This is a genomic window from Pseudomonas argentinensis, from assembly GCF_001839655.2.
Lineage (GTDB): Bacteria > Pseudomonadota > Gammaproteobacteria > Pseudomonadales > Pseudomonadaceae > Aquipseudomonas > Aquipseudomonas argentinensis_B.
In genome coordinates, this window is record NZ_CP056087.1 from 1,016,221 (window position 1) to 1,241,568 (window position 225,348).

At 65.0% G+C, this 225,348-nt stretch carries 194 protein-coding genes, 4 tRNA genes and 4 pseudogenes (1 of these 202 only partly in view); 98 read left to right on the forward strand and 104 right to left on the reverse strand.

Annotated features, from left to right (window positions below; all coding sequences use genetic code 11):
* Positions 1-755: 755 nt before the first annotated feature.
* A pseudogene (locus SA190iCDA_RS23310) lies at positions 756-968 on the forward strand (methyl-accepting chemotaxis protein); the annotation flags it as partial.
* Positions 969-1,169: 201 nt separating this feature from the next.
* Positions 1,170-1,874: a methyl-accepting chemotaxis protein gene (locus tag SA190iCDA_RS23315; RefSeq protein ID WP_419203887.1), complete on the forward strand. Its 705-nt coding sequence runs from the start codon at positions 1,170-1,172 to the stop codon at positions 1,872-1,874.
* A 92-nt stretch (positions 1,875-1,966) separates the two neighbouring features.
* Here the strand turns inward: SA190iCDA_RS23315 and SA190iCDA_RS04625 are convergent.
* Positions 1,967-2,053 (reverse strand) — tRNA-Leu (locus tag SA190iCDA_RS04625).
* Positions 2,054-2,136: 83 nt separating this feature from the next.
* Positions 2,137-2,223, reverse strand: a tRNA-Leu gene (locus tag SA190iCDA_RS04630).
* A gap of 202 nt (positions 2,224-2,425) precedes the next feature.
* Here SA190iCDA_RS04630 and rnr point away from each other — a divergent pair.
* The 7 genes from rnr to dnaB all read left to right on the forward strand — a co-directional run bounded on the left by rnr (position 2,426) and on the right by dnaB (position 9,519).
* A complete protein-coding gene (gene rnr, locus SA190iCDA_RS04635) occupies positions 2,426-4,921 on the forward strand; it encodes a ribonuclease R (RefSeq protein ID WP_070885219.1) in 2,496 nt (831 codons plus the stop codon).
* The gene (gene rlmB / locus SA190iCDA_RS04640) at positions 4,918-5,685 is read left to right on the forward strand and encodes a 23S rRNA (guanosine(2251)-2'-O)-methyltransferase RlmB (RefSeq protein ID WP_070885220.1); all 768 of its coding nucleotides are present in this window, start codon (positions 4,918-4,920) and stop codon (positions 5,683-5,685) included. The genes rnr and rlmB overlap by 4 nt, the downstream gene beginning before the upstream one ends.
* 238 nt (positions 5,686-5,923) lie before the next feature.
* A complete protein-coding gene (gene rpsF / locus SA190iCDA_RS04645; RefSeq protein ID WP_013793174.1) occupies positions 5,924-6,346 on the forward strand; it encodes a 30S ribosomal protein S6 in 423 nt (140 codons plus the stop codon).
* A 28-nt stretch (positions 6,347-6,374) separates the two neighbouring features.
* Entirely contained in the window at positions 6,375-6,605 is a 231-nt protein-coding gene (gene rpsR / locus SA190iCDA_RS04650) for a 30S ribosomal protein S18 (protein WP_013793173.1), read from the forward strand.
* Positions 6,606-6,641: 36 nt separating this feature from the next.
* Entirely contained in the window at positions 6,642-7,535 is an 894-nt protein-coding gene (locus SA190iCDA_RS04655; protein ID WP_070885221.1) for a hypothetical protein, read from the forward strand.
* A 21-nt stretch (positions 7,536-7,556) separates the two neighbouring features.
* Positions 7,557-8,003: a 50S ribosomal protein L9 gene (gene rplI / locus SA190iCDA_RS04660; protein ID WP_070885222.1), complete on the forward strand. Its 447-nt coding sequence runs from the start codon at positions 7,557-7,559 to the stop codon at positions 8,001-8,003.
* Between the two features lie 121 nt (positions 8,004-8,124).
* Positions 8,125-9,519 (forward strand): replicative DNA helicase, encoded by a 1,395-nt coding sequence (gene dnaB, locus SA190iCDA_RS04665; protein ID WP_070885223.1) that lies wholly within the window; start codon positions 8,125-8,127, stop codon positions 9,517-9,519.
* A gap of 4 nt (positions 9,520-9,523) precedes the next feature.
* Here dnaB and SA190iCDA_RS04670 read toward each other — a convergent pair whose 3' ends face one another.
* Entirely contained in the window at positions 9,524-11,329 is a 1,806-nt protein-coding gene (locus tag SA190iCDA_RS04670; RefSeq protein WP_070885272.1) for a diguanylate cyclase, read from the reverse strand.
* A 246-nt stretch (positions 11,330-11,575) separates the two neighbouring features.
* Here SA190iCDA_RS04670 and SA190iCDA_RS04675 point away from each other — a divergent pair, with 246 nt between their 5' ends.
* Positions 11,576-13,879, forward strand: a complete 2,304-nt coding sequence (locus tag SA190iCDA_RS04675; protein ID WP_070885224.1) for a YgiQ family radical SAM protein — start codon at positions 11,576-11,578, stop codon at positions 13,877-13,879.
* 108 nt (positions 13,880-13,987) lie between these two features.
* On the opposite strand, the gene SA190iCDA_RS04680 is transcribed toward SA190iCDA_RS04675, so the two are convergent.
* The 4 genes from SA190iCDA_RS04680 to SA190iCDA_RS04695 form a co-directional block, all read right to left on the reverse strand.
* A complete protein-coding gene (locus SA190iCDA_RS04680) occupies positions 13,988-15,253 on the reverse strand; it encodes an Hsp70 family protein (RefSeq protein ID WP_070885225.1) in 1,266 nt (421 codons plus the stop codon).
* Positions 15,254-15,665: 412 nt separating this feature from the next.
* Positions 15,666-16,619, reverse strand: coding sequence for a lysylphosphatidylglycerol synthase transmembrane domain-containing protein (locus SA190iCDA_RS04685; RefSeq protein ID WP_070885226.1), 954 nt, complete (start codon positions 16,617-16,619; stop codon positions 15,666-15,668).
* A gap of 210 nt (positions 16,620-16,829) precedes the next feature.
* Positions 16,830-17,270, reverse strand: coding sequence for a YqaA family protein (locus SA190iCDA_RS04690; protein WP_070885227.1), 441 nt, complete (start codon positions 17,268-17,270; stop codon positions 16,830-16,832).
* 12 nt (positions 17,271-17,282) lie between these two features.
* Positions 17,283-18,011, reverse strand: a complete 729-nt coding sequence (locus SA190iCDA_RS04695) for a VC0807 family protein (protein ID WP_070885228.1) — start codon at positions 18,009-18,011, stop codon at positions 17,283-17,285.
* 269 nt (positions 18,012-18,280) lie between these two features.
* Between SA190iCDA_RS04695 and SA190iCDA_RS04700 the strand changes: the two genes are divergently transcribed.
* From SA190iCDA_RS04700 to SA190iCDA_RS04710, 3 genes are all read left to right on the forward strand, one after another.
* On the forward strand, positions 18,281-19,036 hold the full coding sequence (locus SA190iCDA_RS04700; RefSeq protein ID WP_070885229.1) for a substrate-binding periplasmic protein: 756 nt from the start codon (positions 18,281-18,283) through the stop codon (positions 19,034-19,036).
* A gap of 183 nt (positions 19,037-19,219) precedes the next feature.
* Complete coding sequence (locus SA190iCDA_RS04705; RefSeq protein WP_070885273.1) at positions 19,220-20,083, forward strand: isocitrate lyase/PEP mutase family protein; 864 nt, start codon at positions 19,220-19,222, stop codon at positions 20,081-20,083.
* Positions 20,084-20,214: 131 nt separating this feature from the next.
* A complete protein-coding gene (locus SA190iCDA_RS04710) occupies positions 20,215-20,481 on the forward strand; it encodes a DksA/TraR family C4-type zinc finger protein (protein ID WP_013793161.1) in 267 nt (88 codons plus the stop codon).
* On the opposite strand, the gene SA190iCDA_RS04715 is transcribed toward SA190iCDA_RS04710, so the two are convergent.
* The 12 genes from SA190iCDA_RS04715 to yrfG form a co-directional block, all read right to left on the reverse strand.
* Complete coding sequence (locus SA190iCDA_RS04715) at positions 20,478-21,005, reverse strand: GNAT family N-acetyltransferase (protein ID WP_070885230.1); 528 nt, start codon at positions 21,003-21,005, stop codon at positions 20,478-20,480. The two genes, SA190iCDA_RS04710 and SA190iCDA_RS04715, sit on opposite strands and share 4 nt — an antisense overlap.
* Positions 21,002-21,520 (reverse strand): GNAT family N-acetyltransferase, encoded by a 519-nt coding sequence (locus tag SA190iCDA_RS04720; protein ID WP_070885231.1) that lies wholly within the window; start codon positions 21,518-21,520, stop codon positions 21,002-21,004. The genes SA190iCDA_RS04715 and SA190iCDA_RS04720 overlap by 4 nt, the downstream gene beginning before the upstream one ends.
* Positions 21,521-21,567: 47 nt before the next feature.
* Complete coding sequence (locus SA190iCDA_RS04725; protein WP_070885232.1) at positions 21,568-22,329, reverse strand: SDR family NAD(P)-dependent oxidoreductase; 762 nt, start codon at positions 22,327-22,329, stop codon at positions 21,568-21,570.
* A gap of 208 nt (positions 22,330-22,537) precedes the next feature.
* A complete protein-coding gene (gene urtE / locus SA190iCDA_RS04730; protein WP_070885233.1) occupies positions 22,538-23,236 on the reverse strand; it encodes an urea ABC transporter ATP-binding subunit UrtE in 699 nt (232 codons plus the stop codon).
* 113 nt (positions 23,237-23,349) lie between these two features.
* Positions 23,350-24,189: an urea ABC transporter ATP-binding protein UrtD gene (gene urtD, locus SA190iCDA_RS04735; protein WP_070885234.1), complete on the reverse strand. Its 840-nt coding sequence runs from the start codon at positions 24,187-24,189 to the stop codon at positions 23,350-23,352.
* Positions 24,186-25,211: an urea ABC transporter permease subunit UrtC gene (gene urtC, locus SA190iCDA_RS04740; RefSeq protein ID WP_419203888.1), complete on the reverse strand. Its 1,026-nt coding sequence runs from the start codon at positions 25,209-25,211 to the stop codon at positions 24,186-24,188. Before urtC ends, urtD begins: the two co-directional genes overlap by 4 nt.
* Positions 25,212-25,386: 175 nt before the next feature.
* The gene (gene urtB / locus SA190iCDA_RS04745) at positions 25,387-26,958 is read right to left on the reverse strand and encodes an urea ABC transporter permease subunit UrtB (RefSeq protein ID WP_070885236.1); all 1,572 of its coding nucleotides are present in this window, start codon (positions 26,956-26,958) and stop codon (positions 25,387-25,389) included.
* Between the two features lie 85 nt (positions 26,959-27,043).
* The gene (gene urtA / locus SA190iCDA_RS04750) at positions 27,044-28,309 is read right to left on the reverse strand and encodes an urea ABC transporter substrate-binding protein (RefSeq protein WP_070885237.1); all 1,266 of its coding nucleotides are present in this window, start codon (positions 28,307-28,309) and stop codon (positions 27,044-27,046) included.
* 59 nt (positions 28,310-28,368) lie between these two features.
* Entirely contained in the window at positions 28,369-29,091 is a 723-nt protein-coding gene (locus SA190iCDA_RS04755) for a GntR family transcriptional regulator (protein ID WP_070885238.1), read from the reverse strand.
* A 1-nt stretch (position 29,092) separates the two neighbouring features.
* Positions 29,093-32,719 carry an urea carboxylase gene (uca, locus tag SA190iCDA_RS04760; protein WP_070885239.1) on the reverse strand — a complete coding sequence of 1,209 codons (3,627 nt, stop codon included), beginning with the start codon at positions 32,717-32,719 and terminating at the stop codon, positions 29,093-29,095.
* 223 nt (positions 32,720-32,942) lie between these two features.
* Entirely contained in the window at positions 32,943-34,748 is a 1,806-nt protein-coding gene (gene atzF / locus SA190iCDA_RS04765) for an allophanate hydrolase (protein WP_419203890.1), read from the reverse strand.
* A 312-nt stretch (positions 34,749-35,060) separates the two neighbouring features.
* Positions 35,061-35,720 carry a GMP/IMP nucleotidase gene (gene yrfG / locus SA190iCDA_RS04770; protein WP_070885241.1) on the reverse strand — a complete coding sequence of 220 codons (660 nt, stop codon included), beginning with the start codon at positions 35,718-35,720 and terminating at the stop codon, positions 35,061-35,063.
* Between the two features lie 135 nt (positions 35,721-35,855).
* Between yrfG and nudE the strand changes: the two genes are divergently transcribed.
* Both nudE and cysQ read left to right on the forward strand, forming a co-directional pair.
* The gene (nudE, locus tag SA190iCDA_RS04775) at positions 35,856-36,422 is read left to right on the forward strand and encodes an ADP compounds hydrolase NudE (RefSeq protein WP_070885242.1); all 567 of its coding nucleotides are present in this window, start codon (positions 35,856-35,858) and stop codon (positions 36,420-36,422) included.
* The gene (cysQ, locus tag SA190iCDA_RS04780; protein ID WP_070885243.1) at positions 36,419-37,240 is read left to right on the forward strand and encodes a 3'(2'),5'-bisphosphate nucleotidase CysQ; all 822 of its coding nucleotides are present in this window, start codon (positions 36,419-36,421) and stop codon (positions 37,238-37,240) included. Before nudE ends, cysQ begins: the two co-directional genes overlap by 4 nt.
* A 305-nt stretch (positions 37,241-37,545) precedes the next feature.
* Here the strand turns inward: cysQ and SA190iCDA_RS04785 are convergent, their stop codons facing one another.
* From SA190iCDA_RS04785 to pobA, 13 genes are all read right to left on the reverse strand, one after another.
* Complete coding sequence (locus tag SA190iCDA_RS04785; protein WP_070885244.1) at positions 37,546-39,462, reverse strand: beta-ketoacyl synthase; 1,917 nt, start codon at positions 39,460-39,462, stop codon at positions 37,546-37,548.
* 265 nt (positions 39,463-39,727) lie between these two features.
* Positions 39,728-41,008: a C4-dicarboxylate TRAP transporter large permease protein DctM gene (gene dctM / locus SA190iCDA_RS04790; protein WP_236101020.1), complete on the reverse strand. Its 1,281-nt coding sequence runs from the start codon at positions 41,006-41,008 to the stop codon at positions 39,728-39,730.
* Positions 41,005-41,643, reverse strand: a complete 639-nt coding sequence (locus SA190iCDA_RS04795) for a TRAP transporter small permease (protein ID WP_236101022.1) — start codon at positions 41,641-41,643, stop codon at positions 41,005-41,007. The genes dctM and SA190iCDA_RS04795 overlap by 4 nt, the downstream gene beginning before the upstream one ends.
* 162 nt (positions 41,644-41,805) lie before the next feature.
* Positions 41,806-42,801, reverse strand: a complete 996-nt coding sequence (gene dctP, locus SA190iCDA_RS04800; protein WP_070884655.1) for a C4-dicarboxylate TRAP substrate-binding protein DctP — start codon at positions 42,799-42,801, stop codon at positions 41,806-41,808.
* 327 nt (positions 42,802-43,128) lie between these two features.
* Positions 43,129-44,514: a sigma-54-dependent transcriptional regulator gene (locus SA190iCDA_RS04805; RefSeq protein WP_070884654.1), complete on the reverse strand. Its 1,386-nt coding sequence runs from the start codon at positions 44,512-44,514 to the stop codon at positions 43,129-43,131.
* Positions 44,511-46,328, reverse strand: a complete 1,818-nt coding sequence (locus SA190iCDA_RS04810) for a sensor histidine kinase (protein ID WP_070884653.1) — start codon at positions 46,326-46,328, stop codon at positions 44,511-44,513. The genes SA190iCDA_RS04805 and SA190iCDA_RS04810 overlap by 4 nt, the downstream gene beginning before the upstream one ends.
* A 116-nt stretch (positions 46,329-46,444) precedes the next feature.
* Positions 46,445-47,314: a dTDP-4-dehydrorhamnose reductase gene (rfbD, locus tag SA190iCDA_RS04815; RefSeq protein ID WP_070884652.1), complete on the reverse strand. Its 870-nt coding sequence runs from the start codon at positions 47,312-47,314 to the stop codon at positions 46,445-46,447.
* On the reverse strand, positions 47,311-47,856 hold the full coding sequence (gene rfbC, locus SA190iCDA_RS04820; RefSeq protein WP_070884651.1) for a dTDP-4-dehydrorhamnose 3,5-epimerase: 546 nt from the start codon (positions 47,854-47,856) through the stop codon (positions 47,311-47,313). The genes rfbD and rfbC overlap by 4 nt, the downstream gene beginning before the upstream one ends.
* Positions 47,856-48,725: a glucose-1-phosphate thymidylyltransferase RfbA gene (gene rfbA, locus SA190iCDA_RS04825; protein WP_070884650.1), complete on the reverse strand. Its 870-nt coding sequence runs from the start codon at positions 48,723-48,725 to the stop codon at positions 47,856-47,858. Before rfbA ends, rfbC begins: the two co-directional genes overlap by 1 nt.
* Positions 48,722-49,789: a dTDP-glucose 4,6-dehydratase gene (gene rfbB, locus SA190iCDA_RS04830; RefSeq protein WP_070884649.1), complete on the reverse strand. Its 1,068-nt coding sequence runs from the start codon at positions 49,787-49,789 to the stop codon at positions 48,722-48,724. Before rfbB ends, rfbA begins: the two co-directional genes overlap by 4 nt.
* A gap of 107 nt (positions 49,790-49,896) precedes the next feature.
* Complete coding sequence (locus tag SA190iCDA_RS04835; RefSeq protein ID WP_070884648.1) at positions 49,897-50,763, reverse strand: neutral zinc metallopeptidase; 867 nt, start codon at positions 50,761-50,763, stop codon at positions 49,897-49,899.
* A gap of 26 nt (positions 50,764-50,789) precedes the next feature.
* A complete protein-coding gene (locus SA190iCDA_RS04840) occupies positions 50,790-51,224 on the reverse strand; it encodes a DUF411 domain-containing protein (protein ID WP_070884647.1) in 435 nt (144 codons plus the stop codon).
* 55 nt (positions 51,225-51,279) lie between these two features.
* Positions 51,280-52,464, reverse strand: a complete 1,185-nt coding sequence (pobA, locus tag SA190iCDA_RS04845) for a 4-hydroxybenzoate 3-monooxygenase (protein ID WP_070884646.1) — start codon at positions 52,462-52,464, stop codon at positions 51,280-51,282.
* A gap of 138 nt (positions 52,465-52,602) precedes the next feature.
* Between pobA and SA190iCDA_RS04850 the strand changes: the two genes are divergently transcribed.
* Genes SA190iCDA_RS04850 through SA190iCDA_RS04865 form a run of 4 tightly spaced genes read left to right on the forward strand, consistent with a single transcriptional unit; the run spans position 52,603 to position 55,092 of the window.
* On the forward strand, positions 52,603-53,469 hold the full coding sequence (locus SA190iCDA_RS04850) for a helix-turn-helix domain-containing protein (RefSeq protein ID WP_070884645.1): 867 nt from the start codon (positions 52,603-52,605) through the stop codon (positions 53,467-53,469).
* A 40-nt stretch (positions 53,470-53,509) separates the two neighbouring features.
* Positions 53,510-53,896, forward strand: coding sequence for a DUF4345 domain-containing protein (locus SA190iCDA_RS04855; protein ID WP_070884644.1), 387 nt, complete (start codon positions 53,510-53,512; stop codon positions 53,894-53,896).
* Between the two features lie 31 nt (positions 53,897-53,927).
* Positions 53,928-54,638 carry a GntR family transcriptional regulator gene (locus SA190iCDA_RS04860; protein WP_070884643.1) on the forward strand — a complete coding sequence of 237 codons (711 nt, stop codon included), beginning with the start codon at positions 53,928-53,930 and terminating at the stop codon, positions 54,636-54,638.
* A complete protein-coding gene (locus tag SA190iCDA_RS04865; protein WP_070884642.1) occupies positions 54,631-55,092 on the forward strand; it encodes a GNAT family N-acetyltransferase in 462 nt (153 codons plus the stop codon). Before SA190iCDA_RS04860 ends, SA190iCDA_RS04865 begins: the two co-directional genes overlap by 8 nt.
* Positions 55,093-55,198: 106 nt before the next feature.
* Here the strand turns inward: SA190iCDA_RS04865 and SA190iCDA_RS04870 are convergent, their stop codons facing one another.
* Together SA190iCDA_RS04870 and SA190iCDA_RS04875 are read right to left on the reverse strand one after the other, a co-directional pair.
* Positions 55,199-56,146 (reverse strand): PDR/VanB family oxidoreductase, encoded by a 948-nt coding sequence (locus tag SA190iCDA_RS04870; RefSeq protein WP_070884641.1) that lies wholly within the window; start codon positions 56,144-56,146, stop codon positions 55,199-55,201.
* A gap of 57 nt (positions 56,147-56,203) precedes the next feature.
* Entirely contained in the window at positions 56,204-57,268 is a 1,065-nt protein-coding gene (locus tag SA190iCDA_RS04875) for an aromatic ring-hydroxylating oxygenase subunit alpha (protein ID WP_070884640.1), read from the reverse strand.
* A 367-nt stretch (positions 57,269-57,635) separates the two neighbouring features.
* Between SA190iCDA_RS04875 and SA190iCDA_RS04880 the strand changes: the two genes are divergently transcribed.
* On the forward strand, positions 57,636-58,964 hold the full coding sequence (locus SA190iCDA_RS04880) for an MFS transporter (RefSeq protein WP_070884639.1): 1,329 nt from the start codon (positions 57,636-57,638) through the stop codon (positions 58,962-58,964).
* Between the two features lie 40 nt (positions 58,965-59,004).
* Here SA190iCDA_RS04880 and SA190iCDA_RS04885 read toward each other — a convergent pair whose 3' ends face one another.
* The gene (locus SA190iCDA_RS04885; protein ID WP_070884638.1) at positions 59,005-60,306 is read right to left on the reverse strand and encodes an OprD family porin; all 1,302 of its coding nucleotides are present in this window, start codon (positions 60,304-60,306) and stop codon (positions 59,005-59,007) included.
* A gap of 321 nt (positions 60,307-60,627) precedes the next feature.
* On the opposite strand from SA190iCDA_RS04885, the gene mhpT reads away from it, so the two are divergent.
* From mhpT to SA190iCDA_RS04915, 6 genes are all read left to right on the forward strand, one after another.
* Positions 60,628-61,845, forward strand: a complete 1,218-nt coding sequence (gene mhpT / locus SA190iCDA_RS04890) for a 3-(3-hydroxy-phenyl)propionate transporter MhpT (protein WP_070884637.1) — start codon at positions 60,628-60,630, stop codon at positions 61,843-61,845.
* Between the two features lie 485 nt (positions 61,846-62,330).
* Entirely contained in the window at positions 62,331-63,161 is an 831-nt protein-coding gene (locus tag SA190iCDA_RS04895) for a p-hydroxycinnamoyl CoA hydratase/lyase (protein WP_070884636.1), read from the forward strand.
* Between the two features lie 75 nt (positions 63,162-63,236).
* Positions 63,237-64,685 (forward strand): aldehyde dehydrogenase, encoded by a 1,449-nt coding sequence (locus SA190iCDA_RS04900; RefSeq protein WP_070884635.1) that lies wholly within the window; start codon positions 63,237-63,239, stop codon positions 64,683-64,685.
* Positions 64,686-64,796: 111 nt separating this feature from the next.
* A complete protein-coding gene (locus SA190iCDA_RS04905; protein ID WP_070884634.1) occupies positions 64,797-66,653 on the forward strand; it encodes a feruloyl-CoA synthase in 1,857 nt (618 codons plus the stop codon).
* Complete coding sequence (locus SA190iCDA_RS04910) at positions 66,650-67,888, forward strand: thiolase family protein (protein ID WP_070884633.1); 1,239 nt, start codon at positions 66,650-66,652, stop codon at positions 67,886-67,888. The genes SA190iCDA_RS04905 and SA190iCDA_RS04910 overlap by 4 nt, the downstream gene beginning before the upstream one ends.
* A gap of 25 nt (positions 67,889-67,913) precedes the next feature.
* On the forward strand, positions 67,914-69,653 hold the full coding sequence (locus tag SA190iCDA_RS04915; protein WP_070884632.1) for an acyl-CoA dehydrogenase family protein: 1,740 nt from the start codon (positions 67,914-67,916) through the stop codon (positions 69,651-69,653).
* A gap of 207 nt (positions 69,654-69,860) precedes the next feature.
* Here the strand turns inward: SA190iCDA_RS04915 and SA190iCDA_RS04920 are convergent, their stop codons facing one another.
* The 5 genes from SA190iCDA_RS04920 to SA190iCDA_RS04940 all read right to left on the reverse strand — a co-directional run bounded on the left by SA190iCDA_RS04920 (position 69,861) and on the right by SA190iCDA_RS04940 (position 75,428).
* Positions 69,861-70,319 (reverse strand): MarR family winged helix-turn-helix transcriptional regulator, encoded by a 459-nt coding sequence (locus SA190iCDA_RS04920; RefSeq protein WP_070884689.1) that lies wholly within the window; start codon positions 70,317-70,319, stop codon positions 69,861-69,863.
* A 142-nt stretch (positions 70,320-70,461) separates the two neighbouring features.
* Complete coding sequence (gene rmf, locus SA190iCDA_RS04925; protein ID WP_070884631.1) at positions 70,462-70,686, reverse strand: ribosome modulation factor; 225 nt, start codon at positions 70,684-70,686, stop codon at positions 70,462-70,464.
* Positions 70,687-70,816: 130 nt separating this feature from the next.
* Positions 70,817-72,397, reverse strand: coding sequence for a glutamate--cysteine ligase (gshA, locus tag SA190iCDA_RS04930; protein ID WP_070884630.1), 1,581 nt, complete (start codon positions 72,395-72,397; stop codon positions 70,817-70,819).
* 310 nt (positions 72,398-72,707) lie between these two features.
* Positions 72,708-73,097 (reverse strand): PaaI family thioesterase, encoded by a 390-nt coding sequence (locus tag SA190iCDA_RS04935; RefSeq protein ID WP_070884629.1) that lies wholly within the window; start codon positions 73,095-73,097, stop codon positions 72,708-72,710.
* Between the two features lie 3 nt (positions 73,098-73,100).
* Positions 73,101-75,428 (reverse strand): Tex family protein, encoded by a 2,328-nt coding sequence (locus SA190iCDA_RS04940; protein WP_070884628.1) that lies wholly within the window; start codon positions 75,426-75,428, stop codon positions 73,101-73,103.
* A gap of 265 nt (positions 75,429-75,693) precedes the next feature.
* Here SA190iCDA_RS04940 and ompR point away from each other — a divergent pair, with 265 nt between their 5' ends.
* From ompR to SA190iCDA_RS04955, 3 genes are all read left to right on the forward strand, one after another.
* Positions 75,694-76,431 carry a two-component system response regulator OmpR gene (ompR, locus tag SA190iCDA_RS04945; protein ID WP_070884627.1) on the forward strand — a complete coding sequence of 246 codons (738 nt, stop codon included), beginning with the start codon at positions 75,694-75,696 and terminating at the stop codon, positions 76,429-76,431.
* Between the two features lie 282 nt (positions 76,432-76,713).
* Positions 76,714-78,027, forward strand: a complete 1,314-nt coding sequence (locus SA190iCDA_RS04950; RefSeq protein ID WP_070884626.1) for an ATP-binding protein — start codon at positions 76,714-76,716, stop codon at positions 78,025-78,027.
* Positions 78,028-78,117: 90 nt separating this feature from the next.
* A complete protein-coding gene (locus SA190iCDA_RS04955; protein WP_070884625.1) occupies positions 78,118-81,897 on the forward strand; it encodes an EAL domain-containing protein in 3,780 nt (1,259 codons plus the stop codon).
* Between the two features lie 4 nt (positions 81,898-81,901).
* Here SA190iCDA_RS04955 and SA190iCDA_RS04960 read toward each other — a convergent pair whose 3' ends face one another.
* From SA190iCDA_RS04960 to SA190iCDA_RS04975, 4 genes are all read right to left on the reverse strand, one after another.
* Entirely contained in the window at positions 81,902-82,798 is an 897-nt protein-coding gene (locus tag SA190iCDA_RS04960) for a S66 peptidase family protein (RefSeq protein WP_070884624.1), read from the reverse strand.
* A complete protein-coding gene (gene rimK, locus SA190iCDA_RS04965) occupies positions 82,795-83,700 on the reverse strand; it encodes a 30S ribosomal protein S6--L-glutamate ligase (protein WP_070884623.1) in 906 nt (301 codons plus the stop codon). The genes SA190iCDA_RS04960 and rimK overlap by 4 nt, the downstream gene beginning before the upstream one ends.
* On the reverse strand, positions 83,697-84,098 hold the full coding sequence (locus tag SA190iCDA_RS04970) for an ATP-dependent zinc protease (RefSeq protein WP_236101235.1): 402 nt from the start codon (positions 84,096-84,098) through the stop codon (positions 83,697-83,699). Before SA190iCDA_RS04970 ends, rimK begins: the two co-directional genes overlap by 4 nt.
* Before the next feature lie 139 nt (positions 84,099-84,237).
* The gene (locus tag SA190iCDA_RS04975; protein ID WP_070884621.1) at positions 84,238-85,029 is read right to left on the reverse strand and encodes an EAL domain-containing protein; all 792 of its coding nucleotides are present in this window, start codon (positions 85,027-85,029) and stop codon (positions 84,238-84,240) included.
* 78 nt (positions 85,030-85,107) lie between these two features.
* On the opposite strand from SA190iCDA_RS04975, the gene SA190iCDA_RS04980 reads away from it, so the two are divergent.
* Positions 85,108-85,533, forward strand: coding sequence for a S4 domain-containing protein (locus SA190iCDA_RS04980; protein WP_070884620.1), 426 nt, complete (start codon positions 85,108-85,110; stop codon positions 85,531-85,533).
* 31 nt (positions 85,534-85,564) lie between these two features.
* On the opposite strand, the gene SA190iCDA_RS04985 is transcribed toward SA190iCDA_RS04980, so the two are convergent.
* Positions 85,565-86,356: a phosphatase PAP2 family protein gene (locus SA190iCDA_RS04985; protein WP_083329728.1), complete on the reverse strand. Its 792-nt coding sequence runs from the start codon at positions 86,354-86,356 to the stop codon at positions 85,565-85,567.
* A 212-nt stretch (positions 86,357-86,568) separates the two neighbouring features.
* Here SA190iCDA_RS04985 and hslO point away from each other — a divergent pair, with 212 nt between their 5' ends.
* The 4 genes from hslO (at position 86,569) to SA190iCDA_RS05005 (ending at position 92,623) form a co-directional block, all read left to right on the forward strand.
* Positions 86,569-87,456: an Hsp33 family molecular chaperone HslO gene (hslO, locus tag SA190iCDA_RS04990; protein WP_070884619.1), complete on the forward strand. Its 888-nt coding sequence runs from the start codon at positions 86,569-86,571 to the stop codon at positions 87,454-87,456.
* A gap of 153 nt (positions 87,457-87,609) precedes the next feature.
* Entirely contained in the window at positions 87,610-89,151 is a 1,542-nt protein-coding gene (locus SA190iCDA_RS04995) for a phosphoenolpyruvate carboxykinase (RefSeq protein WP_070884618.1), read from the forward strand.
* Between the two features lie 153 nt (positions 89,152-89,304).
* The gene (locus SA190iCDA_RS05000; RefSeq protein WP_070884617.1) at positions 89,305-91,230 is read left to right on the forward strand and encodes a RecQ family ATP-dependent DNA helicase; all 1,926 of its coding nucleotides are present in this window, start codon (positions 89,305-89,307) and stop codon (positions 91,228-91,230) included.
* 70 nt (positions 91,231-91,300) lie between these two features.
* Positions 91,301-92,623, forward strand: coding sequence for an NTP/NDP exchange transporter (locus SA190iCDA_RS05005; RefSeq protein ID WP_070884616.1), 1,323 nt, complete (start codon positions 91,301-91,303; stop codon positions 92,621-92,623).
* Here SA190iCDA_RS05005 and SA190iCDA_RS05010 read toward each other — a convergent pair.
* The 13 genes from SA190iCDA_RS05010 to SA190iCDA_RS05070 form a co-directional block, all read right to left on the reverse strand.
* Positions 92,613-93,497 carry a LysR family transcriptional regulator gene (locus SA190iCDA_RS05010; RefSeq protein WP_070884615.1) on the reverse strand — a complete coding sequence of 295 codons (885 nt, stop codon included), beginning with the start codon at positions 93,495-93,497 and terminating at the stop codon, positions 92,613-92,615. The genes SA190iCDA_RS05005 and SA190iCDA_RS05010 overlap by 11 nt on opposite strands.
* A gap of 78 nt (positions 93,498-93,575) precedes the next feature.
* Positions 93,576-96,362: a hybrid sensor histidine kinase/response regulator gene (locus SA190iCDA_RS05015; RefSeq protein ID WP_070884614.1), complete on the reverse strand. Its 2,787-nt coding sequence runs from the start codon at positions 96,360-96,362 to the stop codon at positions 93,576-93,578.
* Positions 96,363-96,522: 160 nt separating this feature from the next.
* Complete coding sequence (gene purD, locus SA190iCDA_RS05020; protein ID WP_070884613.1) at positions 96,523-97,812, reverse strand: phosphoribosylamine--glycine ligase; 1,290 nt, start codon at positions 97,810-97,812, stop codon at positions 96,523-96,525.
* A 199-nt stretch (positions 97,813-98,011) separates the two neighbouring features.
* Positions 98,012-99,616, reverse strand: coding sequence for a bifunctional phosphoribosylaminoimidazolecarboxamide formyltransferase/IMP cyclohydrolase (gene purH / locus SA190iCDA_RS05025; protein ID WP_070884612.1), 1,605 nt, complete (start codon positions 99,614-99,616; stop codon positions 98,012-98,014).
* A gap of 90 nt (positions 99,617-99,706) precedes the next feature.
* The gene (gene fis, locus SA190iCDA_RS05030; protein ID WP_070884611.1) at positions 99,707-100,027 is read right to left on the reverse strand and encodes a DNA-binding transcriptional regulator Fis; all 321 of its coding nucleotides are present in this window, start codon (positions 100,025-100,027) and stop codon (positions 99,707-99,709) included.
* Positions 100,024-101,022, reverse strand: a complete 999-nt coding sequence (dusB, locus tag SA190iCDA_RS05035; RefSeq protein WP_070884610.1) for a tRNA dihydrouridine synthase DusB — start codon at positions 101,020-101,022, stop codon at positions 100,024-100,026. The genes fis and dusB overlap by 4 nt, the downstream gene beginning before the upstream one ends.
* 201 nt (positions 101,023-101,223) lie before the next feature.
* Complete coding sequence (locus tag SA190iCDA_RS05040; RefSeq protein WP_070884609.1) at positions 101,224-102,591, reverse strand: DUF3426 domain-containing protein; 1,368 nt, start codon at positions 102,589-102,591, stop codon at positions 101,224-101,226.
* A gap of 114 nt (positions 102,592-102,705) precedes the next feature.
* On the reverse strand, positions 102,706-103,584 hold the full coding sequence (gene prmA, locus SA190iCDA_RS05045; RefSeq protein WP_070884608.1) for a 50S ribosomal protein L11 methyltransferase: 879 nt from the start codon (positions 103,582-103,584) through the stop codon (positions 102,706-102,708).
* 77 nt (positions 103,585-103,661) lie between these two features.
* Positions 103,662-104,348, reverse strand: coding sequence for a DUF4272 domain-containing protein (locus tag SA190iCDA_RS05050; RefSeq protein ID WP_070884607.1), 687 nt, complete (start codon positions 104,346-104,348; stop codon positions 103,662-103,664).
* 77 nt (positions 104,349-104,425) lie between these two features.
* Positions 104,426-105,781: an acetyl-CoA carboxylase biotin carboxylase subunit gene (gene accC, locus SA190iCDA_RS05055; RefSeq protein WP_070884606.1), complete on the reverse strand. Its 1,356-nt coding sequence runs from the start codon at positions 105,779-105,781 to the stop codon at positions 104,426-104,428.
* A gap of 17 nt (positions 105,782-105,798) precedes the next feature.
* Positions 105,799-106,251, reverse strand: a complete 453-nt coding sequence (accB, locus tag SA190iCDA_RS05060) for an acetyl-CoA carboxylase biotin carboxyl carrier protein (RefSeq protein WP_070884605.1) — start codon at positions 106,249-106,251, stop codon at positions 105,799-105,801.
* Positions 106,252-106,482: 231 nt separating this feature from the next.
* Positions 106,483-106,932, reverse strand: a complete 450-nt coding sequence (gene aroQ / locus SA190iCDA_RS05065; protein ID WP_070884604.1) for a type II 3-dehydroquinate dehydratase — start codon at positions 106,930-106,932, stop codon at positions 106,483-106,485.
* Positions 106,933-107,052: 120 nt separating this feature from the next.
* A complete protein-coding gene (locus tag SA190iCDA_RS05070) occupies positions 107,053-108,825 on the reverse strand; it encodes a protein-disulfide reductase DsbD (protein ID WP_083329727.1) in 1,773 nt (590 codons plus the stop codon).
* A gap of 648 nt (positions 108,826-109,473) precedes the next feature.
* On the opposite strand from SA190iCDA_RS05070, the gene nirB reads away from it, so the two are divergent.
* From nirB to SA190iCDA_RS05100, 6 genes are all read left to right on the forward strand, one after another.
* Positions 109,474-112,032 carry a nitrite reductase large subunit NirB gene (nirB, locus tag SA190iCDA_RS05075; protein WP_070884603.1) on the forward strand — a complete coding sequence of 853 codons (2,559 nt, stop codon included), beginning with the start codon at positions 109,474-109,476 and terminating at the stop codon, positions 112,030-112,032.
* Entirely contained in the window at positions 112,032-112,412 is a 381-nt protein-coding gene (gene nirD, locus SA190iCDA_RS05080; RefSeq protein ID WP_070884602.1) for a nitrite reductase small subunit NirD, read from the forward strand. Before nirB ends, nirD begins: the two co-directional genes overlap by 1 nt.
* A 66-nt stretch (positions 112,413-112,478) precedes the next feature.
* A complete protein-coding gene (locus SA190iCDA_RS05085; protein ID WP_070884601.1) occupies positions 112,479-113,291 on the forward strand; it encodes a formate/nitrite transporter family protein in 813 nt (270 codons plus the stop codon).
* Position 113,292: 1 nt separating this feature from the next.
* Positions 113,293-115,044, forward strand: a complete 1,752-nt coding sequence (locus tag SA190iCDA_RS05090) for a bifunctional protein-serine/threonine kinase/phosphatase (protein WP_070884600.1) — start codon at positions 113,293-113,295, stop codon at positions 115,042-115,044.
* 233 nt (positions 115,045-115,277) lie between these two features.
* Complete coding sequence (locus tag SA190iCDA_RS05095) at positions 115,278-116,036, forward strand: TerC family protein (protein ID WP_070884686.1); 759 nt, start codon at positions 115,278-115,280, stop codon at positions 116,034-116,036.
* 325 nt (positions 116,037-116,361) lie between these two features.
* Entirely contained in the window at positions 116,362-117,135 is a 774-nt protein-coding gene (locus SA190iCDA_RS05100) for a type IV pili methyl-accepting chemotaxis transducer N-terminal domain-containing protein (RefSeq protein ID WP_070884599.1), read from the forward strand.
* A gap of 43 nt (positions 117,136-117,178) precedes the next feature.
* Here SA190iCDA_RS05100 and SA190iCDA_RS05105 read toward each other — a convergent pair.
* A pseudogene (locus SA190iCDA_RS05105) lies at positions 117,179-117,465 on the reverse strand (helix-turn-helix transcriptional regulator); the annotation flags it as partial.
* 167 nt (positions 117,466-117,632) lie between these two features.
* On the opposite strand from SA190iCDA_RS05105, the gene SA190iCDA_RS05110 reads away from it, so the two are divergent.
* The 4 genes from SA190iCDA_RS05110 to SA190iCDA_RS05120 all read left to right on the forward strand — a co-directional run bounded on the left by SA190iCDA_RS05110 (position 117,633) and on the right by SA190iCDA_RS05120 (position 119,377).
* Entirely contained in the window at positions 117,633-118,394 is a 762-nt protein-coding gene (locus SA190iCDA_RS05110; RefSeq protein ID WP_070884598.1) for a substrate-binding periplasmic protein, read from the forward strand.
* Complete coding sequence (locus tag SA190iCDA_RS05115) at positions 118,378-118,527, forward strand: hypothetical protein (protein WP_170833905.1); 150 nt, start codon at positions 118,378-118,380, stop codon at positions 118,525-118,527. The genes SA190iCDA_RS05110 and SA190iCDA_RS05115 overlap by 17 nt, the downstream gene beginning before the upstream one ends.
* 207 nt (positions 118,528-118,734) lie before the next feature.
* Positions 118,735-118,923 (forward strand): hypothetical protein, encoded by a 189-nt coding sequence (locus SA190iCDA_RS23215; RefSeq protein WP_329610180.1) that lies wholly within the window; start codon positions 118,735-118,737, stop codon positions 118,921-118,923.
* Between the two features lie 265 nt (positions 118,924-119,188).
* On the forward strand, positions 119,189-119,377 hold the full coding sequence (locus SA190iCDA_RS05120) for a hypothetical protein (protein WP_070884597.1): 189 nt from the start codon (positions 119,189-119,191) through the stop codon (positions 119,375-119,377).
* Between the two features lie 6 nt (positions 119,378-119,383).
* On the opposite strand, the gene SA190iCDA_RS05125 is transcribed toward SA190iCDA_RS05120, so the two are convergent.
* The 4 genes from SA190iCDA_RS05125 to SA190iCDA_RS05140 form a co-directional block, all read right to left on the reverse strand.
* Positions 119,384-119,869: a hypothetical protein gene (locus SA190iCDA_RS05125; protein ID WP_070884596.1), complete on the reverse strand. Its 486-nt coding sequence runs from the start codon at positions 119,867-119,869 to the stop codon at positions 119,384-119,386.
* A 126-nt stretch (positions 119,870-119,995) separates the two neighbouring features.
* Positions 119,996-121,222, reverse strand: coding sequence for a cytochrome c (locus tag SA190iCDA_RS05130; protein WP_070884595.1), 1,227 nt, complete (start codon positions 121,220-121,222; stop codon positions 119,996-119,998).
* Positions 121,219-122,982 (reverse strand): GMC family oxidoreductase, encoded by a 1,764-nt coding sequence (locus SA190iCDA_RS05135; protein ID WP_070884594.1) that lies wholly within the window; start codon positions 122,980-122,982, stop codon positions 121,219-121,221. The genes SA190iCDA_RS05130 and SA190iCDA_RS05135 overlap by 4 nt, the downstream gene beginning before the upstream one ends.
* A 5-nt stretch (positions 122,983-122,987) precedes the next feature.
* Complete coding sequence (locus SA190iCDA_RS05140) at positions 122,988-123,728, reverse strand: gluconate 2-dehydrogenase subunit 3 family protein (protein ID WP_070884593.1); 741 nt, start codon at positions 123,726-123,728, stop codon at positions 122,988-122,990.
* Positions 123,729-124,285: 557 nt separating this feature from the next.
* On the opposite strand from SA190iCDA_RS05140, the pseudogene SA190iCDA_RS23320 reads away from it, so the two are divergent.
* Together SA190iCDA_RS23320 and SA190iCDA_RS23325 are read left to right on the forward strand one after the other, a co-directional pair.
* A pseudogene (locus SA190iCDA_RS23320) lies at positions 124,286-124,924 on the forward strand (PAS domain-containing protein); the annotation flags it as partial.
* Between the two features lie 171 nt (positions 124,925-125,095).
* A pseudogene (locus SA190iCDA_RS23325) lies at positions 125,096-125,512 on the forward strand (methyl-accepting chemotaxis protein); the annotation flags it as partial.
* Between the two features lie 43 nt (positions 125,513-125,555).
* Here SA190iCDA_RS23325 and SA190iCDA_RS05150 read toward each other — a convergent pair.
* Together SA190iCDA_RS05150 and SA190iCDA_RS05155 are read right to left on the reverse strand one after the other, a co-directional pair.
* Complete coding sequence (locus tag SA190iCDA_RS05150) at positions 125,556-125,792, reverse strand: DUF1654 domain-containing protein (RefSeq protein ID WP_070884591.1); 237 nt, start codon at positions 125,790-125,792, stop codon at positions 125,556-125,558.
* 57 nt (positions 125,793-125,849) lie between these two features.
* Complete coding sequence (locus tag SA190iCDA_RS05155; RefSeq protein WP_070884590.1) at positions 125,850-127,094, reverse strand: two-component system sensor histidine kinase NtrB; 1,245 nt, start codon at positions 127,092-127,094, stop codon at positions 125,850-125,852.
* A gap of 820 nt (positions 127,095-127,914) precedes the next feature.
* Here SA190iCDA_RS05155 and SA190iCDA_RS23330 point away from each other — a divergent pair.
* Entirely contained in the window at positions 127,915-128,172 is a 258-nt protein-coding gene (locus SA190iCDA_RS23330; RefSeq protein WP_419203892.1) for a DUF1652 domain-containing protein, read from the forward strand.
* A 256-nt stretch (positions 128,173-128,428) separates the two neighbouring features.
* On the opposite strand, the gene SA190iCDA_RS05160 is transcribed toward SA190iCDA_RS23330, so the two are convergent.
* The 10 genes from SA190iCDA_RS05160 to SA190iCDA_RS05205 all read right to left on the reverse strand — a co-directional run bounded on the left by SA190iCDA_RS05160 (position 128,429) and on the right by SA190iCDA_RS05205 (position 135,449).
* The gene (locus tag SA190iCDA_RS05160) at positions 128,429-128,692 is read right to left on the reverse strand and encodes a hypothetical protein (RefSeq protein ID WP_070884588.1); all 264 of its coding nucleotides are present in this window, start codon (positions 128,690-128,692) and stop codon (positions 128,429-128,431) included.
* Between the two features lie 635 nt (positions 128,693-129,327).
* Complete coding sequence (locus SA190iCDA_RS05165; protein WP_083329726.1) at positions 129,328-129,504, reverse strand: DUF3606 domain-containing protein; 177 nt, start codon at positions 129,502-129,504, stop codon at positions 129,328-129,330.
* 80 nt (positions 129,505-129,584) lie between these two features.
* A complete protein-coding gene (locus tag SA190iCDA_RS05170; RefSeq protein WP_070884587.1) occupies positions 129,585-129,782 on the reverse strand; it encodes a hypothetical protein in 198 nt (65 codons plus the stop codon).
* A 397-nt stretch (positions 129,783-130,179) separates the two neighbouring features.
* Positions 130,180-130,255, reverse strand: a tRNA-Thr gene (locus SA190iCDA_RS05175).
* A gap of 292 nt (positions 130,256-130,547) precedes the next feature.
* Positions 130,548-131,777 carry a methyltransferase gene (locus SA190iCDA_RS05180; RefSeq protein ID WP_070884586.1) on the reverse strand — a complete coding sequence of 410 codons (1,230 nt, stop codon included), beginning with the start codon at positions 131,775-131,777 and terminating at the stop codon, positions 130,548-130,550.
* A 33-nt stretch (positions 131,778-131,810) separates the two neighbouring features.
* Complete coding sequence (locus SA190iCDA_RS05185; protein ID WP_070884585.1) at positions 131,811-132,500, reverse strand: ABC transporter permease; 690 nt, start codon at positions 132,498-132,500, stop codon at positions 131,811-131,813.
* Positions 132,497-133,192: an ABC transporter permease gene (locus tag SA190iCDA_RS05190; protein ID WP_070884584.1), complete on the reverse strand. Its 696-nt coding sequence runs from the start codon at positions 133,190-133,192 to the stop codon at positions 132,497-132,499. The genes SA190iCDA_RS05185 and SA190iCDA_RS05190 overlap by 4 nt, the downstream gene beginning before the upstream one ends.
* A gap of 46 nt (positions 133,193-133,238) precedes the next feature.
* The gene (locus SA190iCDA_RS05195; protein ID WP_070884583.1) at positions 133,239-133,991 is read right to left on the reverse strand and encodes an ABC transporter substrate-binding protein; all 753 of its coding nucleotides are present in this window, start codon (positions 133,989-133,991) and stop codon (positions 133,239-133,241) included.
* 17 nt (positions 133,992-134,008) lie between these two features.
* Positions 134,009-134,782: an ABC transporter ATP-binding protein gene (locus SA190iCDA_RS05200; protein ID WP_070884582.1), complete on the reverse strand. Its 774-nt coding sequence runs from the start codon at positions 134,780-134,782 to the stop codon at positions 134,009-134,011.
* Positions 134,783-135,053: 271 nt separating this feature from the next.
* Positions 135,054-135,449 (reverse strand): response regulator, encoded by a 396-nt coding sequence (locus tag SA190iCDA_RS05205; RefSeq protein WP_070884581.1) that lies wholly within the window; start codon positions 135,447-135,449, stop codon positions 135,054-135,056.
* Between the two features lie 360 nt (positions 135,450-135,809).
* Here SA190iCDA_RS05205 and SA190iCDA_RS05210 point away from each other — a divergent pair, with 360 nt between their 5' ends.
* From SA190iCDA_RS05210 to SA190iCDA_RS05230, 5 genes are read left to right on the forward strand one after another with little or no spacing between them, the layout of a single operon-like run.
* Positions 135,810-139,280 (forward strand): response regulator, encoded by a 3,471-nt coding sequence (locus tag SA190iCDA_RS05210; RefSeq protein ID WP_070884580.1) that lies wholly within the window; start codon positions 135,810-135,812, stop codon positions 139,278-139,280.
* Position 139,281: 1 nt separating this feature from the next.
* Positions 139,282-140,100 (forward strand): CheR family methyltransferase, encoded by an 819-nt coding sequence (locus SA190iCDA_RS05215; RefSeq protein ID WP_070884579.1) that lies wholly within the window; start codon positions 139,282-139,284, stop codon positions 140,098-140,100.
* Positions 140,097-140,684: a chemotaxis protein CheB gene (locus SA190iCDA_RS05220; protein WP_070884578.1), complete on the forward strand. Its 588-nt coding sequence runs from the start codon at positions 140,097-140,099 to the stop codon at positions 140,682-140,684. Before SA190iCDA_RS05215 ends, SA190iCDA_RS05220 begins: the two co-directional genes overlap by 4 nt.
* The gene (locus tag SA190iCDA_RS05225; protein WP_070884577.1) at positions 140,678-141,880 is read left to right on the forward strand and encodes a hybrid sensor histidine kinase/response regulator; all 1,203 of its coding nucleotides are present in this window, start codon (positions 140,678-140,680) and stop codon (positions 141,878-141,880) included. The genes SA190iCDA_RS05220 and SA190iCDA_RS05225 overlap by 7 nt, the downstream gene beginning before the upstream one ends.
* A 56-nt stretch (positions 141,881-141,936) precedes the next feature.
* Positions 141,937-142,311, forward strand: a complete 375-nt coding sequence (locus SA190iCDA_RS05230; protein WP_070884576.1) for a response regulator — start codon at positions 141,937-141,939, stop codon at positions 142,309-142,311.
* Between the two features lie 328 nt (positions 142,312-142,639).
* Here SA190iCDA_RS05230 and SA190iCDA_RS05235 read toward each other — a convergent pair whose 3' ends face one another.
* The 6 genes from SA190iCDA_RS05235 to SA190iCDA_RS05260 all read right to left on the reverse strand — a co-directional run bounded on the left by SA190iCDA_RS05235 (position 142,640) and on the right by SA190iCDA_RS05260 (position 148,274).
* Positions 142,640-142,825, reverse strand: a complete 186-nt coding sequence (locus SA190iCDA_RS05235) for a hypothetical protein (RefSeq protein WP_070884575.1) — start codon at positions 142,823-142,825, stop codon at positions 142,640-142,642.
* 547 nt (positions 142,826-143,372) lie between these two features.
* Positions 143,373-143,448: transfer RNA gene (locus SA190iCDA_RS05240), tRNA-Phe, on the reverse strand.
* An 89-nt stretch (positions 143,449-143,537) separates the two neighbouring features.
* A complete protein-coding gene (locus SA190iCDA_RS05245; RefSeq protein WP_070884574.1) occupies positions 143,538-143,810 on the reverse strand; it encodes an oxidative damage protection protein in 273 nt (90 codons plus the stop codon).
* Entirely contained in the window at positions 143,807-144,874 is a 1,068-nt protein-coding gene (gene mutY / locus SA190iCDA_RS05250; protein WP_070884573.1) for an A/G-specific adenine glycosylase, read from the reverse strand. Before mutY ends, SA190iCDA_RS05245 begins: the two co-directional genes overlap by 4 nt.
* Positions 144,871-147,102, reverse strand: coding sequence for an AsmA family protein (locus tag SA190iCDA_RS05255; protein ID WP_070884572.1), 2,232 nt, complete (start codon positions 147,100-147,102; stop codon positions 144,871-144,873). Before SA190iCDA_RS05255 ends, mutY begins: the two co-directional genes overlap by 4 nt.
* Positions 147,103-147,167: 65 nt before the next feature.
* Positions 147,168-148,274 (reverse strand): NAD(P)/FAD-dependent oxidoreductase, encoded by a 1,107-nt coding sequence (locus tag SA190iCDA_RS05260; RefSeq protein ID WP_070884571.1) that lies wholly within the window; start codon positions 148,272-148,274, stop codon positions 147,168-147,170.
* Between the two features lie 341 nt (positions 148,275-148,615).
* Here SA190iCDA_RS05260 and SA190iCDA_RS05265 point away from each other — a divergent pair, with 341 nt between their 5' ends.
* The 8 genes from SA190iCDA_RS05265 to SA190iCDA_RS05300 all read left to right on the forward strand — a co-directional run bounded on the left by SA190iCDA_RS05265 (position 148,616) and on the right by SA190iCDA_RS05300 (position 155,481).
* A complete protein-coding gene (locus tag SA190iCDA_RS05265) occupies positions 148,616-150,274 on the forward strand; it encodes an OFA family MFS transporter (RefSeq protein WP_070884570.1) in 1,659 nt (552 codons plus the stop codon).
* Positions 150,275-150,468: 194 nt separating this feature from the next.
* A complete protein-coding gene (gene hisB / locus SA190iCDA_RS05270) occupies positions 150,469-151,062 on the forward strand; it encodes an imidazoleglycerol-phosphate dehydratase HisB (protein ID WP_070884685.1) in 594 nt (197 codons plus the stop codon).
* On the forward strand, positions 151,062-151,700 hold the full coding sequence (hisH, locus tag SA190iCDA_RS05275) for an imidazole glycerol phosphate synthase subunit HisH (protein WP_070884569.1): 639 nt from the start codon (positions 151,062-151,064) through the stop codon (positions 151,698-151,700). Before hisB ends, hisH begins: the two co-directional genes overlap by 1 nt.
* Entirely contained in the window at positions 151,701-151,955 is a 255-nt protein-coding gene (locus SA190iCDA_RS05280) for a DUF2164 domain-containing protein (RefSeq protein WP_070884568.1), read from the forward strand.
* Positions 151,956-151,993: 38 nt separating this feature from the next.
* A complete protein-coding gene (gene hisA, locus SA190iCDA_RS05285; RefSeq protein ID WP_070884567.1) occupies positions 151,994-152,752 on the forward strand; it encodes a 1-(5-phosphoribosyl)-5-[(5-phosphoribosylamino)methylideneamino]imidazole-4-carboxamide isomerase in 759 nt (252 codons plus the stop codon).
* Between the two features lie 71 nt (positions 152,753-152,823).
* A complete protein-coding gene (gene hisF / locus SA190iCDA_RS05290) occupies positions 152,824-153,594 on the forward strand; it encodes an imidazole glycerol phosphate synthase subunit HisF (RefSeq protein ID WP_070884566.1) in 771 nt (256 codons plus the stop codon).
* Positions 153,595-153,795: 201 nt separating this feature from the next.
* Positions 153,796-154,551: a substrate-binding periplasmic protein gene (locus tag SA190iCDA_RS05295; protein WP_070884565.1), complete on the forward strand. Its 756-nt coding sequence runs from the start codon at positions 153,796-153,798 to the stop codon at positions 154,549-154,551.
* 174 nt (positions 154,552-154,725) lie between these two features.
* Positions 154,726-155,481 carry a substrate-binding periplasmic protein gene (locus SA190iCDA_RS05300; RefSeq protein WP_070884564.1) on the forward strand — a complete coding sequence of 252 codons (756 nt, stop codon included), beginning with the start codon at positions 154,726-154,728 and terminating at the stop codon, positions 155,479-155,481.
* Positions 155,482-156,574: 1,093 nt separating this feature from the next.
* Here SA190iCDA_RS05300 and SA190iCDA_RS05305 read toward each other — a convergent pair.
* The 3 genes from SA190iCDA_RS05305 to gpmI all read right to left on the reverse strand — a co-directional run bounded on the left by SA190iCDA_RS05305 (position 156,575) and on the right by gpmI (position 160,867).
* Positions 156,575-157,888: a S41 family peptidase gene (locus SA190iCDA_RS05305; protein WP_070884563.1), complete on the reverse strand. Its 1,314-nt coding sequence runs from the start codon at positions 157,886-157,888 to the stop codon at positions 156,575-156,577.
* Positions 157,889-157,920: 32 nt separating this feature from the next.
* Positions 157,921-159,171, reverse strand: a complete 1,251-nt coding sequence (locus tag SA190iCDA_RS05310) for a murein hydrolase activator EnvC family protein (protein WP_070884562.1) — start codon at positions 159,169-159,171, stop codon at positions 157,921-157,923.
* Between the two features lie 160 nt (positions 159,172-159,331).
* Positions 159,332-160,867: a 2,3-bisphosphoglycerate-independent phosphoglycerate mutase gene (gene gpmI / locus SA190iCDA_RS05315; RefSeq protein ID WP_070884561.1), complete on the reverse strand. Its 1,536-nt coding sequence runs from the start codon at positions 160,865-160,867 to the stop codon at positions 159,332-159,334.
* A 213-nt stretch (positions 160,868-161,080) separates the two neighbouring features.
* Here gpmI and SA190iCDA_RS05320 point away from each other — a divergent pair, with 213 nt between their 5' ends.
* From SA190iCDA_RS05320 to secB, 3 genes are read left to right on the forward strand one after another with little or no spacing between them, the layout of a single operon-like run.
* Positions 161,081-161,494, forward strand: a complete 414-nt coding sequence (locus SA190iCDA_RS05320) for a rhodanese-like domain-containing protein (RefSeq protein ID WP_070884560.1) — start codon at positions 161,081-161,083, stop codon at positions 161,492-161,494.
* Between the two features lies 1 nt (position 161,495).
* On the forward strand, positions 161,496-161,750 hold the full coding sequence (gene grxC / locus SA190iCDA_RS05325; protein ID WP_070884559.1) for a glutaredoxin 3: 255 nt from the start codon (positions 161,496-161,498) through the stop codon (positions 161,748-161,750).
* Between the two features lie 48 nt (positions 161,751-161,798).
* Entirely contained in the window at positions 161,799-162,260 is a 462-nt protein-coding gene (secB, locus tag SA190iCDA_RS05330) for a protein-export chaperone SecB (RefSeq protein ID WP_013792982.1), read from the forward strand.
* A gap of 138 nt (positions 162,261-162,398) precedes the next feature.
* Here secB and trmL read toward each other — a convergent pair whose 3' ends face one another.
* Complete coding sequence (trmL, locus tag SA190iCDA_RS05335; RefSeq protein WP_070884558.1) at positions 162,399-162,860, reverse strand: tRNA (uridine(34)/cytosine(34)/5-carboxymethylaminomethyluridine(34)-2'-O)-methyltransferase TrmL; 462 nt, start codon at positions 162,858-162,860, stop codon at positions 162,399-162,401.
* On the opposite strand from trmL, the gene SA190iCDA_RS05340 reads away from it, so the two are divergent.
* A complete protein-coding gene (locus SA190iCDA_RS05340; protein ID WP_070884557.1) occupies positions 162,859-163,299 on the forward strand; it encodes a hypothetical protein in 441 nt (146 codons plus the stop codon). The genes trmL and SA190iCDA_RS05340 overlap by 2 nt on opposite strands.
* Before the next feature lie 965 nt (positions 163,300-164,264).
* Here the strand turns inward: SA190iCDA_RS05340 and ntrC are convergent.
* From ntrC to glnA, 5 genes are all read right to left on the reverse strand, one after another.
* On the reverse strand, positions 164,265-165,701 hold the full coding sequence (gene ntrC / locus SA190iCDA_RS05345) for a nitrogen regulation protein NR(I) (protein ID WP_070884556.1): 1,437 nt from the start codon (positions 165,699-165,701) through the stop codon (positions 164,265-164,267).
* Positions 165,698-166,783, reverse strand: coding sequence for a nitrogen regulation protein NR(II) (glnL, locus tag SA190iCDA_RS05350; protein ID WP_070884555.1), 1,086 nt, complete (start codon positions 166,781-166,783; stop codon positions 165,698-165,700). Before glnL ends, ntrC begins: the two co-directional genes overlap by 4 nt.
* Positions 166,784-167,360: 577 nt before the next feature.
* On the reverse strand, positions 167,361-167,987 hold the full coding sequence (locus SA190iCDA_RS05355) for a DUF4124 domain-containing protein (RefSeq protein ID WP_070884554.1): 627 nt from the start codon (positions 167,985-167,987) through the stop codon (positions 167,361-167,363).
* 5 nt (positions 167,988-167,992) lie between these two features.
* Positions 167,993-168,523 carry a DUF4124 domain-containing protein gene (locus SA190iCDA_RS05360; RefSeq protein WP_070884553.1) on the reverse strand — a complete coding sequence of 177 codons (531 nt, stop codon included), beginning with the start codon at positions 168,521-168,523 and terminating at the stop codon, positions 167,993-167,995.
* A 1,017-nt stretch (positions 168,524-169,540) separates the two neighbouring features.
* Entirely contained in the window at positions 169,541-170,947 is a 1,407-nt protein-coding gene (glnA, locus tag SA190iCDA_RS05365) for a glutamate--ammonia ligase (protein ID WP_070884552.1), read from the reverse strand.
* Positions 170,948-171,276: 329 nt separating this feature from the next.
* Here glnA and thiI point away from each other — a divergent pair, with 329 nt between their 5' ends.
* From thiI to SA190iCDA_RS05385, 4 genes are all read left to right on the forward strand, one after another.
* A complete protein-coding gene (thiI, locus tag SA190iCDA_RS05370) occupies positions 171,277-172,731 on the forward strand; it encodes a tRNA uracil 4-sulfurtransferase ThiI (protein ID WP_070884551.1) in 1,455 nt (484 codons plus the stop codon).
* A 171-nt stretch (positions 172,732-172,902) separates the two neighbouring features.
* Positions 172,903-174,723, forward strand: a complete 1,821-nt coding sequence (typA, locus tag SA190iCDA_RS05375) for a translational GTPase TypA (RefSeq protein ID WP_070884550.1) — start codon at positions 172,903-172,905, stop codon at positions 174,721-174,723.
* 441 nt (positions 174,724-175,164) lie between these two features.
* Entirely contained in the window at positions 175,165-178,416 is a 3,252-nt protein-coding gene (locus tag SA190iCDA_RS05380) for a DUF2339 domain-containing protein (protein WP_070884549.1), read from the forward strand.
* Positions 178,413-179,771, forward strand: coding sequence for a DUF3999 domain-containing protein (locus SA190iCDA_RS05385; RefSeq protein ID WP_070884548.1), 1,359 nt, complete (start codon positions 178,413-178,415; stop codon positions 179,769-179,771). Before SA190iCDA_RS05380 ends, SA190iCDA_RS05385 begins: the two co-directional genes overlap by 4 nt.
* A 37-nt stretch (positions 179,772-179,808) precedes the next feature.
* On the opposite strand, the gene SA190iCDA_RS05390 is transcribed toward SA190iCDA_RS05385, so the two are convergent.
* The 3 genes from SA190iCDA_RS05390 to SA190iCDA_RS05400 form a co-directional block, all read right to left on the reverse strand.
* On the reverse strand, positions 179,809-180,867 hold the full coding sequence (locus SA190iCDA_RS05390) for a serine hydrolase (protein ID WP_083329724.1): 1,059 nt from the start codon (positions 180,865-180,867) through the stop codon (positions 179,809-179,811).
* A gap of 10 nt (positions 180,868-180,877) precedes the next feature.
* Positions 180,878-181,951 (reverse strand): serine hydrolase, encoded by a 1,074-nt coding sequence (locus SA190iCDA_RS05395; RefSeq protein ID WP_070884547.1) that lies wholly within the window; start codon positions 181,949-181,951, stop codon positions 180,878-180,880.
* 96 nt (positions 181,952-182,047) lie between these two features.
* Positions 182,048-182,440, reverse strand: a complete 393-nt coding sequence (locus SA190iCDA_RS05400) for a YkgJ family cysteine cluster protein (protein WP_070884546.1) — start codon at positions 182,438-182,440, stop codon at positions 182,048-182,050.
* A gap of 354 nt (positions 182,441-182,794) precedes the next feature.
* Here SA190iCDA_RS05400 and SA190iCDA_RS05405 point away from each other — a divergent pair, with 354 nt between their 5' ends.
* From SA190iCDA_RS05405 to SA190iCDA_RS05425, 5 genes are read left to right on the forward strand one after another with little or no spacing between them, the layout of a single operon-like run.
* Positions 182,795-184,483, forward strand: coding sequence for a histidine kinase N-terminal 7TM domain-containing protein (locus SA190iCDA_RS05405; protein WP_070884545.1), 1,689 nt, complete (start codon positions 182,795-182,797; stop codon positions 184,481-184,483).
* A gap of 35 nt (positions 184,484-184,518) precedes the next feature.
* The gene (locus SA190iCDA_RS05410) at positions 184,519-185,529 is read left to right on the forward strand and encodes a class 1 fructose-bisphosphatase (protein WP_070884544.1); all 1,011 of its coding nucleotides are present in this window, start codon (positions 184,519-184,521) and stop codon (positions 185,527-185,529) included.
* Between the two features lie 3 nt (positions 185,530-185,532).
* Positions 185,533-186,132, forward strand: coding sequence for a DUF924 family protein (locus SA190iCDA_RS05415; protein ID WP_070884543.1), 600 nt, complete (start codon positions 185,533-185,535; stop codon positions 186,130-186,132).
* 43 nt (positions 186,133-186,175) lie between these two features.
* Positions 186,176-186,430 (forward strand): outer membrane protein assembly factor BamE domain-containing protein, encoded by a 255-nt coding sequence (gene bamE, locus SA190iCDA_RS05420; protein WP_070884542.1) that lies wholly within the window; start codon positions 186,176-186,178, stop codon positions 186,428-186,430.
* Positions 186,430-186,993 carry a lipocalin family protein gene (locus tag SA190iCDA_RS05425; protein WP_070884541.1) on the forward strand — a complete coding sequence of 188 codons (564 nt, stop codon included), beginning with the start codon at positions 186,430-186,432 and terminating at the stop codon, positions 186,991-186,993. The genes bamE and SA190iCDA_RS05425 overlap by 1 nt, the downstream gene beginning before the upstream one ends.
* A gap of 55 nt (positions 186,994-187,048) precedes the next feature.
* Here the strand turns inward: SA190iCDA_RS05425 and SA190iCDA_RS05430 are convergent, their stop codons facing one another.
* Complete coding sequence (locus SA190iCDA_RS05430) at positions 187,049-187,483, reverse strand: hypothetical protein (protein WP_070884540.1); 435 nt, start codon at positions 187,481-187,483, stop codon at positions 187,049-187,051.
* 99 nt (positions 187,484-187,582) lie between these two features.
* Here SA190iCDA_RS05430 and pip point away from each other — a divergent pair, with 99 nt between their 5' ends.
* From pip to yegQ, 13 genes are all read left to right on the forward strand, one after another.
* Positions 187,583-188,554, forward strand: a complete 972-nt coding sequence (gene pip, locus SA190iCDA_RS05435; RefSeq protein WP_070884539.1) for a prolyl aminopeptidase — start codon at positions 187,583-187,585, stop codon at positions 188,552-188,554.
* A complete protein-coding gene (gene dtd, locus SA190iCDA_RS05440) occupies positions 188,551-188,988 on the forward strand; it encodes a D-aminoacyl-tRNA deacylase (RefSeq protein ID WP_070884538.1) in 438 nt (145 codons plus the stop codon). The genes pip and dtd overlap by 4 nt, the downstream gene beginning before the upstream one ends.
* Positions 188,989-189,190: 202 nt before the next feature.
* Positions 189,191-189,982, forward strand: a complete 792-nt coding sequence (locus tag SA190iCDA_RS05445) for a transporter substrate-binding domain-containing protein (RefSeq protein WP_070884537.1) — start codon at positions 189,191-189,193, stop codon at positions 189,980-189,982.
* A gap of 294 nt (positions 189,983-190,276) precedes the next feature.
* A complete protein-coding gene (locus SA190iCDA_RS05450) occupies positions 190,277-191,239 on the forward strand; it encodes an amino acid ABC transporter permease (RefSeq protein ID WP_070884536.1) in 963 nt (320 codons plus the stop codon).
* Positions 191,232-191,966, forward strand: a complete 735-nt coding sequence (locus SA190iCDA_RS05455; protein ID WP_070884535.1) for an amino acid ABC transporter ATP-binding protein — start codon at positions 191,232-191,234, stop codon at positions 191,964-191,966. Before SA190iCDA_RS05450 ends, SA190iCDA_RS05455 begins: the two co-directional genes overlap by 8 nt.
* A gap of 325 nt (positions 191,967-192,291) precedes the next feature.
* Complete coding sequence (locus SA190iCDA_RS05460) at positions 192,292-192,792, forward strand: ATP-dependent zinc protease (RefSeq protein WP_070884534.1); 501 nt, start codon at positions 192,292-192,294, stop codon at positions 192,790-192,792.
* 1,542 nt (positions 192,793-194,334) lie between these two features.
* Positions 194,335-194,925, forward strand: coding sequence for a methyl-accepting chemotaxis protein (locus tag SA190iCDA_RS23335; protein ID WP_419203894.1), 591 nt, complete (start codon positions 194,335-194,337; stop codon positions 194,923-194,925).
* Between the two features lie 755 nt (positions 194,926-195,680).
* On the forward strand, positions 195,681-196,358 hold the full coding sequence (gene creB / locus SA190iCDA_RS05470) for a two-component system response regulator CreB (protein ID WP_070884532.1): 678 nt from the start codon (positions 195,681-195,683) through the stop codon (positions 196,356-196,358).
* A 30-nt stretch (positions 196,359-196,388) separates the two neighbouring features.
* The gene (gene creC, locus SA190iCDA_RS05475; RefSeq protein WP_070884531.1) at positions 196,389-197,810 is read left to right on the forward strand and encodes a two-component system sensor histidine kinase CreC; all 1,422 of its coding nucleotides are present in this window, start codon (positions 196,389-196,391) and stop codon (positions 197,808-197,810) included.
* A 124-nt stretch (positions 197,811-197,934) separates the two neighbouring features.
* Positions 197,935-198,372 carry a CBS domain-containing protein gene (locus tag SA190iCDA_RS05480; RefSeq protein WP_070884530.1) on the forward strand — a complete coding sequence of 146 codons (438 nt, stop codon included), beginning with the start codon at positions 197,935-197,937 and terminating at the stop codon, positions 198,370-198,372.
* Between the two features lie 148 nt (positions 198,373-198,520).
* On the forward strand, positions 198,521-199,870 hold the full coding sequence (creD, locus tag SA190iCDA_RS05485; protein ID WP_070884529.1) for a cell envelope integrity protein CreD: 1,350 nt from the start codon (positions 198,521-198,523) through the stop codon (positions 199,868-199,870).
* Between the two features lie 43 nt (positions 199,871-199,913).
* Positions 199,914-200,216, forward strand: coding sequence for a hypothetical protein (locus tag SA190iCDA_RS05490; RefSeq protein ID WP_070884683.1), 303 nt, complete (start codon positions 199,914-199,916; stop codon positions 200,214-200,216).
* A 213-nt stretch (positions 200,217-200,429) separates the two neighbouring features.
* Positions 200,430-201,734 (forward strand): tRNA 5-hydroxyuridine modification protein YegQ, encoded by a 1,305-nt coding sequence (yegQ, locus tag SA190iCDA_RS05495; protein ID WP_070884528.1) that lies wholly within the window; start codon positions 200,430-200,432, stop codon positions 201,732-201,734.
* Between the two features lie 100 nt (positions 201,735-201,834).
* On the opposite strand, the gene SA190iCDA_RS05500 is transcribed toward yegQ, so the two are convergent.
* Positions 201,835-202,542: a PolC-type DNA polymerase III gene (locus SA190iCDA_RS05500; protein ID WP_070884527.1), complete on the reverse strand. Its 708-nt coding sequence runs from the start codon at positions 202,540-202,542 to the stop codon at positions 201,835-201,837.
* Entirely contained in the window at positions 202,539-204,470 is a 1,932-nt protein-coding gene (locus SA190iCDA_RS05505) for a putative nucleotidyltransferase substrate binding domain-containing protein (RefSeq protein WP_070884526.1), read from the reverse strand. The genes SA190iCDA_RS05500 and SA190iCDA_RS05505 overlap by 4 nt, the downstream gene beginning before the upstream one ends.
* 200 nt (positions 204,471-204,670) lie before the next feature.
* On the opposite strand from SA190iCDA_RS05505, the gene SA190iCDA_RS05510 reads away from it, so the two are divergent.
* Positions 204,671-205,714, forward strand: coding sequence for a glycoside hydrolase family 5 protein (locus SA190iCDA_RS05510; protein WP_070884525.1), 1,044 nt, complete (start codon positions 204,671-204,673; stop codon positions 205,712-205,714).
* An 85-nt stretch (positions 205,715-205,799) separates the two neighbouring features.
* Positions 205,800-206,843, forward strand: a complete 1,044-nt coding sequence (locus tag SA190iCDA_RS05515) for an acyltransferase family protein (RefSeq protein WP_070884524.1) — start codon at positions 205,800-205,802, stop codon at positions 206,841-206,843.
* A gap of 144 nt (positions 206,844-206,987) precedes the next feature.
* Here SA190iCDA_RS05515 and SA190iCDA_RS05520 read toward each other — a convergent pair whose 3' ends face one another.
* Complete coding sequence (locus SA190iCDA_RS05520; RefSeq protein ID WP_070884523.1) at positions 206,988-209,165, reverse strand: malate synthase G; 2,178 nt, start codon at positions 209,163-209,165, stop codon at positions 206,988-206,990.
* A gap of 310 nt (positions 209,166-209,475) precedes the next feature.
* On the opposite strand from SA190iCDA_RS05520, the gene SA190iCDA_RS05525 reads away from it, so the two are divergent.
* On the forward strand, positions 209,476-209,922 hold the full coding sequence (locus tag SA190iCDA_RS05525) for a GNAT family N-acetyltransferase (protein ID WP_070884522.1): 447 nt from the start codon (positions 209,476-209,478) through the stop codon (positions 209,920-209,922).
* Positions 209,923-209,945: 23 nt separating this feature from the next.
* Entirely contained in the window at positions 209,946-210,464 is a 519-nt protein-coding gene (locus SA190iCDA_RS05530) for a glycine cleavage system protein R (RefSeq protein WP_070884682.1), read from the forward strand.
* 90 nt (positions 210,465-210,554) lie between these two features.
* Here the strand turns inward: SA190iCDA_RS05530 and SA190iCDA_RS05535 are convergent, their stop codons facing one another.
* From SA190iCDA_RS05535 to SA190iCDA_RS05565, 7 genes are all read right to left on the reverse strand, one after another.
* Positions 210,555-213,005, reverse strand: a complete 2,451-nt coding sequence (locus tag SA190iCDA_RS05535; protein ID WP_070884521.1) for a TonB-dependent siderophore receptor — start codon at positions 213,003-213,005, stop codon at positions 210,555-210,557.
* A gap of 81 nt (positions 213,006-213,086) precedes the next feature.
* A complete protein-coding gene (locus tag SA190iCDA_RS05540) occupies positions 213,087-214,061 on the reverse strand; it encodes a FecR domain-containing protein (RefSeq protein ID WP_070884520.1) in 975 nt (324 codons plus the stop codon).
* Positions 214,058-214,579, reverse strand: coding sequence for an RNA polymerase sigma factor (locus SA190iCDA_RS05545; protein WP_070884519.1), 522 nt, complete (start codon positions 214,577-214,579; stop codon positions 214,058-214,060). The genes SA190iCDA_RS05540 and SA190iCDA_RS05545 overlap by 4 nt, the downstream gene beginning before the upstream one ends.
* 166 nt (positions 214,580-214,745) lie before the next feature.
* Positions 214,746-215,630, reverse strand: coding sequence for an EamA family transporter RarD (gene rarD, locus SA190iCDA_RS05550; RefSeq protein WP_070884518.1), 885 nt, complete (start codon positions 215,628-215,630; stop codon positions 214,746-214,748).
* Between the two features lie 88 nt (positions 215,631-215,718).
* On the reverse strand, positions 215,719-216,693 hold the full coding sequence (locus SA190iCDA_RS05555; protein ID WP_070884517.1) for a serine/threonine protein kinase: 975 nt from the start codon (positions 216,691-216,693) through the stop codon (positions 215,719-215,721).
* A 62-nt stretch (positions 216,694-216,755) separates the two neighbouring features.
* A complete protein-coding gene (locus SA190iCDA_RS05560; RefSeq protein ID WP_070884516.1) occupies positions 216,756-217,520 on the reverse strand; it encodes a TOBE-like domain-containing protein in 765 nt (254 codons plus the stop codon).
* 57 nt (positions 217,521-217,577) lie between these two features.
* Positions 217,578-218,315, reverse strand: a complete 738-nt coding sequence (locus SA190iCDA_RS05565; RefSeq protein WP_070884515.1) for a ComF family protein — start codon at positions 218,313-218,315, stop codon at positions 217,578-217,580.
* 82 nt (positions 218,316-218,397) lie between these two features.
* Between SA190iCDA_RS05565 and bioB the strand changes: the two genes are divergently transcribed.
* The 8 genes from bioB to SA190iCDA_RS05605 all read left to right on the forward strand — a co-directional run.
* Entirely contained in the window at positions 218,398-219,453 is a 1,056-nt protein-coding gene (bioB, locus tag SA190iCDA_RS05570) for a biotin synthase BioB (protein ID WP_070884514.1), read from the forward strand.
* Positions 219,454-219,535: 82 nt separating this feature from the next.
* On the forward strand, positions 219,536-220,708 hold the full coding sequence (bioF, locus tag SA190iCDA_RS05575) for an 8-amino-7-oxononanoate synthase (RefSeq protein ID WP_070884513.1): 1,173 nt from the start codon (positions 219,536-219,538) through the stop codon (positions 220,706-220,708).
* On the forward strand, positions 220,708-221,415 hold the full coding sequence (locus SA190iCDA_RS05580; protein WP_070884512.1) for an alpha/beta fold hydrolase: 708 nt from the start codon (positions 220,708-220,710) through the stop codon (positions 221,413-221,415). The genes bioF and SA190iCDA_RS05580 overlap by 1 nt, the downstream gene beginning before the upstream one ends.
* Complete coding sequence (gene bioC / locus SA190iCDA_RS05585) at positions 221,412-222,203, forward strand: malonyl-ACP O-methyltransferase BioC (RefSeq protein WP_070884511.1); 792 nt, start codon at positions 221,412-221,414, stop codon at positions 222,201-222,203. The genes SA190iCDA_RS05580 and bioC overlap by 4 nt, the downstream gene beginning before the upstream one ends.
* Positions 222,200-222,883, forward strand: coding sequence for a dethiobiotin synthase (gene bioD, locus SA190iCDA_RS05590; RefSeq protein ID WP_070884510.1), 684 nt, complete (start codon positions 222,200-222,202; stop codon positions 222,881-222,883). Before bioC ends, bioD begins: the two co-directional genes overlap by 4 nt.
* A 92-nt stretch (positions 222,884-222,975) precedes the next feature.
* Positions 222,976-223,242, forward strand: coding sequence for a hypothetical protein (locus SA190iCDA_RS05595; RefSeq protein WP_070884509.1), 267 nt, complete (start codon positions 222,976-222,978; stop codon positions 223,240-223,242).
* 220 nt (positions 223,243-223,462) lie between these two features.
* Positions 223,463-224,215: a putative metalloprotease CJM1_0395 family protein gene (locus tag SA190iCDA_RS05600; protein ID WP_070884508.1), complete on the forward strand. Its 753-nt coding sequence runs from the start codon at positions 223,463-223,465 to the stop codon at positions 224,213-224,215.
* Positions 224,216-224,365: 150 nt separating this feature from the next.
* Positions 224,366-225,348, forward strand: partial view of a phenylacyl-CoA dehydrogenase gene (locus SA190iCDA_RS05605; protein WP_070884507.1) — the 5' portion only. The gene runs 823 nt beyond the window's last position; the window shows 983 of its 1,806 coding nt (coding positions 1-983); it begins with the start codon at positions 224,366-224,368; its stop codon lies beyond the right edge, outside the window.

Below are 225,348 nucleotides of genomic sequence, written 5' to 3' on the forward strand. Positions count from 1 at the left end.
GCGTGGCGTTGTTGGTTCAGGTGCTGCTGGTGCTGGCCCTGACTCGCAGTACCGTGGACGCTCTGGTGACCGATCTGGAGCGCCAGCTGGGCAGCGATTCCCGGCGCCTGGCAAGCGAGCTGGAGCAGGCCAACCAGGACGTATCGGCGAGCCTGGGCAGTCTTTCCGTGCGCACCCGCGAGAGTCTGTCGGCCGGGTTGTCGAGCCGGCTCGGCGAGGAGCGGGTGCAGATCCGCGCCAGCCTCGAGCGCAGTCTTCGTGATTCCGCCAATGATCTGGCGCAGCTGCTCGCCGCCGTGGCGCCGCGGGCCATGTGGGATTCCGATATTCCCGCGCTGTCGGAATTCGCCCGCCGTGCGCAGCGTAACCCCAACGTGCTGTTCGTGATCTACGACGACGCCGAGGGTAACCATCTGACCCGTTACCTCAATCGCCAGAACGAGCAGATCAAGAGCATGCTCGACAGGGGCGAGGGCGAGCGTGCCCTGGACAAGGTGATCAACGCGGCCAAGACCGACCCGAGCGTGTATTTCGTCGAAGCCAGCATAAGCCCCAACGAGGTGGAAATCGGCAAGGTGCTGATGGGGGTTTCCACGGCCGCCATCGATGCCGAACTGGTGGCTGTGGACAAGCGTTTCGAGGCCTTGCTGGCCAGTGGTGGGCAACTGGTCGCCGATAGCCTGGCCGGCGCCTCCACGGACAGCGCCAAGGCGCTGTCGGCGCGCCTGGCATCGGCCCAGCAGGCCGCCCAGGGCATGGCGAGCAATACCGGTGCGGCGGTGGACGCCGCTGCTGCGAACCTGCGCTGGCGTATCGGGCTGGGCCTGGCGGTGGTCGGTTTCGGGGTGCTGCTGGCGCTGGCGATCGTGCTGGGTCGCCGCGTGGTGGTGCGCCTGCGCACCCTGATCGCGGCGCTCGACGATCTGGCTGCCGGCGAGGGCGATCTGACCCGGCGGATCGAAATCGACAGCCGTGACGAGGTGGGCGAAATGGCCTCGGCGGTCAACCGTTTCGTCGCCAAGCTGCAACCCATCGTTCGCGAAGCCGGCGAGGTGGCGGTGCGCACCGGGCAGGAGATCACGGCCTTGAGTACCCGTAGTGCAGCGGCGCAATCGGCGGCCGAGCGCCAGCGTGACGAGGTGGCAGCCAGCCTGCAGGCGTTGGCGGCAATGGCCGACGAGGCCCAGGCCGAGAGTCGCGCCATGCAGGAGGCCCTGCAGCGGGTCGAAGCCATTCGCCAGTCGACCCAGGAAAATGCCGCGATCGCCAATCGGGTCGGCAGCTCCATCGAAGAACTGGTACAGCGGGTCGATGCCGGGTCGGCGGTCATCGAGCGGCTGGCCAAGCAGAGCGAACAGATCGAGGTGGTGCTCACGGTGATCCGCTCGATTGCCGAGCAGACCAACCTGCTGGCCCTCAATGCGGCCATCGAGGCGGCGCGGGCCGGCGAGAGCGGCCGCGGTTTTGCCGTGGTGGCGGACGAAGTGCGGGCGCTGGCCAGCAAGACCCAGCAATCCACCGGTGATATCCAGTCGCATATCGTCGCCCTGCAGCAGGGCGCGCGCGAAGCGGTCGAAGCGGTCGGCCAGGCCGGGCAGCAGGCCGATCAGGGCCTGGCGGCGCTGCGCGAAAGTGCACGAATCCAGCAAGCGGTGCAGCGTTCCGTGGAGGACGTACACGGCGCCATCAATACGGCGACTCAGGCGGCGGCGCACCAGGCCGAAGGTGCCGATGCGGTGCGTGGGCGGGTCGAGGTGATTCATGCCGAGGCCCAGCGCGCGGCCGAGGCGGTGGCGGCGACAGCCAATAGCGGTCGGGTGCTCGATGGCCTGGCGGCTCAGCTCAAGGGCAGCCTGGGGCAGTTCAAGGTCTGAGGGTGCGGCACGGGCCCGGCGTTCGCCAGGCCCTGCCGGCCACTTTTCTGCAGGCAATAAAAAACCGAGCCATTGGCTCGGTTTTTTGAATTTGGTGCCCAGGAGAAGACTCGAACTTCCACGATCTTGCGATCACTGATACCTGAAACCAGCGCGTCTACCAATTCCGCCACCTGGGCACTGCAGTAATGTTCACCGTTGCCGGTACGGATCATTACGTCCGTTATTTGCAAAACAGCTTATCAGACTGCTTCACGAAATTTGGTGCCCAGGAGAAGACTCGAACTTCCACGACCTTGCGGTCACTGATACCTGAAACCAGCGCGTCTACCAATTCCGCCACCTGGGCACTGAAACTGATGATTGCTCATCTGTTCCGTGTTACAACGTCTGCTCGACGCTGTGGGCGCGAACTATACGGTCGTGCTTTTACCTTGTAAACCCCTGACGTCGAAAAATTATTCGCGGCGAAAGCTGACCCGGAGGGCGCTTTCGCGCTTCAATACACACATGGCAAAAACCGACTCTATAGATAAGGTGAACAGTTTCTAATGGCCGATTGGCAATCCCTCGATCCCGAGGCCGCCCGAGAAGCGGAAAAGTATGACAACCCCATTCCCAGTCGTGAGCTGATTCTTCAGCAGCTGGCTGATCGCGGCTCGCCCGCCAGTCGTGAGGAGCTGCTCGACGAATTCGGGCTGACCACCGACGAACAGATCGAGGCGCTGCGTCGCCGGCTGCGCGCCATGGAGCGCGATGGTCAGCTGATCTATACCCGCCGCGGTACCTATGCGCCCGTGGACAAGCTGGATCTGATCCTCGGGCGCATCAGCGGCCACCGCGACGGCTTTGGCTTCCTGGTGCCCGATGACGGTAGCGACGACCTGTTCCTCAGCCCGGCGCAGATGCGCCTGGTATTCGATGGCGACCGCGCATTGGCGCGGGTTTCCGGCCTCGATCGGCGCGGCCGCCGCGAAGGCGCCATCGTCGAAGTGATCTCCCGTGGCCACCAGACCATCGTCGGCCGTTACTACGAAGAGAGCGGCATCGGCTTCGTGATTCCCGACAACCCGAAGATCCAGCAGGAAGTGCTGGTCACCGCTGGCCGCAATGGCGGCGCCAAGCAGGGCCAGTTCGTCGAGGTGGCGATCACCCATTGGCCGACGCCGCGCTTCCAGCCCCAGGGCGACGTCACCGAAGTGGTCGGCAACTACATGGCGCCGGGCATGGAAATCGACGTGGCGCTGCGCAGCTACGACATCCCCCACGTCTGGCCCGAGGCGGTGCTCAAGGAAGCCCGCAAGCTCAAGCCCGAGGTCGAGGACAAGGACAAGGAAAACCGCGTCGACATGCGCCATATCCCCTTCGTCACCATCGACGGTGAGGATGCCCGGGACTTCGACGACGCGGTGTATTGCGAGAAGAACGGCAGCAACTGGCGGCTGTTCTCCGGCGGCTGGAAGCTCTACGTGGCCATCGCCGACGTTTCCCACTACGTGAAGGTCGGCTCGGCGCTGGATGCCGAGGCCCAGGTGCGAGGCAACTCGGTGTATTTCCCGGAGCGGGTCATTCCCATGCTGCCGGAAGAGCTGTCCAACGGCCTGTGCTCGCTGAACCCCAAGGTCGACCGCCTGGCGATGGTCTGCGAGATCTCGATCTCCAAGACCGGCAAGATGGCCGACTACAAGTTCTACGAGGCGGTGATCCACTCCCATGCACGCCTGACCTACAACAAGGTCAGCGCCATGCTCGAGCAGCCCAAGAGCAGCGAAGGCAAGGCCCTGCGCAGTGAGTACAAGGACGTACTGCCGCACCTCAAGCAGCTGTATGCGCTCTATCAGGTATTGCTCGCTGCGCGCCACGAGCGCGGCGCGATCGACTTCGAAACCCAGGAAACCCGCATCATTTTCGGTTCTGGCCGCAAGATCGCGGAAATCCGCCCGACCCAGCGCAACGATGCCCACAAGCTGATCGAGGAATGCATGCTGGCGGCCAACGTGGCCACCGCCGCGTTCATGCAGAAGCACGGCATCCCGGCGCTGTACCGCGTGCACGATGGCCCGCCGCCGGAGCGCCTGGAAAAGCTCAAGGCTTTCCTCGGCGAGCTGGGCTTGTCCCTGCACCGTGGCAAGTCCAAGGATGGCCCGTCGCCCAAGGACTATCAGGCGCTGCTGGAAAGCATCCGCGGGCGTGACGATTACCACCTGATCCAGACCGTGATGCTGCGCTCGCTCAGCCAGGCGGTGTACAGCGCCGACAATCAGGGGCACTTCGGCCTCAACTACGATGCCTACGCGCACTTCACCTCGCCGATTCGCCGCTACCCGGACCTGCTGATCCACCGCGCCATCCGCAGTGTGATCCGCTCCAAGCAGGACACCCCGCACGTCGAGCGTGCCGGCGCCGTCAGCATGCCCAAGGCGCGTATCTACCCGTACGACGAGCCGATGCTCGAGCAGCTCGGCGAGCAGTGCTCGATGTCCGAGCGCCGTGCCGATGAAGCCACTCGTGATGTGGTCAATTGGCTCAAGTGCGAGTTCATGAAGGACCGCGTCGGCGAAACCTTCCCGGGGGTGATCACGGCGGTAACCGGCTTTGGTCTGTTCGTCGAGCTCAAGGACATCTACGTCGAAGGCCTGGTGCACGTCACCGCGCTGCCGGGCGACTACTACCACTTCGATCCTGTGCATCATCGCCTGGCCGGTGAGCGCAGTGGCCGCAGCTTCCGCCTCGGCGACAGCGTGTCGGTGAAGGTCATGCGTGTCGATCTGGACGAGCGCAAGATCGATTTCGAAATGGCGGAAGGTGCAGAGCAGGCGCCGGCGGCCCGCGGCAAGCGCCGTGAGTCCGGCAGCGACAGCCGCGGCGGCCGTGGTTCGCGTGGTGGCTCGACGGGCAATACCGACGTGCAGAAAAGCCGTGACGTGAAAAAGGCCCTGCTCGCCGACTCCAGGTCTTCTGGCAAAGGTGCCAGCAAGGTGGCGGACAAGGGCGGCAAGCCGAGCCGTCACCGCAAGGGCCCCTCGAAGAGCAAGGCCAAGTCATGAGTCAGCTGGAGAAGATCTACGGCGTGCATGCCGTGGAAGCGCTGCTGCGTCATCACCCCAAGCGGGTGAAGCAGATCTGGCTGGCCGATGGCCGCAGTGACCCACGGGTGCAGCCGCTGCTCGAGCTGGCCGGCCAGGCGCGGGTCGCCGTCGGCCAGTGCGAGCGCCGCGAGATGGACGCCTGGGTCGAGGGTGTGCACCAGGGCGTGGTCGCCGAAGTCAGCCCGAGCCAGGTGTGGGGCGAGGCGATGCTCGAGGAGTTGCTCGATCGTTGCGAAGGCCCGCCGTTGCTGCTGGTGCTCGATGGCGTGACCGACCCGCACAACCTCGGCGCCTGCCTGCGCACCGCCGATGCGGCAGGCGCCCTGGCGGTGATCGTGCCCAAGGACAAGTCGGCCACGCTGACCCCGGTGGTGCGTAAGGTCGCCTGTGGGGCTGCCGAGGTGATCCCGCTGGTGGCGGTGACCAACCTGGCGCGCAGCCTGGAAAAACTCCAGCAGCGCGGCCTGTGGGTCGTCGGTACGGCGGGTGAAGCCGAGCAGGAGTTGTTCCAGCAGGACCTGACCGGCCCCACGGTGCTGATCATGGGCGCCGAAGGCAAGGGCATGCGCCGCCTGACCCGCGAGCACTGTGATTACCTGGTCAAGCTGCCCATGGCCGGCAGCGTCAGCAGCCTCAACGTGTCGGTCGCCACCGGCATCTGCCTGTTCGAGGCGCTGCGCCAGAGGCGCGGCAACGGGCTTCAGGCAGCAGGCCGCAAGTAAAAGCCGCAGCGCAACGCCTGATCGGCCGGCGTCTGCGCTGGGCATGCTAGGCCTGAAACCGCTGTTGTTCAAAAAATCGCCAAATCGCCTTGCGTGCGTCAGGGGGCTTCTCTAGAATGTCGCCCCTTGCCGTCATGGCAGGCGTTTGCGCGCCCACCCGTTACAGCAAGCCAACAGAGTCATTCACTCCTTGCCTGACCGCATTTTCGTGGCAGGCTACAACCCGTAAGGAGCATTCATGCGTCATTACGAAATCATCTTTCTGGTTCACCCGGACCAGAGCGAGCAAGTCGGCGGCATGGTCGAGCGTTACACCAAGCTGATCGAAGAAGACGGCGGCAAGATCCACCGTCTGGAAGATTGGGGCCGTCGTCAACTGGCCTACGCCATCAACAACGTTCACAAGGCTCACTACGTGATGCTGAACGTTGAATGCAGCGGCAAGGCCCTGGCCGAGCTGGAAGACAACTTCCGCTACAACGATGCCGTGATCCGTAACCTGGTCATCCGTCGCGACGAAGCCGTTACCGGTCAGTCCGAGATGCTCAAGGCCGAAGAAAACCGCAGTGAGCGCCGTGAGCGTCGTGAACGTCCTGAAAACGCCGAGTCCAACGACGGCGATGACAGCGACAACAACGACAGCGACAACGCTGACGAGTAATCCACGGATCTATTGAGGAGCCAATCCCATGGCACGTTTCTTCCGTCGTCGTAAATTCTGCCGTTTCACCGCTGAAGGCGTGAAAGAGATCGATTTCAAGGATCTCAACACCCTGAAAGCCTACATCTCGGAAACCGGCAAAATCGTTCCTAGCCGTATCACCGGTACCAAGGCTCGTTATCAGCGTCAGCTGGCTACCGCTATCAAGCGCGCCCGCTTCCTGGCCCTGCTGCCCTACACCGACAGCCACGGCCGTTAAGATCTGACGTTCGACAAGTAGTAAGGGATAGATCGCATGCGCGCCTTGGCAGAATTCATCATGCGCGGCCGTATGCAGGCCACCCTCGTGGTGGTCGGTTCTGCAGCTTTGCCGCTGCTGTTCTGGTTGAGTGCCGCCGCCGGATGCCTGGTGCTTCTGCGGCGTGGCCTGAGTGATGCCATTGGCATCCTCGCCTGGGCGTTGCTGCCGGCCATTGGCTGGTGGTACTTCGGCGAACCGCGCACCTTGCTGGTGTTGCTGGGCGCGCTGGGGCTGGCGTGCGTATTGCGCGCCAATCCGTCCTGGAGGCGGGTGCTGTTGTTCAGCATCGCGCTGGGCCTGGTGTATGGACTGGTATTGGGGGCGACGTTCCGCGAGCCCATCGAAGCCATGGCCCAAGAGCTGAACAAGCTCTTGCCGCAGATGCTCGATGGCGTTCACCAACAGATGTCGGTGGACGATCAGGCGCGTCTCCAGGGTCTCATTGCACCGGTGCTGACCGGATTGCTGGCAGCGTTGCTGCAGGTGGTCAGCTTGCTGAGCCTGATGCTTGGGCGGTTCTGGCAGGCGGCGTTGTACAACCCGGGAGGTTTCGGCGCGGAGTTCCGTGAGCTGAGATTTCCGCCGATGCTGGCGATGTTGCTGCTGGTCGGCATGCTGCTCGGGCCCAATCTGGGCGTCGAGATGGCCATGCTCACGCCGTTGTGCAGTGTTCCGCTGGCGTTCGCGGCCATCGCCCTGTTGCATGGGCTGGTGGCCAAGGGCCGACTGTCGAAGTTCTGGCTGGTCGGACTGTACATCACGCTGCTGCTGTTCATGCAGCTGATCTTTCCCTTGCTGGTGGTGTTAGCCATCGTCGACAGTCTGTTTGATTTTCGTGGTCGTCTGGCGGACAAGCCCGGTTCGGGTCCCGCCAACGGTGAAGGTTAAAAGTTAAGAGGTAACACCCAAATGGAAGTCATCCTGCTGGAAAAAATCGCCAACCTGGGCAACCTGGGCGATAAAGTGAACGTTAAAGCCGGTTACGGCCGTAACTTCCTGCTGCCGCAAGGCAAAGCTACCGCTGCCACCGAAGCCAACGTCGCTGCTTTCGAAGCACGTCGCGCTGACCTGGAAAAAGCCGCTGCCGAGAAGAAGGCTTCCGCCGAAGCTCGTGCTGCTCAGCTGGCTGAGCTGGAAGTCACCATCACCGCCACCGCTGGCGATGAGGGCAAGCTGTTCGGTTCCATCGGCACCCACGACATCGCTGACGCCCTGACCGCCTCCGGCGTTGAAGTGGCCAAGGCCGAAGTGCGTCTGCCGAACGGCACCATTCGCCAGGTTGGCGAGTACGACGTGGCCGTGCACCTGCACAGCGATGTCGAAGCAACCGTCAAGGTTGTCGTGGTCGCTGCCTAAGTCTCAGCGAACTGCTTAGCGGGCTTGCACTCAGGTGCCTTCCCGCTAACATCGGGCACGGTATTGCGAAAGCGATACCGTGCCCTTTGTTTTTCTCCGCAAGCATTCTTTCCAGGCGCCCATGAACGACATCAGCATCCCCGAACAGTACGACCTGCAAACCGCTGCCCTGAAGGTGCCACCGCACTCGATCGAGGCCGAGCAGGCGGTGCTCGGTGGTTTGATGCTCGACAACAACGCCTGGGAGCGCGTGCTGGATCAGGTGTCCGACGGCGACTTCTATCGCCATGACCATCGCCTGGTCTTTCGCGCCATCTTCAAGCTCGCCGAGCGCAACCAGCCGTTCGATGTGGTCACCCTGTCCGAACAGCTGGACAAGGAAGGCCAGCTGACCCAGGTTGGCGGCCTGGCGTACCTGGGGGAGCTGGCCAAGAACACGCCGTCGGTGGCCAACATCAAGGCCTACGCGGGCATCATTCGCGAGCGCGCCACCCTGCGCAAACTGATCGGCATCAGCAACGAGATCGCTGATAGCGCCTATGCGCCCGAAGGCCGAACTGGCGAAGAGATCCTCGACGAGGCCGAGCGGCTGATCTTCCAGATCGCCGAGGCGCGGCCCAAGACCGGCGGCCCGGTGGGCATCAACGATATCCTGGTCAAAGCCATCGACCGCATCGACGAACTGTTCAACAACGGCGACGCGATCACCGGCCTGTCCACCGGCTTCACCGACCTGGACAACCTGACCAGCGGCCTGCAGCCGGCCGACATGATCATCGTCGCCGGTCGTCCGTCGATGGGCAAGACCACCTTCGCCATGAACCTGGTGGAAAACGCGCTGATGCGCAGCGACAAGTCGATCCTGGTGTATTCCCTGGAGATGCCCTCCGAATCCATCGTGATTCGTATGCTGGCGTCCCTCGGCCGCATCGACCAGACCAAGGTGCGTGCCGGCCGCCTGGACGACGACGACTGGCCGCGGCTGACCTCGGCGGTCAATCTGCTCAACGACCGCAAGCTGTTCATCGATGACACCGCCGGTATCTCGCCGAGCGAGATGCGTGCGCGGACCCGGCGCCTGGCCCGTGAGCACGGCGAGATCGGCCTGATCATGGTCGACTACCTGCAGCTGATGCAGATTCCCGGTTCCAGCGGCGACAGTCGGGTCAACGAGATTTCCGAGATCTCCCGCTCGCTCAAGGCGCTGGCCAAGGAGTTCAACTGCCCGGTGATCGCCCTGTCGCAGCTCAACCGTGGCCTGGAGCAACGGCCCAACAAGCGCCCGATCAACTCCGACTTGCGTGAATCCGGGGCGATCGAGCAGGACGCCGACATCATTCTTTTCGTCTACCGCGACGAGGTCTACCATCCGGAAACCGAGTACAAGGGCGTCGCCGAAATCATCATCGGCAAGCAGCGTAACGGCCCCCTGGGGACCGCGCGCCTGGCCTTCCTCGGCAAATACTCGCGCTTCGAGAACCTGGCACCCGGCAGCTACCAGTTCGACGACGAATAACCGCTCAGTCTGCTGCGGGCTGGAACACCGCGTAGCCCGAGCGGCCGGCGGCCTTGGCCTGATAGAGCGCCTGGTCGGCGGCCTTGTAGAGGCCGGCGAACTGCTCGGCATGCTGGGGATAGAACGCCGCGCCTATGCTGATGCTGACGTTCAGGGCGTGGCCGGCGTAGTCCACCGGCCGGGCCAGCTCGGCGAGCAGGCGCTCGGCGACATCCCCGGCGTAGCGCCGGGCGTCGGCGCCGCCAATCAGTACCGCGAATTCATCCCCGCCCAGGCGTGCCACCGTATCGCTGCCGCGTACGTGCTCGCGCAGGCGCTTGCCGATGTGCTGCAGCAACAGGTCACCGGCGTCGTGGCCATGCTGGTCATTGATCGGCTTGAAGTGATCCAGGTCGATCAGCAGCAGTGCGAGGTTTTCATCGCTGTGCCGCGCGCCGCGCAAGGCGCTCTCGCACTGCTCCACCAGGTGACGGCGATTGGGCAGGTCGGTCAGGGCATCGTGAAAGGCGGCATGCCGCAGTTCCTGTTTCTGCTGGAAGAGCTGCAGGTTGGCGTTTTTCAGCTCGGCGGTTCGCCGATCCACGGCCAGCTGCAGTTCATCGGCGCTGGCCTGCACCTGGGCCAGGCGGGCGCCTTTTTCCTCGTCGGCGCGCTGCAGCGCTTCGGCCCGCTGGTTCTTCAGCAGCTGGATGCGGTAGGCGAGGGCGAACGAGAACAGGATCGACTCCAGCGCCACGGCGACCGGAAACACGTAGCTGTTCCACGCCGCCGGCTGGATGACGCCAGTGGCGCGCAGCAGCAGCAGGTTGACGCTGGCTAGGATCATGCCGTAACCGCAGAAGTACAGGCACGCCGGAAAATAGCCCTGGCGCCAGCGCTGCAGCGAGGCCCACAGCGCGGTGGGAATGGTGGTAATCGCCAGTAGCACGAAGATCCAGGCACCGACCGCGCGCAGGCCGCAAGCATCGGCGAGTACCGCCAGCAGATAGAGCGCGCAGCTCAGGGTCAGCAGGTGGTGGGCCCAAGGGGTGTAACGGCGCGTTTGCAGCAGCTTCTGGGTGAAGCGGCAGGCACCGAACCCCCACAGCGCCGGCACGCTGATGCGGTCCAGCCAGAAGGGCACCGCCGCGCCGGGCCACAGGTACTGGAAGCCGTGCCCGGTCATGCCGAGAATCATCAGCAACGCGCCGCTGGTGGTGACCACGTACCAGAAGTAGGCGCTGTCGCGCAGCGCCAGGAACAGGAACAGGTTGTACAGCAGCAGTGCGGTGATCACCCCGTAGATCAGGCCAAGCCAGAGGTTTTCGGTCGCCACCTGGGTTTTCAGGTCAGCCAGCTGCCACACCTTCAGCGGGAAGGAATTGCCGGCCGGGTCGTAGGTGCGCAGGTAGAAGGTAAGCGGCTGTTCGCCCAGCTCAGGAAGGCGCAGCAGCATACGCCGGTGCGGATGATCACGGCCCTCGGCGAAACCTACCGTTTCCCCGGACTGACGCTTGTGCCAGCCCCCCTGGCCATCGGGCAGATACAACTGCAGGTCGAGCAGGGTGACCGAGGCGATCTCCAACCACCACTGGCGGGGGGCATCCGCTGCGGCGTTCAGGGTCACCTTGATCCACCAGGGATTGGCGCTCTGGCCGACGCTGGCCTTGCCCTGGGCAGGCACGAAGCGCTGCTGCACGGCGGGGTCGGCCATCTGTTCGATGCTCAGCTTCGCGCCGGGGTCTTCGAGCAGCTCGATGTGCTCGTTCAGGCTCTGCCCGCTGCTGGTCGCCGTCAGGCTGATGCCCTCGGCGTGGGCCGACAGGCTCATGGTCGCCAGGATCAGAATCTGCGACAGGAATGTGGCTAGGCGCTGCAAGCGGGGCTCCTGAAGGCAGGCAGGTCTTGTGGTGTAAGCCTGAGCTTACACCGAACTCGTGCTTTTATAGATGAGCAAAGCGAGGCGCGATACCTGCTATCGGATGCCCGGTACAACCTAGCGCAGCAGTCGGGTTTGGTTAAAATTTGTGCTATATTCCGCGCCCCGTGAAATTCCTGATCAAAAACGGTTACCGCCATGCAAGCCGCCAAGCCGCTGTTCGACTATCCCAAATACTGGGCCGAGTGTTTCGGCCCGGCGCCGTTCCTGCCGATGAGCCGGTCGGAGATGGATCAGCTCGGCTGGGATTCGTGCGACATCATCATCGTCACCGGTGATGCCTACGTCGACCATCCCTCGTTCGGCATGGCGATCATCGGCCGTCTGCTGGAAGCCCAGGGCTTTCGCGTGGGCATCATCGCCCAGCCGAACTGGCAGTCCAAGGACGACTTCATGAAGCTCGGCGAGCCGAACCTGTTCTTTGGCGTGGCGGCCGGCAACATGGACTCGATGATCAACCGCTACACCGCGGACAAGAAGATCCGCTCCGACGACGCCTACACCCCCGGCGGCCTGGCCGGCAAGCGTCCGGATCGCGCCAGCCTGGTGTACAGCCAGCGCTGCAAGGAAGCCTACAGCCACGTGCCGGTGGTGCTTGGCGGCATCGAGGCGTCGCTGCGCCGCATCGCCCACTACGATTACTGGCAGGACAAGGTACGCCGCTCCATCCTGATGGACGCCACCGCCGACATCCTGCTCTATGGCAATGCCGAGCGTGCCGTGGTGGAGATCGCCCAGCGCCTGGCCTACGGGCAGAAAATCGAGGACATTTCCGATATTCGCGGCACGGCGTTCATCCGCCGCGACACGCCGACGGATTGGTTCGAACTCGACTCCACACGCATCGACCGTCCGGGCCGGGTCGACAAGATCATCAACCCCTACGTGAACACCCAGGATACAGCTGCCTGCGCCATCGAGCAGGAAAAGAGTGCCGTCGAGGATCCCAACGAGGCCAAGGTCGTCCAGCTGCTTTCGCACCCGCGCCTGGAGCGCGACAGGACGGTGATCCGCCTGCCGTCCTTCGAGAAGGTGCGCAACGACCCGGTGCTCTATGCCCACGCCAACCGCGTGCTGCACCTGGAAACCAACCCGGGCAACGCCCGCGCACTGGTGCAGAAGCATGGCGACGTGGACGTCTGGTTCAACCCGCCACCCATCCCCATGACCACCGAGGAAATGGACTACGTGTTCGGCATGCCCTACGCGCGCGTGCCGCACCCGGCCTATGGCAAGGAGAAGATCCCGGCCTACGACATGATCCGCTTCTCGGTGAACATCATGCGTGGCTGCTTCGGCGGCTGCACCTTCTGCTCGATCACCGAGCACGAAGGCCGCATCATCCAGAACCGCTCCCACGAGTCGATCATCCGCGAGATCGAGGAGATGCGTGACAAGGTGCCGGGCTTCACCGGCGTGGTCTCCGACCTCGGCGGGCCGACCGCCAACATGTACCGCATCGCCTGCAAGGATCCGGAGATCGAGAAGCACTGCCGCAAGCCGTCCTGCGTGTTCCCCGGTATCTGCGAGAACCTCAACACCGATCACTCGTCGCTGATCGAGCTGTACCGCAAGGCGCGGGCGCTGCCGGGGGTGAAGAAGATCCTGATCGCCTCGGGCCTGCGCTACGACCTGGCCGTCGAGTCGCCGGAGTACGTCAAGGAACTGGTCACCCACCATGTCGGCGGCTACCTGAAGATCGCCCCGGAGCATACCGAGCGCGGCCCGCTGGACAAGATGATGAAGCCGGGCATCGGCAGCTACGACACCTTCAAGCGCATGTTCGAGAAGTACTCGAAGGAGGCGGGCAAGGAACAGTACCTGATCCCCTACTTCATCGCCGCGCACCCGGGCACCACCGACGAGGACATGATGAACCTCGCCCTGTGGCTCAAGCGCAACGGCTTCCGCGCCGACCAGGTACAGGCGTTCTACCCCTCGCCGATGGCCACCGCCACGGCCATGTACCACTCGGGCAAGAACCCGTTGCGCAAGGTCACCTACAAGAGCGATGGCGTGGAGATCGTCAAGAGCGAGCAGCAGCGTCGTCTGCACAAGGCGTTCCTGCGCTACCACGACCCGAAAGGCTGGCCGTTGCTGCGCGAGGCCCTGGAGCGCATGGGCCGCGCCGACCTGATCGGCAATGGCAAGCATCAGTTGATCCCGACCTACCAGCCCAAGGCCGACGAGTACCAGAGCGCCCGTCGCAAGAACTCCACGCCGGCGGGCAGCAAGAAGGTCGGCGGGGCAGGCAAGCCTGCGGGTGGCCGCATCCTCACCCAGCACACCGGCCTGCCACCGCGTGGCAGCGACGGCAGCAAGCCCTGGGACAAGCGCGAACAGGCCAAGGCGGCGGCCGAAGCCAGGCTGCAGGAGCAGAAGAGAGGCGGCGGCAAGGGCGCTGCGGGCAAGAAGAAGCCACGCCCTGTGGCGCCGCGTTAAGGCGATCGGGATATCTGGGGGAGCGCGGCATGGGCGCGATTCGCGGGCACGGCCCGCTCCCACAGGCCGGCTTATCTACTCATTTGCTGTCCAGCCTGGCCCCTGGCCTTAGCCGTAGCGCTTCTTCGCCTCGATGGCCAGGCCGCTGCCAATGCTGCCGAAGGTATTGCCTTCCACGTGCCGGGCGTTGGGCAGCAGCGCCGCCACGCTCTGGCGCAGGGCCGGCACGCCGCTTGAGCCGCCGGTGAAGAACACCGTGTCGACCTGCTCCAGGCCCACGCCCGCATCGCCGAGCAGGGTGGTCACGCTGCCGCGGATGCGTTCGAGCAGCGCCGCGATGCTGTCCTCGAACAGCCCGCGGGTCAGCTCGGCGCTCAGGCCCGCCTCGATACGCTGCAGGTCGATGGGGTGTTGCAACTGCTCGGTCAGGGCTATCTTGCTGTCTTCGATCTGCATCGCCAGCCAGTGGCCGGCGCGTTGCTCGATCAGCTTGAACAGGCGGTCGATGCCGGTCGGGTCGACGATGTCGTAGCGCATGTTCTGCAGCGCCCGCTGCGAGGCGGCCGAATAGACCACGTTGATGGTGTGCCAGGTCGCCAGGTTGAGGTGGAAGCTGGTGGGCATCAGCGCATCGCTCTTCATCCGGCTGCCATAGCCGAACAGCGGCATCACGCCGGCCAGCGAGAGCTGCTTGTCGAAGTCGGTACCGCCGATATGCACGCCGCCGGTGGCCAGGATGTCGCCCTGGCGCTCGGCGAGCTGACGGCGCTCCGGTGCCAGGCGCACCAGGGAAAAGTCCGAGGTACCGCCGCCGATATCGACGATCAGCACCAGTTCCTCGCGCTCGATGGTGGATTCGTAGTCGAAGGCTGCGGCGATCGGTTCGTACTGGAAGGACACGTCCTTGAAACCGAGCTTCTGCGCCACGGCGACCAGGGTGTTCTCGGCTTCCTGGTCGGCCTGCGGGTCGTCATCCACGAAGAACACCGGGCGCCCCAGCACCACGGCCTCGAAGGGGCGTTCGGCCACCGCTTCGGCGCGTTTCTTCAGCTCGCCGATAAAGAAGCCGAGCAGGTCCTTGAACGGCAGGGCGCTGCCCATCACCGCGGTTTCACTCTTCAGCAGCTTGGAGCCGAGCAGGCTCTTGAGCGAGCGCATCAGGCGGCCTTCGTAGCCTTCCAGGTATTCGTGCAGGGCCAGGCGGCCATAGACCGGGCGGCGCTCCTCGAGGTTGAAGAACACCACGGAGGGCAGGGTGATCTTGCCGTCTTCCAGCGGGATCAGCGTGTCGCCGCCCGGGCGCAACCAGCCGACGGTGGAGTTTGAGGTGCCGAAGTCGATACCGCAGGCGCGGGCAGGGGTGGAAAGAGGCATGTCGCACGGCTCCTGAAAAAACGGCCGCGCATTCTAGGCCAAATGAGGTGTTAGGGTCTGTAGCCGTTTCAACGCGAGCCGCGTTGCCGCGAGAAATCTCGCCAGGCCGGGCGGCGATCCGCTAGGCGGAGGACGCAGGGAAAGGCGTTCCCTTTTCAAGTCCTCCAACGACGCATGGCGAGATTTCCCGCACAACCTAGGCGGCCCCACCCGTAGGGCCGGGCCCGTTTTGCCGCGATGCAGCGTTTCTCGCGGCTCATTTAGCTAGCTAAACTTCGCGGCTGTGTGACCCACATGGATGTGGGAAATGCCGCAAGCCCGCCGGGAGCGGGCGTGGCCCTTGCCTCGCGGCAAAGCGGGCTCCGGCGCGGCCGTGCATGAAACGGCAACAGACCCTAGCGCTGCCGCTTCGTCAGGGCAACGGGGGATTTTGCACTTCGCCGCGGCGTTCGCGCCATTGGCCCCACTCGAAGCCCAGCACGACGACCAGCGACAGGGCGAATGGCAGCAGCAGGTAGAAGCCGCGGAACACGATCAGCGCGGCCAGCACGTCCGAGGCGGGGATCTCCGGCAGCGCGGCCAGGAAGCTGACTTCCAGCACACCCAGACCGCCGGGGGCGTGGGACAGCAGGGCCAGGGAGAAGGACGCCAGGAATACGCCGAGCACCACCATGTAGCCGGGGTTGTAAGCCTCGGGCAGGGCGAAGTAGATGATCGCCGCGGCGCAGGCCAACTCCAGGGGGCCGGCCAGCAGTTGGCGACCGACGATGCGCAGACGCGGGTACTCGACATGCAGCTTGCCGAATTTCCAGGGTTTGAACTGCAGCCAGGACCCCAGCACGTAGAGGCCGACCAGCAGCAACAGGAGGCCGCCGACGGCCACCGAGACCAGCGGGGTGACGTCCAGCACGCGGTGGATCAGGTCCGGCTGCAGCACCAGCACGCAGCCGCTGGCCAGCAGGGTGCCGAGGGCGAAGGTGAAGGAGCAGAAGACGATCAGGATGCCGATTTCATGGGGCGTCAGGCCCTTGGTGCGGTAGGCGCGGTAACGTACCACGGCGCCGGAGAACACCGAGGCGCCGATATTGTGGGCCAGGGCGTAGGTGGTGAAGGAGCACAGGGTGATGAACCGCCAGGAGATCTTCTTGCCCAGGTGGGCGATGGCGATGCGGTCGTACCAGGCGAGCGCCGAATAGGCGCCCAGGGTGGCGACGGCGGCGAGAATCCAGTTCAGGTGCGGGATGGCCTTGAGGCTGCCGGCGATCTCGTCGAGGGAAATGTTGCGCACTTCGCGGTAGAGCAGGAAGCAGGACGCGACCACGGCGCACAACCCGATCAGCGTCCAGATCAGGTCACTGCGTTTCATCGTGGGCTTGGTACCTTGCAACGGCGATCCCCTGTTTCACGTCTTGGCGAGCAGTCGATTGTGCATTCGATGAGTTGTCGCACCCATCGTTCAGACCCTTTCCCTGGGTATGACCCGGTGGGTTGTGGGTGTACAGGGTGCGCAGTATCCCGGAGGCGGGCCGGTTGCTCAACTGGCACCGGTTCGCAGGCCGTTACCGCGTGTGTCTTTTTACCGGCTCAAACCCAGCGTGGCCGCGGCCAGCACGGCATAACGCAGGGTTTTCGCCAGGCTGACGATCAGCGTGAAGCGCCACAGGGGCTCACGCATGATGCCGGCGACCAGGGTCAGTGGGTCGCCGATCACCGGCAGCCAGCTCAGCAGCAGCGACCAACGTCCGTAGCGCCCGTACCAGTGCTGCGCCTGCCGCAGGCGCCGAGCGCTGACCGGAAACCAGCGCCGGTCACGAAACCGTTCCAGGTAACGGCCCAGCCACCAGTTGACCAGCGAGCCCAGCACGTTGCCCAGGCTGGCGACCAGAATCAGCGTCCACACCGGCTGCGCGCCGCCGAGCAGCAGCGCCACCAGAAGCGCCTCGGACTGCAGTGGCAGCAGCGTCGCCGCACCGAATGCGGCGGCGAACAGCCCCAGGTAGGCGTAGATATCCGCCAATGCGATGGGCTGTCAGGACTTCTTGTCGGCTTCGGCGTTGGCCATGATCTCTTCCAGCTTGAGGCCGGTGAGGTCATGGATGGTGCGCCACAGGTAGTAGAAGATGGCCATCAGCATGATCATCGACGGAATGGCGATCATCGGGTAGCTGAGCAGGGTCATGCGGCCCAGCTCGTCGTTGAAGGCCTCGCTGCCGGCCGGACTGGTGACGATCCACTTGGCCAGCACGTAGTTCATCGCCGAGGAAAAGAAGAAGGTAGCGCTCAGCCAGTAGGTGGCGCGCAGCAGGCGTGCTTCGAAGCGCTGGGTGTGACCGCCCTGTTCCAGGCGATCATGGATCTTGTCGACGTTGAGCACGGTCTTGTTGAACAGCAGCGTGCGGATCAGCGGGTAGCGGGTGCGCGTCGACACCAGCACGGCGATGCCGATCAAGCCGGGAATCGCCGCTTCCTTGATCGCCAGCCACTGGTTGTCCAGGTGCAGCAGGCCGATGCCGCCGGTGAGGATCACGCTGACCAGGCCGAGCAGGGCGACGAAGTTGAATTTGCGGTACTTGACCAGTTCGAACGCGCCCCAGCCCAGGGGGAAGGCCAGGGCCAGCACCAGCGCGCCATCCGGGCCCAGTCGGGCTTCGCCGCTGAGCTTCATGAGGATCAGCGACGGGATCACGATGCTGATCAGCAGGTCGATGAACGGGCGGGGTTTGTGCGGTGCGGCGGGGGTCTGCGTGGTGTCGGTCATGTCGATGTGCGTTGAGGGGCGAGCGCCGATGATCGCCTGCCTGAGGCGCTGGCGCCAGCCCGATTGTCGGTGCAATCACCACAAAGTCCTTCCTGTTCGGATGGCGCAGTTGGCCGAGCGGTAGTGCGCCGGCGCCGCTGCTTGCTGAAATTGGCCGGTCACTGGGGTAAAATTGCCGGCTTTAGCTGCAAGGTGAGCGTCGACGACCCGCCGGCGCCGATCCATTGTCAGGCAGCCGTTTTTGTTCAAGCGTTCATGGGGATGGCCAGATGGGCCCGCTGCGTTGCTATGGTGTGCTGGTTCTCGCGCTGCTGCTGTGCGCGCGGGTGAACGCCGAACTGCGCATCCTCACCGAGCCGGGCCCGCCTACTGCATTCATGCAGGACGGCGAACTTCGCGGTTTTGGCGTCGATGTGGTACGTGAGCTGATCGAGCGAACCGGCAGCCACGCGCAGATCGAGATGATGCCCTGGACCCGCGCCTATACCCTGGCGCAGCGCGGGCCCGACGTGGCCCTGTTCGCCATGGTGCGGACGCCCGAGCGTGAACAGCGCTTTCAGTGGGTCGGGCCGATCCTGCACGGCAAGGTGCGCTTCTATTCGCTGAAATCCAGCGGTATGCGGGTCGACAGCCTCGATGATGTGGCAGCCAGCGGCCCCCTGGCCGTGCCCAAGCAGTGGTACAGCTACGAGGCGTTGCAGGCCAAGGGGCTGCAGAACCTGTACGGCGTACCGACGCCACAGACCATGGTCACCCTGTTCGCCCATGGCCGCGGCAACCTGATCCTGCTTGAGGACATCCTGCTGCGCGACATGCTCGCCCCGGCAGGGCTGGACCCGGCGGACGTGCAGCCGCAGATGGTGTTCATGGAGTCGTCGTATTACATCGCGTTTTCCCGCGAGACCGACCCGGCCATCGTGGCGGCCTGGCAGGAGGCGTTGGCGGAAATGCGCCGGGATGGCAGCTTTTCGGCGATTTTCCGCCAGTGGCTGCCCGATGTAGAGCCGCCCACCGCCCTGCGCTGAGTTGGCGGGAAATTTGCTGCGAAGCGGGGATCAACCGAGGGCCGACGTATCCGCGCGGCAGCCTGCGCAGCCGGCACCTGGCCCATCGGTCGCGGCACGCCACAAGAATTCGCTTCAGACGGCTGGGGACAAGGCCGTCGAGCCCCCGATTCATCCGACGTTTGGACAATGCCTATGACCAACATGCAACGTGCTTCCCACCATGAATTGCGGCGCGCCTTCCGCACCCTGCTGGCTTCGGGAGCCTGCTACCACACCGCTTCGGTCTTCGACCCGATGTCCGCACGTATCGCCGGCGATCTGGGCTTCGAGGTCGGCATCCTCGGCGGCTCGGTCGCTTCGCTGCAGGTGCTGGCGGCACCGGATTTCGCCCTGATCAGCCTGAGCGAGTTCGTCGAGCAGGCCACCCGGATCCACCGCGTTTCCCGCCTGCCGGTGATCGCCGACGCCGACCATGGCTATGGCAACGCCCTGAATGTGATGCGCACCGTGGTCGAGCTGGAGCGCGCCGGCATCTCGGCGCTGACCATCGAAGACACCCTGCTGCCCGCCCAATTCAACCGCAAGTCGACCGACCTGATCAGCGTCGCCGAAGGCGTTGGCAAGGTGCGTGCGGCCCTGGAGGCGCGGGTCGACCCGGACCTGGCGATCATCGCCCGTACCAATGCCGGCGTGCTCGGCGTCGAGGAAGTCATCAAGCGCACCATGGCCTATCAGAAGGCCGGCGCCGATGCCATCTGCATGGTCGGTGTCGAGGACTTCGAGCACCTGGAGAAGATCGCCGAGCACCTCAGCGTGCCGCTGATGCTGGTGACCTACGGCAACCCCAAGCTGCGCGACAACGAGCGCCTCGCCAAACTGGGCGTACGCATCGTGGTCAACGGCCATGCCGCCTACTTCGCTGCCATCAAGGCCACCTACGACTGCCTGCGCGAACAGCGCAATGCCGTTGCCAGCGACCTGAGCGCCTCGGAGCTGGCGCACAAGTACACCCAGCCCGAGGAGTACGTGGCCTGGGCCGACGAGTTCATGAACGTCAAGGAATAACCCCGCTTCACCTGCCACGCCGGACAGCGGCCGCGCAACGCGAGCCGATTCGTCCGCCGTCGGCTGCCCCTTGCCAATCCCGTCCGCCCGCTCCTATCTTCCGGTCAGCACTATTCTTTTCGGAGAGCGATATGGCCACCGGTTGGGCGCAAGACGGCGCCGTGCAGGAGCAGATCGACAGCACCATCGAAGACGCCGTGCAGCGCGCGCGCAGTCAGTTGCCCAAGGGCGAAAGTCTGACCCATTGCGAAGAATGCGATGCACCGATTCCCGAAGCACGGCGCCAGGCCGTGCCCGGCGTGCGGCTGTGCGTGAACTGCCAGGCCCAGGCCGACAAGGAACAGGCCAAGGCCGGTGGCTTCAACCGTCGTGGCAGCAAGGATAGCCAGCTGCGCTAGGGTCGTGACAGGGTCTTGTAGTAGATGGCATTGGCCCGGTACTGGCCGTCCGGCCCGCAGGCATAGTCGGGCAGGCCGCCGATGCGGGTGTAGCCCAGGGCGCGATAGAGGTGTTCGGCCTCGCTGCCGGCCTCGGTGTCCAGATAAAGCAATCCTCGCTTCAAGTGCGCCGCATGGGCCTCGAGCTGCTGCATCAGCAGCCGGGCGATACCACGGCGTCGTGCACTGCTCAGTACCAGGAGCTTCTGCACTTCGCCGCGATTCAGGCCATTGGCCTTCAGGCACAGGCTGAGCTGCACCGAGCCCAGCATGTTTCCATCCTCTTCAGCGACCCAGATGGTCAATGCACCGCTGGCCAGCGCCCGGTTTACCTCGTTGAAGTATCCATTCGCCTGCTGGCTATCGATATCGGCCAGAAAGCCCACGGACGCGCCATTGGCCACGGCGTCGATCAGCAGGGTGATCAGGCCCTGGCGACAGGCTTCGAAATCGGCTGCGTCGAGCTGACGGATCTCTAGGCTCATGGCGTGCTGCGCTGCGGGGTGAGGATCAGCTGCATAAAGGTCAGGTCCAGCCAGCGGCCGAACTTGCAGCCGACCTGGGGCATCTGCCCGGTGATGGTGAAGCCCAGGCGTTCGTGCAGGCGCACCGAGGCGGTATTGCCGCTTTCGATGGCGGCGACCATCACATGTTTGCCGACCTCTCGCGCCCGCTCGACCAGCGCCTGCATCAGCAGCGGGCCGAGGCCCTGGCCGCGGGTGTCGTGGCGCACGTACACCGAGTGCTCGACCGTATTGCAAAAGCCCTCGAAGGGCCGCCAGTCACCGAACGAGGCGTAGCCCAGCACCTGCTGCGCCTCGTCGATCGCCACCAGAATCGGATAGCCCTGGGTCGCCCGCGCCTCGAACCAGGCCTGGCGGTTGGCCAGGTCCACGGGGCGCTCGTTCCAGATGGCCGTGGTGTTGAGCACGGCATCGTTGTAGATGGCGAGCAGGGCAGGCAGGTCGTCGCTGATGGCGTCGCGGATAACGGCAGGCATGGTGCGTCTCTCGGCGGATGGGGCCGGCAGGCCGGCCCCGGATCGGATCACTTGTCGCGGTCGACCGCGAACGGGCCCCAGGCCTGACGGCTGGGCATGATTTCCAGGCGGTTGATGTTGATATGGGCGGGCAGGGTGGCGACGTAGAAGATCTGCTCGGCGATATCTTCCGCGCTCAGCGGTGTAGTGGTGCTGTACAGCGCATCGGAGGCGGCCTGGTTGCCCTTGGTACGCACCAGGGTGAACTCGGTCTCGGCCATGCCCGGGGCGATGTCGGTGACGCGCACGCCGGTTGAGACCAGGTCGCAACGCAGGTTGAAGCTGAACTGTTTGACGAACGCCTTGCTGGCGCCATACACGTGGCCGCCCGGGTACGGCCATTCGCCCGCTACCGAACCGATATTGATGATGCTGGCGCCCTTGCCGGTTTCCAGCAGCTTGGGCAGCACGGCATGGGTGACGTTGACCAGGCCGGTGATGTTGGTATCGATCATGGTGTGCCAATCCTGCAGGGCCACCTTCTGCGCGGCTTCCGGCGCCAGGGCCAGGCCGGCGTTGTTGATCAGCGCGTGGATCTTGTCGAACGGCGCCGGCAGGCTGTCGACCAGGGCCTGCACGGCAGTGGCGTCACGCACGTCGAGGGTGGCGATATGCACCGGCACCTTGCTCTCCAGCTCGGCCTTGAGTTCTTCCAGGCGCTCCTGGCGACGGCCCGAAAGCACCAGCGCCCAGCCGGCCTCTGCAAAGCGGCGAGCGGTGGCGCGGCCAAAGCCGGAGGTGGCGCCGGTGATGAAAACTACCTGGGTCATGTTCTGCCTCTTGTCTGTCGTCAGTGAGAATCGCTGAGCCGCGATGGATCAACGGCTGCCGTCGACTGCCGGGGCGGGCTCATCGACGCGGATCATCGCCACCTGGACGCCTGCCGGTTGGCCGGCAGGTGAGGGCTGAGCGGTGGCGGACGGCAAGAATAACCGCGTAAGCGATTACCGCGTAGATACAGCTGCGCTGTTTTGCCGCTCAGATCGCCACCAACCCACGTACACCATCGGCTTCCATTGTTTCGCCACGGCCCTGCTGGACGATTTCGCCGCGGCTCATCACCAGGTACTGATCGGCCAGTTCGGCGGCGAAGTCGTAGAACTGCTCGACCAGCAGAATGGCCATGTCGCCACGGGCGGCGAGCTTCCTGATCACCGTGCCGATTTCCTTGATCACCGAGGGCTGGATGCCTTCGGTGGGCTCGTCGAGGATCAAGAGGCGCGGTTGGCTGGCCAGGGCGCGGCCGATGGCCAGCTGTTGCTGCTGGCCGCCAGACAGGTCGCCGCCGCGGCGGTGTTTCATTTCCAGCAGCACCGGGAACAACTCATAAATGAACGGCGGGACTTCCTTGGCCTGGCTGCCGGGAAAGCGCGACAGACCCATCAGCAGGTTCTCTTCCACCGTCAGGCGGCCGAAGATTTCCCGGCCCTGGGGCACATAGGCGATGCCGGCGTGCACCCGCTGGTGCGGCTTGCAGCCGGTGATGGCCTTGCCTTCCCATTGCACGCTGCCTTCCCTGGCCGGCAGCAGGCCCATCAGGCACTTGAGCAGGGTGGTCTTGCCCACGCCGTTGCGACCGAGCAGGCAGGTGACTTCGCCGACCTTCACGTCGAACGACAGGCCGCGCAGGATATGGCTGCCGCCGTAGTACTGATGCAATCTTTCGACTTGGAGCATGATTCGATTCCTCGTCCTAGGAGCCTCAAGCCTCAAGCTGCAAGCCACAAATAAAAGCGGCACGGGGTCTACTTCTACTTGCAGCTTGAGGCTTGCAGCTTGTAGCTGGCGCGTCAGCGCCCCAGATAAACCTCGATTACCCGTTCGTTAGCCTGTACGGCGTCGAGCGAGCCTGCGGCCAGCACGCGGCCCTGGTGCAGCACGGTGACGTGGTCGGCGATGCTGCCGACGAAGCCCATGTCGTGCTCGACCACCATCAGCGAATGCTTGCGCGCCAGGGATTTGAACAGTTCGGCGGTGAATTCGGTTTCCGCGTCGGTCATGCCGGCCACCGGCTCGTCGAGCAGCAGCAGTTGCGGGTCCTGCACCAGCAGCATGCCAATCTCCAGGAACTGCTTCTGGCCGTGGGACAACAGGCCTGCCGGGCGCTGGCGCGAGCCTTCCAGGCGAATGGTGGCCAGCACCTCGTCGATGCGGTCGCGCTGCTCGCCGCTGAGTGTGGCGCGCAGGCTGGCCCACACCGACTTGTCGGTCTTCTGCGCCAGTTCGAGGTTCTCGAACACGCTCAGCGCTTCGAACACCGTTGGTTTCTGGAACTTGCGGCCGATGCCGGCCTGGGCGATCTCGACCTCGCTCATCTGGGTCAGGTCGAAGGTTTCGCCGAAGTAGGCGACGCCGCTGTTGGGGCGGGTCTTGCCGGTGATCACGTCCATCAGTGTGGTCTTGCCGGCGCCGTTGGGGCCGATGATGCAGCGCAGCTCGCCGACGCCGATATACAGGGTCAGGTCGGTCAGCGCCTTGAAGCTGTCGAAGGCGACGTTGATGTCTTCCAGGGTCAGGATGGTGCCGTGGCGGACGTTGAGGCCGCGCCCGGCGCTCTGGCCCAGGCCGATGGCGTCGCGGCTGCTGCCTGCCGGGTCGATGAGCATTTCGGGAATCGGTGCGCTTCTCATGACTTGTCCCCTCGTTTGAGCAGGCCGATGACGCCCTTGGGCAGGCACAGGGTGACCACGATGAACAACGCGCCGAGGGCGAACAGCCAGTATTCGGGGAAGGCCACGGTGAACCAGCTCTTCATGCCATTGACCAGGCCGGCGCCGAGCAGCGGGCCGATCAATGTGCCGCGCCCGCCGAGGGCCACCCACACGGCGGCTTCGATGGATTGGGTCGGGGCCATTTCGCTGGGGTTGATGATGCCCACCTGGGGCACGTACAGCGCACCGGCCAGGCCGCACAGCACGGCGGACAGCACCCAGATGAACAGCTTGTAGCCGCGTGGGTCGTAGCCGCAGAACATCAGGCGGTTCTCGGCGTCGCGCAGGGCGGTGAGCACCCGGCCGAACTTGCTGCGCGCCAGGCGCCAGCCCAGGTACAGGCTGCCGACCAGCAACAGCACGGTGAGCGCGAACAGCGTGGCGCGGGTGTTCGCCGCGGTGATCTCGAAGCCGAGGATGCTGCGAAAGTTGGTGAAGCCGTTGTTGCCGCCGAAGCCGGTCTCGTTGCGAAAGAACAGCAGCATGCCGGCGAAGGTCAGGGCCTGGGTCATGATCGAGAAATACACGCCCTTGATCCGCGAGCGAAAGGCGAAGAAACCGAATACCAGGGCCAGCAAGCCAGGCGCCAGCACCACCAGGCACAGGGCCCAGAGGAAGTTGTCGGTGCCGTACCAGTACCAGGGCAGTTCGCGCCAGGCCAGGAAGCTCATGAACGCCGGCAGGCCGTCACCGGCGGCTTCGCGCATCAGGTACATGCCCATGGCATAGCCGCCGAGGGCGAAGAACAGGCCGTGGCCGAGGGACAGCAGGCCGGCATAGCCCCAGACCAGGTCTAGCGCCAGGGCGACGATGCAGTAGCAGAGGATCTTGCCGACCAGGGTCAGGCTGTAAGCCGACACATGCAGGGCATGCTCGGCGGGCAGCAGGTGCAGCAGCGGCATGGCGAGCAGCACCGCGAGCACCAGCAGGCCGATGGCCATGGAGACCTGCGGACCGAGCCTGTGGCTGGCGCGGGCCAGCAGCGTTTGGTTGGCGGCGTTCATCGGTGGATCCCCCATAAAACGACCCGTGCAAGCGCGCCCTGCGCGCGAACGATAGCGGGGACGCAGTCGCTGGTAGGGCCAGCTCTCACAGCGTCGAGGTCAAGAGTGCGGTTCAATCGATCACCCTCCCTTTCAAGGCGAACAGGCCCTGCGGACGTTTCTGGATGAACAGAATGATCAGCGCGAGGATAAGGATCTTGCCGAGCACGGCGCCGATCTGCGGTTCGAGGATCTTGTTGGCGATGCCCAGGCCGAAGGCAGCCATGACGCTGCCGGCCAGCTGGCCGACGCCGCCGAGCACCACCACCAGGAAGGAATCGATGATGTAGCTCTGGCCGAGGTCGGGGCCGACGTTGCCGATCTGGCTCAGCGCCACGCCGCCGAGACCGGCTATCCCTGAGCCGAGGCCGAAGGCCAGCATGTCCACGCGGCCGGTGGGCACGCCGCAGCAGGCGGCCATGTTGCGATTCTGGGTGACGGCGCGCACGTTGAGACCCAGGCGGGTCTTGTTGAGCAGCAGCCAGGTCAGCACCACCACGGCCAGGGCGAAGCCGATGATCACGATGCGGTTGTACGGCAGCACCAGGTTGGGCAGCATCTGGATGCCCCCGGACAGCCAGTAGGGGTTGGCCACCTCGACGTTCTGCGCGCCGAACAGCACGCGTACCAGCTGGATCAGGATCAGGCTGATGCCCCAGGTGGCCAGCAGGGTTTCCAGCGGGCGGCCGTAGAGGTGGCGAATCACCGTGCGCTCCAGGGCCATGCCGATCACCGCGGTCACGCAGAAGGCCACCGGCAGGGCCACCAGCGGGTACAGCGCCAGGGCCTCGGGAGCGAAGCGCTGGAAGAGGATCTGCACCATGTAGGTGGAATAGGCGCCGAGCATCAGCATCTCGCCATGGGCCATGTTGATCACCCCCAGCAGGCCGAAGGTGATGGCCAGCCCAAGGGCGGCGAGCAAGAGGATCGAGCCCAGGCTCATGCCGCTGAATGCCTGGCCGAGCAGCTCGCCGATCAGCAGCTTGCGCTTGACCTGGGCGAGGCTGGTCTCCGCGGCGGTGCGCACCCCGGCGTCGCTCTCCACGCCGGGTTCCAGCAGGGTTTCCAGGCGGGTGCGGGCCAGCGGTTCGCCGGTTTCGCCGAGCAGGCGCACGGCTGCCAGGCGCACCGCCGGGTTGGCATCGACCAGTTGCAGATTGGCCAGGGCAAGGGTGAGGGCGTCGCGTACGGCGTCGTCGTCTTCCTTGGCCTGCGCCTGGGCGAGCAGCGGCAGTTGCGCCGGCTGGGCGCTCTTCTGCAATTGCCGGGCGGCGCTCAGGCGCACCGCTGCATCCTCGGCGAGCAACCCATGGCTGGCCTGGGCGTTGGCGATCAGCCCACGCAGGCGATTGTTCAGGCGCAGTTTGCGCGGCGTGCCTTGCGGCTCGGCATCGCCTTCGGCGGCGCGGTAGCCGGCGTCGGTTTCGACGAAGGCGCGCTTGTCGCCGTCAGCGGCCACGCGGCCCTGCTGCAGCGCATCGAGCAGCGGCTGGCGCTTCAGGTCGGGCATGGCAGCCCAGCTTTCCAGCAGCTTGGCTTGCTGCGCCGGGCTGGCGGCGACGAAATCGTCGGCTTCGCCTGCCTGGGCGGCAAACGGCAGCAGGAGCAGCAGGCTCAAGAGAATTCGGGCAAAGGCATAAGGCATTGGCGTGTCCTTGGTATCCCGTTGCTGACGGGAGCGGCGGAGCCGAAGGACGACTTGTCCTCCGGCGCCTGCGCGGCGGCTCGGCTCAGTTCGACTTCACCGGGGTGTCGCCTTTCTTGTCGTTGCCTTCGATGTACGGGCTCCACGGCTGGGCGCGGATCGGCCCTTCGGTTTCCCAGACCACCGAGAACTGGCCGTCGTCCTGGACTTCGCCGATCATCACCGGCTTGTGCAGGTGGTGGTTCTTCTCGTCCATTTTCAAGGTGAAGCCGCTTGGTGCCGCGAACTCCTGGCCGGCCATGGCGGCGCGTACCTTGTCGACGTCGGTGGTACCGGCCTTCTCGACCGCCTGGGCCCACATGTGGATGCCCACGTAGGTGGCTTCCATCGGGTCGTTGGTCACCACGGTGTCGGCGTTCGGCAGCTTCTTGGCCTTGGCGTAGGCCTTCCAGTCGGCGACGAATTTCTCGTTGACCGGGTTCTCCACGGACTGGAAGTAGTTCCAGGCCGCCAGGTGGCCAACCAGCGGCTTGGTGTCGATACCGCGCAGCTCTTCCTCGCCGACCGAGAAGGCCACCACCGGCACGTCGGTGGCTTCGATGCCCTGGTTGGCCAGCTCCTTGTAGAACGGCACGTTGGAGTCGCCGTTGACGGTGGAGACCACCGCGGTCTTGCCGCCGGCGGAGAACTTCTTGATGTTGGCGACGATGGTCTGGTAGTCGCTATGACCGAACGGCGTGTAGACCTCTTCGATGTCCTTGTCCTGCACGCCCTTGCTGTGCAGGAAGGCGCGCAGGATCTTGTTGGTGGTGCGCGGGTAGACGTAGTCGGTACCGAGCAGGAAGAAGCGCTTGGCGGCGCCGCCGTCTTCGCTGAGCAGGTATTCCACCGCCGGGATCGCCTGCTGGTTCGGCGCGGCGCCGGTGTAGAAGACGTTCGGCGACATCTCTTCGCCTTCGTACTGCACGGGGTAGAACAGCAGGCCGTTGAGTTCCTCGTAGACCGGCAGCACCGATTTACGGGATACGCTGGTCCAGCAGCCGAAGGTCACCGCGACCTTGTCCTGGGTCAGCAACTGGCGGCCACGCTCGGCGAACAGCGGCCAGTTGGACGCCGGGTCGACCACCACCGGCTCGAGCTGCTTGCCGAGCACACCGCCCTTGGCGTTGATCTCGTCGATGGTCATCAGCGCCATGTCTTTCAGGGAGGTTTCCGAAATGGCCATGGTGCCGGACAGCGAGTGCAGGATGCCGACCTTGATGGTTTCGGCGGCCTGTACGGTCCAGCTCAGGCCCATGGCGACGATGGAAGCGGACAGGGTGAAGGCCTTGATCAGGCTGCGACGTTGCATGGTTCGATCTCCATTCACTAACGAGTTATGTGTTGTTGGCAGTTGGTCAAGGACATCGCTCAGCCCTGTGCTCGCACGGCGCGCTCGCGAGCGCTGTGCAGCATGTGCAGGGTGATCTTGCGCACTTCCGCCTTGCTGACCTCTATGTGGGCCTTGAGCAACAGCTGTGCCTCTTCGCAGCGGCGCGACAGGATCGCGCCGAGAATCCGTGCATGTTCGTCGTAGGTGGCTTGCACCCGCGGCGTCTGGGTGAAATCCAGGCGGCGGATGATGCGGATCTTCTCGCTGACCTCGCCGTGCAGGCGGGCCATCTCGCGGTTGCCGGTGGCCTCCACCAACTGGCAGTGGAAGCGCTCGTCGAGCCGTGACACTTCGCGGCCATCTTCCAGGCGCTGTTCGGGCGCCACCATCCAGATGCGCTTCAGCTCATCCAGCGGTGCGGGCGTTTCCCCGGCCTCGCGGTCACAGAGGCGCTTGACCGCCGCCTGTTCGAGGACGATGCGCACGTCGTACAGCTCCTCGAAGTGGGCGAAGTCGAACGGCTTGACCTGCCAGCCGCTGCGGAAATACACCTCCAGGTAGCCCTCGCGCTCCAGGCGATACAGCGCCTGGCGCACGGGTGTGCGGCTGGCCGCCATGCGCTCGGCGACTTCGCCTTCGCTGAAGCGGTCACCGGGCAGCAGGCGAAACTCGAAGATGTCGTCCTTGAGCTGCCCGTAGATGCGCTCGGCGAGGTTCTCCGGGCGCTCCTTGCCGCGCCTGATCGGGTCGACCAGTTGCATCTCAGGCGGCCTCGCCCGGTTCGAGCACCAGCAGTGCGTCACCCGGGGTGACCGCCTTGCCCGGCTGGCAGCGCACGGCCTTGACCGTGCCGGCCAGCGGCGCGAGCACGGCCAGCTCCATCTTCATCGCCTCGACCACCAGCAGGGTGGCGCCGGCCTCGACGTACTGGCCGGGCTCGACCAGCACCTTCCAGACGCTGCCGCACATGTCGGCGCTGACCAGATGGCCGTCGATGGCTTCGTCATCGTCCAGGCCCGCCGCTGGGGCGGTGTGGCTGTCGGCATCGTCGTCGCGCCACAGCTGCACTTCGGCGTCGAAGGCCTGCTTCTGCTGGCGCTGGAAGGCGTCGATGCTCGTCGCGTTGTCGGCCAGGAAGCCCTGGTACTCGGCGAAATCGAAGGTGCTCTGCTCGATCCTGATCTGCGCCCGGCCCTCGCGGAACGCCTCGCGGAATTCGTCCAGCTCGGCCTCGCTGACCGGGTAGAAGCGCACCTGGTCGAAGAAGTGCAGCAGCCACGGCTGGCCGCCCGCGAACTGGGCGTTCTTCACGAACTTGTTCCAGATCGGCAGGGTGCGGCCGACCAGCTGATAGCCGCCGGGCGAGTCCATGCCGTAGATGCACATGTACATGCCGCCGATGCCCACGGTGCCTTCGGCGGTGTAGGTGCGCGCCGGGTTGTACTTGGAGCTGAGCAGGCGGTGGCGCGGGTCGAGCGGCACGGCGCAGGGCGCGTCGAGGTAGACGTCACCGAGGCCGAGAATCAGGTAGCTGGCCTCGAACAGGATGTCGCGCACTGCCTCGCGGGTGGCCAGGCCATTGGCGCGCTGGATGAAGTCGACGTTGTTCGGCAGCCAGGGTGCCTGGCTGCGCACCGTCTCGCTGTAGCGGGTGACGGCGGCCAGGGTGGCGCTGTCCTCGAAGGCCATCGGCAGGTGGACGATACGGGTCGGCACCTTGAGGTCTGCCACGTCGCCCAGGTTGGCTTCCAGGCCCAGCAGGTGATCGAGCAGCGCCTGCTGGTGCAGCACGCGGCTGTCGTAACGTAGCTGCAGGGAGCGCACGCCGGGCGCCAGTTCTTCCAGGCCGGCGAGGGGCTGAGCCTTGAGTGCTTCCATCAACAGGTGCACGCGCAGGCGCAGCGCCAGGTCGAGCACGTTGTCGCCATATTCGAGCAGGATGTAGGCATCGCCCGCCTGCCGATAGACCGCGCGCGGGCGGTTGCCATCGGCCGGCAGCTCGGCGAGGATGGTGGCCGATACCGTTTCGCCCGGCTGCAGGCTCGGCGCCGGCAATTGCACCGCGCTGACCGCGCTGAGGCTTTGCAGGCTGGCCAGTTGCGCCTGCTCCAGGGCCTGGGCCTGCTCGAAGCTGATCGGGTGAAAGCGCAGGGTGTCGCCCGGCTTGACCTGGCCGACCTTCCACAGCTCGGCCTTGGCGATGGTCACCGGGCAGACGAAGCCGCCCAGGCTGGGGCCATCCTTGGTGAGGATCACCGGGAAGTCGCCGGTGAAATTGATGGCACCGATGGCGTATTCGCAATCATGCACGTTGGACGGATGCAGCCCGGCTTCGCCGCCGTCGGCGCGGGTCCAGCTCGGCTTCGGCCCGGAAAGGCGCACGCCCAGGCGGTTGGAGTTGTAGTGCACCTGCCAGTCGGCGGCGAAGAACTGCTCGATGGCTTCAGGCGTGAAGAAGTCCGGCGCGCCGTGGGGGCCGTAGAGCACGCCGATGTTCCAGGTGGTGCCGTAGGCGGGAATCAGGCTGGCATCCAGCGCCTGCGGCTCGCTGACCGGCGCCGGCGTGGTGCAGGCCGGCAGATCCTGGGAGATGGCCAGCATGTCGGCGGTGCGCAGGGTGCGGCCGGCATGGCCACCGAACTGGCCGAGGGCGAAGGTCGAGCGGCTGCCCAGGTACACCGGCACATCGAAGCCGCCGCGCACGGCGAGGTAGGTGCGGCAGCCACTTTGCGCGCGGCCGAGCTTGAGCACCTGACCAGCCTTGATGGCGACTGGCGCCCAATAGGGTACGGCTTCGCCATCCAGTTCGGCCGGGCAGTCGGCACCGGCGAGGGCGATCAGCGCATCGCTGTGAAAGCGCAGGCTCGGGCCCTGCAGGGTGAATTCCAGGCCGGCGGCGCTCTCGTGGTTGCCGACGATGCGGTTGGCCAGGCGGAAGCCGTAGTCGTCCATCGGCCCGGACGGCGGCACGCCGATGTCCCAGTAGCCGAGGCGACCGGGGAAGTCCTGCACGCTGCTGTAGGTGCCGGGCTCCAGCACCTCGACCACCTGGGCTGTGTAGTTGAAGGTGTCGAGCAGGCGCGTCCAGATCTGCGCACTGTGGAAGCGCGGCTCGGCCACCACCTGGCGCAGGTAATCGAGGTTGCTGGCGATGCCGTGCAGGCGGGTTTCACCCAGGGCTTTCTGCAACTTGGCGATGGCCTGGTCGCGGGTCGGTGCGTGAACGATCAGCTTGGCGATCATCGGGTCGTAAAAGGCCGACACTTCGCTGCCGGTGCTGACCCAGCCGTCGACCCGCACGTCATCCGGGAAATGCACGTCGGTGAGCACGCCCGGGCTGGGCTGGAAGTTCTTCAGCGGGTCCTCGGCGTAGATGCGCACCTCGATGGCGGCACCTTGCGGCGCGCGGTTCAGGGCCGCCCAGTCCAGCTCGTCGCCGGCGGCCACGAGCAGCATGCATTCGATCAGATCCAGGCCGGTGACCATCTCGGTGACCGGGTGCTCGACCTGCAGGCGGGTGTTCACTTCGAGAAAGTAGAAATCGTCGCGGGCGGCGTCGTAGATGAATTCCACGGTGCCGGCGCTGCGGTAGTTCACCGACTCGCCGAGTTGCACGGCGGCGGCGTGCAGGCGCTCACGGGTGGCCTGGGGCAGGTTTGGCGCCGGGGTTTCCTCGACCACCTTCTGGTTGCGTCGCTGCAGCGAGCAGTCGCGCTCGCCGAGGGCGGCCACGCGGCCGTTGCCGTCACCGAAAATCTGTACTTCGACGTGCCGCGCCTGATCGACGAAGCGCTCGATGAATACGCCGGCATCACTGAAGAACTGCTCGCCCATGCGCTTGACGCTGTCGTAGGCGCTGGCCAGGGCCACGGCGTCGGCGCAGCGGGTCAGGCCGATACCGCCACCGCCGGCAGTGGTCTTGAGCATGATCGGGTAGCCGATGCCTTCGGCGGCGGCCAGGGCTTCGTCGAGGCTGTGCAGCAGGCCGGTGCCGGGCGCCATCGGCACCTGGGCCTCGGCAGCCAGCTCACGGGCGCGGTGCTTGAGGCCGAACTCACGGATCTGCAGGGCATTGGGGCCGACGAAGGCGATGCCAGCGCTTTCGCAGGCCTCGGCGAACTCGGCGCTCTCGGAGAGGAAGCCATAACCGGGGTAGATCGCCTGGGCGCCGGTGTCCCTGGCGGCGGCGAGAATCTTGTCGATGCGCAGGTAGCTGTCGGTGGCCTTGTCGCCGCCCAGGGCCACCGCCACGTCGGCATCGCGCACATGCTGGGCGTTGCGGTCGGCATCGGAATACACCGCCACGCTCTTCACACCGAGGCGCTTGAGGGTGCGGATGGCACGGACGGCTATCTCCCCGCGGTTGGCGATCAACACTGTTTCAAACATGGCGGTTCTCCGTGGCGAGATCGCCGTGACGGGCTACGCCCATCCGGCACTTTGACCTCGTCGCTGCGCTGCTGCGCAGCTGGTCCCCGCGGTTGGCGATCAGTACGGTATGGAACATGTTCGTGTCCTCGACGTAGGGTGGATGGCTACCCCGTGGAAAACCGCGAAGCGTTTTCCACCAGCTGTTCGTGGGTGGATGGCTTCGGCCATCCACCCAGCGGTTTCAGTGCTTGGCGGCTTGCTGGCTGGCGATAAAGGCGCGCCAACCGCCGAAGCTGGTGATGTCGCGGGCATCACCCAGCGCCCAGGGCTCGCAGATAAAGCCCTTCACGCTGCGCCCATCGGCCAGGGTCAGGTTGCCGATGCCCAGCGGCGCGGGGATCTCGGCGACGAACTCGCCAAAGCGCGCCAGGGGGATGTCCCACAGCTCGACGATGATCGAGGTGCCGTCGGCGCTGCGCGCCAGGCCCGGTTTTGGCGGCACGGTGCCGGCCAGGGCGTAGAGGCGGTAATCCGGCGAGGTCAGGGTCTGCTCGACCAGCACCGCGTCGCGGGTGGTCAGCTGGAAATTCAGCGGCATGCCGGTCAGGTGTGCACCGACCACCGCGACCCGCACGCTGCCGGCCGGCACCGCGGCGGCTGGCGTGTGGGTTGGCAGCGCGCGGCCGGTGGCGCCCAGTGGCAGTTCCAGGCTGGCCTGCCAGCGTTTGCCGAAAGCTGCCAGGGCGCGGTCGTGCCAGGCCGGGGCGAGCAGGGTGATGCCGGCGGGTAGGCCGTCGTCACGCAGGCCGGCGGGCATTGCCAGGGCAGAGAGGTCGGCGAGGTTGGTGAAGTTGGTGTAGGTGCCGAACTGGCTGTTGAACAGCACCGGCTCCTGCTGCATTTCGGCGAGGCTGCGAATGGTCGGCGAGGTGGGCACTACCAGCGCGTCAAAGCCCGCCAGCGCGTCGTTGATGGTGCGGCTCAGCTCGGCGCGCAGGTACTCGGCCTTGTAGGCATCGCAGGCGCTGTACTGGTGGCCACTTTCGACGATGCCGCGCACCACCGGGTCGATATGCGCCGGGTCGACGCCTTCCACGGCAACCGTGCGCTCGGCGACCCAGGGGCCGTAATAGAGCTGCTCGGCCAACTGGCGGAACGGGCTGAAGTCGAGGGTCTTGAAGGTCACGCCCAGGCTTTTCAACTGCTCCAGCGCCTGCTCGAACACCGCCCGGGTCTGGGTATCGCCAAAGAACTCCAGGCTGTCCGGCACGGCGAAGGTCGGCGCGGCCGGCATGCCCACCGGGGCACTGTTGGGATTGTTGCGCGAGTAGGCGTCGGCGGCGTCGTAGCCACCGGCGATGCCGGCCACGGTTTCAGCATCGCCCACCGTCAGGGCGAAGATCGAAATGCAGTCGACGGTGCGGCACGCCGGCACCAGGCCGGTGTTCGGTAGCCAGCCCTTGGTCGGCTTGAGCCCGACGATATTGTTGAAGCCCGCCGGCACACGGCCCGAGCCGGCGGTGTCGGTGCCCAGGGAGAAGGGCACCAGGCCACGTGCCACTACGCTGGCCGAGCCGGAGCTGGAGCCGCCACTGACGTAATCGGCGTTGAAGCTGTTGACCACCGCCCCATGGGGCGAGCGGGTACCGACCAGGCCGGTGGCGAACTGATCGAGGTTGGTCTTGCCGATCAGGATGGCGCCGGCGGCGCGCAGGCGGGCGACCACCGTGGCGTCGGCTTCGGCTGTATAGGCGAACTCGGGGCAGGCGGCCGTGGTGGCCCAGCCGGCGGCGTCGATATTGTCCTTGATGGCGAAGGGCACGCCGTAGAGTGGCAGCTTGCTCCGCTGGCCTTCGGCCTGGTCGAGCAGCGCCTGCAGGTCGGCTAACTGCGCGTCGAGCTGCGCGGCGCTGGCCAGGCTGATCCAGGCATTGTCGGCAGTGCCGAGCTCGGCGAGCAGGCCATGCAGCAAATCGGCAGGCTGGGCGGCGTCACGGTAAGCCTGTTGCCAATCGGCGAGGGTAAAGGCGAAGGAGGCGTAGGGCATGCGCTGAGATTCCATCTTGTATCCAAGTTGAAATCACTAGAGCAATTGCGGTGCCAGTTTTTAATTTATTGATTTATATGGATTTTATTTATTCTTTATGAGTTTCTGGCTTGTTTCCGCACCGCGACGGGGCGAAAGCGAAGCCTTTTGGTGCGGTGTGAGCATGGGCAGGAGTAAGGCAGAAGCAGCCATTCCTAGGGTGCATCGGAGCGCGTAGCTGACGCTTCACCCATCCACCGCTTGCAATCGCAGTGGTGGACAAAAAAAAGCGTTGTCCACCCTACATCTGTGGGAGCCAACTGATGTGCTGACTCACAGGCCCTGCAACAACGCCCGGTAGTCCTTCACCGCCTCGAACTCCTCGGTGTCCTTCACGCCCTTGCGGCTATCGGGTTCGTACACCGCCAGCAAGTGCCTGACGCCAAAGCGCCCGGCGCTGCGCAGGATGGGCAGGTTGTCGTCGATGAATAGGCTGCGCGCCGGGTCGAAGGCCAGGTCCTGTTGCAGGGCCGACCAGAACTGCTGGTCTTCCTTGGGGTAACCGTAATCGTGGGAGCTGATCATGCGGTCGAAGTAGGGCGCCAGTTCGATGCGCTCCAGTTTCAGCGACAGTGAGTCGCGGTGGGCGTTGGTGATCATCACCACTCTTTTGCCGGCCTGGCGGATGGCGGCGAGAAAGGTGTCGGCATCCGGGCGCAGGGCGATCAGGTCGGCGACTTCGCGCTTGAGGTCCTTGATCGACAGCTTCAGCTCGCGGCTCCAGAAGTCCGTGCAATACCAGTTCAGCTGGCCGGTATGCTCGGTGAACAGCGGCTGCAATTCGGCATCGGCCAGGGCGCGGCTGACGCCATGGTGCTCGGCATAGCGCTGCGGCAGGTGTTCGAGCCAGAAGTGGTTGTCGAAGTGCAGGTCGAGCAGGGTGCCGTCCATGTCCAGCAATACGGTGTCGATATCGGACCAGGGCAGGTTCATGCGAGGTAACTCTCTCGAGGTGAAAACGGAGCGAAGGGTGCCCGCAGGTCGTCAAATGCTACGCCGAGGGCGCAGACATTCGGGGCAGGCGCGGTATGATAACCGTTCCGGTCAGCCCAGCAGCAGGACTCACCCATGCGTCAGAAGCCCACCGTCATCGCCCGCGAGATCGTCGCCAGCAGCCGCCTGTTCCGCGTCGAGGAGATCCAGTTGCGCTTCAGCAACGGCGCCGAGCGCACCTATGAGCGGCTGGTCGGGCGCGGCACCGGCCATGGCGCGGTGATGATCGTGGCGATGGCCGATGACGAGCACGTGCTGCTGGTGGAGGAATACTGCGGCGGCACCAGCGAGTACGAACTGTCGCTGCCCAAGGGCCTGATCGAGCCCGATGAAGACGTGCTCGATGCCGCCAATCGCGAGCTGCAGGAGGAGGCCGGATTCGGCGCACGCAAGCTGGAGCATCTCACCGAACTGAGTCTATCGCCGGGCTATATGAGCCAGAAGATCCAGGTGGTGTTGGCCCGCGATCTTTATCCACAGAGCCTGCCGGGCGACGAGCCGGAGCCGCTGCGGGTCGACATGGTCAGCCTGCGTGAACTGTCCGCGCTGATCCAGCACCCGCAGTTCAGCGAGGGCCGCGCCCTGGCCGCCCTGTACCTGGTGCGTGACCTCCTGGAGCAGCGCGGGGAATTGGCCCGATGAGTCATCCGTTGTTGGCTGGCGTGCTGGAGTTGGTGCAGCAGGCCGGCGAGGCCATTCTGCCGTTCTGGCGCCAGGGCGTGGAGGTGGTCGAGAAAGCCGATGCCTCACCGGTTACCGCCGCTGACCTGGCGGCCCATGGCATCCTGGCCGAGGGCCTGCTGGCGATGGAGCCGGGCATTCCCGTGCTGTCCGAGGAAGATGCCGATATCGCCCTGAGCGAGCGCGCCGGCTGGTCGCGCTGGTGGCTGGTCGACCCCCTGGATGGCACCAAGGAATTTATCGCCGACAGCGAGGAGTTCACCGTCAACGTGGCGTTGGTCGAGCGTGGAGAGGTGGTGTTCGGTGTGGTCGGCATTCCCGCTACTGGCGTGATCTACCACGGTGGCCGCGAGTTCGGCGCCTGGCGGGTCGCGCCGGGTGAGCCGCCGCGAGCGATCAACGTGCGCGAGACGCCGGCCAGCGGCCTGACCGTGGTTGCCAGCCGCCGCCACGGCAGCGCCCTGCAGGAACAGCTGCTGACCGCGCTGGTGGCCCGTTTCGGTGATATCGAGCGGGTCAGCGTCGGCAGTTCGCTGAAGTTCTGCCAACTGGCCGAGGGCAGCGCCGACTTCTACCCGCGCCTGGCGCCCACCTCGCAGTGGGACACCGCCGCGGCGCAGGGCGTGCTGGAAGGGGCGGGTGGTGCGGTACTGACGCTGCAGGGCGAGCCGCTTCGTTATGAGGCGCGTGAGTCGCTGCTCAATCCGTTCTTTCTGGCGTTGCCGGCGGATGCGAGTTGGCGTGGGCTGATCGTGGAAGAGGCGCGGGCGCTGGGTTGATAAGCAGTTAAAGGCTATTTAAAAACGTAGCCGAGGCAGCTAGCGCAAGGGCTAGGCGCCTCCACTAAAACAGGCGAGAAACGCCACGCAGCGTAGTAACAGCCATCGGCTGGCCCACAGGGTGAGCGTAGCGAATCAAGCGGCCAGGGGCGCGAGCGACTGTACTGTTGTACATGAGCATTACTCGCTTCGCTCGCCCTTCGGGCCGCGCTAAAGCGCGTTAGCGCAAGCGGCTTCCGACGGGGCTGGCAATCCAGCCTGTTTTTAACGCAGCGATAGCAACGCAGGTAGTTTTTAAAAGCCTTTCAGTCGAGCATGTCGCTGTAGCGACTATCCTGCTTGTACACCAGCGGTTGGGCGAAGCCCGGTACCTTGATCTGCGCATCGTCGATGGCGATCTCGGTGTCATCGATCAGGTCGTTGCCGAAGTTGTAGATGATCTCCAGCTGGCCCTTGGTCGCCTGCTCGTCGTAGGCCTGGGCACTGGCGCGGGTCTGTTCGCGACGCTGCTGGTAGGCGCCGAATGCCGCCTCGCCATGGCGCTTGCGCAGCATGCGCTCGACCACGTGGGGGGCGAGCACCACGGCGCTGGCATTGTTGCCGCCAAAGCCCTTGGAGTTGATGAAGCACACGTCCATGCGCTGGTCGTGACGGTCGACCTTGCTGATGCTCAGGTGCTGCTGGTGCACGTCGTCGGCCACGGCATCGATGGTCTTGATGCCGGGGATGATGCCGTACTTGAAGGTGCCCAGCGCGGAGATCACCTGGTCGCCGCTGGCGGTGGCCAGGGAGTGACCGACAAAGGCCTTCACCGCGGCCACCGGCCAGCTGTCGATGGCGAAGGCGGCGGCGACGCGATCCAGCAGTTCCGATTCGGTGACCCGGTTGGCCGGGGTGCTGGAGCCATGGGCATGCACGAAGCTGCGCTGGCGCACGGCGTCGATGCCGACCAGTTGGGCAGCGGCGGCGACGGCCTTGGCGACGGTCAGGTAGTTGCCCGGGCCAGGCGCGGAGATGGATTTCTTGAAGCCGTCGGCGTTGATGAATACATCGGTGGCGGCGCCGTGGATATCGGCGCCCAGCTGCAGGGCCAGCTCGTCGTCCATCAGCACCACGAACTGGCAGGCTTCGGACAGTGTGAAGCCACAATTCTCGCCGAACGGACGGCTGGCGCGGCGGAAGTCGACGCCGTCCTGGGCCATATCGGTCTTGCCTTCGATCAGGCGCAAGCCATCTTCGGTGGCCAGGGCGCCCATGGCGCCATAGCCCTCGATGCATTCGGCGTTGATCGGCGCTTCGCTGTTGCCGACGATCACCACCCGCGCCTTGCCGGCGTTGATCTGCTCGATGCCCTTCTGCAGGTTGTACAGGAAGGTGGCACAGGCACCGGTGACGCTGCCGGTGGTGCCGACGCTGCCCAGCACGTAGGCATTGATGAAGTCGGCCGGCATGGTGTTCAGGCCCAGTGCCAGCTGCTTGGAGCTGACGCGATGGCCCTTGAGGCGTGACTGCATCAAACCGCCGAAACCGTTTTCGTCGAGCTGGCTCATGATGCTGCCGGCGAACACGGCGATTTCGTCAGGCGCCACGTGGTCGACGATGGTTTGCCATGGCACGCCGGTGGCGCGCAGCGCGTCGGTCACGCCGACCACGGCCATCTGCAGGCCGCGGGGGTGGAAACGCGAGTTGTACAGCTCGCCGGGCTCGAAGCCGGTGGGCAACTGGCCGGCGGATTTCACCGGCAGGGCACGGTAGCTGTCGACCTTGAATTCAAAGTTGTCATGCAGGGTGACGCGCACCTCGTTGCCGTCCAGCTCCTCGACCGACCAGTTGGCCGGCAGTGGCTCGGGCAGCTGCTTGCGGTTGCTGACGAAGGTCAGGCTGCCGGCTTCGCCACCGACGGCGATGCTCTTGTGCCAGTGGGCAGCATCGGGATCCAGGTGCTGCTTCTCGATACGGCGCACCAGGGTCGAGGCGAGAATCTGCGCGCCGTAGCGGCGCTCGATGTCGGCGGGGGAGAGGGCTTCGCCGTCCAGGCTCTGGTAACGGCCATCCACCACGCGCACCAGCTTGGTCATTACCGCCAGACCGGTAAGGGTTTCCTGGCGTGCCTGTTCGTCCAGCGATTCGATCACCGTACGGCGGAAACCGTGGTGGAAGGAGCTGCGCCCGGCGGCATTGTAGCCACCGAAACCGACGATCACAGGCAAACGAGACTTCACGCGGACACTCCTTAAACTATTCAGATCGGCACGCAAAACGAGCGCGTGCCGGGTCAGCGGATCGAGGCGCGGCGCGCGCAAAGCGCCATGATGGCTTTTCAGGTGTCTATGCTGACGCGATCCATGACCCACAAGTCACGACTTGATACAAGGTTACCCGTTATCGCGAGCGTCAGCACGAACCGGATAGCGATTGCCATCGACCCTATGGGCACAAATAAAAAACCCGGCACTGGTGCCGGGCTTTTTCACATCGAGAGTCGGGTTACATGCCCAGCAGGTTCGGCAGCCCCAGGGAGATGAACGGCACATAGGTGACCAGCAGCAGGAAGCCCAGCATCACCAGCAGCCATGGCGATACGGCGCGTACCACGCGGGTCAGCGGCATGCCGGTGACCGCCGAGGTGACGAACAGGTTCAGGCCCGTCGGCGGCGTGATCAGGCCGATTTCCATGTTCACCACCATGATGATGCCCAGGTGGATCGGGTCGATGCCCAGTTGCATGGCGATCGGGAACAGGATCGGCGCCAGGATCAGGATGATCGCCGACGGCTCCATGAAGGTACCGGCGATCAGCAGCACGATGTTCACCACGATCAGGAACTCGATGGGCGAAAAGCCCTGCTCCACGACCCAGGCGGTGATCGACTGCGGGATCTGCTCGGTGGTCAGCACGTGGGCGAACAGCATGGCGTTGGCGATGATGAACATCAGCACCACGCTCAGCTTGCCGGCCTCGATGATCACCTTCGGGCATTCGCCGATGGTCATGTCCTTGTAGACGAAGATCGCCACGAACGCGGCGTATACCGCGGCCACCGCTGCGGCTTCGGTCGGCGTGAACATGCCCGAGTAGATGCCGCCAAGGATGATCACGATCAGCAGCAGCCCCCAACCCGCCTTGCGCCCGGCAACCAGGATCTCCTTGAGCGAAGCGCGCGGCAGCGACGGCATGTTCTGCACGCGGGCCATGATGTAGATCACCACCATCAGCACCAGGCCGAGCAGCAGGCCGGGTACCACGCCGGCCATGAACAGCTTGCCCACCGAGGTTTCGGTCGCGGTGGCGTAGACCACCATGACGATCGACGGCGGAATCAGGATGCCCAGGGTGCCGGCGTTACAGACGATGCCGGCAGCGAAGTCCTGCTTGTAGCCCGAACGCACCATGCCGGCGATGACGATCGAGCCGACCGCGGCCACGGTGGCCGGGGACGAGCCGCTCAGCGCGGCGAACAGCATGCACGCCATGATCGCGGCGATGGCCAGGCCGCCCTTGATATGACCGACGCAGGCGTTGGCGAAATCGATCAGGCGGCGGGCCACGCCGCCGCTGGTCATGAAGGCGCCGGACAGCAGGAAGAAGGGAATGGCCAGCAACGTGTAGTGCTCGCTGGTCTCGAACAGCTTGATCGCCAGCGAACGCACCGAGTCGTTACTGAAGAACAGGATGGTCATGGCCCCGGACAAGCCCAGGGAAATCGCCACCGGAATGCCGATGAACATCAGCACGAACAGGGCGACGAACAGAAAGGCAATGGTCATGCGCGTGTCTCCGCCTTGTCGTTTTCAGCCAGCTTCACGGCATCGTCCACTTCGCTGTGCAAGCCCAGGCCTTGTTGCTTGCCTTGCAGCACGCGAATGAAGATTTCCAGGAAACGTACGAACATCAGGGCGAACCCGATCGGCACGATCATCACGATGTGCCACTGACGAACACCGAAGCGATCCAGATCCTCGGCGCCGGTGCCGACGCTGTACAGCACGGCGACCCACTGCTCGCTGGAATAGGTCATCAGCGCGCAGTAGCCCAGGCAGATGAGCAGTGCCAGGATGGCCATCAGGCGCTGATTGGCGGGGCTGAACTGGCGCACCAGCAGGTCGACGCCGATGTGCGCGCCGATGCGAACCCCCCAGGCCAGGCCGACGAAAATCAGCCAGCCGAACATGGCCTTGGTCAGCGCCACGCTCCAGGTCATTTCCTGGGCCACGTAGAGGATGCTGTCGCCGATGGCGAACATCGCATCGTTGGCGAAAGGCAGCGAATCTCCCAGCGAATAAAACACGCCGTAGATGTTGTTGAATACCACGTACGAGAAGGTGACCAGGGTCATGCCTGCAAGCAGGAACGCCACCAGAAACTCTTCCAGGTTATTCCAGACACGAGCGACAGCGTGCATGGGAATCTCTCCGTCAGTAGAGCGGTCGCGAAGCGACGTAAGGGGCAGCGACACCGGGGCTGGGCAGCCAGGCTGCAGCCTTGAACCATAGGGGTCGGAAAAACGGGCGACGCCGCCGCTCAGGCGGCGTTGCCAGTGGCCCGGATACGGACCGGGTCAGCCTTAGTTGGCCTGGTTGGAGGCTTCGGCAGCCTTGATCAGGTCGGCACCGATATCGCCTTCGAACTTCTTCCACACCGGGCGCATGGCTTCGCGCCATTGTTCACGCTGCTCGGGCGTCAGGGTGACGATTTCGGTGGTGCCGGCATCGATGATGCGCTGCTTGTCCTTGGCATTCAGTTCGCCAGCCTGCTTGTTCACCTCGGTGGTGACTTCGGCCAGGATACTGGTCAGCTCGGTGCGGATATCTTCCGGCAGGCCTTCCCAGAACTTGGTGTTGGTGATCACCATGTAGTCCAGCACGCCATGGTCGGATTCGGTGATGAACTTCTGCACCTCGTGCATCTTCTGGCTGTAGATGTTCGAGTAGGGGTTCTCGGCACCGTTGACCACGCCTGTCTGCAGGCCTTGGTACACCTCGGCGAAGCTCATCTTGCGCGGTGCGGCGCGCAGGGCCTTGAATTGCTCGTCCAGTACGGCGGAAGCCTGTACGCGGAATTTCAGGCCGCGAGCGTCTTTCGGCTCGACCAGCTTCTTGTTGGCCGACAGCTGCTTCATGCCGTTGTGCCAGTAGCCGAGGCCGGTGATGCCCTTGCTTTCCATGCTGGTCAGCAGCGCCTTGCCTTCGGGGCTCCGCTGGAAGCGGTCAACGGCGTCGATGTCGTTGAACAGGAACGGCAGGTCGAAGATCTGGATCTGCTTGGTGTAATGCTCGAACTTGGCCAGCGACGGCGCGATGATCTGCACGTCACCGAGCAGCAACGCTTCCATTTCCTTGCCATCGCCGAACAGCGACGAGTTCGGATAGACCTGCACGGTCACCTTGCCCGGCAGACGCTCTTCGACGAGCTTCTTGAACAGGACGGCACCCTGACCTTTCGGCGTGTGCTCGGCCACGACGTGGGAAAACTTGATGGTGATCGGGTCGGCGGCCTGAGCCAGGCCGGCGATGCTCAGCGACAGGGCACAAGCCAGCGCCTTGGCAGTGAATTTGAACATGGGATGCTTCCTCTTGTTGTTGGATATCGGGCTGAGCGCCGAGGCGCAAAACGAGCGAACAAGAGCAAGTCGAGGATTGCCGCTCGAGCGGCAGGATCGGTTGGCAGCGATTGGCCCGGACTTGTACTTGTTTTTCGCTTGATAAGCAGCAGAGCAAGCGTTGTGCCAGCTTGCGGCAAAATCACGCAGCACAGCTTTGCGTGGCGCGCAAAGCGTGATGGCTCAAGGCTCGATCTATTTTACCGACGATGTGCCGCCGCCGGGGCAGTGCGAACGCTGGCTAGTCTCGGCCGGCACCCGACATTCAATCGGCAAGATTCCGCCTATCTAGTCGATGTCCTCTGGCGAGCTTCCGCCAGCATCGGCAAAGTTCAGGCCATGCTTGCGCAACTTGTCGTGCAGGGTCTTGCGCGGCACGCCCAGGGCCTCGGCGAGGCTGCGCAGGGAGTTGTGGTTGCGGGTCAGTTCGGCAGCGATCAGGGCGCGCTCGAAGGCCTCGACCTGTTCGCTGAGGCTGCCGGACAGCGGGGCGTTGTGCAGCTGGCTGTCGACGCTCAGCTCCAGGCCCAGGTCCAGCCCGAGGGCGAAGCGCTCGCCGGCGTTCTGCAATTCGCGCACGTTGCCCGGCCAGGCGTGGCGCAGCAGCATGGCCCGCTGGCCGGGTTGCAGTTCGCGCTGCGGCAGGCCGTGGCGGGCGCTGGCGGTGTTGGCGAAATGCTGGAACAGCACCAGGATGTCCTCGCCACGCTCACGCAAGGGCGGAATGCGCAGCGGCGCGACGTTGAGGCGGTAATACAGGTCGGCGCGAAAGCGCCCCTGGTCGGCGGCGGTGCGCAGGTCTTCCTTGGTGGCGGCGATCACCCGGATATCCAGGGGAATCAGCTGGTTGCCGCCGAGGCGTTCGACCACCCGTTCCTGCAGCAGGCGCAGCAGCTTGACCTGCACGTCGAGGGTCATGCTTTCGATTTCGTCGAGAAACAGGGTGCCGCCGTTGGCGAACTCGAACTTGCCGATGCGGCGCTTCTGCGCGCCGGTAAAGGCGCCGGGCTCGTGGCCGAACAGCTCGCTCTCCACCACGGACTCGGCCAGGGCGCCAGCGTTGATCGCCACGAAGGGGCCGTCGCGGCGGCTGGACAGGTCGTGCAGGGCGCGGGCCACGACTTCCTTGCCGGCACCAGTTTCCCCGAGGATCAGCACGTCGGTGCTGATCCCGGCGAGGGAGCCGATCTGCTCGCGCAGGCGTTGTATGGCCGGTGAATGGCCGACCAGGCGGCCGGACAGCTGCTGACGGTCGGCCAGGGCCAGGCGCAGGCTGCGGTTGTCCAGCACCAGGCGGCGCAGGGCCAGGGCACGGCGCACGCTTTCCAGCAGGTCTTCGCTGGCGAAGGGTTTCTCCAGGAAGTCGTAGGCGCCGGCGCGCATGGCCTGCACGGCCAGGGGCACGTCGCCGTGGCCGGTGATCAGCAGCACCGGCAGGTCCGGGTCCTGTTCGTGCAACTGCTTGAGCAGCTCCAGGCCATCGACGCCGGGCATGCGGATGTCGCTGACCACCACACCCGGCCAGTCGCGTTCGATACGCTCGGCCAGGCCCTTGGCATCGGCCAGGGTGGCGACCTTGAGGCCGGCCAGATCCAGGGTCTGGCTGAGGGCCTGGCGCAGGTGCGGGTCGTCGTCGATCAGCAGAACCTGAGTGTGGGCGTCGATGGTGCTCATACGGGGAAGTCCTCGGGCGGCTGGATGTTCACGCCGTTGCCGGCGGTGCGCAGGCGCAGGATCAGGTGCGCGCCGCCTTTGGGGTGGTTGGCGAACAGCAGTTCGCCGCCCAGGGCGCGCATCAGGGTGTCACAGATCGCCAGGCCCAGGCCAAGGCCCTGGGCGCTGGTCTTGGTGGTGAAGAAGGGTTCGCGGGCGTGGGCCAGGGCGCTTTCCGAGAAGCCGGGGCCATTGTCGCGCAGGTGCAGCTCGAGCAGGTTGTCCTGCTCCTCGGTGCTGATCCAGATGCGCCGCGGTTGCGGGCGCTCGGCCAGGGCATCCAGGGCGTTTGCCAGCAGGTTGCTGAGCACCTGCCGCAGGCGCGTCTCGCCAGCCTGCACCCACAGCGTGGCATCGGGCAGGTCGCGGATCAGCTCGACGTCCATGGCCCGCCGGCGTTTGGCCAGCAGTGCCAGGGCATCGTCGATGGCCGGCTGCAGGGCCACGCTTTCCGGCGCGTGGCGGTCGCGCCGGGCGAAGGCGCGCAGGTGGGCGATGATCGAGGCCATGCGCTCGGTGAGCTGGCTGATCAGCTTGAGGTTGCCGCGGGCGTCCTCGGTGCGCCCATGGTCGAGCAGCACGCCGGCGTTCTCGGCGTAGCTGCGAATGGCCGCCAGGGGTTGGTTGAGTTCGTGGCTGATGCTCGCGCTCATGGTGCCCAGGGCGGTCAGCTTGCTGGCCTGGACCAGTTCGTCCTGGGCCTGTACCAGTTCCTGCTGGGCTTGTTCACGCTCCAGCACTTCCTGCTTGAGGCGGCTGTTGAGGCGTTCCAGGTCCTGGGTGCGTTCCTGCACGCGCTGCTCCAGCTCCTGGCGGGCGCGGGTGTTGAGTGCGATGCGATCCAGGTAGTGACGGCGGCGCTGCATCATCAGGCCGACCAGCAGGATCAGCACCAGCAGGGCGCCGCCGCCGATGGCCATCACCGTGCGCACCGAGCGGTCGAGTACCATCCGCGGGGCGAGGATGCTGACGCTCCAGCCGGTTTCGTCGAGCACCCGGCTCTGGGTCAGCCAGACGTCCGGATCGAGCTGCAGGGGCGGCGGTGCCTGGGTCGGGTAGGGCTGGATGGCGGCGATGGAGGCGCGCTCGGCCTTGTCCAGCGGGCGGCTGGCGTGAAACCGCCAGTCGGGGCGCGAGGTCAGGATCACCACGCCGTTGCCGTCGGTCACCAGCAGCTGTTCCGGAGTGCTGCCCCACAGGCTTTCGGTGTGGTCCAGATCGACCTTGATGACCATCACGCCGATCTTCTGGTTGCCGTCGTAGACCGCCGAGGCGAAGTAGTAACCACGCTTGCCGGAAGTGGTGCCAAGGCCGAAGAAACGTCCCAGGCGGCCGGCCAGTGCTTCCTGGAAGTAGGGTCGAAAGGCGAAGTTGCCACGTACGAAGGTGTCCTGCTGATCCCAGTTCGAGGCGGCCAGGGTTTCGCCCTGGGGGTTCATCAGGTAGATGACGTCGGCGCCGGTCTGCTGGCGCACGCGCTTGAGCAACTGGTTGGCCGCCGCCTGCGCCGTTTCATCACCCGGCGTGGTCAGCACGGTGCGCAGGCCCGGCAGGTCGCCGAGAATCGGCGGCAGCACTTCGTAGCGGCGCAGGGTGCCCAGCAGGTTGGCCACGTACAGGTCGAGGGTCTGGCGATTCTGTTCGGTCAGCTCGGTGCGGTAGTAGCGCTCGGCGACGTAATGCAGGGGCCATAGCAGCGGCGCCAGCAACAAGGCCAGCAGGGCCAGGCTGCGCCAGCGAGGGCGTTTGGGAATGGTGCTGGAAATCGTGTTCATGAAGTCGGCGCCGGAAAGACCGAGGCATTATGAACGCATAAGCTTTCAGCCAGATAGCCCGGTCGAGCAGCGACACCCCAGGTATCGCTGCGCTCAACCGAGGCAGGGCAATGGCCTCAGCGTGGGCTGTTCAGGCACTGCAGCAGGCCGTCGTGCCAGTCCGGCAGGCGCACGCCCCAGTCACGCTCCAGGCGGCTGCAGTCCAGGCGCGAGTTGAGCGGGCGCCTGGCGGGCGTCGGGTAATCCGTGGTGGCGATGGGCTTCAGCGCGGCGACGGACTTGCCCTGTGCCAGCAGCTGTGCGGCGATGGCTTCGGCAAAGCCGAACCAGGAAGTCTCGCCCCGGGCGCTGAAGTGGTAGATGCCCCAGGCTTCGCCTTGCGCGCGCTGCCAGCGCTCGATCAGCTGCCCGGTCGCGGCGGCGATGCTGCCGGCCCAGGTCGGCGCGCCGATCTGGTCGGCCACCACGCTGAGCTGTTCGCGTTCCTGCAGCAGGCGCTGCATGGTCAGCAGGAAGTTGCGCCCGTGCCGCGAATACACCCAGCTGGTGCGCAGGATCAGGTGCTTGCCACCGACGGCCGAGATGGCCTGCTCGCCAGCCAGCTTGCTGCGGCCATAGACGCCCAGTGGGTTGGCAACGTCGTCCTCGTCATAGGCCGTGGCTTTGCTGCCATCGAAGACGTAGTCGGTGGAGTAGTGAATCAAGGGTACGTCGAGCGCCACGGCTTCTTCGGCCAGTATGCCGGGCGCCACGGCATTGATCGCAAAGGCCGCCTCCGGCTCGCTCTCGGCGGCATCCACCGCGGTGTGCGCGGCGGCGTTGATGATCAGCTGCGGCTGCAGTCGGCGTACCGCTTCACGCAGATGAACGGTGTCGGCAAGATCGAGCTGTTCACGGCCGAGCACGATCAGCTCATGGCGGCTGCCGAGGCGCATTTGCAGTTCCCGGCTGACCTGACCGTTGCGACCCAGCACAAGGATCCTCATGGAAACAGCTCGGCGTCATCGAAGCACGTGCCCTGCTGATCCTTGGCGGAAAGCCTGGGCTCGCCTTGCAGCTGCCAGTCGATGGCCAGCTTCGGGTCGTTCCAGCGAATGCAGCGCTCAAAGGCCGGGGCGTAGTAGTCGGTGGTCTTGTAGAGGAATTCGGCGAACTCGCTGAGCACCACGAAGCCATGGGCAAAACCTTCGGGGACCCACATCTGCCGTTTGTTGTCGGCTGACAGGTGCGCGCCCACCCACTGGCCAAAGGTCGCCGATTGGCGACGCAGGTCCACGGCGACGTCATACACCTCGCCAGCCGAGACGCGCACCAGCTTGCCCTGGGCCTGCTGCACCTGATAGTGCAGGCCACGCAGCACGCCCTGTTGCGAGCGCGAGTGGTTGTCCTGGACGAAGGTGGGATTCAGGCCCGTGGCTTCGCTGAAGGCGCGGGCGTTGAAGCTTTCGAAAAAGAAGCCGCGCTCATCGCCGAACACCCTTGGTTCGAGTATCAGCACGTCGGGGATGGCGGTTTGAATGATGTGCATCAGTTGTCCTCGGCCAGGCTGAACAGGTACTGGCCATAGCCGGTCTTGCCAAAGGCCTTGGCCTGGCGCAGCAGGCATTCGCGGTCGATCCAGCCCTGCCCGTAGGCGATTTCTTCCAGGCAGGCGACTTTCAGCCCCTGGCGGTGCTCGATGGTTTGCACGTACTGCGAGGCTTCCAAGAGGCTGTCGTGGGTGCCGGTGTCGAGCCAGGCGAAGCCGCGGCCGAAGCGTTCCACGCGCAGGTCGCCGCGCTGCAGGTAGGCATTGTTGACGTCGGTGATCTCCAGCTCGCCGCGTGGCGAGGGCTTGACCGCCTTGGCGATCTCGATCACGTCGTTGTCGTAGAAGTACAGGCCGGTGACGGCATAGCTGGAGCGCGGCTGGGCCGGTTTTTCCTCGATGGAAATCGCCTGGCCCTGGGCGTCGAACTCCACCACGCCAAAGCGCTCGGGATCCTTGACCCAGTAACCGAACACGGTGGCGCCCTTGTCCGCGGCAGCCGCGCGCAGGAGTTTTTCGGTGAAGTGCTGGCCGTGGAAGATGTTGTCACCGAGGATCAGGCACACCGAATCATCGCCGATGAATTCTTCACCAATGATGAAGGCGCGGGCCAGGCCGTCCGGCTCCGGCTGTTCGGCGTAGCTCAGTTGCAGGCCGAACTGGCTGCCGTCGCCGAGCAGCTTCTGGAACTGGGGCAGGTCGTGGGGCGTGGAGATGACCAGAATCTCGCGGATGCCGGCGAGCATCAGCACCGACAGCGGGTAGTAGATCATCGGCTTGTCGTAGATCGGCAACAGCTGCTTGGACAGGCCCAGGGTGATCGGGTGCAGCCGGGTGCCGGAGCCGCCGGCGAGGATGATGCCTTTCACTGTTGTTGCTCCTTGGGGGCGCCGAGCCGCTCACGCTGGTAGCTGCCATCCTGCACGCGGCGGCACCAGTCGAGGTTGTCCAGGTACCAGCGCACGGTCTTGCGCAGGCCGCTGGGGAAGGTCTCTTCCGGCTTCCAGCCCAGTTCGCGCTCGATCTTGCTGGCGTCGATGGCGTAGCGCAGGTCATGGCCGGGACGGTCGGTGACGAAGGTGACCTGCTCGCGGTAGGAGCCCGCGGCACGGGGCTGCAGCTCGTCGAGCAGGTCGCAGATGGCGTGCACCACATCGAGGTTCTTCTGCTCGTTGTGGCCGCCGATATTGTAGGTCTCACCGACTGCGCCCCGGGTCACCACCTGCAGCAGGGCGCGGGCGTGGTCCTCGACGAACAGCCAGTCGCGTACCTGCTGGCCGTTGCCATATACGGGCAGCGACTTGCCATCCAGGGCGTTGAGGATCACCAGCGGGATCAGCTTCTCCGGGAAATGGTACGGGCCGTAGTTGTTCGAGCAGTTGGTCAGCAGTACCGGCAGGCCGTAGGTGCGCTGCCAGGCGCGCACCAGATGATCCGAGGCCGCCTTGCTGGCCGAATAGGGCGAGCTGGGGGCGTAGGGCGTGGTTTCGGTGAACAGGTCGTCGACGCCGTGCAGGTCGCCGTATACCTCGTCGGTGGAAATATGGTGGAAGCGAAACGCCTGGCGACGGGGCTCGTCCAGCGTCGACCAGTAGGCGCGGGTGGCTTCGAGCAGCGCATAGGTGCCGACGATATTGGTCTGGATGAATGCCGTCGGGCCGTCGATGGAGCGGTCGACGTGGGACTCGGCGGCCAGGTGCATGATGGCATCCGGCTGGAAGCTCTCCAACGCCTCGCTTACCGCGGCCTGATCGCCGATGTCGGCCTGTAGAAAGCGATAGCGTGGGCTGTTCTCGACCTCGCCCAGGGATTCCAGGTTGCCGGCATAGGTCAGCTTGTCGAGGTTGAGTACCTCGTGATCGGTGTCGTTGATCAGGTGACGGATCAGTGCTGAACCGATAAAGCCGGCGCCGCCGGTAACGAGAATGCGCATGTGAAAGGTGCCCAGCCATTGAAAAAGTTGAAGTATGCCCGCCAGACCGCTTTTGCGTACAGCGCTCCAGTACTGGCGCGAACGCCTGCAGCGTGAAGGCTGGCGGTTTACAGTTGTGCGCTGGAAAAGGTGTCGCAGGCGCTCACCTTGCCGCCTTCGAAACCGGTGGTAAACCAGCGCACACGCTGCGCCGAGGTGCCGTGGGTAAAGGAGTCCGGCACCACGCGGCCACGGGCCTGTTGCTGCAGTCGGTCGTCACCGATGGCGTTGGCGGCGTTCAGCGCCTCCTCCAGATCGCCGGGTTCGAGCCAGTCCAGGCGGCGCTGGGCGTGGTGCGCCCAGATGCCGGCCAGGCAGTCGGCCTGCAATTCCTGGCGCACCAGCAGGCCATTGGCGCCTTCCAGGTTCTCGCCGCGCTGGCGCGCCGCATCGACCTTGGCAGAAACGCCCAGCAGGGTCTGCACATGGTGGCCGACCTCATGGGCGATCACGTAGGCCTGGGCGAAATCGCCGGCCGCGCCGTAGCGCTGTTCCAGGTCGCGAAAGAAGCTCAGGTCCAGATAGACCTGGTTGTCGCCCGGGCAATAGAACGGGCCCACCGCCGAGCTGGCGAAGCCGCAGGCGGAATTCACGCCGCCGTCGAACAGCACCAGTGTCGGGTCCTGATACTGGCGATCATTGGATTGGAAGATGGCGCGCCAGGTGTCTTCGGTATCGCCCAGTACGGCGCGCATGAACTCCGACTGCTCGTCGTTGGCCGCCGGGCGATCCACCTGGCTGCTCGAATAACCGCCGGACTGGCCGGCGAGCTGGCCGAGAATCTGCAGCGGGTCCTGGCCTATCAGCAAACCCACCATCACGACGATGGCGATGCCCCCCAGGCTCAGCCCGCGGCCGCCGCCAAAGCGCATGCCACCACCGCCACCGCGGGCGTCCACGACGTTGTCACTGCGGCGAGCTCGTTTCCAGCGCATGGCGATATCCTTTCCAGAGGGGCGAGTCAGTTGCCCGGATAACTACTGACCACGCTTTCGCCGCCTTGTGCGTCCAATCCAATCACCTGATAGGCATCGCGGATGTTGCCGCGCTCCATGCCCGGCGAGCCGGTGGGCATGCCGGGGGCGGCGATGCCGAGCAGATCGGGGCGCTCGCGCAGTTTGAGGATGTCGGCGGCGGGCACGTGGCCTTCGACGAATTTGCCGTCGATCACCCCGGTGTGACAGGAGCCCAGGCGCTCGGGTACGCCAAAGCGCTCCTTGACCGCGTGCATGTCGGTCTCGACATGATCGTTCACGGTAAAACCGTTGGCCTGCAGGTGGCTGATCCAGCCCTTGCAGCAGCCGCAGTTGGCATCACGGTGCACGTCGATGGTCAGCGGCTCGGCGGCCTGGGCGAGACCGGCGAACAGGCCGGCGACAAGAAGCAATGGGCGCATGACGCAAATCCTCCTGGAAGATTTCGCGAGCATAGCGCCGCCAGCGGGTGTTTACCTATTCGACCGGCTCGTAGGGCAACCCCACATAGTTCTCGGCGATGCTGGTGCGGCCCGCTTGGGAACCCACGAAGTAGTCCAGCTCGGTCTGCCGCATGCGTGCGGTGAAGGCATCGGTATCCGGGAAGTTGTGCAGCAGACCGGTCATCCACCAGGAAAAGCGCTCGGCCTTCCAGACCCGGCGCAGGCAGATCGCCGAGTAGCATTCCAGGAGCTCGGTGCGGCCATCGCGGTAGACCTTGAGCAGGATGCGGTACAGGGTGCTGACGTCGCTGGCGGCCAGGTTGAGACCCTTGGCGCCGGTTGGTGGCACGATATGGGCGGCGTCGCCAAGCAGGAACAGCTTGCCGTACTGCATGGGCTCGACCACGAAGCTGCGCAGCGGCGCGATGCTTTTCTCGATGGACGGCCCGGTTACCAGCTTGGCCGCCGTGTCGGCCGGCAGGCGCGCTTTCAGTTCCTCCCAGAAACGCCCGTCGGGCCAGTCCTGCACCTGCTCGTCGAGGCCGACCTGCACGTAATAGCGGGTGCGCGTCGGCGAGCGCATGCTGCACAGGGCGAAGCCGCGCGGGTGGCTGGCGTAGATCAGTTCTTCGGCCACCGGCGGGGTATCGGCCAGCACGCCAAGCCAGCCGAACGGGTAGACCCGCTCGAACACCTTGAGGGTTTCGGCGGGAATCGATTGCCGCGATACGCCATGGTAGCCGTCGCAACCGGCGATGTAGTCGCAGTCCAGGCGGTGGGCCTGGCCGTCCTTCTGGTAGGTGACATGGGGCGCGCCATCCTTGAGGTCGTGCAGCTGCACATCGCTGACCTCGTAGTGGGTCAGAGCGCCACTCGCCGCACGGGCCTCCATCAGGTCGCGGGTGACCTCGGTCTGGCCGTAGATCATCACCGTCTTGCCGCCGGTCAGGCCCTTGAGGTCGATGCGCGCGCGGCGACCGTCGAAGGCCAGCTCGAAACCGTCGTGTACCAGCCCCTCGCGATCCATGCGCGCGGCGACGCCGGCTTCACGCAGCAGGTCGACCATGCCCTGTTCGAGCACGCCGGCGCGGATGCGACCGAGCACGTAGTCCGGGCTCTGGCGTTCGAGAATGACGGTGTCGATGCCGGCGTTGTGCAGCAATTGGCCGAGCAGCAGGCCGGACGGGCCGGCCCCGATGATGGCGACGGAGGTTTTCATGGTGTCCTCGATAGTGTTGTGTGGACCTTTGTGCTTGTATTTTTGATTGGCGTTGTTCGGCGGATAAGGCAAATTCACGTCGTTTACTTGGACTTTCATAAACTTCGTTCGCCTATCGGCCACTTTTCGGGAGCGTCCATGAGCCAGCCGCAGATCGGCGTACCGGTGTTCAAGTTGTATGGCGATGCCCTGGAGTGGCCGACGCCCGACTTGCTGCACTGCGAGTCGATTCCCAAGCGCAGCCGCCTGCACGACTGGGTGATCGAGCCCCATCGCCATCCGGATCTGCTGCAGCTCCTGTACCTGCGCAGCGGTTGGGCGCTGATCGAGGTGGAGGGCGTGCAGTCGCGCATCGACGACGCGGCGCTGCAGGTGCTGCCGCCGCTATGCGTGCACGGCTTCCAGTTTTGCGATGACGTCGACGGCTACGTGCTGACCCTGGCGGCGCCACTGGTGGCCCAGTTGGAGACGCACCTGGGCGCCCAGCATCCGGTGTTCAGCGCACCGGCGCTGTACCCGGTGGGTGCTGACCAGGACCATCTGGACAGGCTGTTCGATGCCATCGACCGGGAATACGGGCAGAGCGCCCCCGCCCGCAACCTGCTGCTGCAGTCTCTGGTCGGCGTGTTGGCCGTGTGGCTTGGCCGTCAGGTGCTGGGGCGCCAGGCGGCCGATCGCCCGGTGCGCGGCGAGCAGCACCTGGCGGCGTTCAATCGCCTGGTTGAGCAGCATTTTCGCGAGCAGTTGTCGGTCGAGGAATACGCCCGGCGCCTGGGCATCACCACCGCGCACCTCAACAGCATGACCCGCCGCTACGCCGGGCAGAGCGCCCAGGCCCTGGTGCATCAGCGCCAGTTGCTGGAGGCCAAGCGCCTGCTGGTGTACTCGTCGATGACCCTGAGCCAGATCGCCGATGCGCTGCAGTTTTCCGAGCCGGCGTATTTCTCGCGTTTCTTCAAGCGCCTGACCGGCCAGACGCCCAGTGCCTTCCGGCAGCAGCGCTGACTGGCCTATGCTCTGCCCACGAGCCCAGGAGGACTGCGCCATGCTTTACGCCCGTATCTTTCTCGTCGTGCAAGTGCTGCTGCTCGCCGGCTTCGGCATCGCCTATTTTCTGCGACCGCAGGAAATGGGCGCGGTCAGCGGCATGCTGCTGATGGAGTCCGCTGCGGTGACCGATGTACGCGCCTATTACGGTGCCCTGCAGATCGGTCTGTCGGTGTTTCTGAGTCTGGCGTTAGCGCGGCATGAGCTGACCCGGCCGGCCCTGACGCTGCTGCTGGTGCTCTACAGCAGCCTGGCGCTGGGCCGTATCGCCGGCCTGTGGCTCGATGGCGGCGCGCAACAGACCTTCAACCTGTGGGCAATGCTCTTCGAGGTGGTGTCTGCGCTGCTCGCCGGTTGGGCACTGCGCCGCTGGCGGGCGGTATGATTAGACAGTTCAGAAGGGCGGCGAGGGCGTGATGTACAAATCCGGACAGCGGGTACTGGCGGCGTTGCGGCAGATGATCGCCTCGGGCGAGCTGGCGGCCGGCGAGCGCATCGCGGAAATCCCTACCGCCGAGCGGCTGCAGGTGTCACGCACGCCGATTCGCATTGCCTTTCGCACCCTCGAACAGGAAGGCTTGCTGTGCAAGGCGCCGGGCCGTGGCTACACGGTGCGTGCGGTGACCGACGCCGATATCGCCGGCGCCGTGGAAGTACGCGGTGTACTCGAGGGCCTGGCCGCTCGGCAGGCCGCCGAGCGCGGCCTCAGTGAGGACATCCGTCAGCGCCTGCACGCCTGCCTGGTGGAGGGCGATCGGCTGTTCGAAAAAGGCCATGTGGTGATGGAAGAGCTGGAGAGCTATCACGACCTCAACAAGCGCTTTCACCAGGCGATCATCGAGGCCAGCGGCAACAGCGCCATCGCCGTGGCCCTGTCGCGTAACGACCACCTGCCGTTCGCCTCGGTCAGCTCCCTGGCCGTGGACGGTAACGACATGCCCCGCGAGTACCGGCGCTTCAGCTTCGCCCATATGCAGCATCACGCCGTCTACGACGCCCTGGTCAATGGCCAGGGCGCGCGCGCCGAAAACATCATGCGCGAGCACGCCAATGCCACCCTGCGCTACGCCCGGGCGATGCAGAGTGAAGCAGGCGAGGCGGCGATGACCATCCTGCGCCATGGCTGAAGCGCGGATTCGTCGTGCACTCGACAGCGATGCCGAGGCGATCAGTGGGCTTATCGTGCAGACCCTGCGGCTCAGCAATGCCGGGGATTATTCACCTGAGGTGATCGACCGGGTGGCCGCCAACTTCGATGTTGCCGGCGTGCGTGGACTGATGGCGTCGCGGCAGGTGTTCGTGGCGCTCGACGCTGCACGGGTGATCGCCACCGCGAGCCTGGCGGGCGATGTAGTGAGGTCGGTATTCGTGCTGCCCGAGTTGCAGGGCCGAGGGGTGGGTCGGGTGCTGATGAGGCATGTCGAAGGCCTGGCTCGCACTGCTGGCATCCAGCAATTGCGGGTGCCTGCCTCGCTGACGGCGGTGCCGTTCTATAAGGCGCTTGGCTATGCCGTTGTGCGTGAAGTCGTCGAAGGCGACGAGCGCACTCTGGTGATGGCCCGCCAGCTCAATGTTGGTTAATCACCTTAGGATGGAGTCGTGCATTCGATTTGGTGGGCTGAAGCCCACCCTACAGGTGGTGGTTGGTGTAGGGTGGACTTCAGCCCACCATCGCTGCCGGCAGGGATCAGATATCCAGCACCAGCCGTGGGCTTTTCGCCCGTGAGCAGCAGGGCGTGAACTGGTCGTTGGCGGCCTGCTCATCCTCGCTAAGAAACAGGTCGCGGTGGTCCGGCTCACCGTCCAGCACCCGGGTCAGGCAGGTGCCGCAGATGCCCTGCTCGCAGGACACCGGAATCTCCACGCCGACGCCGCGCAACACCTCCACCACGCTGACGCCTTCCGGCACCTGCAGCACGTCGCCGCTGCTGGCCAGCTGAATCTCGAAACCGCTTTTCGGCTGCTCGTCGGCCCCGGCGCTGAAGTACTCGCGGTGCAGGTTGTCGTTCGCCCAGCCCAGCCCGCGGGCGCTGTCCAGCACGTGCTCCATGAAGCCGCCCGGACCGCATACGTACAAGTGCGTGTGCGGCTCCGCCGCTCCGATCAGCGTGGCGGTGTCCGGGCGCTTGCTCGGCTCGCCGTCGTCGAAGTGCAGGTGCACGCGGTCGGCGAAGGGCGACTGGCGCAGGCGTTCGACGAACGCCGCCTGGCGAGCCGAACGGGCGAAATAGTGCAGGCTGAAATTGCCGCCGGTGTGGCTCAGGCGCTCGGCCATGCACAGGATCGGCGTGATACCGATGCCGCCGGCCATCAGCAGATGGCGCCTGGCGTCGTGCTGCAAGGGAAACAGGTTGCGCGGCTCGCTGATGCTCAGCCCGACGCCCTGCTTGAGACCGTGCATGGCGCTGGAGCCGCCGCGCGAATCGGCGCTGCGCAACACGGCGATCTGGTAGCGGTGCCGCTCCTCGGGGTGGTTGCACAGCGAATACTGGCGGATCAGGCCATCCGGCAGGTGCACGTCGATATGGGCGCCGGCGCTGAAGGCGGGCAGCGGTTCGCCGTCGGCGCGGGCCAGGTCGAAGCTGAGAATGTCCTGGGCCTGGGGCTCGATGGCGGTGACGATGACGTCGATCATGGTGGCGCTCTCTTGAAGGCTTGCGCGCGCCACCCTGTGGCGCGCGACGGGCAAGGGTCAGCCGACCTGGCGGACGTCGATTCTCTGGGCGGCGAGGGCCTGCTCGTCGGCAAGCAGGCGGTCGATGATGCGCCGCGACTGCACGCCGCCGGCATCGATATTGAGCTTGAGCAGCCCGCGCTCGGGCTGCCAGAGCAGGTTGCGCTGCTGGCGCTCGAGCATCTCCAGGTCTTCGCTGAAGATCTTGCCCTGGCCTTCGCGAATGCTGTCGGTGAGTGCCTGATCCTCGGGCTTGAAGCTGCGCGCCATGCCCCAGAAGTACCAGATCGACGTCTCGCTTTCCGGGGTGATGAAGTCGACCACGATGCTCGCCGCCTTCACATCGGCCGGCGCCTCGTAGCCGCCATGACCAGCATGGGCCACGCCCACTTCGATCATCACGTGGCTGGGCGGGTTGAAGCGGCAGATCTGCCAGCGGTCCACTGGCACGTCGTCGGCCAGGCCATTGCCGCGCAGCGCCATGCGCCAGAAGGGCGGCGCCATGATGTTTTCCATATGGCGGCTGGTGATCACCTCGTCGCCTTCGACCTTGGTGACCGGCGGCGCTTCGTCGATCTCCTTCTGGCCGATGCTGGAGGCATGCACATAGGTTTCGTGGGTCAGGTCCATCAGGTTGTCGATCATCAGCCGGTAATCGCAGTTGATGTGAAACAACCCGCCGCCGTAAGCCCACTCGGGGTTTTCCGCCCATTCCAGATGGTGGATGGTCGCCGGGTCGGCCAGGGCCTGATCGCCGGTCCACACCCAGATGAAGCCATAGCGCTCCACCGCGGCGAATGAGCGGATGCCGGGGAAGCCGCGCACGCGCTGGCCTGGCATCGACACGGTGTTGCCCTCGCAGCCCATTTCCAGGCCGTGGTAGCCACAGATCAGGTTGCCGTTCTCGACGTAGCCGAGCGACAGCGGTGCGCCGCGGTGCGGGCAGAAATCCTCGAGGGCTACCACCCGGCCCTCGGCGCCGCGGTAAAAGACGATCTTTTCCCCGCAGATCTGCCGGCCCAAAGGCTTCTCGGCAATTTCGTCAGGGGTGCAGGCTACATACCAGGCATTTTTCGGGTACATGACAACCTCGGTTATTGTTGGTGTTATTGGATCCAATGGTTGGTTTTTAATCAGGCTAATGTCAATGCCTTGCCAGGAAAATAGTTAACAAAAGAAACTGTCCGATCAGCGAACGCATTCTTTAGGCCCCAGCTGTTTGCGCGAGCCCGCGTACGGCGGGACTTGGTCCGGGTCGAACCCTAAAGGGGGCGGTTCCGGCTCCGCTTGCGTGGATTGAATATTGGATCCACTTCTGCAAGGTTGGCCGCGGCTTTTCCCATAAAAACAATCCAGGATCTGCGCCGATGAACCTTTGCTTAGCTCCGTTAGCTGCCAATGGCAGCATGCCCCTTTGCTTATCGTCCGTTGCGGCGGCAGGAGGTGCGCGATGAGCGATCTCCGCCAAGTCGTCGACCACGGGCCGATGCGCGGCTTTCAGTGGGTGGCCATCGGCGTATGTATCGTGCTCAACATGATCGACGGCTTCGATGTGCTGGTGATGGCCTTCACGGCCTCGTCAGTCGCCGCGGACTGGTCGTTGGGCGGCGCGCAAATCGGCATGCTGCTCAGTGCCGGGTTGCTCGGCATGGCGGCCGGTTCACTGTTCATCGCGCCCTGGGCGGATCGCCTCGGCCGGCGCCCGCTGATCCTGCTGTGCCTGGTGATTTCCGGCACCGGCATGCTGCTTTCGGCACTCAGCCAGACGCCCACCCAGCTGGCACTGCTGCGCGGCCTGACCGGCCTGGGCATCGGTGGCATCCTGGCCAGCAGCAACGTGATCGCCAGCGAGTACGCCTGCAAGCGCTGGCGCGGCCTGGCGGTCAGCCTGCAATCCACCGGCTATGCCCTGGGCGCCACGCTTGGCGGCCTGCTGGCGGTGTGGTTGCTGTCGCACTGGGGCTGGCGCTCGGTGTTCTTTGCCGGCGGCCTGATGACCTTCGTGGCCATCGTGCCGGTGCTGCTGTGGTTGCCCGAGTCCCTGGATTTCCTGCTTTGCAAGCAGCCGGCCAAGGCGCTGGTGCAGGTCAATCGGCTGGCCGGGAAACTGGGCCAGCCGAGCCTGGCTGCACTACCGACGATGGCGGTAGAAGGGCATGGCGGCAGCGGATCCTTCGCGCGGCTGTTCGACCCCGAGCAGCGGCGCAGCACTCTGCTGATCTGGGTGTTGTTCTTCCTGGTGATGTTCGGCTTCTACTTCATCATGAGCTGGACGCCCAAGCTGCTCACCCAGTCCGGCCTGTCGGTGCAGCAGGGCGTCACCGGCGGCGTGTTGCTGAGCATCGGCGGCATTTTTGGCGCGGCACTGCTGGGGCTGTTGTCAGCGCGCTTTTCCCTGGCACGGGTGCTGGCCGGCTTCATGCTGATCACCGCCGTGCTGCTGGTGGTGTTCACCGGCCTCGGCTCGTCGTTCACCGCGGCGCTGGGCATGGGCCTGCTGATCGGGCTGTTTTCCAACGGCTGCGTCACCGGCCTGTATGCGCTGTCGCCATTGATCTACGGCGCATCGGTGCGTGCCACCGGAGTGGGCTGGGCGATCGGTGTCGGTCGCGGCGGGGCGATTCTGTCGCCGACCGTGGCCGGTTTGATGCTCGATGACGGCTGGCAGCCGCTGCAGCTGTACACCTGGTTCGCCCTGGTGTTCATCGCCGCAGCGCTGCTGCTGCTGACCTTGCTGCCGGCGCAGAAGCCGCAGCAGATGACGCCGGCTCAGGCCTGAGCCGACAAGGGCGCGAGGCAACTGCCTCGCGCCCGCTCCTTCACCAGAGCGCCAGGGTGTAGTCGATGTGCAGGCGAGTCTGATTCTCGTCGCGGAAGGCTGCGCCGGCGGCGAAGTCATTGCGATAGATCGAATGCCGGGCCTTCAGGCCGACGCCCTTGAAGGTGCCGCTCTGGATCACGTAACCGATCTCCATCTGCAGCTCGCGCTCCTTGAGGTCGGCGCCGCCCAGTGTCGGCAGTTCGATGTTGTCGCCACGCAGGTAACGCAGGCGCGTCTTCAGGCCGGGCACGCCGGCAGCGGCGAAGTCGTAATCGTAGATCGCCTGCCAGGTGCGCTCCTTGGGGTTGAGGAAGTCCGAGCTCATGGCCATTTCGCTGATCACCATCGACTCGGTGCCGGAGATGTAGGGCTTGGCCGTGTCGCCGCTCTGATGCATGTAGCCCAGGGTGAAACGATGGCCGTCGAGGCTGTAGGCGAACTGCGCGGCGAGGTTGCGGTTATCCACCTTGCCGGCACGAGCACTGCCATCCTCGTTGCTGATGAAGGCGCGCAAGTCGGTGCTAAACATGCCGGGGCCGACCGGCAGCTCGTGCAGCAGGCCGAAGTATTCCTGGCGATACAGGTCGGCGACCGTGGTGTGGTAGGCGCGCAGCTTCAGGCCCTTGCCGAGCTGATAGTCGCCACCGAAGAAGGCCGCGTGTGAGCTTTCTGCCGCTGGGTTGAAACGTCGGTTCGGCGAGGCCACCGTCATCGCCTGGTAGTTGCTGGAGTCGCGGCGGTTGATGCGGTCGAGATAACCCGCATTCAGGCTCAGATCCTCGATGTCCATGGACTGCAGGTAGGCGCCACGGAAACTCTGGGGCAGCAGTCGCGCCGGGCTGGCGACGATGGAGGGCAGGAACGGCGAAACTTCGCCGACCTTCAGCACGCTCTTGCCGGCGCGGATCTTGGCGGTCGGCGCCAGGCGCGAATACTCATCGGCGGCCCGCCCGCTGCTCGCGGAAACCGGCAGCAGTTCGGTGCCGCTGCGCCCTGGTGAGGAATCCAGCTTGACGCCCAGCAGGCCGGTGACGTCCAGGCCGAACCCGACGGCGCCCGGCGTATAGCCCGACTCCAGCTTGAGAATGAAGCCCTGGGCCCATTCGCGGGCTGCCGACTTGGCACCGTCGTCCTTGTAGTCGCGATCCATGTAGTAGTTGCGGGTGGTCAGCTTGGCGCTGCTGTCTTCGACGAAGCCGTCGGCCAGGGCATGGCCGGCCAGCAGGCCGGGAGCCAGCAGCAGGCCGGCCAATGAGCTGCGGCGAAAGTAAATGGAATCGAGCGCCCTATGGGTGTGCATGTCATTGTCCTTTTATTGTTGTTCTTGGCCCCGCCGATGCGGGCGGTGATGCAGCGCTGTTTGCGTTGCAGTGGGGCGAGAATGGAAAGGCAATGGCGAGCGGTCAATGCGCATTGTTCGATAATCGAACGTTAAAAACATTAATTATTTTAGGTATTAACAAAATTATTTAGCTAAGTGATTGATACGTTTCGATTATCCCCAAATTGATGTTCAGGGCTGAATTACTTTCGTTATTCATTATCTTTGTTAATCTTTTCAGGGCTCGCAGGGCGGTTTGTCGCGGGCGACGACAACAACAATAAAATCGAGGGTTTCCCCATGGATACGTCATCGCGTCGCTCGACGCTGACCGTCACGCTGTGTTTCATCGTTGCGCTCATCGAAGGCCTGGATCTGCAATCGGCGGGCATTGCCGCGGCGGGCATTCGCCAGGCGTTCGAGCTGGATCAGAAAATGATGGGCTGGATGTTCAGCGCCAGCATCATCGGGCTGCTGCCCGGGGCGTTCTTCGGCGGCTGGCTGGCCGACCGCATCGGCCGCAAGCGCGTGCTGATCGGCGCGGTGATTCTTTTCGGCATCTTCTCGTTGTGGACCGCCTTTGTCGCCAGCGTCAACGGCCTGCTGTTGGCGCGCTTCATGACCGGCCTGGGCCTTGGCGCCGCCTTGCCGAACCTGATCGCCCTGTGCGCCGAGGCGGTCGAGGAGCGGCGCCGTGGCACGGCCATCAGCATCATGTACTGCGGGGTGCCGCTGGGCGGCGCCATCGCGGCGGTAGTGGGCATGCTTGGTGGTGAGAGCTGGCAGATGGTGTTTATCGTCGGTGGCGTGGCGCCATTGCTGATCGCGCCGCTGCTGATCTTCGCGCTGCCCGAGTCGCGGGACTTTCGCGAGCAGCATCAGGACGCTGCGCCGCTACGCGAATCCACCGTGCAGGCCTTGTTCGGTGGTGGCCGGGCGAGCGCCACGCTGGCGCTGTGGGTCAGCTATTTCTTCACCCTCACGGTGATGTACATGCTGCTCAACTGGCTGCCATCGCTGCTGCTCGAACAGGGTTTCAGCAAGCCCCAGGCCGGCACCATCCAGATGCTCTTCAACATCGGCGGCGCCATCGGCTCGCTGCTTGGCGGGCTGCTGCTGGATCGTCGCGGGCGCACCGGGGTAGTGCTGTTCGCCTATGGTGGTGTGCTGGCCTCGTTGGCCGGCCTGGGTTTCGCCTCGGGCATGCTGGCCATGGCGATTGCCGGTTTCGCGGCAGGTTTGTTCATCATTGCCGCGCAACTGGTGCTTTACGCACTGGCGCCTCCAGCGTACCCCACCTCGGTACGGGCTACCGGCGTAGGTGCAGCGGTGGCGATCGGGCGCCTGGGCTCGGTCTCCGGCCCCCTGGCGGCCGGGCAGATTCTCGCCGCAGGGGCCGGCACCACGGGCGTGTTGCTGGCGGCATCGCCAGGGCTGGTGATCGCGGCGCTGGTGGTACTTGGCATGAGTCGGCGACGCGCTGTCGAGGCGCCGCCAGCCTCGAGCACATTCCGGTAGCGAGGCTGAGCCGACAAGCAGGTTGACGCGCCTGAAGGCCCGGCAAGCGCCAAGCCGTCGCGTCAGCCTGCAAAGGGTATGGGCGGAAGTGACCCTGTGTTGCGCTGCCGCACTTTTTCCACAGGCAATAAAAAACCCGCCGAAGCGGGCTTTTACTGACCAATGCCAACGTCCTGTCGGCTGCCATCCTGGCTATGGTCACGTCATCCATGACCCTGAGCACGTCCTGTGCTGCAGGTATGGGTATAGATTACGGCGTGGGTCGGGGTGCCACCAGAGCGAACCGGCGCACCGGCGTGTAAGCCTTTGGCTATAGCGAAGCGGCAGCGTGAACTGTTCGAGGTTATTCGGCCTGCGAATGGGCGGCTCTGCCAGGCGAATGTCCGAATTCGGCAGAGATGGTGATTTTAATTAATAGTTAATTGACATAACTATTTTTCAGGATTAGCTTCTGTTCATCGACAACCAAAACAAGAGCACACCCCATGAGCAAGTACGAAGGCCGCTGGCACACCGTCAAGGTCGATGTCGAAGAAGGCATCGCCTGGGTCACCCTCAACCGTCCGGAAAAACGCAATGCCATGAGCCCGACCCTCAACCGCGAGATGGTCGAGATCCTCGAGGTGCTGGAGCAGGACGCCGAGGCCCGGGTACTGGTGCTGACCGGCGCCGGCGAGTCGTGGACTGCGGGCATGGACCTCAAGGAATACTTCCGCGAAGTGGATGCCGGCCCGGAGATCCTCCAGGAGAAGATCCGCCGCGAAGCCTCGCAATGGCAGTGGAAACTGCTGCGCATGTACGCCAAGCCGACCATCGCCATGGTCAACGGCTGGTGCTTCGGCGGCGGCTTCAGTCCGCTGGTGGCCTGTGACCTGGCGATCTGCGCTGACGAAGCCACCTTCGGCCTCTCCGAAATCAACTGGGGCATCCCGCCGGGCAACCTGGTCAGCAAGGCCATGGCCGACACCGTGGGCCACCGCCAGTCGCTGTACTACATCATGACCGGCAAGACCTTCGACGGTAAGAAAGCCGCCGAGATGGGCCTGGTCAACGAAAGCGTGCCCCTGGCGCAGCTGCGCGAAACCACCCTGGAACTGGCGCGCAACCTGCTGGAAAAGAACCCGGTGGTGCTGCGTGCCGCCAAGCATGGCTTCAAGCGTTGCCGCGAGCTGACCTGGGAGCAGAACGAGGATTACCTGTACGCCAAGCTCGACCAGTCGCGCCTGCTCGACGAAGAGGGCGGTCGCGAGCAGGGCATGAAGCAGTTCCTCGACGACAAGACCATCAAGCCCGGTCTGCAGGCCTACAAGCGCTGATCGCCTGGCCCTGTCGTGCGGCGTGCGCCACGACGCGGCGAGCGTTTCCTACAACGACAACAATGAGGAATCATCATGCTGGACGTGCCCCTGCTGATCGGTGGCCAGTCGTGCCCCGCCCGTGATGGACGAACCTTCGAACGCCACAACCCGGTAACCGGCGAGGTGGTGTCGCGGGTCGCCGCCGCCACCCTGGAAGATGCCGATGCCGCAGTGGCCGCCGCCCAGGCCGCGTTTACCGCCTGGGCCGCGCTGGCGCCCAACGAGCGGCGTACACGCCTGCTCAAGGCTGCCGGGGAGATGCAGGCACGCGCCGGCGAATTCATCGCCGCTGCCGGGGAAACCGGGGCGATGGCCAACTGGTACGGCTTCAACGTGCACCTGGCGTCCAACATGCTGCGCGAGGCGGCGTCGCTGACCACCCAGATCCATGGCGAGGTGATTCCGTCCGACGTGCCAGGCAGTTTCGCCATGGCGTTGCGTCAGCCCTGCGGCGTGGTGCTCGGCATCGCGCCATGGAACGCCCCGGTGATTCTCGCCACCCGCGCCATCGCCATGCCGCTGGCCTGTGGCAACACCGTGGTGCTCAAGGCGTCCGAGCTGAGCCCCGCGGTACACCGGCTGATCGGCCAGGTGCTGCAGGATGCGGGCCTGGGTGACGGCGTGGTCAACGTGATCAGCAACGCCCCGGCCGACGCGGCGGCGATCGTCGAGCGGCTGATCGCCAACCCGGTGGTACGGCGGGTCAACTTCACCGGCTCGACCAAGGTCGGGCGCATCGTCGGCGAACTGTCGGCTCGCCATCTCAAGCCGGCGCTGCTGGAGCTGGGCGGCAAGGCGCCGCTGCTGGTGCTCGACGATGCCGACCTGGACGCCGCCGTCGAAGCCGCGGCGTTCGGTGCCTTCTTCAACCAGGGGCAGATCTGCATGTCCACCGAGCGCCTGGTGGTCGACAGCAAGGTGGCCGATGCCTTCGTCGCCAAGCTGGCGGCGAAGATCGCCACCCTGCGCGCCGGCAACCCGGCCGACAGCGCCTCGGTGCTCGGCTCGCTGGTCGACACCTCGGCGGGCGAGCGCATCAGGGCCCTGATCGACGACGCCGTCGGCAAGGGCGCGCGGCTGGTCGCCGGTGGCCAGGTCGAAGGCAGCATCATGCAGGCGACCCTGCTCGACAACGTCACCCCGGCCATGCGCCTGTACGCCGAGGAGTCCTTTGGGCCGGTGGCGGTGGTGCTGCGCGGTAGCGGTGACGAAGAACTGCTGCGCCTGGCCAACGACTCCGAGTTCGGCCTGTCGGCGGCGATCTTCAGCCGCGACACCAGCCGCGCGCTGGCGTTGGCCCAGCGGGTCGAGTCGGGGATCTGCCATATCAACGGGCCGACCGTACACGACGAGGCGCAGATGCCCTTCGGCGGCGTCAAGGCCAGTGGTTACGGCAGCTTTGGCGGCAAGTCGGCCATCGAGCAATTCACCCAGTTGCGCTGGGTGACCCTGCAGAACGGCCCGCGGCACTACCCGATCTAGTCAAACCATTGCTGCATTCCTGCGTGTGCCGGTCGCCTCTTGCGAGGGGCGATCACGGCGCCCCGACAAGAACAATAGTGGCGACCCGAGTCGCCCGCGTGGAGAAGCAAAGTGAACTCCGATACCGGACCGCGTTATCGCCAGGTGTCCATCGGCCGCCCGGCCGTTGAGGTCAGCGAACGTCAGGGCGTGTTGCACATGCGCTCGCTGGAACCGCTGGCGCCATTGCCCGAGCGCTTGCTCGATCGCCTGGTGCACTGGGCCGAGGTGCGTGGGCAGCAGACCTTCCTGGCCGTGCGCGGCGAGAACGGCGAGTGGCAGCACACCAGTTATGCCGGGATGCTCGAGGCGGTGCGGGCCATCGCCCAACGCCTGCTCGGCTTCGGCCTGAGCGCCGAGCGGCCCCTGGCGATTCTTTCCGGCAACGGCCTGCCGCACCTGCAGATGGCCCTTGGCGCCCTGTACGCAGGCATTCCCTACTGCCCGGTATCGCCGGCCTATTCGCTGCTCTCCCAGGACTACGCCAAGCTGCGCCATGTCTGCGACTTGCTGCAGCCTGGCCTGCTGTTCGTCGACAACGCCGCGCCCTACCAGCGCGCCATCGACGCGGTGATGGCCGCCGAGGTGCCGGTGATCACCGTGCACGGTGAAGTGGCGGGCCGGCGCAACCTCGATTTCGCCAGCCTGCTGGCAGAACCCGGTGGCGCCGAGGCGCAAGCCGCCTTCGCCGCCACCGGCCCCGATACCATCGCCAAGTTCCTGTTCACCTCCGGTTCGACCAAGTTGCCCAAGGCGGTGATCACCACCCAGCGCATGCTCTGCGCCAACCAGCAGATGCTGCTGCAGACCTTCCCGGTATTCGGCGAAGAGCCGCCGGTGCTGGTCGACTGGCTGCCGTGGAACCACACCTTTGGCGGCAGCCACAACCTGGGCATCGTGCTGTACAACGGCGGCACCTTCTACCTCGACGACGGCAAGCCGACGCCCCAGGGCATGGCCGAGACCCTGCGCAACCTGGGCGAGATTTCGCCGACCGCCTACCTGACCGTGCCCAAGGGCTGGGAGGAGCTGGTCAACGCCCTGGAGCAGGACGCGACGCTGCGCGAAAGCTTCTTCGCGCGCATCAAGCTGTTCTTCTTCGCCGCCGCCGGGCTGTCCCAGAGTATCTGGGATCGCCTCGACCGCATCGCCGAGCAGCATTGTGGCGAGCGCATCCGCATGATGGCCGGGCTGGGCATGACCGAGGCATCGCCGTCCTGCACCTTCACCACCGGGCCGCTGTCCATGGCCGGCTACGTCGGCCTGCCGGCGCCGGGTTGCGAAGTGCGCCTGGTACCGGTCGACGGCAAGCTGGAAGGGCGCTTCCGCGGCCCGCACATCATGCCCGGCTACTGGCGCGCGCCCGAGCAGAGCGCCGCGGTGTTCGACGAGGACGGCTTCTACTGCTCCGGCGACGCCCTCAAACTGGCCGACCCGAACGATCCCCAATTGGGCCTGATGTTCGACGGGCGCATCGCCGAGGACTTCAAGCTGTCGTCCGGGGTGTTCGTCAGCGTCGGCCCGCTGCGCAACCGCGCGGTGCTCGAAGGCTCGCCCTATGTGCAGGACGTGGTGGTCGCCGCGCCGGACCGTGAATGCCTGGGGCTGCTGGTATTCCCGCGCCTCTACGAATGTCGGCAGTTGGCCGGGCTGGCGGCGGAGGCCAGCGACGCCGAGATGCTGGCCAGCGCCCCGGTACGTGGCTGGTTCGCCGACTGGCTGCAGCGCCTCAATCGCGACGCCACCGGCAATGCCACGCGGCTGGAATGGATCGCCCTGATGAGCCAGGCGCCGTCCATCGACCGCGGCGAGATCACCGACAAGGGCTCGATCAACCAGCGTGCCGTGCTGCAGTGGCGCGCCGAGCAGGTCGAAGGGCTGTACCGCGGCCATGACGAGTCGATCCTGCGCGCCGAGAAAAACGCGTGAGTGGCGGCCAGTACAGCAGCTTCGCGGATGTCGCCGTCATCGAGGCACTGCGCACGCCCTGGAGCGATCTGAACGGGCCGCTGGCCCAGGTCTCGCCCATCGACCTGGGCATCAAGGTCGGCCGCGCCGTGCTGGCCCGCGCCGGGCTCGACCCGGCAGCCGTGGACAGCGTACTGGCCGGCTCCATGGCCCAGGCCAGCTTCGATGCCTACCTGCTGCCGCGGCATATCGGCCTGTACTGCGGCGTGCCGCAGCAGGTGCCGGCGCTGGCGGTGCAGCGCATCTGCGGTACCGGCCTGGAGTTGCTGCGCCAGGGTGCCATGCATCTGCAGTCTGGCGGGCAGCTGGCGCTGTGCGTGGGCAGCGAGTCGATGTCGCGCAACCCGATTGCCAGCTATGAACACCGGGCGGGCTTTCGCCTCGGCGCGCCGGTCGGCTTCAAGGATTTTCTCTGGGAAGCCCTGCTGGATCCGGCGCCGGGGGTGGACATGATCGCTACCGCCGAGCGCCTGGCCGTTGAACACGGCATCAGCCGCGAGCAGGTGGACGCCTATGCCCTTGGCAGCCACCAGCGCGCCCTGCAGGCCCGCGACAGCGGCTGGCTGGCCGAGGAGATCGTTGCCGTCGGCAATGAACGCTTCGAACTGGGCGGCTACCAGGCCCGCAGCATCGAACTGTCCAGGCGGGTAGCCGAGGTGGCGCAGGACAGCCACCCGCGGCCCACCGATGCCGAGGCGCTGGCGCGCCTGAACGCCATTCACCCCGGCGGCGTGCAAACCGCCGGCAACAGCTGCGCGGTGGTCGATGGCGCGGCAGCGGCGCTGGTCGGTCGAGCCGCCGACTGCACGCGCTCGCCCCTGGCGCTGCTGCGTGCCTCCAGCGTGGTTGGCGTGCCACCAGAGATCATGGGCATCGGTCCCGCACCGGCCATTCGGTTGTTGCTGCAGCGCAGCGGCCTGGGGCTCGATGAGATCGGCCTGCTGGAAATCAACGAGGCCCAGAGCGCTCAGGTGCTGGCGGTCAGCCAGGCGCTGGAACTGGATCCTGCGCGCCTGAACCAGCGCGGCGGCTCCATCGCCCTCGGTCATCCACTGGCGGCTACCGGCCTGCGCCTGGTGATGACCCTGGCGCGGCAACTGCGCGACGCCAATCGGCGCTACGGCATTGCCGCGGCCTGCATCGGTGGTGGGCAGGGCATGGCGCTGCTGATCGAAAACCCAGGCTATCGCGCCTGACGTCTCTACCCTTGCGAGGTTCATCATGTGGCAGTACCAGGCGCCGCTGCGCGATATGCGTTTCGTCCTCGAACACTGGCTGCAGGCGCCTGCAGCCTGGTCTGAGTTGCCGGCTTTCGCCGAGGTCGATCTGCCCCTGGCCTTGCAGGTGTTGGAGGAAGCCGCGCGCTTCAGTTCCGGTGTGTTGGCGCCGCTGAATGCCAGCGGGGATCGGCAGGGCTGCCGCTGGCAGGACGGCGAGGTCAGCACACCAGAGGGTTTCGCCGCCGCCTATCGCGCCTTTATGGAAGGCGGCTGGCCCGCGCTGGCCTGCGCTCCCGAGCACGGCGGCCAGGGCCTGCCACAGCTGCTGGACGCGGCGCTGCAGGAAATGCTCTACGCCAGCAATCATGCCTGGGCGATGTATACCGGCATCGCTCACGGTGCTTACCTGTGCCTGCAGGCTCATGCCCCGCAGCCACTCAAGGAGCGCTACCTGCCGGCCATCGTCAGCGGTGAAAGCCTGCCCACCATGTGCCTGACCGAACCCCAGGCCGGCAGCGATGTGGGCCTGTTGCGTTGCCGCGCCGAACCCCAGGACGACGGCACTTATCGCCTCTCCGGCAGCAAGCTGTTGATTTCCGGCGGCGAGCACGACCTGACCGACGGCATCCTGCACCTGGTGCTCGCGCGCCTGCCGGAGGCGCCGGCGGGCACCCGCGGCATCTCCCTGTTCCTGGTGCCCAAACGGCTGGACGACGGCAGGCGCAACGCCGTGCGTTGCGACGGCATCGAACACAAGATGGGCATCAAGGGCAGCGCCACTTGCTCGCTGAGTTTCGACGGCGCCCAGGGCTGGCTGATCGGCGAGGCGAATCGCGGCCTGGCGGCGCTGTTCGTGATGATGAACTCGGCGCGCCTGCACGTCGGTCTGCAAGGGCTCGGGCATGCCGAGGCGGCCTGGCAGAACGCCGCGGACTACGCCCGCGAACGCCGGCAGATGCGCGCGCCCAGCCGCCCAGAGGGCGTCGCCGCCGCGCCTGCCGACCCGATCCACTATCACCCGGCCATGCGCCTGGCACTGCTGCGTTTGCGTACCGTCAGCCAGGGCCTGCGCGCTATCGGTTACTGGGGCGCGCACCTGCTCGACCAGGCCGAGCACGCCGTGCTCGAAGCCGAGCGCCAACAGGCGGCGCGCCTGGCCGGGCTGCTGACGCCGGTGATCAAGGCGTTCTCTACCGATCAGGGCTTTCACCTGGCCAGCGAGGCGCTGCAGGTGTTTGGCGGCTACGGCTATATCAGCGAGTACGCCATCGAGCAGACCCTGCGCGACAGCCGTATCGCCATGATCTACGAGGGCAGCAACGAGATTCAGGCCAACGACCTGCTGCTGCGCAAGGTATTGGACGATGGTGGCGTGGCGCTGGAGGAGCTGCTGGCGGTGTTCGAGCAGGAAACGGCGGCGGGTGGCGCGTATGCCGAACAGCTGAGTGCGCTGGGCGCGAAGTTGCGTGTCTTGGTGAAAGGCATCTTCAACCAAACCGAGGGCGACGCCGAATTCCCGTACCGGATCGCCGGGGATTTTCTGCACCTGCTCGGCTGGGCGCTGCTGGCCTACGCCTGGGCGCGCTCGGCGCGCCTGGCAAATGCGCTGCTGGCGAATGATCCCTGGTATCAGGAGAAGCTCGATGGCGCGACGTTCTTCTTCAGCTATCTAATGCCGGAAAGCGATTTGCGCATCGCCCGGATCAATGTCGCGCGGGCGACGTTGGGGTTTCTGGCTTGACGGTCGCTCTCTGTTCGCCGATGTTTGGCGTGTAGAGGAAACGGCAAAAATGTGGCGGAAGCAGCCGCAAGCTGCAAGCTGCAAGCTCCAGGTTAAAAGCAGTCCGCAGTGCTCTAGCTTGTTCTTGCAGCTTGAGGCTTGAAGCTCAATGTCCGCTTCTGCCTTTTACCGGTCCACCATGCTACTCGCCGCCTCTCACAAGGCATCTTACCGATTGACCTTATGCAACAACCGCAACAACTGCGCACGCTCATCTTCGTCCAAGGCGGCGGTGGCCGCTTCGTCGCTGGCCACAGCGATGGCCTTGAGCTGGCCGAGCAGGGCGATGCCGGCCTTGGTGAGAAACACGCCATAGGCCCGCTTGTCCTGCACGCCACGTACGCGCTGGGCCAGGCCGCGGCTTTCCAGCTTGTTGAGCAGTGGCACCAGTTGCGGTGGCTCGATGGCCAGCTGGCGCGCCAGGTCGGCCTGCATTAGCCCCGGCTCGTTGTCGATGATCACCATGGCGGTGAATTGCGCCGGGCGCAGGTCGTGCTCGGCCAGGTTGCCGACCAGGTGCTGAAACACTTTCAGCTGGGCACGGCGCAGCGCGTAGCCCACCAGGGTGTCCAGCCAGCTTTCAGGCAACCCATCGCCCCCCTGGTTGGGCTGGGTCGAGGTGTCCATCTGGCTGGAGGTGTTGCTCATGGCAGGCGGCTTCTTCAGTTAAGCGAATTAAGCATTTTGCACGTCGGCGCGTTAACTGGCCAGCGCCGCTGCCGGGTGGCCGAACGAGGTCGCTGTTACGTAGAGGCGGAGCACCGGACTGTCAGGCGCGCTTCTTGGTGTCAGGCGCGCGGCTGAGCTTTTCCGCGCTGAGCTTGCGCTGGCCTTCGCCATCGACCCAGCCGGCTTCCCAGGCGGCAGCGGGCATGCTGTCAGCAAAGGGCAGGGTGTCGGAGGGGTGCCCGGCCAGCCCTGCCATATAGCCTTGCTGGTAGGCCTTGGTGAGGCTTTCCAGGCTCCAGTGTTGCGTGTTGTCGCGGTGGCTCATGAGAGGGATTCGCAAAGAGTGCTTGCAATCCATCCTAGCCAAATCCGCTCGGCTAAGCCGGGCCACCTGTCCCGGATTTATGACCATTGGTTTTTTTTGTGACGCAGTCGTCGCGGGCCAGGCCCCGGTTTCACACGGCCAGGGAGAGGATGCTGGCCTGGTAGGCGGCGGCGAAACTGTCGAAATCGCCTTCCTCGTGGGCTTCGAGTTCGGCCTGTTCCTGCAATGACTGCCGGGCGGCCTGCTCGAATTCGGCCTGCTGCTCGGCGTTCAATGGCTGGCTGCGGAAGTGCTCGGCGTGGCGCTTGCTCTGGCGCAGGGAGAATGCCGCAAAGCTTTCGCCTTTCTGCAGCTCGGTGAGTACCTGGGCCGACGGCGTCAGGCTGGCGTCGTCGACCTTGGCGCGTTGGGCAAGCAGGGCCGCGCCGTGGACGTCTGTACCCTGGCTGCGGTCGAGCAGCTCGGTAATCGCCTCGATGCCGTCGAGCAGCTCGTGGGCCCAGGTCTGCAGGACCACTGGCGCGCCATGGCGCTGCAGGTGCAGGCCGGGGCGACGACCGTCCTTGACCACCTTGAGGAAGTTGTCCGAACAGTTGCCGCATTCGCCGTTGCTCAGTTGCGGGCTATCCTGCAGGGCGCAGTAGAGCAGGAAGGCGTCAAGGAAGCGCGACTCGGCGAGGTCGATGCCCATCGGCAGGAAGGGGTTGATGTCCAGGCAGCGCGCCTCGACGTACTGCACGCCACGGGCCATCAGTGCCTGGATCGGCCGCTCGCCGCTATAGGTCACGCGCTTCGGGCGGATGTTGGAGTAGTACTCGTTTTCGATCTGCAGCACGTTGGTGTTGAGCTGCAGCCATTCGCCGTCTTTCTTGGTGCCGATGTTCACGTAGGGCGGGTAGGGCGTGCCGACTGCTTGGCGCAGGCTGTCGGTGTAGCTGGCCAGGTCGTTGTAGCAGGGCGTCAGTCCGGCCTGGGCTTCGCTCTGGTACCCCAGGTCGCTCATGCGCAGACTGGTGGCGTAGGGCAGGTACAGGGTGTCGGCGTCCAGCTCCTGGAGCTGGTGCGGGCGGCCACGCATGAAGTTCTTGTCCAGCGCCGGCGAAGCGCCGAACAGGTACATCAGCAGCCAGCTGTAGCGGCGGAAGTTGCGGATCAGCGCGATGTAGCGCGACGACTGATAGTCGCGGGCGCTGCGCTTGTCGCCTTCGGCCTGCTGCAGCAGGGCCCACAGCGGCTCCGGCAGGGAGAAGTTATAGTGGATGCCGGCGATGCACTGCATGGTCTTGCCGTAACGCAGAGCCAGGCCCTTGCGGTACACGTACTTGAGCTGGCCGATGTGCGAGCTGCCGTAACGGGCGATCGGAATGACCTCCTCTTCAGGCAGCGGGCCCGGCATCGACGGGCTCCACAGGTACTCGCCGTCGAGCTTGCTGTACACGAAGCGGTGGATGCGCTCGAGTTCGGCCAGGGTCTCGCCCGGGTCCACCGCCGTGGCGGTGATGAACTCGAGCAGGGATTCGGAATAGTCCGTGGTGATCTGCCCATTGGTCAGCGCCGAACCCAGCGCGGCCGGGTGCCCGCTCAGGGCCAGTCGGCCACTTTCATCGACGCGCAGACATTCGCGCTCGATGCCGTGCAGGCACTGGGAGAGCAGGGACAGGTTGGCATGCTCGCCGAGCAGGGCCAGACGGCGGGAGAACAGGTCGCTCAAGATTGCATTCCTTCACGCAGCGGTCGCCCCAATATGGGGGTGGACGCTGGACTCTACAAGGGGCGAATTGCTGACGTTGGTCGTCTGGCGAAGAGTGCGTGCACTCTAGCGACATGTGCCGGCGGCTTTCGAGGCCGCACGGCGCGTGATGCGCGGGCTCAGAGCCTGTTTACGATCTCGCGAGCTAGAGCGATACAAGGGGCCCCCGCAAAAAACAAGCGAGGAAGCGGAGTTTACGAGCTGTAGATGAGCATTCCGAGCTTGTTTTTAACGCAGGAACGCCGACGCGCAGCAGATCGTGAACAGGTTCTTAGAGGCAGGCGAAGGTGGCCTGGGCCTTGGCCACCAGCTTGTCGTGCTGGTGCACTTCGGCTTCGATCACCTGGGTGCGGCGGCCGGCGTGGATGACCCAGGCGCGGCAGCTCAGGTCGCCTTCTGTGACGCCACGGATGTAGTTGACCTTGCACTCCAGGGTCACGCTGCTCGGCTCGCCATCGGTCAGGCTGTGGCTGGCCTGGCCCATGGCGGTGTCGATCAGCGAGAACAGCGCGCCGCCGTGCAGCTTGCCGTGCAGGTTGCGCAGGCCGTCGTGCATGCTCAGGGCGATGATCGCCTCGCCGGCCTCGGCCTTGACGATCTTGAGGCCGAGCAGGCGCCCGAAGGCGCTGCTCTTGCCGATCTCGTCCGCGGGTTGGCTCATCGCTTACTTCCTCAGCTGTTTGGCGTTGGCGAACAGCGAAGCCATGGCGGCGTTGGCCGGAGCCGGTTTGTCCTGGCCGGAGTGACGCTCGCTGCGCGGCGCCTGGCCACCCTTGCCGCCACCCTGTCGGGCGCCACCACGAGGGCCTTCGACCTTCTCGCCCGGGGTGTCGCTCATGCGCATCGACAGGGCGATGCGGTTGCGTGGGATGTCCACTTCCATGACCTTGACCTTGACCACGTCGCCGGCCTTGACCGCCTCGTGCGGGTCCTTGATGAATTTCTCGGACAGCGCCGAGATATGCACCAGGCCGTCCTGGTGCACGCCGATATCGACGAAGGCGCCGAAGTTGGTCACGTTGGTCACCACGCCTTCGAGGATCATCCCCAACTCGAGGTCCTTGAGGGTTTCCACGCCTTCCTGGAACTCGGCGGTCTTGAACTCGGGTCGCGGGTCGCGGCCGGGTTTTTCCAACTCGCTGAGAATGTCGCCGACGGTCACCTGGCCGAAGGTTTCGTCGGTGAATTTCTTCGGATCCAGGCGTTTGAGGAAGCCCGTGTCGCCGATCAGCGAGCGGATGTCGCGGCCGGTGTCGGCGGCGATGCGCTGTACCAGGGGGTAGGTTTCCGGGTGCACCGCGGAGGCATCCAGCGGGTTGTCGCCATTCATCACGCGCAGGAAGCCGGCGGCCTGCTCGAAGGTCTTGTCGCCCAGGCGCGGAACCTTCTTCAGGGCATCACGGGTCTTGAAGGCGCCGTGGGCGTCGCGGTGGGCGACGATGTTCTGCGCCAGGGTCGCGTTGAGGCCGGAAATACGCGCGAGCAGGGCGCTGGAGGCGGTGTTGACGTCCACGCCCACGGCGTTCACGCAGTCTTCCACCACGGCGTCCAGGCTGCGCGCCAGCTTGAGCTGGGACACATCGTGCTGGTACTGGCCCACGCCGATGGATTTCGGGTCGATCTTCACCAGTTCGGCCAGCGGGTCCTGCAGGCGACGGGCGATGCTTACCGCGCCGCGCAGCGACACGTCGAGGTCAGGGAATTCCCTGGCCGCCAGTTCCGAGGCCGAGTACACCGAGGCGCCGGCTTCGCTGACCATGATCTTGGTCATCTTCAGGCCCGGGTACTTCTTGATCAGCTCGATGGCCAGCTTGTCGGTCTCGCGGCTGGCGGTGCCGTTGCCGATGGCGATCAGGTCGACGCCGTGCTTGGCGCACAGCTTGGCCAGCACGTTGAGGGTGCCGTCCCAGTCGTTGCGCGGGGCGTGCGGGTAGACGGTGGCGGTATCGAGCAGCTTGCCGGTGGCGTCGACCACCGCCACCTTGCAGCCGGTGCGTAGGCCTGGGTCGAGGCCCAGGGTCGCGCGCGGGCCGGCCGGCGCGGCGAGCAGCAGGTCGTGCAGGTTGCGGGCGAATACGCTGATCGCCTCGTCTTCCGCGCCTTCGCGCAGCTCGCCGAGCAGGTCGGTTTCCAGGTGGGTATAGAGCTTGACCTTCCAGGTCCAGCGCACCACTTCGGCCAGCCATCTGTCGGCGGCGCGGCCCTGGTTGGCGATGCCGAAGCGCTCGGCGATCATGCCCTCGCACGGGTGCAGGGTGCCGGGTAGCTCCTCACCGACCTTGAGGCTGGCAGTGAGGATGCCCTCGTTGCGGCCCCGGAAGATCGCCAGGGCACGGTGCGACGGTGCGCCCTTGAGCTTCTCGTCATGCTCGAAGTAGTCGCGGAACTTGGCGCCTTCGTTTTCCTTGCCGGCGACCACCCGGGCGCTCAGGGTGGCATTGTCCTTGAGGAAGCTGCGCAGGCTGCTGAGCAGGCTGGCGTCCTCGGCGAAGCGCTCCATGAGGATGTACTTGGCGCCTTCGAGCACTGCCTTGGTATCGGCGAAGCCTTTCTCGGCATCGATAAAGCGCGCCGCTTCGCTCTCCGGCGTCAGGCTCGGATCATTGAACAGCGCGTCGGCCAGCTCGCCAAGGCCCGCTTCCAGGGCGATCTGGCCCTTGGTGCGGCGCTTCTGCTTGTAGGGCAGATACAGGTCTTCGAGGCGGGTCTTGGTATCGGCGAGGTTGATTTCGCGGCTCAGCTCGGGGGTCAGCTTGCCCTGTTCCTCGATGCTGGCCAGGATGCTGGCGCGGCGATCGTCGAGTTCACGCAGGTAGCGCAGGCGCTCTTCCAGGTTGCGCAGCTGGGTATCGTCGAGGCTGCCGGTGACTTCCTTGCGGTAACGGGCGATGAACGGCACGGTGGAGCCTTCGTCGAGCAGGGCGACGGCGGCGGCGACCTGTTGGGGGCGCACGCCCAGTTCTTCGGCGATACGGTTGTTGATGCTGAGCATAGAAAGAAGAATCCACCTTGAAACGACTAAAACCGGCCTCGCTCATGATGAGCCGGACGATAAAACGGCACATTATAGCCACGCAAAGCTGCGCTCAGGCCATCCGTCTTTGACCGCCGTCAGACCGTGAATCAGGCGGAAGTGCGCCAATTGCGGCGAAAAATCTGCTAACAATGGACATGGCATGGTCCATACGGCCTCTGAGCCATAATGCCGCCGTTCAGCCGGGCGCATCGCGCCGCGGACTCTCGTTCAAGGAGCCTCTATGAGCAGCACTGCAGTACAACCGGTCGAAGGCGAGAAGATCCTGATTGTCGATGACGACGCCCGCCTGCGTCGTCTGCTCGAACGGTTCTTCGACGAGCAGGGCTATCGCGTGCGAGCAGTGGAGAACGTCGAGCAGATGGACCGCCTGCTGTCGCGCGAACTGTTCAACCTGGTGGTGCTCGACCTGATGCTGCCCGGCGAGGATGGCATGAGTGCCTGCCGTCGCCTGCGCGCCGCCAACAACCAGGTGCCGATCATCATGCTGACCGCCAAGGGCGACGAGGGCAGCCGCATCCAGGGTCTGGAAATCGGCGCCGACGACTACCTGGCCAAGCCCTTCAACCCCCGCGAACTGCTGGCCCGTATCAAGGCCGTGCTGCGCCGCCAGGCGCCGGTGGTGCCGGGCGCCCCGGGCAGCGAGGACGAGAGCGTCACCTTTGGTGAGTACGAGCTGTCCCTGGCCACCCGCGAGCTGAAGAAGGGCGACGAGGTGCACATGCTCACCACCGGTGAGTTCGCGGTACTCAAGGCGCTGGTGCAGCACGCCCGCGAGCCGCTGACCCGCGACAAGCTGATGAACCTGGCCCGTGGCCGGGAGTGGGATGCCCTGGAGCGCTCCATCGACGTGCAGATCTCCCGCCTGCGCCGGCTGATCGAGCCGGATCCGTCCAAGCCGCGCTATATCCAGACCGTCTGGGGCGTGGGGTATGTGTTCGTGCCGGATGGCAACAAGTAACAGGCCGGTGAGAAACGACCTGCGTTGCCACCGCGGCGTTGAGAACAGGCGAAAAAGGCTCATGTACGACTCGTACACTCCGCTCCTTCGCCTATCCTCGTCTTGTCCTGGCTTGCCTCGGCTCGGGCTCTCTGCTTCGCTCTACCTCCTGCATCCGTGCAGTCGTCGCCTAGGTTTCTCAATGGCCTGTAAGCCAATAAAGCGTATGAGGGCTGGAGACCGAACCCAGCCCTCGTTCGTTAAGCCTTCCGCCTTCAGCGTTCTGCCCCGGCACCTGTTCCTATGAAAGCTCCACTCTGGTTTCCGCAAAGCTTCTTCTCGCGCACCCTCTGGCTGGTGCTGATCGTCGTGCTGTTCTCCAAGGCGCTGACCCTCGTCTACCTGATGATGAACGAGGACGTACTGGTGGACCGTCAGTACAGCCACGGCGCCGCACTGACCTTGCGCGCCTACTGGGCGGCGAACCCCGAGGACCGCGGCAATATCGCCGAGGCTGCCGGTCTCAAGCGGGTGACCCGTGCCGAAGTGCCGGCCAGCGAGGAGCACTGGCCCTATAGCGAGATCTTCCAGCGGCAGATGCAGTCCGAGCTGGGACCGGAAACCGAAACCCGGGTCCGCGCCAAGAGCCCGCCAGCCCTCTGGGTCCATGCGCCGACCCTTGGCGAGGACTGGGTTCGCGTGCCGCTCTACCCGCACCCGTTGCGTGGCCAGCGGATCTGGAGCGTGCTGGGCTGGTTCCTGGGCATCGGCCTGTTGTCCACGGCAGCGGCATGGATCTTCGTGCGCCAGCTCAGCGCGCCGCTCAAACGCCTGGTGATCGCCGCCCGCCAGTTCGGCCAGGGCCGCAGCGTGCGGCTACCGGTCGGTGACACGCCGAGCGAAATGGCCGAGGTGTACCGCGCGTTCAACCAGATGGCCGAGGACGTCGAGCAGGCCGGGCGTGAGCGTGAGCTGATGCTGGCCGGGGTGTCCCATGACTTGCGTACGCCGCTTACCCGATTGCGGCTGTCGCTGGAGTTTCTCGACCATGATTCGGAGCTGACCGACGACATGGTGCGCGACATCGAGGACATGGACGCCATCCTCGACCAGTTCCTGGCCTTTATCCGCGACGGTCGCGACGAGCCCGTCGAGGAGCTGGTGCTGCCCGAGCTGATTCGCGAGGTGGTCGCCCCCTACAACCAGAAGAGCGAACAGGTGCGCCTGTTCCTCGAAGCGGTGCCGGCCTTTCCGCTGCGTCGGGTGTCGATCAAGCGGCTGATCGTCAACCTCATCGAGAACGCCCTGCGCTATGGCGGCAGCCCGGTGGAGATCGTCCTGTCGGTGGCCGCTGACCACAGTGCGCCCTACGTGGTGCTCAGCGTGATGGACCGAGGCGCCGGTATCGACCCGAGCGAGCTGAGCAGTATCGTCAACCCTTTCATCCGTGGCGACAGCGCTCGCGGTGGCAAGGGCGCCGGCCTGGGCCTGGCCATCGTCAAGCGCATCGCCTCGCTGCATGGCGGCAGCGTGGAGCTGCGCAACCGTACCGGCGGAGGCCTGGAAGCCCGTATCTGCCTGCCTCTGGGCTTGCTGCTGCCACGCGACGCGGCCTGATTCTCGGCTAGGCTGTTAACTCGATGCAGGCACCTGTACAGCCCTGACGGGCTGCTTCATGCTGTGCTGGCATAGCGATATGAGGTTCGTATGCCCCGCACTGCCGAGCGCTTGCCGTTCTGGACCTGGTGGTTGCCGCTACCGGTGTTCCAGCTGGCGACCCAGCTGTCGCTGACCACCCAGGTCGAGAGCGGGCTGGGCGTCCTCTATCTGCCGTTCGCCCTCGGCCTGGTGCTGGTGCTCTGGTGGGGGCCACGCGTGCTGCTAGCGCTCTATGCCAACGCGCTGCTCTCCACGCCGCTATGGGGGCTGGACTGGCACCAGGCGCCCCTGCATGCGCTCCCGGAAACCCTCGGCGTCGCCTGCTGTTACCTGCTGTTGCGCTGGCGCCCGTTCGATGCCGCCCTGCCGGACATCAGCCACGTGCTGCGCTTCATCCTGCTGGGCGTTCTGCTACCGGTGGCGCTGACCAGCCTGCTGTTGATCGGCTGCCGCGTGTTCCTCGGCGAGCTGACGATGGCGCAGTTGCCACAGCTGGTGCTGACCCTGTGGCTGGTCGACAGCCTGAGCTCACTGGTGATCGCCATCGCCCTGCTGACCTACCTCAGCCCCATGCTGCGCCGCCGTGGCTGGCTGGTGCCGGCCGAGGGCATCGCGGTGCCCCTGCTGCAGGTGCCGATGGCCTTGCGCACCTTGCCGTCGCGCTACGCGCTGCTGCCGGTGCTGGTGTGCCTGCCGCTGTTGCTGGAGCTGCTGCCGGCAACCCTGAAGATGCCGGCCGCGGGCCTGGTCATGCTGGGGCTGGCACTGGTCTGGGGCTTTTCCGGCGCGGTGTGCGGGGCGGCGGTCAGCGCCCTGGCCACCCTGGGGCTGCCGTGGGGCCAGGTGCTGACGGTCAGCAGCTGGATCGAACCGCAGCGTCTGGAGCTGCACGTCGGCATCCTGCTGTTCGTGGTGGCGGCGCTGCTGATCGGCCGCAGTCTCACCGATCTGCGCCTGGCCCTGGTGCATAGCGCGGCGGTGCAACGTCAGCTGACCCTGGCGCATTCGGCACTGGATGCCAGCCCGCTGGGCGTATTGATCGCCGACGCGCGGCAGGCGCAGCTGCCACTGATTTACTGCAACCCGGCCTTCGAGCAGATCACCGGGCGCCAAGCGGACGCCACGCTCGGGGCGAGCCTGCTCGAGCTGCTGCGTGGCGAGAAACGCCACGAAGGCCTGCATGTCCTGGAAACCGCCATCCGCCGTGAGGTGCCCGGCAATGCCGTACTGCGCCTGCAGCGCCAGGATGGTGAGGCCTTCTGGGGCGAAGTGATTCTGGCGCCGATGCGCGACGAGGAGGGCGTCAGCCACTTCATCGTCATGCAGCAGGACGTCAGCGCCCGTGAGCAACTGGCCCAGGACATGGTGCGTCAGCGCGAAACCCTGCAGCAGCAGAGCCACCTGTTCACCCAGACGGAAAACATCGCCGACCTGGGCGGCTGGTCCCTGAACATGCGCGACATGAGCATGTACTGGAGCGCCGGCTGCTTCGCCATCTACGAGCTGGATCCGAAAAGTGGCGCGCCGTCCTTCGAGGAGTCGCTGAGCCAGTTCGATGCCGCCGGCCGCGAGCTGATCGGCCGCACCCTGCAGAAGATCTACAAGGGCGAGGACCAGTTCGATATCGAGGTGCGCGCCACCACCGCCAGGGGCCGCACGCGCTGGGTGAGGTTGCTCGGGGTCGCCGAGCGCGACGGCGGCGAGCTGGTGCGCATCTACGGCGCCGCCCAGGACATCACCGCCCGGCGGCGCACCGAGCAGCAGTTGCGCGAGCGCGACGACCGCCTGCGCCTGTTCTTCGAGGCGCCGCTGATCGGCATGGCGTTGATCACCCCGACCTTCGGCTGGTCGGAGGTCAACCTCAAACTGTGCAGCATCCTCGGCCTGAGTCGTGAGCAGTTGCTCGAGTCCAGCTGGGCCGGCATCAGTTGCGCGGATGACCTGGAAGCCGAGCAACCGCTGCTCGACGAGGTGCTGGCCGGCAGCCGCGAGGGCTTCGAGCGCGACCGCAACTTCCTGCGCGCCGATGGCAGCCGGGTGCCGACACGGCTCAACCTGCGCGCGGTGCGGCGCAACGATGGCGGGGTCAGCCTGTTTCTGGTGCTGGTCGAGGACATCAGTGCGCGCTTCGAGGCAGAAGCCCGCTACCGGACCGTCGTCGAGCATGCGCCGGAGGCAATCATGCTGTACAGCGAGGAGGGCGGCATGGTCGATTTCAACGGCAACGCCCTGCGCCTGTTCGGCTATCGCCGCGAGGAGCTGCTCCATCGCCGGCCCTTCGAGCTGAGCCCGCAGTTGCAAGCCGACGGCAGGCCGTCGTCCGAGGCCGCCAAGCACTACCTCAAGGCCGCTCTGGCGGGTGAAGTGCCGGTGTTCGAATGGCTGCACTGCGACAGCAACGGCCGGGAATTCCCGTGCGAGGTGCGCCTGGTGCGCTTGCCGGGCGAGCCGATCTTGATTCGCTGCAGCGTGACGGACATTTCCGAGCGCCAGCGCTATCAGCGCGAGATCGAGCGCCTGGCCTACAGCGACGAACTGACCGGCCTGCCCAATCGTCGGCTGATGCTCGACCGCCTGCAGCACGCCATGGATCGCGAGATTCGCCAGGGCAGCCTGGGCGCGCTGCTGTTCATCGACCTCGACCATTTCAAGACGGTCAACGACAGCCTTGGCCATCTGGTCGGCGACAGCCTGCTGCGTGATGTCACCGCGCGCCTGGAGGCACAGCTGCGCAACGAAGACACCCTGGCGCGCATGGGCGGCGACGAGTTCGTGGTGCTGCTCGAGGGGCTCGACGCCAATGCCCAGTTGGCGGGCGAGCAGGCGGCGATGGTCGGCGAGCGCCTGCTCAAGAGCCTGGAGCGGCCTTGCGTGGTCGATGGCCACGAGCTGTCGATAAGTGCCAGCATCGGCATCGCCCTGCATCCATTTGGCGAGCAGAACGCCTCCGATGTGCTCAAGCAGGCGGATACCGCCATGTACCGCGCCAAGCAGGCCGGGCGCAACGCTCTGCACTTCTTCGCCCCGGAGATGCAGGCGGCCATTGACCAGCGCCTGCAGCTGCAGGGCGAGCTGCGCCAGGCGATTGCCCGCGACCAGCTGTATCTGGTATTCCAGCCGCAGCTGCAACTGGGCGATGGTCAGCTGATCGGTGCCGAGGTACTGGTGCGCTGGGCGCACCCGGAGAAGGGTGAAATCCTGCCGGGCCAGTTCATCCCGCTGGCCGAGGAAACCGGTTTGATCCAGGACATCGGCAGCTGGGTACTGGAGCGGGCATGCGCCACGCTGCAGGGCTGGTTGCCGCAATACCCCGGCGTGGTGCTGGCGGTGAACCTCAGCCCGCGGGAGCTGCGCAGCCGCGAGTGCGTCGAGCGGGTGCGCGGCTGCCTGGAGCGCCACGGCGTGCCGGCCACGGCGCTGGAGCTGGAACTCACCGAGGGCGTGCTGCTCGAGGACGTCGAGCAATGCATCGCCAACATGGGGGCGCTCAAGGCCCTTGGCGTGCGATTCTCGATCGACGACTTCGGCACCGGCTATTCCTCCCTGACCTACCTCAAGCGGCTGCCGCTGGACCGCCTGAAGATCGACCGCAGCTTCACCCAGGACCTGGGCGCCGGTGGCAATGGCAACAACGTCCTGCTGGTGGAAACCATCCTGATGATCGCCCGCAACCTGGGCCTGGAATGCGTGGCCGAGGGCATCGAAACGCCGGAGCAGCTCGAGCACCTGAAAAAACTGGGATGCGAGGTGGGCCAGGGCTACCTGCTTGGCAGGCCGATGATCGAGGCGGATTTTCTCGAGCGCCTGGCCCGGCCCCCCCCTTCCTGAGGCGTCACCAGCTCAGCGTATCGCCTTGCAAGCGCGCCTGGCGGCCGTAAGGCCAGGCGAAGTTGGCGTCGCCATGGCCGCTGGGCAGCTCGCCGTAGAGCGGAATATCGAAGGGCGCCAGGTACTCGCCGATGATGTCCTCGAGGCTGTGCTGCACGCCGCGCCGCGGGCAGTCGGTGAAACTGCCCAGGCACACTGCGGCCGGGCGGCGCTCGGCGAAGCTCTCGAACAGCTGCCAGAAGCTGCGCTCCAGGCGGTAGTAAGGCTCGCCGACGTCCTCGAGAATCAGGATGGCATCCTTCGGCAGCTGCACGCTGGCGACGGTGCCGCAGCCGCTGGCCAGGGCGGTGAGGTTGCCGCCGAGCAGCGGGCCGCTCACCGCCGTTTGCGGGCCGCTGAGATGGCGCACCGGCAACGAGTGGCTGTGGCCCTGCAGCAGATCCCACAGCGAGCGCATCGACGCCAGCCGCTCGCGTTGGCCGGCCGGCGCGGCCAGGGCCTGCAGGCCGAGGGCGGTGGCCACCGGGCCGTGGATGCCGGGCAGCTCATGGCGGGCGAAGGCGTCGAGCAGGATCGACAGGTCGGAGTAGCCGATAAGCGGGCGCGGGCTGGCATTCTGCAGCCGCGTCCAGTCGATGCCCGGCAACAGTTGCGCACTGCCGTAGCCGCCGCGCAGGCACCAGACGGCGTCGATGTCCGGCAGGCTGAAGGCTTCGTGCAGGTCGGCCAGGCGCTGCGCCGGCGTGCCCGCTAGGTAGCGATGACGGGCGCGCACGTGGCGGCCCAGGTGGTAATCGATGCCTTGCACCTCGAGCTGCGCCAGGGTGGCCTCGAAGATCTCGTCGGCGATGGCCGAGGCGGGGGCGATCAGGGCCAGGCGGCCCTTGAAGGCTGTGCTCATCCTTTACCCTTGGTGCGTGTCAGGTTGGGGCCGCCGTTCTTTTCCAGGTAGCCGATGATCATCCCGGCGACGTCCTTGCCGGTGGTCACTTCGATGCCTTCCAGGCCCGGCGAGGAGTTCACCTCCATTACCAGCGGGCCGTGGTTGGAGCGCAGGATGTCGACGCCGGCCACCGACAGGCCCATCACCTTGGCGGCGCGGATGGCGGTCATGCGTTCTTCCGGGGTGATCTTGATCAGGCTGGCGGTGCCGCCGCGGTGCAGGTTGGAACGGAACTCGCCGGGCTTGGCCTGGCGCTTCATCGCCGCGATGACCTTGTCGCCGACCACGAAGCAGCGGATGTCGGCGCCGCCGGCTTCCTTGATGTATTCCTGCACCATGATGTTCTGCTTGAGGCCCATGAAGGCCTCGATCACCGACTCGGCGGCCTTTTCGGTTTCACAGAGCACCACGCCGATGCCCTGGGTGCCTTCCAGCACCTTGATCACCAGCGGTGCGCCGTTGACCATCTGGATCAGGTCGGGAATGTCGTCCGGCGAGTGGGCGAAGCCGGTCACCGGCAGGCCGATACCGCGCCGCGAGAGCAGCTGCAGCGAGCGCAGCTTGTCCCTCGAGCGGGCGATGGCCACCGATTCGTTGAGCGGCACCACGCCCATCATCTCGAACTGGCGCAGCACCGCGCAGCCATAGAAGGTCACCGAGGCACCGATGCGCGGGATCACCGCGTCGAAGCCCTCCAGGGGCTTGCCACGGTAGTGGATCTGCGGCTTGTGGCTGGCGATGTTCATGTAGGCGCGCAGGGTGTCGATCACCACCATTTCATGGCCGCGCTGCTGCCCGGCTTCGACCAGACGACGCGTGGAATACAGGCGCGGATTGCGCGACAGCACAGCGATTTTCATTGGGCACCGGTCGGGTCGGGAAGCACGGGTTTGTCTTGCACGTAAGTGAGCGCCGGGTTGACCACCAGTTGGCCGTCGACCAGCGCTTTGGAGCCGAGCAGCATGCGATAGCGCATGGTCTTGCGGCTGGCCAGGGTGAACTCCACCGGCCACTGCAGATCACCCAGCATCAGGCTGGTACGGATCACGTAGCGGCTCTGGGCCTGGCCATTGGAACTCTTGATGGTCTTCAGCGCCACCAGGCGCGCCTCGCAGCGATGGCGGCGCTGCACCTGGGTGCCGATATAGGCAGTGAAGCGCACCCAGCGTTCGCCGTCACGCTCGAACGGCTGGATGTCGCTGGCATGCAGGCTCGAGGTGCTGGCGCCGGTGTCGATCTTGGCGCGCAGGCCGACGATGCCCAGCTCCGGCAGGTTCACCCACTCGCGCAGGCCGATCACGTTGAGGTGGTCGAATGTCTTCAAGGAAGCTGTCCGTATCTACAGGGTCGCGCATCTGGCGCGCATGGTACTGAAAATCCGCAGTGCTGCATCGCTGTCAGTGGGTGATCGGCGCCGATGCCCACGCCGTATCGGTTACACCGGGCAACCCTCTGAACTGCGGCTTGGCGAACAGGTAACCCTGCATCAGGTCGATGCCGCTGGCGGCGAGGAAGTCCCGCTCGCCCGGCGTCTCGATCCCTTCGGCGATCACCGTTACACCCAGATCGTTACATATGCCGAGGATGCCGCGCACGATGGCCTGGCGGGCGTTGTCCCTGTCGACGTTGCGAATCAGCGCCATGTCCAGCTTGATCAGGTCGGGCTGGAAATCGGCCAGCAGGTTGAGACCGGAATGGCCGGCGCCGAAGTCGTCGATGGCGGTCTTGAAGCCGAACTCCTGGTACTGGCGCAGGATGTTGGTCAGGTGCTTGCTGTCGGCCATATGGTCGCTTTCCAGGGTCTCGAAGATCAGCCGGTCGAGCGGAAAATCGTGCTGGCGCGCCGCTTCCAGGGTGCTGCGGATGCACAGTTCGGGGCGGTACACGGCATTGGGTAGAAAGTTGATCGACAGGTAGCTGGCCATGCCCAGTTGCTTGGCTTCGGCAATCGCCTGGGTGCGGCAGCGCTGATCGAAGCGGTAGCGGTTGTCGTCGTTGACGCGCTCAAGCACCGATAGCGCACCTTCACCCGCCGGCCCGCGCACCAGTGCCTCGTGGGCGAACACCTGGCGGGTGCGGATGTCGATGATCGGCTGGAAGGCGAAATTGAAGGCGAAATCCAGCTCGGTGCTGCCCTGGCAGCCACGGCATTTTTCGGGGTGGACGAGATCGCTGGGAAAGTGGGTCACCGCTGCTCCAGAATGAGGATCGCTCGGGCTTGCATGCATCGGACAATGCGCACAGGCTGGAGTGTGGAAAGAATTGCAATGAGTGAGGTAAGGGTGGCAAAGCAGGATGCCGATGACAAGGTAAGGTTAGACAAGTGGCTGTGGGCCGCGCGCTTCTACAAGACCCGCGCACTGGCCAAGGCGGCGATCGAGGGCGGCAAGGTGCACTGCCGGGGCGAGCGCTGCAAGCCGGGCAAGGAGCCCAGGGTTGGCGAGGAGTATGTGATTCGCACCGGCTTCGACGAGCGGACCGTGGTGGTGCAGGCGCTGTCGGTGGTGCGTCGCGGGGCCCCCGAGGCGCAGACCCTGTACGCCGAGACCGGTGAGAGCATCGTGCGCCGCGAGAAGGCGGCCGAGCAGCGCAAGGCCGGAGCCCTGGGCGTGCAGACCGAAGGGCGGCCGAGCAAGAAGCAGCGCCGGCAGTTGTTCTACCTGCGCGGCGGCTCGGGAGAATGGGTGGAGTAGGGCTGCCCGTCGTGGGGCAGCCCAGTGCTGGTCAGCGTCCGCTGACCACCGCGAAGGCGCCGATCACCGGCAGCCGCGCCAGGGCGCTCATCAAGGGTGCCGTCGCCCGCTCGAGGGCGGCGCTGGCGCGGTAGGCCAGGGGCGTGTAGCAGCTCCAGGCGATGCCCAGCACGCTGAGCAGCACACCGCCGACGAAGGCGTCCGCGCCCCAGTGGGCGCCGGCGACCAGGCGCGGCAGCATGCCGATCACCGCCACCGTCCACACCAGCAGGCGGCGCCAGCCGTTGACGAAGAAGCTGCAGAACATCGCCCAGATCATCAGCACCGAGGCGTGGTCGCCGGGGAAGCTGCGGCTGGCGCTGTCCTTGAGGTCCCAGCGCTCTTCCCAGGCCGGGAACATCTCGGTCAGCCGTGCACTGCCTTCGATCTGTAACGAGGGGCTCGCATGCTGCCAGCCCATGTATTCGACCAGGTCGGAAAAGCCCACGCGCATCAGCAGCATGACGATCAGCGCCAGCAGAAACGCATAGAGCCCGATGCGCACCTGGCTGGCCGGAAAGATCAGCCCGGCGCGCAGCATGATCGCCAGCATCACCATACCGACGCCGGCATCCACCGGGCGCATGCTGCCGATGGCCCAGATATGCGCCCACAGGCCAGCGGCGTGCACCGGGTCGTTGAGCAGGTGGAACAGCCACAGGTCGAACTGATTCCAGTACAGGCGGGTGACCGGCCACAGCCAACTGGCGAACAGCAGGCCGATGAGCAGGTGGCTGATGAACAGGGCGCGTGGGCGCCATTGGGCACTGAGAGCGGGATGCATGATGGCGGCTCGAAGAAAACCGCCGATTCTAGGCAGGCAGCGAGCCCGGCTGGCCCCTATCGGCGCTTCGTTCAGTCGGCGTTCAGCTGCTGCACGCCAGCCGTTCTTCGCCTGCGGCTTGGTCGGCGCCGCGTTTGCGCCTAAAATTGCCGGCCCCCAGTCCAGTGGGTGCGCCCCTGGCCTGTCTAGCATCCCTCAGCAGGCGACCCGTTATGTCCGACTTCACCCAACGCTTTATTTTCGACGACACCGATGTGCGCGGTGAACTGGTGGGGCTGTCCGGCAGCTATCAGCAGGTGCTGGCCAAGCACGATTATCCGCGCCCGGTGGCGCAACTGCTCGGTGAGCTGCTGGCCGCTGCCTCGCTGCTGGTCGGTACCCTGAAGTTCGATGGCCTGCTGGTGCTGCAGGTGCGCTCCGAAGGCCCGGTGCCGTTGTTGATGGTGGAGTGCTCCAGCGACGGTGACGTGCGGGGCATCGCCCGTTACGACGCCGAGCGCATCGCCGAGGGTGACGGCCTGCGTCAGCTGATGCCCGAGGGCGTGCTGGCGATGACCGTCGATCCCAAGCAGGGCCAGCGTTACCAGGGCATCGTGTCGCTGGACGGCGCCACCCTGGCCGACTCTCTGACCAACTATTTCGCCACCTCCGAGCAGTTGGCCACGCGTTTCTGGCTGTGCGCCGACGGCCTGCGCGCCCGCGGCCTGCTGCTCCAGCAACTGCCACCCGATCGCCTGACCGACGACGAGGAGCGCGCCGCCAGCTGGGAGCATCTGGTGACCCTCGCCGACACCCTGCAGAACGAGGAATTGCTGGGCCTGGACAACGAGACCCTGTTGCACCGCCTGTACCATCAGGAGACGGTTCGCCTGTTCGAGCCGCGTGGCATTCGCTTCCGTTGTAGTTGCTCGCGTGAACGCTCGGCCAAAGCGCTGGTCAGTTTAGGGCGGCCCGATGCCGAGCTGCTGCTCAGCGAGCATCACGGCCGCGTGGAAATCGACTGTCAGTTCTGCAACGAACGCTACGGCTTCGATGCCGCCGACATCGCTCAGCTGTTCGCTGGCGGAGGCAGTCAGCAGCCCTCCGACACCCGTCACTGAGGGCTGCCAGCAACGCGCAGGCTGTTCTGATTGGGGGCTGCACCCGCGGCCCGCTTTTCTGGCATAATCCGCGCACTTTTTTAGCTGTAGTCCTGCTCTTTGCATGACTACAAACGTTTGGAAGACTCGGCCGTTCGGCCGACGGGGACTCACATGACGCAAGCCAACAACGCTGTGTACACCGACATCAGCACTGCCCAACTGGTCGAAGAAGCCCTTCGTCGCGGTGAAGGCGAACTGGCGTCCACCGGTGCTCTGGTTGTACGCACCGGCCACCGTACCGGGCGTTCTCCGGTCGACCGCTTCATCGTCGACGAGCCGAGCACTTCGGCCGACATCGGCTGGGGCCCGATCAACCGCAAGTTTCCAGCCGACAAGTTCGATGCGCTGTGGGAGCGCGTCCAGGCGTTCTCCGATGCCCAGGACAGCTTCGTTTCCCACGTTCATGTAGGTTCCGCCGAAGCTCACTACCTGCCCGTCAAGATGACCACTGCCACCGCCTGGCAGAACCTCTTCGGCCGTCAGCTGTTCATCGAGCCGAGCCAGTACAACCCGTCCGGCAAGCAGGAGTGGCAGGTTCTCAACGTCGCCAACTTCGAATGCGTGCCTGAGCGCGACGGCACCAACTCCGACGGCTGCGTGATCATCAACTTCGCCCAGAAGAAGGTGCTGATCGCCGGCATGCGTTACGCCGGTGAGATGAAGAAAGCCATGTTCAGCGTGCAGAACTTCCTGCTGCCGGCCGCCGACGTGCTGCCGATGCACTGCGCCGCCAACATCGGCGAAGAAGGCGACGTGACCCTGTTCTTCGGCCTGTCCGGTACCGGCAAGACCACCCTGTCCGCCGATGAAAGCCGTTACCTGATCGGTGACGACGAGCACGGCTGGGGCGAGGGCGTGGTGTTCAACATCGAGGGCGGTTGCTATGCCAAGTGCATCGACCTGTCCGAGAAGAACGAGCCGGTGATCTGGAAGGCCATCAAGTTCGGCACCGTGCTGGAAAACGTGGTGCTCGACGAGCAGCGCAAGCCGGATTACACCGACGACAGCCTGACCCAGAACAGCCGCGCCGCCTACCCGCTGGAGTTCGTCGAGAAGCGCAGCGAGAAGAACCTCGGTGGCGAGCCGAATGCGGTGATCTTCCTGACCTGCGACCTGACCGGCGTACTGCCGCCGGTGTCGATCCTCAACAACGAGCAGGCCGCCTACCACTTCCTGTCCGGCTACACCGCCCTGGTCGGTTCCACCGAAATGGGTTCGGGCAGCGGCATCAAGTCGACCTTCTCCACCTGCTTCGGCGCGCCGTTCTTCCCGCGTCCGGCCGGTGTCTACGCCGAGCTGCTGATCAAGCGCATCCAGGCCTTCGGCTCCAAGGTCTACCTGGTCAACACCGGCTGGACCGGGGGTGGCTACGGCGTCGGCAAGCGTTTCAACATCCCGACCACCCGTGGCGTCATCGCCGCGATCCAGAGCGGTGCGCTGATCGGCGCCGAGACCGAGCACCTGCCAATCATCAACCTGGATGTACCGAAGTCGGTACCGGGCGTCGAGACCAACCTGCTCAACCCACGCAACACCTGGGCTGACCAGAGCGCCTACGACGAGGCCGCCAAAGGCCTGGCCAAGCTGTTCATCGACAACTTCACCAAGTTCGAAGTGAGCGATGCCATCAAGAGCGCCGGCCCGCAGCTGTAAGCTGACCTGTGCTTGCTGACAGAGCCGCCTTCGGGCGGCTTTGTCATTTATGGTGCAACACTTCTCGCAGTCCCCGGGTGGCTGTGCGCTGTGAAATGCATGCCACACAGGTTACGGTTATTGGCCATTCAGCGGTCAACGGAGTGACAGCCCATGTCCACCCTCAAACGTGTCTTCGGTTTCGATCAACTGCGCCCCGGCCAGGACGCGGTGATCAGCGCCGTGCTCGCCGGTCGTTCGGCAGCGGCGATCTTTCCCACCGGCTCGGGCAAGTCCCTGTGTTACCAGCTGCCGGCCCTGCACCTGCCCAATCTGACCCTGGTGGTGTCGCCGCTCCTGGCGTTGATGCAGGATCAGCTGGCCTTTCTGCACCGCCACGGCATCAGCGCGGCCAGCATCGATTCGGCGCAGAGCCGCGAACAGGTCAGCGAGACCATGACCAAGGCCAAGGCCGGTGAGCTGAAGATCCTGATGATCTCGGTCGAGCGCCTGAAGAACGAGCGTTTTCGCAACTTTATCAGTGAGGTGCCGATTTCCCTGCTGGTGGTCGACGAAGCCCACTGCATTTCCGAGTGGGGTCATAACTTCCGCCCGGATTACCTGAAGCTGCCGGACTACCAGCGCCAGTTCGGCATCTCTCAGGTGCTGCTGCTCACCGCCACGGCGACGCCGCCGGTGATCAAGGACATGCAGAAGAAGTTCGCCATCGCCGCCGGCGATGTGGTCACCACCGGCTTCTACCGCCCGAACCTCAATCTGCTGGTCGAGCCGGTGGCTGGCCGCGACAAGCAGCGGCGCCTCGAGCAGTGGCTGGGCGCCAAGCAGGGCGAGCCGAGCATCGTCTACGTCACCCAGCAGAAGACCGCCGAGCAGGTCGCCGAACAACTGAGCCAGCGGGGCCTGTCCGTCAGCGCCTACCATGCCGGCATGGGCCACGAGCTGCGCGAGGCGATCCAGCGCCGCTTCATGGCCGGTGAGCTGAGCTGCATCGTCGCCACCATCGCCTTTGGCATGGGCATCGACAAGCGTGACATCCGCAACGTGGTGCATTTCGATCTGCCCAAGTCGGTGGAAAACTACAGTCAGGAGATCGGCCGTGCCGGCCGTGATGGCGAGGCCTCCGACTGCCTGGTGCTGGCCAACCGCGACAGCCTCAACGTGCTGGAAAACTTCGTGTACGGCGACACGCCGGAGCTAAGCGGCATCGTCCGGGTGCTCGAGGAGATTCGCGGCAACAGCCAGGGCGGCCAGTGGCAAATGACCGTCAATGCGCTGAGCGATCACAGCAACATCCGCGCGCTGCCGCTCAAGACCCTGCTGGTGCAGCTGGAGCTGCGCGGCATCATCGCGCCGCGCTACGCCTATTTCGCCGAGTACCGCTTCAAGTACCTGGTCGAGCCGGAAGCGCTGCTGGCGCGCTTCGAGGGTGAGCGGCGGCAGTTCCTCGAGGCCATCTTCAATGCTTCCACCCGGGCCCGCACCTGGTGCACCGTGGATTTCGACGCGCTCTACAGCGGGCATCAGGCGCCGCGCGCCCGGGTGGTCAAGGCGCTGGACTACCTGCAGGAGCGCGGTTGGATCGAGCTGGAAAGCAAGCAGATGACCGACGTCTACACCGTGCTGCAGGCGGACTTCGACGCGCAAGCGCTGGCCGGCGAGCTGCACGCCTATTTCGTCGCCCAGGAGGGCAGCGAGATCCGCCGTATCCAGGCCATGCTCGCGTTGTTCGCCGGTGAGCAGTGCCTGAGTCATCGCCTGGCCCGCTATTTTGGCGACGAGCAGGCGCCCCAGCAATGCGGACACTGCTCGGTGTGCCGCGGCCAGATCGCCCAGTTGCCCGAACCGCCGGCGCTGCCGCCCCTGGCGGAGCACGACCGCAATGCCTTGTGCACGCCATTCATCGCCGCCCACCAAGCTGCACGAGGCGGCGAATGGCCCGGTAACGAATGCCTGGCACGCTTTCTCTGCGGCCTCGGCTCGCCACTGTTCACCCGCCTCAAGGCGCGGCAGATCAAGGGTTTCGCTGCGCTGGAGGATTATCCCTACGGCGAGATTCGTGCCTGGCTGGGCAACGCCTGACGGGGCGCGACTGAGGTAGGCGTCGCGCAGTGGGCCATACTGCACGGTTTCGAGCCCCGGAACCCACGCCATGACCCTTTCCCTGCCCCAGCGCCTGGCCCGCGCCCTTAATGCGCAGCCCGGCGAGCTGATCGCCGCCCTGGCCGGTTTCGCGTTGTTCTTCTGCCTGTTCAGCGGCTACTTCATGCTGCGGCCGATTCGCGAGTCGATGGGCATCCAGGCCGGGGTGGATAACCTGCAATGGCTGTTCACCGCGACCTTCGTGGTCATGCTGCTGGCGGTGCCGCTGTTCGCCTGGCTCAATTCGCGGGTGCCGCGCATCCGGTTCATCGACTGGGTCTACGGCTTCTTCTGCCTCAACCTGCTGGGCTTCGCCCTGGCGTTCAGCCTGATGGCCGACAGCCTGTGGTTGGCGCGGACGTTCTACGTGTGGATTTCGGTCTACAACCTGTTCGTGGTGTCGGTGGCCTGGAGCCTGATGGCCGATGTATTCGACGCTCCCCAGGCCAAGCGGCTGTTCGCCTTTATCGCCGCGGGCGCCAGCGTCGGTGGGCTGACCGGCCCGGCGCTGAGCGCGTTGCTGGTCGGCAGCATCGGTGCCAGCGGCCTGGCGCTGTTGGCGGCGCTGTTGCTGGCCGCTGCCCTGGCGCTCAAGCATTACCTGATGCTCTGGCGAGAGCGGGCCGGTGCCGGGCGACCGGGGGCCAGCCTGACGGAGAGTCCACGACGCCCGGTGGCGGGCAATCCGTTCAGCGGCATGACCCGGGTATTCACCTCGTCCTACCTGCTGGGCATCTGCGCCTTCGTCATCCTGCTCGCCACGGTCACCACCTTTCTGTATTTCGAGCAGGCACGGCTGGTGGCCGAGCTGTTCCCTGATCGCGACGAACAGGTACGGGTATTCGGGCTGATCGATTTCGTGGTGCAGGCCGGCGCGCTGCTGGCCCAGCTGTTCATCACCGGTCGTGTGGCTCAGCGCCTCGGCGTGCGCAGCCTGCTGGCAGCGGTGCCGATGCTGATGGGCGTGGGCTTTCTGGCCCTGGCCCTGGCGCCGACCTTCGCGGTGCTGGCCGGCTTGATGATCGTGCGGCGCATCGGCGAATACGCCTTCGTGCGGCCGGGCCGGGAGATGCTCTTCGCGCCGCTGGATGCCGAGAGCAAGTACAAGGCCAAGAACTTCATCGACACCGTGGTCTACCGCGGCGGTGATGCGCTCAGCGGCTGGGCCAAGAGCCTGATCGACCTGCTTGGCTACGGCGTGGCATTGATCGCGGTGGTCGGGGCACTCTGCGCGGCGCTCTGGGGGCTGTTGGGCTGGTACCTGGGCGGCCGGGCGGATAGGGGCGAAACCGGTACACCGGTGGCCGAGCGCGAGGTGCCGGTCAGGCGCTGATCAGCGTGCGCGCCTCGCTGAAGCAGGCTTCGGCCAGGGGCGAGCGAGGCGCGCCGCGGCGCATGATCAGGCCCAGCGGCGCCAGGGTGTGGGCGTCCTCGATGGGCGTGAGGATCAGCTCGTTGGTGAACTCGGCCAGGCCGTTGCGCAGCGGCATGATCGAACAGCACAGCCCGGCGCTGACCGCCTGCAGCAGCTGGTGAACGGCATCGGTTTCCAGCTTGGGCAGGGGCGTCAGGCCCCGAGAGCGGAAGCTGTGGTCGATCGACTGGCGAAAGTGCATGCCGGCCGACAGCAGGCCCAGGGGCAGGTCGATCAGGCTTTCCCAGCGCAGGGTGGTTTCGCTGAACTGGAAATGCCTGCGGTCGTACAGCAGGCCCATGCGCGTGGCGGCCAGTTCCAGGCTGTCGAAATGTTCGCGGTCCAGGCGATCCAGGTAGGACAGGCCTAGGTCCAACTGGTTGCTGCCCAGGCGCTCGAGAATCTGGTCGCTGCTCAGGGCGAACAGCTGAAAGCGCAGCCCCGGGTGCTGCTCGGCGAACAGGCGCACCAGCTCCATCGGGTCGAAGCCGGACAGCGGCACCACGCCCAGGCGCAGGGTGCCAACCAGTTGGCCGCGGCAGGCGGCGGCCTCGGCGTACAGGCCGTCGTGGGCGGCCATCAGGCTGCGTGCCCAGGCCAGCACGCGCTCGCCTTCGGCGGTAAAGCCTTCGAAGCGCTGACCGCGGCGTACCAGTTCCAGACCCAGCTCGTTTTCCAGGTTGCGCAGGCGCATCGACAGCGTCGGCTGGGTGACGTGGCAGCGCGCCGCGGCCTGGCCGAAATGGCGGGTTTCGTCGAGGGCGATCAGAAACTTGAGCTGCTTGATATCCATGGGCGCTCTATCCGGGGAGTGGGCGGTGCCGGGGCGGCGCGGCCGTGCGTGAAAGGTCGACGGAGCCTGGCAGCGGCATCAGGAGACGACGGTATCGTCCTGGGCCTGGGTATGGCGCTCGGCCACCCAATATTCGATCAGGTCGCGCAGCTGCGAGAGCTCCACCGGCTTGGCCATGTGGCCGTCCATGCCGGCCTGGCGGGCGCGCTCCTTGTGTTCGCTGAGAATGTGCGCAGTCAGTGCGACCACCGGCGTACGCGGGCGGCGCTCGGCGATCTCCCAGGCACGCAGCTGCTCGGTGGCGGAAAAGCCGTCCATCACCGGCATCTCGCAATCCATCAGCACCAGGTCGTAGCGCTGGGCCTTCATGGCGTTCAGGGCTTCCTCGCCATTGCTCGCCGTATCGGGCTGCAGGTTGAGCTTGCCGAGCATGCCGCGGATCACCTTGGTGGAGATGCTGTTGTCCTCGGCCACCAGAATGCGGAAGTCCTCGGGCACCTCCAGGGTCGCCGGGCTGGCCTGGGCGGGGGCGTCCGGGCCGCGCTGGCGCTGGGCGAGCTCGTCGGCCAGGGTGGCCTTGAGGGTGTAGCCGGCCACCGGCTTGGCGAGGATGCGCTTGATGCCGGCGTTGCGCGCGATGATCTTGCTCGGGGCATGGCTGATGCCGGTGAGCATGATGATCAGGATGTCGTTGTTGAGGCTCGGGTCTTCCTTGATCTTGGCGGCCAGCTGCATGCCGCTCATGCCCGGCATGTCCTGATCGAGCAGCACCACGTCGAAGTATTCGCGCATGTGCGCCCGGGTGCGCAGCAGCGCCAGCGCCTCCTTGCCCGAGGGTACGCTGCTGACGTTCATGCCCCAGGCGTTGCATTGCTGCAGTAGCACCTTGCGGCAGGTGTCGTTGTCGTCCACCACCAAGAGGCGGGTGCCTTGCAGGGTGCCATCGATATCGGTGCTCGGCTGCTGCAGGCGGGCGTCGTCCAGGGGCAGGGTCAGCCACAGGGTGGAGCCCTGGGTGCCGCCGCTCTGGATACCGAATTCGCCGCCCATCAGCAGAATCAGCTGGCGGGCGATGATCAGCCCCAGGCGGCTGCCCAGGCGGGTGGCCGAGAGGAAGTCGCGGCTCTGCAGCTCGGTGTTGAGCAGTGCGTCGCGCTCGCTGGCATTGAGCGGGTGGCCGCTGTCCTGCACGGCGAAGCGCAGGCGCGGCTGCTCGCCGCTGGTGTCGAGGGCGACCACCAGCAGGATCTCGCCCTCGCTGGTCTGCTTGAAGGCATTGTCGAGCAGGCTGAGCAGGATCTGCCGCAGGCGCGTCGGGTCGCCACTGACGATGCGCGGCACCTGGGGCTGGATGAAGCTGATCAGCTCGATCTTCTGCAGCTCGGCCTTGGCGCGGAAGATGTCCAGGCAGTCCTCGGTCAGGGCGTTGAGGTCGAACTGCACGTCGTCCAGCTCGATCTGCCCGGACTCCAGCTTGGAAATGTCGAGAATCTCGTTGATCAGGTTGAGCAGCTCGTTACCCGAGCTGTGGATGGTCTGCACGTAATCGCGCTGCTTGGCCGACAGCGGCGTGCCGAGCAGCAGCTCGGTCATGCCCAGCACGCCGTTCATGGGGGTGCGGATCTCATGGCTGATCTTGGCCAGGAATTCGGCCTTGGCCCTGAGCTCGGCGTCGGTGGCGACCAGAGCGGTGCGCGCCCGCGACGCGGCGCGTTGCAGCTGGCGCTGGTGTTCGGCCAGGGCGGCGCTGAGCACCACGCCGCTCAGCGTGGCGATGGTGAACACGCCGATCACCAGCCAGCCCGGGTCGAGCTGGTCGAAGCCGAACAGGATCGGAATGAACAGGCCGAAGCCGACGTTGAACACCACCATGGCGACGACCAGCAGGCGCGCCGACTGGTAGCCGTTGTGCCAGTGCACGCCGCTGACCAGCAGCACCGCCAGGGTGCCCAGGAACACCAGCAGGTAGACCACCGCGCTGTACCAGAGCAGCCCGGTGATGAGGATGGTCAGGCCCAGCAGTGCCGTTACCAGGGCGTGCCCCTGCAGGATCAGATTGAGCTTGCTGCGCTGCATCGGCGTGTTGCGGAAGAAGCCGAGCACGAACGCCGACAGGCAGAACGCGGCGAGCAGCGCACTGGTGTCGGCGATCAGCGACTGGTTGTAGCCCAGTTGCGGCACCCAGGCCGCCAGCAGGCCGAGGTTGGCGGCTGCGCACACCGCCAGCCCGGCATGCAGCCCGGCCAGCCACAGGCTGCATGCCGAGCGGATGTAGGCGAAGCGGATCAGGTTGTAGACCACCACCAGCAACAGCGCGCCGAGCAGGGCACCGAACAGGTAGGCCGGCTTTTCCAGGCTGACCAGCTCGGCCTCGTCGATGACCTTGAACCAGGCCATCAGCGGGTGGTTGGAGGTCATCCGCACATAGACTTCCCGGGCCTGCCCGTCGTTGGGCAGCGACATCAGGTAGGCCCGCGAGGGCAGCGGCCGCGAGCTCATGGGCATCGATTCGCCGCTGTGCACGGTCTGTTCGATCAGCGACCCGTTGAGCAGGTAATAGTCGAGAAACTGCACCCGTGGGGCGAACAGCCATAGCCAGTAGGGGGCCTGGTGCTCGGGCACGTCGAAGCGCAGCCACACGGCTTTTTCACTGGGCGGGTAGGTGAAGGCGAGGTCGTCGAGGGGCAGGAATTGATTGCGCCGGCTGCGCACCTCGTCCAGGTCCAGCCGGGCGCTGTCGTCGACGAACACCGACCAGCCGGTGGCATAGGGAGCGACCACACGCGGCGCCGCCGTGCTCGACAGGCAGACGCCGGCCAGCAGCAGGCTGACGAGTAGACCTATGGCGATCCTGAGCCGTCGCACGTGGCAATCCCTTTTAGGTTATACGGCTGAATTATAGCCAGCCGAGGTGGCACAGACTATGAAACTGAAACCCTATCCTGACAGCCAGGCCGCCCGATCGAGCGGCTGCCTGCGGTATTGCCGATGGGCGGCATCGCGCGATGCCGCCCGTCGTGTTACATCAGTTGTCGCCGCGCTCGCGGGCGATCGCCCGGTAACCGATGTCGTTACGGTGGAACATACCCTTCCAGTGAATCTTCGCGGCCAGGCGATAGGCCTGCCGCTGGGCGTCCGCCACGCTGGCGCCGATGGCGGTGGCGCACAGCACGCGGCCGCCCGCGGTCACCACCTGGTCGTCCTGCAGGGCGGTACCGGCATGGAATACCTTGCCTTCGAGCTGCGCGGCGTCGTCCAGCCCTTCGATCACATCACCCTTGGCGTAGTCGCCCGGGTAGCCGCCGGCCGCCAGCACCACGCCCACGGTGGGACGTGGGTCCCAGGTCGCTTCGACCTTGTCCAGCGCCTTGGCCAGTGCGGCCTCGACCAGCAGCACCAAGGAGCTTTCCAGGCGCACCATGATCGGCTGGGTTTCCGGATCGCCGAAGCGGCAGTTGAACTCGATGACCTTAGGCGCGCCGGCCTTGTCGATCATCAGGCCGGCGTACAGGAATCCGGTGTAGACGTTGCCTTCGGCGGCCATGCCGCGCACGGTCGGATAGATCACTTCGTCCATCACCCGCTTGTGCACCTCGGCGGTCACCACCGGTGCCGGCGAGTAGGCGCCCATGCCGCCGGTATTCGGGCCGCTGTCGGCATCGCCAACGCGCTTGTGGTCCTGGCTGGTGGCCATCGGCAGCACGTTCTGGCCGTCGACCATGACGATGAAGCTGGCTTCCTCGCCATCGAGGAATTCTTCGATCACCACGCGCGAGCCGGCGTCACCGAAAGCATTGCCGGCGAGCATGTCGCGCACGGCGTCTTCGGCTTCCTGTAGGGTCATGGCGACGATCACGCCCTTACCCGCAGCCAGGCCGTCGGCCTTGATCACGATCGGCGCGCCTTTCTCACGCAGGTAGGCCAGGGCTGGCTCGACCTCGGTGAAGTTCTGGTAGTCGGCAGTGGGGATGTTCTGCCGGGCCAGGAAATCCTTGGTGAACGCCTTGGAGCCTTCCAGCTGAGCAGCGGCGGCGGTGGGACCGAAGATGTCCAGGTCGCGGGAACGGAACAGGTCGACCACGCCCTTCACCAGCGGCGCTTCGGGGCCGACGATGGTCAGCTGCACGTTCTGCTCGGCGAAATCGGCCAGTGCCTGGATATCCAGCACGTCGATGGCGACGTTTTCACACTTGGGCTCAAAGGCGGTGCCGGCGTTGCCGGGGGCGACGAAGACCTTGGCGATGCGCTTGTCCTGCGCCACTTTCCAGGCCAGGGCGTGTTCACGACCGCCGCTGCCGATGATCAATACGTTCATGTCTCTCTCCCAATGGAGGCGGGCTGCTGGCCCGTTCGGTGGATAAGCGAAGCGTTATCCACCCTACAAATTCCGAGGTCGCGATGAAGCCGGTAGATGCTAGGCGCCCTGGGGTTCGACAAGCGGAGTTGCCTAGTGGCAATGAGCATTGGCGAAACCCAGGGCAACGACGCAGATGCCGGTTTCAGTGCGGCCGTTTTTAGTGCCTGAAATGGCGCATGCCGGTGAACACCATGGCAATCCCCGCCTCGTCGGCGGCGGCGATCACTTCGTTGTCGCGCATCGAGCCCCCCGGCTGGATCACCGCGGTGATGCCGGCCTTGGCGGCGTTGTCGATGCCGTCGCGGAACGGGAAGAAGGCGTCCGAGGCCATTACCGCGCCGGGTACCGGCAGGCCGGCGTGTTCGGCCTTGATGGCGGCGATGCGCGCGGAGTTGACGCGGCTCATCTGGCCGGCGCCAACGCCCACGGTCTGGCGGTTCTTGGCGTAGACGATGGCGTTGGACTTGACGAACTTGGCCACCTTCCAGGCGAAGATCAGGTCATGGATCTCCTGCTCGCTCGGCGCGCGCTGGGTGACGATCTTCAGGTCATCGGCGGTGATCATGCCGATATCGCGGCTCTGCACCAGCAGGCCGCCGTTGACCCGCTTGTAGTCCCAGCCCGGTGCACGCTCGGCCGGCCATTCGCCGCACGCGAGCAGGCGCACGTTGGCCTTGGCGGCGACCACTTCACGGGCGGCGTCGCTGATTCTCGGGGCGATGATCACTTCGACGAACTGGCGCTCGACGATGGCCTTGGCGGTTTCGCCGTCCAGTTCGCGGTTGAAGGCGATGATGCCGCCGAACGCCGACTCGGTGTCGGTGGCGTAGGCCAGGTCGTAGGCCTTGCGGATGCCGCCTTCGTCTTCCGGCACCACGGCGACGCCACAGGGGTTGGCGTGCTTGACGATCACGCAGGCCGGCTTGACGAAGCTCTTCACGCATTCCAGCGCGGCGTCGGTGTCGGCCACGTTGTTGAACGACAGTTCCTTGCCCTGCAGCTGCACGGCGGTGGCCACGCAGGCTTCATCGGCGTGCTCGACGTAGAACGCGGCCTTCTGGTGCGGGTTCTCGCCGTAGCGCATTTCCTGCGCCTTGATGAACTGGGTGTTGAAGGTACGCGGGAACAGGCCGCGGTCTTCGGTGGACAGGGTGTCGCGGCCCTGGTCGATGGTGCCCAGGTAGTTGGCGATCATGCCGTCGTAGGCGGCGGTGTGCTCGAAGGCCTTGAGGGCCAGGTCGAAGCGCTGGGCATAGCACAGGCCGCCCAGTTTCAGGGAGTCGATGACCGCGGCGTAGTCGCCGGCGTTGACCACGATGGCCACGTCCTTGTGGTTCTTGGCGGCCGAACGCACCATGGTCGGCCCGCCGATGTCGATGTTCTCGATGGCATCGGCCAGGTCACAGCCCGGCTTGGCGACGGTGGCGGCGAAGGGGTACAGGTTGACCGCCACCAGGTCGATCGGCTTGATGCCGTGCTCGTCCATCACCGCGCCGTCAAGGGCGCGACGGCCGAGGATGCCGCCGTGGATCTTGGGGTGCAGGGTCTTCACCCGGCCGTCCATCATTTCCGGGAAGCCGGTGTAGTCGGCCACCTCCACCGCTGCCACGCCGTTGTCCTTGAGCAGCTTGTAGGTGCCGCCGGTGGAGAGGATTTCCACGTTGAGGGCAACGAGCTCGCGGGCGAATTCGAGGATGCCGGTCTTGTCGGACACGCTGATCAGCGCACGGCGGACGGGGAGGCGGGTGGTCTGGTCGGTCATGATTTTCCTAACGGGCTACAGGCTTCAGGCTACAAGCGGCAGGCACAAGCGGCTCGGCCTGCGGCCTGGAGCCTGTGGCCTGCCGCCGCTTTAGAGGAGGTCGTACTGCTTGAGCTTCTTGCGCAGGGTGCCGCGATTCAGGCCCAACAGCTCGGAGGCCTTGGTCTGGTTGCCCTTCACGTAGTTCATGACGGTCTCCAGGAGCGGCGCTTCCACCTCGGTGAGCACCAGGTTGTAGACGTCGGTGACGTCTGCGCCCTCAAGGTGAGCGAAGTAGTTGTGCAGGGCTTTCTCGACGCTGCCGCGCAGGGTCTGGCCTTCTTCGCTCGGTGTGTTGAGGTGCTGTTTCAAACTGGTGTTGTCGCTCACGGGTGCAATCCCACTTCCTAAAGTCTCGTTCATCAGTGTCATGCGGCAGCCTCTTTTTCGTCGTTGTAGCGTTCACCGAAGAACTGGCGAACGCTTGCACATTGCGCCTCCTGGCTGTCCAGACGATTGAACTGGGCACGGAATTCGCGGGCGCCGGGCAGCGTCGCGAGGTACCAGCCCACATGCTTGCGAGCGATGCGCACACCCATCACATCGCCGTAGAAGGCGTGCAGGGCGGCCAGGTGCTCGAGCAGGATGCGTTCGATCTCGGCCAGCGCAGGGGCCGGGCAATGGGCTCCGGTGCGCAGGTAATGCTCAATTTCTCTGAAAATCCACGGACGGCCCTGGGCTGCCCGGCCGATCAGCAGGCCATCGGCACCGGTGGCGGCCAGCACCTGGGCGGCCTTCTCCGGTGAATCGATGTCGCCGTTGGCCAGTACCGGAATCGATACGGCCTGCTTGATCGCGGCGATGGTGTCGTACTCCGCTTCGCCGGTGTACAGGTCGGCGCGGGTGCGGCCGTGCACGGCCAGGGCGACGATGCCAGACTGCTCGGCAATCCGCGCGACCTCGACGCCGTTCTTGTTCTGACGGTCCCAGCCAGTGCGGATCTTCAGGGTGACCGGGACGTCGACGGCGGCGACCACCGCTTCGAGGATCGCCTGCACCAGCGGCTGATCCTTGAGCAGGGCGGAGCCCGCCGCCTTGTTGCAGACCTTCTTGGCCGGGCAGCCCATGTTGATGTCGATGATCTGGGCGCCCAGCTGCACATTGGCGCGGGCCGCCTCGGCGAGCATCTGCGGGTCACCGCCGGCGATCTGCACCGAGCGTGGCTCCGGATCGCCGCTGTGGATCATGCGCAGGCTCGACTTGCGCGTGTTCCACAGGCGCACATCGCTGGTGACCATTTCCGAGACCACCATGCCGGCGCCGAGGCGCCGGCACAGTTGCCGGAATGGCTGATCGGTGACGCCGGCCATGGGGGCCAGGATCAGTCGATTGGGCAATGTATAGGGGCCGATGCTTAGCGCCGACATAGGGCTTCCCTGCTCAAGAGACGTGCTGTTGAGACCAGTAGGAGAGTGCGAAAAGGGGGGAGATCATACCCGCTCTGAATGACCGGATAAAGGTGGTTTTGAACAAAATCTGAACAGTTGGGGTGCGCTGCCCGGTCGCATCGGCGACCGGGTGCATTGCAGACGGCCTAGGGGATAGTGCCGTTTATCAGCTCCCCGGCTTCACTCCGGCGAGTGGAAGTTGAGGCTGTAGTTCACCGCCCGGGCACCGGGGTCGAGGATGTCCAGGGCGATGTGGATGGGCGTTTGCGGCGGCATTTCCGCCTGGCCGGCCAGTTCGCCCGCCAGGTACTCGCTGGGCTTGAAGCGGCGGCTGGCAATCAGCTGGCCGTTGATATCGGCGAAACGCATTTCCAGCAGCGGAAATGGTTGCGAGAACGATGCACGATTGTAGAGGATCGCGTCTACCACCAGGGCGCCGCTGAATTCCGGGTGGCTGCGCACCACCAGGTTGCTGCTCTTGATCTGGTCGATATCGACCTTGGACGGCAGGGTGCAGCCGAGGGTCGGGCAGACCTGCTCGAACCAGGGGCGGTACTGATCCTGGCGAGCCAGTTCGGCGTAGTGATAGATCACGTATTGGCCGGCCAGCGCGGTGGCGGCCAGCAGGTTGAGCAGGCCCCAGCCGATCCAGCGGCCCCAGGGTTTGCGTGGTGGGCGCCAGTCGAGCTGCAGCGGTTCCTCTTCAAGGTCGAACAGGGCTTCGCCGCGCAGATTCGGCTCGCTGCGTGGGCGCGACTTCTGGGCGCTCTTGGGGGCCGGCAGTGGCGTGTTCGGCTCCTCGTCCTGGTGCTCGTCGGCAACCGGAGCGGGCTCGGGCTCGTCGTCGCGCTGCGCGCTCAGGCTCAAGCCTGGCTCGAGCTCGGGCTCCTCGCGGCTTGGCGCTGTAGGCTTCGAGGGCGCGAGGACGTCGCGCAGGCCGGGCGTCCTGGGCAGCGGCGGTACGGGCTCGCGCGCCTTGGCCGGCGGCGGCTGGCCGAAATCGATGCTTGGCGTCGGCCGCTCGCCCAGGGGCTCGAGCTCCAGCTTGCTGACCGGTGGGTCGTCACGCAGCAGGGCTTCGGCCCAGCGCTCGTCTTCGGTGGGCTCGTCATCGCCTTGGTCGTCGAAGCGCGGTGTTTGCCGGGTCGGCAGGTCGAGTTCGAGGAACTGGCGCGACAGCTGCTGTTCCTGGGCTTCGAGCTTGGCCAGCTCTTCGTCGAGGTCCAGATCATCGAGATCCAAGTCGTCGTGAATCCACAGCGTGCCATCGTCGGCTTTGCCGGCCGGCTTGGCAGGGGGCGGCGGTGCTGCTGCACTGTTGAGTGCGGGTGCGGGTGCGGGTGCGGGTGCGGATGGTTTTGGCGCTGCCGGGGCGGCGGCGCGCATGTCCGGAATGTGATGGCCCTGCTCGCGCAGCTGACGCGCGGCATTGAACACCTGCAGGCAGGCGCCGCAGCGTACCGAGCCCTGGGCGACGGCGAGCTGGGCCAGGTTCACGCGGAAACTGGTGCTGCAGTTCGGGCATTGGGTCACGAAGCTTTCGGTCATGCGTCATCCGACGGCCGCGGGGCGGCAAAAACGGGGCGATAGTCTAACCCAACAGATTGCAAAAGCAGCATTAAGTGCCGCGCCGCGCCAACGCGGGCACGGCACGGGCGCAGCTTAGCGGCGAACGCCGCTGATGCGCACCCAGCCGTCCTGAACGGCGGTCGGGTCGAGCTCGAAGTCGGCGGCGTAGGCGGCGCGTACCTCATCGGCCTGTTCGGCGAGGATGCCCGATAGCGCGAGGCGGCCGCCGCCCTTGACCAGGCTGGTGATCTGCGGCGCCAGGCTGACCAAGGGACCTGCGAGGATATTGGCGACCACCACGTCCGCCGGCTCCTGGGGCAGGTCGGCGGGCAGGTAGACCGGGAAGCGTTCCTCGGCGATGCCGTTGCGCCCGGCGTTGTCGCGGGAGGCTTCCAGGGCCTGGGGATCGATGTCGGTGCCCACCGCGTGCGGCGCGCCGAGCAGCAGGGCGGCGATGGCCAGGATGCCCGAGCCGCAGCCGAAATCCAGCACGCTGCAGCCTTCCAGCGGCTGGGCGTCGAGCCACTGCAGGCACAGCGAGGTGGTCGGGTGGGTACCGGTGCCGAACGCCAGGCCCGGGTCGAGCAACAGGTTGACGGCGTCCGGCTGCGGCGCTTCGTGCCAGCTCGGCACGATCCACAGGCGCTGGCCGAAACGCATCGGCGCGAAGCCGTCCATCCAGCTGCGCTCCCAGTCCTGGTCTTCGATGCGCTCGATCTGGTGCTCGGGCAGCGCGCCGTCGGTCAGCAGTTGCAGGTGGGCAACCAGCGCATCGGCGTCGGTGTCGGCCTCGAACAGGGCGAGCAGATGGGTGTGGCTCCACAGTGGCGTGGTGCCCAGATCGGGCTCGAAGATCGGCTGGTCTTCGGCATCCATGAAGGTCACGGACACCGCACCGACGTCCAGCAGGGCGTCTTCATAGGTGGGCGCCTGCTCGGGCGTGATGGCGAGGCGCAGTTGTAGCCAGGGCATGGGGAGCTCCGGTTGGGGCGGCCGCCAGCATGGCGCGGGCGGCGGCAGGGTCATGGCCAGGCAAGGGGCCTGGTGGATCAGGTGCTGACGTCCGGGTTGTCCCAGTCATCCTGGCCGTCGTTGTCGATAAGCCAGTTTAAGGCGGCGTGGCGTTCCATGACTACGCTGGGGTTCAGGCCGGCCGGCATGGGCGCCTGCTTCAGGCGGGCATTCACGCAGGCCCAGTGGTAGCGGTAGATCAGGTCGGCTTCGTCGAGGATGCTGGCGATGTCGCGCCGTTTCGCCTGCGCCATGAACGCGGCGAAATCCGGGTGCTGGGCCACGGCCTGGATGGCGAAGTCGCAGTCGATGGCATGGTCGGGAAAGTCCAGTTCCTCCACCACGCCCAGCGCCCACAGCAGTACCCAGTAGGCCTCGTACTTCCACACCATGTTGACCACATCCTGCTCGCCGCCCTCGTTGCCGAGGATGCGCGCTTCGTTGGGCGTCAGCCCGTCGATGCCGTACTGCTCCAGCAGCTCCTGGCACCAGCGGGCGGTGTCCGGCGTGTACTGGCCGGCCTGGCGGTCACAGGCCGCCTGGATGGCGATCAGGCAGGCGATGGCGCGGCGGGCGATTTCCTCGGCGCTGCGCACGCGCACCTCGCTGGCATCCTCGATCATCGGCAGGTGCTCGATATAGGGGATGCCCGCCGCCTGCAGCCGGGCGATGGAGGCCTGCTTGCGCGCTTCGGGCGTCAGGCTGGTTTGGGAAGATCCGTTCATGTCGCCATCCTTTTAGACGTTGAAATGCAAAAGGGGAGCGGCCTTGGCCGCTCCCCTTCTGGTGGTGCCGGACGCGCTTAGTGCTTGTCCATGCCCAGTTTCTTTTCCAGGTAGTGAATGTTGATCCCACCCTCGCAGAAACCCTTGTCGCGAACCAGGTCGCGGTGCAGCGGCACGTTGGTCTTGATACCGTCGACGACGATCTCGTCCAGGGCGTTGCGCATACGGGCCAGGGCCTCGTCGCGGGTCACACCGTAGGTGATCAGCTTGCCGATCAGCGAGTCGTAGTTCGGCGGAACCGAGTAGCCGCTGTACAGGTGCGAGTCGACGCGCACGCCGAAGCCGCCCGGGGCATGGAAATGCTTCACCTTGCCGGGGCAGGGCATGAAGTTGTCCGGGTCTTCGGCGTTGATGCGGCATTCCAGGGCGTGGCCCAAGAGCTTGATGTCTTCCTGCTTGTACGACAGCTTGTTGCCCGCAGCGATGCTGAGCATCTCCTTGACGATGTCGATGCCGGTGACCATCTCGGTAACCGGGTGCTCGACCTGGACGCGGGTGTTCATCTCGATGAAGTAGAAACGGCCGTCTTCATAGAGGAACTCGAAGGTGCCGGCACCGCGGTAGCCGATCTCGATGCAGGCATCGACGCAGCGCTTGAGCACTTCGGCGCGGGCCTGCTCGTCGATCAGCGGCGCCGGGGCTTCTTCCAGAACCTTCTGGTGACGGCGCTGCAGCGAGCAGTCGCGGTCGTACAGGTGGATGGCGTTGCCCTGGCCGTCGGACAGCACCTGGACTTCCACGTGGCGCGGGTTGCCGAGGAACTTCTCCAGGTAGACCATCGGGTTGCCGAACGCGGCACCGGCTTCGGTGCGGGTCAGCTTGGCCGACTTGATCAGGTCTTCTTCCTTCCACACCACGCGCATGCCGCGACCACCACCGCCACCGGCGGCCTTGATGATCACCGGGTAGCCCACTTCACGGGCGATGCGCAGGGCTTGTGCTTCGTCTTCCGGCAGCGGGCCGTCGGAGCCCGGCACCACCGGAACGCCGGCCTTGATCATGGCGTCCTTGGCAGACACCTTGTCGCCCATCAGGCGGATGGTGTCGGCTTTCGGGCCGATAAAGGCGAACCCGGAGTTTTCCACCTGCTCGGCGAAGTCGGCGTTTTCCGCGAGGAAGCCGTAGCCAGGGTGGATGGCGGTGGCACCGGTGACTTCCGCGGCGCTGATGATGGCCGGTATGTTCAGGTACGACAGATTGCCCGGCGCCGGGCCGATGCACACGGACTCGTCGGCCAGGGCCAGGTGCATCAGCTCGCGGTCGGCAGTGGAGTGCACGGCCACGGTCTTGATGCCCAGCTCCTTGCAGGCACGCAGGATGCGCAGGGCGATCTCGCCGCGGTTGGCGATCAGAACTTTTTCCAGCTTCTGCATTACGGGTTCCCCGTGCATCAGACGATGGTGAACAGCGGTTGATCGTATTCCACCGGCTGGCCGTTCTCGCCCAGGATGGATTCGATCGTGCCGCTGGTTTCGGCCTCGATGTGGTTCATCATCTTCATCGCTTCGACGATGCAGAGGATGTCGCCCTTCTTCACGGTCGAACCGACTTCAACGAAGTTGGCCGAGGTCGGCGAAGCGGCGCGGTAGAAGGTACCGACCATTGGCGAGCGGACGACGGTGCCGTTCAGTTTGGCAGCTGCCGGGGCAGCGTCAGCGGCAGCCGCAACCGGAGCGGCTGCTGCGACCGGAGCAGGGGCCGGCGCGTAGGTCGGTTGGGCGTAGGCCGGTTGCTTGCCATGACGGCTGATGCGTACGGACTCTTCGCCCTCTTTGATTTCCAGCTCGTCGATGCCGGACTCTTCCAGCAGCTCGATCAATTTTTTGACTTTGCGAATATCCATAGGTGTTCAACTCCCAGTCTGGTCAGGGTCGTTCAAGTTTGCGAATGAACCGCCGCTTGAACAGATTGTGTGAAAGTTACTGCGCTCGGTCATGCTGCGTTAAAAACCGGCTCGGATGCGAGTCCAATCAAAATGCTCATTTACAACTCGTAAACTGCGCGTTCTCGCCGTTTTTTGCCTTGCCTGACCTTCGCTCGCGACGCTTTCACATGATCTGTCTAGGCGCCGGTATCAGGTGTTTTTGCTCGCCAGTCGCTCCAGCGACGCTTCGAGCGCCAGGCGGTAGCCGGTGGCGCCGAGCCCGCAGATCACCCCTACCGCCACGTCGGAGAAGTAGGAGTGGTGCCGGAAAGGCTCACGCTTGTGCACGTTGGACAGGTGCACTTCGATGAATGGGATGCTCACCGCCAGCAATGCGTCACGTAATGCGACGCTGGTGTGAGTGAAGGCCGCCGGGTTGATGATGATGAAGTCGACGCCTTCGCCACGGGCGGCGTGGATGCGCTCGATCAGCTCGTACTCGGCGTTGCTCTGCAGGTGCAGCAGGTGATGGCCGGCTTCGCGGGCGCGCCGTTCCAGGTCGAGGTTGATCTGTTCCAGCGTGGTGGCGCCATAGGTGCCGGGCTCTCGGGTGCCGAGCAGGTTCAAATTGGGGCCGTGCAAAACCAGCAGGGTCGACATGATCCGGGCTTCCTTCTTTTTAGCTGCGCGGACTCTGCCAGAAGTGCCGTAGGGCTGTCCAGTTTTTGGGAGTAGTCAGCACGATCCATGCAGGGTTGGCCGAATATGTGACCGAATTGCCTAGAATCGTTCTCGCGCGCTGCTCAGGCGCTCGGCAAAGCCTGCCGCATCGATTTCGCCGACGACTCGCAACTCGTGCATTTCCTGCCCATTGGCGGCGAACAACTGGATCGCCGGCGGGCCGAACAGCCCATAGCGATCCAGCAGCGCGCGTTGGGCGGCGGTGCTGTCGGTCATGTCGAAACGCAGCAGCTGGTAGTCGGCCAGTTGCGCACCGATCTGCGGGGAATGGAACACTTCGCGCTCGATCTTCTTGCAGCTGATGCACCAGTCGGCGTACCAGTCGAGCAGCAGCGGCTGGCCGCTGCCCTTGGCCTGGGCCAGCGCGGCGTCCAGCTCGGCGGGGGTGCTGACCGTCTGCCAACTACCGGCGGCGCTCGCTTGAGTGCTGGCGATGCCCCCGGCCAGCGGTTGCAGGGGATCGTCGTTGCCCTTCAGGGCGCCGGTCCAGGCTGCCAGGGCGTAGACCAGCAGCCCCAGCCCGAACAGTTGGGCGAGTTTGCCGCGTGCATCTTTAGCGGTGAATTCCAGGGCGCCAAGGAACAGCGCGACGCCGGCGGCCAGCAGCCCCCACAGCGCCAGGGCGACCTGTCCCGGCAGTACGCGCTCGAGCAGCCATACCGAGACGCCCAGCAGCATCACGCCAAAGGCGTTGCGCACGGCGACCATCCAGGTGCCGGACTTGGGCAGCAGGGCGCCACCGCCTGCAGCGAAGATCACCAGCGGCGTGCCCATGCCCAGGCCCAGGGCGAACAGCTGCAGGGCGCCGCCGGCGGCATCGCCGGTGCTGCTGATATAGAGAAGCAGCGCGGTGAAGGGCGCGGTGATGCACGGCGACACGATCAGGCTGGACAACACGCCCAGGGTCGCCGCGCCGGCGATGGTGCCGCCCCTGGTCTGCGCCGCCTTGCGGTCCAGGCGCTCACGGATAAAGGCTGGCAGGCGCAGCTCGAAGACGCCGAACATGGCCACCGCGAACAGCGCGAAGAACAGCGCGAAGGGCACCAGAATCCAGGGCGATTGCAGCATGGCCTGCAGGTTGAGCTTGGCGCCGAACAGGCCCATCAGCGCGCCGAGCGCGGCGTAGCAGGCGGCCATGGGCAGCACGTAGGCCAGCGACAGCACCAGGCCGCGGCCCTTGCTCGGCCGGCCGCGCAGCACCACGCCGGAGAGGATCGGCAGCATGGGCAGCACACAAGGCGTGAAGGTCAGGGTCAGGCCGGCGGCGAACATCAGCGCCAGGTCGGCCCAGGTCCAGCTGGCTTTGCCGCTGGCTGGCGCACCGGCACCGTTGGCCTGGGCGGCAATGCCGCCATTGATGGCCAGCGTCTCGGTTTCCGGCGGGTAACACAGGCCCTTGTCGGCGCAGCCCTGGTAGGTAACGGCGAGGTTGAGCGACTTGTCGCCCGGGTTGTTCAGCGGGATGTCGATATCCAGCACTTCATAGAACACCTGCACATCGCCGAAGTACGGATCGTTCTTGTGCAGGCCTTGCGGCACCTCGACGGGGGCGCCGGCCAACTCGGCCGGTTCGACCTTGAACTTGAACTGGTGGCGATACAGGTAATAACCCTCGGCCGCGACGAAGCGCACCGTCGCCGACGTCGGCGAACTCTCGATCAGGCTGAGCCTGAAGGCCTCGCGTACCGGCAGGAAGTCAGCGCTGTTGTTCAGCGCCTGGCCCAAGGGGGCGGCATTCGGGCGGCTGTCGAACACCCCGGCGCCGGCAGGCAGGACGACGAGCAACAGCAAGAGGCAGATAAAACGTGGCATGGGCATCTCGTGGGGCATTGATCGCGCCATGATAACGGAGCCGGCGATCCCTGCCATGGGGCGTGCTGTAAGTGGTGGTTGCGCCTGGCGGATAGCGTCTGCCCTGGCGCTGTGCTGCTGCGACACAAGGACGCGTGGGGGCTTACAAAGGCTGGAAGGGGCGATGGTGTCGGCCTACCCATGTGGGAACCGGGCCATGCCCGTGACTTCTCCGGCGTGCCCGCTCCCACAGGACTGAATGAACTCGGTTAGGGCGGGTCATGTAGGTGAAACCCATCAGCCCGTGATGGCTTTTAGCTGCGCTACTTGACCCATTCTGCGCCCCGATATGGTGAGTTTCAGGACTTGCTGCTTCATCTTGGTTCATATCCTTCGCCAGCCACTCCCGCATGCCGCCGCCCGCCAAGCCCGTATTCACCGGCCTTCCCGGTATTTTCAACGCCCTGGCATGCAACCTGCTATCGAGCTCGTGCACCCATCAACGATGGGGCCGGTGGGCAGCCATGCTCACCCCACATAACCGAATCCAAGGCAAAGACGCCTGAAGCTGACAACAGCTCCAGGCGTCTTTTTTTTGGCCTGCCGTTTCTGCTGGCCAGCCTTGGGGCGTTGCAAAACCGTGATAGCGCAGCAGACAGAGGGCAGGCTATGAACTCCATCGTCACATCGATCAAGCGCGAGACCCTGATCGTCATCGGCAACGGCATGGTCGGCCACCACCTTGTCGAGCAATTGATCGCCAGTGGCGCCCTGCACCGCTATCAGGTGCACGTGTATGGCGAAGAGCGTCAGCGCGCCTATGACCGCGTGCACCTGTCCGAGTACTTCTCCGGCAAGGATGCCGAAGCCCTGGCCCTCGGCGAGGCCGATCTGTACGCCAGCAATGGCGTGCACCTGCACCTGGGCGAGCCGGTGCTGGAGATCGACCGCGAGAATCGTGAGATCGTCACCCGTAACGGTCGCCGCAGCTACGACCGTCTGGTGCTGGCCACCGGTTCCTATCCGTTCGTGCCGCCGATTCCCGGTGCCGAAGGTAACTCGCGCCTGGTCTACCGCACCCTGGACGACCTCGATGGCATCCGCACCGCCGCTACAGGCGCCCGCCGTGGCGTGGTGGTCGGCGGCGGTCTGCTCGGCCTGGAGGCGGCCAATGCGCTGAAATCCCTTGGCCTGGAAGCCCATGTGGTGGAGTTCGCGCCGCGGCTGATGCCGGTGCAGCTGGACGCCGATGGGGGTGCCGCGCTGCGGGCGCGCATCGAGGCCCTGGGCGTAGGCGTGCACCTGTCGCGCGCCACCCAGGAAATCGTCATCGGCGAGGAATACGCCTACCGCATGAATTTCAACGACGGCGAACGCCTGGAAACCGACCTGATCGTGTTCTCCGCCGGCATTCGCCCCCAGGACGCCCTGGGCCGCGCCGCCGGCCTGGACATCGCCCCCCGTGGCGGCGTGGTGGTCGACAACGACTGCCGCAGCAGCGACCCGGCGATCTATGCCATCGGTGAATGCGCGTCCTGGAACGGCACGGTATTCGGCCTGGTGGCGCCTGGCTACAGCATGGCCCGCGCCGTGGCCGCGCAACTGGCCGGCGAGCCCCATGAGCTGTTCACCGGCGCCGACATGTCGACCAAGCTCAAGCTGCTCGGCGTGGATGTCGGCTCCATCGGCGATGCCCACGCCGCCACGCCGGGCGCCAAGAGCTATCGCTACATCGACGAAGCGGGCGCCAGCTACCGCCGCCTGGTGGTCTCGGCGGATGGCCAGCGGGTCATCGGCGCCGTGCTGGTCGGCGACAACAGCTACTACGACACCCTGCTGCAGTACGCCCAGAACGGCATCAAGCTGCCGGCCGATCCGTCGAGCCTGATCCTGCCGCTGTCCGAGGGTGCGCCGACCCTGGGCGCCGATGCGTTGCCGGATACCGCGACCATCTGCTCCTGCCACAACGTCAGCAAGGGTGCGGTGTGCTGCCAGGTCGACGCCGGCATCACCGACCTCGGCGAGCTCAAGTCCATCACCAAGGCCGGCAGCGGCTGCGGCGGCTGCAGTGCGCTGCTCAAGCAGGTCTTCGAGCACGAGCTGAGCGCCCGTGGCGTGGCGGTGGACAAGAGCCTGTGCGAGCACTTCGCCCACACCCGCCAGGAACTGTACGCCATCGTCCGCGTGGAAGGCGTGCTCAGTTTCGAGGAGTTGCTGGCCAAGCATGGCCGCGGCCACACCGGCTGCGATATCTGCAAGCCGGCGGTGGGCTCGATCCTCGCGTCGTGCTGGAACCAGCCGATCACCGATCCGGCGCTGATTCCGCTGCAGGACACCAACGACACCTTCATGGCCAACATGCAGAAGAACGGCACCTACTCGGTGGTGCCGCGCATCCCCGGCGGCGAGATCACCCCGGACGGCCTGCTGGCCATCGGCGCCGTGGCGAAGAAATACGACCTCTACACCAAGATCACCGGCGGCCAGCGTATCGACCTGTTCGGCGCGCAGTTGCACGAGCTGCCGGACATCTGGGGCGAATTGATCGCCGCCGGTTTCGAGACCGGCCACGCCTACGGCAAGTCGCTGCGCACCGTGAAGTCCTGCGTGGGCAGCACCTGGTGCCGCTATGGCGTACAGGACAGCGTAGGCATGGCGCTGCGCCTGGAGGACCGCTACAAGGGCCTGCGCGCGCCGCACAAGATCAAGTTCGCGGTCAGCGGCTGCACCCGCGAGTGCGCCGAGGCGCAGAGCAAGGACATCGGCGTGATCGCCACCGACAAGGGCTGGAACCTCTACGTGTGCGGCAACGGCGGTATGCGCCCGCGCCACGCCGAACTGTTCGCCACCGACCTGGACGACGAGGCGCTGATCCGCACCATCGACCGCGTACTGATGTTCTACATCCGCACCGCCGACAAGCTGCAGCGCACCTCGGTGTGGCGCGAGTCGCTGGAGGGCGGCCTGGATTACCTCAAGGCGGTGATCCTCGACGACAGCCTCAATCTGGCCGCCGAGCTGGAGGCGCAGATGCAACTGGTGGTCGACCGCTATGAATGCGAATGGGCGGGCGCCCTCAAGGATCCGGAGAAGCTCAAGCGCTTCCGCACCTTCGTCAACGACAAGCGCGCCGACCCGGACATCCATTTCGTCAAGGAACGCGGTCAGCGTCGGCCGATTACCGCCAGCGAACTCCACCTGATTCCCGTTACCGAGGAGGTGCTCTGATGAGCCAGTCCAACGCCGTGCGTGCCCAATCACTTCCCGCCACCCACTGGCAGCCGCTGTGCCGCAGCCAGGACCTGGTCGCCAACTCCGGGGTGGTGGCCTGGCTCGACGGCGCGCAGATCGCCCTGTTTCACCTGCCCCACAGCGAAGCCGGCGAGCAGCTGTTCGCCGTGGAGAACCGCGACCCGAAATCCGGCGCCAACGTCATCGGCCGCGGCCTGATCGGCCAGATCAAGGGCGACCTGGTGATCGCCTCGCCACTCTACAAGCAGCACTTTCGCCTGCGCGACGGCACCTGCCTGGAGTACCCCGAGCAGCGCCTGCGCGTGTGGCCGGTGCGCCTCAATGGCAACACCGTGGAAATCGGCCTGGCGGCCTGAGTGTGTTTGGCGGCTGGCTAGCAGTCGCCGTTTTCAACCTGTCTGGTTCATTGAGAGAGCATCACCATGTCCTACCTGGTTCCTGCCGAATTCGTCACCAAGATGGTGGATGCCGGCGAGTCGAAGATCTTCATGTCGACCCGCGATACCCTGATCCGCGCCTTCATGGCGGGCGCCATCCTGTCCCTGGCGGCGGTCTTCGCCATTGCCGTGAGCGTCGGCACCGGCTCGCCGCTGCTCGGCGCGGTGCTGTTTCCGGTCGGTTTCGTGATGCTCTATCTGATGGGCTTCGACCTGCTTACCGGGGTGTTCATGCTCACCCCGCTGGCGCTGCTCGACCGACGTCCCGGCGTCACCGTGGGCGGCATCCTGCGCAACTGGGGCCTGGTGTTTCTCGGCAACTTCGCCGGCGCCCTGACCGTGGCCTTCATGATGGCCTTCGTGTTCACCTACGGCTTTTCCAAGGACCCCGGCCTGATCGGCGAGAGGATCTCGCACATCGGCGAAGACCGCACCCTGGGCTATGCCGAATACGGCGCGGCGGGCTGGGCGACCATCTTCCTGCGCGGCGTGCTGTGCAACTGGATGGTGTCCATGGGCGTGGTCGGCGCGATGATCTCCACCACCGTCAGCGGCAAGACCATCGCCATGTGGATGCCCATCATGCTGTTCTTCTTCATGGGCTTCGAGCACTCGGTGGTGAACATGTTCCTGTTCCCCTCGGGCATCATCCTGGGCGGTGATTTCTCGGTGATGGACTACATGATCTGGAACGAGATCCCCACCGCGCTGGGCAACCTGGTCGGCGGCCTGGCCTTTACCGGCCTGACGCTGTACACCACCCACGTCAAGACCGGCGCCAAGCGCACCTACAACTGAGATGGCCATTGCCGAACACCTGTGGACGGGCAGGAAGAACCAGCTGCAGGTCAGCGTCGGCCAGTATTCGGACCCGGGCCGCAAGCCGCGCAACCAGGACTTCCACGGCCTGTGCGTGCCCCGCGAGCCGCAACTGAGCAGCAAGGGCATCGCCATCGCCCTGGCCGATGGCATCAGCAGCAGCGACGTCAGCCATATCGCCAGTGAAACGGCGGTGGCGGCGTTTCTCTCCGATTACTTCAGTACCAGCGACGCCTGGTCGGTGAAGACCTCGGTGACCCGCGTGCTCAGCGCCACCAATGCCTGGCTGCACGCCCAGACCCGCCGCGGCCAGCACCGCTACGACATGGAACGCGGCCATGTGTGCACCTTCAGCGCCTTGGTGCTGAAATCCACCACCGCGCACCTGTTCCACGTCGGCGACACGCGCATCTACCGTCTGCGCGGTGGTGATCTGGAACCGCTGACCCGCGATCACCGCCTCTGGATCGGCGAGGGCAAGAGTTACCTGAGCCGTGCCCTGGGCATCGGGCCGCAGCTGGAAATCGACTACCAGGCGCTGGCCCTGGAGGCGGGCGACCTGTTTCTGCTGGCCACCGACGGCGTCTATGAATTCGCCGAGGCGCGCGCCATGCAACGCTGCATCGGCGCACACGGCGATGACCTGCAGCAGGCCGCCCAGGCCATCGTCGAGCAGGCCCTGGCCAATGGCAGCGACGACAACCTGACCCTGCAACTGGTGCGCATCGACAGCCTGCCGCACGCCGAGGCCGACGAGTTGCAGCACCGGCTCGGCGAGCTGCCGTGCCCGCCGATCCTGGAGGCGCGGCTGTCGTTCGATGGCTACCGCATCGTCCGTCCGCTGCATGCCAGCGCCCGCAGCCACCTGTACCTGGCCACCGACGAGAGCAGCGGCGCCAGCGTGGTGCTCAAGACCCCGGCGCTGGACCTGCAGTACGATGCCGGCTACCTCGAGCGTTTCCTCATGGAGGAGTGGATCGCCCGGCGCATCGACAGCCCCCATGTGCTCAAGGCCTGCGCGCCGACACGGCGGCGCCACTACCTGTACGCGGTCAGCGAGTTCATCGAAGGCCGGACCCTGGCGCAGTGGATGATCGACCACCCCGCGCCGGAGCTGGAAACCGTGCGCGGCATCGTCGAGCAGATCGCCCGCGGCCTGCGTGCCTTCCATCGCCTGGAAATGCTTCACCAGGACCTGCGCCCGGCCAACCTGATGATCGATGCCACCGGCACGGTGAAGATCATCGACTTCGGTGCCACCCGGGTGGCCGGGTTGCAGGAAATCGACAGCCCCCAGGCCCACGACCCGATCCTCGGCACCGCCCAATACAGCGCCCCCGAGTACTGGCTGGGCGAGCCCGGCACGGTGCGCTCTGACCTGTTCTCCCTGGCGGTGATCACCTACCAGATGCTCACCGGGCGGCTGCCCTACGGCGCCGGCATGGCGCGGGCACGAACCCGCCATGCCCAGGCACGCCTGCGTTACGCGCCCATCGGGCAGGGGCGCGAACTGCCGCCCTGGCTCGACGACGTGCTGCGCAAGGGCTGCCACCCGGACCCGCTGAAGCGCCATGAGGATCCCGACGAATTCGCCCATGCGCTGCGCCACCCCGGCCAGGCACTGCTGCGTCGCGGCCGGGTGCCGCTGCTGGAGCGCAACCCGCTGCTGTTCTGGCAGGGCAGCTGCCTGGTGCTGGCGTTGGTGGTGGTGATCTTGCTGGCCGCTCGGTGACCTGCACAAGGGGGCACAGGATTGGCGCGGACGATCGCAATGGAACGTGGCGTCACGCCATCGGTTCACTCTTTATCGGTGCTGTTCGTCGTCTGCCTGGGCAGGCGCAAAGGCCCGTCCTGCGGGCGTCACAACTGCGTAACAAGGAGAAATAATTTGTCGCAGATTGTCATATTCGCCGCTAGGGCAAACGCTCAGAATGCGCCTTCTGTTCAGCCATAAAGTGCGTGATCGTGGACTATATCCTGCAATTGACGAGCGACCCCGCTGCCTGGGTCGCACTGGCTACCCTGGTGGTCATGGAAGTGGTACTGGGCATCGACAACCTGATCTTCATTTCCATCCTCACCAACAAGCTGCCCGAGCATCAGCGCGCCAAGGCTCGCCGCCTCGGCATCGGCGCCGCGCTGGTTCTGCGCCTGGCCCTGCTGGGTACCGTGGCGTGGATCGTCAAACTGGTCGACCCGGTGATCGAGCTGTTCGGCCAGGCGTTCTCCTGGAAGGACATCATCCTGATCGCCGGTGGCCTGTTCCTGTTGTGGAAGGCCACCAAGGAAATCCACCACGCCGTCGATCCCGAGCCCGAGGGCGACATGTTCGTCGGCCGCGCGGCCACCGTCGGCTTCGGCGCGGTGATCGTGCAGATCCTGCTGCTCGACCTGGTGTTCTCGGTGGACAGCATCATCACCGCCGTGGGCATGACGCCCCACGTGCCGATCATGGTGGTCGCGGTGGTCGCGGCGGTGACCGTGATGCTGCTGGCGGCCGATCCGCTGGCACGCTTCATCAACAACAACCCGACCGTGGTGATGCTGGCGCTGGGCTTTTTGATCATGATCGGCATGACGCTGATCGCCGAAGGCTTCGGCGCCCACGTGCCGAAGGGCTACCTGTACGCGGCGATGGCCTTCTCGGCAGTCATCGAGGGCCTCAACATGCTGTCCCGTCGGGCCAAGCGCAAGGCCAACGCGCAGAGCAAGACCCCGGCGTGACGCCAACCCCGTGCGCCTGTTCCGTCAGGCGCACGGGGCGCCGTTGGTGCCCCGCTACGGTCGACTGCCCTGGCCTCCCTGGCTATCTTTCCGGCTGTTTCGGCCGTTGCATCTCTGCGCCGCGTTCGACGGGGTAATGTGATCGCTGTCACCAATCTCCAATCTGACCGACCGTCTAGCTGTCATTTAGCCATCTGCGGCGGGCCAGTCGCGGGCCGTATGGATTAGAATCCGTTCTATTGTTGGCGTCGAAAAGCTGGCAGCCGAGGCTGATCGACGCACCCCCTATTCATCCGATAGCGCCGCTGCGCGTGAGGAGCACGAGTTGATCAAACGTTGCATGCAGGCCCTGGTGCTGGGCCTTGGCCTGGTCAGTTTCGCCAGTTGGGCGGAAATGGCGCCGCTGGAAGCGATGAACATGGCCGGCCTGCAGCGCAGCCTGGGGCAGATCATGGCCAAGGACTACATGATGATCGGCTCCGACGTGAAGGTTGATGATGCCACCAGGCAGCTCAACACCAGCGTCGCGCTGTTCGAGGATCATCACGCCAAGCTCAAGGCACACCCGACCAACAGCGAGGTGCAGGCCGGCCTCGCCCAGGTCGAGGTGATCTGGACGGCCTACCGCGCCATGGTCACCGCCAAGCCGGACAAGGCTCAGGCCCCCGCCGTGCTGGCCAAGGCCGAGGAACTGGTCAAGCAGACCCAGCACGTCACTGACCTGTTCGAGAAACACAACGGCGACGCCGCTTCCCACTCGATCAACCGCAGTGGCTGGAACCGCGTGCTCACCCAGCGCACCGCGATGTTCTACATGGCCCGCGCCTGGGGCGTGCAGGCGCCGAATCTGGATGCCAACTTCGAGGCATCGGTGAAGGAGTTCGATCACATCATGAAGGAGCTGCAGGCCGCTGGCGCGCCGAACCCGGAAATCGCTGCCGCCCTGCGCAAGACCGATGCACGCTGGCAGTTCGCGGCCAAGGCTTTCGCCTCCAAGGAGTTCGTGCCGACCATCGTGGCGGTGAATGCCGAATCGATGTTCCGCCAGCTCAACGAAATGACCCGCCTGTACGCCGGCCTCAAGGGCGATCAGCTCTGATCGGCAGGCTCGCCCTGCCAACGGCGGGGCGGGCTACCTCTCTCTAGCGCTCCGCCCCTGGCGGGTGGCCGAAGTGCGCCCGATAGGCGTGGCTGAAATTGGCCGGGCTGGTGTAGCCCAGGCGATAGGCGATCTGCGCCACCTGCCACTTGCGCTGGCGCAGCAGGGTACGAGCCAGTCCCTGCGCTGCTGGCGCACGTACTGCAACATGGATTGCCCGAACACCTGGCCGAACGCACGGCGCAGGGTGGTCTCGCCGACGCCCAGTTGCTGCGCCAGCGCCTGGCTGCCAGGGGGCTGCTCCAGGCTGGCGTCGAGCAGTGGCTTGGCCAACGAAGTCGGCCGCCTCTTCGGGTTCTAGTGCTCATACCGGGCAATCCCCCGTCACGCTAACCATCGGTTACCTGGCTCGCCAGCCAGCGCGCAAGCGGTCACTGCGGCTATGCTTGTGGCACCATCATCTGCCGCTTCGGCACCGCCGTGAATCCAGGCCCCCTGTGAAGCCTCTTCGTCCGATCCTTGCGCTGTTCTGCCTGCTGCTCGGCACCTTTGCCCGGGCCGAGCCCTATCAGATCCTCACCGAGGAATGGGCGCCCTACAACTACCAGCAGGGCGACCAGCTGACCGGCATGGCCACGGATATCGTGCGGGCGATCATGACCCTGACCGGTGACGGTTTCGAGATCCTGGTGGTGCCGAGCATGCGGGCCACCCATGGGCTGACGAACCGACCCAGGACCATCATGTATTCGCTGTTCCGCACGCCGGAGCGCGAGGCGCTGTTCAAATGGGTAGGGCCTATCGCCGAGGAGTCGATCTACCCTTACCAGTTGGCGGGCACGCCAACGCCGGTGAATTCTCTCGATCAGTTGCGGCTGGCGCCGCAGATCACCACCCGGCATGCCGGGCTTATCCCGCAGGTGCTCGAGTCCCGGGGTTTCGACAATCTGGAGAAGCGTGCCACCAGCAGTCAGCAGCTCTACCGCATGCTGCTGGCCGGTCGTACCGGGATCATCGTCGGCGATACCGACGCGGGCGTGGCCTATTACAGCGCCCAGTTGGGCATCGCCCCCGGCACCCTGCGCCGAGTGCCCGTCGCGCTGTATCGCTCGGCGCTGTACATCGCCTTCAGCAAGGACAGCGACGATGGCCTGGTCGCTGCCTGGGCCGACGCGCTCGAGCAGCTGCGCCTGAGCGGCGACCTGGCGCGAATTCAGCAGCGTTACTGGCGGCCGACCACCTATGAGCCGCGATATTGAAGCTCGCCCGGCCTGGCTCCGTGACCATGACTGGTCGGCGATCCCGCTGGGTGTCCCTGAGCCATGGCCGCGTTCGCTGTGCAACGCGCTCAAGCTGATGCTCCATTCCCCGGAAAGCATGTACCTGGCCTGAGGCCGGAACTGATCTTCTTCTTACCCTGAACGGCACCCGTATCGAGCTTGCCCTCGAGATGCCCAGCCAGCCGTGCCACCTCTACGCCGATGCCAACCCGTTCGACACGGCGATCCTAAACACGGCGCTCAAGGGTGATTTCGTCGCCGTGTCATCGCCGATACCGGCACGGGCATCGAGCCCGAGCATCCCGAAGCGATCTTCGAGCTGTTCTTCACCACCAAGGAGCTGGGCAGGGGCACCGGCCTGGGCCTTTCCCAGGTGTTCGGTTTCGCCAAGCAGGCGAGATCATGGTCGACAGCGTGGTGGGCGAGGGCACCACCTTCACGCAGTAGCTGCCACGGGTCACGCCACGTCCCACGTCTCGCGCCAGGGAGGATGACCCGCAGCCACTGAGCGGCGCCCAGGGCAGCCGGGTGCTGGTGGTCGAGGACAATCCCGACGTCGGCAGCTTTGCGTCAGCGCGCTGCTCGAGCTTGGTTTCCAACCCACGCTGGCCAGTAACGCCGCTTCCCATGGGATTCAGGATGCTGCGTCACGCGGCTGAACGAATGCTTCCACGCTCAGCGCCGCTGTATTGATCCTGTACGAAATTTACCCAGCACTTCGCCGGGTGGCGCTCTGTCATAGCTGCAGGGCTAAGGATCAGGAGTGCGCCGTGATGGCCGTGAGATTGAAGAAACTGCAGGGCAGCGACATACCCGAAGCGCACAGGCACCTGGGCGATGAAGAAATCTTCCAGGTGGTTACCGCCGATGATCAGCAGCATTTCTTCGCCAGCGAGACCGAGGCCGCGGCCAAGGTCGCGCAGTTGATCGAGCGTGAGCGCGACGAGGAATCCGGCGCTTGACGGCGCTTACTGGCGGGTCAGCACCAGTGGTTTGTCCGGCCCGGGAATCTGAATCTCGGTGTCGCTGATCACTTCAAGCGGCTCGCCCTGCTGCGGAAATAGCACGGCATCGCCTTCAATGTCGCTGAACTTCATCACCGCGCCGTCGAGGCGATAACGTGCCGAGGCCGAGAAATCGTAGGTCTTGATGTGCGCCTTCTTGGTGATCTGCTGGTTGTCACCGAAGGTGAAGCTGATGGTCATCGGATAGCCATCCTGCTCGACGCTGCCGGTATACGCGCCATGGGGCAGTTGCGCAGGTGCAGGCCGGGCCTTGTAGCTATCGATCACCGCCATTTTCGCTGGGCTCACCGCAGGCGGGTTACTGCGAAATTCGTCCATGGATTTGCGGTGCTCGTAGGGCACGTAAACGGTGACGTAAGCGCCCCAGACGATAAGCCCGATCACCATCAGGCTGAACAGGTGGCCCGAGCCACGCTGCGAATTTTTCATCGTGTTATTTCCTGCGTTGCGGCGCCGGCCTTGAAGGACGCAGATTATCGCACCAGTTTTGCCGGCCTGCAGCGGGTGTCGCCAGTGGCCTGACGCATCGGGCCACTGGCGATTTCCCAGGCAGCCCTATTCGCTGTGCAGGGCCTCGCGCTGCTCGCGCACCTGATCGGCGCTGATCGGCGCCGCGGCATTGCCCCAGCTGTTGCGGATATAGGTCAGCACATCGGCGGCGTTCTCGTCCGACAGGTTCCAGGCGAAGGCGGGCATCGCCGGGCCGGTGGGCGCCGTGGCGGTGCTCACGGCGCGGTTGCCGGCCAGCACCACGCGAATCATCGAGGTGGCATCTCCGGCGTTGACCAGCGGCGCGTTGGCCAGTTTCGGGAACAGCGTGGCGATGCCTTCGCCGTTCGGCGTGTGGCAGCCCGAACAGCGATCGGCATAGATCGCACCGCCGGCTTTCATCACCGGGTCGGTGGCGGCCAGCGGCTTGGGCTTGGCGCGCTGATGGTCGAGGTCCTTGAGGTACACGGCCACCGCCATCAGGTCGTCGTCGCGCCAGTGCTGGGTGGAATGCTCGACCGCCTCGGCCATGGGGCCGGAGGCGATGTCGTAGCGGTTGGCACCGGTCTTCAGGTACTGGACGATGTCCGCCTCGCTCCAGTCGCCCAGGCCGACATGGGCGGCGCCAGTGATATTGGGCGCCATCCAGCCCTGCAGGTCGCCGCCCTGCAGGAACTCGGCGTTCTTGTCGCCACCGAGCAGGTTCTTTGGCGTGTGGCAGCTGCCGCAGTGACCCAGGCCCTGCACCAGGTAGGCGCCGCGGTTCCACTGCGCGCTCTTGTCCGCCTCGGGCGTGAATTCGCCCTCGGTGAAGTTGAGCCAGTTCCACACCTGCATGTTCAGGCGCAGGCTGAAGGGGAAGGGCAACTGGTTGGTTGCTACCTCGTTGTGCACCGGCTCGATGGTGCGCAGGTAGGCCCACAGTGCCTGGTTGTCCTCGCGGCTGACCTTGGTGTACGCCCCATAGGGCATGGCCGGATAGAGCTGCTTGCCGTCGCGGCGATGGCCGCGGGCCATGCTGGCTTCGAATTCCTCGAAGTTCCAGCGGCCGATGCCGGTTTGCTGATCCGGGGTGATGTTGGCGCCCAGCAGCTTGCCGAACGGCGTGTCGATGGCCACGCCGCCGGAGAACAGCGGCTTGCCGGGGATGGTGTGGCAGGCGGTGCAGTCGCCGAGGGTAGCGATGTAGCGGCCTTTCTCTACCAGCTCGTAGGCGTCCTGGCCGCCGACCGCCTGGGCGCCGGCGCTGACGCCGGCCAGCAGGGCGAAGCTGAGGCTGAGCAGAGTCTTCATACGCTGATCATCTCCCCGGGGCGCTTGAGGTACTGGGTGCGAATCGCGTGGGCGGCCTTGAAGGCCAGGGCACCGACGGTGCCGGTGGGGTTGTAGCCGGGGTTTTGTGGAAAGGCCGAAGCGCCGACCACGAACAGGTTGGGCACGCCCCACACCTGCAGGTGCTTGTTCACCGAGCTGGTTGCCGGGTCGGCGCCCATCACGAAGCCGCCGACCACGTGGGACGACTGGTAGGAGGTGTTCGACCAGGGCCCCTTGCGCGGGCTGGCGAACAGCATCTTGGGGTTCAGCGCCTTGGCGATCTCAGCGGTCTTGTCGGTCACGTACTGGGCCATGCGCAGGTCGTTCTCGGTGAAGTCGAAGGTGATGCGCAGCAGCGGCCGGCCATGGGGGTCCTTGTAGGTCGGGTCGAGGGACAGGTAGTTGGTGCGGGTGCTGTAGTTGCTCGCCTCGCAGCCGATGGACATGCTCGCGGCGTAGTACTGCGCCGTGGTCTTCTTCCACGCCTTGCCCCACTTGGGCGTGCCGGGCGGCACCGGGCGCGAGTTGATCGGTGCGGCGCCGATGGGCGTCACCCGGGTGCTGCCGCCACCTACAAAGCCCAGGCCGGAATGGTCGAAGTTGTCGTTGTTGAACTCGTCGATACCCATGCCGATGGCGCCGCCACCGATAAAGGGGTTGAAGTTCTTGTCGTCGAAGAACAGCTGTACGTCGTTGGCCGTCTGATAGGCGTAGTTGCGGCCGGTGGTGCCGGTGTTGCTGATCGGGTCGTAGGGCTCGCCGATGCCGGAGAGCAGCATCAGACGCACGTTCTCGAAGGTGAAGGCCGCCACCACGACGATTTCCGCCGGCTGCTCCCACCTGTCGCCATTGGCGTCGACGTAAACGATGCCGGTGGCACGCTTGCCGGTGCTGTCCTTGGTCACCTCCAGCACTTCGCAGTGGGTGTTGGCGGTGAAGTTGGGCATGCGCACCAGGGCCGGCAGCACGTTGACGATGGCGCTGGCCTTGGAATAGTTGGCGCAGCCGTAGTTGGTGCAGAAGCCGCAGAAGGTGCAGGGCCCCATCGTCACACCATACTGGTTGGTGTAGCCCTGGGAGGCCAGCGCGGACGGCACCGGGAACGGCTTGTAGCCCATGTTGCGCGCCGCTTCGGCGAACAGCGTGGGGGCGTAGGTCTGCTTGGTCGGTGGGTTGGGGTATTCCCGCGAGCGCGGGCCCTCGAAGGGGTTGCCGCCTTCGATGATCGTGCCGCCGATATTGCCGGCCTTGCCGGAGATCCCCGCGACGCGATCGAAGGCGTCGTAGTGCGGCTCCATCTCTTCCCAGGTGGTGCCCCAGTCCTGCAGGGTCAGGCCCTCGATGGCCTGGCTGCCATAACGCTCGGTCAGGTGGCTCTTGAGGCGGAACTCCTCGGGCTGGAAGCGAAAGGTGATGCCGGCCCAGTGGTTGCCGGCGCCGCCGGTGCCGTTGCCGGGGTGGAACGAGCCCCAGGTACGCATCGGCAACGCGGTTTCGCCCGGTTTGTTACGCAACGTGCAGGTGTTCTGCCGGGTGCGCAGCATCAGCTCCTGGCGCGCCACGTAGCGCAGCTCGTCGGTCACCGAGGCGATGTTGAAGTCGCTCGCCGTGTCGCGCCAGGCGCCACGCTCGAAGCCGAGTACGCGCAGGCCTTCGTCGGCGAGTTCCTTGGCGATGATCGAGCCGGCCCAGCCGAGCCCCACCACCACCACGTCGGTTGCAGGCAGTTTCTTGGCCATGCCGCTCATCCTTTGCGATTCCACGCGGAGCTGCCGATGATCGACAGCGGTACCAGATCCAGCTTTTCGTTGTGCCGGTCGATGTAGGGGCGGTAGTCGTAGCGCGCGCCGGGGAAGCCGAGCATCCTCCAACTCACCATGTCGCGATTGCCGCCGTAGATCGGGTCGGCGAAGAAGCCTTCCATGGTGTTCTGCAACACCTGGGTGAAGAACACCTTGGAGTCGATACCCTCGAAGGCGATCCCGCCCGACTCCAGCCCCTTGAGCACCTCGTCGCGCTGCTCACCGTCCAGTTCGCTGAAGCGTTTGCCAAAGGCGCTCTGGCAGTGCTTGTCCAGTTGCGCCAGGCCGAGACGATAGCGCTCGCGGGGCAGTTGCTCGGAACCTGGCTCTATGCCGGGGGCGAACGGGCCCTGCTGATAAAGGCGCTCATAGGTGCCGTAGTGGCCGGCCAGCTGGCGGTCGATGAATACCGCACAACCGGCCTCCTTGCCGCTGGGGGACAGCTCGTCCGCCGGGATCAGTTGCTCGACGATGGCCTCGATTTCACGGGCCTCATCGGCGCTCAGGAACTGCCAGCCCTTGGCGTCGTAATGCAGCGGGCCGTTATGGTCGAACGGTAGCCACTGCGGCACGCCGCTGATGGTGGCGGCCTGGGCGCTGGCGGCGACGCCGGCTGCCACTGTGGTGGCCGAGGCCTTGAGCAGCGAACGCCGGCTCAAACCCCGGGGGGCTTCTTTGGACATGTGAACTCCTCGACGCCGGACAATCCACTGCCCGGCTCAGGCTGTCTGGTAAGGAACCACCCCAGGGGCGGCAGGCGGATGCACGGGCATCCACGACGGGCGTCGAGTGTTCTGGCCCGTTACGAATATGGTTTTGCGGCCTCACGACGCGGCGTCGAAAGCGGTTCCAGGGGGCTCGTAAAAGTTCCCGCAATGCATTGCAACAAACTATTGGGTAGCGCCATGGAACTTCTTCAAAAAGTCCGACCGCGAAGCGGAGCGCGGCGTTCAGGGTTTTTTAGCCATGTGGTCAGAAGTTTTCTGGTGACTTGTGTTCAGCCTGGATGCGACAAGATGTATGGAGATATTTCGGCGTCTGCATTACCAGCCCGCGCAAGCCGCTTCTGCAGCTGTTGGTGGCACTTCGGCCCTTTCAAGTTTCCTCCGTCCAAGCCGATGAAACGGTACCCATTCTGGAGTTCCCTGCCGTGTTCAACTCTCACCTCAAACAGATCAACAAGCAGCTGGAAGCTCGCCTAGCCATGCAGGAGGAGGTAAGGGAGAACCTCGACAAGGAAATGATCATCATCGAGCTCGATGCCGAGGGCCGCATCGAGCGGGTCAACGAACTGTTTCACAGCGAGCTCGGCTATCGCGCCGGCGATGTCCTAGGCCAGTCCCTGACCCAGCTGTCGCCGCCGGAACTGGCCCGCGACCCGCACCAGTCGCGGGCACTGGCGGCGATTCGGGAGCGCCGCCATTTCAGTGGTGCGCTGCGTCTGCTAGGCAAGGATGGCCGGCACGTATGGCTGCGTTCGGTGGTGATGCCGATGAGTGATCACCAGACCGGCAGGCAGCAACTGGTGATCCACTCCAGCAACCTGACGCGCACCATCGAGGCCTCCCTGGAAAACGAGAGCCTGGTCAAGGCGCTGCTGCGTTCGACCGCGGTGATCGAGTTCAACCTCGACGGTACGGTGATCACCGCCAACGACCTGTTCCTGCGTGGCATGGGCTATACCCTGGCGCAGGTGGTCGGCAAGCACCATCGTATGTTCTGCTCTAGCGAAGAGGGCGCATCGGAAGGCTACCGGCAGTTCTGGGAACGGCTGCGCCGCGGTGAATTCGTGGTCGACCGTTTCCAGCGCATCGACAGCGCCGGTCGCGACGTCTGGTTGGAGGCGTCCTACAACCCCATCATCGATTTGCACGGCAAGCTCTACAAGGTGGTGAAGTTCGCCACTGTCATCACCGATCAGGTGCACCTGGAACAAGCCGTCGTCAAGGCCGCCAACCTGGCCTACAGCACCTCGCTGCAAACCGATGCCAGCGCCAGCAAGGGCCGCGAGGTCATCCGCGACACCGTCGAGGTGCTGCATCGCCTGGCCAGCGCGATGGAAAGCGCCACCCAGAGCATCCAGGCGTTGGATGCGCAGGGCAAGGCGGTGGAGACCATCGTCGCGGCGATCAGCGGGATTGCCGACCAGACCAACCTGCTGGCACTCAACGCCGCCATCGAAGCCGCTCGCGCCGGTGAGCAGGGCCGCGGCTTTGCCGTGGTGGCCGATGAAGTTCGCCAGCTCGCCTCGCGCACCTCGAAGTCCACCCAGGAAATCGTCGCCGTGGTGCAGCAGAACCAGCAACTGGCCTCCAGCGCCGTTGACGTGATCACCCGCAGTCGTGAGCTGGCGGAGCAGGCACTCACCTTGGCCAATGAGTCCGATGCGGTTATCCACGACATCCAGAACGACGCCGAATGCGTGGTCGCGGCGGTGAGCCAGTTCTCCAGCCAGGTGTCTACCTGACCAAGTGCCTGAGCAGCCGCCGTGGCGGCTGCTCAGGCAGCGCTCAATCCTCTGCCGGTACCGTCCAGAACAGCTGCACGCCGTCGTCGCGCCAGGCGATGGTCACGTTGTCGTTCTCGGCTATTTCATCGAGGATCCGCGACCAGTCCTCAGGGCTGTCGCCTTGGGCGCGCAGCAGCACCGCCGAACGGGAGCGCTGCGCGGCCGGGGCGTTGATGGCGCGCGAAACCCGTGCGCCCAACTGTTCATAGGAAGTGGCGGGGCTGGCATCTTGAGTCATGAGGCAGAGTCTCGGGTGGCTGTATGTACATACAGTAATCCGGGCAGTGGCCAGCTGTCACTCCCCGCTCGACGTTCTGTCGCTGCCGGTAATGGCCAGCGAATGCTCCGTGCCATAGCAGGGAAAATACAGGCTGACGCTGGTGCCTTCGCCCAGTCTGCTGGTGATCGTCATCTGGCCGTTCATGTCGGTGACGAAGCCCTTGACCATGGTCAGGCCCAGGCCTGTGCTCTTGTCGACCGCCCGGGTGGTATAGAAGGGCGCGAAGATATGCTCGAGAGCCTCCGGCGCGATGCCGGTGCCCGTATCCGCGATGCGGATCACCACGTAACGCCCGGGTTTGAAGTTGGCGTTATGGTGCGGGAAGTTGCTGCGGTCCAGTTGGGTATTGAAAGTGCTCAGGATCAGCTGGCCGCCCGCCGGCATGGCGTCCCGGGCATTGCTCACCAGGTTGATGATGGCGCTCTCGAGGTGCTGCTTGTTGGCCCTGAGGAAGCTGCTGTCGGTGGCCAGGTTGAGCTGGCAGTCGATCGGCTGGCCGGCCTCGTTGCTGATCAGCGTGCTCATGCCCAGCAGCAACTGGTTGGGATCGATGCGTTCCAGCGCCCGGGGGCGTGTGCGGGCGAACAGCAGCAGGCCTTCAGCCAGCTGCGTGACCTTGTCGGTCGCCTCACGGCACAACCCATAGCGTGCCTGCAACTGCTCCGAGCCGGCGTCCCTGATCTCCTTCTCCATCAGCGACAGGCTTATCGACAGGCTGGTCAACTGGTTGGTGAATTCATGGACGATGCCACCGCCGACCTTGCCGATCTGCTCCATCTTCTGCGCCTGGATCAGCGCATTCTGCAGGTTGTTCTGCGCCTGTTCCTGGGCCGCGTGCTGCCTAAGATCCTGCAGGCTGTTCATAAAACCGATCATGGCGCCGTCCATGCCGAACAGCGGCACGATATTGGCGAGAATCGGCACCTGGCTGCCGTCGCGCCGCTCGACGATCATGCGCAGGTTGGTGATCGGCTTCTTGCTGAGCAGCACCGCAGCCAGCGGCGACTGTTCCAGCGGCATATGCGCGCCATTCTCGCTGCGCAGGCGATAGGCGCCGGTGTACTTGATTGGCTCCTTGTCCAGATCCGGCGCCTCACCCCAGATATCCGCCGCCTTGGGGTTGTAGGCCACCAGGTTGCCCACGGCATTGCACAGGTACACACCAACCGGCAGAAACTCGATGAGCTCATGGCCGATCTTGCGCACCAGAGGTGCATCATCAGGCTGCCGCAAACCGGCGCCGGGCGGGGTATCGGCCATGGTGGCTCCGTGAGGTGTTGGGCGTAGCGTAGTCGTTTCGCAGAGCGCATGCGACAGGGTGTCGGCCGGGAAGGATGATCGGCAATGCGGCCGCTGGAAGACAAGGCCGCGCAGTTCTGCGAGGCCTTATTTGCAAGAGCTCGCAGTCGATGTCAACGCGGTGTTCAACGGGACGTGGATAAATGATGAAGTAAAGACACTCACGACACTTTCGACCGCCTTCACACCGCAGGTCCTATGTCAGCCATAACCCTCTGGCTGAACCGCGATAACACGTCTCCCTTTCCCGTATGTTCATTCCGAAAGGCTGCCCAACCCAATCGGCGACCAGCTGGTGCTGATTGGCGGCTGGAACACCTAGGAGGGTACCAGCCGCCTGGCCGCAGTGCGGTGGAAATTCGCTGCTACCCTGAGCCGCGGCTCCGTACCGATGCGGTGGCCACCATCTTCCACCACACCGAAGGCTCCGACCTGAGGCCCAGACCTACCTGTATCAGGTAGCAGATTTGATGGGCGCTTGCAGGCCGCGGCCGCTGCCACGACCGCCTGCAGCTCTACCCGCAAGATATCGATGTACGCGTGGCGTGGGCCCTGGCGAGGCTGCGAGGCGATAGCGGCTCGGCGGCGCTGAAGGCACCGGTGTCCTAGTGACCACCCGGCGGGACGAGGTGATTTAGGCGGTGAGAGGTTAATGGTCATAAATCGAATAAGGTTATGCTGCAATCGAACATGCGTTGTTGCGAAATTGTCTCATACTGCGCGTATTCATCATCTGATAAGGACTATCACATGAACGGTCATCCAAAGGACTTCAACCATGATGTCAGCTAGGCAGCAACGGCAGCTGATTGAGGCGGCCTTTCTTCCTCACGTTTGCAAGTGTAAGGCCAGCTCAGAGGGCCTTTTGACCATCCATGTGTGTGACGCCGTCAACGATGTCCTACTACTGGAGGTGTCGGATGTGTGCGCCGATGCTCTGGTGAGCTGGGAGGCAATCGACAAGTTTGCCATCGACCTGCAGCGCAACCTGAGGTGCGGGATCACGGTGACAGAAGTACCGGTTGAAGCAGTGAGGTAATGGTTTAGGCGCTGCGATAGCGGGCTTCTACTTTTACAGGTGACTCGCTCGGCGTTTTTCTACGGCTACGCTGCCCCTTTGCGACCTGCTTCAGCAGCCTTTTCATGATTATTTGCAAGTTGCCTGGATTGCTACTCGCCAATCTCCCGTTTCCTTCAATGAATGCCACATGGATGCATGACTACATATGAAGGGAATGGGCTGGCGGCTGTTCAGGGGGGCGACAGGCGAACGGGTGGGATCACTCGGCGCGTGCTTATGAGGCACTAGGGTGGAGTGATTCAGGCAAGGGGGTAAGGGCAAGCTGGGGTTGTGATCCCAGGAGGCTGCGCTTCAGATCCATCATTACCAACCTCACCAGCTGAGCGTTGCGCAACTGCTGCGCAGTAAAGACGCGACTCGTGACCAGATTGCCCTCGAGATCACGGCAAAAAATCGACAATCCCTGGGTATCGCGTTTGGCATGGATGACGAATCGCCCTGCCACTGCCTCTGTAAGCTGCTCAAGATAGAAATTCATGGTGGAACGCCCTGTTACTGCAGGTGAGAGCCGTTGCATCCCGGAATGTTCGAATTATCTTACAGCAGGTTCGTGGCGACCTGCCACCACGGCGGCCAAACCGCTAGCCGTGATGCAGCCGGTTAACCACATGAGCGTTGAAAAGCTCAGGATTACGTCTTTCCAGCTGGGTTTCTTCAGGTTGATCAGTTGGTAAAACTGAGGGATAGTCATGGTGTTTCGGCCCGGTATATCGAACAGTGTGGCTGACGCGGGTCAGTCAGTTCTATATCCATGGTTACGGGGGGCGGCGTGGTGACCGTCAACGGGGCGAAGTACTGGTGGATGTACCGAATCGCCGCTTAAGCTTCATCTTTGCCATGGTGGGGATGATGTCTCTAGGGGGCAAAGCCGGAGTTTGGACCAAAGCGAAGCGATGTCGGTCCCACGGGCTGCCTCTTCAGCCGTTTTTCTAGCGGCTGCGATGCCGGTGGTATAGGTCTCTGACGTGACGGCATGCTGGCAACACTGCGGCACCAAGCGGGCAAGCAAGGCGCCGGTGAGAAGGAGCTGGGGAGCGGCGGGGAATGCACCCTGTATGAAGCTAGCGGCACCGGTGCCGATAACGGCCGCTGCCGCCCACCGAGGACATAACGCTACTTTTTAAGGTGTGCCTCGACATCCTTTGCCATCACGCCTACTGCCTTAACAGCGGCCTTTAGCTGAGCCTCAGTGCACCCAAATTTCTTTGTCCACCAGGTGACCTCCCAGCTTTCGTTCACATTCACACGGGCCCGGTCTTGTGGGCCGCGATTACTTAGATCATCTGCCATTGGTTATGCTTCCTAGAACTAAATGTTGGATGCAAGGGCCTGAAGTCAGCACGATGAAGCGAAGCTACCTCGCTAGCTTGTCAACTTGGCCCATTTTCCGCTCCGCTGTCTTCTGCGGGTTTCTTGTTGACATGCAGTCGCGCCAGGCGTTTCAACCGTTTGGGCTCGCCAGCGGTAACCTTCTCCTGCTTGCCATCCTTGGTGCGGTACCAGGCCATCACGCCGGTGTAGGCGCCGGTTTCGCGCCTGGCGAGCTCGTCGATCAGTACGTCTGGCAACTGACTCTCCAGCTCCAGGGCTGTTGAGCCGCTGCCGTCGTGAGGCTGTGTTGAACGTTGCCGCCATGCCAGATGGTGACGGCGATGTCCTGCTTGATGCCCCTCGAGGGTGCAGGTGAGTTCGAAAATCAGCTCTGGCCGGGCCTGGCCAGGAGATAGCTGAGGGCGGCACCATTCGGTACGGGGACGGAGCGCTGGCCGGCGTAGGCGTGGCGCAGCTCCCCGAGGTTGGTGCTGCCGATGGGCTCGAGCTTCTTGGGCTGTTGACGTATCAGGTATGGGCGCCGATGTAGGCGTCGCGGTCGGCTCGCGGGTAGCGGCCCAGCGTGTCACCTCGCCTTATTACGTCGAGGTGGAAAAACAAAAGGCCTGCATCGCTGCAGGCCTTCGCTTTGTATGGTGCCGGCACCAGGAGTCGAACCCGGGACCTACTGATTACAAGTCAGTTGCTCTACCAGCTGAGCTATACCGGCTTTTGAGGGCCGCCATTATATCGATTCGTTTGCATGAGTAAAGCTGCGTAAGGCAGCTTTTTGCGGCTCTTTTCCAAGGTTCCGTTTGGGCTTATGCACAAATAGGAAGTAGCCAAGAGTTTTTTAGAAAAAGTCCTAAGCAGCCTTTTGCCGTTAAGACAAGCAGCTGTTTTGTATGGGGTTTTATGAGTGATCAAAAAATGATCAGCTTTGGCTGCGGGTTATGGGCAGTGGGCTCGCGTGGGTTGCTCAGCTTCTGTGAACAGAGTTATCCACAGATTGTGTGTGCAACTCAGGTGCGCTCGGCGAGCAGCAGCAGGTTGCGTGGGGTCAGGTGTGGTGCGCAGAACTGTCCGAGGCGCACGGCATAGCCCTGTTCCTGCAGGTAGAGCGCGCGGTCGAGCACCAGCCAGAGTTCCAGTGGGCGGCGGAACAGGCCGCGTACCAACTCCAAATTGCGCACCTCGGCCAGGCGTTGCCAGCCAGTTGCTTCCAGGCGCTGCCAGTCTCGCTCGCCAGCAGTGGACAGCTGTTTGAGTGCGGCGAGATCGCGGCAGTAGTCGGCGAAGGGCTTCTTCAGCCAAGCAGGCGGCAACGAGGGCATGGGCAGGTAGGCGTCGACGCCGCGCAGCTCGCGCTGCAGCAGGTCGAAGGCCAGGCGCCAGGCCATGGACTGGTCGCGCTGCTGGCGCACGCGGTTGCCGGCGGTCACCGTCTCGCTCATGGGCAGGGCCAGGTCGTCCAGCGAGAGGCGTAGCGGCGAGCCCTGTGCGGCTGTGGATAACGGCTGGTAGTCGGCTCTCGCCACACGGTTGTAGCAGCAGGGCGCAATGGCCAACTGGCGACAGCCCGCGGCGCTGGCCAGGTGCATCAGACGCAGGTGCAGGTCGCCGCAGGCGTGCAGGGCGACGGGGCTATGCTCGGCGTGCAGCCGGGTGGCGGCGTCAGCGGCGAGCACGTCTTGCTCGATATGCTGGGCCGTTATCCCCAGGCGCTGGCTCAGTGCGGCGCCGCTGGCGACCAGGGCCGGGTCGTACTCCAGGCAGGTCAGCTTCTGGCCGCCGTGGGCGAGCACGCGGCCCAGGTGGCCCTTGCCGGCGCACCAGTCCAGCCAGTGCTGCGGTGTCTGGGCGAAGCCCAGGCTGTCACCGAACGCGCGTATCTGCTGCCATTTGCGACCGGGAACGTCCACCGAGAAACGCGGCGGCAGATCAACCGAGGCTTGCTGGGGCAGGTCGCCGATCTGGCTCAGCTGTTCGGCTTGCAAGGCCAGTTCGGGGAAGGGCGCTGGCGCGCCGTCCAGCGCCGTTGGCTGGTTGTGGCTGGCTTCGGCCTGCGCCAGGGTGCGGCTGCGCAGCCAGGCGGCCAGTTCGGGATGCTGGCTTTCCCAGGGCAGTGTCTGGTGGGTGAATGGCCGGGGTTTCCACAGCGCCTGATGGGCGACGAGAAAGGCGTCCAGCGCTTGGAAACGCTGGAGCAGGTCGGCACCACTGAGGGGCGGGATAGATTCGGCTGAGGTCATAAGCGACTGCGACGGGGCGATTACCCCGCCGCGCTAGCGGCCCTGGCAGGCGTCGACGCGCAGCCAGCGCTCCAGGAGCTTGAAGGCGTTGATCAGCACGAAGGTGATCAGCAGGTAGAACACCCCGGCCGCGAAGAAGCCCTCGACCGGCAGGTAGGTACGCGCGTTCATGGTGCGCGCCATGCCGGTCAGCTCCAGCAGGGTCACCGTGCTGGCCAGGGCGCTGGCCTTGAGCATCAGGATCACCTCGTTGCTGTAGGCCGGCAGGCCGATGCGCGCCGCCCGCGGCAGCACGATATGCAGCATGGCCTGGGGCCGTGACATGCCCAGCGCCCGTGCGGCTTCGATTTCACCCGGCGGTACGGCCTGGATGGCGCCGCGCAGGATCTCGGCGATGTAGGCAGTGGTGTGCAGGGTCATGGTGATCACCGCGCACCAGTACGGGTCGCGCAGGTACGGCCACAGCGGGCCCTGGCGCACCGCGTCGAACTGCGCCAGGCCGTAGTAGACCAGGAACAGCTGCACCAGCAAGGGCGTGCCACGGAAGAAGAAGATGTAGCCATAGGGCACGGCGCGCACGTACCAGTGGCGCGAGGCGCGGGCGATACCGGTGGGGATGGCCAGGATCAGGCCGGTGATGACCGCCACGGCGACCAGCTCGATGGTCAGCAGGGCGCCTTGGGCCAGGCGCGGCAGCCAGGTGATGATGACGTCCCAGTTCATGCCGCACTCCGCTTGAAGCCGCGGTTGGCGCGCTTCTCGAGGAAGTGCAGGCCAATCATGGCGATGACGGTCAGGCCCAGGTAGATGAACGCGGCGACCATATAGAAGGTGAAGGGCTCCTTGCTGGCGGTCACGGCGATCTGCGAACGGCGCATCAGCTCGTTGAGGCCGATCACCGATACCAGGGCGGTGTCCTTCATCAGGATCATGAACAGGTTGCCCAGGCCGGGCAGGGCGATGCGCCACATCTGCGGCATCACCAGGCGCCAGAGGATGCGGCCCTTGGACAGGCCCAAGGCCTGGCCGGCTTCACGGTGGCCCTTGGGGATGGCCAGGATGGCGCCGCGAAACACCTCGGTGGCGTAGGCGCCGAAGCACAGGCCCAGGGCGATGACGCCGGCGGCGAAGGGCGACAGCTCGAGACTCTCGACGCCGAGCAGTTCGGCGAGGCCGCGCATGAGGCCCACGGTGCCGAAATAGATCAGCAGTACCCAGAGCAGTTCGGGCACGCCGCGAACCAGGGTCGAATAGGTGCCGCCAAGCCACTGCAGCGGCTTGTAGGGCGAGGTCTTGGCGAAGGCGCCGAGCAGGCCGAGCACCAGGCCGACGCACAGGGCGCTGAGCGCCAGCTGGACGGTCATCAGGGTGCCGGCGGCCAGGGCCGGGCCGAATCCGGAAAGATCGAAATTCATGGAAACTCAAGCGCCCACGCCGCCAGGGGCGACGCGGGCAGGCTGCTTAGTAGATGCTGAAGGGGAAGTACTTGTCGTTGATCTTCTTGTAGGTGCCGTCGGCAACGATTTCCTCGAGGGCCTTGTTCAGGCGCTCGCGCAGGGCATCACCCTTGCGCACGGCGATGCCGATCTTGTCGTTGTCGAACACCGGGTCGCCCTTGAATTCGAAGTCCTTGCCGGCGTCGCTCTTGAGCCATTCCCAGTTCACGAAGGTATCGGCCAGCACGCCGTCGACGCGGCCGGAGGCCAGGTCCAGGTAGGCGTTTTCCTGGGTGTCGTAGAGTTTCACGTCTACCACGCCGCCCATGTTGTCTTCCAGCCAGGTGCCGGCGATGGTCGCGCGCTGGGCACCGATGACCTTGCCCTTGAGGCTGTCCTTGTCGGTCTTGAAGTCAGCGCTTTTCGGGGCGATGAACTGCAGCTTGTTGGTGTAGTACGGGTTGGTGAAATCCACGGCCTGCTGGCGCTCTTCGGTGATCGACATGGAGGCGATCAGGAAGTCGAACTTCTTGGCGTTCAGGGCCGGGATGATGCCGTCCCAATCGGAGGTGACCACCTCGCACTCGGCTTTCATCTTGGCGCACAGCGCCTGGCCGATTTCCACGTCGAAGCCGCCGACCTGGCCGCTGGCGTCGATGAGGTTGAAGGGCGGGTAGGCGCCTTCGGTGCCGATCTTCAGTTTGTCAGCAGCGACGGCACTGGTGCCGAAAGCCAGGGTGGCGGCAGCTGCCAGCAGAATCTTCTTATAGCTATGCATGCGTGAGTGCTCCGTGTTTAACGATTGCTGGACATGAATTGTTTGCAGCGCGCCGACGTCGGGTTGTCGAACACCTGGTCGGGCGTCCCCTGCTCCTCCACCACACCCTGATGCAGGAACACCACCTGGCTGGAGACCTGGCGAGCGAAGCTCATTTCGTGGGTCACCAGCAGCATGGTGCGGCCTTCGTCAGCGAGCGCGCGGATCACAGTAAGCACTTCTTGTACCATTTCCGGGTCGAGGGCCGAAGTCGGTTCGTCGAACAGGATCACCTTGGGCTGCATCGCCAGGGTACGGGCGATGGCGGCACGCTGTTGCTGGCCACCGGAGAGCTGGTTCGGGTAGGCGTGGCGCTTGTCGGCGATGCCGACCTTGGCGAGCAGCGCCTCGGCGATCTCGCGGGCTTCGGCCTTGCTCTTGCCGAGCACGCGGCGCGGGGCTTCGGTGATGTTGTCCAGCACGGTCATGTGCGGCCAGAGGTTGAAGTTCTGGAACACGAAGCCGATTTCGCTGCGCAGGCGATTGATCTGGCGGTTGTCGGCCGCTACCAGCTCACCGTTCTTCTGCGCCTTGAGCTTGAGTTCTTCACCGGCCACGATGATCTGGCCCTGATGGGGATTTTCCAGCAGGTTGACGCAGCGCAGGAAGGTCGACTTGCCCGAGCCGGACGAGCCGAGAATGGAGATCACGTCACCGTCACGTGCCGTGAGGGAAATGCCCTTGAGCACTTCGAGGTCGCCATAGCGTTTGTGCAGATTGCGGATTTCCAGCGCGGGCGGGGCCTCGGCCATCAAGCAGTCCTCTTAATTCTTATGCGGATGGGATCCGTGTTCGGCAGGGCTGTGGGCAGCAAACCTAGCATAGGCACCAGGGGGCGCCAAGGTCGCTGCTGGCCCGTTGCCGTCTCGGTCGCAGGGGTGTCGCATCATCGCAGCCTGTTGTCGCCACGCTGCAAAAACGCGGACAAGCAGGCTGCAGGGTGAAAAAGACGCGCACCCTACTCATATCCGCTTCGCAATTCCAGTGCCAGTCGGCCTTTTGGCCGATCCGGGGCCTCGCGTGTCAGTTGCCGAGCATGCTCTGCACCTTGTCGCGCAGGGCATCGAGTGAAAACGGCTTGCCGATGATCGCGGTGCGGCTGGCCGGCTCGCTCTTGTCGATCTCGACGCTTTCGGCATAACCGCTGGCGTACAGCACCTTGAGGTCGGGGCGCAGCTGGCGCGCGGCAACGGCCAGCTCCTGGCCGCTCATGCCGGGCAGGCCGATGTCTGTCATCAGCAGGTCGATGGCCTCGTCGCTACGCAGGATCTGCAGCGCCTGCTGCGCTTCGCCCGCTTCGATCACGCGGTAGCCGAGCTCTTCGAGCACTTCCACGGTAAGCATGCGCACCACCTCGGAGTCTTCCACGAGAAGAATGCGCTGGCCGGCGGTCGATGCGCCTGGAGCTAGGTCTGACAACGGCGTTACCTCGATAAAGGATGGTGAAACGGCAGATCGTCTCGGCAGGCGGTTGGCCGGCCGGCGGAGAGCGTTTCCGGGCCGCGTTAGCGGCAGGCCGTCTAGCATGGCACGAATAGAGTGCGCGGGATGCATCGCAAGCGTGCCGCCCGGCTGAAAAATACGTATCCAATGGTGGCAACGGGAGCCAGGCGCCACGTTGAAAAAATAACTCGAACCCTGGGCAGTCTGCCGCGATCCAAGCGCGCGGACGACTGAGTGCCGAGCGTTGGATTAATGCCAGGCAGCGCATTACCATCCGCCGTTCGCCAGAATAACCATACCTATATCTATCTGCCCCAACACAGCCAGGGACCCGCGATGACCAACAGTTCGATCGACGAGCACAGCTTCAAGCGCATTCTCAGGCGCAACGTCGCCTTGCCGCTTGGCGTGGGGGTGATCAGCGCGATCTTCTTCGTGACCTTGATCGGCTACCTGCTCAATGTGCTGGGCTGGGTGCAGCACACCGACCGAGTGCTGAACAACGCCAGCGAAGGGCTGAGGCTGTCGATCGACCAGGAAACGGGGTTCCGCGGTTACCTGCTGTCCGGTGATGTGCGCTTCCTGCAGCCCTATGAAGTTGCCAAGCCGCGCATCCGCGCCGAGATGGAGATTCTCAACGAACTGGTGGCCGACAACCCGACGCAGGTCGATCGTCTGCGCAGCATCGCGGCGCTGCAGGACGAATGGACGGCCTTCGCCCAGAGCGCCATTGCCGCCAAGCGCGACGGCGGCAACTATATCGATCCGGTGCGCGACGGCCGCGGCAAGCAGTTGACCGATGCCATCCGTGCCGAGTATGCGGACTTCATCGCCCAGGAGCAGCGCCTGCGCAAGGAGCGCAACGACGCGGCCAGCAACACCGCCATGCTCACCATTGGCCTGTTCCTGTTGTTCACCCTGCTGTTCAGTGCCGGCCTGGCGATTTTCGGGCGGCGTGAACTGATGCGCCTGACGGACACCTACGGCGCCATCCTCAGGAAGCAGGACGAGCACAACGAGCGCCTGCAGGCCCAGGCCTGGCTGCGCAACGGCCAGACCCTGATGGCCGAGCGGCTGATCGGCCAGCAGGCCCTGCCGGTGCTGGGCCGTAACATGCTGGAGTTCCTGGCCAGCCATCTGGGCACTGTGGTGGGCGCCCTGTACGTGCGCGAGGAGCACGGCAATCTAAGGCGCGTGGCGACCTATGGGTTCAGCCGCGAGCAGGAGAATACCGAGCAGTCGTTCTACCGCGCCGAAGGGCTGGTCGGCCAGGTGGCCCATGACCGCCGCCTGCTGATCCTCGACAAGCTTCCGGCCGATTACCTGAAGGTCAGCTCCGGCCTGGGCGATGGCGCGCCGCTGGTGGTGGCCCTGCTGCCGATCACCAACGATGGCGACGTCAATGGTGTGATCGAACTGGGCTTTCTGCGCCCGCTGGGCGAGCGCGATAGCGAGTTTCTCCAGCATGCCGCGTCGAACATCGGCGCCTCGGTCGAGGCGGCCCGCTACCGTCATCGCCTGCAGGAAATTCTCGCCGAGACCCAGCAACTCAACGAAGAGCTGCAGGTTCAGCAGGAGGAACTGAAGACCGCCAACGAGGAGCTCGAAGAACAGTCGCGGGCGCTCAAGGAATCCCAGGCGCACCTGGAAACCCAGCAGGCCGAGCTGGAGCAGAGCAACGAGCAGCTGTCGATGCAGCGCGATGCCCTGGACGATCGCAACAACGCCCTGCGCGAGGCCCAGCAGCAGCTCGAGGAGCGCGCCGAGGAGCTGCAGCGCGCCAGCCGCTACAAGTCGGAATTCCTCGCCAACATGTCCCACGAGCTGCGCACGCCGCTCAACAGCTCGCTGATTCTCGCCAAGCTGCTGGCCGACAACCCCAAGGGCAACCTGGATGCCGAGCAGGTGAAGTTCGCCGACTCCATCTATTCGGCCGGCAACGATCTGCTCAACCTGATCAACGACATCCTCGACATTTCCAAGGTCGAGGCCGGCAAGCTCGACCTGCGCCCGGAGAACACCAACGTGGTGCGCCTGGCCCAGAGCCTGGAGACCACCTTCCAGCCAGTGGCCGGCGAGAAGCAATTGGGTTTCAGCGTCGAGGTCGCCGACGACGTGCCGCGCTCGCTGTACACCGACCGGCTGCGCGTCGAACAGATCCTCAAGAACCTGCTGTCCAATGCCGTCAAGTTCACCGAGCAGGGCCAGGTCAGCCTGAGTGTCAGCCGGCTCGACGAGGGCGTGGCGTTCGCCGTCCGCGACAGCGGCATCGGCATCGCCAAGGAGCAGCAGGACTACATTTTCGAGGCGTTCCGCCAGGCCGATGGCACCACCAACCGGCGCTTCGGCGGCACCGGCCTGGGCCTGTCGATTTCCCGCGATCTGGCCACGCTGCTCGGCGGCTCGATCAGCGTCTCCAGCACGCCGGGCGAGGGCAGCGTGTTTACCCTGGCGCTGCCGCTGACCTATTCGCCGAGCGATGAAGACAGCGCACTGCCGGCTGCCGAACCGCTGCCGGCGCTGGTGCGCAGCGTGGCGCCTGACGTGGCCCAGCCAGCCCCGAGTGACGTGGCGCGCAACGTGCCGACCTTCCCCGATGACCGCGGCATGTCGGTGCTCGGTGGGCGCAGCGTGCTGGTGATCGAGGACGAGCCGCAGTTCGCCCATATCCTCTACGACCTGGCCCATGAGCTGGATTACCGCTGCCTGGTCGCACACAGCGCTGAAGACGGTCTGGACCTGGCCACCTCGCACCATCCCGATGCCATTCTGCTGGACATGCGCCTGCCGGACGACTCCGGACTGTCGGTGCTGCAGCGCCTCAAGGAGAATCCCGGCACCCGGCATATCCCGGTGCACGTGATCTCCGTCGAGGACATGGCCGAGGCCGCCCTGCACATGGGGGCCGTCGGCTATGCGCTCAAGCCCGCCACCCGCGACCAGCTCAAGGGGGTGTTCAGCAAGCTCGAGGAGCGTCTGACCCAGAAGATGCGCCGCGTGCTGGTGGTCGAGGACGACAAGCTGCAGCGCGACAGCATCGCCCGGCTGATCGGCGACGACGATATCGAAATCGTCGCCGTCGAGTTCGGTGAGCAGGCGCTGGAGCAGCTACGCCAGCATATCTTCGACTGCATGATCATCGACCTGAAACTGCCGGACATGCAGGGCGACGAACTGCTGGCGCGCATGGGCAGCGAGGAAATCCGCTCCTTCCCTCCGGTGATCGTCTACACCGGCCGCAACCTGACCCGCATCGAGGAAGCCGAGCTGCTCAAGTACTCGCGCTCGATCATCATCAAGGGCGCGCGCTCGCCGGAGCGCCTGCTCGACGAGGTGACGCTGTTCCTGCATATGGTCGAGTCGGAGTTGTCCAGCGAACGGCAGAGCATGCTCAAGACCGCGCGCAGCCGCGACCGCGTGTTCGAGGGCCGGCGCCTGCTGCTGGTCGACGACGACGTGCGCAACATCTTCGCCCTCACCAGCGCCCTGGAGCACAAGGGCGCCCAGGTCGAGGTGGCGCGCAACGGCCGCGAAGCCATCGAGAAGCTCGAGGCGGTGGGCGACATCGACCTGGTGCTGATGGACGTGATGATGCCCGAGATGGACGGCTACGAAGCCACCCGGCGCATCCGCGAGAACCCGCGCTGGCGCAAGCTGCCGATCATCGCGGTGACCGCCAAGGCCATGAAGGACGATCAGGATCTGTGCATGAAGGCCGGTGCCAACGACTACCTGGCCAAGCCCATCGACCTGGATCGGCTGTTCTCGCTGATCCGCGTGTGGCTGCCGAAGCTGGAGCGCATCTGACATGTCCGACCGTACGCAGGATATCGAGCTGCGTCTGCTGATCGAGGCGATCTACCTGCAGTACAGCTACGATTTTCGCGACTACTCCGGGTCTTCACTCAAGCGCCGGATCGTGCACGCCATGCGCCAGTTCGACTGCGCGAGCATCTCCGAGCTGCAGGCGCGCATCATTCATGACTCGGCGGCGTTCATGCAGCTGCTGCAGTTTCTCACCATCCCGGTCAGCGAGATGTTCCGCGACCCGAGCTACTTCCTGGCGCTGCGCCAGGAGGTGGTGCCGTTCCTGCGCACCTACCCCTCGCTCAAGCTCTGGGTGGCTGGCTGCAGCACGGGCGAGGAGGTGTATTCCCTGGCCATCCTGCTGCACGAGGAGGGCCTGCTGGAACGCTCGATCATCTACGCGACGGACATCAACCCACACTCGCTGGACAAGGCCAAGCGCGGTATCTTCTCCATCGACAACATGCGCCTGTACAGCGAGAACTATCAGCGCGCCGGCGGCAAGGGCTCGCTGTCCGACTACTACACGGCCGCCTACGACGGCGCGCTGTTCGAGCGCTTCCTGTGCGCCAACGTGACCTTCGCCGATCACAGCCTGGCCACCGACAGCGTGTTCTCGGAAACCCAGTTCATCTCCTGTCGCAATGTACTGATCTACTTCAACAAGACCCTGCAGGACCGCGCCTTCGGGCTGTTTCACGAATCCCTCGGGCACCGCGCCTTCCTGGGGCTGGGCAGCAAGGAAAGCCTGGATTTCTCGGCCTACGCCGGACGTTTCGAGGCGCTGAACCGCCAGGAACGGGTGTTTCGCAAGTTATGAACGCACCCCTTCGCAAGCTCGAGGCGGTGGTTATCGGCGCCTCGGCCGGTGGCGTGGAAGCTTTGCTGAACCTGTTCGCAGGCTTGCCTGCCGACTACGGTTTACCGCTGGTGGTGGTGCTGCATCTGCCCGACGGCCGCGAAAGCCTGTTGCCGGATCTGTTTGCCCGGCGCCTGGCGCTGCGGGTCAAGGAAGCCCAGGACAAGGAGGCGTTGCGGGCGGGCACGCTGTACTTCGCGGCATCCGGCTATCACCTGTGCATCGAGGCCGATCGCAGCTTTTCCTACAGTCGTGAGGAGCCGCTGCATTTTTCCCGGCCCTCGATCGACTACCTGTTCGAGTCGGCTGCCGATGCCTACGGCAGCCAGTTGATGGGAGTCTTGCTGACCGGCGCCAACCAGGATGGCGCCGCCGGGTTGTACACAATAAAACAGCGGGGCGGAGTGACCGTGGTGCAGGATCCGCAGGAGGCGCAGGTTGCGACCATGCCCGAAGCGGCCCTGGCGCTGCACCAACCCGATTACCTTCTTTCTTTGCGGGGCATTCTCGCATTGCTAGCCGAACTGGACTCACGCCCATGTTGAGTAGCACCGGATGCAAACTGTTGATCGTCGATGACCTGCCGGAGAACCTGCTGGCGCTGGAGGCATTGATCCGTCGCGATGATCGCGAGGTGTTCAAGGCGCAGTGCGCCGATGACGCGCTGGTGCTGCTGCTCGAGCACGAGTTCGCCCTGGCCATTCTCGACGTGCAGATGCCCGGCATGAACGGCTTCGAGCTGGCCGAGCTGATGCGTGGCACGGAAAAGACCAAGCATATCCCCATCGTTTTCGTCAGCGCCGCTGGCCGCGAGATGAACTACGCCTTCAAGGGCTACGAGAGCGGCGCCGTGGACTTTCTCTACAAGCCGCTGGATATCCAGGCGGTGCAGAGCAAGGTGGCGGTGTTCGTCGACCTGTATCGCCAGCGCAAGGTCATGGCCCAGCAGCTCGAAGCCCTGGAGCGTGCGCGCCAGGAGCAGGATGCGCTGCTCGCCGAGCTGCGTTCGACCCAGGGCGAACTGCAGCACGCGGTACGCATGCGTGACGACTTCATGTCCATCGTCTCCCACGAACTGCGCACGCCGCTCAACGGGCTGATTCTCGACACCCAGCTGCGCAAGATGCACCTGGCCAAGGGCAACCTCACCGCGTTCAGCGAAGACAAGCTCGGTGCCATGTTCGACCGCGACGAGCGGCAGATCCACAGCCTGATCCGCCTGATCGAGGACATGCTCGACGTCTCGCGCATCCGTACCGGCAAGCTGTCGATCCGCCCGGTGGAGTTCGACCTGGCGCAGACGGTGCGCAACGTCGCCGAGAACTTCGCCCAGCAGATGGCCGTCGCCGGCTGCGATCTGCAGCTGGACAGCAACGAAGTGCTGCACGGCAGCTGGGACCAGTTCCGCATCGAGCAGGTGGTCAGCAACCTGCTCAGCAATGCCCTGCGCTATGGCGCCGGGCGGCCCATCGAAGTACGTGCCCGCTCCGACGGGAGCGGTGTCCGCATCGAGGTGCGCGACCATGGCATCGGTATTTCCCTGGAGAACCAGCACCGCATCTTCCAGCAGTTCGAGCGCGCGGTGGGCAGCGAGTCGGTGGCCGGCCTGGGCTTGGGGCTGTTCATCTCCGACCAGATCGTCAAGGCCCATGGCGGGCGTATCGAGGTGCAGAGCAGCCTGGGGCAGGGCTCGCTGTTCAGCGTCTGGCTGCCGCGCGGCAAGCGCGTAGAGATAGGTTGAACTCACCACGCCGCAAGGGTCGAAGCGAAGGTGCGGAAATAGGCAGGAGCAGGGCAATGAACGATGTGACACGAAGCGTACTGATCGTCGAGGACGATCCGCTGCTGCTCATGCTGCTGGCCGAATACCTGCAGGGCGAGGGCTACCACGTGCTGCAGGCCGACGGCGCCACCGATGCCTTCGCCATCCTCGCCACCAAGCCGCACCTGGATCTGCTGATCACCGACTTCCGCCTGCCCGGCGGCGTTTCCGGCGTGCGTATCGCCGAGCCGGCGTTGCTGCTGCGCCCGGATCTCAAGGTGATCTTTATCAGCGGCCACCCCGCTGAAGTGCGCGAGACCGGCAGCGCCTTGCTCGACTCCGCGCCACTGCTGAGCAAGCCCTTCACGCTGGAAACCCTGAGTACGCAAATTGCCCATCTGCTCGATTGAGGAGGGGGAGGAGGCGACCTGGGGTATGTCCATAAGCTCGCGGGCATGGCCCGCTCCCACGGTCGCTAACTCCGGATGGGTGAAGGCGTAAGTATGAGCCCCGGGCATCGCTTCGCTCAGCCCCGCTACGCGGCCCTAAGCTGAAACAGCTATCGAGACCGGATACCTGTGGGAGCGCGCCATGCGCGCGAACGATGGTGGGGACGCCGTCGCTGGCATGGCCAGCTCCTGCGGAACTCATCCCATGCCCGGCCGCTATCTATCCCTTTCCCCATGCCGGGGAGCGCTATTTACCGGGTATCGATTCGCTCGGCACGTATGAGGGCGTTCAGCGATTCTCCGGCGCAGGCTTGCCCGGCTCCTCGATAGGCCGCTGCGGGCTGAACGGGCTATCCGGGTCATCGACGATGGAGCCTGGATCCTCGTTACCCGGATCGTTGATGGGCGTCTCGTGCGGCTCGGCGGGCGGCTGCTTCGGATCGTTGGCGGCATTCATGGTGATATCGAGGTGCATGGTTGGCTCCGGCTGCGTAAGGCCCGCTGCTGTCGCGCGGGCAATGTCATGTGGAGCGCAGGGGGAGGGCGCGCGTTCAGCGTATCCGCCAGGCGGAAATGTCACCTCTATTTACGCTTGTAGCTCCTGGTGCCGCTGCTGGTCATGCGGTGGTACTGCCCGTCTCGCGGGCCGGTACGGAGCGTTCCGCTGCCACAGGGGCAGTCGCTGGCGATATTGCCGGTGGCTCGCAGTGCCGTGCTGCCTGCGCCCCCGGTGCTCGGCGCTGCAGTTGCGCTTGCTGCCGCTGATCGATCCGTCGCTACAGAGAAACAACGGACCATCGCAGCGGGCGACATCGCCTTTGCTGCCCGAGCAGAGGGTGTTGGCGGCATTGCCCAGCAATGGCAGCCTCGGCTGGCACCAACACTCCGATCAGGCGAATGCTCATGGGTGCGGCTCCAGCCGGGAAACGCGAGGGCAGGGGTAAATTCCAGGCAATAAAAAACCGGCTCAAGGCCGGTTCTTTAATTTCTCGGGTTGTGTTGGCACCACCTGAGAAGGAAGGTGGTGCCCAGGGACGGAATCGAACCGCCGACACGGGGATTTTCAATCCCCTGCTCTACCGACTGAGCTACCTGGGCAACGGCGCGTATTAAACGGTTTTAGCCTTGGGGTGTCAAACCTTTTTTGGAAAATATTTAAATATTCCGGGCGCTTACGTCTCAGGCCGCTATTCGCTGGGCGGCACGTAGCCGTCGGCCTTGGCGTAATCCTCGCCGGAGAGGAACTTGTCCATCTCGGCCTGCAGGAATTTGCGGTCTTCGGCGTTCATCATGTTCAGGCGACGCTCGTTGATCAGCAGGGTCTGGTGCTTCTGCCATTCATCCCAGGCCTGCCTGGAGACGTTCTGGAAGATGTCCTCGCCCTTGGCGCCAGGGTAGGGCGCGCGGTCGAGACCGGGGAGTTCCTGTTTGTGCTTGCGGCACATCACGGTACGGGTCATGCCATTTCTCCTGTATGCAGTGCGTCGGCCGCGCGTTTGAGCAGCTTCTTGACCGGGGCAGCGAGGCCCAGGCGCGGCGGGGTGGCGAGGTTATACCAGAGCCAGTCGGCCTCGGCCACGTAGCCGGGCACGCCGTCGGCCTCGATCAGCCAGGGATCGATGGCCAACTGGAAATGGCTGAAGGTATGGGTGATTTGATCGAGTTGGCGGCGCTCGCCAAGACCCAGCTGGTGCTGTGTGGCAAGCGCGTCCAAGGCGTCGAGGTCATCGAGTTCCGGCAGGCTCCACAGGCCGCCCCAGAGGCCGGTGGAGGGCCGCCGGTAGAGCAGCACGGCGCCGTCGCGGCTGAGCAGCAGCGGCATCAGGGTGCGTTTCTGGGGCAGTTCCTTGCGCGGCTTGGCGATCGGATAGCGGATCTCCAGGCCGAGCAGGTGCGCCTCGCAGCCACTCTGCACCGGGCACAGCAGGCAGGTGGGCTTGCTGCGCGTACAGAGCGTGGCGCCTAGATCCATCATCGCCTGGGTGTAATGGTTGACGCGCTCCTCGGGCAGAAAGCGCTCGGCCACCGCCCACAGCTGCCTGGCCACCTTGGGCTCGCCCGGATAGCCTTCCTGGGCCACGAAGCGGGCCAGTACGCGTTTGACGTTGCCGTCGAGAATCGGCGCGCGCAGGCCCATGCTCAGGCTGGCGATGGCGCCGGCGGTGGAACGGCCGATGCCCGGCAGTTCGGTGAGGGCTTCGACGCTGCGTGGGAATTGGCCGCCGTGCTCGGCCATGACGATCTGCGCGGTCTTCTGCAGGTTGCGGGCGCGGGAGTAGTAGCCCAGGCCGGTCCACAGGTGCAGCACTTCGTCTTCCGGTGCTTCGGCCAGGTCGCGCACGGTGGGCAGGGCGGTCATGAAGCGGTCGAAGTAGCCGAGCACGGTGCTGACCTGGGTCTGCTGCAGCATGATCTCCGAGACCCACACGCGGTAGGGCGTGATGTTCTGCTGCCAGGGCAGGTCCTTGCGGCCGTGCAGGTCGTACCAGCGCAGCACGGCGCTGGAGAATTGCTCGGGGGTCATCGGTTGAACAGGCCCTTGAGTGCGTCTTTGAGTTCCGGGCTGACCTTGTCGCCGAGTTTCTCTTCGAGCTTTTCGTTGATGCGATCGCCGGCCAGCTTGGCGGCCACCTTGCCCATGCCTTCCTGATCCAGGCGGCAGGCCTTGGCGCCCAGTTCCAGTGGGCCGCGGCAGTGCAGCGGCCAGGCGATGCCGACGTAGCGGCGATTGACCTCGCAGGCCGGATCCGGCATTTCGCGCTGGTCGCCTTCGATGGTGATGCCGACGCGGTAGTCCAGGCCCAACACGCGCAGGTCGACGTCACCGTTGCCGGCCACGCTCAGGCCGGGAATGCGCGCCTGCAGGTCGGGGTTGTTGGCCACGCCGTTGCGGATGCTCAGGCTACCCTGCAGGCGCTCGAAAGGCGTGTCGTTGCTGCGTGGCTCGCCGCTCAGCTGCTTGCGGTTGAGGGTAGAGATGCCGCGGCACAGCTGTTGCTCCAGGTTGGCGTCGACCAGCACGCCATCCTCGAGCATGAAGCTGGCAGTGCCGTTGAGGGCATCGACCCAGGCCTTCTGGCTATTGCCGCTGGTGGTCAGTTCGCTGGTCAGGTCGAGCAGGCCCTTGAGGGGCGAAGGGCGCTGTTCGTCCTTGAGGAAGGGCTCCACCGGTATGCCGTTCAGCTGGGTGCGCAGGCTGAGTACCGGTACGGCGGGGCGCACGTCGGCATCGGCCCTGATGGCGAAGCTGCCGTTGCCGAGTTTACCGCGCAGCTCTTCCAGGTTCAGCGCGCCGCCCTGGCTGCGAGCCTTGAGACTGACATCGCTGAGCGCCTGCTTTTGCAGGGTCAGCTGGTCGAGGGTCAGGTTGGCCTGCAGGTCGAGTTTGCGCAGGGCGGGAATCGGCAGCACTTCGCTGGAGCTCCATGCCTGTTGGGTCGGTGCGTTGGGCACCGGCGTGGTGCCGGCCTGGCCGGCGTTGGCGACGGTCTCACGCACTTCGGCCTTGCGCGCCGAGTCGGCGTCCTTCTTGTCCTTGCTCGCGGGCGGCAGGTAGCGGTCGAGGTCGAGCTTGTCGCCCTTGAGTTGTACGCGCAGCGCCTGCTTGGCGAAGTCGGCCATGGCAAGCTTGCCGGTAAAGGTGCTGTCGTCCAGCTTGAGGGTCAGCTCGTCCAGCGACAGGCTGTTGGCGGTGCCGCCCAGCTGGGTGACCAGTTCGAATTGTGCCAGGGTTTTCTCGTCGCTCATCGGCGGCAGCTTCTGGCCGAGGCTGGCGAGGAATTCACGCAGGTTGACCGGTGCCACGGACAGGCCACCGGACAGCTTGGGCTCGCTCTGCAGGTCACGTACTTTCACTTCACCCAGGGCGCGCAGCTGGTTGGCGGACAGCTTGAGGCCGTTCCATTCGGCGACCTGGGCCGCCAGGTCGACCAGCAATTGGCCCTGGGCGGCGTAGGTGAGGGTCTGGCCATTGAACGGCTCGCCGGACGCCTCGCCGGACAGGCGCGCGTCTTCGAGCTGGTAGCGCTTGAGGGCACGGTCGAAGCGCAGCTCGCCCTGCAGTTCGGTGCGCGCACGCATCACCGGCTGGTTGCTGCCAAAGAAGGCGCTGAGCTTGATCGGCACGCCGGCGCCTTCGCGAATGGCACCAGTGGTGAGCTGGATGCTCTCTGCGCTGAATTGCTGGCCCTTCTGGGCGTCGCGGTAGTCCACCCGGGCACCGTTGACGATCAGGCTGTCGATATCCAGCTTGATCGGCTGGCTGCCGCTTTCCTGGGCGGGCTCGCCTTGCGGCTGCGATGCATCATTGGCGGCAGTCTGCTCGGCCGACGTTTCGCCCGGCTTGGCCGCCGGTCGGCCGACGTCTTCCCAGTTGCCGTGGCCGTTCTCGTCGCGCTGCAGGTCGAGGTTCAGGCCATCGACGCGGATATCGCTCATCTGCACTTCCTTGCGCAGCAGCGGCAGCACGCGCACCGACAGGCCGAGCAGGCGCAGGTTGGCGAACGGCTTGTCCGGCGTGCTGGCGCTGGCCAGGGTGGCGTCGGTCAGCTCCAGGCCCAGCCAGGGGAACAGGCTCCAGCCGATATCGCCGTTGAGGGTCAGCTCGAGGTTGGCCTTGTCCCGCGCCAGCTGGCGGATTTCATCCTTGTAATCGTTGGGGTCGAACAGGTGAGTCAGGGCAAAGCCCAACGCCACGATGATCAGCAGTAGTCCGAGGAAGAACAGACCCAGGATTTTGCCGAGCGCTTTCATGGACGAGTCCTATGCAGTGACGAGAATTTGAATCCGCGAGTATAACGCCCAGGGCGCACCCGCGGCTAAAGGCTTCGGGCAACCCGCTCGGCGATGGCCAGGCTGGCGGTCAGGCCTGGCGATTCGATGCCGAACAGATTCACCAGTCCTGGTAGACCATGGTCGGCGGTGGTTTGCAGCACGAAATCTTCGGCAATTTGCCCGGGGCCGCTGAGCTTGGGCCGCACGCCGGCATAACCAGGGACCAGGCGAGTGCTGTCCAGCGCCGGGTAATAGCGGGCCACGGCCTGGGCGAAGCGCTCATGCAGGCGTTCATCGACCTGATAGTCGAGGCGGTCGATGTAGCGTGTATCCGGGCCGAAGCGCAGCTGGCCGGCCATGTCCAGTGTGGCGTGGATGCCCAGGCCGCTGGTGTTGGCCTCCGGCATCGGATAGATGAGATGACTGAAGGGCGATCGACCGCTGTAGGTGAAGTAGTTGCCCTGACACAGGTGCAGGGACGGTATGCCCCGCGGCTCGAGGCCCTGGGTACGCTCGGCCAGCGTCTGGGCGAACAGCCCGGCGGCGTTGACCACTCGCTGGGCCTTGAGGGTGAAAGGCTCGCCGCCGCTGGTGCCGTCGACCCGCCAGCCGTCGCGTTCGCGCGCCAGGCTGTTTACCCGGGTGTGCAGCACCAGCTGCGCGCCCTGGCTTTCGGCGCATGCCAGAAGCGACTGCAGGAAAGCATGACTGTCGATGATTCCGGTGTCGGGCGAGAACAGCGCGGCCACGCCCCGCACGGCGGGTTCGAGGCGCTTCAGCGCTGCGCCGTCGAGCGCCTGAAGTGCATGTACGCCACAGGTCTGGGCATTGCCGGCCAGCACGGCGAGTTGATTGCGCTCCGCTTCGTCGACGGCCACCAGCAGCTTGCCGATTCGCCGGTGCGGCACCTGCCAGCGCGTGCACCAGGCGTACAGGCGCTCGCGGCCTTCCAGACACAGCTCGGCTTTCAGCGAGCCGGGCGGATAATAGAGGCCGGCGTGGATCACCTCCGAGTTGCGGCTGGAGGTATGGCTGCCTATCAGCGCTTCCTGCTCGAGGATAAGCGTGCTGCGTTCCGGCGCTGCCAGCCTGGCGGCGCAGGCCAGGCCCAGGGCGCCAGCGCCGATGATCAGGGTGTCGATGCTGTCCATGATGCTCCTGTGCCCTGGCGGTTAGAATCTGCAAGCTTCGCGCAACGCAATCGTCATGGCCAGTCGTTAAGGTGCGTGCTCGCGGCAGTGTGTTCGGCGAGCTGTTGATGACCGGTCGTCGCCAAAAAACGCAGCCAAAGGTGAGAAATGGGCGACAGATCCATAAAAGAGCTGCCTGGAAGGTTGCGCAAGCACCATGGCGATGTGACACAATGCCGCGGGGAGCTAGCGGTCAGCTAGAGCGAATGGATTCTCCCCGTACTCACTCGTTGTTTGGCTGCGCTTCTTCTCGAAGCGTCGCCAGTAAAGACCTGTTTGCCAACCTAATCAGAGAAGAAAACATGACTGACGCCACCGTGCAAAACGGTGCTTCGGCGACGCCTGCATTCCTGTCCAAGGAACGCATCATCGCCAAGCCCGGTTTCAACCGCTGGCTGGTTCCGCCAGCTGCCCTCGCCATCCACCTGTGCATCGGCATGGCCTACGGGTTCTCCGTATTCTGGCTGCCACTGTCCAAGGCCATCGGTATCACCGCGCCAGTGGCGTGTGCGCCGGACATCGGGTTCTTCGAGCAGATCTTCGCCAGCAACTGCGACTGGCAGATCTCCATGCTGGGCTGGATCTACACCCTGTTCTTCGTGTTCCTGGGTTGCGCGGCTGCCGTATGGGGTGGCTGGCTGGAGCATGCAGGCCCGCGTAAGGCTGGCCTGGTTTCGGCGGTGTGCTGGTGTGGTGGTCTGCTGATCTCCGCGTTGGGTATCTATACCCACCAGATCTGGCTGATGTGGGTCGGTTCCGGTGTGATCGGTGGTATCGGTCTGGGCCTGGGCTACATCTCCCCGGTATCGACGCTGATCAAGTGGTTCCCGGACAAGCGCGGCATGGCGACCGGTATGGCCATCATGGGCTTCGGTGGCGGCGCGATGGTCGGTGCGCCCCTGGCGGCAGCGCTGATGGGCCACTTTGCCAGTGAAACCAGCGTCGGCGTATGGCAGAGCTTCGTGGTCATGGCGGTGATCTACTTCATCTTCATGGTCGGTGGCGCACTGGCCTACCGCGTTCCGCCAACCGGCTGGAAGCCTGCAGGCTGGGTCGCTCCGGCTGCCAAGGCCAACAACGCGATGATCACCAAGGGCCACGTCCACGTGAACACCGCGTGGAAAACCCCGCAATTCTGGTTGGTCTGGGCCGTACTGTGCCTGAACGTATCGGCCGGTATCGGCATCATCGGCATGGCCTCGCCCATGCTGCAGGAAGTCTTCGGCGGCAAGCTGATCGGCCTGAACGTGCCATTCAGCGAGCTGAACGCCGCGCAGCTGGGCCAGATCGCCGCCATCGCGGCCGGCTTCACCGGTCTGCTGAGCCTGTTCAACATCGGTGGTCGTTTCTTCTGGGCTTCGTTCTCCGACCTGATCGGCCGCAAGGCGACCTACTTCGTGTTCTTCGCGCTGGGCTTCACCCTCTACGCGCTGGTTCCGTGGACCGGTCACCTGGGCAGCATCGCCCTGTTCGTGTTCGCCTTCTGCCTGATCCTGTCCATGTACGGCGGTGGCTTCGCGACCGTTCCGGCTTACCTGGCCGACCTGTTCGGTACCCAGATGGTCGGTGCGATCCACGGTCGCCTGCTGACTGCCTGGGCCTTCGCCGGCGTGCTGGGTCCGGTGCTGGTCAACTACCTGCGTGAGTATCAGCTGAGCATCGGCGTCGAGCGCGCTGCCGCTTACGACATCACCCTGTACATCCTCGCCGGCCTGCTGGTGCTGGGCTTCATCTGCAACCTGCTGGTCCGCCCTGTGGATCCGAAATACTTCATGACCGATGCAGAGCTGGCCGCCGAGCGCGCCCATGGCGAGAAATCCAAGCCGTCCGCTGCCGAACTGGAGTGGGCTGCCGATCCGTCGAGCAAGCCGCTGGTGATCGCTGCCTGGCTGGCCGTGGGTATCCCACTGGCCTGGGGCGTTTGGATCACCCTGCAGAAGACCGTCGTTCTGTTCCAGTAACAGACTCCGGTTTCAACAATCCCGCCGACGCCTCGCGCGTCCGCGGGATTTTTTATGCGCGTCTTTTAATAAGGTCGCAAGGGCGAGCCCATTTCGACTGCGACCTCGGCATTTTTGCCGGACGGCTTTATAGCTTTGCCGCTTATCAGCCTATAATGTTCGCCCTTTCGCCCAACGATTTTGTGGAGCAGGTGATGGCCGAACGTACGGCATCCGTCGAGCGCAATACCCTGGAGACCCAGATCAAGGTCTCGATCAATCTGGATGGCAGCGGCAAGGCCAGCTTCGATACCGGTGTACCGTTCTTCGAGCACATGCTCGACCAGATCGCCCGCCATGGCTTGATCGACCTGGATATCTACTGCAAGGGTGACCTGCACATCGACGCTCACCACACCGTCGAAGACGTCGGCATCACCCTCGGCCAGGCGTTCGCCAGGGCCGTCGGCGACAAGAAGGGCATGACCCGTTACGGCCATTCCTACGTGCCGCTGGACGAAGCGCTGTCGCGCGTGGTGATCGACTTCTCCGGTCGCCCGGGCCTGCAGATGCACGTGCCGTTCACCCGTGCGGTGGTCGGCGGCTTCGATGTCGACCTGTTCCAGGAATTCTTCCAGGGCTTCGTCAACCACGCCCAGGTCAGCCTGCACATCGACAACCTGCGCGGTGTGAACACCCACCACCAGATCGAGACCGTGTTCAAGGCTTTCGGTCGCGCCCTGCGTATGGCGGTCGAACTCGACCCGCGCATGGCCGGGCAGATGCCGTCGACCAAGGGCGTGCTCTGATGCAGACGGTAGCCGTCATCGACTACGGCATGGGCAACCTGCATTCGGTGTCCAAGGCCCTCGAGCACGTGGGCGCTGGTCGTGTGCTGGTGACCAGCGATGCCCAGGTGATCCGTGAAGCCGACCGCGTGGTGTTTCCCGGGGTCGGCGCGATCCGCGACTGCATGGCCGAGATCCGGCGCCTGGGCTTCGACGAACTGGTTCGCGAAGTCAGTCAGGACCGTCCGTTTCTCGGTATCTGCGTGGGCATGCAAGCGCTGCTCGAGCGCAGTGAAGAGAACGACGGGGTCGACTGCATCGGTCTGTTTCCCGGCCAGGTGCGCTTCTTCGGCAAGGACATGGTCGAGGACGGCGAGCCGCTGAAAGTCCCCCATATGGGCTGGAACGAGGTGAGCCAGGCAGTCAAGCATCCGCTGTGGCACAACATCCCCGAGCAGGCGCGTTTCTACTTCGTGCACAGCTACTACATCGAGGCGGCCAAGGCGCAGCAGGTGGTTGGCCGTGGCCATTACGGCAAGGACTTCGCCGCGGCCCTGGCCGACGGCTCGCGCTTCGCCGTGCAGTTCCACCCGGAGAAGAGCCACACCCATGGCCTGCAGCTGCTGCAGAACTTCGCCGCCTGGGATGGCCGCTGGTAGATGGCACGGCTCAAGAGCCCGGTGCTGACGCTCACGCCCGAGCAGGAGAGCGATGCGGTGCACAAGCTGCAGCGCTTTCTGAGCGCGCGCTTCGAACTGCAGCTGGGCTCCTTCGAGGTGCTGGAACTGCTCGAACTGTTCAGCCGCGATATCGCCCCGCATTACTACAACCGAGCGGTCAATGACGCGCACAGCCTGTTGCGCGAGCGCTTCGAAAGTCTCGAAGTCGACCTGTGGGCGCTCGAGAAAGACTGATTTCAGCTACGGCTGACTGAACTAGATAAGGTGTGCAGATGCTGATTATCCCCGCTATCGACCTCAAGGACGGCGCCTGCGTGCGTCTGCGCCAGGGCCGCATGGAAGACTCCACGGTGTTCTCCGATGACCCGGTGAGCATGGCCGCCAAGTGGGTCGAGGGGGGCTGCCGCCGTCTGCACCTGGTCGACCTCAATGGCGCCTTCGAAGGCCAGCCGGTCAATGGCGAGGTGGTCACCGCCATCGCCAGGCGCTACCCGACCTTGCCGATCCAGATCGGTGGCGGCATCCGCTCGCTGGAAACCATCGAGCACTACGTCAAGGCGGGCGTCAGCTACGTGATCATCGGCACCAAGGCGGTGAAGGATCCGCAATTCGTCACCGACGCCTGCAAGGCCTTCCCGGGCAAGGTCATCGTCGGCCTGGACGCCAAGGACGGTTTCGTCGCCACCGACGGCTGGGCCGAAGTCAGCAGCGTGCAGGCCACCGACCTGGCCAGGCGTTTCGAGGCCGATGGCGTCTCGGCGATCGTCTACACCGATATCGCCAAGGACGGCATGATGCAGGGCTGCAACGTCGAAGCCACCGCCGCGCTGGCGGCCGCCAGCCGCATCCCGGTGATCGCCTCCGGCGGCATCCACAACCTGGGCGATATCGAGAAGTTGCTGCTGGCCCGCGCGCCTGGCATCGTCGGCGCCATCACTGGCCGCGCGATCTACGAAGGCACCCTGGACGTGGCCGAGGCGCAGGCGTTCTGCGATGCAGCTGCAAGCGGCAAGCCACAGGCGGCAAGATAAAGCGCTGCCCGCTCAGGCTTCTGCTTGCAGCCTGAGGCTTGCAGCTTGCAGCTGTTTTTCGGAGAAAAAGCATGGCATTGGCTAAACGCATCATCCCCTGTCTGGACGTGGACAACGGCCGTGTGGTCAAGGGCGTCAAGTTCGAGAACATCCGCGATGCCGGGGACCCGGTGGAGATCGCCCGACGCTACGACGAGCAGGGTGCCGACGAGATCACCTTTCTCGATATCACCGCCAGCGTCGATGGCCGCGACACCACGCTGCACACCGTCGAGCGCATGGCCAGCCAGGTGTTCATCCCGCTGACCGTGGGCGGCGGCGTGCGCAGCGTGGCGGACATCCGCAACCTGCTCAACGCCGGTGCCGACAAGGTGTCGATCAACACCGCCGCGGTGTTCACCCCCGAGTTCGTCGGCGAGGCGGCCTCGCGCTTCGGTTCGCAGTGCATCGTGGTGGCCATCGACGCCAAGCAGGTGTCCGGCCCGGGCGAAGCACCGCGTTGGGAAATCTTCACCCACGGTGGCCGCAAGCCGACCGGGCTGGACGCCGTGCAGTGGGCGATGAAGATGGAAGGGCTAGGCGCCGGCGAAATCCTGCTCACCAGCATGGATCAGGACGGCGTCAAGAGCGGCTATGACCTGGGCGTGACCCGCGCCATCAGCGAGGCGGTCGGCATTCCGGTGATCGCTTCCGGCGGCGTCGGCAACCTGCAGCACCTGGCCGATGGCATCATCGAGGGCAAGGCCGCCGCGGTGCTGGCGGCGAGCATCTTCCACTTCGGCGAGTACACCGTGCCCGAGGCCAAGGCCTATATGGCCAGCCGCGGCATCGTCATGCGCTGAGAGGCTGGTGGGGGCGCTGCTCCCAAGTTGGTGCAATTGCCCTTTTGGATGCCCGCTAATGGCGCTAAGCTAGCATCCGTGTGACAAGGATCGGGTCAAGCAAGAGCGTCTAGCTCGCCACTTCTGCCCAACCGCCCGGTCACGCCGGGCGCTACCTTTCCGGCCGCCCGTCAACGCTTTGAATGACAGGTAGTCCAGTACATGTGCAAACGTCTGTGGTTGGCAGCGGCAAGTGCCCTGCTCTTGATGGCATCGGCGGCACGCGCCGAAATCGACCCGAACTACAACGTGGTGTTGCTGACGGAAAACTTCCCGCCGTACAACATGGCGATCAACGGCAAGAACTTCGCCCAGGAAGACAACGTTGATGGCATCGCCGTCGACGTGGTGCGTGAAATGTTCAAGCGCGCCGGCATCAAGTACAGCCTGACCTTGCGCTTTCCCTGGGATCGCATCTACAAGCTGGCGCTGGAGAAACCCGACTACGGCGTGTTCGTGACCGCGCGCTTGCCCGAGCGCGAGGCGCTGTTCAAGTGGGTCGGCCCCATCGGCCCGGACGACTGGGTGCTGCTGGCCCGCGGTGACAGCAAGCTGGTGGTGAACAACCTGCAGCAGGCCAGGCAGTATCGCATTGGCGCCTACAAGGGCGACGCCATCGCCGAGCACCTCGAGAAGGAGGGCCTGCAGCCCGTGACCTCGCTGCGCGACCAGGAGAATGCCAAGAAGCTGATGGCCGGGCAGATCGACCTGTGGGCCACCGGTGACCCGGCAGGCCGCTACCTGGCGCGCCAGGAAGGCGTCAGCGGGCTGAAGACCGTGCTGCGTTTCAACAGCGCGCAGCTGTATCTGGCCCTCAACAAGGAGGTGCCGGACGAGGTGGTACAGAAGCTGCAATCGGAACTGGACAAGATGCGCGCTGAGGGGATCGTCGACAGTATCCTCAACAGCTATCTTTAGCCCTGAGCGTTAGAAGGGCACGCCAAGTCGCTGAGGGGCGCTGGCGTGGCGATGATTCGGCGTTCATGCTGCCGCGTACTCCGTGCGTAAGGCAGCCACCGCCAGGACGGGGGTGGTGCGAAGTTCGGCAGGAGGCCGCCAACCATAATCATAACCACGTGGCGGGGACGACAGATGTTGAACACATTGAAGATCATTGCACTAATCGGACTGACCTTGGTTGCTTGTGCGACCCGGGCCGAACTGCCCGCCGATTACAAGGTGGTGCTGCTGACCGAGAACTTCCCGCCGTTCAACATGGCGGTGGACGACAAGAACTTCGCCCGTGACGATGGCATCGACGGTATCAACGCCGAGATCGTCCGCGAGATGTTCAAGCGCGCCGGCATCAAATACAGCCTGACCCTGCGCTTTCCGTGGGATCGCCTGTACAAGCTGACCCTCGACAAGCCCAACTACGGGCTGTTCTCCACCACCTTCACCCCCGAGCGCCAGCCGCTGTTCAAATGGGTTGGCCCGTTGGCCAAGACCGGCTGGGTGCTGCTCTCGGCGCCGGGTAATAACCTGACCGTGAAGAGCCTCAAGGACGCCGGACAGTACACCGTCGGCGCCTACAAGAACGACGCGGTGAGCCAGCACCTGGAAAGCCAGGGCCTGGCGCCGGTCAATGCCCTGCGTGACCAGGAGAACGTCAAGAAGCTCACCAGTGGCAAGATCGACCTGTGGGCCACCACCGACCCGGTCGGCCGTTACCTGGCCAAGCAGGAGGGCGTCAGCGGGCTGAATACCGTGCTGCGCTTCAACGAGGCGGAGCTGTACCTGGCCTTGAACAAGGACACCCCGGACGAGGTGGTGCAGCGCCTGCAAAAGGCCCTCGACGAGATGCGTAACGAAGGCTTCATCGACGAGATGACCAACAACTACCTGTAAGCTGCGCCAGGCAAAGCCGGCACGGCTGATCGCTGTGGTGGGCTTTCTTTCGGTTCTTCTTGGAATCTCGGGAGAGTCAGTCTTGATACCGGACTGGCAAGTTTGAGTGCGTATCACTTAGCACCATCCTTTACCGCGTCTGCTGAACCTTTGTGTTGCGCCCCTTACGGGCGCCACACCTTTATTCGCTCCGCTCACCCTTCGGGCCAGCCTGCGGCTGTTACTGCGCTTCGCTACGTTTCTCTGCTTGCCCAAGAAAGGTGTGCCAAAGAAGGGCACCCCGACATCCGGGTTTCGCTGCGCGAAACTTGATTCGCTTTGCTCACCCTGCGGGCCAGCCTTCGGCTGTTACTCCGCTTCGCTGCGTTTCCTCGCTCCGGCGCCGCTCCGGGGGCCGGCTTACATGGGCCATCCCTGGCCCATTAAGCGGGGCCGCCATCGGTATGTCGCCGCGTCCATGCGGCTCGTCCCCCTACACGACACCTCCACTACTCGCTGCGCTCGCCCTACGGGCCAGCCTTCGGCTGTTACTCCGCTTCGCTACGTTTCGGCCTCCTGACGGGACCGGAGCGCGAGCTTGCGAGATTTCCACGGGCTCAAGCTCGGCGGCGTCTGTTTTTGCTTTTGCTCTCGAGCTGCGATCGTACAGGCGACGCCCAATTCCCCTTCAGGAGGCCGATTGGAATCGCCACGTAAGGGTTGAGCGACATGGATGTCGCGAGAGCTGCGATGGGCCAGGGATGGCACTTCGCAGCGTGCCCCTGGAGTGGTGATGGAATGAGGGAACCCCGGCGCAGCCGGGGCCGTATGTAGGGGTGTGTTTCTTTGCTTACTTTCTTTGCACAAGCAAAGAAAGTGAGGCGCCCGTAAGGGGCGATACCCATACGGCCAGGCGGCGTGCTAACGGAGAGTGCCAAGTCAGCGGCAGCTAACACTTATTGCCAGTCCGGTCTCAACCAAGCATTCCCCAAAAATGCGAGGAACCTTCCTTTTGCCCATCGCAAGGCCTGCAGTATGGGCGCGGCGCTGCCCATGGCCAACAAAAAGCCCCGGTGCAGCTTCCTGCGCCGGGGCTTTTGAGGGCGGCCGATGATTAGTCGGCGCGGGTGACGTTCAGGCCCTTGAGCAGGTTCAGGGCCTGGCTCAGCTGGTAGTCGTCGTCCTGCGGGCGGGCCGCCTTGCCGGGTGCGCCCTGGCTTGGCCGGTCGGCGCCGCCGTTGCCGTTGCCCAGGTGACCTTGCAGGTCGGCTTCCTTGAGGCTTGGGTCGTCGCTTTCGCGGGTCAGCTTGGCGCGCGCCACCTCGACGTCCGGGACGATGCCCTGGGCCTGGATGGAGCGGCCGTTGGGCGTGAAGTACAGCGCGGTGGTGATCTTCAGGGCGCGGTCGTTGTTCAGCGGCAGCACGGTCTGTACCGAGCCCTTGCCGAAGCTGTCGGTGCCCATGACGATGCCACGCTTGTGGTCCTGCAGGGCGCCGGCGACGATCTCCGAGGCCGAGGCGCTGCCGCCGTTGATCAGTACCACCAGCGGCACGCCTTCGCTGGCGTCCAGCGGGTCGGCGGAGAAGCGCAGCTCCGAGTTGGGGATGCGTCCCTTGGTGTAGACGATCAGGCCCTTCTTGAGGAAGTGGTCGGCCACTTCCACGGCCGACTGCAGCACGCCGCCCGGGTTGTTGCGCAGGTCGAGCACCAGGCCGCTGAGCTTCTTGCCGTTTTCCTTGCGCAGCTTGTTCAGGGCCTTGCCGACTTCCTCGCCGGTGTTGACCTGGAACTGGGTGACGCGGATGTAGCCATAGCCCGGGTCGATCATCTGACTGCGCACGCTGGTGACCTTGATCACTGCGCGGGTCAGCTCGACGTCGAACGGCTTGCCGCCTTCACGCACCAGGGTCAGGACGATCTTGCTGCCGGCCTTGCCGCGCATCTTCTCCACGGCTTCCATCATCGACTGGCCCTTGGTGGGCTTGCCATCGATCTTGACGATCAGGTCGCCGGGGTGGATGCCGGCCTTGGAGGCCGGCGTGTCATCGATGGGCGAAACCACCTTGATGAAGCCGTCTTCGGTGCCCACTTCGATACCCAGGCCGCCGAACTCACCGCTGGTGCTTTCCTGCAGCTCGGCGAAGGCTTTCGGGTCGAGGTAGGCCGAATGCGGGTCGAGGTTGCTGAGCATGCCCTTGATGGCGTTCTCCAGCAGTTCCTTGTCGGTGACCGGCTCGACGTAGGCGGCCTTGATGCGGTCCATCACCTCGGCGAAGGTGCGCAGCTCGTCCAGTGGCAGCGGGGCTGCATTCTGGTCGGCGGCCGGCGGCGGGCTGATCGGAGCCTGGTCGGCATGCAGCACAGGTGCGCCACCGAGCAGGGCAATCGCCAGGGCCAGGGAGGTGAGGCGGGACAGATGCGGCATTCGAACTAACTCCTACGACAATGAGGTGGCGCTTATCCTTGCGCCCGACACCATTGGGCCGGATCGCTGGCGCGGCCCTGCTGGCGAATCGCGAAATACAGTGCTGGGGTGTCCTGGCCGCCGCTGGTGCCGACGGTGGCGATGGGGTCCCCGGCCTTGACGATGTCTCCGGCGTCCTTGAGCAGGCTCTGGTTGTGCCCGTACAGGGTCAGGTAACCGTTGCCATGGTCGAGAATGACCAGAAGCCCTGAACCGCGCAACCAGTCTGCGAACACCACGCGACCGCCATGCACGGCGCGTACCTGGCTGCCGGCGGTGGCGCCGATCAGCACGCCGTCCCACTTAGTCCGAGCGTCTTCGCCCCGTGGGGTTCCATATCTTGCAACCAGGCGGCCGTTGACGGGCCAGGGCAACTTGCCCTTGGCGTTGGCGAACGGGCCGCCGTAGGTAGCGCCGGAGCTGACCAACGGAGCGCTTTCGGCGCGCTTGCCGGTGGCTGCCGGGGTGCTGGGCTTCTCCCGCGCAGCGGCCAGTTCGCGCTGGCGCTGCGCCTCGGCTTCGCGGGCCTGGCGGGCCAGGGTCTGCTCGATGGTCCTGAGCACGCGGCCGAGTTCGGCCTGCTCCTGCTCCCGGGCCCTGAGGCGCTGATCGCGGGCGGCGTAATCCTTGTTCAGCTTGGCCAAGGCCTGCTGGCGCTCCTTGCGCACCTCGGCCAGCTGGGCGCTACGGCTGTCCAGCTCGCCTTTCTGCGCCTGCAGTTGCTGCTGGTGATGGCTGATGTCCTGCTCGACGTTGGCCAGTTGCCGCAGCGTCTCGTTGAAGGCCGTCAGCTGGGCCATGCGCGCTTCGGCGAGGTAATCGTAGTAGGTCAGGGTGCGGGAGAATTTTTCCGGGTTCTGCTGGTTAAGGAGTAGCTTGATGTACTCCTGACGCCCGCCCTGATAGGCCGCGCGGGCCTGGATGCCGATCAGCCGTTGCTGTTCAAGGCGCGCGCCCTGGAGTTTTTTTTTCTCCTGATCGAGGCGCTTGAGCTCTTCTTCGCTTTCCTGCAGCTCTTCGCGCAGGCCCTTGACCTGGTTCTCCAGCTCGCCCATCTCGGTTTCGGTGGTCTTGAGCTGTTTCTGCACGCCGGACTTTTCCTGCTGCAGCTGCTCCAGCAGTTTCTTCAATTCGGCGACGTCGGCGCGTGCCGCATCCAGCTGCTTTTGCGTGTCGGCTTTCTGATCGGCGAAAGCCGGTGCCAGCAGGCTGGTCATGAGAATAAAGGTGAGGACACGGAGCATGGTGCAGGCGGTACCTGGCAGGGAACCGGCTTAGTATGCCCTTGGTTCCTGGTAAAAAAAACGTTCTGATCGCGAATGGCGACCCAAGGTGGCAGGCGGTCGACCGGTGGGGCAGCGCTGTTGCGCCGCCCCGTGCGCCCGGTCGGGTCGCGCCTGGGGCTCAGCCGAGCGTGACGATGCTGGTGCCGGTCATTTCCTCTGGAATCGGCAGGCCCATCAGGGTCAGCAGGGTGGGCGCCACGTCGGCCAGCACGCCGCCCTCGCGGATGCTCACCTGGCGCTTGCCGACATAGATGAAGGGGACCGGCTCGCAGGTGTGCGCGGTGTGCGCCTGGCCGGTGCATTCGTCCTGCATCTGCTCGACGTTGCCGTGGTCGGCGGTGATCAGCGCTTCGCCACCGACCTTGTCCAGCGCCTCGACGATGCGGCCCATGCAGGTGTCCAGGCATTCCACCGCCGCGACCGCCGCCTCGAACACGCCGGTGTGGCCGACCATGTCGCCGTTGGCGTAGTTGACCACGATCACATCGAAGCGCTGGTTCTCGATGGCGTCGACGATCCTGTCGGTCACCTCGGGGGCGTTCATCTGGGGCTGCAGGTCGTAGGTGGCGACGTTCGGCGAGGGGATCAGGATGCGCTCTTCACCCGGGAACGGCTCTTCACGGCCGCCGGAGAAGAAGAAGGTGACGTGGGCGTATTTCTCGGTCTCGGCGATGCGCAGCTGGGTCTTGCCGTTGTTGGCCAGGTACTCGCCGAACACGTTGACCAGCGGCTCGGGCTTGAAGGCGCTGGGCGTATCGATGCTCGCCGCATATTGGGTGAGCATGATGAAGCCGGCGGTCTGTGGCACACGGGCGCGCTCGAAAGCATCGAAGCCCGGCTCGACGAAGGCGCGGGTCAGTTCGCGGGCGCGGTCGGCGCGGAAGTTCATGAACACCACGGCGTCGCCATCCTCGACCCGAACCGGCTCGCCGATGCGGGTGGCTTTCACGAACTCGTCGCTCTCGTCGCGGGCATAGGCGGCTTGCAGGCCGGCCAGGGCGGTGTCGGCCTGGTACTGGCTCTGGCCGTCGGCGATCAGGTTGTAGGCCTGGGCCACGCGGTCCCAGCGGTTGTCACGGTCCATGGCGAAGTAACGGCCGATCAGCGAGGCGATGCGGCCCTTGCCGAGCCTGGCGAAGGTGGCGTCGAGCAGTTCGATGGAACTCTGGGCGCTTTTCGGCGCGGTGTCACGGCCGTCGAGAAAGGCGTGCAGGTAGATCTTCTCGGCACCGCGGCGCGCGGCCAGCTCGGCCATGGCCACCAGATGATCCTGGTGGCTGTGCACGCCGCCATCGGACAGCAGGCCGAGGATATGCACGGCCTTGCCGGCGCCCACCGCCTTGTCCACGGCGCTGGTGATGGCCGGGTTCTCGAAGAACTCGCCGTCGCGGATCGCCTTGGTCACCCGGGTGAAATCCTGATACACCACGCGGCCGGCGCCGAGGTTCATGTGGCCGACCTCGGAGTTGCCCATCTGCCCGTCCGGCAGGCCGACGTCCATGCCACTGCCGGAAATCAACCCGTGGGGCTGGGTGGCGCGCAGGCGGTCGTAGACCGGCGTGTTGGCGGCGAAAATGGCGTTGTGCTCGGGGGTATCGCTGTGGCCGAAGCCGTCGAGAATGACCAGAACCAGGGGTTTGGGCGCTGCGCTCATACGGGGCTCGCTCTGCTGGGGGACGCAATGAAGGCCGGCGACGGGCGCATGCTCGCCCGCGGCGGTCCGGAGGCGGTCGCCCGGGGAGACGACCTACTGAAATCGGTCTGACATTCTACGGCCCCGGAAAGATCCCGTCACCGCCGTGCGGCCTTTGGTGGACTCACCGGGCTGTGTATACTGGCCGGCATTTTACCGTCCCGGAACCGCGTGATGCTTGCCAACCTCATTGAATTCGCCACCAACCACTTCATCCTCAGCGGCCTGTTCGTCATCATTCTTGCGCTGCTGATCTTCACCGAGCTGAGCAAGGGCGGCAAAAGCCTGAGCAGCCGTGAGGTGACGGCGCTGATCAACCGCGACGAAGGCGTGGTGGTCGACATCCGCAGCAAGAAGGATTTCGACACCGGCCATATCGTCGGTGCCCTGAACATCCCCAACGACAAGCTGGCCTCGCGCCTGGCCGAACTCGAGAAGCACAAGGCCAAGACCATCATCGTCGTCGACGCCCTGGGCCAGCAGGCCGGCACCGCCGCCCGCGAGCTGCAGAAGGCCGGTTTCACCGCTGCGCGCCTGGGCGGCGGCATCGCTACCTGGCGTGGCGACAACCTGCCCGTGGTGAAGTGACATGGCCAAGGTCGTCATCTACTCCAGCGACTGGTGCCCCTACTGCATCCGCGCCAAGCAGCTGTTGAACAGCAAAAGCGTATCGTTCGACGAGATCCGCGTCGACGGCAAGCCGGACGTGCGCGCCGAGATGACCCGCAAGGCCGGCCGCACCTCGGTGCCGCAGATCTGGATCGGTGATACCCATGTGGGTGGCTGCGACGATCTGTTTGCCCTGGAGCGGGCCGGCAAGCTCGATGCGCTGCTCAGTGCCTGATCGATTTAGAACCTTCCTTTACGTCCATACAGCAGAAGGCTTTGCCCCATGACCGAACAAGCTAACGGCGCCGCCCAAGGCGAACAGACTCCCCAGTTCTCCCTGCAGCGCATCTACGTGCGTGACCTGTCCTTCGAAGCGCCGAAGAGCCCCGAGATCTTCCGCCAGGAGTGGACGCCGAGCGTCTCCATGGACCTCAACACCCGGCAGAAAGCCCTGGAAGGCGACTTCCACGAAGTGGTGCTGACTCTGTCGGTGACCGTGAAGAACGGTGAAGAAACCGCCTTCATCGCCGAAGTGCAGCAGGCCGGCATCTTCCTGATCAAGGGTCTGGACGCCGCCTCCATGAGCCACACCCTGGGCGCGTTCTGCCCGAACATCCTGTTCCCGTACGCCCGTGAAACCCTGGACAGCCTGGTGGTACGCGGCTCGTTCCCGGCGCTGATGCTGGCCCCGGTGAACTTCGACGCCCTGTACGCCCAGGAACTGCAGCGTCAGCAGGCCAACTGAGGCCGCTGTCGTCGCAAGAGAAAACGCCCTTCGGGGCGTTTTTTATTGGCTGGGTTTCGTAGCCTGCGGTTGAGCGTAGCGATACCCAGGGATGATGTTGCGGGTAACGCTCCATCGACACTGGGCTACCAAACGCCATCAGCCCATGGCGAAGCCCTGCTGGCGCCAGGCTTCGTAGACGGCCACGGCCACGGTGTTGGACAGGTTCAGGCTGCGGCAGCCTTCGCGCATCGGCAGGCGCACGCGTTGCGCCTCGGGCAGGGCATCGCGGATCTCGGCCGGCAGGCCGCGGCTCTCCGGGCCGAACAGAAAGGCATCGCCCGGCTGGTAGGCCACTTCATGGAAGGGCTGCGAGCCCTTGGTGGTGAAGGCGAACACCCGCGGCTGGCCGAGGCTCTCCAGGCATGCCTCCAGGCTGCCGTGGCGCTTGAGCGGCGCATACTCGTGGTAATCCAGCCCGGCGCGGCGCAGGCGCTTGTCGTCCAGTTCGAAGCCCAGCGGCTCGACCAGGTGCAGGTGGCAGCCGCTGTTGGCGCAAAGCCTGATAACGTTGCCGGTGTTGGGCGGAATTTCCGGTTGAAAAAGGATCACATGAAACATGCACGGCTCCAGGCCAGAAGACGGACGCCATTCTACGCCGGATAAGCCGCCAAGGCCGCGTCCCTGGGTGCGGGTGATCGGCTCGCTGGCGATCTTCGGCTTTCTGATCGGCCTGATGATCGGCCGGCTGTTTCACCCGGAGGCCATGCACCTCAAGGCCGTCGAGGTCCAGGAGGAGCAACTGCTGCTGTGGTTCAACGTCGAGCCGCAGGTGCAGGTCAGCGATGCCCATGGCACCTTCGCGCTGCGCTTCGAGGGGCTGGGCCGTGAGCGCCAGGGCCAGTTGCAGATCGCCGGGCGCGCCGCCAACTGGCGTGTGGTGCGCGAAGGGCGAGAGCTGGAGGTGCGCGTGGTGGCGGCTCGCCCGTTGCGCGCTGAAATGAATGCCGAGAAGGTCGAAGGCCGCTGGCGCCTGACGGTTCGTCTGGCGCCGCGCTAGGAAGAAAAGAGGGAGTTCCCGGCCTGCCTGTACCAGGGCTCCCGAAGAAAAGGGGGATGGTCTGATCTGCCTGTATCAGAGTCCCCGAAGAAAGAAGGGAGTTCCCGGCCTGCCTGTACCAGGGCTCCCAAAGAAAGAGGGGAATCCCCGGCCTGCCTGTACCAAGGTCCCCGAAACTGGGTTGTCAGTACCATTGCAGGGGGCGTGCCAGTTTTCTTTAATTCGCTGCAGGGCCCGTGGAATATGGGTTGCAGCGGTTGTGGCGAGATTTTTGACCCTTTGGCGTGCCGCCGCGCATGTTCCGCTCGGGTGCATGGCTGCACCTGTCGTGCGCTGATGGCGTGCATTCTTTGGGTTGCCGGAGGCATCAGAGCCGCCCGCAGAGCAAGTGTGGGAGCGGGCCATGCCCGCGAACGGCGGTGGCCTGGACGGCACTGGTCTTAATGAATCAACAGGTGACTGGTTCTATTGGTATCGGTGGCGACTATGCCGCGGGCAGGTACTAGGCGTCCCGCCCGCTCCCACAAAGCCCAGCCTCACATCACTCATGCTCAACGCGCGGTAGCCCGGGTCGAGCGCAGCGATACCCAGGTAGCTTCCCTCGGTTTCGCGTCGCTCAACCACAGGCTACGGGGCTGATGGCGGGCATTTGTCGTGTTGCGGGAAGATCCAGAACTGCCTGCGCACAGGTGTGGGAGCGCGCCATGCGCGCGAACGGCGGTGGTGGGGGCGGCACAAGTCTCGATTACTCGGCACGGTAGCTGGTTCCTGTTGGTGTCGGTGGTGACTATGTCGCGGGCATGAACCAGGCGTCCCCCGCCCGCTCCCACAACACCCACTTCTGCGGTGCCGCCACAGTAGTAATGCAAGTGGCTGTTGCTGCTTTCAGGAAACGATAAACCGGCCCCCATAAAAAACGCCGCGCCCCGATCGGGGCGCGGCGTTCCTGTTGTTGCAGCTACGGCTTAGTTGTCGTCGCTGTCGTCGTCTTCGCCGCCGCCAACATTCATGCCCAGCTCCTTGATCTTGCGGGTCAGGGTGTTGCGCCCCCAGCCGAGCAGCAGCGCGGCGTCGCGGCGGCGGCCGGCGGTGTGCTTGAGGGCGGTCTCGATCATGATCCGTTCGAAGGCCGGCACTGCGGTGTCGAGCAGGTTCGACTGGCCGCGGCCCAGGGCCAGGTCGGCCCACTGGCGCAGCGCCTGTTCCCAGTTGCTGACCGGTGCGTTGTCCTGGGGCTGGACCAGCAGTTCCGGCGGCAGGTCATCGACATGCACTTCGCGACCCGAGGCCATCACGGTGATCCACCGGCAGGTGTTCTCCAGTTGGCGCACGTTGCCGGGCCACGGCAGTTGCTGCAGGTAATCCTCGGTTTCGCTCTTGAGCAGCTTGGGCTCGACCGAAAGCTCCGTGGCCGCGCGGCTGAGGAAATGGCGGGCGAGGGTGGGAATGTCTTCGCGACGGTCCGACAGGCGCGGGATATGGATACGGATCACGTTGAGGCGATGAAACAGGTCTTCGCGAAACTTGCCGGCGGTCACCAGGCTTTCCAGGTTCTGGTGGGTGGCGGCGATGATGCGCACGTCGACCTTGACCGGCGTATGACCGCCGACCCGGTAGAACTCGCCATCGGCCAGCACGCGCAGCAGGCGGGTCTGGGTGTCGGCCGGCATGTCGCCGATCTCGTCGAGGAACAGGGTGCCGCCGTCGGCCTGCTCGAAGCGCCCGCGACGCTGGTTGGCCGCGCCGGTGAAGGCGCCTTTCTCGTGGCCGAACAGCTCGGATTCCATCAGGTCCTTGGGGATGGCCGCCATGTTCAGCGCGATGAACGGCGAGGCCGCCCGCGGGCTGTGGCGGTGCAGGGCGTGGGCGACCAGCTCTTTACCCGTACCCGATTCGCCGTTGATCAATACGGTGATATTGGAATGGCTGAGGCGGCCGATGGCGCGGAACACCTCCTGCATCGCCGGCGCTTCACCGATGATCTCCGGGGTGCGCGCCTGGGTGGCCGGCACGTGCAGGCCCTGCTGCTCCTTGGCGTGCTGGTTGGCACGCTTGACCAGCGACACCGCTTCGTCCACGTCGAAGGGCTTGGGCAGGTATTCGAAGGCGCCGCCCTGGTACGACGCCACGGCGCTGTCCAGATCGGAATGGGCGGTCATGATGATCACCGGCAGGCGCGGGTGCATTTCGCGGATGCTCGACAGCAGCTCCAGGCCGCTGGAGCCCGGCATGCGGATATCGGAAATGATCACGTCCGGCTGCTGACGGGCGAGGCGGCCCAGCACGCCATCGGCGCTGTCGAAACTCTGGGTGCTCATGCCTTCCTGTTGCAAGGCCTTTTCCAGGACCCAGCGGATGGAGCGGTCGTCGTCAACGATCCATACGGTTTCACTGCGGCTCATGTCGGAGTTGCTCCTTGTTCCAGCGGCAGAAAGATCGAGAACACGGTCTGCCCGGGATGGCTCTCGCATTCGATCAGGCCTTGATGCTGACTGATGATGTTCTGGGTGATCGCCAGGCCCAGGCCGGTGCCGTCGGCACGCCCGCTGACCATGGGATAGAAGATGGTTTCCTGCAGTTCCGGCGGGATGCCCGGGCCGTTGTCGATGATCTCGATCTTGGTCACCAGGCGGTGGCGGATGTAGCCGATGGTGAACTGACGCAGGGTGCGCGTGCGCAGGGTGATGCGGCCCGGACGCAGCTCGGGTTTGGCGGCCAGCGCCTGCATGGCGTTGCGCACGATGTTGAGCACGGCCTGGATCATCTGCTCGCGGTCGATGATCAGGTCGGGAATGCTCGGATCGTAGTCGCGCACCAGCACCACGCTGCCCTGGCTTTCCGCTTCCACCAGGCTGGCGACGCGCTCGAGCACCTCGTGCACGTTGGTGATCGCCAGGGACGGCAGCTTGTTGGAGCCGAGCATGCGGTCGACCAGGTTACGCAGGCGGTCGGACTCCTCGATAATCACGTTGGTGTAATCCTTGAGGCTCTCTTCCGGCAGTTCGCGGGCCAGCAACTGGGCGGCGCCACGAATGCCGCCCAGGGGGTTCTTGATCTCGTGGGCCAGGCCGCGCACCAGCAGCTTGGTGGTTTCCTGCTTGGACAGCTGGGCCTCTTCCTTGGTGATGCGCAGCAGCCGGTCGCGCGGGTGCACCTCGAGCAGCAACATGGTTTCGCCGCGGCTGAGCACCGGTGTCACCGCGTAGTCCACGGTCAGGCTCTGGCCGGTCTGGGTGGTCAGCACCGCCTCACGCTTGTTGAACGGATGCGCCTCGGCCACCGCCTGGCGCAGGGCACCGAGGGCTTCGCGGGTTTCGGTGAACAGTTCGCTGATGAACTGGCCATGGCTGCGCTGGCCGCTGACCGCCAGGAGCATTTCGGCAGCGGGGTTCATGTATTCCAGGCGCAGGTCGGCGTTGAGCAACAGGGTCGCCGTGGTCAGGTTGTCGAGCAGCAGGCGATGCAGGGCGTCGTTGATGATCATCGCACTGCGCCCATTGGTGTGCAGGGTGCCTGGGGTACGGCAGGGCCGTTGTCTGGCAACGTGGCGCAGCGCGGCAAGTCTCGTTGCGGGTTTGGGCCAGCCAAAAGTCGTTCCTCGTGCGGTGGGGCAGAACGGCCGGCGAGCAGGAACTTGGTCCGGATCGCGGCGGTGACGGAGAAAATGCAAGAAGCAAACCAAAGCCCCGCAAAGAAGCGCAGGCGGTGATAAAACCCCGGAATCGGCTTCCTTTCGGCGCAACGGCCTTGGCGAGCGTGTGCCAATTTGGGACGAGTATAGAAATCGGTGCGTCGATGCGCACCTTAATGGTGCAAGTGAGTGGCGGACGAATCGAGGCCGGGCAGACCTGGAGCCTGCTCACAATCTTTTAGCGGCATTGAAGAGGCTCCCCAAGGCATAGGCGGACATTGAGCTTCAGGCCGCGAGCCTCAAGCTGCAAGAAGAAGCTAGAGCACTGCGGACTGCTTTTAACTTGTGCTTGGGGCTTGCAGCTTGCGGCTGCTCCCGCCACGTTGCAGGGAAAGCGCAGACGTCGAGCCGAAAGATCATGAACAGGCTCTTAAAGGAAGGGCAGGATGCTGATGATGCCCTCGTCTTCTTCCTTGGGTTTGTCTTCGATCGGGCACTCGGGGCGTACGCCGTAATCGTCCTTCTCGCACGGGCGTACCTTGCGCTTCTGGGCCAGGGACACGCGCTTCATGTGGAAGGGCTGGCTGGGCGTGCGCTCGACGATGATGCCGCCTTCGGTAATGATCTCCACGGCGATCTGGTGGGTGCCGCGGTCGATGTTCTCCAGGGGAAACACCGGGCTGCGCCCGACGCTGCCGTAGGGCTGGCCGTCGAGCAGCAGGCGGTAGCTGTGGCCGGGGTGCAGGGCCGGCTCGGCATTGACGGTGACGATCAGGTTGCCGGCATTGTCGTTGATGGTCGCGTCGGGCTGCGGGATGGTGATGCGCAGCAGCTCGTAGCTGAGGATCGGCCCGCTGGAAGTGGCGGGCGCTGGCGGTGACAGGCGGCGGGTCTGTGGCGGCTCGATGCGATTGGAGGGCGCCATCTGCACCTGGGTGGCATTGCCGTCGCGGGGGCTGTCGGTGAATACCCGGTTACCCTCGGCGTCCACATAGGTGTAGACCTGGGCAACGCTTGGCAGGGCGATCAGCAGCAGGGCGAAGAGCAGCGTGCGCATGGTACTCAGTTACCCCGGGCCGGGCTGTTGGTGCTGACCCGCTGCACCGTGAAGGTGCGCGTCTCGCTCTGCTGGACAATGCGCTCGCCCTGCATCACGGCAACCGCCAGGCTGTGCTCGCCGCGGTCCACTTCGCTCAGTTGCAGGCGCGGCACGTTGCTCGGCTGCCCGTAGGGCTTGCCGTCGAGCAGCAGGCGCAGGGTATGCCCGGGGCCCAGGCGCGGCTCGATGGTCACGCCCACGGAAAAGGTGCCGTTGTTGGCGCGCAGCGCTTCCTCGCTGGGCAGGTCGCGCAGTTCGAGAATCTGGTAGGGATTGCTCGGCAGTTCGCTCAGGCGCGGTTCACTCGTGCTGGTGGTGGGCGGCGTCGGCTGGCTGCTGGTGTTGATCGGCTTGAGCTCGACGCTTTCGGCCTGGGTGCCTTCCGGCGGCTGGTTGGTGAACACCGTGTTGCCGTTGGCGTCGGTGTATTTGTAGATCTGCGCGCTGACCGGCAGGGCCAGGATCAGCAGCAGGCAAGCGAGCGTGCGGCGCATCGGGCCGGTCTCCGCAGTAAATGATGTCGATAGCCTTGCATCGCTTCGCCGTGCTGGCAAGCGCGCCGCGTCAGGGATTTGCACTGGCTCCGAAAAATAGCCGGCATAAAAATGGTTCTTCGTACGGTTTGCGGAAAGTGTGGGTTGGCACCGGACTGGCAATTAAGTGTTCGCTGTCGATGACTTGGCACTCTCCGTTATCCCGCCGCCTGGCCTGGTAGGTTTCGCCCCTTACGGGCGAGTCACTTTCTCTTGCTTGCCCAAGAGAAAGTAACCAAAGAGAAGGGCACCCCACCATCCGGCCCCGGCTGCGCCGGGGTTCCCTCGCTCCATCACCACTCCAGGGGCACGCTGCGAAGGGCCATCCCTGGCCCATCGCAGCTCTCGCGACATCCATGTCGCTCATGGCTACCCGCCCGGCCCCTTACGTGGCGATTCCACTCGGCCTCCTGAAGGGGACTTGGGCGTCGTCTGTGAGATCGCAGCTCAAGAGCAAAAGCAGACGCTGCCGAACTTGAGTTTGTGGAAATCTTGCAAGCTCGCGCTCCGGTCCCGTCAGGAGGCCGAGTGGAGGTGTCGTGTAGGGGAGCGAGCCGCATGGATGCGGCGAGAGGCTTAATGGGCCAGGGATGGCCCATGTAAGCCGGCCCCCGGAGCGGCGCCGGAATGAGGGAAGTTTCGCGCAGCGAAACCCGGATGTCGGGGTGCCCTTCTTTGGCACACCTTTCTTGGGCAAGCAAGAAAGGTGTGGCGCCCGTAAGGGGCGCAACACATAGGTTCCGTAAACGCGGTAATGGATAGTGCTAAATCAGCAGTGATACGCACACAAAATTGCCAGTCCGGTGTCAACCAGGCACTCCCCCCTAAAATGCAAAGAACCTAAAAAGTCGCCGGAAGCCATTTTTGATGTCGCTTGCGACGGCCCGCAGGGTGGTCGCCAGGAATGGCAGGCCATAAAAAAACCTCCCCGGCAGAACCGGGGAGGTTTTCGTTACGCTGGCAAGCAGCGTGGCCTGCTTAGACGCTGTAGTACAGGTCGTATTCCAGCGGGTGTACGAAGGTGCGTACCTTGATTTCTTCTTCCGATTTCAGCTCGATGTAGGCATCGATGAAGTCGTCGGAGAACACGCCGCCCTTGGTCAGGAACGCGCGGCCCTTGTCCAGCTCTTCCAGGGCTTCTTTCAGGCTGCCGCATACCTGCGGGATCAGCTTGCCTTCTTCCGGCGGCAGGTCGTACAGGTTCTTGTCGGCCGCGTCGCCAGGGTGGATCTTGTTCTGGATGCCGTCGATACCGGCCATCAGCAGTGCTGCGAAGGCCAGGTAGGGGTTGGCAGCCGGATCCGGGAAGCGCGCTTCGATACGGCGAGCTTTCGGGCTCGACACGTACGGGATGCGGATCGATGCGGAACGGTTGCGAGCCGAGTAGGCCAGCATGACCGGGGCTTCGAAGCCCGGTACCAGGCGCTTGTAGGAGTTGGTCGATGGGTTGGTGAAGCCGTTCAGGGCCTTGCCGTGCTTGATGATGCCACCGATGAAGTACAGGGCGGTCTCGGACAGACCGGCATAGCCTTCGCCTGCGAAGGTGTTCTTGCCGTCCTTGGAGATCGACATGTGTACGTGCATGCCCGAACCGTTGTCGCCGTACAGGGGCTTGGGCATGAAGGTGGCGGTCTTGCCGTAGGCGTCGGCCACGTTGTGCACGCAGTACTTGAGGGTCTGAACTTCGTCAGCCTTGGCGACCAGGGTGTTGAACTTCACGCCGATTTCGTTCTGACCGGCAGTGGCCACTTCGTGGTGGTGAACTTCGACGACCAGGCCCATCTCTTCCATGGCATTACACATGGCAGTACGGATTTCGTGGTCGTGGTCGCACGGCGGAACCGGGAAGTAGCCACCTTTGACGGCTGGACGGTGGCCCTTGTTGCCGCCTTCCACGTCCTGATCGGTCATCCAGGAACCTTGCTCGGAATAGATCTTGAACATGGAGCCGGAGATGTCGGACTTGAACTTCACTTCGTCGAAGATGAAGAACTCGGGCTCCGGGCCCACGAATACGGTGTCACCCAGGCCGGTGCCCTTGAGGAACTCTTCGGCACGCTTGGCGATGGAGCGCGGGTCGCGGTCGTAGCCTTGCATGGTGCTCGGCTCGATGATGTCGCAGACCAGGATCAGGGTCGGCTCTTCGGTGAACGGATCCAGCACGGCGGTTTCGTCGACCGGCATCAGGATCATGTCGGAGGCTTCGATGCCTTTCCAGCCATGGATGGAGGAGCCGTCGAACATCTTGCCGTGCTCGAAGAAGTCTTCGTCCAGGGCGTCACGGGCCGGCATGGTCACGTGGTGCTGCTTACCTTTGGTATCGGTGAAGCGCAGGTCTACCCACTTCACGTCGTGTTCTTTGATCAGTTGAACAGCCTTAGACATGTTGTCCTCCAGGTGGATAGGGTCTTCGTTGACCCTTCTTTGAGTTCGTGACGCCGGGCCAGATAGTCTGCCAGGACACCCTGCCTCACAAGGGAGCAATATGCATGCCAGTGCCCCGTGATGGACGCGTGCCCTGAAAATCAGCGCTGTAGCGGGTATTGATGGCACAAAACGAATCGTCACAGCCCTTTATTGGTGCGATTTAATAGGCTTGTGTTCAATATTGGTGCAGTGGCAGATTGTTTGCGGATTTTTGATCAAAGGTTGAGCAATTTCCTTTATAATCCGCGCCCCTGTTTTTCAGGCTCTGGCCCCCAACATTTGCTCCCATGAAACTGATCGTCAAAGTCTTCCCGGAAATCACCATCAAGAGCCCGCCGGTTCGCAAGAACTTCATCCGGCAGTTGGCCAAGAACATCCGCGTGGTGTTGCGTGATCTCGACCCGCAGCTGCAGGTCACCGGTGTCTGGGACAATCTGGAAGTGAAGACCGAGGTGGCCGAGCCCAAGGTCTTGCAGGAAATCATCGAGCGCCTGAGCTGCGTGCCGGGCATCGTTCACTTCCTGCAGATCGACGAATACCCGCTCGGCGACTTCGACGATATCGTCGCCAAGTGCAAGCTGCATTATGGCGAACTGCTGAACGGCAAGATCTTCTCGGTGCGTTGCAAGCGCGGCGGCCGCCACGCCTTCTCCTCCATCGACGTGGAACGCTACGTCGGCAGCCAGCTGCGCCAGCAGTGCGGCGCCGCCGGTATCGACCTGAAGAAGCCCCAGGTCGAGGTGCGCATCGAGATCCGCGACCAGCGCCTGTACGTCATTCATCACCAGCATCCCGGCCTGGGCGGTTACCCCCTGGGCTCGCTGGAGCAGACCCTGGTACTGATGAGCGGTGGTTTCGACTCCACCGTGGCGGCCTACCAGATCATGCGCCGCGGCCTGATGAGCCACTTCTGCTTCTTCAACCTCGGCGGCCGTGCCCACGAGCTGGGGGTGATGGAAGTCGCCCACTACCTGTGGAAGAAGTACGGCAGCAGCCAGCGCGTGCTGTTCATCAGCGTGCCGTTCGAAGAAGTGCTCGGCGAGATTCTCGGCAAGGTCGACAACAGCTACATGGGCGTGACCCTCAAGCGCATGATGCTGCGCGCCGCCAGCCGCCTGGCCGAGCGCCTGCAGATCGACGCCCTGGTGACCGGCGAGGCGATCAGCCAGGTGTCCAGCCAGACCCTGCCGAACCTCTCGGTGATCGACTCGGTCACCGACAAGCTGGTGCTGCGCCCGCTGATCACCAGCCACAAGCAGGACATCATCGATACCGCGGAGCAGATCGGCACCGCCGAGTTCGCCCGCCACATGCCCGAATACTGCGGCGTGATCTCGGTGAACCCGACCACCAAGGCCAAGCCCCACCGCGTCGTCCATGAAGAAGAACAGTTCGACATGGCGATTCTCGAGCGCGCCCTCGAGCGCGCGCGCCTGATCGCCATCGACCGGGTGATCGAGGAGCTGGGTCAGGACGTGCAGGTCGAGGAAGTCGCCCAGGCCTTGCCGGGCCAGGTGGTGATCGACATTCGCCACCCCGACCAGGCCGAAGACGAGCCGCTGGAGATCGAGGGTGTGGAAGTCCAGGCGCTGCCGTTCTACGCCATCAACAACCGTTTCAAGGAGCTGGACGAGAACCGCCAGTACCTCCTTTATTGCGACAGGGGCGTGATGAGCCGCCTGCATGCCCATCACCTGCTGAGCGAGGGGCATGCCAATGTGCGCGTTTATCGTCCGGCATAAGACGCCCGGGCTCAATGGCGGCAGTATCCGCCATCGCCCTCCCGACCCGATTGGCGGCGAGTTTGCCGCCACACAGCGTTAACAGACTGCCTTTACCCTTAATCCCGATTTTTCGCGTTGGGCCCTGAAGCAACTGCCGGGTAGCCCGACCCAACCTACGAGACCACTACTGTGATCGAGAATCTACGCAACATCGCCATCATCGCCCACGTTGACCATGGCAAGACCACCCTGGTCGACGCCCTGCTGCGTCAGTCCGGCACCCTGGAGCGCAGCGAGCTCAACGACGAGCGCGTGATGGACAGCAACGACCAGGAAAAAGAGCGCGGCATCACCATTCTGGCCAAGAACACCGCCATCAAGTGGAACGACTACCGCATCAACATCGTCGACACCCCCGGCCACGCCGACTTCGGCGGTGAAGTCGAGCGCGTGATGTCGATGGTCGACTCCGTGCTGCTGGTCGTCGACGCCCAGGACGGCCCGATGCCGCAAACCCGCTTCGTGACCAAGAAGGCCTTCGAAGCCGGCCTGCGTCCGATCGTGGTGATCAACAAGATCGACCGTCCGGGCGCGCGCCCTGACTGGGTCATGGACCAGATCTTCGACCTGTTCGACAACCTCGGTGCCACCGAAGAGCAGCTGGACTTCCAGGTGGTCTACGCCAGCGCCCTGAACGGCATCGCCGGTCTGGACCACACCGACATGGCCGAAGACCTGACCCCGCTGTACCAGGCCATCGTCGACCACGTCCCGGCGCCGAACGTCGACGTCGACGGCCCGTTCCAGATGCAGATCTCGGCACTGGACTACAACAGCTTCCTGGGCATCATCGGCGTTGGCCGTATCGCCCGTGGCCGCGTCAAGCCGAACACCCCGGTCACCGCCATCGATACCGAAGGCAAGAAGCGTAACGGCCGTATCCTCAAGCTGATGGGCCACCACGGCCTGCACCGCGTGGACGTCGAAGAAGCCACCGCCGGCGACATCGTCTGCGTCAGCGGCATGGACGAGCTGTTCATCTCCGACACCCTGTGCGACCAGAACAACGTCGAGGCCATGAAGCCGCTGACCGTCGACGAGCCGACCGTTTCCATGACCTTCCAGGTCAACGATTCGCCGTTCTGCGGCAAGGAAGGCAAGTTCGTCACCAGCCGCAACATCAAGGAGCGCCTGGACAAGGAGCTGCTGTACAACGTGGCCCTGCGTGTCGAAGAAGGCGACTCGGCCGACAAGTTCAAGGTCTCCGGCCGTGGTGAGCTGCACCTGTCGGTACTGATCGAGAACATGCGCCGCGAAGGCTTCGAAATGGGCGTTGGTCGTCCGGAAGTGATCATCCGTGAAGTGGGCGGCGTGAAACACGAGCCGTACGAGAACGTCACCATCGACATCCCGGAAGAATCCCAGGGCAAGGTCATGGAAGAAATGGGTCTGCGTAAAGGCGACCTGAGCAACATGGTGCCGGACGGCAAGGGTCGCGTACGCCTGGAATACAACATCCCGGCTCGCGGTCTGATCGGCTTCCGTAACGCCTTCCTGACCCTGACCAACGGCGCAGGCATCCTGACCTCGATCTTCGACCGTTACGACGTGATGAAGTCGGGCCACATGAGCGGCCGCCAGAACGGCGTACTGGTGTCGATCGACACCGGCAAGGCGCTGACCTACTCCCTGGAAACCCTGCAGGCGCGCGGCAAGCTGTTCGTCGAGCACGGGCAGGAAGTCTACAACGGTCAGATCATCGGCCTGAACAGCCGTGACAACGACCTGGGCGTCAACCCAACCAAAGGCAAGAAGCTCGACAACATGCGTGCTTCGGGTAAGGACGAAACCATCGCCCTGGTGCCGCCGGTTCGCTTCACCCTGGAGCAGGCCCTGGAATTCATCCAGGACGATGAATTGTGCGAAGTGACTCCAAAGTCCATTCGCCTGCGTAAAAAGATTTTGGACGAAGGCGAGCGCACCCGCGCTGCCAAGAAAGCCAAGAACTGATCCGGTTCTAGCTGACTAGAAAGCCCCCGTCGGTTCACGCCTGCGGGGGCTTTTTTGTGGGCGTTGCCGATGGGGGCAGCGTCGCCACTATCGAGCATCTTTTGCCGGTTGCCAGAAACCATCCGCTTTTGCGTTGTCTGTGCCGATGCGTAGGCGAGCCGCCGGGTTCGGCTTGATGTTCACCTGCCACATTTGTGATCGACTGCATCATCCAAGCGGTGCGCGCAGCCCCTATAGGGCACCTCTAAAAACTATCTGCGTTGTCACCGCGGCGTTAAAAACAGGCTCAAAATGCTCATTTACAACACGTAAACTCCGCTTTTTCGCCTGTTTTTGCCTTGCGCTGACTGCCTCGCCAACGTTTTTAGAGGTGCCCTATAATTCGCGCTCTGCCAGGCCCGTGCCCGGCATGGATGATCTTCTCTTCAAGGATTCGAGCGCATGCAGTGGATTTTCATGCTGATCGGGCTGGTACTCGGTGCCCTGGTGCTGGGCGCCGTGAGTGGCGAGGCGATGGCCGGCGCGCTTCTGGGCGCCGTCGTGGGGCTGGCGGTAGGGCAGGCGATCGCGCTGCGGGCGCTGAGGCTTCAGCACGAGGCGCTGCGCAAGTCGCTGGCAGGACTGATCGAGCGCTTCAACCAGGGCACGGGCGATCTGCATGAGCGCCTGCTGCGCCTGGAAACGGGCGCGCAGCCGCAAACCGATGTCGCGGCCGAGCCCCATGAAGAGCCACCTGCGCAGGCTGTTGTCGAGCAAGCCGTTGCGGCGCCGGTCGAACTAGCCGCGCAGCCTGAGTGGGAACTCGAATGGGTATTGCCCGCCGCCTCGCCTGGCGAGCCACCGGTGCAGGCGAGCCCGGAGCCCGTCCTCGAGCAGCCTGACGTACCGCCTGTCTCGGCGGCTGCGCGGGTCACCGAGCCGACAGCGCCCGGGCTTCTCGAGCGCGGCATCACCGCTGCCCGGGCCTGGCTGCTGGGCGGTAATACCGTGCTACGCGTGGGCCTGGTGCTGCTCTTTCTGGGCCTGGCGTTCCTGCTGCGCTATGCCTCCGAACGGGTGGTGGTCGCCATCGAGTTGCGCTACGCCGGGGTGGCGCTGGCGGCGATTGCACTGCTGGCGCTGGGCTGGTGGCTGCGTCGGCGGCGCCCGGCCTATGCCTTGCTGATGCAGGGCGGTGGTATCGCCGTGTTGTACCTGACGGTGTTCGCGGCCATGCGCCTGCATCCCTTGCTCACGCCGCAAGTCGCGATGGTGCTGCTGGTGGTGGTGACGCTCTGTTCCGCCGTGCTGGCCATCCTGCAGGACGCCCGCGGCCTCGCTGCGGCAGCAGCGCTTGGCGGCTTCGCGGCGCCGATCCTGGCCTCCAGCGGTGGCGGCAGCCATGTTGCGCTGTTCAGCTATTTCGCCCTGCTCAATGCCGGGATCTTCGCCATCGCCTGGTTCAAGGCCTGGCGCGAACTCAACCTGATCGGTTTCGTCGGCACCTTTGGTATCGGTCTGGCCTGGGGCCTGCGCTCCTACACTCCGGAACTGTGGCTCAGCACCCAGGCTTTCCTGCTGCTGTTCTTCCTGATGTACGTGGCCATCGGCCTGCTGTTCGCCCGTCGCCGCCTGCTTGAGGCGTCGAGCGAACCGGAAAACGATTCCCGCCAGGCCCTGCTCAAGTGGTCGGCGCGCCAGGCAGGTTACGTGGATGGCAGCGTACTGTTCGGTACGCCTCTGGTGGGCTTCGGGCTGCAGTACGCGGTGGTTCAGCACCTGCCCTTCGGCCCTGCGTTCAGCGCGTTGGCCATGGGCCTGCTGTACATGGCGCTGGCCCGGGTGCTGGTTAACCGTGCGCCGGGACGTGCCGTGCTGCTGATGGAAACCTGCCTGGCGCTGGGCGTGATCTTCGCCACCCTGGCCATTCCGCTGGGGCTGGACGCCCGCTGGACCTCCGCTGCCTGGGCGGTCGAAGGCGCTGGCTTGTACTGGCTGGCGCTGCGTCAGCAGCGTCTGTTCGCGCGGCTGTTCGCCCTGCTGCTGCAAGTGGCCGCCGCAGCGGCCTATTTGTGGGAGGTGCGCTTCGGTTACGACACCTTGCTCACGGGCTCGGCGCTTGGCGCGCTGATGCTGGCTGTGGCGCTGCTGTTCAGCTTCCTGCAGCTGCGCGGGGCGGGAGACGGCGTGGCAGATCGTGAGCGCAAGCTTCAGCCGGCCCTGGCCTATGGCGGCCTGGCCTTCCTCTACCTGCTGGCTCCGCTGTGCTTCGGGCCTTACGCCACGGCCGCCGCCTGGGCCGTGGCCGGCGCCGCGACGCTGTTCGCCGGGTTGTCGCTGGGCGCACGCAGCCTGCTGACTGGCGCTTTCGTGGTGCAGGTTCTGGGCGGTATGGTCTACCTGACCTTCAGCGACGGTCTCTATCAGGCGCTGGTCGACGAAACCCAGCGACCGCTCGCCCACCTGACGTTCTGGGCGCCGGTGCTGCTGGCGCTGGCGGGCCTGTTCTGCGCCTGGCGCCTGCACCTTGCCGGGCGCGTGAGCCGCGCCGATCTGCGGCCGATGGCAGTGCAGGAGCTGTCTCATATGGCGCTGTGCTGGTTTGCCGCCTGGTGGCTGCTGGCAGCGTTCAGCGAGATTACGCGTTTCGTGCCGGACCCGTTGCAAGCCCATGTGTTCCTGCTGGTCGCGGTCGCCAGCCTGGCCGTCACCAGCCTGTTCGCCCTGCACCAGCGCTGGCCGGCACTGGCGGTGCTCAGCCTGGCGCTGGTGCCGCTGGGCTTCGCCGCCGTGCTGTTCGCCTGGCACCTGGGCTATCACCCGCTGGCAGACCTTGGCTGGCTGGCCTGGCCAGCGCTGTTCAGCGTGCATTTGCTCATGCTGCGGCGCGTTGCGGGGCTGGCGCCCGAGGTGCTGGTGCGCATCAGCCATGTGCTCGGCTGCTGGCTGCTATTGGGCGTGGTGGCGCTGGAGTTGCGCTTCCTGTTCGCTGCCCTGGCCGACCACTACAACGCCTGGCGCTGGATGGGCTGGGTGCTGGTGCCGTGCGCCTTCCTGATGCTGATGAGCGTGCGCCGGGCGCTGCCCTGGCCGATTGCGGCCTATCCCCGGGAGTACCGCAGCTATGCGGCGTTGCCAATCGCCGTTCTTCTGCTGGGATGGTTCTGGCTGGTCAATCTGCTCAGTGACGGCTCCGCCGAGCCGCTGCCGTATGTACCGCTGATCAACCCGCTGGAGCTGGGCATGCTGATCGTACTCTTCGCCGTACAGCGCTGGGCCCAGGACGGCCTGGCCGTGCTGGCGATCAGGCCGGAGCAACTGCGCCAGGCTGCCCAGGTAGTGATTGGCGCTTCGTCGTTCGCGCTGTTGACCATGATGGTCTGCCGTACCGCCGTCCATTGGGGGCAGGTGCCGTTCCAGGCCGATGCGCTGGCGGGATCGCAGCTGGTGCAGGCCGGCCTGTCCATCGTCTGGACGCTGATCGCCCTGGGCCTGACCATCACCGGCCATCTGCGCGTGCGGCGTGATCTGTGGATGGTCGGCGCGGCGCTGATCGGTGTGGTTGTCGTTAAGCTGTTCTTCGTCGATCTGGGCAACAGCGGCAGCCTGGAACGGATCATTTCCTTCATCGGCGTCGGCGTACTCCTGCTGGTGGTGGGCTATTTCGCGCCGCTGCCGCCACGCCGAGAAGCCAGGGCGCAGGTGGCGGCATGAGGCTGAATATCGCGTTGGCGCTGCTCATGCTGGGCACGCCTCTGGTTGCCGCGGCCGAGCTTTCGGAACGCCCCCAGGACTATGCCGTGACCGTGCCGCTGACCCTGAGCGGAGAGGGTCCCTGGTATCGGATGCAGTTGCCGATGGAGGCCCAGCTCGCCGCCCGGCACGCCGACTTTCGCGACCTGCGCCTGTTCAACGGCGAAGGCGAGCGGCTGGCCTACAGCCTGATTCCCGGTGCCGAGCGCTTTGCCGAGAGCCAGCAGCGTGCCGATCTGCGGCTGTTCCCACTGCATGGCCCGGCAGGGCACCGCGACGCCGTGCCGACCCTTCGTGTGCAGCGTGGCGATGATGGCTCGATCATCGAACTCGCCGAGCCGGCCGCCACTACCGAGGTGTTGCGCGGCTGGTTGCTGGACGCCAGCGCCACCGACTTTTCGCTGCAGCGCCTGTACCTGGAGTGGCAGGCCGAGAGCGAAGGCTTCCAGCGCTTCAGCATCGAGGCCAGTGACGACCTGGATCATTGGCGGCCAGTGGGCGAGAGGCAGGTCGCCCGGCTGAGCTTCAACGGCGAGCGCATCGACAAGCGCGAAGTGGAGCTGCCGACTATCCGGGCGCGCTACCTGCGCCTGCTGTGGCTGGCGCCGGAGCAGGCCGCCAACCTCAGCGCTGCCAGCGTCAGCGGCACGCGCAGTACGGCCGAACCGGCTGCGCTGATCTGGTCGGCTGCGCTGAAGGGGCAGGCGGATGAGCAGGGCGTCATCTGGACCCTGCCGCTGGCCTTGCCACTGGAGCGCGTACGCATCGACATCGAGCAGGCCAACAGCCTGGCTCCGGTGGTGCTGCAGGGGCGGCGCGACAGCAAGGCGCCATGGGTGCCGCTGGCGAACTCGGTGCTCTACCGACTGCCTGGTAATGGTCACGAGCTGGTGCAGGATCAGCTCGAGCTGCCGCCCTTGCCGGTCAGCCAGTTGCGCTTGCAGGTCGACAGCCGTGGCGGCGGTCTGGGGTCGAGCGAGCCGCGGATGCACCTCGCCATGCGCGCCACCGAGCTGCTGTTCCTGGTGCGCGGCAGTCCGCCCTATCAGTTGGCCCTTGGCCGGGAGGATGCCCAGGCGGGGAGCCTGCCCGTGACCACCCTGGTGCCCGGCTTCGATGCGCAGCGCCTGGCGGGTATGGACCAGGCTGTCATCGATGGTCAGATTGCGCAGGCCGAGATAACGCCCGCTGCTAGAACGGCGGAGCCCGGCTTCGACTGGAAGCGCGCCGGTTTGTGGACGGTGCTGCTGGTCGGTGTCGGCGTGCTGGTGCTGATGGCGCTCAGCGTGCTGCGTGCGTCCCGCGGACGCTCATGAGCGCAAGCGCAGCCGCGGCTAACGCTGCGGCGGGCCGTCAGGCCGCTTCGGCAGGCGCGTCCAGCACCAGCTCCTGGATCGCCTCGCCGACCTGCTCGAACAGCTTGCCGGCTTCGGCATCCTCATCGAGGGCTTCGGCGCAGGCGAGGATCACCAGGGCGTCGTCACCTTGCGGGTTGGCGATGCCCATATGGCAGGCGCGGTGCTGCTGGGTGCCGGTCTTCTGGACGAAGGGCAGCTGTTCACTCAGGCCGGCCTCCAGGCGATAGGCCTCGTAGCCGCCCAGGCCCATGATGTCGTAGAGCCGCTCGGTGCTCGCGTCGGACAGCAGCTCGCCTTTGGCCAGTTTGCCGAACAGCTGGCCGTAGGCGACCAGTGTCGCGCTGTTCACGCCGGTTTCGTAGTAGCGCCGGTAGGCTTCGTCGAGGTCGCGGGTCTCGAGCTGATCGGCTTTCATGTCCAGGGCATTGGCCACTGCTTCGACGCGCTTCGGGCCGAGCGGCGCGGCGGCGATTTCGACGATCTGGCGATTCTCCAGTGAGCGGGCGTCGGGGTGCAGTTGCCCGTACAGCTCGCGGCGCACGTCGAGCAGGCGGGTCACCTTGCCGAAGTCGCCGCCGGCGGCTGCCGCGATGCGCTCGTTAATGCGCTCTAGGCCGGCTGCGCGAATCAGCATGTCGGCGGCGGTGTTGTCGCTCTCCTGCAGCATCTCGCGCAGCAGTTCGCCGACGCTGTAACGGGCGCCGGCGTCTTCCCACACCAGGCCGCCGGAGCCGTCGACCCGGTCGCCTTCCTCCAGGGTGATCGGCTGGTCGAGCTGCAGCTTGCCGTCGTCGACCTCCTGCAGCACGGCGATGGCGATCGCCGCCTTGGTGGCCGAGGCCAGGTACCAGCTGCGATCGGCCTGGTGGTTCAGCTCGCTGCCGTCGGCAGGGCGCAGCAGATAGACGCCCAGCCTGCCGGGGGAGGCCTCGTCCAGTTCGCGCAACCGCTCGGCCAGCGCCTCGAAACCTGCGTCGCGCTGGGGCGTCGCCCATAGCCAGAGCGACAGTGCCGCGCAGCCGAGCAGGGCGAGGCCTGCGAACAGGGTTTTCATGGGCAATCCCTCAGTTGAGTGCATCACGGGTGAGTACGCCGGAAGCCGTCAGTGCTTCGCCCACCTGGCGCAAGGCGCGTTCGGCCTTGGCCAACGACGGTTCGCCTTCCACGCAGGCGACGATCAGCACCGGCTCGGCAGTGCCGCGCTCGGGCGTCTGGATCAGCCCCGAGTCGCAGATGCGTGCGCGTTGGGTGCCGGTCTTGTGGGCGAGGCGGGCGTCTTCCGGCAGTCCGGCGATCAGGCGCTGGGTGCCGGTCTTGACCCGGCCCATCACCTCGAGCAGGTAGGCGGTCTGCTCGTTGCCCAGCGCCTGGCCGGTGGCCAGCCGTTCGAGCAACTCGCCATAGGCCGAGAGCGTGGCGGCGTTGAGATTGCTGCGGTAATAGGCGGCGTAGGCCTCGCCTAGGCTGATCGGTGCCAGCGCCGAGCGCGGTACGCCGAGCAGGCTGGCCAGCCGATCCAGGCGCGCGTCATCCTGGCGCGCCTGGCGCAGGCGCAGCAGGTCGCGGCCGCCCAGCTGTGTGGCGGCCGGGTGCAGTTCGGCATAGATATGCCGGCGCACGTCGCCCAGGGTGGTGATCGGCTCGAAGCCCTCGGGCACCAGTTCGCGAACCAGGCCATTCAAGGCATCCAGGCCGACCAGGCGAATCAGCCGGTCGGTGGCGGTGTTGTCGCTGTAGATGATCATCTGCTCGAGCAGGAAGCGCACGCTCAGGCGCTCGCCGGGGCCGTACTGGTTGGTGCTGCCGGCGCCGTCGACGAAGTCGTTGGCGACAAGGGCCAGGCGCGTGTCGAGCCCCCAGTCGCCCCGTTCGACACCGCGCAGCACGGCGATGGCCACCGGTACCTTGATGCCGGAGGCCATGTACCACAGGCGCTCGGCCTGCAGGGTCACCGCCAGGTTGCTGTGCAGGTCCTTGACGTACACGCCGAGCTCGCCGTTCTGCTTGGCGGCTATCGCCTGCAGACGTTCGAGCAGCGGCTCCTGCCAGTCAGGCCGCCTGGTGTCGGCCGTGGCGGTGCCTGCCAGCATTGCGCCGAGGGCGACGAGCAGGAAGCTGGCGAACAGTTGGGAGCGCATGTGAATCCTCCGGGTGGCGGTACGGGCCGGTGTGGAGGATTCGAGGCATCAGTCAAGCGAGGTGTTCAGGCAGGCGGGTAACCAGACGTTGCAGCCTTATTTGGGTCGCCAGGCGCAATAGCCGGGACGCGGGCCGATCCTGGGGTGGTTGCGGCAGGTATCCGGGCGGCGCTCATAGATGGTGCACAGCCGGGTCTTGCGGTCCAGGTAATAGCAGTCGTTGTTGCTCATGCGCGTCAGGGTGAAGATCCCGGACTTCTGGTTGAAGCGCTCGACCAGCCCGTCTTTCTGCAGGCGCTTGGCAATGTTGCGCGGCGGCTCGCCGCGCTCGAACTCGTCGACCACGCCGATGCGGATAAGGTCATTGAGGCGCACCTCGACCGGCAACTGACAGCAGCTGGAAATGCAGCTATGGCACATGTCGGCGGTATAGCGCGCCCAGGTATCGAGGCGGTCTATTTCCGCGGCGGCGATCAGGTTGCTTTTCATCTCGGAGGGTTTTCGCGTGGTTGGCGGCGCGCGATCATAGCGATGTTGCGAAAATTGTGAACAGCTATCCGCCGGCTGGCTTTCTTTGCGCCCACCGCTACGGTAACCACGAGGCAATAAAAACCTGCTGAAAATGTGATGAATTGCAGTATTGTAGCGGCGAAAATTCTTGCCCTACCTGTCTGCACCCCTCAGTGGCTCGCGGCGCGGGTTGACTCTAGGCTGCCAGGTGCCCGGTCCTGGCCTCTTTCCTGAGCCTGTTGCAATGGATGCGTCCGCCTTGCTTGCCTCCCTCTCGCGTTGCGCTGCATCGCGTCTGGCCCTTTCTCGCCGCCAGGCGGGCAGGGTGGCAGCATGAATTCGTGCCTGGTCAATGCCTGGCGTCTGGATTTTGCCGTACTGCTGACCGTAGTGGTCTGCGTGGGCGGCGTGCTGCTGGCCCGCTGGGTGATCAACCAGCGCGATTTCCCGGGGCGCGACACCTTCATCCTTATGCAGCTGGCGAGCATGTGGTGGATGGCCATGGCCGGCCTGGAGGTCGCCTCCGTGGCACCCGCCTGCAAGATGCTCTGGGCCACCATGTCGTGGCCGGGCATCATCAGCGTGCCGACCTTCTGGGCGGTGTTTCTCTGGCAGTACGTGAGCAGCGTGCGCAAGCCGCTGAGCCGCCGTTCGATGCTGGGCATGATCCTCGTGCCGCTGCTGATCTGGCTGATGGTGCTGAGCAACCCCTGGCACGGGCTGTTCTATGGCGCCGCCACCGGGCCGGTGTCCGACGAGCCGGGGGCGCCTATCCATTACGACCACGGCCCGTTGTTCTACGCCACGGCGGTGTACGTCTACCTGTTCATGAGCTTCAGCCTGGGCGTGGTGCTGCGCGCCGCCTTGATCAGCCATGGCGTGCACCGGCGCCATTACCTGGCGTTCGTGCTGGTCACCGCGGTGCCCTGGTCGGCCAACATCGCCTACGTCGGTTTCGGTTTCGTGGTGTTCGGCGTCGACCCGACGCCGTTCAGTTTCGTCTTTACCCTGGCAGCCTTTTCCTGGCTGATCCTCGGGGTGCGGTTGTTCGACATGGTGCCGGTCGCCCGCCACCTGCTACTCGAGGCGCTGCCCGATCCGGTGATGGTGATCGATACCCAGTGGCGGGTGATCGAGGCCAACCAGGCAGCCCTCAAGCTCGGCGGGCTCGAGCGTGACTGGCAGGGGCGCAGGCTGCAGGACTGGCCGGGCTTCGGCAGCGACCTGCAGGCGCAGCTGGTCGAGCAGGGTGAGCTGCGCGAGCCGCTGCTGATCCAGAGCGAGGCGGATCACTACTTCGAAGTACGCATGCGGCCCATCGAGCGCTTGACCCGCCACGGCATTCTGGTGCTGGGCCAACTGCTCTACCTGCGCGACGTCACCCAGCGGCAGCGCGCCAAGCTCAAGCTCGCCGAGGCGCTGGCGCTGAGCGAGGAGCGCCTGCGCACCATCAGCAGCCTGCACGAGCAGCTGCGCGAACAGGCCCTCTGCGACCCCTTGACCGGACTCTACAACCGCCGCTACCTGGACGAACTGTTCGGCCGCGAGCTGGCTCGGGCCCGGCGCGAGAGAACGCCGCTGGCCCTGGCGCTGATCGACCTCGACCACTTCAAGCGGCTCAACGACGAGTACGGGCACCTGGATGGCGACGACGTGCTCAGGAACGTGGCCCAGTATCTGCTGGTGAACTTGCGCAGTTCCGATACGGTCTTTCGTATCGGCGGCGAAGAGTTCCTGCTCATTCTCCCCGGTGCCGATGCCCGTGAAGCGACCAAACGCCTCGAGGCCATCTGCCAGGGACTGGCGCAAAAACCCATCGAAACCCGCAGTGGCCTGCGCCACGTGACCCTCTCGGCCGGCCTGGCGTTGTGGCCCGAGCAGGGCAAGGCGCTCGACGAGCTGTTGCAGGCTGCCGATGCCGCCTTGTACGAAGCCAAACGTCGCGGACGTAACCGCGTGTGCAGCCTGCTGCCGCGCGTTGCCCCAAAGGCGGCTGAGGCACCCGTTCCTGGAAAGGGTTAAACTCCTTTCGATTACCTTCCTTCCCGGAGTCCTTCATGTCCCGCGTTACCCTGAGTCGTTACCTCATCGAGCAGACCCGTAGTCAAAACACCCCGGCCGATCTGCGCTTCCTGATCGAAGTGGTGGCGCGTGCATGCAAGGAAATCAGCCATGCCGTTTCCAAGGGCGCCCTGGGCGGCGTGCTGGGCAGCATGGGCACCGAAAACGTGCAGGGCGAAGTGCAGAAGAAGCTCGACGTGATTTCCAACGACATCCTGCTCGAAGCCAACGAGTGGGGCGGTCACCTGGCCGGCATGGCCTCCGAGGAAATGGACAACGCCTACCAGATCCCCGGCAAGTACCCCAAGGGTGCCTACCTGCTGGTGTTCGACCCGCTGGACGGCTCCTCGAACATCGACGTCAACGTCTCGGTCGGCACCATCTTCTCGGTGCTGCGCTGCCCCAGCGAATACCTGAGCCAGAACGAAAGCCTCAATGAAAAGGCCTTCCAGCAGCCGGGTACCCAGCAGGTCGCCGCCGGCTACGCCATCTACGGCCCGCAGACCATGCTGATCCTGACCCTGGGCAACGGCGTCAAGGGCTTCACCCTGGACCGCGAACTGGGCAGTTTCGTGCTCACCCACGACAACATCAGCGTGCCGCAAAGCACCGCCGAATTCGCCATCAACATGTCCAACCAGCGCCATTGGGAAGCCCCGGTCAAGCGCTACGTGGACGAGCTGCTGGCTGGCAAGGAAGGCCCGCTGGGCAAGAACTACAACATGCGCTGGATCGCCTCGATGGTCGCCGACGTGCACCGCATCCTGACCCGCGGTGGCCTGTTCATGTACCCGCGTGACAGCCGTGAGCCGGACAAGGCCGGCAAGCTGCGCCTGATGTACGAGGCCAACCCGATGTCGTTCATCATCGAGCAGGCCGGTGGCGCCGCCACCGACGGCGTGCAGCGCATCCTCGACATCCAGCCCGACTCCCTGCACCAGCGCGTGCCGGTGTTTCTGGGTTCCAAGGAAGAAGTCGAGCGCGTCACCGGCTACCATAAGGCCTGACCCATGGCGCCCTGGCAGCCGTTGCTCGACTGGTGGTTCGGCCCCGCGGGCACGGCCGTGCAGAGCGCTGCCGAGAAGCAGCGGCTGTGGTTCGGCAAGCGTGACGAGCAGGATGCCGAAGCCAGCAATCGCTTTGGCGTGTTGGTCGAGCAGGCGTTGGCTGGCGAGCTGCAGGGCTGGTCGGCAGACCCGCGTGGCTGGCTGGCCCATGTGCTGTTGCTCGACCAACTGCCGCGCATGATCCACCGCGACACACCGCTGGCTTTTGCCGGTGATGCTCGCGCTCGCGAACTGGCGGAAGAAGGCATCATCCAGGGTTGGGATCGGGCGCTGTCGCCCCTGCAGCGGGTGTTCATCTACCTGGTGCTCGAGCATGCCGAGGATCCCCATCGGCAGACCCGCGCCGTGCAGCTATTCGGCGAACTCGCCGAAGGGGCTGGCGATGCCGAGCGCGAGCTGTTCGCCGGCTTTCTCGACTACGCCCTGCGGCACCAGCAGGTCATCCAGCGCTTCGGGCGCTTCCCCCATCGCAACGAGGTTCTCGGGCGCGCCAGCAGCGCGGACGAGTTGCGCTTTCTCGCGGAACCGGGCTCGCGCTTCTGACGTCGAACCGGCATCCGGCACTCACAGACCACGGAGATATCCCATGCGCCTGCGCTTTCTCGCGCTGCTGGCGGGCTGCGTCATGCTGGCCGCCTGCGGCAAGGTCAACCAGGAAAACTATGCCAAGCTCTATTCGGGGATGAACAAGGCCGAGGTGGAGGCTCTGCTGGGCAAACCGAGCGAATGCTCCGGCGCGCTGGGCATGTCCAGCTGCACCTGGGGCGATCAGGTGACTTTCATCAGTGTCCAGTACGCCGGTGACAAGGTGATCATGTTTTCTGCAAAAGGATTGAAGTGATGAACAAACGTACCCTGGGTGTGATGGCGCTGGGCGCCTCGCTGCTGGTCGGCTGCGCCAATTCCGGCACCGGCGAGGCGCCGCCGAAGACCGTCGAATCCGTCGACCTCGAGCGCTATCAGGGCACCTGGTACGAGGTGGCGCGCCTGCCGATGTTCTTCCAGCGCAACTGCGTGGAGTCCGAAGCCCACTACGGCTTGCAGGACGACGGCAGCGTATCGGTCACCAACCGCTGCCGCGAGGCCGATGGCCAGTGGTCCCAGGTCCAGGGGCGCGCCGTGCCCCAGGTCGAAGGCAAGACCGACAAGCTGTGGGTGACCTTCGACAATTGGTTCAGCCGCCTGCTGCCCGGCGTGAGCAAGGGCGAGTACTGGGTGCTGGACCTGGACGACGACTACCAGACCGCCCTGGTCGGCCATCCGAACCGCACGTACCTGTGGCTGTTGTCGCGTACCCCGACGATTTCCAACGAGGTGCGCGATGAGCTGCTGTCCGTGGCCCGTGCCCAGGGGTATGACACCCGCGAGCTGATCTGGCGCGACGGCGCCAAGCCGGCGCAGTGAAATCCGCTCGGTAGTCTGGGGCGTTCTCCCCCAGGCTACCGAGTCTCTTCTTCTCTCATTGCCAATCCAGCCGTGCGAGTTTCCACTCGCCGTCGTCCTGCCACCATTCCAGCTTCACGGCGTAATGCCGGGCGCTGTCGGGGATCAGCCCTTCGGCACCGGTCAGGCCCACCTGCGCATCCGTATAGCCCTTGTCGCGGTAGGTCGCATCCACGCGGCTGTCCTTGCTCAGGGCCAGTACCTTGACGGTGTTGTGACGCAGGAACAGCAGCGTCATGGTGCGCTTGGCCCAGTCCCGATCATTGGCCTGCTGGGCACGAAACTCCTTGTGCAGCTGGTCGAGCACTGCCGCGGTCCTCTTCGCTTCGAGGTTGTCCTGCAGTTGCTGTACGGCGGCTTCCAGCCTGGCCTGTGGATCGTCTTTGGCGCCGCAGCCACTCAGCAACAAGCCGAGCAGCAACAGTGCTGCTGCAAATTTCCGTATCGACATGCCGAATTTCCTTTTCATGGTTATGATGCCCGAACGAGCGCAGTAGCCCGCGACGCGCGAGCGGCCCGAGCCTATCTCAATCTTCCTCAGGAGGGCACCATGCAGACGCTGTATCCGGAGATCAAACCGTACGCCCGTCATGAGCTGGCGGTAGACGCCCCGCACGTGCTCTACGTCGATGAGAGCGGCTCGGCGGATGGTCTGCCGGTGCTGTTCGTGCATGGCGGCCCCGGGGGCGGGTGCGACGCGGCCAGCCGCCGCTACTTCGACCCGACCCTGTACCGCATCGTCACCTTCGACCAGCGCGGCTGCGGCCGCTCCACGCCCCACGCCAGCCTGGAGAACAACACCACCTGGGATCTGGTCGCCGACATGGAGCGTATCCGCGAGCACCTGGGTATCGACAGGTGGGTGCTGTTCGGCGGCTCCTGGGGCTCGACCCTGTCGCTGGCCTACGCCCAGGCCCACCCGGATCGCGTACAGGCGCTGATCCTGCGTGGCATCTTCCTGTGCCGCCCCCAGGAGTTCAAATGGTTCTACCAGGAGGGCGCCAGCCGCCTGTTCCCCGATTACTGGCAGGATTACCTCGCGCCCATCCCGGCCGAAGAGCAGGGCGATCTGATGCAGGCCTTCTACAAGCGCCTGACCGGCGCCGACCAGATCGCCCAGATGCACGCCGCCAAGGCCTGGTCGTGCTGGGAAGGGCGTACCGCCACCCTGCGGCCCAACCCGCAGGTGGTCGAGCGTTTCGCCGAGAGCCTGCGCGCGCTGTCGATCGCCCGTATCGAGTGCCATTACTTCGTCAACGATGCCTTTCTGGAGCCCAACCAGCTGCTGCGCGACATGCCGAAGATCGCCCACCTGCCGGGCATCATCGTGCATGGCCGCTACGACGCCATCTGCCCGCTGGACAACGCCTGGGCACTGCATCAGGCATGGCCCAACAGCGAGCTGCAGATCATCCGCGAGGCAGGCCATTCGGCCGCCGAGCCAGGTATCGCCGACGCCCTGGTGCGCGCCGCCGACGAGATCGCTCACCGCCTGCTCGACCTGGCGCCGGACGAAGCATGAAGGCGCTGCTGCAACGGGTTTCCAGCGCCCGCGTGGATGCCGCCGGCGAGACCGTCGGCGCCATCGACCAGGGCCTGCTGGTGCTGGTCGGCGTCGAGCCTCAGGACACTGAAGCCAGCTGCGCCAAGGTGCTGCACAAGCTGCTCAACTACCGGGTGTTCAGCGACGCGGCGGGCAAGATGAACCTGTCGCTCAAGGACATCGGTGGCGGCCTGTTGCTGGTTTCCCAGTTCACCCTGGCCGCCGATACCCGCAGCGGCCTGCGTCCTGGTTTCTCCACCGCCGCGCCACCCGCCCTGGGCGAAGCGCTGTTCGACCATCTGCTCGAGCAGGCACGGGCGCAACACTCCCAGGTGGCCAGCGGGCGTTTCGGTGCCGACATGCAGGTGCACCTGGTCAATGACGGCCCGGTGACCTTCCTGCTGGAAACCTGATCGAGGCCGCTCACTGGCCTGCTTCTTGCTTCCCGAGTCGCGGCGTGTGCTGCCTTTGTCGCTGATCCGGCGCGTATCTCTCGCCATCGGTGGCGATCACGGTTAGCATGCCGCGCCGCCTTTATCGAAGGGCCAGCCGTCTGCACCGTACGGGTGCATGAGCCTGGGCCGGCCCCATAATCGTTTGCCTTCAGGAGCAAGAATGAAAAAGCTTGTCGCCTCACTGCTGTTATCCGTCTGCGCCTTCACCAGCCTCGCCCAGGCTGGCGTCATCGACGACGCGGTCAAGCGCGGGACCCTGCGCGTGGGCATGGACCCGACCTACATGCCCTTCGAGATGACCAACAAGCGCGGCGAGATCATCGGCTTCGAAGTCGACCTGCTCAAGGCGATGACCAAGGCGATGGGCGTCAAGCTGGAGCTGGTGTCCACCTCCTACGATGGCATCATCCCGGCCCTGCTGACCGACAAGTTCGACATGATCGGCTCGGGCATGACCCTGACCCAGGAGCGCAACCTGCGCATCAACTTCTCCGAGCCCTTCATCGTGGTTGGCCAGACCCTGCTGATCCGCAAGGAGCTGGCCGACAAGGTCAAGAGCTACAAGGATCTGAACAGCGCCGACTACCGCATCACCTCGAAGATCGGCACCACCGGCGAGATGGTCGCCAAGAAGCTGATCGCCCAAGCCAAGTACAGCGGCTTCGACAACGAGCAGGAAGCGGTGATGGACGTGGTCAACGGCAAGGCCGATGCCTTCATCTACGACGCGCCGTACAACGTCGTGGCGGTGAACAAGGCCGGTGCCGGCAAGCTGGTGTTCCTCGACGAGCCGTTCACCTTCGAGCCCCTGGCGTTCGGCCTGAAGAAGGGCGACCACGACAGCCTCAACTGGATCAACAACTGGCTGCACCAGATCCGCGAAGACGGTACCTACGATCGGATCCACGCCAAGTGGTTCAAGAGCACTAACTGGCTGAAAGAAATGGAGTAAGCGGAACCTGCCCACGATCTGCTGCGCGTCGGTCTTGCTGCGTTGAAAACAGGCTCGGAAAGCCGCTTGCGGCTAACGCACTTCAGTGCGGCTCCGAATGGAGCGAGCGAAGCGAGTAATGCTCATGTACACCAGTACAGTCGCCCGCGACTCCGACCGTTCCTCGCCTATTTTCGCCTTGCATGACTCTAGCTCGCGAGCTCGTGAAACAGGTTCCCGCTTCATCTGGCTACACCCGGCGCGCGGCTAGTCCGCGCGCCGTCATGTTGGCAACTCAACGGGTAGACACTCACCGTGGCTAAACAGAAGAAAGCCCAGTGGCCCTGGCACCTGCTGACCGGGCTGATCCTGGTCGTGGGCATCCTGGCGATCTGGTATTCCACCTCGCTGATCTCCTACGAATGGCGCTGGAATCGCGTTCCCCAGTACTTCGCCTACCACGCCGAAGAAGCGCAGCGGGCGGCCGACCATGGCCGTGTCGAGAGCATCAGCCGCCAGGGCGACGACGCCCTCGTCACCCTGCTCGGTGAAAGCGGCGAACAGCAGCAGCTCAGCGTGGCCGGCGACAGCCTGCAGCTCAGCGAAGGCGACGACGTTGCCGAGGGCGATGTCATCGGCGTCAATCGTCACTGGGCGGCGGGGCCGCTGCTCTGGGGCCTCTGGACCACCCTGTGGATCTCCGTGGCAGCGGGCGTGTTCGGCCTGCTGATCGGCCTGGTCACCGGCCTGTGCCGGCTCTCGGCCAACCCGACGCTGCGCCACCTGTCGACGCTCTACGTCGAGCTGGTGCGCGGCACGCCGCTGCTGGTGCAGATCTTCATCTTCTACTTCTTTATCGGCACGGTGCTCGACCTGTCCCGCGAGTTCGCCGGTGTGGCGGCGCTGGCCTTGTTCACCGGCGCCTATGTCGGCGAGATCGTCCGTGCCGGCGTGCAGTCCATCGTTCGCGGCCAGGATGAAGCGGCCCGCTCCCTGGGCCTCAGCGCGGCGCAGTCGATGCGCCACGTGATCCTGCCCCAGGCGTTCAAGCGTGTGCTGCCGCCGTTGGCCGGGCAGTTCATCAGCCTGGTCAAGGACACCTCGCTGGTCTCGGTGATCGCCATCACCGAGCTGACCAAGAGCGGTCGCGAAGCCATCACCACCTCGTTCTCCACGTTCGAGATCTGGTTCTGCGTCGCGGCCCTGTACCTGGTGATCAACCTGCCGCTGTCGCAGATCGCCAACCGCCTGGAACGGAGGCTCGCGCAAAGTGATTGAAGTCCGTGATCTGATCAAGGTGTTCGACGCCCGTGGCCAGCATGTACGTGCCGTCGACGGCGTGACCACCCAGGTGGCACGCGGCGAGGTGCTGGTGGTGATCGGCCCGTCCGGCTCCGGCAAGTCGACCTTCCTGCGCTGCCTCAACGGCCTGGAAGAGCTGGACGAAGGTTCGGTGAGCATCGACGGCCTGGATCTCGCCAACCCCAGGACCGACATCAACGCCTACCGCCGTGAGGTCGGCATGGTGTTCCAGCACTTCAACCTGTTCCCGCACATGACCGTGCTGGAGAACCTGTGCCTGGCGCAGAAAGTCGTGCGCAAGCGCGGCAAGGCCGAGCGTGAAGCCAAGGCCCGCGCCCTGCTCGACAAGGTCGGCATCGGCCAGAAGGCCGGTGAGTTTCCGTCGCGCCTGTCCGGCGGCCAGCAGCAGCGCGTGGCCATCGCCCGTGCCCTGTGCATGGACCCCAAGGTCATGCTGTTCGACGAGCCCACGTCGGCCCTCGACCCGGAAATGGTCGGCGAGGTGCTCGACGTGATGAAGCAGCTGGCCGTGGAGGGCATGACCATGGTCTGCGTCACCCACGAGATGGGCTTTGCCCGTGAAGTGGCCGACCGGGTGCTGTTCTTCGATCACGGCAAGCTGCTCGAAGACGCGCCGCCGGCCGAGTTCTTCGCTCGGCCGAAGGATCCGCGGGCACAGGCATTTTTGCGCCAGGTGCTGTAGCAAAACAGGCCTGGGGCGCTTTAAGGCAGAAGCGGACATTGAGCTTCAAGCCGCAAGCCTCAAGCTGCAAGAAGAAGCTAGAGCACTGCGGACTGCTTCTAACTTGTAGCTTGTAGCTTGTAGCTTGTAGCTTGTAGCTTGTAGCTTGGGGCTTGGGGCTTGGGGCTTGGGGCTTGGGGCTTGGGGCTTGCAGCTTGCGGCCGCTCCCGCCACATTGTGCCCCCTCAGGTGCCGCGTCGAACACGCATTGCCCCGCCAGATTTCCAGAACCATTCAGGTCTGCCCCAGTCCCAATGTTCTCCCTTCCACACGAGGACGTTAAGGCGTGAAAACCGTTCTAGCCCTGTTGGCCGCTGCCATCACCCTGCCGGCGATGGCCGACCAGCCGACTCTCTACGGTCGCTACGAATACATTCAGCTTCCCCAACTCGGCCAGACCCTCAAGGCCAAGATGGACACCGGTGCCATGACCGCCTCGCTGTCGGCCCGCGACATCGAGCAGTTCCAGCGTGATGGCGAGGACTGGGTGCGTTTCCGCCTGGCCGTCGACGATGCTGACGAGCAACTCTTCGAAAAGCCCCTGGCCCGCGTCACCGAGATCAAGAATCGCGCGGAGGAAGGCAGCTCCGCCAAGCCGTCCTATTCCGCGCGCCCGGTGGTCAACATGGACATCTGCCTGGGCGAAGAGAAGCGCACCATCGAGGTCAACCTCACCGATCGCAGCCATTTCGATTACCCGTTGCTGATCGGCGCCAGTGCCATCCGCAAGCTGGATGCAGCCATCGATCCCTCCAACCGCTACACCGCCGAACAACCCAACTGCTGATTGGCACGGGCTGCGCCTTGCTTTCGCGCAGTTCGGTGCGATTCTTGCCTCGAAATGGCACATTGCTACGGCGTCCTTGGACCGTGGCGCGTTTCGAGGTGACGTATGTGGGGATTGCTCAAACCGGGTATACGCGTGCTGGAGCGCGTGAGTTTCGCCCGCAAGTTCCAGTTGCTGTTCGTGCTGTTCGTCATTCCCCTGGGTTACGCGCTCTGGGTGATGACGAGCACCAATCTGGAGCGCATCGAGGTGCTGCGCAGCGAGGTAGACGGCATGCACGGTGTGCAGGCACTGGGCGCGGTCGAGCAGGAGCTGCACCAACAGCGTTTCCTGCTGGCACGCTGGAAGGGCAACGACAAGGCAGCCGAGGCGCTGTTGCGCGAGCGTAGCGGCAAGCTTGGCGAGGCCCTGGAAGCCGCCGCCGAACAGGTAAAGCTGACGCCGAGCGAGGAAACCGGCCCGCAGCTCGACGCCCTGCAGGCCTCGGTGGCTGACCTGGATCTTGCCGTGCTGGGTAAAATGGCCCTACTCGACGCCCTCGAGCGTTACCAAAAAACACTGTCCCTGCTCACGGTGCTACGTGAGCAAGTCGCCACCGACAGCGGCCTGATCCTCGATCCATTCCTCGACACCTACCTGATGATGGAGCAGATGACCCAGACCCTGCCGCGTCTGTCGGACAACCTGGGCAACTTCGCCAGCCAGGGGTACGGCTCGCTGGTGGCGCAGCATTTCACCCTGCAGAACCGCGTGGCGGTGCGTGACCTGCGCCGCTCCCTGGAACAAGCTGGTGCACAGATCGCCAAGTCGCGCACCGCTTTGCAGCAGGCTTCGCCGCGGGCCATGCAAACCCTGCAGCAGCCCTACGCCCAGGTCGAGGAGGGGTTGCAGGCCTTTCTCGCCGAGGTCGACCGCGACATGTTCGAAGCCAGCCCCATGGTGCTGCAGCCGGCGCAGTTCGTGCAGCAGGTGCAAGGGCTGCAGGAACGGGTGAGCGTCCTGCGTAAGGCGGTGTACGGGCAGTTCAATGCCAATATCGGCGACTATCAGGACGACGCCCGTCAGGACATGCTGCACACCACGCTGATTTTCGCCGTGCTCACCCTGCTGGCGCTGTACCTGCTGCTATGCCTCAACGCCTCCATCCGCCGCAGCACCGCCGGCATCATCCAGGCGGCCGAAGGCCTGCGTGACGGCGACCTGCGGGTGCGCATGCAGGTGCATGGAGCCGACGATCTGGCGGCGATCTCCACGGCCCTGAATACCGCCGTCGCCCAGTTGCGCGATTCCATGCAGGGCGTCGGCCAGGAAGGGCAGAGCCTCGACGAGACCGTGCGTAACCTGGGGAGCCAGGCCGCGGGCTCATTGAATGCGGTCGAGCAACAGCAGGCGCAGATGAGCCAGATCGCCACGGCCGCCACGCAGATGGCGGCCACCGCCCAGAGCGTGGCGCAGAGCTGCGAGCAGGCCGCCCAGGAAGCCGGGCAGACCCGCGAGATTGCCAACCAGAGCAACCAGCGCAGTGCCCGCACCAGTGCCAGCATGCGCGAGCTCAGCGAGCGCCTGGCGGGCAGCGCGCAGACCCTGCAGAAGCTGCGTCAGCAGACCGAACAGATCACCCGGGTGGTCGACGTGATCAAGGGCATCGCCGAGCAGACCAATCTGCTGGCGCTCAACGCTGCCATCGAGGCGGCCCGAGCCGGCGAGCAGGGCCGCGGCTTCGCGGTGGTCGCCGACGAAGTGCGCTCCTTGTCACAGCGCACCCAGAATTCCACAGCCGAGATCGCCCAGACCGTCGGCGACCTGCACAAGGTGGTGGGTCAATCCGTCGCCGAGATGGAGCAGGCGATGCACCAGGCCGAAGGCGATGTGGGCAACGTGCTGGCGATGAGTGCGGACCTCGACGGTATCGTCGAGTCCGTGCAGCGCGTCAGCGATCGCCTGGCGCAGATCGCCACCGCTGCCGAGCAGCAGGCGGCGACCGCCGACGAGGTGAGCGGCAATATCCAGCAGGTCGATCAGGCCGCCAGTGAATTGCTTAGCGGTGCACGGATGGTCAGCGATGCCTGTGAACAACTGCGCCGTGGCAGCGAAACCCTATCGCGCAACACCGGCCGTTTCCGGGTGGAATAAGCGCGGGGACGGTGGCTGATCAATAAATGAACGATCCCTTTCAGGCCTGGATTTCAGTGGCCTGGAAGGGATGATCTTCAGGTTGTCCACAGGCTCATGCACGCGCATTGTGCATGAATGCTCCTGCTCTTCCGCTGCCGTCTTTCACCCTGCTCCAGCCCGTGAAGTCAAGCAATACAGCAGGTTGAATGCTTGTGGATTGGGCTGGTCAATAACTGATCAAATGCCGGAATACCACTGACGGCGTGGCTTTCATGGTTCGATACCAGTCTTATCCACAGATTCTTCCACGACTATTGTGTATAGCGCAGCGGTTTGCGCAGCGAGTTACCGAGATGTCCGCACCTCACCGTGGGGAACCGGGTTTTTGTAGCCGCCCAGCATTGAACAGTAAATGATCAGCACGCCAGATGCCCCGGATGTCGTGGCCTACAGCCTCCCATGCAAAGCTTATCCACATAGTGTTCCACGCAAGTTGTGCATTGTCCCCAGCGCTTCGACGTACTTGCCTGTCTTGACAAATTCTTTTGATGACAGTGACTTGTCGCGAATTTCATCTGTGAATAAATGGCTGCTCAAATAATGATCGGCCTGCCGAAAGCCGCATTTTCAGGGGCGCACAGCGCTTCACTCCAAGCTTATCCACAGAACGATCCACCTGTTTTGTGCATGAGTGGGGGCGCTTGTGCGCTATTGACGCTGACCACGGCCTCGCGCAGGCTCCGCAACCCACGTGTGCTGCAAGGATGCCAACCATGGCGACCATCCTGATCGTCGAAGATGAAGCCGCAATCGCCGACACCCTGGTCTACGCCCTGCAGGCAGAGGGCTTTACCACGCGCTGGTCGACGCTCGGCGGCGAGGCGCTGGCACTGCTGGAGCGCGAGGCCTGCGACCTGGTGATTCTCGACGTCGGCTTGCCCGATATCAGCGGTTTCGAGGCCTGCAAGCGGCTGCGGCGCTTTTCCGAAGTGCCAGTGATGTTCCTGACTGCCCGCAACGACGAGATCGATCGCGTTGTCGGGCTGGAGATCGGCGCCGATGATTACGTGGTCAAGCCCTTCAGCCCCCGTGAGGTGGCGGCGCGGGTCAAGGCCATTCTCAAGCGCGTGGCGCCCCGCGAGCCTGTCGCCAGGCCCAGCGAAGGCCCGTTTCGCCTCGACAGCGAGCGGGTGCGCATCGACTACCACGGCCAGCCCCTGAGCCTGACCCGCCTCGAATTCCAGTTGCTGCACTGCCTGCTCGGCCAGCCCGAGCGGGTGTTCAGCCGCGAACAGTTGCTCGATGCCCTGGGCGTGGCGGCCGATGCCGGCTACGAGCGCAATATCGACAGCCATATCAAGAGTCTACGCGCCAAGCTGCGCCAGGTCGCGCCCCAGGCCGAGCCGATCCAGACCCATCGCGGGCTGGGTTACAGCCTGCGCCTCGAATAGCGCCATGCCCAGCCTTCAGGAGACCTGCTGATGCCGCTCGGAGTCCGTATCTTTCTGGCCTACTTCCTGTTCGTCGGGCTGTCCGGCTGGTTCGTGCTGAGCACGGTGATGGACGAGATCCGCCCGGGTGTGCGCCAGTCCACCGAGGAAACCCTGGTCGATACCGCGCACCTGCTGGCCGTGCTGCTGCGCGAGGAGGTGCGCGACGGCCGCCTCGCCCAGGGGCAACTGCCCGAATTGCTCAAGGCCTACGGCCAGCGCCAGCCCGGCGCGCAGATCTGGGGCGTGGCGAAGAATCAGGTCAACCACCGCATCTACGTCACCGACGCCAATGGCATCGTGCTGCTCGACTCCAGCGGCCTCGCGGTAGGGCAGGACTACTCGCGCTGGAACGATGTCTACCTGACCCTGCGCGGCCGCTACGGCGTGCGCTCGACCCGGGAGGACCCGAACGATCCGGACTCCTCGGTGATGTATGTGGCGGCGCCGATCATCGACGGCGAGCGCATTCTCGGCGTGGTGTCGGTGGCCAAGCCCAATCGTACGCTGCAGCCATATATCGAGCGCTCGCAGCGGCGCCTCGGCTGGTTGGGTGCCGGGCTGATCGGCCTGGGCCTGCTGGTTGGCGGCTTGCTCAGCTGGTGGCTCAGCGGCTCGCTACGCCGCCTGACCCGTTATGCACAGGCGGTCAGCGAAGGCCAGCGGGCCGAGCTGCCCCAGGTACGTGGCGGCGAACTCGGGCAACTGGCCCAGGCGGTGGAGCGCATGCGCACCGAACTGGAAGGCAAGGCCTACGTCGAGCGCTACGTGCACACCCTGACCCATGAGCTGAAGAGCCCGCTGGCGGCGATTCGTGGCGCCGCCGAGCTGCTGGAGGCCGAGATGCCCGAGGCCCAGCGCCAGCGTTTCGTGGCCAATATCGGCGAAGAGGGCGAGCGCCTGCAGAACCTGGTCGAGCGCCTGCTGCACCTGGCGCAGGTCGAGCAGCGCCAGGGCCTTGAGGAGTGCGTCGCCGTGCCGCTGCACGCCATGATCGACGAGCTGGTGCAGGCCCAGATGGCGCGCATCGAACAACGTCAGGTGCAGGTGGATAACCGGGTGGATGCCGCGCAGACGCTGTTCGGCGAGCGTTTCCTGCTGCGCCAGGCGCTGAGCAACCTGCTCGACAACGCGCTGGACTTCACTCCGCCTGATGGGCTGATCCGCTTTGCCTGCGAGGCTGATGGCGAGTCGCTGCAACTGCGCCTGTTCAATCAGGGGCCGGCGGTTCCCGACTACGCCATGGCGCGTCTCACCGAGCGCTTCTATTCCCTGGCGCGCCCGGCCACCGGGCGCAAGAGCACCGGCCTGGGCCTCAACTTCGTGCAAGAAGTGGCCAACCTGCATGGCGCGACTCTGAGCATCGCCAACGTCGAGGGCGGCGTGGAAGTGCGCTTGAGCTTCACGCGTTGAGCGCCGTGGCTGCGACCTCGATCTCGCTGGCGGCGACCTGTCGCAAACGCGATGCGTACAGATGGCCGGACTTTGGCTATTCTGAAGCCTTTCGCCAATCTACCGGGACAGGAAGAAAACGCGCATGAAAAAGACCGTGGCCGAAGTACTGAAGAGCAAGCCGATTTCCAACGTGTATAGCGTCACCCCCGACAGCAGTGTGTTCGCGGCGATGAAACTGATGGCCGAGAAGGGCATTGGCGCCCTGGTGGTGCTCGAGGGCGAGCGACTGGCCGGCATCGTCAGCGAGCGTGACTACGTGCGCAAGGTCGCGGTGCAGGAACGCTCGCCAGCCAATCTGAAAGTCAGCGACATCATGACCGGCAAGGTCATTACCGTGACGCCGGGCGAAGATGCCCGGCATTGCATGGAACTGATGACCAATGGTCGTCTGCGCCACCTGCCGGTGGTCAGTGAGGGGCGGCTGGTCGGCCTACTGTCCATCGGCGACCTGGTCAAGGACATCATCAGCCACCAGGAAAACCTGATCCAGCACCTGGAGCAGTACATCCGCGGCGAATAGGCGACGACAGCGCCCGCAGCCATCCAGCCCGGCGGGTGACGCCCGCCGGGCTCCTCATAATTCCCACATAAACTCCATCCGCGCTCCATGCTGCCTCCACCGGGCCTGGCCAGACTGCGTGCATCCCAACTGCACGGAGCGCTGTGCCATGAACCGAAGCCTGCTGTTCAAACTGGGCACCATTGCCCTGCTGATTCTGCTGTTGATGATTCCCCTGTTGTTGATCGATGGCCTGGTGGGCGAGCGCCAGGCTGCGCGCGATGACGTACTGCGCGATATCGCCCGCAGCTCCAGCTATGCCCAGCAGATCACCGGGCCGATCATGGTGGTGCCGTATCGCAAGAAGGTACTGACCTGGAAAACCCGCAAGGACAGCGACGAGCGTTACCAGGAGGAGTCGATCGAGCAGGGCCGCCTGTACTTTTTGCCCGAGCGTTTCAGCCTTGACGGCGACGTGCGTACTGAGCTGCGTTACCGCGGCATCTACCAGGCGCGCCTGTATCACAGCGATAGTCAGGTCAGTGGCGAGTTCAAGGTGCCGGCCAACTACGGCATCAGCGATGTCGAGGCCTATTGGTTCGGCGAGCCCTTCATCGCCGTGGGCATCAGCGATGTGCGCGGCATCGGCAACCACCTCAAGCTGCAGCTCAATGGCGCCAGCCTGAGTTTCGAGCCGGGCAGCGGCGATGACAATTTCGGCAGCGGCGTACATGTGACGCTGCCGGCGCGCGACAGCCGCATTGAGCAGGCCTACCGCTTTGCGTTCGACCTGAAGCTGCAGGGCACCGACCAGTTGAGCATCACCCCGGTCGGTCGCGAGAGCCAGGTCAGCCTGCGTTCGGACTGGCCGCACCCGAGTTTCATCGGTGAGTTCCTGCCCAGTCAGCGCGAGGTGACCGAGCAGGGCTTCACCGCCAAATGGCAGATCAGCTTCTTCGCCACCGACATGCAGGACGCCCTGAGCAGCTGCGTCAGCGGCTCCTGCGCCGCCATGCAGAGCCGTGCGCTCGGGGTCAGCTTCATCGATCCGGTGGACCAGTACCTCAAGGCCGATCGGGCGATCAAGTATGCGCTGCTGTTCATCACCTTGACCTTCGCCGTGTTCTTTCTCTTCGAAGTGCTCAAGCGCATGGCCGTGCACCCGGTGCAGTACGCCCTGGTGGGCCTGTCCATGGCGCTGTTCTACCTGCTGTTGCTGTCGCTCTCCGAGCACCTGGGCTTTGCCGTGGCCTACGGCCTGTCGGCCCTGGGCTGCGTGGCATTGAACGGCTTCTACGTCAGCAGCGTGCTGCGCAGTTGGCTGCGCGGCGCCGCGTTCGGTGGCTTGCTGGCGGCCCTGTACGGGCTGCTCTACGGCCTGCTCAGTGCCGAGGACTACGCCCTGCTGATGGGCTCGTTGCTGGTATTCGGCGTGCTGGGCTGCGTGATGGTGCTGACCCGCAAGCTCGATTGGTACGGCGTTGGCCGCCCGACCACCAGCGCAACCATCGCTTCCTGACCCTTGCCGGGGCGTGCCAGGCGCACGCCCCATGGAGATCGCCATGCGCGCCTTATTGCAATTCTCTGCCTGTTTCTCTCTCGGCCTGTGCATCGCCGCTGTGCTGCTGATCGCCATGATGTTCGTCGGCCGCTTCGACTGGATCGAACTCATGATGCTCAGCGGCTGGCCATTCGCTCAGCTGGGGCTGCAACTGTTGCCCGACCCTTTCTGGGACACCTTGACCGGGGTGACCGATGCCGCGGCCAACAGCTCGGTGCAATCGTTCCTGCAACTGTGCGTGGCCGTGGCGCAGATCGCCCTGCTGTTCGCCCTGGGTTTCTTTCGCCTGTGGTACCGGCGATGAGCGGGCGGCTCGGCTTGCGCGAGGAGCGCCGTGCCGGACGGCAACTGGCGCGTTTTATCGCTGAGCTGTTTCCCGCGCCGGCGCCACTTGGCAGCGATGGCCGACGGTCGCCGGAGCAGGTCTCGCACACGCCGTCATAGACCTGGATCAATGGTTAGGCGGCCTGGCCTCTCTAGAATCGCCGGCTCTGTTTTTCCGCGAGCCCGTTTCACCATGTCCAACCCACCGTTTCGCCCCGAACTGCTGTCACCCGCCGGCAGCCTGAAGAACATGCGCTACGCCTTCGCCTATGGCGCCGATGCGGTGTACGCCGGGCAGCCGCGCTACAGCCTGCGGGTGCGCAACAACGAGTTCGACCACGCCAACCTGGCCCAGGGCATTCGCGAGGCCCGGGTGCTGGGCAAGCGTTTCTACGTGGTGGTCAACATCGCCCCGCACAACGCCAAACTGAAGACCTTTCTCGATGACCTGCAGCCGGTGATCGACATGGCGCCGGACGCGCTGATCATGTCCGACCCCGGGCTGATCATGCTGGTGCGCGGCCGTTATCCACAGATGCCCATTCACCTTTCGGTGCAGGCCAACGCGGTGAACTGGGCCAGCGTGGCATTCTGGCAGGGGCAGGGCCTGGAGCGGGTGATCCTGTCGCGGGAACTGTCCCTCGGCGAAATCGAGGAAATCCGCACCCAGGTGCCGGATATGGAACTGGAAGTGTTCGTCCATGGCGCGCTGTGCATGGCCTATTCGGGGCGCTGCCTGCTGTCCGGCTACCTCAACCGTCGCGACCCCAACCAGGGCGCCTGCACCAATGCCTGTCGCTGGCAATACGACGTCAAGGCGGCTGACGAGAACGAGCTGGGTGAGATCGTCCACCAGGCCCCGACGCTAGGCATCGGTGCGCCGAGCGAGCAGGTGTTCGTGCTCGAGGATGGCGAGCGGCAGATGCCGGTATTCGAGGACGAGCACGGCACCTACATCATGAATTCCCGGGATTTGCGCGCCGTGCAGCACGTCGAGCGGCTGGTGAAGATGGGCGTGCATTCGCTGAAGATCGAAGGGCGCACCAAATCCCATTACTACTGCGCGCGCACTGCTCAGGTGTATCGCCAGGCCATCGACGATGCCGTGGCGGGCCGGCCCTTCGATCGCGGCCTGATGGACAGCCTGGAATCGCTCGCCCATCGCGGCTACACCGAGGGCTTCCTGCGCCGCCATGTGCATGACGAGTACCAGAATTATGGGCACGGCAGCTCGCTGTCCGATCGCCAGCAGTTCGTCGGCGAACTGAGCGGCGAGCGCCATGGAGGGTTGGCCGAGGTGCGCGTGAAGAATCGCTTTGCCGTCGGCGACGGCATGGAGCTGATGACGCCGAAGGGCAATCTGCGCTTTACCCTGGAGCACCTGGAAAACCGCGCCGGCGAGCCGATGGGCGTGGCGCCCGGCGATGGCCATGTGGTCTACCTGCCAGTGCCGCCCGAGGTGGATCTGCGTTTTGCGCTGCTGATGCGCGATCTTTGAGTTCCCGGATATCGCTTCGCTCAACCCAGGCCACGGTTTTGCGTTGTCCTTAGATTCGTTGCCTGGGTTAGCCGCAGGCGTAACCGGGGACGTTATGCGCCTAGAGCGAAGGCCCCTGCAACCGCTGCCGCCAGCTTTTCAGCCGCTGCTCCAGCGCCCGCAGGCTGTCGGCCTGCTGCTTGCGTGCGCGGCTGAACAGGATCAGCGCCAGCTCGGCGGTCACCAGGGCGTCGGCGCTGGCGTGGTGGCGCTGGCCGACCTGCAGGCCGAAATGCCCGGTCCAGTCATCCAGGCCGCCGTTGCGGATCTGCGCATGGGGGCAGAGCATGGGCGCCAGTTCGGCAACGTCGTAGAAGGGGTGGCGCAGGCGCAGGTTGAGGGTGTCCTTGAGGGCGCGGGCCAGCATGCGCTGGTCGAAGCCTGCGTGAAAGGCCAGCAGCGGACTGTCGCCGAGAAACTCCATGAATGCCAGCAGTGCTTCGGCCGGCTCGATGCCGGCGGCGATGTCGCTGGGCGCCAGGCCGTGGATCAGCACGCTGGCACTGACGGTGTGGCCGTCGCGGTGCAGGGTGCAGTCGAACTGTTCACCGAGCTGGATGGCACCGCCGTCGATGACCACCGCGCCAATCGACAGCACCTCGTCGCGCCTCATGTCCAGGCCGCTGGTTTCCAGGTCCAGCACCACCAGGCGTTGCTGGGCCAGGGGCGTGTCGTCCGCCGGTCGCGGTGCCGGCAGGGCGTCACGGCGTTGCTGCTGGTCGGCGGGCAAGGTGTTGCGGCGGCGGGTCAGCCAGGCGAGTGCGTTCATAGTTGGTAGCGTAGCCCCAGGCTGGTTTGCAGACGCTGGGCCTGACGAAAGGATTCACGCAGGATGCGCCGATCCAGATGATTGAGGCTGTCGGGGTCGAGGCGGTTGGAGTACGGCTGGCCCTGGCGTGCCTGCAACTGATGCTGCTGCAGGCGCGTCTGCTGGATGAAGTGGTAGGCCTCCTCGTAGGCGGCGCCGTCCAGCTTGTCGATCACCCCGCGCTCGCTCAGCTCGCGCAGGCGCTGCTGGGTGTTGCAGGCCTTGATGCCGTTGGCCAGGGCCAGCAGCCGTGCGCCGTCGACGAAGGGCGTGAGGCCCTGGGACTTGAGGTCCAGGGTGTCCTTGTCGGTACCACGCCGGGCCACCACGAAATCCCGGAAGCGGCCTACCGGCGGACGCTGGCGCAAGGCGTTCTCGGCCATCATGCGCTGGAACAGGCGGTTGTCGGCGATCTGCCCGAGCAGTTCGTCACGCAGGGTTTCGCAGCCGCTGGCATCGCCCCACACGGTGCGCAGGTCGAAGTAGATGGTCGAGGCCAGCAGGTTTTCCGGCGAGGCCTCGCGCACGAAGCCGGCGAAGCGCCGTGACCACTCCTGGCGCGACAGGCACAGCTGCGGGTTGCCGGCCATGATGTCGCCCTTGCACAGGGTGAAGCCGCAGCGTGCCAGGTGCCCATTGATCTCCATGGCCAGCGGCAGCAGGCGCCCGCGGATCTCGGCGGCCTGCACGTTGCTCTCGGCCTCGAAGAGGATGCCATTGTCCTGGTCGGTGTGCAGGGTCTGCTCGCGCCGGCCTTCGCTGCCGAAGCATAGCCAGGTGAACGGCACGCCGGGGTCGCCCAGGTCTTCGATGGTCAGCTCGATCACCCGGCACACGGTGTGGTCGTTGAGCAGGGTGACGATATGGGTGATCTGGCTGGCGCTGGCGCCGTGGGCAAGCATGCGGTCGACCAGCTGGCGGATGTCTTCGCGCAGCGCGGCGAGGGTTTCCACCCGGCCGGCATGGCGAATGGTGCGGGCCAGGTGTACCAGGTCGACGCGCTGCAGGGAGAACAGGTCGCGCTCGGACACCACGCCGCACAGCTTGCCCTGTTCCACCAGGCAGACATGGGCGATATGCCGCTCGGTCATGGCGATGGCGGCGTCGAAGGCGCTGGCGCTCGGCGGCAGGTGGAAAGGCGGCTGGGTCATCAGGCTGCAGATCGGCTGGTCGAGGGCGCTGCCGTCGGCCACCGCCCGGCGCAGGTCGCGCAGGGTGAAGATGCCCTGGGGACGCAGGCCCGGGTCGACGATCACGATGCTGCCGACCTGCTGCTCGTGCATCAGCCGCACCGCGTCGCGCAGCGGCATTTGCGGCGCGCAGGCAATCGGTTGGCGCATGGCCAGCTCGCCCAGGCGGGTATCGAGCGAATACTGCGAGCCAAGGGTTTCCACGGCGCGCATCTGCACCTGCTGGTTGACCTGGTCGAGCAGGCTGCTGACGCCGCGCAGGGCGAAGTCACGCAGGGGCGCGGACTGGGCGAACAGGCGGGTAAAGGCGGCCTTGTCGAGCAGCAGGCAGAAGGTGTCTTCGGCGGCCAGGTGGGCGGTGCGGGTGGCGCGCTCGCCGATCAGCGCGGCCATGGGAAAGCATTCGCCCCTGGTGATCTCGAAAGTGGTTTCCGTGCCGCGCCGCGCCGAATGCGGGCGCTGCCCATGCACGCGGCCCTGCTTGACGATGTACAGGTGCTCCACCGGGCCGTCGTCCGGGTGGATGATCACCTCGTCTTCAGCGTAGAAACGCAGTTGGCAGTGCTCGACCAGGTAGGCGAGGTGCGCGCTGTCCATCTGGTTGAACGGCGGGAATTTCTGCAGAAACTCCATGGTGCCATGGACGTTCTGGCGTACCGCTGTCTTGCCGGCCTGGACGAAATCGTCGGCTGCTTTCATCGCGCGCGTTCCTTTTGTTCTTGTAGCGGCATGGTGGCGAGCCGTGCCGTGAATCGACATAGGACGTAAGTCTAGGCCAAGGGTTTGACGGGTGAATATGCCGGCCGGCGGTGAACCTCTCAGGTCTATTGGCGTCCTGATGTGTCTGAGACGCGTTTTTCAGATAGTCATCCCTTCCAGGCACAGAGGAGACATCCCCTATGAGTGGCAGCATCCTGCGTCACGCCGTGGCGCTCGGCACCTGCATCCTGTTGAGTTGCGGCGTCGCCAGCGCACAACAGAAGCCCGTCGAACTGATCGGCATCAACGTCGCGGGCGCGGGATTCGCCAGCTCGGTGCTGCCCGGCAAGCACGGCACCAACTTCTTCTTCCCGCCCAAGGGTTACTACGAGAAGTGGCAGCAGAAGGGCATCAGCTGGGTGCGCTTCTCCTTCATTTGGGAGCGCCTGCAACCGCAGGCCAATGGCGAGTTCGACGAGACCTACGCCAAGCTGATCGACAAGACCCTCGATGAAGCGCAGCAGGCCGGCATCGAGCTGATGCTCGACGTGCACAACTATGGCCGTTACTACGGCAAGGTGATCGGCACCGACGACGTGCCGATTTCTGCCTACCGGAACCTGATGGAGCGCATCGCCAAGCGCTGGGGCAACCACCCGGCCGTGTATGCCTACGACCTGATGAACGAGCCCTACGGCGCGGCCAACACGTTCTGGCCGCAACTGGCCCAGGCCGGTATCGACGGCGTGCGCAAACATGATTCGCAGAACGAGATCTATGTCGAAGGCGCCGAGTATTCCTCGGCACTGCGCTGGCCCAAGCTCAACGACAACCTGCTCGACCTGAAGGACCCGGCCGACAAGCTGATCTACTCGGCGCACATGTACATCGACCCGGATGCCAGCGGCAGTTACAAGACCGCCCTGGCGCCCAACCTGGATCCGCAGATCGGCATCAAGCGCCTGGAGCCCTTCGTCAACTGGTTGATCGAGCACAACAAGAAGGGCCATATCGGCGAGTTCGGCGTGCCGGCCGACGACGAGAGCGGCCTGGTGGCCCTGGACCAGACGCTCGCCTACCTGCAGAAACATTGCATTCCGTTCACCTACTGGGCCGCTGGGCCGTCGTGGGGCAAGCACAAGCTGTCCATCGAGCCGGTCAAGGGTGTGGATCGCCCGCAATGGGCGGTGCTGCAGAAGTACCTGGGGGGCGGCAACTGCACCAGCATCGGGCCGGGAACCTGATGCACGGGTTGATGCTCTGATCAGCGTGGCGACGCTCCAGTCGCCGCCATCGCCTCCCACGCCGGACCTGATTAAGGACGCACGCATGACAAACCGCAATCTATGGGTGGATTACGCCAAGGCCATCGGCATCCTCCTGGTGGTCTATGGCCATGTGGTGCGCGGCTTGCTCAACGGCGGCATCATCACCGAGAACGTAGACTTTCACTGGCTGGTGGACAGCATCATCTACAGCTTCCACATGCCGCTGTTCTTCTTTCTGTCCGGGCTGTTCTTCTGGCATTCGCTGAACAACCGCGGCGGTGCCGGGCTGTTCTGCAACAAGATAGACACCATTTTCTACCCTTTCGTGCTCTGGTCGCTGCTGCAGGGCAGCATCGAAGTGGTGCTGGCGCGCTATACCAACGGCGGCGTCGGCATGGGCGAGGTGCTGGCGCTGCTGTGGTCGCCACGGGCGCAATTCTGGTTCCTGTATGCGCTGTTCGCCGCGTTCTGCCTGGCGATCCTGCTGTACCGCAGTTTCTCGACGCGGGCCTTCCTGCCGTTGCTGGTACTCAGTGCACTGTTCTACCTGCTCCAGCAGTGGACGCCCCGTGTCGCCGCGCTGGTGTTCCTGGCGCAGAACTTCGTGTTCTTCGCCCTGGGCATCTGGTTCAACCAGATCCGCGGCAGCATCGAGCCCCGTGCATCGGCCGTGGCGCTCGGCAGCGGCCTGGCCTTCGTGGTGGCGCAGTACCTGTTCCACGGCCCGCTGGGCCTGACCTACGCGGATCGCGGCGCGGCGTCGCTGGTGGTGGCCTTTATCGGCATCCTGTTCACCGTCAGCCTGTGCATGGTGCTGGCGCGCCGGCCAATGGGCTGGGTGCTGACCCTGGGCGCGCTGTCGATGCCGATCTTCCTGATGCACATCCTGGCCGGCAGTGGCGCGCGGGTGATTCTCAGCAAGTTCCTGGGCATCAACGACGACATCCTGCACATCGTCCTGGGCTGCCTGGCCGGTGTGCTGCTGCCGATCATCGCCGCGAAGATCCTCGAGGCGCTGGGCATCAACTGGCTGTACGAAATGCCCAAACGCTTTTCGGTTTATCGCTGGCAGCAACGTCGCGTGGTGCCACAGCCGGCAAGATAAGAACCTGGGTGTCGCTGCGCTCGACCACAGGCTACGGAGCGATTCCGTAGCCCGGCGTCGAGCGACGCGACGCCCGGGATGGCGCCGGCTCTGCTGGCCATAAAAGAAAAACCGCCTCTCGGCGGTTTTCTTTTGCTTGACCGCTTAGCGCGCCAGGCTGGCCTTCAGCTCCCGACGACGGCGGTGCAGCACCGGCTCGGTGTAGCCGTTGGGCTGCCTGGCGCCTTCGAGCACCAGTTCCACGGCTGCCTGGAAGGCGATGTTGCCGTCGAATGCCGGCGCCATCGGGCGATACAGCGGGTCACCGGCATTCTGCCGATCCACCACCGGGGCCATGCGCTTGAGGCTTTCCAGCACCTGCGCCTCGCTGACCACGCCGTGGCGCAGCCAGTTGGCCAGCAGCTGGCTGGAGATGCGCAGGGTGGCACGGTCTTCCATCAGGCCGATGTCGTTGATGTCCGGCACCTTGGAGCAGCCAACGCCCTGGTCGATCCAGCGCACCACATAGCCGAGGATGCCCTGGGCATTGTTGTCCAGCTCGTTGCGGATTTCCTCGGCACTCCAGTCGGTACTCGGCGCCAGCGGGATGGCAAGGATTTCATCCAGCGAGGCCGGCGTGCGCTTGGCCAGTTCGGCCTGGCGGGCGAACACGTCGACCTTGTGGTAATGCAGCGCATGCAGGGTGGCGGCGGTCGGCGAGGGCACCCAGGCGGTGTTGGCGCCGGCCAGCGGGTGGCCGATCTTCTGTTCGAGCATGGCGGCCATCAGGTCGGGCATCGCCCACATGCCCTTGCCGATCTGCGCGCGACCCTGCAGGCCGCTGGCCAGGCCGACGTCGACGTTGTTGTTCTCGTAGGCGCTGATCCATTTCTCGCTCTTCATGGCGGCCTTGCGCACCATGGCGCCGGCTTCCATGGAGGTGTGGATCTCGTCGCCGGTGCGGTCGAGAAACCCGGTGTTGATGAACACCACGCGCTCGCTGGCGGCGGCGATGCAGGCCTTGAGGTTGACGGTGGTGCGCCGCTCCTCGTCCATGATGCCGACCTTCAGGGTATTGCGCGCCAGGCCCAGCACCTGCTCGACACGGCCGAATAGCTCGCTGGTGAAGGCCACTTCCTCAGGGCCGTGCATCTTCGGTTTGACGATGTACACCGAGCCGGTGCGGCTGTTGGCGCGGCTGCTGTTGCCGTTGAGGTTGTGCAGCGCGGCGAGACTGGTGCACAGCGCATCGAGAATGCCTTCGGGCAATTCGTTGCCGTTGGCGTCGAGCACCGCCGGGTTGGTCATCAGGTGGCCGACATTGCGCACGAACAGCAGGCTGCGCCCGTGCAAGGTCAGCTCGCCGCCGTTCGGGCGGGTGTAGACGCGATCCGGGTTCATGGTGCGGGTGAAGGTACTGCCGCCCTTGCTGACCGTTTCGCTGAGGTCGCCCTTCATCAAGCCCAGCCAGTTGCGGTAGACCAGGGTCTTGTCGTCGGCATCCACCGCGGCCACCGAGTCTTCGCAGTCCATGATGGTGGTCAGCGCCGACTCCATCAGCACGTCCTTCACCCCAGCGGCATCGGTGCTGCCGATCGGGCTGGCGGCGTCGATCTGGATCTCGAAATGCAGGCCGTGGTGCTTGAGCAGGATGGCGATCGGCGCCCCGGCTTCGCCCTGGAAGCCGACCAGCTGGTCGGCATCGCGCAACCCGCTGATATCGCCATTGGCCAGGGTGACCAGCAGCTTGTCGCCCTCGATGCGGTAGCCGCTGACCTCGGCGTGGGAGCCGGTGGCCAGCGGCGCGCTTTCATCGAGAAAGGCGCGCGCGGCGGCGATCACCTTGTCGCCGCGTACCCGGTTGTAACCCTGGCCCTTTTCGGCGCCGCCTCTCTCGCTGATCGCGTCGGTGCCGTACAGCGCGTCGTACAGCGAGCCCCAGCGGGCGTTGCTGGCATTGAGGGCGAAGCGGGCGTTCATCACCGGCACCACCAACTGCGGGCCGGCCATGCGGGCGATCTCGTCATCGACGTTTTCGGTGCTGGCTTGTACCTGCTCAGGCTGCGGCTGCAGATAGCCGATCTGCTCCAGGAAGGCCTTGTAGGCCGCAGCATCGTGGGGCTTGCCGGCGCGCTCGCGGTGCCAGCCGTCGATCTGCGCCTGCAGTTGGTCGCGCTTGTCGAGCAGGGCACGGTTCTCTGGCGCCAGATCGCGGAACACGGCGTCAGCGCCGGCCCAGAAGGCATCGGCTGTCACGCCGCTGCCGGGAATGGCTTGGTTGTTGATGAAATCGAACAACACCTTGGCGACCTGCAGGCCACCGACTCGAACACGCTCAGTCATCTCTCGCCTCTCTGCTTCGCTTAGCCTGTGTAACGGCGGGAACCCTCGATGCTGCGCAGGCAGACCGCCTCGGGGCCGTGGTCAACGGCTGCCCGCGTTGCTGCGGTGTGTCTGGAGGTGCTTCGTGAGCGGGGTTTTCCACAACCAGCAGGACTGGGTTTGGGTTCATGTAGTGGTTTTCGCCAGATACTACATGAACAAATCGGGAAAAACAGTCCAGAAATGATCGACGCGACCTTGGTCGTATTCTGCGCCGCCACTTGCCCTGGAGAGCTGCCTATACTTCAGGGCACCTATAAGGATCACCACCATGCCCACACGCATCGCCACCGCCGCGGATCTGGATGACCTGGTACCGCTGTTCGCCGCTTACCTGGACTTCTACGGCGTCGGCAAACCCGAGCGCCAGGTCCGTGCATTTCTGGCCGAGCGCCTGGAGCGCGACGATTCGACTCTGCTGATCGCCCGGGACGATGGGGCGAACGCCCAGGGCTTCGTGCAACTCTATCCCCTGTATGACTCGCTGGCGCTGCGCCCCTGTTTGCTGCTCAGTGACCTGTACGTGGCCGAGCAGGCGCGTCGCCAGGGCGTCGGTGAGCAGTTGCTGGAAGCAGCCCGCCAGCACGGGCTGCGCGTTGGCGCCTGCGGGCTGCAGCTGGAAACCGCGCGAACCAACCAGGCCGCGCAGTCGCTCTACGAGCGCCTGGGCTACGTGCGCGATGCGATCTACCTGACCTACCGGCTCGACCTGAGTTGAGCGCCAACGACGAGGACATGAGCATGGATCATCTGATACTGACCGTTATCGCCCAGGACCAGCCGGGCCTGGTCGAGCGCGTCGCCCAGTGCGTGGCCAGGCACGGCGGCAACTGGCTGGAGAGCCGTATGTCGCGGATGGCCGGCCAGTTCGCCGGCATCCTGCGGGTGGACGTGCCGGCGGCCTCCCATGGTGCGCTGATGGAAGCCCTGAACGAACTCGGCGCCCAGGGCATTCGGGTGCAGCTCGCCTCGGCCGGCGCCGAGCCGGACTGCACCTGGAAGTCGATCCACCTCGACCTGCTGGGCAACGACCGCGCCGGTATCGTGCGCGATATCACCCGGTTGCTGGCGGCCAATGGCGTCAACCTGGAAAACCTGGTCACCGAGGTGACCGCCGCGCCCATGAGCGGCGAGCCGCTGTTCCACGCCCAGGCCACCCTGGCGGTGCCGGAAGGTCTGCCGCTGAGTACCCTGCAGACCTCACTGGAAGGCCTGGCTGACGACCTGATGGTCGAGCTCAAGCTGCGTATGGAGGACTAGCTATCGGCACGCCTCTAGCGGCGCGTTATCGAGATGATGCAAACCACAAGGCCGCCCATCGGGCGGCCTTGTGGTTGCAGGGCTAGCGGATCACCACTGGTAGTCGAGGCTGGCAATCACGCTACGCGGGTCGCCGTAATAGCAGTAGAAACCGTCGCAGGTGGCCAGGTATTCCTTGTCGAACAGGTTCTTGGCATTGAGGGCCACGCTGGCGCCTTGCAGCGCGTTGCTGAATTTGCCGAGGTCGTAGCGTACTGCGGCGTCGTAGACGGTGTAGGAGCGGGTATGGCCGTATGACTTGTCACCCGCAGATGTGACGCTGCCGACTGCGATGTTGTTTGTTTCACCGATATAGCGTGCGCCAAAGCCAATGCCCGCACCCATCAAGGCTCCGTCGTTCCAGGTGTAGTCTGCCCAGATCGATGCCTGGTTTTCTGGGGTCAGCGGCAATGGACGATTCTTGTCCAGCGGATCGCCAACTTTGGTCATCTTGCTGTTGGCGTAGGTGTAGGCCGCGGTAAGTTTCAGGTTGTCACTGATGTTGCCGACCGCTTCCAGTTCGAACCCACGTACTCGCACTTCACCCACTGGGGCGGTAATGCCCGCAGTACTGGTCGAGATGATGTCCTGACGGGTCAGGTCGTAGGCCGCTGCGGTAAACAGCATGTCGCTGCCGGGTGGCTGGTACTTGATGCCCAGCTCATACTGCTTGCCGGTACTTGGACGATAGGTCTTACCTGTCAAGAAGGTTCCACCTGCTTCCGATTGGAAGGATTCGGCATAGGAAATATAAGGTGTGAAGCCTGCATCAAATACGTAGCTCAATGCGGCGTTGCCACTGAAGGCGCTATCGCGACGGTTATCGCTGGCGTTCCAGTTATAGAACCGGGAGTTGGTTCTTACTTTGTCCCAACGTCCGCCGAGAGCGAGGCGCCAGTTGTCCAGTGCCAGCTGATCCTGAATATACAGCCCGGTACTGCGCCGTTTCTGGTTGTAGTCCTGGAAGGCGCTGTAGGCAACGCCGCTGAAATCCTGGCCATAGATCGGCGTGATGATGTTGCTGGTTGGCGCTTCGCCGAACAGCCACTGGTAGTTGGTGTTGACGCGTTGGTAGTCCAGGCCCAACAGCAACGTGTGCTTGAGCACGCCGGTGTCGAAGTCGGCCTGCAAGTTGTTATCCAGCGCGAACTGGCTGACGTCTTCGTTGACTACGTTGGCCCCGCGACGGACCGTTCCATCCGCTGCCACCGCTTCGTCCGGACCGTTTGGCCAATACATCCCCCCCGCCGTAATGCTCTGGAATTCCAGGTCGCTCTTGGTGTAGCGCAGGTTTTGGCGGAACTGCCAGACGTCGTCGATGCGGTGCTCGAAGGCATAGCCCAGGGCGTAATACGTCTTGTCGTAGAACTCCCAGTCCGGATCGCCGAGGTTCTTGTGGTAATCCACCTTGCCTGCCGGGGTGGCCAGCTTGGTGCCTTGCAGCGGCAGGAACTGGCTGGTGGTGCCGGTATCGTCGCGGTTGAACTGGCTGAGCAAGGTCAGCCGGGTGTCGTCGGCAATGTTCCAGGTCAGGCTCGGGGCGATGTTGAAGCGCTGATCGTCGATGTGTTCGATCGCCGTACCGCTGTCGCGCAGTACGCCGCCGACGCGGTACAGGAAACGGCCGTCTTCATCGACGCGGCCGGTGCTGTCGAAACTGATCTGCTTGTGCTGGAAGGTGCCGATCTGCAATTGAACCTGGTGGCTGTCGAGTGCTTCCGGGCGCCGGCTGACCATATCCAGCAGGCCACCTGGCGGGGTCTGCCCATAGACCGATGAGGCCGGCCCGCGCAGCAGGGCGACGCGCTCCAGGTTCCAGGTTTCCAGCTTGGGCATCACGTAGGTGCCCTTGGGCAGCGGCAGGCCGTCGAGCATCTGGATGGGCTCGAAGCCACGAATCTTCATCCATTCGGCGCGGCTGTCGCTGCCGTAGCTGCTGGCAATCACCCCGGGCATGTAGCGCACTGCATCATCGAGGTTCTGCACCTTGCGATCCTGCATCTGCTGGCGGGTCGCCACGGAGATCGAGCGCGGCGCCTCGGCAATCGAGGTGTCGGTCTTGCTGCCGGCGGCGGTGCGTGTTGCCAGGTAGCCGGTGGCCGGGCCCCAGGCGCTTTCTACAGCGCTACTGGCGCTGACGGTGGTTTCCGGCAGTGCCAGCGCGGCGTTGTCCGGCACCGGCTGCACACTGTAGGTGCCCGCGGCGCCTGGCACCAGCATCAGGCCACTGCCGGCCAGCGCCTGGCGGAGTGCACCGACGGTGTCGAATTCGCCCTGCACGGGTTGGGCGCGTTTACCGGCGGTCAGGCCGGGGTCGATGCTCAGCACCACACCGGCCTGGCTGGCGATCTGGTTCAAGGCGTTGGCCAGCGGGGCGGCGGGCACCCGATAGCTGCGCACGGCGTCAGCCGACTGGGCCAGGCACAAAGCCGGCAGGCTGGCCAGCGCCATGGCGGCAACCAGCATGCTCGGGCGGAACGGGGTACGGCTGAACATCGGCATCGCGAACGGCTCCTGGGAAAATGTCTGATTTCCTATTGCCGAAGCCGAGGGCGAAAAGTGATAGGGCCAGCGCAAAATTTTTTACCAGGACTTTTCTGCCTGCGGCACCACGCGAATCCACCAGTCGCCATAGCGCTGCACCCGCACCGGCAGGCTGGCGGGGATGGCCGCCAGGGCCAGGTCAGGGTTACGCAGGGGGAAACTGCCGCTGATACGCAGGTCGGCGATGCCGGCATCGACACCCAGATAGCCGCTGTGGTACTCGCCCAGGCGCTCCAGCAACTCGGCCAGGCGTACGTTTTCCACTACCAGCATGCCGTGCATCCAGGCATCGGCGGCGACCGGTGCGACCAGGCTGGCACCAAGGCCCTCGCGGGTCATCAGCACCTGTTGCCCCTGCTCGATCACCCGCTCATCCGCGGCGTACTGCGGATGCGCGGCCACGGCCGACTGCAGCACGATCAGGCGTGTGCCCTGGTCTTCCTCGCGGACCAGAAAACGTGTGCCCAGGGCGCGCAGGGTGCCCTGTTCGGTCTCGACCAGAAATGGCCGCGGATCACCGTGGGCGGTCTCCACGAGAATCTCGCCGCTGCGCAGGAACAGGCGGCGTGCATCGGCCGTGAAAACGATGTCCACGGCGCTGCGGCTGTTCAGGCGCAGCCGGCTGCGGTCGGCCAGTTGCAGCTCGCGCTGTTCGCCGGCGGCGGTTCTTTCATCGGCCAGCCAGTCGCTCAGCGGGCGCTGCTGGTTGAGCAGGCCGAGGCCGAGCAGGCTGGCCAGCAGCACGCCGAGCAGGCCACCGAGGCTGCGCCGCTGCGTGTTACGTTTCGGGTGCCTGAGCAGGGCCTTGCGGGCGGCCGGAACCGCTGCCACGGCCAGTTGCTGATCGAGGCCGGTCAGTTGCTTCCAGGCGCGCACATGCTCGGGGTCGGCGGCCAGCCAGCGTTGGAACTCGCGTTTTTCCCGCGCGCTGGTGATGCCCGAATCCAGGCGCAGCTGCCACTCGATGGCGGCCTCCAGCACCCGATTGCTGACCGGCACGGACGCGCCACTCATGCCGTCGGCGCTCCATACAGGGCGACGTAGCACTGGCGGGCCGCCTGGGCGAGGTATTGACGGACCCGCGGTACCGAAACACCCAGACGCTGGGCGATTTCGGCGTGGCCGAGCCCGTCCAGGCGATTGTAGAGAAAGGCGCTGCGTGCCTTGAATGTCAAGGTGCCGAGCAGGCGGTCGATCTCGTGCAGGGCTTCGAGCATCAGGGCCTGCTCCTCCGGGCTGGCATGCACGGCCTCGGGCCCGTGACTCAGCGCTTCGAGGTAGGCGCGTTCCACGGCGTTGCGGCGGAAGTGGTCGATCAGCAGCCCGCGGGCGATGGTGCCGAGCAGGGCACGCGGTTCACGCAGGTGCTGCAGGTCGGGTTTGCCGAGCAGGCGGACGAAGGTGTCCTGGCTCAGGTCTTCGGCCCGCTGCGGGCAGGCCAGGCTTTTGCGCAGCCAGCCGAGCAGCCAATCGCGATGGTCGCGATAGAGCTGGCCCGTCAGTTGCTGATGCGTGGATTCCCCGACCGACACAGGTGGCTCCGCAAATAAGGGAGAAATAAAGCAATAATTATTCGCATATGATTGCAGGATGCGACTACGCACTGCAATCGCTGATGGTCGGTTTCGTGGACAAGGTGCCGTCTCAACCCGTCGCCAGCCTGCGCATGCGCAGAGGCTGGCGACGGCTAACCGCGGCCTAGCGCTTGCGCAGCGTCAGCCAGGCGTCGACGCTGTATACCGCCAGGCCCGCCCAGATGAACAGGAAGGAAATGAGTTTCGCCGGGTCGAAATGCTCGCCGAACACGAACACGGCCAGCAGCAGTACCAGGGTCGGCGCGATGTACTGCAAAAAGCCCAGTGTCGCGAACGGCAGGTGGCGAGCGGCGGCGTTGAAGCACACCAGCGGGATCAGCGTCACCGGGCCGGCAGCCATCAGCCAAAGCGCTTCGCTGGTGGTCCAGAACGCCGGCTGGCTGCTCATGGCTGCCGGGTGAAAGAGGATCCAGCCGATGGCCAGGGGCAGCAGTATCCAGGTTTCCACCACCAGGCCCGGCAGTGCGGCGACCGGCGCTTTCTTGCGGATCAGCCCATAGCTGGCAAAGCTCAGTGCCAGGGCCAGCGATACCCAGGGCAGGCTGCCCACCTGCCACAGTTGCTGAGCCACGCCGGCGGCTGCCAGGGCGACCGCCACCCACTGCAGGCGACGCAACCGCTCACCGAGAAGCAGCATGCCGAGCAGCACGTTGACCAGTGGGTTGATGTAGTAGCCCAGGCTCGCCTCGAGCATGCGCTCGTTGTTCACCGCCCAGACGTAGATCAGCCAGTTGCCGGCGATCAGCGCACCACTGACGGCCAGCACCGCGAAGCGCCTGGGGTGGTCGAGCAGTTCACGCAGCCAGCCCGGGTGCTTCCATACGAGCAGCAGCAGGGCGCCGAAGAGGGCGGACCAGATGGCGCGGTGAACGATGATTTCCAGGGAGGGAACGGCCTGGATCGCCTTGAAGTACATCGGGAACAGACCCCAGATGACGTAGGCGGAAAGGCCCAGGATGTAGCCGCGGCGCAGATCTGCGGTGGCCATGTAAGTCCTTAGTGAGGCAGTAGCAGGATGCATCATTCTAGTGCGCAGTTGTCTGCGCGTTCAGCTTTTTGTTATCGGCGTGGCTGACTCAGAACAGCTTCAGCGGCTCTTCTTCCAGCGCCGCGATCTGCTCGCGCAGCATAAGGATCTGCTCGCCCCAGTAGCGCTCGCTGCCGAACCAGGGAAAGCTCTGCGGGAAGGCTGGATCGTCCCAGCGGCGTGCCAGCCAGGCGCTGTAATGCATCAGGCGCAAGGAGCGAAAACCTTCGATCAGCGGCAGCTCGCGCGGGTTGAAGTCGTGAAACTCCTGATAACCGTCGACCAGCTCGGCGATCTGCCCGAGGCGCTCATGGCGTTCGCCGGCCAGCATCATCCACAGGTCCTGAATCGCCGGGCCCATGCGGCAGTCATCCAGGTCGACCATGTGATAGGTCTCGTCGCGGCACAGCAGGTTCCCCGGGTGGCAGTCGCCGTGCAGACGAATGGCTTTTGCCGGATTTTCTGCGAACAGCTGATCCAGGCGCTTGAGCAGGTCACGCGCCACCGACTCGTAGGCGGGCAACAGGCTCCTGGGGATGAAGTTGCCGTCCAGCAGGGTCGCCAGGGAGGCATGGCCGAAGTTGTCGACCCGCAGGGTTTCGCGGTGTTCGAACGGGCGCAGCGAGCCGACCGCATGCAGACGGCCGAGCAACTGGCCGAGGCGATAGAGCTGATCCAGATTGCCGGGCTCCGGGGCTCGCCCGCCGCGCCGCGGAAACAGCGAGAAGCGAAAGCCGGCGTGCTCGAAGAGGGTTTCGCCGTCGCGCTGCAGCGGCGCCACCACCGGAACCTCGCAGTCGGCCAGTTCGGCAGTGAAGCTGTGTTCCTCGCGGATCGCCTCGTCGCTCCAGCGATCCGGGCGGTAGAACTTGGCGATCAGCGGCGTCTCGGCCTCGATGCCCACCTGATAGACGCGGTTTTCGTAGCTGTTGAGGGCCAGCACGCGGGCATCGCTGAGGTAGCCCAGGCTCTCCACGGCATCCAGAACCAGATCGGGGGTGAGGGCGGCGAAAGGATGGGTCATGGGCGGCTCCTGCGGTTGGCCGCAGAGTGTAACGCCTCGACGGCGGGCACCGGCATTATTCGCTAGACCTGGGTACCCAGCAGCACCTGGGTGGCGGCGAACTGGGCGCGCACCGCGCTGCCCACCACCAGGCCCTGAGCCGTGAGCTGCTCGGCAGAAGCCTGGGCGCACAGCGTCTGGCCGTTGGGCAGGGCGATGCGTACCTCGCAGGGGCCGTCGGCGTCGAGCATTATCTGCTCGACGCGCCCGAGCAGTTCGTTGAGCTGTGGATCGGCGGCTTCGGCCACGGCGCTGAGCTGCAGCCAGCCGGCCTTGATCAGCACCAGCAGCGCCACGCCCGGCTGCAGTTGCAGGTGCGCGGTGCTGCTGCGGGTGATCTGCGCCTGGATCAGCGCGCCGCCGGGCAACTCGACGTCGACCCGATCGTTTCCGCCCTGTGGATGGATCGCCCGCACCCGGCCGCTGAGCTGGTTGCGCGCGCTGGTACGCAGCATCAGGCGGCCCAGCATCTGCAGGTCGGCGTCATCGTCGGCGGCCTGCAGCAGGTCGGCCTGAATCGCCTGCAGGCGCTGGTGCAGGTGCAACAGGCGCTCACCCGTCGAGGTGAGTCGTGCGCCACCGCCGCCCTTGCCACCGACGCTGCGGGCCACCAGGGGCTGGTCGGCCAGGTTGTTGAGTTCGTCGATGGCGTCCCAGGCCGCCTTGTAGCTCATGCCGGCAGCCTTGGCCGCACGGGTGATCGAGCCTTGTGCGGCGATCTGTTCGAGCAGGGCGATACGCTGCGGGCGGCGGGTAACGTGCTGGGCGAGAGACGAAAGGGTGGACATGGCAGGGGCGGCGATCAGTACGACGGCCGGTCACTGTGCGCGACGGCCCCGGCCTCGTCAATGATCGCCCGGTGCCGGCGTGCGCGCCAGGCAGTAGACATCCACACGCAACGCGCCCGCACGGATCAGCAGACGTGCCAGTTGCTGGGCCGTGGCGCCGGTGGTCAGCACGTCGTCGACCAGTGCCAGGTGCAGGCCATTTGGCCGCGCGCTGGGCGACAGCGTAAAGGCGCCGCGCAGGTTGCGCCGGCGTGCAGCGGCATCCAGTTTCTGCTGGGCGGGTGGGTCGCCGATACGCAGCAGCCAGTCGCTGCGCGGGGCGATCTGCAGCGCGCGGCTGAGCACCTCGGCGAGCATCTGCGCCTGGTTGAAGCCGCGTTGGCGCTGGCGCTTCGGCGACAGCGGCACGGGCAGCAGCAGGTCTGGCCTGGGTAGCCCTTCGTTGAATGCGTGGGCCAGGTGCCGCGCGAGCAGGTCGCCGAGCAGGCGACCGATGGGCCAGCGCGCCTGGTGCTTGAAGCGGTTGATCAGCGCATCGACGGGGAAACCATAGCCCCACGGCGCCTCGACCCGGCTGAACGGTGGCGGCCGTTTCAGGCAGTTGCCGCAGGTCAGGCCATCGACCGCCAGCGGCAGGGCGCAAACCTGGCAATGGGCGCCGAGCCAGGGCAACTCGGCCTCGCAGCCGGCGCATAGCGGCAGGGGCGTATCGACCCGCTCGTCACACAGCAAGCAGGTTTGTTTTATTTTTAACCAATTGTAAACCTTGAGTATTGGGGGTGGTTGACAGTGCATGGGGCTTCCTTAACTATGCCGCACATCCGTGTTGGGTCTGTTTCGACTGTAGCAGGCCGCCTGTAGATAAGGACTTGCCCCCATGAGCGCCAGTACCGCCATCACCCTGCGTCACGATTGGAGCCTGAATGAAGTTCGGGCGCTGTTCGAGCAACCCTTCAACGACCTGCTGTTCCAGGCCCAGACCGTGCACCGCGCGCACTTCGACGCCAACCGCGTGCAGGTCTCGACCCTGCTGTCGATCAAGACCGGCGCCTGCCCGGAAGACTGCAAGTACTGCCCGCAATCGGGGCACTACAACACCGGCCTGGACAAGCAGAAGCTGATGGAAGTGCAGAAGGTGCTGGAGGCGGCCGCCGAGGCCAAGGCCATCGGCTCGACGCGGTTCTGCATGGGCGCGGCGTGGAAGCATCCGTCCGCCAAGGACATGCCCTACGTGCTGAAGATGGTCGAGGGGGTGAAAGCCCTGGGCCTGGAAACCTGCATGACCCTGGGCAAGCTCGACAGGGAGCAGACCGCCGCCCTGGCAGAAGCGGGGCTGGATTACTACAACCACAACCTCGACACCTCGCCGGAGTTCTACGGCAGCATCATCACCACCCGCACCTACAGCGAGCGCCTGCAAACCCTGGCCTACGTGCGCGAGGCCGGCATGAAGATCTGCTCCGGCGGCATCCTTGGCATGGGCGAGTCGCTGGACGACCGCGCCGGCCTGCTGATCCAGCTCGCCAACCTGCCGGAGCACCCGGAGTCGGTGCCGATCAACATGCTGGTCAAGGTCGAGGGTACGCCGCTGGCCAACGAGGAGGACGTCGACCCCTTCGACTTCATCCGCATGCTGGCGGTGGCGCGCATCATGATGCCCAAGTCCCACGTGCGCCTGTCCGCCGGCCGCGAGGCGATGAACGAGCAGATGCAGGCCCTGGCCTTTTTCGCCGGCGCCAACTCGATCTTCTACGGCGAGAAGCTGCTGACCACTGCCAACCCCCAGGCCGACAAGGACATGCAACTGTTCGCCCGCCTCGGCATTCAGCCCGAAGCGCGGGAAGAACATGCCGACGAGGTGCACCAGGCCGCCATCGAGCAGGCGCTGGTCGAGCAGCGTGACTCGCGGCTGTTCTACGACGCCGCCGTTTAACAGGGCTACGGGCCACCAGCGGCAGGCTGCAAGTCAGTTCTGCTCGCCTGAAGCCTGGAGCTTGCCGCCTGGAGCCGCTTCCATGTCTTTCGATCTTGCCGCTCGCCTGGCCGAGCGCCGTGCTGCCGATCTGTATCGCCAGCGCCCCCTGTTGGGCAGCCCCCAGGGACCGCTGGTGGAGATGGATGGCCGCCGGTTGCTGGCCTTCTGCTCCAACGATTACCTGGGCCTGGCCAATCACCCGCAGGTGGTCGAAGCCTGGCGTGCCGGCGCCCAGCGCTGGGGCGTCGGCGGTGGCGCCTCGCATCTGGTGATCGGCCACAGTACGCCGCACCATGAACTGGAAGAAGCCCTGGCCGACTTCACTGGGCGGCCGCGGGCGCTGCTGTTCTCCACCGGTTACATGGCCAACCTGGGTGCAGTCACCGCACTGGTGGGCAAGGGCGACACGGTGCTCGAGGATCGTCTCAACCACGCTTCGCTGCTGGACGCCGGTCTGCTCAGCGGCGCGCGTTTCTCGCGCTACCTGCACAATGACGCGCAAAGCCTTGCCAGCCGCCTGGCCAAGGCCGAGGGCAATACTCTGGTGGTCTGCGACGGCGTGTTCAGCATGGACGGCGATGTTGCCGACCTGCCGGCGCTGTGTGCCGAAGCGCGGCGCCGGCAGGCCTGGGTGATGGTCGATGATGCCCACGGCTTCGGCACCCTGGGCGCCACCGGCGGCGGTGTGGTCGAGCAGTTCGGCCTGGGCCTGGACGAGGTGCCGGTGCTGGTCGGCACCCTGGGCAAGGCGTTCGGTACCGCGGGTGCCTTCGTGGCGGGCAGTGAGGCGCTGATCGACACCCTGGTGCAGTTCGCCCGGCCCTATATCTACACCACCAGCCAGCCACCGGCGCTGGCCTGCGCCACCCTCAAGAGTCTCGAACTGCTGCGCAGCGAGCATTGGCGCCGTGAGCACCTGGCGGCGCTGATCGGTCGATTCCGTGAGGGGGCTGCGAGCATCGGGCTGACGTTGATGGACAGCAGCACCGCGATCCAGCCGATCCTGATCGGCGACAGCGCCCGTGCCATGGCCCTGTCCCGGGCCTTGCGCGAGCACGGCCTGCTGGTCACCGCGATTCGTCCGCCCACCGTTGCGGCGGGCAGCGCGCGCCTGCGGGTCACCCTGTCCGCCGCCCATGAGCCGGCCCAGGTGGATCACCTGCTCGACGCCCTGGCCCAGTGCTGGGCGCAGCTACCCGGGGAGCCCGCGTGATGGCTCAGCCGCTGATTCTGCTAACCGGTTGGGGCCTCGGCAGTGCGCCGCTGGTGCCGTTGGCCGAGGCGCTGGCCGGCCATTTTCGGGTGCGCATCGAAGCCTTGCCGGCGTTCGAACGGGCTGACATCGAGCTTAGCCTGGAGGCGCTCGACGACCGTTTGCCCCGTGGCGTCTGGCTGGGTGGCTGGTCCCTGGGTGGCATGCTCGCCACCTTGCTGGCGGCGCGCCGCGGCGTGGAGTGCCCGGGCCTGCTGACCCTGGCCAGCAATGCCCGGTTCACCGTCAGCGAGGCCTGGCCCACAGCGATGCCGGCAGCCACCTTCGCGGCCTTTCGCGAGGCCTATGCCCTGAACCCCACCGCCACGCTCAAGCGTTTCGCCATGCTCTGCAGCCAGGGTGCCGTCGATTTTCGCGGTCTGTCCCGCCGCTTGCTGGAACAGGCCAATGGTGCCGATTCCCTGGCCGGCCTGGATCTGCTTGCCGCACTCGACACACGAGCGGCGCTGCAGCAGTTCACCGGGCCCCAACTGCATCTGTTCGCAGCTGACGATGCCTTGGTGCCCGTGGCGACTGCGGCGGCCATCCAGGCGCTACAGCCGGCCGCTACGGTGCGCCGTGTCGAGGGCGCGAGCCATGCCCTGGTGGTCGAACAGGTGGGCGAGGTGGTGGCTGCGGTCGAGCGCTTTCTGGAGGTGCAAAAATGAGTGCGCTGCCGGACAAACGTCGGGTAGCCGCATCCTTTTCCAGGGCCGCCGACACCTATGACAGCGTGGCACAACTGCAGCGCGACGTCGGCCGGCAGTTGCTGGGGTATCTGCCGCCGGTCCTGCAGCCGCAGCGTTGGCTCGACCTGGGCTGTGGCACGGGGTTTTTCAGCCGTGGGCTGAGGGACCGCTATCCGCGCAGCCAAGGCATTGCCATGGATATCGCCGAGGGCATGGTGCAGCACGCCCGGCATGCGGGTGGGGCCCAGACTTTCGTGGCCGGCGATGCCGAGCAGCTGCCGCTGCGCGATGGCAGTTGCGACCTGGTCTTCTCCAGCCTGGCGCTGCAGTGGTGCGCGGACTTCGCCGCCGTACTCGGCGAGGCGCACCGGGTGCTGCGGCCTGGCGGTGTGCTGGCGTTCAACAGCCTGTGCGTCGGCACCTTGCAGGAGCTGCGCGACAGCTGGCAGGCCGTGGACGGTTTCGTGCACGTGAATCGCTTTCGCCGCGCCGAGGACTATCAGTTGCTATGCGCCGGTAGCGGCTTGCGCGTGGAGCGATTGCAGGTGTGTGCCCATCGCCTGCATTACCCGGACCTGCGCAGCCTGACCCATGGCCTCAAGGCCCTCGGCGCCCACAACCTCAATGACGGTCGTCCGGCCGGGCTGACCGGCCGCGCACGGCTGCGTGCCCTGGCCGATGCCTACGAGCAGCGGCGCCAGCCCGAGGGGCTGCCGTGCACCTACCAGGTCATCTACGGCGTACTGCAAAAGGAGCCTCGACCATGAGCGCCGCCTATTTCGTCACCGGTACCGATACCGAAATCGGCAAGACCACCATCGCGGCCGGCCTTCTTCACGCCGCGCGCGTTGCCGGGTTGTCGACAGCGGCGGCCAAACCGATTGCCTCCGGCTGCCAGCTCACTGCCGAGGGGCTGCGCAACGATGATGCCCTGGCGCTACTTGCCCAGTGCAGCCTGCCGTTGCGTTATGAGGAGGTGAATCCGCTGGCGTTCGCGCCGGCCATCGCGCCCCACCTGGCGGCTCGCGATGCCGGCGTGTCGCTCGAGGTGCCGGCGCTGCAAGCGGCTGTTCGGACGATTCTCGACAAGGGCGCGGATTTCACCCTGGTCGAGGGCGCCGGTGGCTGGCGCGTGCCGCTGGGCGGCATGGCCACGCTGGCCGATCTGGCCCGGGCCTTGAGCATTCCGGTGATTCTGGTGGTGGGGGTGCGGCTGGGCTGCATCAACCACGCGCTGCTGAGCGCCGACGCGATCGTCGCCGACGGCCTGACCCTGGCCGGCTGGGTGGCCAACGGCGTGGATCCGCACGTCACGCGCCTGGAGGATAACCTCGCCACGCTCGCCGAGCGGCTTGCGGCCCCTTGCATCGGGCAGGTGCCTTTCCTGCCATCGGTTTGCGCCGAGCAGGTCGCGCGGCACCTCGATTTATCGCGATTGATGCTATGAACGCCAACTCTTGCATCATTTTTGGCTGTACATCTTTTGACCGGCTTCTGGTTAAATGCACGCTATAAAGTTCCTGCAGCAGGAGACGTCCCATGCAGATCTCGTCCACCAGCGCATTCAACGCTGGTATCAATACCATCCAGTCCGGCCAGCGCCGGGTCGACCAGGCCGCCGGTGAAATCGCCAGCGCGCCGGTCACTGCCGAGCGTGCCCAGGCCAACGAGCCCTCCGCAGCCCGTGCCGACATCGCCGAGAACATGGTCGAGATGCGCGTTGGCCAATACGAAGCCCAGGCTGGCGCTCGTGTCGTGCAGACAGCGGACAAGGTGCTGGGCACCTTGATCGACGTCACCGCCTAATCCCAGCTTTTTTCGGGTACCTCTAATAGGCGAGGCAGTCAGCGCTATACCGACGGCGGCCCCACAAAAATAGGCGAAAAAGCGACCGCGGTCGCGCTCGACTTTAGGTGTTGTGAATCAGCATTCTGCTTGCTCGCATCCGAGCCTGTTTTAACGCGGTGCTGATAACGCAGATAGTTAGGTGCCCGTTCGGGGCGCTCGACTCCGGAGGGAGCTCGACATGCAGGTTGCCGGTTTCTCCTCCACCTATTCATTTGCCTCTGCGGCTGTTCCCCGTCCCATCGAATCCGCCAGTTCGCCCGATCTCGCCCGGGCGTCTTTCGCACCCGTTGCCGCCAGTACTGAAACCGATTCCTCCAAAGCAGCCACCTCTCAAGAAGAGCAGGACAAGCCGCAGGACGCCTCGACCGACGCCCCTGCCACGGGCACTGGCAAACCAGGCGAGCCGCGCACGGCCCAGGAAGAGCAGAAGCTGCAACTGGTCATTGCCGAACTGGCCAACCGTGACCGCGAAGTGCGTAGCCACGAACAGGCCCATGCTGCCGTTGGCGGCGTACATGCCGGAGCGCCTACCTACACCTATACCCGCGGTCCGGATGGCAAGCGCTATGCCTCCGGCGGTGAGGTGAGCATCGATGTCGGCGCGGTCGCCAATGACCCGCAGGCCACCCTGACCAAGATGGAAATCGTCATTCGTGCGGCGCTGGCGCCTGCCGAGCCTTCCGCCCAGGATCGCAGCGTGGCCAGCCAGGCCCAGGCGCAGATGGCAGTGGCGCGCGCCGAGCTGGCGGCCATGCAGCGCAGCGAGGCAGAAGCCCCCCAAGCCTCTGCCGACGAAGACGCCGAAAAAAGCGACGACCCGTCGGTCACATCCGATGCCTCCACGAGTCCGTTCGCGCTTGCGGGCATCAGCCTCTATGCCGCGTCCGCGAACGAGCAGCGGCCATCCGGGTTGCTCGATCTTCACGCTTGAGCGCCCATACGCGGCCTTGACAGTCATTGGGCGTAAACGTATGTTTCAAACATGTGTTTGAGAGGAGCGATCTTCTCCCCATGCCCATTCTGCAAACGACCGCCCCCCGGCCATCCCAAACAAAAGAGACCACCCGCAGAGGTACCCGCTATGCCTGATTACAAGGCCCCCTTGCGCGATATCCGTTTCGTACGTGACGAGCTGCTCGGTTATGACGCGCACTACCAGAGCCTGCCCGGCTGCCAGGACGCCACGCCAGACATGGTCGACGCGATTCTCGAAGAAGGCGCCAAGTTCTGCGAGCAGGTGCTCTCTCCGCTGAACCGCGTCGGCGACACCGAAGGCTGCACCTGGAGCGAATCCGGCGTGAAGACGCCGACCGGCTTCAAGGAAGCCTACAAGCAGTTCGTGGAAGGCGGCTGGCCGAGCCTGGCTCATGATGTGGAGCATGGTGGTCAGGGCCTGCCTGAATCGCTGGGCCTGGCGGTCAGCGAGATGGTCGGCACCGCCAACTGGTCGTGGGGCATGTACCCGGGCCTGTCCCATGGTGCGATGAACACCATTTCCGCCCACGGCACCGCCGAGCAGCAGCACACCTACCTGACCAAGCTGGTATCCGGCGAGTGGACCGGCACCATGTGCCTGACCGAACCGCATTGCGGTACCGACCTGGGCATGCTGCGCACCAAGGCCGAGCCCCAGGCCGATGGCTCCTACAGCATTTCCGGCACCAAGATCTTCATCTCCGCCGGTGAGCACGACATGGCCGACAACATCGTCCATATCGTCCTGGCTCGCCTGCCCGATGCGCCGGCCGGCACCAAGGGGATTTCCCTGTTCATCGTGCCCAAGTTCCTGCCCGGTGCCGACGGTGGCGTGGGCGAGCGCAATGGCGTGAGCTGCGGCTCCATCGAGCACAAGATGGGCATCCACGGCAACGCCACCTGCGTGATGAACTTCGATTCGGCCACCGGCTTCCTGATCGGCCCGCCGAACAAGGGCCTGAATTGCATGTTCACCTTCATGAACACCGCACGCCTGGGTACCGCGCTGCAGGGCCTGGCCCATGCCGAACTGGGTTTCCAGGGCGCCATCAAGTACGCCCGCGAGCGTCTGCAGATGCGTTCGCTGAC

What these genes read in the sequence shown, in the direction of transcription:
- SA190iCDA_RS05130 (WP_070884595.1), bottom strand. Translation starts at nt 121,222, where the DNA reads ATGAAGACTCTGCTCAGCCTCAGCTTCGCCCTGCTGGCCGGCGTCAGC.
- SA190iCDA_RS05000 (WP_070884617.1), top strand. Translation starts at nt 89,305, where the DNA reads ATGTCCACCCTCAAACGTGTCTTCGGTTTCGATCAACTGCGCCCCGGC.
- SA190iCDA_RS04840 (WP_070884647.1), bottom strand. Translation starts at nt 51,224, where the DNA reads ATGCGCCCATTGCTTCTTGTCGCCGGCCTGTTCGCCGGTCTCGCCCAG.
- SA190iCDA_RS05010 (WP_070884615.1), bottom strand. Translation starts at nt 93,497, where the DNA reads ATGGATATCAAGCAGCTCAAGTTTCTGATCGCCCTCGACGAAACCCGC.
- urtC (WP_419203888.1), bottom strand. Translation starts at nt 25,211, where the DNA reads ATGGCCATCGGCCTGCTGGTGCTCGCGGTGCTGCTCGCCATGCCGCTG.
- SA190iCDA_RS05535 (WP_070884521.1), bottom strand. Translation starts at nt 213,005, where the DNA reads ATGCCGATGTTCAGCCGTACCCCGTTCCGCCCGAGCATGCTGGTTGCC.
- rnr (WP_070885219.1), top strand. Translation starts at nt 2,426, where the DNA reads ATGGCCGATTGGCAATCCCTCGATCCCGAGGCCGCCCGAGAAGCGGAA.
- SA190iCDA_RS05180 (WP_070884586.1), bottom strand. Translation starts at nt 131,777, where the DNA reads ATGACCTCAGCCGAATCTATCCCGCCCCTCAGTGGTGCCGACCTGCTC.
- SA190iCDA_RS04810 (WP_070884653.1), bottom strand. Translation starts at nt 46,328, where the DNA reads ATGAACACGATTTCCAGCACCATTCCCAAACGCCCTCGCTGGCGCAGC.
- SA190iCDA_RS04700 (WP_070885229.1), top strand. Translation starts at nt 18,281, where the DNA reads ATGGGCCCGCTGCGTTGCTATGGTGTGCTGGTTCTCGCGCTGCTGCTG.
- SA190iCDA_RS05540 (WP_070884520.1), bottom strand. Translation starts at nt 214,061, where the DNA reads ATGAGTGGCGCGTCCGTGCCGGTCAGCAATCGGGTGCTGGAGGCCGCC.
- ntrC (WP_070884556.1), bottom strand. Translation starts at nt 165,701, where the DNA reads ATGAGCCGCAGTGAAACCGTATGGATCGTTGACGACGACCGCTCCATC.
- dnaB (WP_070885223.1), top strand. Translation starts at nt 8,125, where the DNA reads ATGAACGACATCAGCATCCCCGAACAGTACGACCTGCAAACCGCTGCC.
- SA190iCDA_RS04870 (WP_070884641.1), bottom strand. Translation starts at nt 56,146, where the DNA reads ATGATCGACGTCATCGTCACCGCCATCGAGCCCCAGGCCCAGGACATT.
- gpmI (WP_070884561.1), bottom strand. Translation starts at nt 160,867, where the DNA reads ATGAGCGCAGCGCCCAAACCCCTGGTTCTGGTCATTCTCGACGGCTTC.
- accB (WP_070884605.1), bottom strand. Translation starts at nt 106,251, where the DNA reads ATGGATATTCGCAAAGTCAAAAAATTGATCGAGCTGCTGGAAGAGTCC.
- dusB (WP_070884610.1), bottom strand. Translation starts at nt 101,022, where the DNA reads ATGTCGGCGCTAAGCATCGGCCCCTATACATTGCCCAATCGACTGATC.
- cysQ (WP_070885243.1), top strand. Translation starts at nt 36,419, where the DNA reads ATGAGTCATCCGTTGTTGGCTGGCGTGCTGGAGTTGGTGCAGCAGGCC.
- SA190iCDA_RS04680 (WP_070885225.1), bottom strand. Translation starts at nt 15,253, where the DNA reads ATGCCTCTTTCCACCCCTGCCCGCGCCTGCGGTATCGACTTCGGCACC.
- SA190iCDA_RS04715 (WP_070885230.1), bottom strand. Translation starts at nt 21,005, where the DNA reads ATGAGCCTAGAGATCCGTCAGCTCGACGCAGCCGATTTCGAAGCCTGT.
- SA190iCDA_RS05040 (WP_070884609.1), bottom strand. Translation starts at nt 102,591, where the DNA reads ATGACCGAAAGCTTCGTGACCCAATGCCCGAACTGCAGCACCAGTTTC.
- SA190iCDA_RS05580 (WP_070884512.1), top strand. Translation starts at nt 220,708, where the DNA reads ATGGCTCAGCCGCTGATTCTGCTAACCGGTTGGGGCCTCGGCAGTGCG.
- SA190iCDA_RS05185 (WP_070884585.1), bottom strand. Translation starts at nt 132,500, where the DNA reads ATGAACTGGGACGTCATCATCACCTGGCTGCCGCGCCTGGCCCAAGGC.
- SA190iCDA_RS05600 (WP_070884508.1), top strand. Translation starts at nt 223,463, where the DNA reads ATGCAGGTTGCCGGTTTCTCCTCCACCTATTCATTTGCCTCTGCGGCT.
- SA190iCDA_RS05555 (WP_070884517.1), bottom strand. Translation starts at nt 216,693, where the DNA reads ATGACCCATCCTTTCGCCGCCCTCACCCCCGATCTGGTTCTGGATGCC.
- SA190iCDA_RS04950 (WP_070884626.1), top strand. Translation starts at nt 76,714, where the DNA reads ATGAAAGCTCCACTCTGGTTTCCGCAAAGCTTCTTCTCGCGCACCCTC.
- SA190iCDA_RS23315 (WP_419203887.1), top strand. Translation starts at nt 1,170, where the DNA reads ATGGCCGACGAGGCCCAGGCCGAGAGTCGCGCCATGCAGGAGGCCCTG.
- SA190iCDA_RS04895 (WP_070884636.1), top strand. Translation starts at nt 62,331, where the DNA reads ATGAGCAAGTACGAAGGCCGCTGGCACACCGTCAAGGTCGATGTCGAA.
- SA190iCDA_RS04695 (WP_070885228.1), bottom strand. Translation starts at nt 18,011, where the DNA reads ATGACCGACACCACGCAGACCCCCGCCGCACCGCACAAACCCCGCCCG.
- SA190iCDA_RS05320 (WP_070884560.1), top strand. Translation starts at nt 161,081, where the DNA reads ATGCTTGCCAACCTCATTGAATTCGCCACCAACCACTTCATCCTCAGC.
- SA190iCDA_RS05525 (WP_070884522.1), top strand. Translation starts at nt 209,476, where the DNA reads ATGCCCACACGCATCGCCACCGCCGCGGATCTGGATGACCTGGTACCG.
- SA190iCDA_RS05515 (WP_070884524.1), top strand. Translation starts at nt 205,800, where the DNA reads ATGACAAACCGCAATCTATGGGTGGATTACGCCAAGGCCATCGGCATC.
- SA190iCDA_RS04850 (WP_070884645.1), top strand. Translation starts at nt 52,603, where the DNA reads ATGAGCCAGCCGCAGATCGGCGTACCGGTGTTCAAGTTGTATGGCGAT.
- pobA (WP_070884646.1), bottom strand. Translation starts at nt 52,464, where the DNA reads ATGAAAACCTCCGTCGCCATCATCGGGGCCGGCCCGTCCGGCCTGCTG.
- purD (WP_070884613.1), bottom strand. Translation starts at nt 97,812, where the DNA reads ATGAACGTATTGATCATCGGCAGCGGCGGTCGTGAACACGCCCTGGCC.
- accC (WP_070884606.1), bottom strand. Translation starts at nt 105,781, where the DNA reads ATGCAGAAGCTGGAAAAAGTTCTGATCGCCAACCGCGGCGAGATCGCC.
- hslO (WP_070884619.1), top strand. Translation starts at nt 86,569, where the DNA reads ATGTCCGACTTCACCCAACGCTTTATTTTCGACGACACCGATGTGCGC.
- rpsR (WP_013793173.1), top strand. Translation starts at nt 6,375, where the DNA reads ATGGCACGTTTCTTCCGTCGTCGTAAATTCTGCCGTTTCACCGCTGAA.
- aroQ (WP_070884604.1), bottom strand. Translation starts at nt 106,932, where the DNA reads ATGTCGACCCTGCTGGTTTTGCACGGCCCCAATTTGAACCTGCTCGGC.
- hisB (WP_070884685.1), top strand. Translation starts at nt 150,469, where the DNA reads ATGGCCGAACGTACGGCATCCGTCGAGCGCAATACCCTGGAGACCCAG.
- bioD (WP_070884510.1), top strand. Translation starts at nt 222,200, where the DNA reads ATGAGCGCCGCCTATTTCGTCACCGGTACCGATACCGAAATCGGCAAG.
- atzF (WP_419203890.1), bottom strand. Translation starts at nt 34,748, where the DNA reads ATGCCCTACGCCTCCTTCGCCTTTACCCTCGCCGATTGGCAACAGGCT.
- rplI (WP_070885222.1), top strand. Translation starts at nt 7,557, where the DNA reads ATGGAAGTCATCCTGCTGGAAAAAATCGCCAACCTGGGCAACCTGGGC.
- SA190iCDA_RS04670 (WP_070885272.1), bottom strand. Translation starts at nt 11,329, where the DNA reads ATGAGCCTGTCGGCCCACGCCGAGGGCATCAGCCTGACGGCGACCAGC.
- SA190iCDA_RS04855 (WP_070884644.1), top strand. Translation starts at nt 53,510, where the DNA reads ATGCTTTACGCCCGTATCTTTCTCGTCGTGCAAGTGCTGCTGCTCGCC.
- SA190iCDA_RS05260 (WP_070884571.1), bottom strand. Translation starts at nt 148,274, where the DNA reads ATGGACAGCATCGACACCCTGATCATCGGCGCTGGCGCCCTGGGCCTG.
- rarD (WP_070884518.1), bottom strand. Translation starts at nt 215,630, where the DNA reads ATGGCCACCGCAGATCTGCGCCGCGGCTACATCCTGGGCCTTTCCGCC.
- SA190iCDA_RS04995 (WP_070884618.1), top strand. Translation starts at nt 87,610, where the DNA reads ATGACGCAAGCCAACAACGCTGTGTACACCGACATCAGCACTGCCCAA.
- SA190iCDA_RS04880 (WP_070884639.1), top strand. Translation starts at nt 57,636, where the DNA reads ATGAGCGATCTCCGCCAAGTCGTCGACCACGGGCCGATGCGCGGCTTT.
- SA190iCDA_RS05385 (WP_070884548.1), top strand. Translation starts at nt 178,413, where the DNA reads ATGAGGCTGAATATCGCGTTGGCGCTGCTCATGCTGGGCACGCCTCTG.
- bamE (WP_070884542.1), top strand. Translation starts at nt 186,176, where the DNA reads ATGCGCCTGCGCTTTCTCGCGCTGCTGGCGGGCTGCGTCATGCTGGCC.
- glnA (WP_070884552.1), bottom strand. Translation starts at nt 170,947, where the DNA reads ATGTCTAAGGCTGTTCAACTGATCAAAGAACACGACGTGAAGTGGGTA.
- SA190iCDA_RS05560 (WP_070884516.1), bottom strand. Translation starts at nt 217,520, where the DNA reads ATGTCCACCCTTTCGTCTCTCGCCCAGCACGTTACCCGCCGCCCGCAG.
- rfbD (WP_070884652.1), bottom strand. Translation starts at nt 47,314, where the DNA reads ATGAGGATCCTTGTGCTGGGTCGCAACGGTCAGGTCAGCCGGGAACTG.
- SA190iCDA_RS05565 (WP_070884515.1), bottom strand. Translation starts at nt 218,315, where the DNA reads ATGCACTGTCAACCACCCCCAATACTCAAGGTTTACAATTGGTTAAAA.
- SA190iCDA_RS05135 (WP_070884594.1), bottom strand. Translation starts at nt 122,982, where the DNA reads ATGGCCAAGAAACTGCCTGCAACCGACGTGGTGGTGGTGGGGCTCGGC.
- rfbC (WP_070884651.1), bottom strand. Translation starts at nt 47,856, where the DNA reads ATGCACATCATTCAAACCGCCATCCCCGACGTGCTGATACTCGAACCA.
- glnL (WP_070884555.1), bottom strand. Translation starts at nt 166,783, where the DNA reads ATGATCATCAACGACGCCCTGCATCGCCTGCTGCTCGACAACCTGACC.
- SA190iCDA_RS05480 (WP_070884530.1), top strand. Translation starts at nt 197,935, where the DNA reads ATGAAAAAGACCGTGGCCGAAGTACTGAAGAGCAAGCCGATTTCCAAC.
- SA190iCDA_RS04955 (WP_070884625.1), top strand. Translation starts at nt 78,118, where the DNA reads ATGCCCCGCACTGCCGAGCGCTTGCCGTTCTGGACCTGGTGGTTGCCG.
- SA190iCDA_RS04915 (WP_070884632.1), top strand. Translation starts at nt 67,914, where the DNA reads ATGTGGCAGTACCAGGCGCCGCTGCGCGATATGCGTTTCGTCCTCGAA.
- SA190iCDA_RS05155 (WP_070884590.1), bottom strand. Translation starts at nt 127,094, where the DNA reads ATGGCCGATACCCCGCCCGGCGCCGGTTTGCGGCAGCCTGATGATGCA.
- thiI (WP_070884551.1), top strand. Translation starts at nt 171,277, where the DNA reads ATGAAACTGATCGTCAAAGTCTTCCCGGAAATCACCATCAAGAGCCCG.
- SA190iCDA_RS05390 (WP_083329724.1), bottom strand. Translation starts at nt 180,867, where the DNA reads ATGAAAACCCTGTTCGCAGGCCTCGCCCTGCTCGGCTGCGCGGCACTG.
- SA190iCDA_RS05520 (WP_070884523.1), bottom strand. Translation starts at nt 209,165, where the DNA reads ATGACTGAGCGTGTTCGAGTCGGTGGCCTGCAGGTCGCCAAGGTGTTG.
- SA190iCDA_RS05500 (WP_070884527.1), bottom strand. Translation starts at nt 202,542, where the DNA reads ATGAACGCACTCGCCTGGCTGACCCGCCGCCGCAACACCTTGCCCGCC.
- SA190iCDA_RS04795 (WP_236101022.1), bottom strand. Translation starts at nt 41,643, where the DNA reads ATGCACGCTGTCGCTCGTGTCTGGAATAACCTGGAAGAGTTTCTGGTG.
- grxC (WP_070884559.1), top strand. Translation starts at nt 161,496, where the DNA reads ATGGCCAAGGTCGTCATCTACTCCAGCGACTGGTGCCCCTACTGCATC.
- bioB (WP_070884514.1), top strand. Translation starts at nt 218,398, where the DNA reads ATGAGCGCCAGTACCGCCATCACCCTGCGTCACGATTGGAGCCTGAAT.
- SA190iCDA_RS23335 (WP_419203894.1), top strand. Translation starts at nt 194,335, where the DNA reads ATGCGCGAGCTCAGCGAGCGCCTGGCGGGCAGCGCGCAGACCCTGCAG.
- SA190iCDA_RS05255 (WP_070884572.1), bottom strand. Translation starts at nt 147,102, where the DNA reads ATGAAAGCGCTCGGCAAAATCCTGGGTCTGTTCTTCCTCGGACTACTG.
- SA190iCDA_RS04710 (WP_013793161.1), top strand. Translation starts at nt 20,215, where the DNA reads ATGGCCACCGGTTGGGCGCAAGACGGCGCCGTGCAGGAGCAGATCGAC.
- mutY (WP_070884573.1), bottom strand. Translation starts at nt 144,874, where the DNA reads ATGACCCCCGAGCAATTCTCCAGCGCCGTGCTGCGCTGGTACGACCTG.
- SA190iCDA_RS05265 (WP_070884570.1), top strand. Translation starts at nt 148,616, where the DNA reads ATGACTGACGCCACCGTGCAAAACGGTGCTTCGGCGACGCCTGCATTC.
- SA190iCDA_RS05415 (WP_070884543.1), top strand. Translation starts at nt 185,533, where the DNA reads ATGGCGCCCTGGCAGCCGTTGCTCGACTGGTGGTTCGGCCCCGCGGGC.
- creD (WP_070884529.1), top strand. Translation starts at nt 198,521, where the DNA reads ATGAACCGAAGCCTGCTGTTCAAACTGGGCACCATTGCCCTGCTGATT.
- hisA (WP_070884567.1), top strand. Translation starts at nt 151,994, where the DNA reads ATGCTGATTATCCCCGCTATCGACCTCAAGGACGGCGCCTGCGTGCGT.
- urtD (WP_070885234.1), bottom strand. Translation starts at nt 24,189, where the DNA reads ATGAGAAGCGCACCGATTCCCGAAATGCTCATCGACCCGGCAGGCAGC.
- SA190iCDA_RS05430 (WP_070884540.1), bottom strand. Translation starts at nt 187,483, where the DNA reads ATGTCGATACGGAAATTTGCAGCAGCACTGTTGCTGCTCGGCTTGTTG.
- SA190iCDA_RS05340 (WP_070884557.1), top strand. Translation starts at nt 162,859, where the DNA reads ATGCACGGCTCCAGGCCAGAAGACGGACGCCATTCTACGCCGGATAAG.
- SA190iCDA_RS04960 (WP_070884624.1), bottom strand. Translation starts at nt 82,798, where the DNA reads ATGAGCACAGCCTTCAAGGGCCGCCTGGCCCTGATCGCCCCCGCCTCG.
- uca (WP_070885239.1), bottom strand. Translation starts at nt 32,719, where the DNA reads ATGTTTGAAACAGTGTTGATCGCCAACCGCGGGGAGATAGCCGTCCGT.
- SA190iCDA_RS04920 (WP_070884689.1), bottom strand. Translation starts at nt 70,319, where the DNA reads ATGGACACCTCGACCCAGCCCAACCAGGGGGGCGATGGGTTGCCTGAA.
- SA190iCDA_RS04805 (WP_070884654.1), bottom strand. Translation starts at nt 44,514, where the DNA reads ATGAGCACCATCGACGCCCACACTCAGGTTCTGCTGATCGACGACGAC.
- secB (WP_013792982.1), top strand. Translation starts at nt 161,799, where the DNA reads ATGACCGAACAAGCTAACGGCGCCGCCCAAGGCGAACAGACTCCCCAG.
- SA190iCDA_RS05220 (WP_070884578.1), top strand. Translation starts at nt 140,097, where the DNA reads ATGAACGCACCCCTTCGCAAGCTCGAGGCGGTGGTTATCGGCGCCTCG.
- SA190iCDA_RS04755 (WP_070885238.1), bottom strand. Translation starts at nt 29,091, where the DNA reads ATGCAACTGGTCGACCCGATCAGGCGCGGCAAGGAGCGCCCGGAGAAC.
- SA190iCDA_RS05380 (WP_070884549.1), top strand. Translation starts at nt 175,165, where the DNA reads ATGCAGTGGATTTTCATGCTGATCGGGCTGGTACTCGGTGCCCTGGTG.
- bioC (WP_070884511.1), top strand. Translation starts at nt 221,412, where the DNA reads ATGAGTGCGCTGCCGGACAAACGTCGGGTAGCCGCATCCTTTTCCAGG.
- urtB (WP_070885236.1), bottom strand. Translation starts at nt 26,958, where the DNA reads ATGCCTTATGCCTTTGCCCGAATTCTCTTGAGCCTGCTGCTCCTGCTG.
- yegQ (WP_070884528.1), top strand. Translation starts at nt 200,430, where the DNA reads ATGTCCAACCCACCGTTTCGCCCCGAACTGCTGTCACCCGCCGGCAGC.
- SA190iCDA_RS05125 (WP_070884596.1), bottom strand. Translation starts at nt 119,869, where the DNA reads ATGAAAAATTCGCAGCGTGGCTCGGGCCACCTGTTCAGCCTGATGGTG.
- SA190iCDA_RS05120 (WP_070884597.1), top strand. Translation starts at nt 119,189, where the DNA reads ATGGCCGTGAGATTGAAGAAACTGCAGGGCAGCGACATACCCGAAGCG.
- creC (WP_070884531.1), top strand. Translation starts at nt 196,389, where the DNA reads ATGCCGCTCGGAGTCCGTATCTTTCTGGCCTACTTCCTGTTCGTCGGG.
- SA190iCDA_RS04940 (WP_070884628.1), bottom strand. Translation starts at nt 75,428, where the DNA reads ATGCTCAGCATCAACAACCGTATCGCCGAAGAACTGGGCGTGCGCCCC.
- rmf (WP_070884631.1), bottom strand. Translation starts at nt 70,686, where the DNA reads ATGAGCCACCGCGACAACACGCAACACTGGAGCCTGGAAAGCCTCACC.
- SA190iCDA_RS05355 (WP_070884554.1), bottom strand. Translation starts at nt 167,987, where the DNA reads ATGCGCACGCTGCTCTTCGCCCTGCTGCTGATCGCCCTGCCAAGCGTT.
- SA190iCDA_RS05085 (WP_070884601.1), top strand. Translation starts at nt 112,479, where the DNA reads ATGTCCTACCTGGTTCCTGCCGAATTCGTCACCAAGATGGTGGATGCC.
- SA190iCDA_RS04935 (WP_070884629.1), bottom strand. Translation starts at nt 73,097, where the DNA reads ATGAGCCAACCCGCGGACGAGATCGGCAAGAGCAGCGCCTTCGGGCGC.
- SA190iCDA_RS05235 (WP_070884575.1), bottom strand. Translation starts at nt 142,825, where the DNA reads ATGCACCTCGATATCACCATGAATGCCGCCAACGATCCGAAGCAGCCG.
- SA190iCDA_RS05530 (WP_070884682.1), top strand. Translation starts at nt 209,946, where the DNA reads ATGGATCATCTGATACTGACCGTTATCGCCCAGGACCAGCCGGGCCTG.
- SA190iCDA_RS05200 (WP_070884582.1), bottom strand. Translation starts at nt 134,782, where the DNA reads ATGGCCGAGGCCCCGCCCGCGCTGGAAATCCGCAATCTGCACAAACGC.
- creB (WP_070884532.1), top strand. Translation starts at nt 195,681, where the DNA reads ATGGCGACCATCCTGATCGTCGAAGATGAAGCCGCAATCGCCGACACC.
- SA190iCDA_RS05050 (WP_070884607.1), bottom strand. Translation starts at nt 104,348, where the DNA reads ATGAACGGATCTTCCCAAACCAGCCTGACGCCCGAAGCGCGCAAGCAG.
- SA190iCDA_RS05300 (WP_070884564.1), top strand. Translation starts at nt 154,726, where the DNA reads ATGTTGAACACATTGAAGATCATTGCACTAATCGGACTGACCTTGGTT.
- dtd (WP_070884538.1), top strand. Translation starts at nt 188,551, where the DNA reads ATGAAGGCGCTGCTGCAACGGGTTTCCAGCGCCCGCGTGGATGCCGCC.
- SA190iCDA_RS05160 (WP_070884588.1), bottom strand. Translation starts at nt 128,692, where the DNA reads ATGAATTTCTATCTTGAGCAGCTTACAGAGGCAGTGGCAGGGCGATTC.
- SA190iCDA_RS05305 (WP_070884563.1), bottom strand. Translation starts at nt 157,888, where the DNA reads ATGCCGCATCTGTCCCGCCTCACCTCCCTGGCCCTGGCGATTGCCCTG.
- SA190iCDA_RS05190 (WP_070884584.1), bottom strand. Translation starts at nt 133,192, where the DNA reads ATGAATTTCGATCTTTCCGGATTCGGCCCGGCCCTGGCCGCCGGCACC.
- SA190iCDA_RS05115 (WP_170833905.1), top strand. Translation starts at nt 118,378, where the DNA reads ATGAGCCGCGATATTGAAGCTCGCCCGGCCTGGCTCCGTGACCATGAC.
- mhpT (WP_070884637.1), top strand. Translation starts at nt 60,628, where the DNA reads ATGGATACGTCATCGCGTCGCTCGACGCTGACCGTCACGCTGTGTTTC.
- SA190iCDA_RS04675 (WP_070885224.1), top strand. Translation starts at nt 11,576, where the DNA reads ATGCAAGCCGCCAAGCCGCTGTTCGACTATCCCAAATACTGGGCCGAG.
- SA190iCDA_RS05405 (WP_070884545.1), top strand. Translation starts at nt 182,795, where the DNA reads ATGAATTCGTGCCTGGTCAATGCCTGGCGTCTGGATTTTGCCGTACTG.
- SA190iCDA_RS05505 (WP_070884526.1), bottom strand. Translation starts at nt 204,470, where the DNA reads ATGAAAGCAGCCGACGATTTCGTCCAGGCCGGCAAGACAGCGGTACGC.
- prmA (WP_070884608.1), bottom strand. Translation starts at nt 103,584, where the DNA reads ATGCCCTGGCTACAACTGCGCCTCGCCATCACGCCCGAGCAGGCGCCC.
- nudE (WP_070885242.1), top strand. Translation starts at nt 35,856, where the DNA reads ATGCGTCAGAAGCCCACCGTCATCGCCCGCGAGATCGTCGCCAGCAGC.
- SA190iCDA_RS04835 (WP_070884648.1), bottom strand. Translation starts at nt 50,763, where the DNA reads ATGCGCTGGAAACGAGCTCGCCGCAGTGACAACGTCGTGGACGCCCGC.
- SA190iCDA_RS05150 (WP_070884591.1), bottom strand. Translation starts at nt 125,792, where the DNA reads ATGACTCAAGATGCCAGCCCCGCCACTTCCTATGAACAGTTGGGCGCA.
- SA190iCDA_RS05230 (WP_070884576.1), top strand. Translation starts at nt 141,937, where the DNA reads ATGAACGATGTGACACGAAGCGTACTGATCGTCGAGGACGATCCGCTG.
- fis (WP_070884611.1), bottom strand. Translation starts at nt 100,027, where the DNA reads ATGACACTGATGAACGAGACTTTAGGAAGTGGGATTGCACCCGTGAGC.
- SA190iCDA_RS05595 (WP_070884509.1), top strand. Translation starts at nt 222,976, where the DNA reads ATGCAGATCTCGTCCACCAGCGCATTCAACGCTGGTATCAATACCATC.
- SA190iCDA_RS05445 (WP_070884537.1), top strand. Translation starts at nt 189,191, where the DNA reads ATGAAAAAGCTTGTCGCCTCACTGCTGTTATCCGTCTGCGCCTTCACC.
- SA190iCDA_RS04885 (WP_070884638.1), bottom strand. Translation starts at nt 60,306, where the DNA reads ATGCACACCCATAGGGCGCTCGATTCCATTTACTTTCGCCGCAGCTCA.
- SA190iCDA_RS05425 (WP_070884541.1), top strand. Translation starts at nt 186,430, where the DNA reads ATGAACAAACGTACCCTGGGTGTGATGGCGCTGGGCGCCTCGCTGCTG.
- SA190iCDA_RS05195 (WP_070884583.1), bottom strand. Translation starts at nt 133,991, where the DNA reads ATGCATAGCTATAAGAAGATTCTGCTGGCAGCTGCCGCCACCCTGGCT.
- SA190iCDA_RS05280 (WP_070884568.1), top strand. Translation starts at nt 151,701, where the DNA reads ATGGCACGGCTCAAGAGCCCGGTGCTGACGCTCACGCCCGAGCAGGAG.
- nirB (WP_070884603.1), top strand. Translation starts at nt 109,474, where the DNA reads ATGAACTCCATCGTCACATCGATCAAGCGCGAGACCCTGATCGTCATC.
- hisH (WP_070884569.1), top strand. Translation starts at nt 151,062, where the DNA reads ATGCAGACGGTAGCCGTCATCGACTACGGCATGGGCAACCTGCATTCG.
- pip (WP_070884539.1), top strand. Translation starts at nt 187,583, where the DNA reads ATGCAGACGCTGTATCCGGAGATCAAACCGTACGCCCGTCATGAGCTG.
- SA190iCDA_RS05410 (WP_070884544.1), top strand. Translation starts at nt 184,519, where the DNA reads ATGTCCCGCGTTACCCTGAGTCGTTACCTCATCGAGCAGACCCGTAGT.
- dctP (WP_070884655.1), bottom strand. Translation starts at nt 42,801, where the DNA reads ATGTTCAAATTCACTGCCAAGGCGCTGGCTTGTGCCCTGTCGCTGAGC.
- SA190iCDA_RS23330 (WP_419203892.1), top strand. Translation starts at nt 127,915, where the DNA reads ATGTCAGCTAGGCAGCAACGGCAGCTGATTGAGGCGGCCTTTCTTCCT.
- SA190iCDA_RS05245 (WP_070884574.1), bottom strand. Translation starts at nt 143,810, where the DNA reads ATGACCCGTACCGTGATGTGCCGCAAGCACAAACAGGAACTCCCCGGT.
- SA190iCDA_RS04875 (WP_070884640.1), bottom strand. Translation starts at nt 57,268, where the DNA reads ATGTACCCGAAAAATGCCTGGTATGTAGCCTGCACCCCTGACGAAATT.
- ompR (WP_070884627.1), top strand. Translation starts at nt 75,694, where the DNA reads ATGAGCAGCACTGCAGTACAACCGGTCGAAGGCGAGAAGATCCTGATT.
- SA190iCDA_RS04980 (WP_070884620.1), top strand. Translation starts at nt 85,108, where the DNA reads ATGAGTGAGGTAAGGGTGGCAAAGCAGGATGCCGATGACAAGGTAAGG.
- SA190iCDA_RS04725 (WP_070885232.1), bottom strand. Translation starts at nt 22,329, where the DNA reads ATGACCCAGGTAGTTTTCATCACCGGCGCCACCTCCGGCTTTGGCCGC.
- SA190iCDA_RS04900 (WP_070884635.1), top strand. Translation starts at nt 63,237, where the DNA reads ATGCTGGACGTGCCCCTGCTGATCGGTGGCCAGTCGTGCCCCGCCCGT.
- SA190iCDA_RS04705 (WP_070885273.1), top strand. Translation starts at nt 19,220, where the DNA reads ATGCAACGTGCTTCCCACCATGAATTGCGGCGCGCCTTCCGCACCCTG.
- SA190iCDA_RS04720 (WP_070885231.1), bottom strand. Translation starts at nt 21,520, where the DNA reads ATGCCTGCCGTTATCCGCGACGCCATCAGCGACGACCTGCCTGCCCTG.
- rlmB (WP_070885220.1), top strand. Translation starts at nt 4,918, where the DNA reads ATGAGTCAGCTGGAGAAGATCTACGGCGTGCATGCCGTGGAAGCGCTG.
- bioF (WP_070884513.1), top strand. Translation starts at nt 219,536, where the DNA reads ATGTCTTTCGATCTTGCCGCTCGCCTGGCCGAGCGCCGTGCTGCCGAT.
- yrfG (WP_070885241.1), bottom strand. Translation starts at nt 35,720, where the DNA reads ATGAACCTGCCCTGGTCCGATATCGACACCGTATTGCTGGACATGGAC.
- nirD (WP_070884602.1), top strand. Translation starts at nt 112,032, where the DNA reads ATGAGCCAGTCCAACGCCGTGCGTGCCCAATCACTTCCCGCCACCCAC.
- hisF (WP_070884566.1), top strand. Translation starts at nt 152,824, where the DNA reads ATGGCATTGGCTAAACGCATCATCCCCTGTCTGGACGTGGACAACGGC.
- SA190iCDA_RS05360 (WP_070884553.1), bottom strand. Translation starts at nt 168,523, where the DNA reads ATGCGCCGCACGCTCGCTTGCCTGCTGCTGATCCTGGCCCTGCCGGTC.
- dctM (WP_236101020.1), bottom strand. Translation starts at nt 41,008, where the DNA reads ATGACCATTGCCTTTCTGTTCGTCGCCCTGTTCGTGCTGATGTTCATC.
- rpsF (WP_013793174.1), top strand. Translation starts at nt 5,924, where the DNA reads ATGCGTCATTACGAAATCATCTTTCTGGTTCACCCGGACCAGAGCGAG.
- SA190iCDA_RS04860 (WP_070884643.1), top strand. Translation starts at nt 53,928, where the DNA reads ATGTACAAATCCGGACAGCGGGTACTGGCGGCGTTGCGGCAGATGATC.
- SA190iCDA_RS05165 (WP_083329726.1), bottom strand. Translation starts at nt 129,504, where the DNA reads ATGGCAGATGATCTAAGTAATCGCGGCCCACAAGACCGGGCCCGTGTG.
- SA190iCDA_RS05225 (WP_070884577.1), top strand. Translation starts at nt 140,678, where the DNA reads ATGTTGAGTAGCACCGGATGCAAACTGTTGATCGTCGATGACCTGCCG.
- trmL (WP_070884558.1), bottom strand. Translation starts at nt 162,860, where the DNA reads ATGTTTCATGTGATCCTTTTTCAACCGGAAATTCCGCCCAACACCGGC.
- SA190iCDA_RS04685 (WP_070885226.1), bottom strand. Translation starts at nt 16,619, where the DNA reads ATGAAACGCAGTGACCTGATCTGGACGCTGATCGGGTTGTGCGCCGTG.
- rfbB (WP_070884649.1), bottom strand. Translation starts at nt 49,789, where the DNA reads ATGCGCATTCTCGTTACCGGCGGCGCCGGCTTTATCGGTTCAGCACTG.
- SA190iCDA_RS05090 (WP_070884600.1), top strand. Translation starts at nt 113,293, where the DNA reads ATGGCCATTGCCGAACACCTGTGGACGGGCAGGAAGAACCAGCTGCAG.
- SA190iCDA_RS04655 (WP_070885221.1), top strand. Translation starts at nt 6,642, where the DNA reads ATGCGCGCCTTGGCAGAATTCATCATGCGCGGCCGTATGCAGGCCACC.
- purH (WP_070884612.1), bottom strand. Translation starts at nt 99,616, where the DNA reads ATGACCGACCAGACCACCCGCCTCCCCGTCCGCCGTGCGCTGATCAGC.
- SA190iCDA_RS05510 (WP_070884525.1), top strand. Translation starts at nt 204,671, where the DNA reads ATGAGTGGCAGCATCCTGCGTCACGCCGTGGCGCTCGGCACCTGCATC.
- SA190iCDA_RS05295 (WP_070884565.1), top strand. Translation starts at nt 153,796, where the DNA reads ATGTGCAAACGTCTGTGGTTGGCAGCGGCAAGTGCCCTGCTCTTGATG.
- SA190iCDA_RS04985 (WP_083329728.1), bottom strand. Translation starts at nt 86,356, where the DNA reads ATGCATCCCGCTCTCAGTGCCCAATGGCGCCCACGCGCCCTGTTCATC.
- SA190iCDA_RS05210 (WP_070884580.1), top strand. Translation starts at nt 135,810, where the DNA reads ATGACCAACAGTTCGATCGACGAGCACAGCTTCAAGCGCATTCTCAGG.
- SA190iCDA_RS05490 (WP_070884683.1), top strand. Translation starts at nt 199,914, where the DNA reads ATGCGCGCCTTATTGCAATTCTCTGCCTGTTTCTCTCTCGGCCTGTGC.
- rimK (WP_070884623.1), bottom strand. Translation starts at nt 83,700, where the DNA reads ATGAAAATCGCTGTGCTGTCGCGCAATCCGCGCCTGTATTCCACGCGT.
- SA190iCDA_RS05070 (WP_083329727.1), bottom strand. Translation starts at nt 108,825, where the DNA reads ATGCCACGTTTTATCTGCCTCTTGCTGTTGCTCGTCGTCCTGCCTGCC.
- SA190iCDA_RS05310 (WP_070884562.1), bottom strand. Translation starts at nt 159,171, where the DNA reads ATGCTCCGTGTCCTCACCTTTATTCTCATGACCAGCCTGCTGGCACCG.
- SA190iCDA_RS05215 (WP_070884579.1), top strand. Translation starts at nt 139,282, where the DNA reads ATGTCCGACCGTACGCAGGATATCGAGCTGCGTCTGCTGATCGAGGCG.
- SA190iCDA_RS05005 (WP_070884616.1), top strand. Translation starts at nt 91,301, where the DNA reads ATGACCCTTTCCCTGCCCCAGCGCCTGGCCCGCGCCCTTAATGCGCAG.
- SA190iCDA_RS04865 (WP_070884642.1), top strand. Translation starts at nt 54,631, where the DNA reads ATGGCTGAAGCGCGGATTCGTCGTGCACTCGACAGCGATGCCGAGGCG.
- SA190iCDA_RS05140 (WP_070884593.1), bottom strand. Translation starts at nt 123,728, where the DNA reads ATGTCCAAAGAAGCCCCCCGGGGTTTGAGCCGGCGTTCGCTGCTCAAG.
- urtE (WP_070885233.1), bottom strand. Translation starts at nt 23,236, where the DNA reads ATGCTCCAAGTCGAAAGATTGCATCAGTACTACGGCGGCAGCCATATC.
- urtA (WP_070885237.1), bottom strand. Translation starts at nt 28,309, where the DNA reads ATGCAACGTCGCAGCCTGATCAAGGCCTTCACCCTGTCCGCTTCCATC.
- SA190iCDA_RS05395 (WP_070884547.1), bottom strand. Translation starts at nt 181,951, where the DNA reads ATGCGCTCCCAACTGTTCGCCAGCTTCCTGCTCGTCGCCCTCGGCGCA.
- SA190iCDA_RS05400 (WP_070884546.1), bottom strand. Translation starts at nt 182,440, where the DNA reads ATGAAAAGCAACCTGATCGCCGCCGCGGAAATAGACCGCCTCGATACC.